At 73.8% G+C, this 228,255-nt stretch carries 199 protein-coding genes (1 of these 199 only partly in view); 87 read left to right on the top strand and 112 right to left on the bottom strand.

Features of this window, described 5'->3' with window-relative positions:
- The 7 genes from ACFVUY_RS05970 to ACFVUY_RS05940 form a co-directional block, all read right to left on the bottom strand.
- Positions 1-17, bottom strand: the start of a protein-coding gene (locus tag ACFVUY_RS05970) for a type II secretion system F family protein (RefSeq protein WP_387727661.1). It extends 949 nt beyond the left edge of the window; 17 of the gene's 966 nt are visible here — the first part of the coding sequence; its start codon is at positions 15-17; its stop codon lies off the left edge, out of view.
- Positions 17-1,636 carry a CpaF family protein gene (locus ACFVUY_RS05965; RefSeq protein ID WP_387685140.1) on the bottom strand — a complete coding sequence of 540 codons (1,620 nt, stop codon included), beginning with the start codon at positions 1,634-1,636 and terminating at the stop codon, positions 17-19. Before ACFVUY_RS05965 ends, ACFVUY_RS05970 begins: the two co-directional genes overlap by 1 nt.
- Positions 1,626-3,119 (bottom strand): hypothetical protein, encoded by a 1,494-nt coding sequence (locus ACFVUY_RS05960; protein ID WP_387727659.1) that lies wholly within the window; start codon positions 3,117-3,119, stop codon positions 1,626-1,628. The genes ACFVUY_RS05965 and ACFVUY_RS05960 overlap by 11 nt, the downstream gene beginning before the upstream one ends.
- Positions 3,119-3,991, bottom strand: a complete 873-nt coding sequence (locus ACFVUY_RS05955; protein ID WP_387727657.1) for an SAF domain-containing protein — start codon at positions 3,989-3,991, stop codon at positions 3,119-3,121. The genes ACFVUY_RS05960 and ACFVUY_RS05955 overlap by 1 nt, the downstream gene beginning before the upstream one ends.
- A gap of 157 nt (positions 3,992-4,148) precedes the next feature.
- Positions 4,149-5,096 (bottom strand): hypothetical protein, encoded by a 948-nt coding sequence (locus ACFVUY_RS05950; RefSeq protein WP_387727655.1) that lies wholly within the window; start codon positions 5,094-5,096, stop codon positions 4,149-4,151.
- A complete protein-coding gene (locus ACFVUY_RS05945) occupies positions 5,090-5,713 on the bottom strand; it encodes a hypothetical protein (RefSeq protein WP_387685132.1) in 624 nt (207 codons plus the stop codon). Before ACFVUY_RS05945 ends, ACFVUY_RS05950 begins: the two co-directional genes overlap by 7 nt.
- 137 nt (positions 5,714-5,850) lie before the next feature.
- Complete coding sequence (locus tag ACFVUY_RS05940) at positions 5,851-6,741, bottom strand: hypothetical protein (RefSeq protein ID WP_387685130.1); 891 nt, start codon at positions 6,739-6,741, stop codon at positions 5,851-5,853.
- Positions 6,742-6,858: 117 nt separating this feature from the next.
- Here ACFVUY_RS05940 and ACFVUY_RS05935 point away from each other — a divergent pair, with 117 nt between their 5' ends.
- The 3 genes from ACFVUY_RS05935 to ACFVUY_RS05925 all read left to right on the top strand — a co-directional run bounded on the left by ACFVUY_RS05935 (position 6,859) and on the right by ACFVUY_RS05925 (position 9,446).
- Positions 6,859-7,359 (top strand): pyridoxamine 5'-phosphate oxidase family protein, encoded by a 501-nt coding sequence (locus ACFVUY_RS05935; RefSeq protein ID WP_387685128.1) that lies wholly within the window; start codon positions 6,859-6,861, stop codon positions 7,357-7,359.
- 74 nt (positions 7,360-7,433) lie between these two features.
- A complete protein-coding gene (locus ACFVUY_RS05930) occupies positions 7,434-7,886 on the top strand; it encodes a MaoC family dehydratase (protein WP_359913279.1) in 453 nt (150 codons plus the stop codon).
- Positions 7,887-8,243: 357 nt separating this feature from the next.
- Complete coding sequence (locus ACFVUY_RS05925; protein ID WP_387727819.1) at positions 8,244-9,446, top strand: MBL fold metallo-hydrolase; 1,203 nt, start codon at positions 8,244-8,246, stop codon at positions 9,444-9,446.
- 109 nt (positions 9,447-9,555) lie between these two features.
- Here the strand turns inward: ACFVUY_RS05925 and ACFVUY_RS05920 are convergent, their stop codons facing one another.
- The gene (locus ACFVUY_RS05920; protein WP_387727653.1) at positions 9,556-12,276 is read right to left on the bottom strand and encodes a DUF6493 family protein; all 2,721 of its coding nucleotides are present in this window, start codon (positions 12,274-12,276) and stop codon (positions 9,556-9,558) included.
- Positions 12,273-13,658 (bottom strand): SWIM zinc finger family protein, encoded by a 1,386-nt coding sequence (locus ACFVUY_RS05915; RefSeq protein ID WP_387727651.1) that lies wholly within the window; start codon positions 13,656-13,658, stop codon positions 12,273-12,275. Before ACFVUY_RS05915 ends, ACFVUY_RS05920 begins: the two co-directional genes overlap by 4 nt.
- A gap of 146 nt (positions 13,659-13,804) precedes the next feature.
- On the opposite strand from ACFVUY_RS05915, the gene ACFVUY_RS05910 reads away from it, so the two are divergent.
- Complete coding sequence (locus ACFVUY_RS05910) at positions 13,805-14,704, top strand: acyl-CoA thioesterase (RefSeq protein ID WP_387727817.1); 900 nt, start codon at positions 13,805-13,807, stop codon at positions 14,702-14,704.
- 98 nt (positions 14,705-14,802) lie between these two features.
- Entirely contained in the window at positions 14,803-15,453 is a 651-nt protein-coding gene (locus ACFVUY_RS05905) for a TetR/AcrR family transcriptional regulator (protein ID WP_387727649.1), read from the top strand.
- Positions 15,454-15,534: 81 nt separating this feature from the next.
- On the opposite strand, the gene ACFVUY_RS05900 is transcribed toward ACFVUY_RS05905, so the two are convergent.
- Positions 15,535-16,782 (bottom strand): sulfite oxidase, encoded by a 1,248-nt coding sequence (locus ACFVUY_RS05900; RefSeq protein WP_387727815.1) that lies wholly within the window; start codon positions 16,780-16,782, stop codon positions 15,535-15,537.
- Between the two features lie 473 nt (positions 16,783-17,255).
- On the opposite strand from ACFVUY_RS05900, the gene ACFVUY_RS05895 reads away from it, so the two are divergent.
- The 3 genes from ACFVUY_RS05895 (at position 17,256) to ACFVUY_RS05885 (ending at position 19,738) form a co-directional block, all read left to right on the top strand.
- A complete protein-coding gene (locus ACFVUY_RS05895; RefSeq protein WP_387727647.1) occupies positions 17,256-17,645 on the top strand; it encodes a MerR family transcriptional regulator in 390 nt (129 codons plus the stop codon).
- Positions 17,646-17,806: 161 nt separating this feature from the next.
- On the top strand, positions 17,807-19,438 hold the full coding sequence (locus ACFVUY_RS05890; RefSeq protein ID WP_387685118.1) for a BCCT family transporter: 1,632 nt from the start codon (positions 17,807-17,809) through the stop codon (positions 19,436-19,438).
- A gap of 120 nt (positions 19,439-19,558) precedes the next feature.
- Entirely contained in the window at positions 19,559-19,738 is a 180-nt protein-coding gene (locus ACFVUY_RS05885; protein ID WP_387685116.1) for a hypothetical protein, read from the top strand.
- Positions 19,739-19,971: 233 nt separating this feature from the next.
- Here ACFVUY_RS05885 and ACFVUY_RS05880 read toward each other — a convergent pair whose 3' ends face one another.
- Positions 19,972-21,531 (bottom strand): DUF2398 family protein, encoded by a 1,560-nt coding sequence (locus ACFVUY_RS05880; RefSeq protein ID WP_387727645.1) that lies wholly within the window; start codon positions 21,529-21,531, stop codon positions 19,972-19,974.
- A gap of 483 nt (positions 21,532-22,014) precedes the next feature.
- On the opposite strand from ACFVUY_RS05880, the gene ACFVUY_RS05875 reads away from it, so the two are divergent.
- On the top strand, positions 22,015-22,770 hold the full coding sequence (locus ACFVUY_RS05875) for a lysoplasmalogenase (RefSeq protein ID WP_387685112.1): 756 nt from the start codon (positions 22,015-22,017) through the stop codon (positions 22,768-22,770).
- A gap of 76 nt (positions 22,771-22,846) precedes the next feature.
- On the opposite strand, the gene ACFVUY_RS05870 is transcribed toward ACFVUY_RS05875, so the two are convergent.
- The 7 genes from ACFVUY_RS05870 to ACFVUY_RS05840 all read right to left on the bottom strand — a co-directional run bounded on the left by ACFVUY_RS05870 (position 22,847) and on the right by ACFVUY_RS05840 (position 30,463).
- Entirely contained in the window at positions 22,847-23,470 is a 624-nt protein-coding gene (locus ACFVUY_RS05870) for a hypothetical protein (protein WP_387727643.1), read from the bottom strand.
- Between the two features lie 167 nt (positions 23,471-23,637).
- Positions 23,638-24,486 (bottom strand): exodeoxyribonuclease III, encoded by an 849-nt coding sequence (locus tag ACFVUY_RS05865; protein ID WP_359913305.1) that lies wholly within the window; start codon positions 24,484-24,486, stop codon positions 23,638-23,640.
- Positions 24,487-24,561: 75 nt separating this feature from the next.
- The gene (gene ggt, locus ACFVUY_RS05860; protein ID WP_387727641.1) at positions 24,562-26,352 is read right to left on the bottom strand and encodes a gamma-glutamyltransferase; all 1,791 of its coding nucleotides are present in this window, start codon (positions 26,350-26,352) and stop codon (positions 24,562-24,564) included.
- An 82-nt stretch (positions 26,353-26,434) separates the two neighbouring features.
- Complete coding sequence (locus ACFVUY_RS05855) at positions 26,435-27,541, bottom strand: ROK family glucokinase (RefSeq protein WP_380547113.1); 1,107 nt, start codon at positions 27,539-27,541, stop codon at positions 26,435-26,437.
- Positions 27,538-28,398 (bottom strand): ATP-binding cassette domain-containing protein, encoded by an 861-nt coding sequence (locus ACFVUY_RS05850; RefSeq protein ID WP_387727639.1) that lies wholly within the window; start codon positions 28,396-28,398, stop codon positions 27,538-27,540. The genes ACFVUY_RS05855 and ACFVUY_RS05850 overlap by 4 nt, the downstream gene beginning before the upstream one ends.
- An 8-nt stretch (positions 28,399-28,406) precedes the next feature.
- Positions 28,407-29,453: an ABC transporter permease gene (locus ACFVUY_RS05845; RefSeq protein WP_387685104.1), complete on the bottom strand. Its 1,047-nt coding sequence runs from the start codon at positions 29,451-29,453 to the stop codon at positions 28,407-28,409.
- Positions 29,450-30,463 carry a substrate-binding domain-containing protein gene (locus ACFVUY_RS05840; protein ID WP_387685353.1) on the bottom strand — a complete coding sequence of 338 codons (1,014 nt, stop codon included), beginning with the start codon at positions 30,461-30,463 and terminating at the stop codon, positions 29,450-29,452. Before ACFVUY_RS05840 ends, ACFVUY_RS05845 begins: the two co-directional genes overlap by 4 nt.
- Positions 30,464-30,830: 367 nt before the next feature.
- Here ACFVUY_RS05840 and ACFVUY_RS05835 point away from each other — a divergent pair, with 367 nt between their 5' ends.
- The gene (locus ACFVUY_RS05835) at positions 30,831-31,907 is read left to right on the top strand and encodes an alpha/beta hydrolase (protein ID WP_387727637.1); all 1,077 of its coding nucleotides are present in this window, start codon (positions 30,831-30,833) and stop codon (positions 31,905-31,907) included.
- Positions 31,908-31,991: 84 nt separating this feature from the next.
- On the opposite strand, the gene ACFVUY_RS05830 is transcribed toward ACFVUY_RS05835, so the two are convergent.
- On the bottom strand, positions 31,992-33,584 hold the full coding sequence (locus ACFVUY_RS05830; protein WP_387727635.1) for a PucR family transcriptional regulator: 1,593 nt from the start codon (positions 33,582-33,584) through the stop codon (positions 31,992-31,994).
- Positions 33,585-33,883: 299 nt separating this feature from the next.
- On the opposite strand from ACFVUY_RS05830, the gene ACFVUY_RS05825 reads away from it, so the two are divergent.
- The 6 genes from ACFVUY_RS05825 to ACFVUY_RS05800 all read left to right on the top strand — a co-directional run bounded on the left by ACFVUY_RS05825 (position 33,884) and on the right by ACFVUY_RS05800 (position 41,186).
- Positions 33,884-34,771: an FAD binding domain-containing protein gene (locus ACFVUY_RS05825; protein ID WP_387727633.1), complete on the top strand. Its 888-nt coding sequence runs from the start codon at positions 33,884-33,886 to the stop codon at positions 34,769-34,771.
- Positions 34,768-35,256, top strand: a complete 489-nt coding sequence (locus ACFVUY_RS05820) for a (2Fe-2S)-binding protein (RefSeq protein ID WP_387727632.1) — start codon at positions 34,768-34,770, stop codon at positions 35,254-35,256. The genes ACFVUY_RS05825 and ACFVUY_RS05820 overlap by 4 nt, the downstream gene beginning before the upstream one ends.
- Positions 35,253-37,631, top strand: coding sequence for a xanthine dehydrogenase subunit D (pucD, locus tag ACFVUY_RS05815; RefSeq protein WP_387727630.1), 2,379 nt, complete (start codon positions 35,253-35,255; stop codon positions 37,629-37,631). The genes ACFVUY_RS05820 and pucD overlap by 4 nt, the downstream gene beginning before the upstream one ends.
- 313 nt (positions 37,632-37,944) lie before the next feature.
- On the top strand, positions 37,945-39,441 hold the full coding sequence (locus tag ACFVUY_RS05810) for an NCS2 family permease (RefSeq protein WP_387727628.1): 1,497 nt from the start codon (positions 37,945-37,947) through the stop codon (positions 39,439-39,441).
- 145 nt (positions 39,442-39,586) lie between these two features.
- Positions 39,587-40,792, top strand: coding sequence for an XdhC family protein (locus ACFVUY_RS05805; RefSeq protein WP_387727626.1), 1,206 nt, complete (start codon positions 39,587-39,589; stop codon positions 40,790-40,792).
- Positions 40,793-40,892: 100 nt separating this feature from the next.
- The gene (locus tag ACFVUY_RS05800; RefSeq protein WP_387727625.1) at positions 40,893-41,186 is read left to right on the top strand and encodes a hypothetical protein; all 294 of its coding nucleotides are present in this window, start codon (positions 40,893-40,895) and stop codon (positions 41,184-41,186) included.
- Between the two features lie 21 nt (positions 41,187-41,207).
- Here ACFVUY_RS05800 and ACFVUY_RS05795 read toward each other — a convergent pair whose 3' ends face one another.
- The 14 genes from ACFVUY_RS05795 to ACFVUY_RS05730 all read right to left on the bottom strand — a co-directional run bounded on the left by ACFVUY_RS05795 (position 41,208) and on the right by ACFVUY_RS05730 (position 56,533).
- Positions 41,208-41,828 carry a LysE family translocator gene (locus ACFVUY_RS05795; RefSeq protein WP_359911746.1) on the bottom strand — a complete coding sequence of 207 codons (621 nt, stop codon included), beginning with the start codon at positions 41,826-41,828 and terminating at the stop codon, positions 41,208-41,210.
- Between the two features lie 72 nt (positions 41,829-41,900).
- Positions 41,901-42,317 (bottom strand): PIN domain nuclease, encoded by a 417-nt coding sequence (locus tag ACFVUY_RS05790; protein ID WP_387727623.1) that lies wholly within the window; start codon positions 42,315-42,317, stop codon positions 41,901-41,903.
- Positions 42,314-42,508 carry a type II toxin-antitoxin system VapB family antitoxin gene (locus ACFVUY_RS05785; protein WP_387685087.1) on the bottom strand — a complete coding sequence of 65 codons (195 nt, stop codon included), beginning with the start codon at positions 42,506-42,508 and terminating at the stop codon, positions 42,314-42,316. Before ACFVUY_RS05785 ends, ACFVUY_RS05790 begins: the two co-directional genes overlap by 4 nt.
- A 95-nt stretch (positions 42,509-42,603) precedes the next feature.
- Positions 42,604-44,364 (bottom strand): SDR family oxidoreductase, encoded by a 1,761-nt coding sequence (locus tag ACFVUY_RS05780; RefSeq protein ID WP_387727621.1) that lies wholly within the window; start codon positions 44,362-44,364, stop codon positions 42,604-42,606.
- A complete protein-coding gene (locus ACFVUY_RS05775) occupies positions 44,361-45,311 on the bottom strand; it encodes a M24 family metallopeptidase (RefSeq protein WP_387727619.1) in 951 nt (316 codons plus the stop codon). Before ACFVUY_RS05775 ends, ACFVUY_RS05780 begins: the two co-directional genes overlap by 4 nt.
- A gap of 25 nt (positions 45,312-45,336) precedes the next feature.
- Positions 45,337-46,425, bottom strand: a complete 1,089-nt coding sequence (locus ACFVUY_RS05770) for a PDR/VanB family oxidoreductase (protein WP_387727617.1) — start codon at positions 46,423-46,425, stop codon at positions 45,337-45,339.
- Positions 46,426-46,464: 39 nt separating this feature from the next.
- Positions 46,465-47,379 carry a metal-dependent hydrolase gene (locus ACFVUY_RS05765; protein ID WP_387685079.1) on the bottom strand — a complete coding sequence of 305 codons (915 nt, stop codon included), beginning with the start codon at positions 47,377-47,379 and terminating at the stop codon, positions 46,465-46,467.
- 207 nt (positions 47,380-47,586) lie between these two features.
- Positions 47,587-48,366 carry an IclR family transcriptional regulator gene (locus tag ACFVUY_RS05760; RefSeq protein ID WP_387685077.1) on the bottom strand — a complete coding sequence of 260 codons (780 nt, stop codon included), beginning with the start codon at positions 48,364-48,366 and terminating at the stop codon, positions 47,587-47,589.
- Positions 48,367-48,619: 253 nt separating this feature from the next.
- Positions 48,620-50,080 carry a catalase gene (locus ACFVUY_RS05755; RefSeq protein ID WP_387727615.1) on the bottom strand — a complete coding sequence of 487 codons (1,461 nt, stop codon included), beginning with the start codon at positions 50,078-50,080 and terminating at the stop codon, positions 48,620-48,622.
- 113 nt (positions 50,081-50,193) lie between these two features.
- Entirely contained in the window at positions 50,194-51,390 is a 1,197-nt protein-coding gene (alc, locus tag ACFVUY_RS05750; protein WP_387727614.1) for an allantoicase, read from the bottom strand.
- A 10-nt stretch (positions 51,391-51,400) separates the two neighbouring features.
- Entirely contained in the window at positions 51,401-52,789 is a 1,389-nt protein-coding gene (gene allB, locus ACFVUY_RS05745; protein ID WP_387727612.1) for an allantoinase AllB, read from the bottom strand.
- 147 nt (positions 52,790-52,936) lie between these two features.
- Complete coding sequence (locus tag ACFVUY_RS05740) at positions 52,937-54,079, bottom strand: glycerate kinase (protein WP_387727610.1); 1,143 nt, start codon at positions 54,077-54,079, stop codon at positions 52,937-52,939.
- A gap of 514 nt (positions 54,080-54,593) precedes the next feature.
- The gene (locus tag ACFVUY_RS05735) at positions 54,594-55,502 is read right to left on the bottom strand and encodes a 2-hydroxy-3-oxopropionate reductase (protein WP_387685068.1); all 909 of its coding nucleotides are present in this window, start codon (positions 55,500-55,502) and stop codon (positions 54,594-54,596) included.
- Positions 55,503-55,666: 164 nt separating this feature from the next.
- Positions 55,667-56,533: a TIM barrel protein gene (locus ACFVUY_RS05730; RefSeq protein WP_387727608.1), complete on the bottom strand. Its 867-nt coding sequence runs from the start codon at positions 56,531-56,533 to the stop codon at positions 55,667-55,669.
- A 184-nt stretch (positions 56,534-56,717) separates the two neighbouring features.
- Between ACFVUY_RS05730 and ACFVUY_RS05725 the strand changes: the two genes are divergently transcribed.
- The 7 genes from ACFVUY_RS05725 to ACFVUY_RS05695 all read left to right on the top strand — a co-directional run bounded on the left by ACFVUY_RS05725 (position 56,718) and on the right by ACFVUY_RS05695 (position 62,832).
- Positions 56,718-56,972, top strand: a complete 255-nt coding sequence (locus ACFVUY_RS05725) for a thiamine-binding protein (RefSeq protein ID WP_387727606.1) — start codon at positions 56,718-56,720, stop codon at positions 56,970-56,972.
- Entirely contained in the window at positions 56,969-57,349 is a 381-nt protein-coding gene (locus ACFVUY_RS05720; RefSeq protein ID WP_387727604.1) for a helix-turn-helix domain-containing protein, read from the top strand. The genes ACFVUY_RS05725 and ACFVUY_RS05720 overlap by 4 nt, the downstream gene beginning before the upstream one ends.
- A gap of 274 nt (positions 57,350-57,623) precedes the next feature.
- Positions 57,624-58,127 carry a 2-oxo-4-hydroxy-4-carboxy-5-ureidoimidazoline decarboxylase gene (gene uraD, locus ACFVUY_RS05715; protein WP_387727602.1) on the top strand — a complete coding sequence of 168 codons (504 nt, stop codon included), beginning with the start codon at positions 57,624-57,626 and terminating at the stop codon, positions 58,125-58,127.
- A gap of 95 nt (positions 58,128-58,222) precedes the next feature.
- Entirely contained in the window at positions 58,223-58,558 is a 336-nt protein-coding gene (uraH, locus tag ACFVUY_RS05710; RefSeq protein WP_359911797.1) for a hydroxyisourate hydrolase, read from the top strand.
- 33 nt (positions 58,559-58,591) lie between these two features.
- Entirely contained in the window at positions 58,592-59,512 is a 921-nt protein-coding gene (gene pucL, locus ACFVUY_RS05705; protein ID WP_387727600.1) for a factor-independent urate hydroxylase, read from the top strand.
- Positions 59,513-59,880: 368 nt separating this feature from the next.
- The gene (locus ACFVUY_RS05700; RefSeq protein WP_387727598.1) at positions 59,881-61,368 is read left to right on the top strand and encodes a nucleobase:cation symporter-2 family protein; all 1,488 of its coding nucleotides are present in this window, start codon (positions 59,881-59,883) and stop codon (positions 61,366-61,368) included.
- A gap of 78 nt (positions 61,369-61,446) precedes the next feature.
- Positions 61,447-62,832 carry an 8-oxoguanine deaminase gene (locus ACFVUY_RS05695; RefSeq protein ID WP_387727596.1) on the top strand — a complete coding sequence of 462 codons (1,386 nt, stop codon included), beginning with the start codon at positions 61,447-61,449 and terminating at the stop codon, positions 62,830-62,832.
- A 229-nt stretch (positions 62,833-63,061) separates the two neighbouring features.
- Here the strand turns inward: ACFVUY_RS05695 and ACFVUY_RS05690 are convergent, their stop codons facing one another.
- Positions 63,062-64,309 carry an MFS transporter gene (locus tag ACFVUY_RS05690; RefSeq protein ID WP_387727594.1) on the bottom strand — a complete coding sequence of 416 codons (1,248 nt, stop codon included), beginning with the start codon at positions 64,307-64,309 and terminating at the stop codon, positions 63,062-63,064.
- A 55-nt stretch (positions 64,310-64,364) separates the two neighbouring features.
- Between ACFVUY_RS05690 and ACFVUY_RS05685 the strand changes: the two genes are divergently transcribed.
- The gene (locus ACFVUY_RS05685; RefSeq protein ID WP_387727592.1) at positions 64,365-65,405 is read left to right on the top strand and encodes a helix-turn-helix domain-containing protein; all 1,041 of its coding nucleotides are present in this window, start codon (positions 64,365-64,367) and stop codon (positions 65,403-65,405) included.
- A 134-nt stretch (positions 65,406-65,539) separates the two neighbouring features.
- Here the strand turns inward: ACFVUY_RS05685 and ACFVUY_RS05680 are convergent, their stop codons facing one another.
- Entirely contained in the window at positions 65,540-65,941 is a 402-nt protein-coding gene (locus ACFVUY_RS05680; protein ID WP_387685052.1) for a gamma-glutamylcyclotransferase, read from the bottom strand.
- 144 nt (positions 65,942-66,085) lie between these two features.
- Entirely contained in the window at positions 66,086-67,738 is a 1,653-nt protein-coding gene (aceB, locus tag ACFVUY_RS05675) for a malate synthase A (RefSeq protein ID WP_387727590.1), read from the bottom strand.
- A 202-nt stretch (positions 67,739-67,940) separates the two neighbouring features.
- On the opposite strand from aceB, the gene ACFVUY_RS05670 reads away from it, so the two are divergent.
- The 3 genes from ACFVUY_RS05670 to ACFVUY_RS05660 all read left to right on the top strand — a co-directional run bounded on the left by ACFVUY_RS05670 (position 67,941) and on the right by ACFVUY_RS05660 (position 70,557).
- On the top strand, positions 67,941-68,738 hold the full coding sequence (locus ACFVUY_RS05670; protein WP_387685048.1) for an IclR family transcriptional regulator: 798 nt from the start codon (positions 67,941-67,943) through the stop codon (positions 68,736-68,738).
- 447 nt (positions 68,739-69,185) lie between these two features.
- Complete coding sequence (locus tag ACFVUY_RS05665) at positions 69,186-69,848, top strand: hypothetical protein (protein WP_387727588.1); 663 nt, start codon at positions 69,186-69,188, stop codon at positions 69,846-69,848.
- Positions 69,849-70,227: 379 nt separating this feature from the next.
- Positions 70,228-70,557: a MoaF N-terminal domain-containing protein gene (locus ACFVUY_RS05660; protein WP_359898547.1), complete on the top strand. Its 330-nt coding sequence runs from the start codon at positions 70,228-70,230 to the stop codon at positions 70,555-70,557.
- Positions 70,558-70,724: 167 nt separating this feature from the next.
- Here ACFVUY_RS05660 and ACFVUY_RS05655 read toward each other — a convergent pair whose 3' ends face one another.
- Both ACFVUY_RS05655 and ACFVUY_RS05650 read right to left on the bottom strand, forming a co-directional pair.
- A complete protein-coding gene (locus ACFVUY_RS05655; RefSeq protein WP_380551004.1) occupies positions 70,725-71,867 on the bottom strand; it encodes an alpha/beta hydrolase in 1,143 nt (380 codons plus the stop codon).
- A gap of 265 nt (positions 71,868-72,132) precedes the next feature.
- On the bottom strand, positions 72,133-72,753 hold the full coding sequence (locus ACFVUY_RS05650; protein WP_387727587.1) for a TetR family transcriptional regulator: 621 nt from the start codon (positions 72,751-72,753) through the stop codon (positions 72,133-72,135).
- Between the two features lie 137 nt (positions 72,754-72,890).
- Between ACFVUY_RS05650 and ACFVUY_RS05645 the strand changes: the two genes are divergently transcribed.
- On the top strand, positions 72,891-73,655 hold the full coding sequence (locus tag ACFVUY_RS05645) for an SDR family NAD(P)-dependent oxidoreductase (RefSeq protein ID WP_387727585.1): 765 nt from the start codon (positions 72,891-72,893) through the stop codon (positions 73,653-73,655).
- Positions 73,656-73,823: 168 nt separating this feature from the next.
- Here the strand turns inward: ACFVUY_RS05645 and ACFVUY_RS05640 are convergent, their stop codons facing one another.
- The 6 genes from ACFVUY_RS05640 to ACFVUY_RS05615 form a co-directional block, all read right to left on the bottom strand.
- Positions 73,824-74,315 carry a GNAT family N-acetyltransferase gene (locus tag ACFVUY_RS05640; RefSeq protein ID WP_387727583.1) on the bottom strand — a complete coding sequence of 164 codons (492 nt, stop codon included), beginning with the start codon at positions 74,313-74,315 and terminating at the stop codon, positions 73,824-73,826.
- A gap of 106 nt (positions 74,316-74,421) precedes the next feature.
- Positions 74,422-75,366 (bottom strand): phosphotriesterase, encoded by a 945-nt coding sequence (locus ACFVUY_RS05635; RefSeq protein WP_387685037.1) that lies wholly within the window; start codon positions 75,364-75,366, stop codon positions 74,422-74,424.
- Positions 75,363-75,878, bottom strand: coding sequence for a carboxymuconolactone decarboxylase family protein (locus ACFVUY_RS05630; RefSeq protein WP_387727581.1), 516 nt, complete (start codon positions 75,876-75,878; stop codon positions 75,363-75,365). Before ACFVUY_RS05630 ends, ACFVUY_RS05635 begins: the two co-directional genes overlap by 4 nt.
- Positions 75,879-75,895: 17 nt before the next feature.
- Positions 75,896-76,528 carry a DUF4865 family protein gene (locus ACFVUY_RS05625; protein WP_387727579.1) on the bottom strand — a complete coding sequence of 211 codons (633 nt, stop codon included), beginning with the start codon at positions 76,526-76,528 and terminating at the stop codon, positions 75,896-75,898.
- 67 nt (positions 76,529-76,595) lie between these two features.
- Positions 76,596-77,162, bottom strand: a complete 567-nt coding sequence (locus ACFVUY_RS05620; protein ID WP_387727577.1) for a TetR/AcrR family transcriptional regulator — start codon at positions 77,160-77,162, stop codon at positions 76,596-76,598.
- Positions 77,163-77,569: 407 nt separating this feature from the next.
- Positions 77,570-78,589 carry an LLM class flavin-dependent oxidoreductase gene (locus ACFVUY_RS05615; protein WP_387727575.1) on the bottom strand — a complete coding sequence of 340 codons (1,020 nt, stop codon included), beginning with the start codon at positions 78,587-78,589 and terminating at the stop codon, positions 77,570-77,572.
- A gap of 470 nt (positions 78,590-79,059) precedes the next feature.
- On the opposite strand from ACFVUY_RS05615, the gene ACFVUY_RS05610 reads away from it, so the two are divergent.
- Entirely contained in the window at positions 79,060-80,052 is a 993-nt protein-coding gene (locus ACFVUY_RS05610) for an aldo/keto reductase (RefSeq protein ID WP_387685029.1), read from the top strand.
- Between the two features lie 153 nt (positions 80,053-80,205).
- Here the strand turns inward: ACFVUY_RS05610 and ACFVUY_RS05605 are convergent, their stop codons facing one another.
- The 6 genes from ACFVUY_RS05605 to ACFVUY_RS05580 form a co-directional block, all read right to left on the bottom strand.
- A complete protein-coding gene (locus ACFVUY_RS05605) occupies positions 80,206-81,294 on the bottom strand; it encodes an LLM class flavin-dependent oxidoreductase (RefSeq protein ID WP_387727573.1) in 1,089 nt (362 codons plus the stop codon).
- Between the two features lie 3 nt (positions 81,295-81,297).
- The gene (locus ACFVUY_RS05600) at positions 81,298-82,203 is read right to left on the bottom strand and encodes an ABC transporter substrate-binding protein (protein ID WP_387727571.1); all 906 of its coding nucleotides are present in this window, start codon (positions 82,201-82,203) and stop codon (positions 81,298-81,300) included.
- 126 nt (positions 82,204-82,329) lie between these two features.
- Positions 82,330-83,223: an ABC transporter ATP-binding protein gene (locus ACFVUY_RS05595; RefSeq protein ID WP_387727569.1), complete on the bottom strand. Its 894-nt coding sequence runs from the start codon at positions 83,221-83,223 to the stop codon at positions 82,330-82,332.
- A complete protein-coding gene (locus ACFVUY_RS05590) occupies positions 83,220-84,086 on the bottom strand; it encodes an ABC transporter permease (protein WP_387685021.1) in 867 nt (288 codons plus the stop codon). Before ACFVUY_RS05590 ends, ACFVUY_RS05595 begins: the two co-directional genes overlap by 4 nt.
- Positions 84,083-85,111, bottom strand: a complete 1,029-nt coding sequence (locus ACFVUY_RS05585; protein ID WP_387727567.1) for an NrtA/SsuA/CpmA family ABC transporter substrate-binding protein — start codon at positions 85,109-85,111, stop codon at positions 84,083-84,085. The genes ACFVUY_RS05590 and ACFVUY_RS05585 overlap by 4 nt, the downstream gene beginning before the upstream one ends.
- A gap of 70 nt (positions 85,112-85,181) precedes the next feature.
- Complete coding sequence (locus ACFVUY_RS05580) at positions 85,182-86,255, bottom strand: ABC transporter substrate-binding protein (RefSeq protein WP_387727565.1); 1,074 nt, start codon at positions 86,253-86,255, stop codon at positions 85,182-85,184.
- 445 nt (positions 86,256-86,700) lie between these two features.
- Between ACFVUY_RS05580 and ACFVUY_RS05575 the strand changes: the two genes are divergently transcribed.
- Positions 86,701-87,483, top strand: a complete 783-nt coding sequence (locus tag ACFVUY_RS05575) for an IclR family transcriptional regulator (RefSeq protein ID WP_387685015.1) — start codon at positions 86,701-86,703, stop codon at positions 87,481-87,483.
- A 135-nt stretch (positions 87,484-87,618) separates the two neighbouring features.
- Here ACFVUY_RS05575 and ACFVUY_RS05570 read toward each other — a convergent pair whose 3' ends face one another.
- The 6 genes from ACFVUY_RS05570 to ACFVUY_RS05545 form a co-directional block, all read right to left on the bottom strand.
- A complete protein-coding gene (locus ACFVUY_RS05570; protein ID WP_387727813.1) occupies positions 87,619-88,254 on the bottom strand; it encodes a winged helix-turn-helix domain-containing protein in 636 nt (211 codons plus the stop codon).
- Between the two features lie 784 nt (positions 88,255-89,038).
- Positions 89,039-89,197, bottom strand: coding sequence for a hypothetical protein (locus ACFVUY_RS05565; protein WP_359898564.1), 159 nt, complete (start codon positions 89,195-89,197; stop codon positions 89,039-89,041).
- A gap of 401 nt (positions 89,198-89,598) precedes the next feature.
- The gene (locus ACFVUY_RS05560) at positions 89,599-90,150 is read right to left on the bottom strand and encodes an ATP/GTP-binding protein (RefSeq protein WP_387685349.1); all 552 of its coding nucleotides are present in this window, start codon (positions 90,148-90,150) and stop codon (positions 89,599-89,601) included.
- 103 nt (positions 90,151-90,253) lie between these two features.
- Entirely contained in the window at positions 90,254-90,898 is a 645-nt protein-coding gene (locus tag ACFVUY_RS05555) for a DUF742 domain-containing protein (RefSeq protein ID WP_387727563.1), read from the bottom strand.
- Positions 90,899-90,906: 8 nt separating this feature from the next.
- Positions 90,907-91,326 carry a roadblock/LC7 domain-containing protein gene (locus tag ACFVUY_RS05550; RefSeq protein WP_049652175.1) on the bottom strand — a complete coding sequence of 140 codons (420 nt, stop codon included), beginning with the start codon at positions 91,324-91,326 and terminating at the stop codon, positions 90,907-90,909.
- On the bottom strand, positions 91,323-94,337 hold the full coding sequence (locus ACFVUY_RS05545; RefSeq protein ID WP_387727561.1) for a nitrate- and nitrite sensing domain-containing protein: 3,015 nt from the start codon (positions 94,335-94,337) through the stop codon (positions 91,323-91,325). The genes ACFVUY_RS05550 and ACFVUY_RS05545 overlap by 4 nt, the downstream gene beginning before the upstream one ends.
- A gap of 453 nt (positions 94,338-94,790) precedes the next feature.
- On the opposite strand from ACFVUY_RS05545, the gene ACFVUY_RS05540 reads away from it, so the two are divergent.
- From ACFVUY_RS05540 to ACFVUY_RS05530, 3 genes are all read left to right on the top strand, one after another.
- The gene (locus ACFVUY_RS05540) at positions 94,791-96,617 is read left to right on the top strand and encodes an AMP-dependent synthetase/ligase (protein WP_387727559.1); all 1,827 of its coding nucleotides are present in this window, start codon (positions 94,791-94,793) and stop codon (positions 96,615-96,617) included.
- A 292-nt stretch (positions 96,618-96,909) separates the two neighbouring features.
- A complete protein-coding gene (locus ACFVUY_RS05535) occupies positions 96,910-98,094 on the top strand; it encodes a polysaccharide deacetylase family protein (RefSeq protein ID WP_387727811.1) in 1,185 nt (394 codons plus the stop codon).
- Between the two features lie 648 nt (positions 98,095-98,742).
- Positions 98,743-99,711 (top strand): nitroreductase/quinone reductase family protein, encoded by a 969-nt coding sequence (locus ACFVUY_RS05530; RefSeq protein WP_387727557.1) that lies wholly within the window; start codon positions 98,743-98,745, stop codon positions 99,709-99,711.
- 90 nt (positions 99,712-99,801) lie between these two features.
- On the opposite strand, the gene ACFVUY_RS05525 is transcribed toward ACFVUY_RS05530, so the two are convergent.
- The 3 genes from ACFVUY_RS05525 to ACFVUY_RS05515 form a co-directional block, all read right to left on the bottom strand.
- Positions 99,802-100,599 (bottom strand): SGNH/GDSL hydrolase family protein, encoded by a 798-nt coding sequence (locus ACFVUY_RS05525; RefSeq protein ID WP_387685002.1) that lies wholly within the window; start codon positions 100,597-100,599, stop codon positions 99,802-99,804.
- Between the two features lie 545 nt (positions 100,600-101,144).
- Positions 101,145-101,816 (bottom strand): NUDIX domain-containing protein, encoded by a 672-nt coding sequence (locus ACFVUY_RS05520; RefSeq protein ID WP_387727555.1) that lies wholly within the window; start codon positions 101,814-101,816, stop codon positions 101,145-101,147.
- A 307-nt stretch (positions 101,817-102,123) separates the two neighbouring features.
- The gene (locus tag ACFVUY_RS05515) at positions 102,124-103,308 is read right to left on the bottom strand and encodes a hypothetical protein (RefSeq protein ID WP_387727553.1); all 1,185 of its coding nucleotides are present in this window, start codon (positions 103,306-103,308) and stop codon (positions 102,124-102,126) included.
- A gap of 255 nt (positions 103,309-103,563) precedes the next feature.
- Between ACFVUY_RS05515 and ACFVUY_RS05510 the strand changes: the two genes are divergently transcribed.
- Positions 103,564-104,733: an exonuclease SbcCD subunit D gene (locus ACFVUY_RS05510; protein ID WP_387684996.1), complete on the top strand. Its 1,170-nt coding sequence runs from the start codon at positions 103,564-103,566 to the stop codon at positions 104,731-104,733.
- Positions 104,730-107,765, top strand: coding sequence for an AAA family ATPase (locus ACFVUY_RS05505; RefSeq protein ID WP_387727551.1), 3,036 nt, complete (start codon positions 104,730-104,732; stop codon positions 107,763-107,765). Before ACFVUY_RS05510 ends, ACFVUY_RS05505 begins: the two co-directional genes overlap by 4 nt.
- A gap of 33 nt (positions 107,766-107,798) precedes the next feature.
- Here ACFVUY_RS05505 and ACFVUY_RS05500 read toward each other — a convergent pair whose 3' ends face one another.
- Positions 107,799-108,017, bottom strand: a complete 219-nt coding sequence (locus ACFVUY_RS05500) for a hypothetical protein (protein ID WP_387684992.1) — start codon at positions 108,015-108,017, stop codon at positions 107,799-107,801.
- Between the two features lie 225 nt (positions 108,018-108,242).
- Between ACFVUY_RS05500 and ACFVUY_RS05495 the strand changes: the two genes are divergently transcribed.
- The gene (locus tag ACFVUY_RS05495) at positions 108,243-108,797 is read left to right on the top strand and encodes a DUF1990 family protein (protein WP_387727549.1); all 555 of its coding nucleotides are present in this window, start codon (positions 108,243-108,245) and stop codon (positions 108,795-108,797) included.
- 95 nt (positions 108,798-108,892) lie between these two features.
- Here the strand turns inward: ACFVUY_RS05495 and ACFVUY_RS05490 are convergent, their stop codons facing one another.
- Together ACFVUY_RS05490 and ACFVUY_RS05485 are read right to left on the bottom strand one after the other, a co-directional pair.
- Positions 108,893-109,354, bottom strand: a complete 462-nt coding sequence (locus ACFVUY_RS05490) for a YjbQ family protein (RefSeq protein ID WP_380538050.1) — start codon at positions 109,352-109,354, stop codon at positions 108,893-108,895.
- Between the two features lie 284 nt (positions 109,355-109,638).
- Positions 109,639-109,905 (bottom strand): hypothetical protein, encoded by a 267-nt coding sequence (locus ACFVUY_RS05485; RefSeq protein WP_049650625.1) that lies wholly within the window; start codon positions 109,903-109,905, stop codon positions 109,639-109,641.
- A gap of 900 nt (positions 109,906-110,805) precedes the next feature.
- Between ACFVUY_RS05485 and ACFVUY_RS05480 the strand changes: the two genes are divergently transcribed.
- A complete protein-coding gene (locus ACFVUY_RS05480; RefSeq protein WP_387727547.1) occupies positions 110,806-113,007 on the top strand; it encodes a CDP-glycerol glycerophosphotransferase family protein in 2,202 nt (733 codons plus the stop codon).
- Between the two features lie 103 nt (positions 113,008-113,110).
- Here the strand turns inward: ACFVUY_RS05480 and ACFVUY_RS05475 are convergent, their stop codons facing one another.
- A complete protein-coding gene (locus tag ACFVUY_RS05475) occupies positions 113,111-113,323 on the bottom strand; it encodes an EF-hand domain-containing protein (protein ID WP_359898577.1) in 213 nt (70 codons plus the stop codon).
- 176 nt (positions 113,324-113,499) lie between these two features.
- On the opposite strand from ACFVUY_RS05475, the gene ACFVUY_RS05470 reads away from it, so the two are divergent.
- Positions 113,500-114,168, top strand: a complete 669-nt coding sequence (locus ACFVUY_RS05470; protein ID WP_359898578.1) for a lysophospholipid acyltransferase family protein — start codon at positions 113,500-113,502, stop codon at positions 114,166-114,168.
- Positions 114,169-114,238: 70 nt separating this feature from the next.
- On the opposite strand, the gene ACFVUY_RS05465 is transcribed toward ACFVUY_RS05470, so the two are convergent.
- Positions 114,239-116,077: an ABC transporter ATP-binding protein gene (locus tag ACFVUY_RS05465; protein ID WP_387727545.1), complete on the bottom strand. Its 1,839-nt coding sequence runs from the start codon at positions 116,075-116,077 to the stop codon at positions 114,239-114,241.
- A 189-nt stretch (positions 116,078-116,266) separates the two neighbouring features.
- Positions 116,267-117,040: an SDR family NAD(P)-dependent oxidoreductase gene (locus ACFVUY_RS05460; RefSeq protein WP_387727543.1), complete on the bottom strand. Its 774-nt coding sequence runs from the start codon at positions 117,038-117,040 to the stop codon at positions 116,267-116,269.
- Between the two features lie 154 nt (positions 117,041-117,194).
- Between ACFVUY_RS05460 and ACFVUY_RS05455 the strand changes: the two genes are divergently transcribed.
- The 4 genes from ACFVUY_RS05455 to ACFVUY_RS05440 all read left to right on the top strand — a co-directional run bounded on the left by ACFVUY_RS05455 (position 117,195) and on the right by ACFVUY_RS05440 (position 120,187).
- The gene (locus tag ACFVUY_RS05455; protein ID WP_387727541.1) at positions 117,195-117,398 is read left to right on the top strand and encodes a hypothetical protein; all 204 of its coding nucleotides are present in this window, start codon (positions 117,195-117,197) and stop codon (positions 117,396-117,398) included.
- Between the two features lie 64 nt (positions 117,399-117,462).
- The gene (locus tag ACFVUY_RS05450; protein ID WP_387727539.1) at positions 117,463-118,176 is read left to right on the top strand and encodes a hypothetical protein; all 714 of its coding nucleotides are present in this window, start codon (positions 117,463-117,465) and stop codon (positions 118,174-118,176) included.
- On the top strand, positions 118,173-119,117 hold the full coding sequence (locus ACFVUY_RS05445) for a DUF6895 family protein (RefSeq protein WP_387727537.1): 945 nt from the start codon (positions 118,173-118,175) through the stop codon (positions 119,115-119,117). The genes ACFVUY_RS05450 and ACFVUY_RS05445 overlap by 4 nt, the downstream gene beginning before the upstream one ends.
- Positions 119,114-120,187, top strand: coding sequence for a serine hydrolase domain-containing protein (locus ACFVUY_RS05440; RefSeq protein ID WP_387727535.1), 1,074 nt, complete (start codon positions 119,114-119,116; stop codon positions 120,185-120,187). The genes ACFVUY_RS05445 and ACFVUY_RS05440 overlap by 4 nt, the downstream gene beginning before the upstream one ends.
- A gap of 70 nt (positions 120,188-120,257) precedes the next feature.
- On the opposite strand, the gene ACFVUY_RS05435 is transcribed toward ACFVUY_RS05440, so the two are convergent.
- Positions 120,258-120,920, bottom strand: a complete 663-nt coding sequence (locus tag ACFVUY_RS05435; RefSeq protein ID WP_387727533.1) for a LysE family translocator — start codon at positions 120,918-120,920, stop codon at positions 120,258-120,260.
- A 125-nt stretch (positions 120,921-121,045) separates the two neighbouring features.
- Between ACFVUY_RS05435 and ACFVUY_RS05430 the strand changes: the two genes are divergently transcribed.
- Positions 121,046-122,392, top strand: a complete 1,347-nt coding sequence (locus ACFVUY_RS05430) for a PLP-dependent aminotransferase family protein (RefSeq protein ID WP_387727531.1) — start codon at positions 121,046-121,048, stop codon at positions 122,390-122,392.
- 107 nt (positions 122,393-122,499) lie between these two features.
- On the opposite strand, the gene ACFVUY_RS05425 is transcribed toward ACFVUY_RS05430, so the two are convergent.
- The 3 genes from ACFVUY_RS05425 to ACFVUY_RS05415 are packed head-to-tail and all read right to left on the bottom strand — an operon-like array spanning position 122,500 to position 125,980.
- On the bottom strand, positions 122,500-123,405 hold the full coding sequence (locus tag ACFVUY_RS05425) for an SDR family oxidoreductase (protein WP_387684972.1): 906 nt from the start codon (positions 123,403-123,405) through the stop codon (positions 122,500-122,502).
- A complete protein-coding gene (locus ACFVUY_RS05420; protein ID WP_387727809.1) occupies positions 123,402-124,406 on the bottom strand; it encodes an alpha/beta fold hydrolase in 1,005 nt (334 codons plus the stop codon). Before ACFVUY_RS05420 ends, ACFVUY_RS05425 begins: the two co-directional genes overlap by 4 nt.
- Entirely contained in the window at positions 124,406-125,980 is a 1,575-nt protein-coding gene (locus tag ACFVUY_RS05415; protein WP_387727529.1) for a flavin-containing monooxygenase, read from the bottom strand. The genes ACFVUY_RS05420 and ACFVUY_RS05415 overlap by 1 nt, the downstream gene beginning before the upstream one ends.
- A gap of 213 nt (positions 125,981-126,193) precedes the next feature.
- Here ACFVUY_RS05415 and ACFVUY_RS05410 point away from each other — a divergent pair, with 213 nt between their 5' ends.
- Positions 126,194-126,970 carry a MerR family transcriptional regulator gene (locus ACFVUY_RS05410; RefSeq protein WP_387684966.1) on the top strand — a complete coding sequence of 259 codons (777 nt, stop codon included), beginning with the start codon at positions 126,194-126,196 and terminating at the stop codon, positions 126,968-126,970.
- A 59-nt stretch (positions 126,971-127,029) separates the two neighbouring features.
- On the top strand, positions 127,030-128,040 hold the full coding sequence (locus ACFVUY_RS05405; RefSeq protein ID WP_387727527.1) for an ABC transporter substrate-binding protein: 1,011 nt from the start codon (positions 127,030-127,032) through the stop codon (positions 128,038-128,040).
- Between the two features lie 109 nt (positions 128,041-128,149).
- Here ACFVUY_RS05405 and ACFVUY_RS05400 read toward each other — a convergent pair whose 3' ends face one another.
- The 5 genes from ACFVUY_RS05400 to ACFVUY_RS05380 form a co-directional block, all read right to left on the bottom strand.
- On the bottom strand, positions 128,150-129,130 hold the full coding sequence (locus tag ACFVUY_RS05400) for a CPBP family intramembrane glutamic endopeptidase (protein ID WP_387727525.1): 981 nt from the start codon (positions 129,128-129,130) through the stop codon (positions 128,150-128,152).
- A gap of 418 nt (positions 129,131-129,548) precedes the next feature.
- Positions 129,549-131,186: a M4 family metallopeptidase gene (locus ACFVUY_RS05395; protein ID WP_387684960.1), complete on the bottom strand. Its 1,638-nt coding sequence runs from the start codon at positions 131,184-131,186 to the stop codon at positions 129,549-129,551.
- A gap of 502 nt (positions 131,187-131,688) precedes the next feature.
- Positions 131,689-133,776: a serine/threonine-protein kinase gene (locus ACFVUY_RS05390; protein ID WP_387727523.1), complete on the bottom strand. Its 2,088-nt coding sequence runs from the start codon at positions 133,774-133,776 to the stop codon at positions 131,689-131,691.
- Between the two features lie 115 nt (positions 133,777-133,891).
- Positions 133,892-134,869: an alpha/beta fold hydrolase gene (locus ACFVUY_RS05385; RefSeq protein WP_387727521.1), complete on the bottom strand. Its 978-nt coding sequence runs from the start codon at positions 134,867-134,869 to the stop codon at positions 133,892-133,894.
- A 176-nt stretch (positions 134,870-135,045) separates the two neighbouring features.
- Entirely contained in the window at positions 135,046-135,804 is a 759-nt protein-coding gene (locus ACFVUY_RS05380) for a dienelactone hydrolase family protein (RefSeq protein ID WP_387727519.1), read from the bottom strand.
- Between the two features lie 227 nt (positions 135,805-136,031).
- Here ACFVUY_RS05380 and ACFVUY_RS05375 point away from each other — a divergent pair, with 227 nt between their 5' ends.
- Positions 136,032-136,445, top strand: a complete 414-nt coding sequence (locus ACFVUY_RS05375) for a DUF6191 domain-containing protein (protein WP_387727517.1) — start codon at positions 136,032-136,034, stop codon at positions 136,443-136,445.
- Here the strand turns inward: ACFVUY_RS05375 and ACFVUY_RS05370 are convergent.
- Together ACFVUY_RS05370 and ACFVUY_RS05365 are read right to left on the bottom strand one after the other, a co-directional pair.
- Positions 136,406-136,807 (bottom strand): VOC family protein, encoded by a 402-nt coding sequence (locus tag ACFVUY_RS05370; protein WP_387727516.1) that lies wholly within the window; start codon positions 136,805-136,807, stop codon positions 136,406-136,408. The genes ACFVUY_RS05375 and ACFVUY_RS05370 overlap by 40 nt on opposite strands.
- Positions 136,808-136,873: 66 nt before the next feature.
- The gene (locus ACFVUY_RS05365; RefSeq protein WP_387727514.1) at positions 136,874-137,725 is read right to left on the bottom strand and encodes a (2Fe-2S)-binding protein; all 852 of its coding nucleotides are present in this window, start codon (positions 137,723-137,725) and stop codon (positions 136,874-136,876) included.
- Between the two features lie 245 nt (positions 137,726-137,970).
- Here ACFVUY_RS05365 and ACFVUY_RS05360 point away from each other — a divergent pair, with 245 nt between their 5' ends.
- The 10 genes from ACFVUY_RS05360 to ACFVUY_RS05315 all read left to right on the top strand — a co-directional run bounded on the left by ACFVUY_RS05360 (position 137,971) and on the right by ACFVUY_RS05315 (position 150,778).
- Entirely contained in the window at positions 137,971-138,948 is a 978-nt protein-coding gene (locus ACFVUY_RS05360; RefSeq protein ID WP_387727807.1) for a FecCD family ABC transporter permease, read from the top strand.
- Positions 138,945-139,979, top strand: a complete 1,035-nt coding sequence (locus ACFVUY_RS05355) for a FecCD family ABC transporter permease (protein ID WP_387727512.1) — start codon at positions 138,945-138,947, stop codon at positions 139,977-139,979. The genes ACFVUY_RS05360 and ACFVUY_RS05355 overlap by 4 nt, the downstream gene beginning before the upstream one ends.
- A 185-nt stretch (positions 139,980-140,164) precedes the next feature.
- Positions 140,165-140,992: an ABC transporter ATP-binding protein gene (locus ACFVUY_RS05350; RefSeq protein WP_387727510.1), complete on the top strand. Its 828-nt coding sequence runs from the start codon at positions 140,165-140,167 to the stop codon at positions 140,990-140,992.
- A 73-nt stretch (positions 140,993-141,065) separates the two neighbouring features.
- Positions 141,066-142,070, top strand: coding sequence for an ABC transporter substrate-binding protein (locus tag ACFVUY_RS05345; RefSeq protein WP_387727508.1), 1,005 nt, complete (start codon positions 141,066-141,068; stop codon positions 142,068-142,070).
- A gap of 144 nt (positions 142,071-142,214) precedes the next feature.
- Positions 142,215-143,441 carry an acetyl-CoA carboxylase biotin carboxylase subunit family protein gene (locus ACFVUY_RS05340; protein WP_387727506.1) on the top strand — a complete coding sequence of 409 codons (1,227 nt, stop codon included), beginning with the start codon at positions 142,215-142,217 and terminating at the stop codon, positions 143,439-143,441.
- Positions 143,438-145,387 (top strand): IucA/IucC family protein, encoded by a 1,950-nt coding sequence (locus tag ACFVUY_RS05335; RefSeq protein ID WP_387727504.1) that lies wholly within the window; start codon positions 143,438-143,440, stop codon positions 145,385-145,387. The genes ACFVUY_RS05340 and ACFVUY_RS05335 overlap by 4 nt, the downstream gene beginning before the upstream one ends.
- Before the next feature lie 2 nt (positions 145,388-145,389).
- Positions 145,390-146,607, top strand: coding sequence for an MFS transporter (locus ACFVUY_RS05330; protein WP_387727805.1), 1,218 nt, complete (start codon positions 145,390-145,392; stop codon positions 146,605-146,607).
- A complete protein-coding gene (locus ACFVUY_RS05325) occupies positions 146,604-148,484 on the top strand; it encodes an IucA/IucC family protein (RefSeq protein ID WP_387727502.1) in 1,881 nt (626 codons plus the stop codon). The genes ACFVUY_RS05330 and ACFVUY_RS05325 overlap by 4 nt, the downstream gene beginning before the upstream one ends.
- Positions 148,481-149,746 (top strand): type III PLP-dependent enzyme, encoded by a 1,266-nt coding sequence (locus tag ACFVUY_RS05320; protein WP_387727500.1) that lies wholly within the window; start codon positions 148,481-148,483, stop codon positions 149,744-149,746. Before ACFVUY_RS05325 ends, ACFVUY_RS05320 begins: the two co-directional genes overlap by 4 nt.
- A gap of 234 nt (positions 149,747-149,980) precedes the next feature.
- A complete protein-coding gene (locus tag ACFVUY_RS05315) occupies positions 149,981-150,778 on the top strand; it encodes an inositol monophosphatase family protein (RefSeq protein ID WP_387727803.1) in 798 nt (265 codons plus the stop codon).
- Positions 150,779-150,919: 141 nt separating this feature from the next.
- Here the strand turns inward: ACFVUY_RS05315 and ACFVUY_RS05310 are convergent, their stop codons facing one another.
- From ACFVUY_RS05310 to ACFVUY_RS05295, 4 genes are all read right to left on the bottom strand, one after another.
- On the bottom strand, positions 150,920-152,458 hold the full coding sequence (locus ACFVUY_RS05310; RefSeq protein WP_387727498.1) for a pyridoxal phosphate-dependent decarboxylase family protein: 1,539 nt from the start codon (positions 152,456-152,458) through the stop codon (positions 150,920-150,922).
- Positions 152,455-153,948 (bottom strand): diaminobutyrate--2-oxoglutarate transaminase, encoded by a 1,494-nt coding sequence (locus ACFVUY_RS05305; protein ID WP_387727496.1) that lies wholly within the window; start codon positions 153,946-153,948, stop codon positions 152,455-152,457. The genes ACFVUY_RS05310 and ACFVUY_RS05305 overlap by 4 nt, the downstream gene beginning before the upstream one ends.
- A 219-nt stretch (positions 153,949-154,167) precedes the next feature.
- The gene (locus ACFVUY_RS05300) at positions 154,168-154,896 is read right to left on the bottom strand and encodes a response regulator (RefSeq protein WP_387727495.1); all 729 of its coding nucleotides are present in this window, start codon (positions 154,894-154,896) and stop codon (positions 154,168-154,170) included.
- Positions 154,893-156,845, bottom strand: a complete 1,953-nt coding sequence (locus ACFVUY_RS05295; protein ID WP_387727493.1) for an ATP-binding protein — start codon at positions 156,843-156,845, stop codon at positions 154,893-154,895. The genes ACFVUY_RS05300 and ACFVUY_RS05295 overlap by 4 nt, the downstream gene beginning before the upstream one ends.
- Before the next feature lie 197 nt (positions 156,846-157,042).
- Between ACFVUY_RS05295 and ACFVUY_RS05290 the strand changes: the two genes are divergently transcribed.
- On the top strand, positions 157,043-158,524 hold the full coding sequence (locus tag ACFVUY_RS05290; protein ID WP_387727491.1) for a cation:dicarboxylate symporter family transporter: 1,482 nt from the start codon (positions 157,043-157,045) through the stop codon (positions 158,522-158,524).
- A 200-nt stretch (positions 158,525-158,724) separates the two neighbouring features.
- Here ACFVUY_RS05290 and ACFVUY_RS05285 read toward each other — a convergent pair whose 3' ends face one another.
- Positions 158,725-159,762: a hypothetical protein gene (locus ACFVUY_RS05285; RefSeq protein WP_387727489.1), complete on the bottom strand. Its 1,038-nt coding sequence runs from the start codon at positions 159,760-159,762 to the stop codon at positions 158,725-158,727.
- A gap of 97 nt (positions 159,763-159,859) precedes the next feature.
- Positions 159,860-160,414 carry a sigma-70 family RNA polymerase sigma factor gene (locus ACFVUY_RS05280; protein WP_387727487.1) on the bottom strand — a complete coding sequence of 185 codons (555 nt, stop codon included), beginning with the start codon at positions 160,412-160,414 and terminating at the stop codon, positions 159,860-159,862.
- A 361-nt stretch (positions 160,415-160,775) separates the two neighbouring features.
- On the opposite strand from ACFVUY_RS05280, the gene ACFVUY_RS05275 reads away from it, so the two are divergent.
- Positions 160,776-161,147, top strand: coding sequence for a hypothetical protein (locus ACFVUY_RS05275; RefSeq protein WP_359898613.1), 372 nt, complete (start codon positions 160,776-160,778; stop codon positions 161,145-161,147).
- 137 nt (positions 161,148-161,284) lie between these two features.
- Here the strand turns inward: ACFVUY_RS05275 and ACFVUY_RS05270 are convergent, their stop codons facing one another.
- The 7 genes from ACFVUY_RS05270 to ACFVUY_RS05240 all read right to left on the bottom strand — a co-directional run bounded on the left by ACFVUY_RS05270 (position 161,285) and on the right by ACFVUY_RS05240 (position 169,897).
- Positions 161,285-161,914: an ATP/GTP-binding protein gene (locus ACFVUY_RS05270; protein WP_380538090.1), complete on the bottom strand. Its 630-nt coding sequence runs from the start codon at positions 161,912-161,914 to the stop codon at positions 161,285-161,287.
- Positions 161,915-161,981: 67 nt separating this feature from the next.
- Positions 161,982-162,329, bottom strand: coding sequence for a DUF742 domain-containing protein (locus tag ACFVUY_RS05265; RefSeq protein ID WP_387727801.1), 348 nt, complete (start codon positions 162,327-162,329; stop codon positions 161,982-161,984).
- Between the two features lie 122 nt (positions 162,330-162,451).
- Positions 162,452-162,862 (bottom strand): roadblock/LC7 domain-containing protein, encoded by a 411-nt coding sequence (locus ACFVUY_RS05260; RefSeq protein ID WP_387684924.1) that lies wholly within the window; start codon positions 162,860-162,862, stop codon positions 162,452-162,454.
- Positions 162,859-165,846, bottom strand: a complete 2,988-nt coding sequence (locus ACFVUY_RS05255; protein ID WP_387727485.1) for a nitrate- and nitrite sensing domain-containing protein — start codon at positions 165,844-165,846, stop codon at positions 162,859-162,861. Before ACFVUY_RS05255 ends, ACFVUY_RS05260 begins: the two co-directional genes overlap by 4 nt.
- Positions 165,847-166,062: 216 nt before the next feature.
- A complete protein-coding gene (locus ACFVUY_RS05250; RefSeq protein ID WP_387727483.1) occupies positions 166,063-166,926 on the bottom strand; it encodes an MHYT domain-containing protein in 864 nt (287 codons plus the stop codon).
- A gap of 377 nt (positions 166,927-167,303) precedes the next feature.
- Positions 167,304-168,710 (bottom strand): cytochrome P450, encoded by a 1,407-nt coding sequence (locus ACFVUY_RS05245; protein WP_387727481.1) that lies wholly within the window; start codon positions 168,708-168,710, stop codon positions 167,304-167,306.
- Between the two features lie 119 nt (positions 168,711-168,829).
- Positions 168,830-169,897, bottom strand: coding sequence for an RNA ligase (ATP) (locus tag ACFVUY_RS05240; protein ID WP_387727479.1), 1,068 nt, complete (start codon positions 169,895-169,897; stop codon positions 168,830-168,832).
- A 341-nt stretch (positions 169,898-170,238) separates the two neighbouring features.
- Between ACFVUY_RS05240 and modA the strand changes: the two genes are divergently transcribed.
- From modA to ACFVUY_RS05225, 3 genes are all read left to right on the top strand, one after another.
- Positions 170,239-171,087 carry a molybdate ABC transporter substrate-binding protein gene (modA, locus tag ACFVUY_RS05235; RefSeq protein ID WP_387727477.1) on the top strand — a complete coding sequence of 283 codons (849 nt, stop codon included), beginning with the start codon at positions 170,239-170,241 and terminating at the stop codon, positions 171,085-171,087.
- A gap of 161 nt (positions 171,088-171,248) precedes the next feature.
- Positions 171,249-172,064 carry an ABC transporter permease gene (locus ACFVUY_RS05230; RefSeq protein ID WP_387727799.1) on the top strand — a complete coding sequence of 272 codons (816 nt, stop codon included), beginning with the start codon at positions 171,249-171,251 and terminating at the stop codon, positions 172,062-172,064.
- 172 nt (positions 172,065-172,236) lie between these two features.
- A complete protein-coding gene (locus tag ACFVUY_RS05225; RefSeq protein ID WP_387727475.1) occupies positions 172,237-173,313 on the top strand; it encodes an ABC transporter ATP-binding protein in 1,077 nt (358 codons plus the stop codon).
- 100 nt (positions 173,314-173,413) lie between these two features.
- Here ACFVUY_RS05225 and ACFVUY_RS05220 read toward each other — a convergent pair whose 3' ends face one another.
- Positions 173,414-174,073, bottom strand: a complete 660-nt coding sequence (locus tag ACFVUY_RS05220) for a response regulator (RefSeq protein ID WP_387727797.1) — start codon at positions 174,071-174,073, stop codon at positions 173,414-173,416.
- A 44-nt stretch (positions 174,074-174,117) separates the two neighbouring features.
- A complete protein-coding gene (locus tag ACFVUY_RS05215) occupies positions 174,118-175,473 on the bottom strand; it encodes a sensor histidine kinase (protein ID WP_387727473.1) in 1,356 nt (451 codons plus the stop codon).
- Positions 175,474-175,674: 201 nt separating this feature from the next.
- Between ACFVUY_RS05215 and ACFVUY_RS05210 the strand changes: the two genes are divergently transcribed.
- Genes ACFVUY_RS05210 through ACFVUY_RS05200 form a run of 3 tightly spaced genes read left to right on the top strand, consistent with a single transcriptional unit; the run spans position 175,675 to position 178,182 of the window.
- The gene (locus ACFVUY_RS05210; protein WP_387684909.1) at positions 175,675-176,592 is read left to right on the top strand and encodes an ABC transporter ATP-binding protein; all 918 of its coding nucleotides are present in this window, start codon (positions 175,675-175,677) and stop codon (positions 176,590-176,592) included.
- Positions 176,593-176,645: 53 nt separating this feature from the next.
- The gene (locus ACFVUY_RS05205) at positions 176,646-177,395 is read left to right on the top strand and encodes an ABC transporter permease (RefSeq protein WP_387727471.1); all 750 of its coding nucleotides are present in this window, start codon (positions 176,646-176,648) and stop codon (positions 177,393-177,395) included.
- A 31-nt stretch (positions 177,396-177,426) separates the two neighbouring features.
- Complete coding sequence (locus tag ACFVUY_RS05200) at positions 177,427-178,182, top strand: hypothetical protein (RefSeq protein ID WP_387727469.1); 756 nt, start codon at positions 177,427-177,429, stop codon at positions 178,180-178,182.
- A 178-nt stretch (positions 178,183-178,360) separates the two neighbouring features.
- Here the strand turns inward: ACFVUY_RS05200 and ACFVUY_RS05195 are convergent, their stop codons facing one another.
- The gene (locus tag ACFVUY_RS05195; RefSeq protein WP_387727467.1) at positions 178,361-179,500 is read right to left on the bottom strand and encodes a PucR family transcriptional regulator; all 1,140 of its coding nucleotides are present in this window, start codon (positions 179,498-179,500) and stop codon (positions 178,361-178,363) included.
- 87 nt (positions 179,501-179,587) lie between these two features.
- Here ACFVUY_RS05195 and ACFVUY_RS05190 point away from each other — a divergent pair, with 87 nt between their 5' ends.
- The 5 genes from ACFVUY_RS05190 (at position 179,588) to ACFVUY_RS05170 (ending at position 186,136) form a co-directional block, all read left to right on the top strand.
- A complete protein-coding gene (locus tag ACFVUY_RS05190; protein WP_387684902.1) occupies positions 179,588-180,658 on the top strand; it encodes a ferredoxin reductase in 1,071 nt (356 codons plus the stop codon).
- Between the two features lie 7 nt (positions 180,659-180,665).
- Complete coding sequence (locus tag ACFVUY_RS05185; RefSeq protein ID WP_387684900.1) at positions 180,666-181,784, top strand: fatty acid desaturase family protein; 1,119 nt, start codon at positions 180,666-180,668, stop codon at positions 181,782-181,784.
- A 293-nt stretch (positions 181,785-182,077) separates the two neighbouring features.
- Complete coding sequence (locus tag ACFVUY_RS05180) at positions 182,078-184,288, top strand: MMPL family transporter (protein ID WP_387727465.1); 2,211 nt, start codon at positions 182,078-182,080, stop codon at positions 184,286-184,288.
- 5 nt (positions 184,289-184,293) lie between these two features.
- Positions 184,294-185,481, top strand: coding sequence for a sensor histidine kinase (locus ACFVUY_RS05175; protein WP_387727463.1), 1,188 nt, complete (start codon positions 184,294-184,296; stop codon positions 185,479-185,481).
- 4 nt (positions 185,482-185,485) lie between these two features.
- Entirely contained in the window at positions 185,486-186,136 is a 651-nt protein-coding gene (locus ACFVUY_RS05170; RefSeq protein WP_387727461.1) for a response regulator, read from the top strand.
- A 270-nt stretch (positions 186,137-186,406) separates the two neighbouring features.
- Here ACFVUY_RS05170 and ACFVUY_RS05165 read toward each other — a convergent pair whose 3' ends face one another.
- The 3 genes from ACFVUY_RS05165 to ACFVUY_RS05155 all read right to left on the bottom strand — a co-directional run bounded on the left by ACFVUY_RS05165 (position 186,407) and on the right by ACFVUY_RS05155 (position 189,013).
- Positions 186,407-187,198 (bottom strand): peptidyl-tRNA hydrolase, encoded by a 792-nt coding sequence (locus tag ACFVUY_RS05165; RefSeq protein WP_387727459.1) that lies wholly within the window; start codon positions 187,196-187,198, stop codon positions 186,407-186,409.
- A gap of 143 nt (positions 187,199-187,341) precedes the next feature.
- Positions 187,342-187,923 (bottom strand): hypothetical protein, encoded by a 582-nt coding sequence (locus ACFVUY_RS05160; RefSeq protein WP_387727457.1) that lies wholly within the window; start codon positions 187,921-187,923, stop codon positions 187,342-187,344.
- Between the two features lie 160 nt (positions 187,924-188,083).
- Entirely contained in the window at positions 188,084-189,013 is a 930-nt protein-coding gene (locus tag ACFVUY_RS05155; RefSeq protein WP_387684889.1) for a hypothetical protein, read from the bottom strand.
- A gap of 124 nt (positions 189,014-189,137) precedes the next feature.
- Between ACFVUY_RS05155 and ACFVUY_RS05150 the strand changes: the two genes are divergently transcribed.
- The gene (locus tag ACFVUY_RS05150; protein ID WP_359900518.1) at positions 189,138-189,509 is read left to right on the top strand and encodes a YbjQ family protein; all 372 of its coding nucleotides are present in this window, start codon (positions 189,138-189,140) and stop codon (positions 189,507-189,509) included.
- A 180-nt stretch (positions 189,510-189,689) separates the two neighbouring features.
- Complete coding sequence (locus ACFVUY_RS05145; RefSeq protein WP_387727455.1) at positions 189,690-190,883, top strand: NAD(P)-binding domain-containing protein; 1,194 nt, start codon at positions 189,690-189,692, stop codon at positions 190,881-190,883.
- Positions 190,884-190,889: 6 nt separating this feature from the next.
- Here the strand turns inward: ACFVUY_RS05145 and paaE are convergent, their stop codons facing one another.
- The 8 genes from paaE to ACFVUY_RS05105 all read right to left on the bottom strand — a co-directional run bounded on the left by paaE (position 190,890) and on the right by ACFVUY_RS05105 (position 199,947).
- On the bottom strand, positions 190,890-192,128 hold the full coding sequence (gene paaE / locus ACFVUY_RS05140; RefSeq protein WP_387727453.1) for a 1,2-phenylacetyl-CoA epoxidase subunit PaaE: 1,239 nt from the start codon (positions 192,126-192,128) through the stop codon (positions 190,890-190,892).
- Entirely contained in the window at positions 192,129-192,704 is a 576-nt protein-coding gene (gene paaD / locus ACFVUY_RS05135; protein ID WP_387727795.1) for a 1,2-phenylacetyl-CoA epoxidase subunit PaaD, read from the bottom strand.
- A 29-nt stretch (positions 192,705-192,733) separates the two neighbouring features.
- Positions 192,734-193,672: a 1,2-phenylacetyl-CoA epoxidase subunit PaaC gene (paaC, locus tag ACFVUY_RS05130; RefSeq protein WP_387727451.1), complete on the bottom strand. Its 939-nt coding sequence runs from the start codon at positions 193,670-193,672 to the stop codon at positions 192,734-192,736.
- 13 nt (positions 193,673-193,685) lie between these two features.
- Complete coding sequence (paaB, locus tag ACFVUY_RS05125) at positions 193,686-194,003, bottom strand: 1,2-phenylacetyl-CoA epoxidase subunit PaaB (RefSeq protein ID WP_359900510.1); 318 nt, start codon at positions 194,001-194,003, stop codon at positions 193,686-193,688.
- Entirely contained in the window at positions 194,000-195,148 is a 1,149-nt protein-coding gene (gene paaA / locus ACFVUY_RS05120) for a 1,2-phenylacetyl-CoA epoxidase subunit PaaA (protein ID WP_387727449.1), read from the bottom strand. Before paaA ends, paaB begins: the two co-directional genes overlap by 4 nt.
- A 272-nt stretch (positions 195,149-195,420) precedes the next feature.
- Positions 195,421-197,118, bottom strand: a complete 1,698-nt coding sequence (locus tag ACFVUY_RS05115) for a M20 family metallopeptidase (protein ID WP_387727447.1) — start codon at positions 197,116-197,118, stop codon at positions 195,421-195,423.
- Between the two features lie 817 nt (positions 197,119-197,935).
- Entirely contained in the window at positions 197,936-198,595 is a 660-nt protein-coding gene (locus tag ACFVUY_RS05110; protein WP_359900504.1) for a response regulator transcription factor, read from the bottom strand.
- Positions 198,592-199,947 carry a sensor histidine kinase gene (locus tag ACFVUY_RS05105; RefSeq protein ID WP_387727445.1) on the bottom strand — a complete coding sequence of 452 codons (1,356 nt, stop codon included), beginning with the start codon at positions 199,945-199,947 and terminating at the stop codon, positions 198,592-198,594. The genes ACFVUY_RS05110 and ACFVUY_RS05105 overlap by 4 nt, the downstream gene beginning before the upstream one ends.
- 197 nt (positions 199,948-200,144) lie before the next feature.
- On the opposite strand from ACFVUY_RS05105, the gene ACFVUY_RS05100 reads away from it, so the two are divergent.
- The 5 genes from ACFVUY_RS05100 to ACFVUY_RS05080 all read left to right on the top strand — a co-directional run bounded on the left by ACFVUY_RS05100 (position 200,145) and on the right by ACFVUY_RS05080 (position 204,572).
- Positions 200,145-201,071 (top strand): class I SAM-dependent methyltransferase, encoded by a 927-nt coding sequence (locus ACFVUY_RS05100; protein WP_387727443.1) that lies wholly within the window; start codon positions 200,145-200,147, stop codon positions 201,069-201,071.
- A 9-nt stretch (positions 201,072-201,080) separates the two neighbouring features.
- Positions 201,081-201,383 carry a GNAT family N-acetyltransferase gene (locus ACFVUY_RS05095; protein WP_387727441.1) on the top strand — a complete coding sequence of 101 codons (303 nt, stop codon included), beginning with the start codon at positions 201,081-201,083 and terminating at the stop codon, positions 201,381-201,383.
- Between the two features lie 218 nt (positions 201,384-201,601).
- Positions 201,602-202,615, top strand: a complete 1,014-nt coding sequence (locus tag ACFVUY_RS05090; protein WP_387727439.1) for an aldo/keto reductase — start codon at positions 201,602-201,604, stop codon at positions 202,613-202,615.
- Between the two features lie 74 nt (positions 202,616-202,689).
- Entirely contained in the window at positions 202,690-203,277 is a 588-nt protein-coding gene (locus ACFVUY_RS05085; RefSeq protein ID WP_380537943.1) for a TetR family transcriptional regulator, read from the top strand.
- 293 nt (positions 203,278-203,570) lie between these two features.
- Positions 203,571-204,572, top strand: coding sequence for an ADP-ribosylglycohydrolase family protein (locus tag ACFVUY_RS05080; RefSeq protein ID WP_387727793.1), 1,002 nt, complete (start codon positions 203,571-203,573; stop codon positions 204,570-204,572).
- Here ACFVUY_RS05080 and ACFVUY_RS05075 read toward each other — a convergent pair.
- Together ACFVUY_RS05075 and ACFVUY_RS05070 are read right to left on the bottom strand one after the other, a co-directional pair.
- Positions 204,559-204,822, bottom strand: coding sequence for a GlsB/YeaQ/YmgE family stress response membrane protein (locus ACFVUY_RS05075; RefSeq protein ID WP_359900491.1), 264 nt, complete (start codon positions 204,820-204,822; stop codon positions 204,559-204,561). The genes ACFVUY_RS05080 and ACFVUY_RS05075 overlap by 14 nt on opposite strands.
- Positions 204,823-205,028: 206 nt before the next feature.
- Positions 205,029-205,295, bottom strand: coding sequence for a GlsB/YeaQ/YmgE family stress response membrane protein (locus ACFVUY_RS05070; RefSeq protein WP_355254305.1), 267 nt, complete (start codon positions 205,293-205,295; stop codon positions 205,029-205,031).
- 256 nt (positions 205,296-205,551) lie between these two features.
- Between ACFVUY_RS05070 and ACFVUY_RS05065 the strand changes: the two genes are divergently transcribed.
- Positions 205,552-206,799 (top strand): glycosyltransferase, encoded by a 1,248-nt coding sequence (locus ACFVUY_RS05065; RefSeq protein ID WP_387727437.1) that lies wholly within the window; start codon positions 205,552-205,554, stop codon positions 206,797-206,799.
- Between the two features lie 166 nt (positions 206,800-206,965).
- Here the strand turns inward: ACFVUY_RS05065 and ACFVUY_RS05060 are convergent, their stop codons facing one another.
- The 4 genes from ACFVUY_RS05060 to ACFVUY_RS05045 all read right to left on the bottom strand — a co-directional run bounded on the left by ACFVUY_RS05060 (position 206,966) and on the right by ACFVUY_RS05045 (position 212,192).
- Positions 206,966-208,522 (bottom strand): NCS1 family nucleobase:cation symporter-1, encoded by a 1,557-nt coding sequence (locus ACFVUY_RS05060; RefSeq protein ID WP_387727435.1) that lies wholly within the window; start codon positions 208,520-208,522, stop codon positions 206,966-206,968.
- Positions 208,523-208,720: 198 nt separating this feature from the next.
- Positions 208,721-209,734, bottom strand: a complete 1,014-nt coding sequence (locus tag ACFVUY_RS05055; RefSeq protein WP_387727433.1) for a TIGR03842 family LLM class F420-dependent oxidoreductase — start codon at positions 209,732-209,734, stop codon at positions 208,721-208,723.
- A gap of 155 nt (positions 209,735-209,889) precedes the next feature.
- A complete protein-coding gene (gene hydA, locus ACFVUY_RS05050) occupies positions 209,890-211,338 on the bottom strand; it encodes a dihydropyrimidinase (protein ID WP_387727431.1) in 1,449 nt (482 codons plus the stop codon).
- Between the two features lie 11 nt (positions 211,339-211,349).
- A complete protein-coding gene (locus tag ACFVUY_RS05045) occupies positions 211,350-212,192 on the bottom strand; it encodes a nitrilase-related carbon-nitrogen hydrolase (RefSeq protein WP_359900480.1) in 843 nt (280 codons plus the stop codon).
- A 432-nt stretch (positions 212,193-212,624) separates the two neighbouring features.
- Between ACFVUY_RS05045 and ACFVUY_RS05040 the strand changes: the two genes are divergently transcribed.
- The 10 genes from ACFVUY_RS05040 (at position 212,625) to ACFVUY_RS04995 (ending at position 224,494) form a co-directional block, all read left to right on the top strand.
- A complete protein-coding gene (locus ACFVUY_RS05040; RefSeq protein ID WP_387727429.1) occupies positions 212,625-215,861 on the top strand; it encodes a hypothetical protein in 3,237 nt (1,078 codons plus the stop codon).
- Between the two features lie 162 nt (positions 215,862-216,023).
- Positions 216,024-216,101, top strand: a complete 78-nt coding sequence (locus ACFVUY_RS05035) for a putative leader peptide (protein ID WP_107086570.1) — start codon at positions 216,024-216,026, stop codon at positions 216,099-216,101.
- 196 nt (positions 216,102-216,297) lie between these two features.
- The gene (locus tag ACFVUY_RS05030) at positions 216,298-216,978 is read left to right on the top strand and encodes a cysteine dioxygenase (RefSeq protein WP_387727427.1); all 681 of its coding nucleotides are present in this window, start codon (positions 216,298-216,300) and stop codon (positions 216,976-216,978) included.
- Positions 216,972-217,358, top strand: a complete 387-nt coding sequence (locus ACFVUY_RS05025; protein ID WP_387727425.1) for a rhodanese-like domain-containing protein — start codon at positions 216,972-216,974, stop codon at positions 217,356-217,358. The genes ACFVUY_RS05030 and ACFVUY_RS05025 overlap by 7 nt, the downstream gene beginning before the upstream one ends.
- A gap of 214 nt (positions 217,359-217,572) precedes the next feature.
- Positions 217,573-218,787 (top strand): ABC transporter ATP-binding protein, encoded by a 1,215-nt coding sequence (locus ACFVUY_RS05020; protein WP_387727423.1) that lies wholly within the window; start codon positions 217,573-217,575, stop codon positions 218,785-218,787.
- Complete coding sequence (locus ACFVUY_RS05015; RefSeq protein WP_359900470.1) at positions 218,774-219,445, top strand: ABC transporter permease; 672 nt, start codon at positions 218,774-218,776, stop codon at positions 219,443-219,445. Before ACFVUY_RS05020 ends, ACFVUY_RS05015 begins: the two co-directional genes overlap by 14 nt.
- The gene (locus ACFVUY_RS05010; protein WP_359900468.1) at positions 219,442-220,119 is read left to right on the top strand and encodes an ABC transporter permease; all 678 of its coding nucleotides are present in this window, start codon (positions 219,442-219,444) and stop codon (positions 220,117-220,119) included. Before ACFVUY_RS05015 ends, ACFVUY_RS05010 begins: the two co-directional genes overlap by 4 nt.
- Positions 220,120-220,163: 44 nt before the next feature.
- Entirely contained in the window at positions 220,164-221,111 is a 948-nt protein-coding gene (locus ACFVUY_RS05005) for an ABC transporter substrate-binding protein (protein ID WP_387727422.1), read from the top strand.
- A gap of 208 nt (positions 221,112-221,319) precedes the next feature.
- On the top strand, positions 221,320-221,889 hold the full coding sequence (locus tag ACFVUY_RS05000; RefSeq protein WP_387727421.1) for a hypothetical protein: 570 nt from the start codon (positions 221,320-221,322) through the stop codon (positions 221,887-221,889).
- A 547-nt stretch (positions 221,890-222,436) separates the two neighbouring features.
- Positions 222,437-224,494 (top strand): glycosyl hydrolase family 18 protein, encoded by a 2,058-nt coding sequence (locus ACFVUY_RS04995; protein ID WP_387727420.1) that lies wholly within the window; start codon positions 222,437-222,439, stop codon positions 224,492-224,494.
- A gap of 182 nt (positions 224,495-224,676) precedes the next feature.
- On the opposite strand, the gene ACFVUY_RS04990 is transcribed toward ACFVUY_RS04995, so the two are convergent.
- From ACFVUY_RS04990 to ACFVUY_RS04980, 3 genes are all read right to left on the bottom strand, one after another.
- Complete coding sequence (locus ACFVUY_RS04990; protein WP_387727419.1) at positions 224,677-226,011, bottom strand: multidrug effflux MFS transporter; 1,335 nt, start codon at positions 226,009-226,011, stop codon at positions 224,677-224,679.
- Positions 226,012-226,300: 289 nt separating this feature from the next.
- On the bottom strand, positions 226,301-226,783 hold the full coding sequence (locus tag ACFVUY_RS04985) for a hypothetical protein (protein ID WP_387684839.1): 483 nt from the start codon (positions 226,781-226,783) through the stop codon (positions 226,301-226,303).
- 501 nt (positions 226,784-227,284) lie between these two features.
- Positions 227,285-228,163 (bottom strand): alkaline phosphatase family protein, encoded by an 879-nt coding sequence (locus tag ACFVUY_RS04980; protein WP_387727417.1) that lies wholly within the window; start codon positions 228,161-228,163, stop codon positions 227,285-227,287.
- Positions 228,164-228,255: the final 92 nt, after the last annotated feature.

Raw genomic sequence — 228,255 nt, 5'->3', positions numbered from 1 at the left:
AGGGCGAAGAGCAGCATCACCGCGCGCCACCGCCGATCCGCAGCTGGAGCGGGGTGGCCCAACTCCCGTACCGGGAGCCGAGCAGCGAGGCGTCGAAGCCGGCCCGGCGCAGGTCGTCCAGGCACTGCGGCGGGGTGTGCGGGACGGCCCGCGGCTCGCCGAGGTCCGGCCGGGGCCCGAAGACGGTGTTCAGTGCGGGCCGGCCGCTCTCCCCGAGGCCGGTGACCTCCAGGACGTGGGAGACGAAGCGGTGCCGGCGGCCGCCGACGGCGGTCTCGTCGACCATGGTGACGTGCACGATGAGGTCCAGGGCGTTGGCGGTGAGCCGGTAGGCGAGCGAGTCGGTCATGTGCGAGCCGTACTCCAGGCAGAGTTCGGCGATGCGGTCGACGACCATGTGCGGGCCGCGGGCGTGCAGGGTGCACATCGAACCGCCCTCGCCGTTGGTCATCACCCGCAGCATCGGGACGACCTCGCCGGAGCGGACCTCCCCGACGATGATCCGGGAGAGCGTCATGCGCAGCGCGGCCGGAATGAGGTCGCCGATGGTCAACTCCCCGGCCAGGCGCCCCTCGACGCGCTCGCCGTTGCCCTCGCGGGCCTCCATCGGGACGACCTGGCGCAGGTGGCCGAGGGTGTGCAGCCAGAGTTCGAACTCCGACTCCAGGGTGCCGATCCGCTCGTCCGGCGGGATCTCGGCGGCCATCGCGCGCAGCAGGCTGGTCTTGCCGACGCCCTGGGTACCGGTGATCATCACGTTCTTCCGGGCCCGGATCGCGGAGGCCAGGAAGGCAGCCAGGGTGGCGTCCAGGGTGCCGAGTTCGACCATCTCGGGCAGCGTCGCCGAGGCCACCCGGTGGCGCCGGATCGCGATGTACGGGCGGGGCGTCACCTCGGTGAGCGCCTGGAGGCGCATGCCGCCCTCCAGGCGCAGCGCGAGGGTCGGGCTGGCGGTGGAGAGGCTGCGCTCGCCGCCGCCGTGCTGGCGGGCCAGGTCCTGGAGCAGTTCGATGAGTTCGGCGTCGTTCTCGGCCACCGGCGGTACCTGGCGCAGGGGTTGGTGCACCTTGGAGATCCAGACGTCGTCGCAGCCGTTGATCAGGATGTTCTCGATCTCCGGGTCGTCCAGGTACGGCTGGAGCCGGCCGGCCCGGAACAGCAGGTCGAAGACGGCCTCGGCGAGGGCGCGGTCCTGCTCGCGGGTGGGCGGGATGCCGTGGGTCTGCGCGTAGGCGTCGGACCACCGGGCGACGGCCTCCTCGATCAGCGCCCGGCCGCGCTGGCGGCGGGTGGCGCGGTCCGGATCGGAACCGGAGGCGGCGGTCAACCGGGTGATCTGCTGGTGCAGTTCGGCCGCGACCTGGCGCTTGAGCTCCCGGGCGACCTGCGGGTCGACGGCGGGCCGGGTGGCGGAGCCGCGCAGGTCCAGCGAGGGCAGCTGGGAGGGCACGGCGGCAGGCCCGGCCGCGCCGGGCGGAACGGGCTGGGGCACGACGGGCTGCGCCGGGGCGGGCTGGGGCGCGACCGGCCCCGGCCGGTACCCGTGCGGCGGGACGACCGGTCCGGGCGGCGGCGCGGCCCAGGGCAGCGCGGCCGGATCGGAGGCGGGACGCTGGTGCAGGGGGCTACCGCGCACGGAGCACCTCCCCGGGGTTGTTCGGGTACGGCCCGCCCGTGTCGTCCTGACGGTTCGTCACCGCAGGCTGCTGGAGCGGGTACTGGTCTTCCGGGTCGCCGTACGGGGCGGACTGGACGTGCGCCGGGAACGGTGCGGGCGCGGCCGGCTGCGGGGCCAGCCCGGCCAGCGGCGCCACCGGGCCGGTGGTGATCACCGGCGGGACGGGCTGCGGCGGGGCGTACGAGGGCTGCTCGCCCTCCGCCGTCCCGTAGCCGGACCGGCCGTGCACGGACCGGCCGTGGGCCGCCGTGCCGTACCCTCCCGGCGGGTACGGCGACGGGCCGTGGCCGCCCGTCCCGTATCCCGGCTGGGCGTACCCCGGCTGGGCGTACCCCGGCTGCCCGTGGTCGGACTGGCCGCCCGTCCCGTACGCCGACTGCCCGTACGCCGACTGCCCGTACGGGCCCGGCGCGGACGTGGACGGAGGAACCGGCCCCGTCCCGGACGACGGCACGGGCCCGGCCCCGGGAACGGGCGCGGGCGCGGGCGCGGGCATCGACGGCTGCGGCGCCATCGGCACGGGCGGGGTCGGTATCGGCGGGGCCGGCACCGGAGCCGCCGGGACCGGCGGCATCGGCACCGCCGCCGCGACCGGGGCCGCCGCCGGGCCGCCCGCCGTCAGCCTGGCCGGCGCCGCGTCCTGCGCCGCGCCCGGCGCGAGCCGCTGGCGCCGACGGCGGATCAGCAGCTGCACCTCGTCCGCTGCCGACCGCGCCGTGCGCATCAGCTCCGAGCGGATGAACCGCCGGTCGCCGGTGTCCCCGCCGTCGGAGAGCACCTTCGCCGTCCGGGTGGCGTGCGGCAGCACCCCGAGCACCGGAAGCCCGAGCTCGCGGGTCACTTCCGCCCTCGTGTACGGCCCCTCGGCGACCAGCAGCAGCCCGAGCGCGTCCGCCCCGGTACCGGCGGTGGCCAGGTCCTCGGTCAGGGCGGCGAGCCGGGGCCGGACCGAGCTCAGCCCGCGCAGCGTGGTGCGCACCGTCGCCACCACCGCGTCGGCGCGGCGGGCGAGCACCGCGCTGTGGCCGGTGGCCCCGGAGCGGCCGAGGTCCACGATGACGTCGTAGCCCTGCCGTTCCACGCCGTGCAGCAGTTCGGCGAGCGGTTCCCAGGTGTAGGCGAGGCCGGGCGCCTGGGTGGGGTCGGTCAGCCCGGGCAGCAGCAGCCGTTCGGCGTTGCCCTCGGGCGAGAGGTCGATCAGCTGCTCCCAGATGGTCTGCGTGAGCAGTCCGCGCCGGTCGGCGACGGCCAGGTTGCGCAGCCCGTACACCGCCTCGACCCGGCCCTCCAGGGCGCCGGCGAGCACCGCGCCGCCGTCCGGGTCGGCCTCGACCAGCAGGATCCGCCGGCCGGGCGACAGCGGCCACGACAGCAGCAGTGCCAGGGCGGTGGTGGTCGCTCCCGGTGCGCCCGGGCCGCCGACCACCGCGATCACGGCCATCAGGCGCCGCCCGTCGCGGCCGGGGCCCCGGAGGCGGCGCCGGGGCCCGGCGTGGTGGCCCCGGGCGCCGCGCCCCCGGGTGCGGTGGCGGCGGCCGAGGGCGCACCGCTCGGTGCCGGGACCGGCGCGGTGCCGCCGCCGGGGGCGCCCGCCGCACCCCGCGGCGCGAGCAGCACCTGGATCCGCCCGCTCGCCACCCACTGCGCCAGCCGGGGCCCGTCCGCGGTACCGACCGCCACGTCGATCACCTGGCTGCCGTCGGTGTCCACCCGGCCGACGGTGATCACCGTGGCCGGCAGCGAGTCGGCCCGGCCGTTGTCGGGAGTGAAGACGACGACCAGCTGCACACCGGGCTGGAGCCGGCTGGCGGGCAGCTGGGTGCGCTTGGCCGACACCCCGACCACGATCTGCCCGGGCTGCACCGACAGGCCCTGCGCGAGGTCGGAACCGGTGAGCATCGCACCGCGCTTGAGGTCGGTCGCGGCCCGCATGCCGACCGCCTTCGCGCGGTCCTGGGCCGACACCGGGCGCAGCGCCGGGTCCCCCGCGATCCGGGCGACCACCAGGTCGTCCTCGGTGATCACCTGCCCCCACGGCACGTCCCGGGCCAGCGCCAGCACCGCGACCCGCTGGCCGGTGCTGTTGTAGAGCACGGCCCCGCCCAGCCCGCCGGCCGCGATCAGCGCGACCGCCATCGCCAGCACCGCCGGGCGCCGCCGGCGCGCCCCCATGGTCCGCCCGGGCGCGTGCGGCGCCGCCCGGCCCCGGCCCTTGCCCGGACCTGCCTGCTCCGGCTGCTCCGGGAGCGCCACGGACGCCGCCGCGCCCGCGGAGGTGCCGGATCCCGGCGTCGCGAACGTACGGTTCTCCACCGGGTTCCGCCCTTCCCTCGTTCGTCTCTGGCTCGTACGGCTGGTCGGTGTGCGAATCGCCGTACCGGCACGGTCACTTGTGTGCGGTCACTTGCCGGCGATCACTTGCGGGCGATCACCTGTGGGTGATCACCGGAGCTCGGTCACCGGACCGCGCTCAGTTGAGCACCTGCATCTCGGCGACCCTGAGCTCGAAGGGCTTGCTGCTCTGGTTGATGCCCGGGATCGTGAACTTCCGCGGGTTCGGCCCTCCGGTGACCACCACGGCGGCCTCCCAGTGCATCGTCACCGTGGCGCTGAAGACGCTGTTCTTCTCACCGGCCGAGCTGGTCCTGAACTCGTAGCCGCAGTCCGGGGACTTCGCGTCGCCGTACTTGGGGTCGTACGGCGTTCCGGTCGTGGTGCAGGAGGTCTGGAGGTGCGCGCCGAAGCTCCAGTCCGCCTTCAGCAGCCGGGGCGTGACGGTGACCGAGATGCCCCCGACCGCCGCGCTGCCCGGGGCGGGCAGCGCGGCGTCGTCCGCCCAGAGCCAGACCGGGGCGTTGACCACCGCCGTGGTCTGCGGAGCGGCGCGGCCCACCGGCGGCCGGAAGCGGACCTGGTCGTAGGCCCGCTGGATGGCCATGGCCTCCGCGTTGACGTTCTGCCCGCCCGGCGCGGTGGCCTCGAAGACGATCTCGGCGCCGCCCTGGCCGCCGTCGGTCTGCGGACAGACCTTGGTGTAGAGGGAGCCGTCCTTCGGGTCGTGGCCGTCCCAGGCCGGGTCGCCCGCGGGCGGCGGGTTGTCCAGGGCGCGGAAGTAGCACCCCTTGTCGCTGTTGAACCAGCCCAGCTGGGGGTCGTGGCAGGCCCACGCGACCTCGTGGTAGCTGCACAGCTGCGGGCCGGTGTCCGAACCGCCGCCACCGCCGGGCTTCGGTCCGCCGGGCGACGTGGTCGATCCGCCGGAATTGACGTCTATGCAGATGACGTTCGGGTAGCACTGCTCGGCGCCGCCGTTCGGCGGTTCGTCCGCGGTCGCGTTGACCGCCGAGGTCAGCAGCAACCCGGCCGACATCGACGCGGCGATCGCGATTCGCCGGGCCGGTTTCCGCGCGTTCAGCATGTCCGGTCCACCTCCCGTTTGAAGTCGTAGATCAACCAATGTGCCTGGAACCAGCGCAGGGAAGCGGTTCCGACGTACCGGTTCAGACGTGCTCCGGGATCCTTGGCGGCCCCGGTGACGGCGTCGACGCGGTGCCAGCCGGACAGGTCGACGCAGTCCTCGATCACGGCGGTCTGCGGATCGGCTTTCAGATCAATGGCCTTGACCACCGCGGAATTGCGCGGCGTCCCGGTCATCACCACTTTGGCGTCGCGCAGTTGCCGGAGGCCGACCAGGCTGTCGGACAGGGCGCGCCCGGAAGAGTACTGCTCAAGTGCGTAACCGTCCGAATCCGAACGTCCGAAGACCTGGGCCTGGACCTGCCACCAGTCCTGATAGGCCTTCAGGGCCAGCCGTCCCATGGCCCCTTCCGGACCGCTGGTCGGCGCGATCGAGCCGTTTACCGAACCACCCGAAGGAGTTAGCGGGTCCACTCCCGCGACAGTGGGCGCGGCCGACCCGATGCGATCGACGGAACCGCCCGCACCACTGCTCGCACAAGCACCGAGCAGCAACACCAGAACCGCCCCACCGACTCCAACCGCCCCAGGGCGCAACACATTTCCGCGCTGCCGCATGGCCCCACCTCGTTGCGACCGACCTGATCCGTGATCCACGGCCGCCAGGAGAATTCCGCCGTCCCGCCGGTGTTTCCGCTGGGGATCGATTCTTCGCCAACCCACCCCATCACGGCAACACCTCAGGCCCCCTGACCTTACGCGGAAGGAGGTTCTGTCGGGGCGCTTTCCCGCCACAGAACGGCCAACAGTTCCTCGGAAAGCGACAATCCGGCCAATGCGCCCCGAACCGCGGCCCGATTGCGCATCAGGAGCCGCCCGGCGTGCGGCGGAACGAGCAGGCGCGCGCCAGGCGCACCCGAACTACCGGACGCTTCCCCACCGTCCGTCAGCGCGGCCACGGCCGGCTGGAGATCGAGCGGGGCGACGGCCGCGGGGGCACCCGGGACGCCCTGGCGCAGGACGGTGGTCAGGGCCCGGCTGAACGAGCCCTCCCCGCCCGGCAGGACGGCGTCCCGGCCGCGTCTGCCCGGGGCGTAGCGGCTGCCCGGGGAGTGGCGGCCGATCCGGCCCCACAGCGGAACCCTTGAGTAGCTCAGCAGTTCGCCCGCGCCGTCCTCGCCGCGCTCCAGCGCCGCCCAGGCGTCGCGGTCGACCACCGCGTCGACCAGCAGCAGCGCCTCCTCCTGGTCCCCGTGCACCATCGCACTGACCACCCAGTCCCAGGCCAGGCCCCGGCGGTAGGCGTTGTCGGCGGTGCTGCCGGCGGTGACCAGGGCCAGCCGGCGCCCGCGCGGATCGACCACCAGCTGGCCGACCAGGCAGACCAGCAGCCAGCGGCCGGGGTGCTGGGCGGCGTCCCGGACGGCGGTGAGCATCGCGTTGGCGTCCGCGTCCGGCGCCACCGTGGTGACCCGGCAGCCGGCCGCGCCGGTGTCGAAGCACATCCCGGGCAGCACGTCGGCGAGCAGCCGGGCGCCGTCCGCCGCGAGCGCCGCACCCCCGAAGGCCCGGTCGGGCCCGCCGTCCGCCCCGATCACCACCAGATCGACCCCGCCCGCCATCCGGCCGTCCCCCTCCTGCACCATTTCTCCACCCGCCGGGCAGGCTACCGCCCCGAACGGTCGCCGACGGGGCTCCCGGCCCGTCCGCTCAGGGACCATGGGCCCTATCGGTGCGCGCACCGACCGAGGACGATCGGACGCATGGAGCGTGAGGACCGTGTGGAGACCCTGAGCGAGGCCGAGTGCCTGCGGCTGCTCAGCACCGTGCCCGTCGGGCGCGTGGTGTACACCGAGCACGCGCTGCCGGCCGTCCTGCCGGTCTCCTTCGAGGTCCTGGACGGGCGGCTGGTGCTCGCCGTACGCCGGGGAAGTGCCACCGCGCGCGGGCTTGACGGCACGGTGGTGGCCTTCCAGGCGGATCTGCTGGACCCGGTCACCCGCACCGGGTGGAGCGTCCTGGTGCACGGGCGGGCCGACGTGGTGAGCGATCCCGAGCAGGTCAGACGGGTGCTGCGGTCCGGTCTGCGGCCGTGGGTGGGCGATCCGGAGCCGCTGTTCGTCGCGCTGGTCCCGGAGCTGGTCAGCGGCCGCCGGCTGTTCCCGACCGGGCCGGGCGTCCCGGGCCGCCGGACGCGCCGGCAGCCGAGCACCGGGCCGGTGAGCGCCGGGCCCGTGAACACCGGTTTTCCGTTCGGCTCCTGACAGATACCGGTGGGTAGGCATACGCTTCCGGCGTCCTGACCCCTCCCCGGGCCCGTCCCCACCAGGAGCGCACCGTGACGACCTTCGCCTCCCTCGCCGAGCTGACCGCCGCCGTCGGCACCGAGCTGGGCACCAGTCAGTGGCACACCATCGAGCAGCGGCGGATCGACCTGTTCGCCGAGGCGACCGGTGACCACCAGTGGATCCACGTGGACCCGGAGCGGGCCAAGGAGAGCCAGTTCGGCTCGACCATCGCGCACGGCTACCTGACCCAGTCGATGATCCCGGTGCTGGCGAAGGAGTGCTACGCCGTCGAGGGCGTGCGGATGGCGCTGAACTACGGCTCCGACAAGGTGCGGTTCCCGGCGCCGGTGCCGGTGGGCACGGCGATCCGGGCCACCGCCGAGCTGCTCTCGGCCACCGAGGTGCCGGGCGGGATCCAGGCGGTGGTGCGGTTCACCGTGACCAGCGAGCGGAGCGCCAAGCCGCACTGCGTCGCGGAGACGATCACCCGCTTCTACGCCTGACCGGGCCGGGGCCAGGCCAGAGCCAGGGCCGGGGCCGGGGAAGTCCCCCCGGGGGAGAGAGCGGGGCGGCGCCCGGGCACCGGCCGGCACCGCCTTCCCGGGTACGCCGATTGGACCGCGCCGGGCTCTCCACCAGGTCCGGACGGCCCATGGCGAGTAATCTCCGACGAGATGGTTGTCGTATCGCAGCAGCCCCATTCGCCACTGCGCTGCGCGCCCCGGGCACGCCCGGTAGCCGTGACCGTCCCTGGAGGAGCCGTGCCCCGCCCCGCCCCGTGGTTCTCCCGCCTCGCCGGTCTGTCCGCGCTGTTCGCCCCGCCCTCCGCCGACCCCACCGCCGAGCGCGCCGTACCCGGGCTGGCCGGACTGCCCCGGGCCGCCTGGCACCGGATCCGGACCGACGCCTTCGGCGCCGAGCCCCGGGGCGAGCGGCTGGCCCGCATCCGCCGCTCCCCGCAGTTCGCCGACGGCGCCTTCCGCAACCCGGTGCCCACCCGCCGCCTGGTGTACGAGCGCAGCCCGCTGGAGATCACCCGCGCCCAGCTGGCCGGGGACAAGACCCGCCGCGCGCCGACCGCCGCCGTGCCGGTGCACCGGCTGCTCCCGGGCGACCTCGCCGCGCCGCCGGAGTCCGGGCTGCGGCTGACCTGGCTGGGGCACGCCACGGTCCTGGCCGAGATCGGCGGACGGCGGGTCCTGCTCGACCCGGTCTGGGGCGAGCGCTGCTCCCCCTTCTCCTGGACCGGCCCCAAGCGGCTGCACCCGGTTCCGCTGCCGCTGTCCGAACTCGGGCCGGTGGACGTGGTGGTGGTCTCCCACGACCACTACGACCACCTCGACATGGGCACCGTCCGGGCGCTGATCGGGACGGGCGCGGTGTTCGCCGTCCCGCTCGGGGTCGGGGCCCACCTGGAGCACTGGGGCGTACCGGCCGCGCGGATCGTCGAACTGGACTGGTGGGAGTCGGCCGAGGTTGCCGGGCTGACGCTGACCGCCACGCCGGCCCGGCACTACTGCAGCCGGGGACCGCGCACCAGCACGCTGTTCCTGTGGGCGTCCTGGGTGGTCGCCGGTGGCGGGCGGCGGATCTTCCACAGCGGGGACACCGGCTACTTCCCCGGCTTCGCCGAGATCGGCCGCCGGCTCGGCCCGTTCGACGCGACGATGATGCAGGTCGGCGCGTACAGCGAGTTCTGGCCCGAGGTGCACATGACCCCCGAGGAGGGCGTGCGGGCGCACCTGGACGTGGGCGGCGAACTGCTGCTGCCGATCCACTGGTGCACCTTCAACCTCGCGCTGCACCCCTGGGACGAGCCGGCCGAGCGGGTGGTCACCGCGGCCCAGACGCTCGGCGCCCGGCTCGCGGTGCCCCGTCCCGGCAAGCCCTTCGAGCCCGCCGCCCCGCCCGCCCTGCGCCTGTGGTGGCGGGCCGTCGCCGCCCCGCGCGCCATCCCGCCCCTGGCCGGCGAGCGGCCGCAGGAGGAGGCGGCCACGGGGGCGGCCGAGGCGCGCGAACAGACGACAACTTTCAGCGAACAGATTTCAAAATCTGTTCGCTGAAAGTTGTCAGTCGACATCTGTCCGCCGTCAGCCGACATCTGTCCGCCGCCGACCGACACCCGTCCGCCACCGACCGACACCCGTCCGCCACCGACCGGCATCCGCCCCCTCAGCCCGCGAGCACGTCCCGCAGCGCCCGGGCCTCCTTGACCACCCGGCCCGACCCCCCGCGCTCGGCCGCCGCCGTCACCTCGGCGACCGGCCCGCGGGCCCCGGTGCGCCGGGCGCAGTCGGCGGCCAGCGCGATCAGGTCGCCCAGCCCGCGCGTCGACGGGTCGGCCTCCCCCAGCAGGCCCGGCAGCGCCGCCCCGAGCACCGACCAGACCGTCGCCCGGGCCCCGGTCTCCGCCGCCAGCGCGAGCGCCGCCCCCAGCCGGCCGGCCAGCACCGTGCCGCAGGCCACCAGGGCACCCAGCTCGCGGCCCAGCAGCGTGCCGTCCAGGTCGCCACGCGCGGCGAGCACCAGCAGGGCGTCCACCGCCGCCGTCCGGTCCTCGGCGTGCCGGGCGCCCAGGCCGTACGCCAGCGCCAGGTGCAGCGCGAGCCCGGCCGGACCGCCGGCCTCCGCGAGCAGCGGGAGGTAGCGGGCGGCACCGCGCTCGTCCCGGTCGGCGCACTCGGCGAAGGGGTCGAGCCAGCGCGCGGCCAGCTCCTCCCGGTGCCGGGGGAGCATCGCGAACCAGTGGTCGATGGCCCGCCAGCTCCAGTCGTACACCTTGCGGGCGCGGGCCACGCTGGGCTCGGTGCCGTCCAGCAGCGCCCGCAGCTCGGCCGTGAGCCGCTCGCCGCCCGGCCCCTTCGGCCCGGCGCCGATGCCCGGCTGGGCGACGGCGATCCGCTCGATCTCCTCCCACCAGCGGTCCCCGTACGCGTTGGCGCGCCGCACCCCCTTGCCGGGCGCGAACAGCACCCGCTCGGAGGGCTGCCCGGGCAGGCCGCCGGTGCGCAGCCAGTGCGCCAGCCACCGCCCGGCCGGGGAGCCGAGCGCCTCGGCGGCCTTCAGCACCGCCTCCTCCACCCGCACGTCGACCCGCAGCAGGGCCTGGGACAGGTCGGCCTTTCCCGGCGTGACGCCCGCCGCCTCGTACCCGGCGAGCCGCTCGACCAGCACGGCCGCGTCCAGGGCGCCGGTGGCGTCGGTCGGGGTGGCGAGCAGGTACGGCACCCGGGCCTGGACGACCTGCCAGGCGGCCTCCTCCAGCCGGGAGGCCAGGACGGCGCCGTGCACGGTGGTGCGCGCGCCGCGCAGCGGGGAGCGGCCCTTGCCGCGGAAGTGGTCCCAGAACGTTCGCGGCGGCGTCTCGCCGGCCACCGCGGCCACCACGTGGAGGATCTCCCCGGGCGTGCAGTCCCCCCAACTGCCGGTGCCGTTCCAGCGGTGCACCCGGCGGACCGGCTCCACCGCCTCGGCCAGCGCCTTGCGGTCCAGGCGGCTCAGCCGGACCAGCCCGTCCAGCACCCGCTCGAAGTCCGCCACACCGGGCTCGCGCCCGGCCAGCAGGGCGGACAGCTCCTCCGCGAGTTCGCCCACCGAACCGATCGGAGCGCCGAGCCGGCGCGGCTCGGGGACCGGCGGGAGGACGTCGTTCCACCCGGTTTCCGGGTCGCCGTCGCCGTCACCGTCGCCGACCGGTGCGCCGAGCAGGTCGCCCGCGCGCCGGTGGTGGGCCGGGTTCAGGGCCTCGGCGGCGGTCCGCAGCTCCGCCACCACCGCCTCCCCCGCCGCCTTCAGGTGCCGGGCCACCACGTTCAGCGCCCGTTCCTGGAGGGCCGCGTCGGGGTGCCCGAAGGCCTCGGCCGCGGCCAGCACCACCGGGCCGGAGCGGTCGGGCGCGCGCCGGGCCGCCTTGTCCAGCCAGGCCAGCTGGGCTCGGACCAGCTTCTTCTCGGTCCGGAAGAGCACCACCGCCGAGGCCTCGGTGAGCACCTCGGGCTCGATCAGCCCGGCCTCGTCCAGCCCGGCGAGCACCTCCTGGGCGTGCCCGGCGAGCACCGACGGGCCGTCCAGCAGCGCCACCAGGTCGCGCACCCGGGCCGCGTACTCCCCGGGCGTCGGTTCGAGCTCCCGCAGCACCTCCAGGAAGGCCCGCTGGTCGGTCGTCCTGCCGCCGCGCAGCAGCCGGGCCAGGCAGCGGTCGAGCACCTCGGCCCGGTCCACCACGCCGGCCGCGGCCAGTTCGCCGATCGCCTCCGTCCAGACGTCGCCGGAGCGCGGGCCGAGCCGGAGCGTCAGCGGCCAACCGACGTCCGCGAGTTCGAACAGCTCGGGCAGCAGCACCGGGGTGAAGGCGTCCTCGCGCAGCTTCTCGGCCAGCGTGGGACGCGCGCCGCCCAGGTCGCCGGTGCGGTCCATCCAGCCCCGGACGAAGGTCTCGCCGCGCGGCACCTCGCAGCCGGTGCGCCGGACCACGGCCTCCATCACCGGGTACATCGACCAGCCCTGGTTGCGCGCCGGCCGGGCGGCGAGCCGGGTGACCACCTCGACCTGCCACTCCACCGGCTGCGCCTCGATGACCTGGTGCAGCACGGAGTTGCGGGCCCACGGGCGGTCGGCGAAGTCGCTGCCGGCCAGCCAGACGGCGGCCCCGGCCGGGCCGGCGTGGCAGCCGACCCCGGCCACCAGCAGTCGCCCCCTGGCCTCGGCCGCCTCCCGCGACCAGTCCTGCCGCAGCTCCTTGCGCAGTTCCTTGAGGGCGGCCAGGCCGGACCGCCGCTGGGCCGGATCCAGGGCGGCCAGCAGCTCCGGTATCCGCGCGAGCCGTCCGGACCGGACGGCCGTCAGAAGTTCGTCGACCGGCCCCTGCCGGCCGGCATCCGCCGTCGTGCTCACGCTCCGGCCCCCTTCGCCCCCGCGGCCGACTCCCGCACCATCCCGACCGCCAGTGCGTGCTTGCACGGCCCGCGTCCGCCCCGGTACTTGCCCCACCACAGGCAGGTGCAGCTCAGCCGCCCCGACGGGTCCGTCCGCACCCGCTGGATGTGGTCGTCCACCGTGACGACGGCCGTCGCCCCGCCCTCCTTCAGCCGGACGGCGCCCGCCTCGACCAGGGCCCGGGCGGCCCGCAGCCGGGGGTTGGCCGCCTCGGCCCGCCCGGCGGCGTACGGGAGCTGCCGGTGGAAGTAGGCGGCCTCGGCGGTGTCGTAGCCGATCTGCCCGGCGGTGCCCAGCCGGGTGAGCGCGGCGCGGACCCGCTCGGGGCTCAGCCCGGACTGGGCCGCGAGGTCCCCGACCTCGATCCGGGGCTCCCAGGCGAGCAGCACCGCGATCAGTTCGGCGTCCCGCTCGGCCGTCCCGGTGGCGAGCGAGTCGAGCACCCCGCCCTCGCCGGAGAAGCCCCGGGAGGCGTCGGGCGAGAGCGTCAGGGTCAGCCGCATGCCGGGCAGCACCGCCTCCCAGGCGGAGGCGGTCGGCTCCCCGGCCGCGACCGGCCCGTACACCCGCAGGGCGAGCGCGTGCCGCAGCACCCGCTGGAGCGCCACCAGCCGCTCGGGCCCGGGCAGGCAGACCGCGCCGGGCACCGGCCGGGTGGTCGGCCGCAGCGTCGTTCCGGCCGGGACGACCCAGCCGGCGCCGGCCCGCCCGCCGCGCCCGGCGCGCGGCAGCGAGCGCAGGAACCGGACCGCCTCGGCGGCGGGCAGCTCGGCGCGCGGCTCGAAGCCGGCGGCGACGACCTGGGTCTCGGCGAAGCCGCGCAGCCAGCGCTCCGGCAGCGGGACCTTCTTCTCGACCAGCGGCCCGTCGAAGCTGGTGACCTCCAGCGCGTCCGGCCCGACCGCGAGGTGCAGCGGGTCGGCGGGGCCGATCCTGGTCAGCGCCTCCCGCAGCGGGTTGTTGACGTCCACGTTGGTGGTGCCGTGGCCGATCTCGTCCCCGTCGAGCCCGGCCCGGAGCACGTCGAGCCGGGCGTAGACGCCGCAGCAGCCCGAGAAGGACTCGAAGCGCAGCCGGTCCCCGTTGGCGGTGACCACCGGGTCGAGCGAGGCGCGCAGCTGCGGCTGGTAGTAGCGCGCGGCGGCGACGTCCGCGACCGCGAGCAGCGCGGCGGCGGCCGGCGCCGGATCGGCCAGGAAGCCCGCGAAGAAGCGCGGGTTGGCGGCGGATCCGAGCGGGGTGGCGCCGCCGGAGGTGGCCAGGTCGAGGCTGCGTCCACCGGCACCGTCCAGGACGGCCGAAGGACGCAGATAGGCGTACGCGTGTGCGGATTGCGTCATGCCGAGCACGCTAGGTGAGGGCACTGACAGATCTGTGGGCCACTGGCTGAAGTGAAACGTGTTCTATCCGATTTCCGAGCACCCGGACGTTACCCGGGTCACATCGCCGCACGGTTGGCTTCTGCCACTATTGGCCCGTGACAGACCTGACTGAACAGCGCATCCCGGCCGAACAGGGGCCCAGCCCGGCCACCTCGTTCGCCGGGCTGCTGGAGATCGAGCAGCTGAACGAGAACACGTTCCGGGGCCGCTGCCACGCCGGCGCCCCGATGCGCGCCTTCGGCGGCCACGTCGCCGCGCAGGCGCTCGTCGCCGCCGGCCGCACCTGCGCGGACCGGCGCCCGGTGCACTCGCTGCACGGCTACTTCCTGCGGCCGGGCTCCCCCGCCCGGCCGATCGACTACCTGGTCGAGCGGGTCCGCGAGGGCACGTCCTACACCACCCGCCGGGTGACGGCGCTCCAGCAGGAGCACGAGCTCTTCACCCTCTCGGTCTCCTTCAAGCACCCCGAGCCGGCCGCCGACCGCCAGCGCGAGATCCCGACGCTGCCCCACCCGGAGTCGCTGCCGAACTCCGTCGCCGGGCTGCCCGAGCAGGTCCGCCGGGCGCTCGCCGCGGACGGCGGCTTCCGCGACCTCGACGTGCGCTTCGTCCCGGCGGACGCCCTGGGGCTGCCGGCGGCCGTCCCCGGACTGCTTCAGCAGTTCGTCTGGATGCGCACCGCCTCGCCGCTGCCGGACGGGGACCCGCTGCTGCACGCCGGCGCGCTGACCTACCTGTCCGACCTCACCCTGGCCTCCACCGCCGGACTGAACATGCAGCCGAACTTCTTCCAGCGCACCGAACCGCCCCGGCTGCTGATGGCCTCGCTGGACCACGCGATGTGGTTCCACCGCCCGTTCCGGGCCGACCAGTGGCTGCTGTTCGCCCAGCGCAGCCCGTCCTCCTCGGACGGCCGGGGCCTGGCGCTCGGCGAGTTCTACGACCTGGACGGCCGACTGGTCGCCTCCGCCGTCCAGGAGGCGCTGATCCGCGACCCCTCGTGACACCCGGCACTCCCGGTACCCCGGTGACCCCAGGACGAACGGAAGGCGGCCGGACGGCGTCATACTCCTGAGCGGCCCCGGCCCGTATCATGGTGCGGGTGACCAAGGTTGACCTGTCACCACGGCCGGTGGAGGCGATGTCTCCGCGTCAACTCGAACGCCGCGAAAGCCTGATCGCGGCCGCGCTCACCCTGGTGAACGAGATCGGCGTCGAGCGGATGCAGATGAAGCAGGTCTGCGAGCGGTCCGGAGTCGCCCTGGGGACGGCGTACCGCTACTTCTCCTCCAAGGACCACCTCCTGGCGGCGGCGATCGCCGAGTGGCATCGCCTCCTGCTGGCCGACCTGGTGGCCGAGCTGCGCGGGCCGAGAGCCGGGCCGGGGGCCACCGACCGGGCGGTCCGGTTCGTCCGGGGCGGGATGCGGGCCTACCAGCGGCAGCCCGAACTCGCCCGGCTGAGGGTGGCCGTGGCCGCCTCCACCGATCCGTTCGCCAGCGAGGCCCTGCAGGGCATGGCCCGGGCCGACAGCACCGCCCTGCAAGCCGTGACGACCGAGGTGCCGGCCGCCGCGAGCGATCTGGTGCGGCACATCGTCGCCCACGCCTGGCAGGGCGAGCTGACCGCCTGGGTGACCGGCCGCACCACCCTCGGGGACGCCCGGCGGCGCCTGGAGGACGTGGTGCGGCTGGTGCTGACCCCGTACGAGACGCGGTATCCGGCCCCGTACGAGGTCCAGTCCACCGGCTGAGCGCCCGCCGGTGGTCCGCGCCCGCCGACCGGTGGGCCGACGGACGCGGACCACCGGCGCGGCGCGGACCACTGCCGCGGCTCAGACCACCGTCACCGGGTGGGCCACCACCGCACCGAACAGGTAGCCCTCCCGGTTGAACACCGCCCGCTCGGGCTGGGTGTTGCCCCGGCGGTCCGTCGCGCGGGCGCGCAGCTCGTACGGACCGGGCCGCTCGGGGCGCCAGTCGACGCTCCAGCGCGTCCAGCCGTCGGCCCGCGGCTCGTCGCGCAGTTCGGCGCGCCGCCAGGTCCGGCCGCCGTCGGCGCTCACCTCGACCCGGCGCACCGCCGCCGCCCCGGACCACGAACGCCCGTGCAGCCGGTGCTCGCGCCCCGCCGCCAGCCGCGCACCGGCGGCCAGCTCGAAGGCGCTCTTGACCACCTGCTCGGTGAGCGGGTCGCCGCCGCCCGGCGGGTACTCCGGGCCGAACATCCGGTAGAAGTCGGTGTTCCACGGCGAGTACAGCCGGTGGTCGGCCACCTCCACGCTGCCCACCCACTTGATCGAGGCGATGCCCACCCAGCCGGGCACCACCAGCCGGACCGGGGCGCCGTGGTCCGGGGCCAGCGGCTCGCCGTTCATCTCGTACGCGAGCAGCACGTCGTCCAGCGCCTTGGCGATCGGCAGCGGGCGGCGCACCGGTCCGTAGTTGGTGCCGCCGGCGACGAAGTCCGGGTCCAGGCCGGTGGGCAGCACGTCCACCGCCGCCCCGGTCAGCCCGGCGGCCCGCAGCACCTCGGCCAGCCTGACGCCGCGCCAGCTCGCCGAGCCGACGCCGCCGAGGGTCCACGGCGTACCCGGGACGGGCTGGTTCTGCTGGCCGGAGTAGTAGCTGCGGGCGTTGCCGGCGCACTCGATCAGCGCGCTGATCCGGGTGGACGGCAGCTCCCGCAGGTCGTCCAGGCCGAACTCGACCGGGCGCCCGGACGTCGGGGCACCGCGCAGGCCGCTGCCGAAAAGCCTGAGGCGCCAGGTGTCGGGGTCGATCAGCGGGGTGCTGGTGTGGTTGCGGACGAAGAACCGCTCCACCGGCACGTGCCGGTGGACGACGGCACGGCCGTCGGCGTCGCGGAAGGCGTCCCAGCGCGTCTCGGCGTTGGTGCCGCGCGGCACGAACCACTCGGCGGGCAGCGGTTTGACGATCCCGGGCACGGGCCCGGGCGCCGCCCCGCGCAGGGGGCCGGGCAGGGGACCGGACGCGGGCACCTCCTCGGCGGCCGCCCGGCCCGCGGCGAGCAGCGGGACGGCCGGGGCGGGCGCGACGAGCGCCCCGGCGGCGGAGACCATCCGCAGCACCGTCCGGCGGTCCACCCCGTCGTCGCGGACGGGCTGCGCCGGGCCGACCGGCTCCGGGCCGGCCTGCTCCGGGGCGTCCCGCGTCGGGGTGGCCGCGGTCCCGGCGTCCTGCGTCGGGGCTGCTTCGTCCGGGGTACGGACCTCGTCGTCCATGAACGGCGTTCCTTCCGTGTCGGCGTGGACGGTTCGCCGGTGCGCGCGACCAGAGCCGGGACCCGAAGGCTGTCCCGGGCGGGCTCCCGCTCTCCGGCTTGACCTTCTCACTGGTGTGAACACCTACCGTTCCCGCTGTCGGCGAAACCCCGGCCCGCGAAGGAGCACCCGATGTCAGCCACCCCGCTCACCCGGATCCCCTGGCCGGCCGCCCACGCCGACGGGCGAACTGCGCGACGTGGCACTGGAGTTCCTCATGGGCTGGCCGCCCCCCGGGGAACACCCCGGCGAGCGGCGTCGTTCGCCGGGTCATGCGCATCGGAGAACTCGCCCGCCTGACCGGGGTGTCCACCCGCCTGCTCCGCTACTACGAGGAGCAGCGCCTGCTCAAGCCGGACCGGACGGCGGCCGGCCATCGCGAGTACGGCGAGCAGGACACCGTCCGGGTGTGGCAGATCCGCAGTCTGCTCGCGGCCGGTCTGAGCACCCGGATCATCGCCGAGCTGCTGCCCTGCGCCACCGGTCCCGTCCCGGTCTTGGAGGCCTGCCCGGAGCTGCTGGCCACCCTGCGCGACGAGCTCGCCGGCCTGGACGCGCGGATCGAGGACCTCTCCCGCAGCCGCCGGGCGCTCTCCCACTACCTCGCCACCGCGCGCGACTCCGGGCACGGGCACGACTACGGCGAGGGGCGGGCGGCCTGACGGGACACAGGTCCCGACCCGGCGCTCCCCCGGCGCGGCGTCCCGCCACCGGCGGAGCGAACTGGACATAGTGCGACATACAGCTTGATCCCGAGCGTTCCGAGCGTTCCGAAACGGTCCGAGCGTTCCGGGCGCGCCGAGTATGTCGAGAGGTCCATCCGATGAGCAGCCAGCCGCCCCAGCCCGACCAGCCCGTGGAGGAGCCCGACGAACCCGCCGCGACCCTTCCGGTCGACCGGGCGGTGTTCGGCATCGGCGCCGTCCTGGTCCTGGCGGTGGTCGCGTGGGGCGTCTTCGCCGAGGACTCGCTCGGCCGCACCTCCGGCACGGCGCTCGACTGGGTGCTGCACAACTTCGGCTGGCTGTTCGTGGTGGCCGCCGACGTCTTCCTCGTCGTCGCCCTGCTGCTCGCGTTCAGCCGCTTCGGCCGGATCCGGCTCGGCCGCGACGACGACGAGCCCGAGTTCTCCACCGTCGCCTGGATCGCCATGATGTTCAGCGCCGGCATGGGCATCGGCCTGATGTTCTACGGCGTCGGCGAGCCGCTCCAGCTCTTCGCCACCCCGCAGCCCGGCTCCGGCCTGGAGCCGCAGAGCTCGGCCGCCGCCCAGCAGGCCCTGGAGTTCTCGCTCTTCCACTGGACCCTGCACCCGTGGGCGATCTACGCGGTCGGCGGCCTGGCCCTCGCCTACACCACCTTCCGCAAGGGCCGGGGCAACCGGATCTCCGCCGCCTTCGTCCCGCTGATCGGACAGCGCGGCGCGGACGGCTGGGCCGGGCGGACGATCGACCTGCTGGCCGTGTTCGCCACCGTCTTCGGCTCCGCGACCAGCCTCGGTCTCGGCGCGCTCCAGGTCGCCGACGGGCTCGGCTACATCTCGTCCGTCCGCAACACCCAGAACGCCCAGCTGATCATCATCGCCTCGCTGAGCGCCGCGTTCGTGGTCTCCGCGTTCTCCGGGGTGCACAAGGGCGTGAAGTGGCTCTCCACCGCGAACGTCGTGCTCGCCTCGCTGATCATGGTCTTCGTCTTCGTGGTCGGTCCGACCGTGTTCGTGCTGGACGCGATTCCGTCCTCGGTCGGCGGCTACCTCTCCGACCTGCTCGCCATGTCCACCCAGACCGGCGCCTTCACCGACGAGGGCTGGCTCGGCTCCTGGACGATCTTCTACTGGGCCTGGTGGCTCTCCTGGGCGCCCTTCGTCGGCACCTTCATCGCCCGGATCTCGCGCGGCCGCACCGTCCGGCAGTTCCTGCTCGGCGTGCTGCTGGTGCCCAGCGGGGCGACGGTCATCTGGTTCTGCGTGATGGGCGGCACCGCGATCCGGCTGGTCACCACCGGTGCGGCCGACCTGGTCGCGACCATCCCGCAGGGCCCGGAGGCCTCCCTGTTCGAGATGCTGCGCTCGCTGCCGCTCGGCTCGGTGACCAGCGTGGTCGCGGTGCTGCTGGTGATGACCTTCTTCATCACCAGCGCCGACTCGGCCTCGCTGGTGCTCGGCTCGCTCTCCAGCCGGGGCTCGCTGCATCCGCGGACCTGGCTGGTGGTGGTCTGGGGCGTGCTGATGGGCGGGGTCGCGGCGGCCCTGCTGCTGGCCGGCGGGCTGACCGCGCTGCAGAACGCGACGATCCTGGTCGCGCTGCCGTTCGTGGTGGTGATGCTGCTGCTGTGCGTCTCGCTGGTGAAGGAGCTCCGCGAGGACCCGGCCGCCGCACCCTCCCGCTTCCGCCCGCCGCACGGCCTGCGGGACGCCGTCCGGGAAGCTGTCGGCGAGTCCGGCACACGCCGCTGACCTGTGCATACGCCCCGGCCGGCGACGGTTGGGGCGTGTGCGGCCAACCGACGCCCAACCCCCGTCGGGACTTCACCCGCGCGTACCGACCGTTCACGCCGCCCTGGAAACCTCCCTGTCATGAACGCCAACCCTCAGGCGCCCCAACAGGAACCGCGCTTCCCCCTGCCCCAACGGCACCGCCGGCTGCTCGCCGCCACCGCCGTCCTCGTCTCCATCGCCCTCGGCACCCTGGGCGTCGGCGCCACCGTGGAAACCGTCGAACACGGCCCCTTGGCCAGCGCCTCCGCCAGCAAGTAGCAACCGCCCCGCCCGGCACCGCGGTCCCGCCCCGGACCCGGTGCTTCTTGCTCTCCCGGCCCGGAACCACCACGTTCCCCGGCCCGGAACCACCACGTTCCCCGGCCCGGAGCCGCCATGCTTCCCGGCCCGAGCCCGTCGTGTCGTCCGCCCGAACGCGCAGCGCCTCCCGGCCCGAGCCCGTCGTGTCGTCCGCCCGAGCCGGGCCCCGCCGCCGGAGAGCGGCGCCCCCGCTACGCCCGCTGCTCGGCGCGGGGGCCGGCCGGGGGCGGGACCAGCGGGCCCGGGCGCGAGTGGCGGCCGGTGCCGGGGGTGGGCTGGAGGTCGGGAGCCGGGGCGTAGCGAGCGGCCGGGGGGCGCAGGCGCCAGGCCGGGGGCCGGGTCGGGTGGGGGGTGGGGGCCATCAGGGCGAGGCGGTGGAGCAGGTCGAGGGCGTCGCGCCGCAGGGCGGTGCGGTCGGCGAGGTACCGGGCGGGCAGCCCGTACTCGTCGGCGATGTCGCCGAGGACGCCGTCTATCAGCGCGTCCGGGATCGGGACGTCTCCGGCCACCGCCTCGCCGGGCAGCGGGCGGACCTCCTCGACCAGGCGCTCGACCAGCAGCAGGGCGGCCTGGGCGACGGTGTCGGCACCCGGGAGGGCGAGGTCGGTGAGTTCGGCGGCCGGGTCGAGCAGGGCGACGCCCTCGGCCCGCAGCTCGGCCTCCAGGCCGAGGAACTCGGCGAGCGCCGCCGGGCCGCTGAGCCGGTGGTCCTGCAGCCAGGCCCGGTGGTCCTCCGGGAGGTCGGCGGCCAGGACGGCGGGTGTCTCGGCGAGCAGCCGGCGGACGGCGGTGGCGGGCTCGGCGTCGGCGGCGCGGCGGATCAGGTCGGCGGCGTCGTCGGCGAGGGCGGGCGGGCCGGCCGGGACGGCACGGGCGAGTTCGCGGTCCACGGTCAGCACGAAGGAGCCGTCGGCCGGGTCGGGCGGCAGCTCGCCGAGCACCTGCCAGCCGGCCAGCGCGGCCAGCGCCATGGCGAGGTCGGTCGGTTCGGCGGTGAGTTCGGGGGCGGCGGCGCCCATCGCGTCGAGCAACCGCCGGTAGTCCAGCTCCTCCGGGGCGTCGACCAACAGGGCCAGCGCGAGGGCGAGTTGGGCGTACCCGGCCGGGGTGAACGGCGCCCCGGTGACGGGGTGTTCGAGGCGGCGGGCGGCGTCGGGGCCGAGGCCGGCCTTGCAGAGCCGGGCGTGCCAGGGGCCGACGACGAGGCGGTAGCCGAGCAGGGTGTCGAAGCGCTCGGCCAGCCAGTCCCGGTGACGGCGGATCAGCGGGAAGCCGTCGGCGTGCGGGCCGGAGGCGGTGACCAGCGGATGGGCGAGCAACAGCCGGGCGGCGATCCGGCGTTCGGCCGAGGGGAGCTCCTCGCCGGAGCGGTCCTGGGCCACGACGGTGGGCGGCATCACCCGCGTGGGCTCGGGCCTGCGGTGCCGGCCCGGCCTGCCCGGCTTGGCACCTGACCGGACGACGGGCAGCGCGGCGTCGTCGCGCCGGGCGCGGCGCAGGCCGCCCTCGGTGCGGTCCTCCCGGAGGCGCGCCGGCGTGGCGGAGTGCGCGGTGGGGCCGTGCCACCAGCTGACGCCGGGATCGGCGGCGGGCTCGGCGGCGGCGCCGAGGTGGCGGGCGGGGTAGAGGCCGAAGGAGGCCGCGCAGAGGTCGTCGGCGGTACCGGGGGCGGCGGCGGCGAACCAGTGGGCCAGGCGCAGCAGCCCCGGATCGGGCGAGAGCGTCACGTCGGCGGCCGGGGGGTCGGTCACCCGCACGTCGTCGGTACCGCTCGCCGCGCCCGTCCCAGGTCCCCTGTCAGTGGGGCCGGTTCCGGCTCCCCTGTCAGTGGGACCGGTTCCAGGGCCGCCGGCGGCACCGGTGGCGGAGCCGGCAGCGGGACCGCCGTCAGGACCGGCTTCGCGTACGGCGAGGACGGCGTGGGCGGTTCCCCGTCCTGCCCCGCCCGCGCGTCCGTCCGGCCTGCCGGCCACCCGGGTGGCGCCGACCGCGTAGTCCTGCTGATCCATGTCGGGGTCCAGACTAGACGGTGCCCGGGCCACCCGTCGGCAGCAACCGCCCTCCTGAGGAACTCTCCGCAGGAGCCCTCGAAGCGGTCGCCCGCGCTCCGCCTGCCGGCCGCCCCGTCATCCGGCTCCGCCTACCGGGGTTACGCGCCGGTAACCCGCCCTTCCGCCGCCGGTCCGGCTCCTCTAGGGTCGGTCCGAAGCAGCGGATCACCGAGAGGCGCACGCATGACTGTCCGTACCACCGACCGCGCCGGCCTCGGGGCACGCCTGCGCTCGGCCACCGGCCTGCTGGGCGGCTTCGCGGCCACCTCGGCGGCGCACCTGGGCGCGATCGTCTCCGGTGCCTCGGTGCTCCAGAACGCCACCAAGCCGGCCCTGATGCCGCTGCTGGCGGCCCAGAGCGTGGCGGCGGCCAGGAAGGCCGGGCAGGAGGCGCCGAAGCTGCTGGCGCCGGCCCTGCTGCTGAGCGCGGGCGGGGACGTGCTGCTCCAGCTGAAGAACGATCCCGCGTTCCTCGCGGGCATGGGCTCGTTCGCGGCGGCGCACGTCTGCTACGTGACGATGTTCGTCAAGCGCGGCGCGCTCACCGACCGCCGCCGGGCGCTGATGGTCGCGGCCGCGTACGCGACGGCCTGGGTGACCCTGGTCGGGCAGCTCTGGCCGGACCTCGGGGACCTGCGCGTCCCGGTGGCGGGCTACAGCCTGCTGCTCGCCTCGACGGCCGTCACCTCGGCCGGGCTGGGCTGGCGGACCGGGCTGGGCGGGGCGCTGTTCCTGCTCTCCGACACGTTGATCGCCACCCAGCTGGCGAAGTGGCGGGAGCTGCCGGGCCATCAGTTCTGGATCATGGCGACCTATGTGCTGGCCCAGTACCTGCTGGCCGACGGCACCCTCCGGCACCAGGACCGGCTGCACCGCGAGGGCGTCGAGGGCACCGGGGCCGACAGGCGCAACGGCGGCGCCGAGCCGCTGACCGTCTGACCCGCCGCCGCGCCGCCGGTCCCGTCAGGTCCGGCGGCGCGGCGCAGGGGCGCGCGGGCACGCGGCGGCGGGGCCGTCAGGCACCGCGCCTCCGCAGCAGCCAGAAGCCGCCGACGCCGCCGGCGACCAGCGCGAGGCCGCCGGCCAGCTCCGCCGGGTCCGCCGCGACCGAGCCGCCGAGGCCGGTCTGCACCGCGCCGTGCGGGGCGACCTGCTGGCTGCCGGCGCCGGACTGCCCGAGCGAACCGGCCCACTCCCCCGCGGCCTCGCCCCATTCGCCGAGGCTCTTGTCGGGATTCGTCCGGAGGTCCTTGTCGGTGCTCCTGTCCGGGGTGGTGGAGGCCGCGGTGGCGACCGTGACGGTGGTCGCGAAGGCGCCGCCGTCCGGGCAGGTGCCGTCGACCTTGCTGTCCCCGGCGTGCTGGCCGGCCAGTCGGGCGGAGCCGCTGTGCTTGCCGTCGGGGCCCAGGGTGAGGGTCGCCGGACCGCCCTCGAAGGCGGCGGAGCGGGCGGTGATGGTCTTGGCGTCGGGCTTGTCCGACTTCTCGCAGGAGACCGTGACCGTCACGGTCTGGCCCGGTGCGGCCTGGGACGGGCTGACCGAGGCCGAGCCGTCCCTGGCGGATGCGAGGGGGGCCGTCAGGCCGGTCAGCGCCGTCGCGCCGATCAGGACGGCGGCGGCCGTACGCGTGGGGCGCATGCCGGAACCTCCGGGATTCTCGGGCGCAGCCGGGGACTCCCATGTCCACGTGGTCGAGCGACTGCACCCGGTCATTCACCGACGGTAGGCACCCGCCCCGCGCTCGGCCAGCGCTCACGACCGTTCGGGTTACGGCCCGTGACCCGGCGTGACGCCCGTGGCGCGGCTCAGACGTCGAGGTCCAGGTCCACCACGACCGGCGCGTGGTCCGAGGTTCCCTTGCCCTTGCGGGCCTCGCGGTCCACGTAGCTGTCGGTGACGGCGTCGGCGAAGGGCTTGTTGGCGTAGGTGAGGTCGATCCGCATGCCCCGGTTCTTCGGGAAGGCCAGCTGGCGGTAGTCCCAGTAGGTGTAGGGGCGGTCGTACTTGAGCGGGCGGGGCAGCACGTCCTGGAGGCCGATCTCGCCGAGGGACGTCAGCGCGGCGCGCTCGACCGGGGTGACGTGGGTGAGGCCCTCGAAGGCGGCGGCGTCGAAGACGTCCTCGTCGGTGGGGGCGATGTTGAAGTCCCCGAGGACGGCGAACGGGCGGGAGCCCGCGGCGTCCTCGGTGGCGGCCTTGCGCAGCGCCTCCAGCCACTCCAGCTTGTACTCGTAGTGCGGGTGGCCGACCTCGCGGCCGTTGGGCACGTAGACCGACCAGACCCGGACCGGGCCGCAGGTGGCGGCGACGGCGCGCGGCTCGACCTCGGGCAGCAGGGCGCCGTCGGCGAGGTAGCCGGGCTGGTCGGGCAGGCCGCGCACGACGTCGTCCAGGCCGATCCGGGAGACGATCGCGACGCCGTTCCAGCGGCCGTTGCCGTGCGCGGCCGTCTCGTAGCCGAGCTCGCGGACCGCCTCGTACGGGAAGGCGTCGGCCGCGCACTTGAGCTCCTGGAGGCAGAGCACGTCGGGCTTGGCGCTCTCCAGCCACTCCAGGAGCTTGGGCAGCCGCGCGGTGACGGAGTTGATGTTCCAGGTGGCGATGCGGACGGTCACGGCGGGCGGCCTTCCCGGTGGTTCGGTGCGGACGGGCATGCGGACGGGGTGGGCCGCCCCTCGCGTGGGAGGCCCACCCCGAACATACCGTCCGGCACCGACAGTCCGGCCCGATCAGCGCGCGGGCCGGACCACCGCGGCCGAGCCGCCACCGCGCCGCACGGGTTCGGCGGCGGCCACCCAGCGGCCGTCCGGCAGCCGTTCCACGCCGGTGGCGGCGCCGATCTCGCCGCCGTTGACGAAGCTCTGTCCGAGGCCCTCCAGCGCGGCCCGTTCGGGCAGCGCCAGGAAGCCGGGCTCGGCCTGGGTCGTGGCGCCGTTGCGCTGGCTGGCGCGCGGCGCGGCGATGGCCTGTTCCAGGCTCAGGCCGCGGTCGAGCCGCCCGAGCAGCACCTGGAGGGTGGTGGTGATGATGGTCGCGCCGCCGGGGCTGCCGGTCGCGAGCACCGGCTCGCCGTCGCGCAGCACGATCGTCGGGGACATCGAGGAGCGCGGCCGCTTGCCCGGGCCCGGCAGGTTGGGGTCGGGGACGCCGGGCGCGAGCGGGGTGAAGTCGAAGTCGGTCAGCTCGTTGTTGAGCAGGAAGCCCCGGCCGGGGACGGTGATGCCGCTGCCGCCGGTCTGCTCGATGGTGAGCGTGTAGGAGACGATGTCGCCCCAGCGGTCGGCGACCGTCAGGTGGGTGGTGTTGGGGCCCTCGTACGGCTCGGCGACGGCCTGGCCGGTGTCGGCGCAGGGGGCCGGGTGGCGCGGGTCGCCGGGGGCGAGCGGGCTGGTGAGCGCGTGGTCCGGGCTGATCAGGCAGGCCCGGGAGGCGGCGTAGCGCTCGGAGAGCAGCTGCTTGGTGGGGACGTCGTTGAAGGCCGGGTCGCCGACCCAGCGGTTGCGGTCGGCGAAGGCGATCCGGGAGGCCTCCAGGAAGTGGTGGTAGTACTGGGTGCTGCTGTACGCGGAGACGTCGCCGCCGTCCTCCAGGATGTTGAGCGCCTCGCCGACGGTGGTGCCGCCGGAGCTGGAGGGGGCCATCGCGTAGACGTCGTAGGCGCCGTGGGAGACGTGGGTGGGCGCCTGGTCGCGGACCCGGTAGTCGGCGAGGTCGGTGGTGTCGACCCGGCCGGGGCGGGCGTTGCGGCCGGAGGCCGGGTCGACCGGCGGGTGCTGCACGGTGTTGACGATGTCCCCGGCCAACTCGCCCTGGTAGAAGGCCTTGACGCCGTCCTTGGCGAGCAGCCGGTAGGTGGCGGCGAGGTCGGGGTTGCGCAGCAGGCTGCCGGTCTCGGGGGGCTTGCCGTTCGGCAGGTAGAGCTTGGCGGTGGCCGGGAAGTCCTTGAACCGGGCGTAGTTGTCGGCGGTCTGGTTGCGGAAGGTGTCGTCCACGACGAAGCCGTTGTCGGCGATCCGCTCGGCCGGTTCGAGGTTCTGGGCGAGCGAGCGGGTGCCCCAGTGGCGCAGCGCGGCGTCCCAGGTGGCGGGGGTGCCGGGCACTCCGACGGACAGTCCGCTGGTGACGGCGTCGGTGAAGGCCAGCGGTTTGCCGTCCTCCAGGAACAGGCCGCTGTCGGCGGTGCGGCCGGCCGTCTCGCGGCCGTCGATGGTGTGCACCCGTCCGGTGGCGTGGTCGTAGTAGACGAAGTACCCGCCGCCGCCGATGCCGGAGGAGTAGGGCTCGGTGACCCCGAGGGCCGCGGCGGCGGCGACGGCCGCGTCGACCGCGTTGCCGCCCTTGCGCAGCACCTCGATGCCGGCGGCGGTGGCGTCGGCGTCGACGGTGGCCACCGCACCGCCCCAGCCCACCGCCTCCGGCGCCTTCGACGGCGGGGCCGCGGCGCCGGCCGGCCCGACGCCGGACCAGACCAGTGCGGTGGTGAGTAACAGAGACGGCGCGAGGCGGGTCAGAGCTCTCATGCGAGTCCTCCTGAGTCGACGTCAACTCATCAGTTGTTCCACAGGAGGAATGATCCGACAACCGCACCGCCCCGCCCCCCGCCTACAGCGCGCTGCGCTCCACCCGCCGCCGCTTGATCGTGCGGAAGCGCCGCGCCACCTGCCGGGCCAGGTCGGCCGCGCCGACCAGGCCCGCCTCGTTGCCGAGGGCGGCGTGCACGATGGCGGCCTCCGGGCGGAACCCGCGCCCGGTGAGGGTGCGGCGGAAGGTGTCCCGGGCCGGGCCGAGCAGCAGGTCGCCCGCCTCGGAGACCCCGCCGCCGATGACGAAGCGGCCGGGGTCCAGCGCGGCGGCCAGGTTGGCGATGCCGACGCCGAGCCAGGTGCCGACCTCGTAGAGCAGCTCGGTCGCGGTCGGGTCGCCGTCCTGGGCGGCCTCGGTGACCAGCGGGCCGGTGATGCCCTCGACCGTGCCGCCCGCCCGGGCCAGCAGCGGCTGCACCACCGGCGACTCCTCGGCGACCAGCTCGCGCGCGTCGCGCACCAGCGCGTTGCCGGAGGAGTACTGCTCCCAGCAGCCCCGGTTGCCGCACGGGCAGCGGTGGCCGCCGGGCAGCACCTGCATGTGCCCGAACTCGCCCGCCAGGCCGTACTTGCCGCGGTCCACGTAGCCGTCCCGGACCACCGCGCCGCCGATGCCGGTGCCCAGGGTGAGCATCACCATGTGGTCCTCGCCGCGACCGGCGCCGAAGCGCCACTCGGCCCAGGCGGCCGCGTTGGCGTCGTTCTCCACGATCACCGGGAAGCGCAGCCGCTCGCTGAGCGCCTCCCGGAGCGGCTCGTTGCGCCAGTTGAGGTGCGGGGCGAACAGCACCTTGGAGCGGTCGGCGTCGACCCAGCCGGCCGCACCGATGCCGACGGCGTGGACGTCGTGCCGGTCGGCGAGCTGGAGCACCAGCTCGACGATGACGTCCTCGACCACCTTGGGGCTCTTGCTCTTGTGCGGCGTGTCCGTGCGCAGCTTCTCCAGCACCTTGCCCTCGCCGTCCACCACCCCGGCGACCACCTTGGTGCCGCCGATGTCGACGCCGATGGTGGGCAGCCGCAGTATCCCGGCGGGCAGGGCGCGGCGGCGGCGCTCGGCGCGCGGGCCGAGGCCGAGCAGGGTGGGCAGGACGGGTGGCCGGGTGCTGCCTTGGGAGCTGGTCACGGCTGCGGACGCTCCTCGCCTGGGTCGGGGTCGCGGGGGTCGGGGTCGCGGGGGTCGGAAACGGAGGGCCGGGCCAGCTCGTGCGAGAGCTCGGCCAGGTCGGAGCCCCCGGCCATCTCGGTGGTGAGCTGTTCGAGGCCGATCTCGGCCCGCGGGTGGCTGCCCGCCATCCGGCCCCGCTTGAGCAGCGTGAAGTGGTCGCCGACCAGGTACGCGTGGTGCGGGTTGTGGGTGATCAGCACGACCCCGAGCCCGGCGTCGCGGGCGGCGGTGACGTACTTGAGCACCACTCCGGACTGCTTGACGCCGAGCGCGGCGGTGGGCTCGTCCAGGATCAGCACCCTGGCGCCGAAGTGCACCGCGCGGGCGATGGCCACGCACTGGCGCTGCCCGCCGGAGAGGGTGCCGATCGGCCGGTCGACGTCGTACAGGTCGATGCCCATCCTGGCGAGCGCCTCGCGGGTGGTGGCGCGCATCCCGTCGGCGTCCAGCCGCAGGCCGCCCCAGCGGCGCGTGCCCTGCTCGGAGCCGAGGAAGAAGTTGCGCCAGACCGGCATCAGCGGGACGACCGCGAGGTCCTGGTAGACGGTGGCGATGCCGCGCTCCAGGGCCTGGCGCGGGGAGTCCAGGCGGACCTCCTCGCCGCCGACGGTGAAGGTGCCCTCGTCGTGCTGGTGCAGCCCCGCGATGATCTTGATCAGGGTGGACTTGCCGGCCCCGTTGTCGCCGAGCACGCAGCTGATCTCGCCGGCCCGCAGGGTCAGCGAGACGTCCTGCAGCGCGCGGACGGTGCCGTAGCTCTTGCCGACGCCCTCCAGGGAGAGCAGTTCGGTGCCCGCCGCGGCCGCGCTCGTCATGTCCGTGCTCATCGCGGCCCCCGCTCGGCCCGGCGCTTGACGTAGGCGTTCAGCAGCGCGGCCAGCAGCAGCATCGCACCGAGGAAGAACTTGAACCAGTCCGGGTTCCACTGGGCGTAGATGATCCCCTTGCTGACCATGCCGAAGATCAGCGCGCCGAGCGCGGAGCCGACCACCGAGCCGTAGCCGCCGGTGATCAGGCAGCCGCCGATGACGGCCGCGACGATGTAGATCAGCTCGTTGCCGACACCCTCGCCGGACTGCACGGTGTCGAAGGAGAACAGCAGGTGCTGGCCGAGCACCCAGGCGCCGAAGCCGACGCCCAGGTAGAGCAGGGTCTTCGTCCGGGCGACCGGCACGCCGACCGCGCGGGCCGCCTCCGCGTCGCCGCCGACCGCGAAGATCCAGTTGCCGAAGCGGGTGCGCAGCAGCACCCAGCTGCCGACCGCGAGCAGGCCGAGCCACCACCAGACGGTGGCCTTGATCGTCAGCCCGCCGACGGTCACCTCGGAGGCGAACAGCCAGCGGCAGGAGGCGAAGCCCTCCATGTCGGAGATCGACTTGGTGGAGACGGTGCCGGAGATCGCCTTGGTGACGCCCAGGTTGGCGCCGGTCAGCATCAGGAAGGTGCCGAGCGTGACGATGAAGCTGGGCAGCCTGGTGCGGCCGAGCATCCACCCGTTGAACCAGCCGACGGCCAGCGTGGTCGCCAGCGAGACCAGCACGCCGACCCAGGTCACCGCGGTGAACTGGTACGAGACCATCGAGGAGGTCAGCGCCGCGGTGGTGACCAGCACGCCGGCCGAGAGGTCGAACTCGCCGCCGATCATCAGCAGCGAGACCGGCACCGCCATGATCCCGATGGTGGAGGCCGCGTACAGCACAGTGCCCAGCGAGGAGACCCGCAGGAAGGGTTCGGCGACGGCGGCGAAGACCACGAAGACCGCGACGGCGGCGATCAGCGCGCCCAGCTCGGGGCGGGCGAGGAGCCGCCGCAGGGCCGGCGGGCGGCCGTCGGCCAGGCCGTCGTGGGCGAGGACGTCGGGGCTGCTCACCTGGTCCCCCTCGCGACGTACTCGGCGAGCGCGTCGGCGTTGTCCTTGGTCAGGATCTGCGGACCGGTCTCGACGGGCTTGCCGCCCCCGAGCATGTTCAGGTTGTACTTGTACAGCCAGATCAGGTCGACGCCCGTGTAGCCCTGGAGGTAGGGCTGCTGGTCGACGGCGAAGCCGACACTGCCGGACTTGAGCCCGGACACCACCTGGGTGCCCAGGTCGAAGGTGTCCAGCTCGACGCTGCGGCGGGCGTCCTGGACGGCCTGGAGACCGGTGGCGGCCATCGGGCCGGAGAGGGTGAGCACGGTGTCGATGGCCGGGTCGGCCTGGAGCTTGGCGGAGATCGCGGCGCGGGCGTCGGGCATGTCGACGCCGTTCACGTAGAGCACCTGGAAGTCGCCGCCGGCCTTGGACCGGGCTCCGGAGCAGCGCTGCTCCTGGCCGACGTTGCCCTGCTCGTGGATCACGCAGAGCACGTTCTTGCGGCCGCGCGAGGCCAACTCGGCACCGGCCGCCTGGCCGGCGGTGGACTCGTCCTGGCCGATGTGGGTCAGCGCGCCGAACTTCTGCGAGAACTCCTGGCCGGAGTTGATGGTGATCACGGGGATGCCCGCGGCCTTGGCCTTGCCGAGGACGTCGGCCATGGCGTCGCCCTTGGCGAGGGTGACCAGCAGGCCGTCGACCTTCTGGTCGATGGCGGCCTGGACGAGCTGGACCTGGTTCTGGGTCTGCGCGTCGTTGGAGTACAGGAAGGTGATGTTGTCCTTGGCGGCGGCCTGCTCGGCACCCTTGCGCACAGTGTCCCAGAAGGCGTCGCCGGCTCCGGCGTGGGTCACCATGGCGACCTTCCAACGCGGGGTGGTGACGGCGCTGCCGCCGGTGGCCGCGGCCTTGGCGCGGGCCTCCTCGGCGCGTCTGCCTCCGGTACTGCTGCAACCGGCCGCGGTGACCGCGAGTGCCAGGACGGCGCACGCGGGCCAGAAGCGGCGGGACGGGCGAAAGCGGGTGATGCTCATCCCCATAGTCTCCCTTCCCCGGTCGCGCGGGATCGCACCGCCTCGCCCGGCAGGCCCGATGGCCTGGGAGGTAAGGTGCCCCGGGGGACCTTTCCTGGTAGTTCGCTGAACATCTGGTCCGGACGACGTCTGTCCGGGTGGCAGACTTAGGCGCCGATCCGAACGGGTTCATCGCGAGAACGTGATGTTCCTCTCAGGTTCCGCACAGATTCGGACGGCAACCGATCATCGGTCCATCACCGTCTGATGCCATTGACGTGCGTCCGGGCGAGTGGGGCCCGGGCGGCGTGCGACCCGATACGAGAACTCGATGGAACTGACAGGTACGCCATTCTTCCTCCTCACCGTCATCCTGGTGCCGGTGTCCATCACAGTGGCGCTGCTGTTCTGGGGGAAGGTCGGCGGCCCGCAGCCGGTGCGCTACCTCACCCGGATCGTCATGATCATGTTCTGCCAGGTCACGGCCGTCCTGATGGTGTTCGTGATGGTCAACAACGCCAACCTGATCTACGGCAACTGGGACGACCTGCTCGGCACCGGGAACCACGTCCGCGCGGTGCCCGTCCTGCCGCCGGTCGACCCGGCCGCCACGGCGGGCCCGGGCGGTGAGGCCGCCAAGGAGCCGCCGAAGGTCAAGCAGAGCTTCGGCGGCGTGAACGACCCGCTCGTCCCGAACGACGTGCAGCGGACCGAGCTCAAGGGCCAGGTGTCCGGGGTCGACGGCGAGGTGCTGGTCTGGCTGCCGCCGCAGTACAACGACCCGGCGTTCAAGGACAAGAAGTTCCCCGTGGTCGAGCTGATCCCGGGCTACCCCGGCTCCTCCTCCACCTGGTACGGCACCCTCAAGGTCTCCGAGCAGCTCAAGCCGCTGATGCAGCAGGGCAAGGTCGCCCCGTTCATCCTGGTGTCGCCCCGCACGAAGCTGCTGAACAACCAGGACGCGGGCTGCACCGACATCCCCGGCAAGATCAACGCCGACGCCTGGGTCACCCGCGACGTCCCGCAGATGGTGCTGGACAACTTCCGGGCGGACCCGTCCGCGGACCGCTGGGCGATCGCCGGCTACTCGGCCGGCGCGCACTGCGCCGCCAAGCTGTCGCTGTCCCACCCCAACCGGTACCGCGCCGCCATCGCGATGTCCGGCTACAACGACCCGGCCCAGGAGCCGGACTCCCTGGTCGGCAAGGACGCCAAGCTGCGCGAGGCCAACAACCCGGTCAACATCCTGAAGACCGCCCCGCAGCCGCCGAAGGTCGCGCTGCTGGTCAGCGGCTCCAAGGGCGACGGCTACGAGGACGGCGAGGCGATCCGCGCCGCCGCCAAGGCCCCGACCACCGTCCAGGTCGAGGAGGGCACCGGCCCGCACACCACCGAGCAGTGGAAGAAGATGGTCCCGGCCGCCTTCCAGTGGCTGACCTCGGTCATCCCGGTCCAGTAGGCCGGCCGGCAGCAGCGAACCGTACGGGCAGGGCCCGCCGCGACCGAGGTCGCGGCGGGCCCTGCCGCATGTCCGGGCGCGGCGTCAGGCCAGCTCCAGCGCCAGGTAGAAGTCCACCCGGTCCTCCAGCCGGGAGAGGTCACGCCCCGTCAGCTCCTCGATCCGGCCGATCCGGTACCGCAGGGTGTTCACGTGGACGTGCAGCTGCGCGGCGCAGCGGGTCCAGGAACCGTCCGAGCGCAGGAAGGCCTCCAGGGTGCGGACCAGGTCCGCCTGGTGCTCGATGTCGTACGCGATCACCTTGTCCAGCAGCCGGCCGCGGAAGGCGCGGCGCACCTCGTCCGGGACGGCGGCCAGCAGCAGCACGTGCGAGGCGAGCTCCTCGGGGCCCGCGACGCAGACCCGGCCGACCCGGGAGGCGGCGATCCGGCGGGCGTGCCGGGCCTCCTCCAGGGCGCCGCGCAGACCGCCGGCCCCGGAGGCGGGGGCGGAGACCCCGAGGGTGATCCGGCCCTCCGAGCCGAGCCCGGCCTCCAGCGGGGCGAGCAGCTCGCGCAGGGCGTCGGCGGGCACCGGGCCCTCCAGGGCGGGCAGCACCACCACGGCGCCGGTGCCCGTCCCGGCGACCAGGGCGCGGTCGGTGGCGCCGCCGAGCGCCTCCTCCAGCACCGCCCGTACGGTGCCCTCCGGCAGGCCGGTGCCCTCGGCACTGAGCACCAGCCAGGAGCCTTCCCGCGCCCGGGACTTGGGATCGGGGATCTCGTAGCCGACGGCCATCGCCGAGGAGGCGTACAGGGTGCGGCTGATCTCCGCCGGGTCGGCGTCGCGGCGCAGCAGGGCGAGCACCTCGTCGGCGAGGCGGCGGCGCAGCCGGCGGCCCTCGTCGCGGCGGTGGCGCTCGGCGGCCACCAGCCGGGCCAGGTTCTCGGCGAGCTGCTGGCGCTTGGCGGTCCACTCGGTGACGTCGCCGGCCACCGCGAGCACCCAGTCGACGAGCGGCGCGTCGTGCTCGGCGGAGACCGGGGCGGGCAGCAGCGAGTAGGAGCCGGCCGCCAGCCGGGCCCGGTGCGGGGGGCGGCGGCGCTGGCGCTGGGCGGCGAGGTGGGCGCGGACCAGCTGGTCGCGGTCCTGGGCGGAGAGCCGGTCGGCGGGGCCGGCGATCACCGCGCCGGTCGGGGTGAGCACCCAGCAGTCCAGGTCGAGGTCGCCGCCGAGCAGGTCCAGCACCGCGTCCAGTCCGCCGCCGCCGGCCGCCGAGACCAGCAGGCGGTGCCGGTCGACCAGGGCGGCGAGGTCGGCCGCGCGGTCCGCGGAGACCTGGCGGCCGATGAACTCGGTGACGGTGCCGAAGGCGATGTCGTCGGGGACGGCGAGCAGCGGCATCCGGTGCCGCCGGCAGGCCTCGACCAGGTCCTCGGGCACCGGGCCGACCTCGGCCTCGCCGGCCGCCAGGGCCACCGCGCCGCCGGCCGCCAGGGTGCGGACGAAACGCTCGGAGTCGGCCGGGACGGTGCGCCAGAGCATGCCGGTGAGCACCAGTTCGCCGCCGTGCAGGTAGCGGCCCGGGTCCTGGAGGTCCGTCGTCATCACGCCGCTGACCTGCCGGTCCAGCTCTTCCTCGGCCGCGAGCAGGCGCAGTCGCGGGGCTCCGGGGGCGAGCAGGTCACGGACGCGCATCCGCGGACTCCTTAACGGGGCTTGGGGGGAGGGGTGAAGGGGTAACGATAGGGCCTGGCCGAGCGGGCGTGCGCGCGGGTCCGTAGCCCGCGGATCCCGGCCGGACTACGGTCGTAGGTAGCACCCGGCGAACACCCGGGCTGCGAGATTCCCCTCCTTAGAGGAACGTACAGGATGCCGGGCGGGCTCACAGCCGGGGCTTCATGCCATCGGTGACTGCCAGTGGGCCGCGTCACAGCGGTTCACTGGGCGACACGCCGCCGGACACCCGGCGGGCGAAGACTTGAGGAGACACCCGCATGGAGTTCCTTCGGCCCGCCAGCTGGGACGAGGCACTCGCGGCGAAGGCCGAGTACCCGACCGCGCTGCCCCTTTCGGGCGGCACGGACGTCATGGTCGAGCTGAACTTCGACGTGCACCGGCCATCCGCGATTCTCGACCTGAACCGCATCACCGAGCTCACCGAATGGTCGAACGACGACGGCGTCGTGCGGCTCGGCGCCGCGGTCCCGTACGCCCGGATCATCGCGGAGCTGTCCGGTCCGCTGCCCGGGCTGGCGCTGGCGTCCCGCACCGTCGGATCCCCCCAGATCCGCAACCGCGGCAGCGTCGGCGGCAACCTCGGCGCGGCCTCCCCGGCCGGCGACGCGCACCCGGCGCTGCTGGCGGCCGGACGGGACGTGTTCGTCGAGGCGGCCTCGGTGCGCGGCACCCGGCTGATCCCGATCGACGACTTCTACGTCGGGGTGAAGCGCAACTGCCTGGAGGCCGACGAGCTGATCCGGGCCGTGCGGATCCCGGCGGCGGACGGGCCGCAGCAGTTCTCGAAGATCGGCACCCGCAACGCCATGGTGATCGCGGTCTGCGCGTTCGGCTTCGCCCTGCACCCGAGGAACGGAACCGTCGGCACCGGCATCGGTTCGGCCGCCCCCACGCCGCGCCGCGCCGTCGAGGCCGAGGAGTACCTCCGGGGCGTGCTCGCCGAGCGCGGCCTGTGGGAGTCCGGGGAACTGCTGGGCACCGAGGTGGTCCAGCGCTTCGGCGAGCTGGTCAAGGCCGCGGCCTCGCCGATCGACGACGTGCGGGGCACCGCCGACTACCGCCGGCACGCGCTCGCCGTGATGGCCCGCCGCACCCTCACCTGGACCTGGAACGACTACGGCAAGCAGATCAGGAGCGCGGCATGAGGGTCACTTTCACCGCCAACGGCAAGCCGGTCGAGGCCGACGACGTGTGGGAGGGCGAGAGCCTGCTGTACGTGCTGCGCGAGCGGGTCGGCCTGCCGGGCTCGAAGAACGCCTGTGAGCAGGGCGAGTGCGGCTCCTGCACGGTCTACCTGGACGGCGTCCCGGTCTGCTCCTGCCTGGTCGCGGCCGGCCAGGTGCAGGACCGCGAGGTGCGCACGGTCGAGGGTCTGGGCGCGGAGGACGGCGAACTGGGCCTGGTCCAGCAGGCGTTCGTCGACGCCGGCGCCGTCCAGTGCGGCTTCTGCACCCCCGGCCTGCTGGTGCAGACCGACGCGCTGCTGGCCGCCGATCCGCAGCCGAGCGACGACGACATCCGCGAGGCGCTGTCCGGCAACCTGTGCCGTTGCACCGGCTACGAGAAGATCATGGACGCGGTGCGGCTGGCCTCGGCCCGCACCTGCGCGGGAGCGGGGGCTGCGGAATGAGCGGGCGGACGGTCCAGCGGACGATCCAGGGACAGAAGAACCTCCAGAACATCAACCAGGCCTCCAAGGACGGCATCGGCGGCTCCCCGCTGCGCCCGGACGGCAACCTGAAGGTCCGGGGCGAGTTCGCCTACTCCTCCGACCTGTGGCACGAGGACATGCTCTGGGGAACGGCGCTGCGCTCGCCGCACCCCCGGGCGAACATCCTCTCGGTGGACATCTCCGAGGCGCTCAAGGTGCCCGGGGTGTACGCGGTGCTGACGCACGAGGACATCCCCGGCTCGAAGTACTACGGCCTGGAGATCCAGGACCAGCCGGCCCTCGCCATCGACAGGATCCGGTACCACGGCGAGGCGATCGCCCTGGTCGCCGCCGACCACCCGGAGACGGCCCGCCGCGCGGTGAAGAGGATCGCGGTCGAGTACGAGGTGCTCACCCCGATCGTCACCGAGGAGCAGTGCCTCGACCCGGAGACCCACGGGTACGTGCACGAGCCGCACGAGTACAAGTCCCATGCGTACGGCAACATCTGCCACGAGCAGCGGCTGGTCTCCGGCCGCGGCGTGACCGACGAGGTGCGGGCGCTGGCGGACGTGATCGTCAGCGGCGACTACGAGGTCGGCATGCAGGACCAGGCCTTCCTCGGCCCGGAGTCCGGCCTCGCGGTGCCCGCCGAGGACGGCGGCATCGACCTCTACATCGCCACCCAGTGGCTGCACGTCGACCGCCAGCAGATGGCCCCGGTGCTCGACCTCCCGGAGGAGAAGGTCCGGCTCACGCTGGCCGGCGTCGGCGGCGCGTTCGGCGGCCGCGAGGACCTGTCGATGCAGATCCACGCCTGCCTGCTGGCCCAGCACACCGGCAAGCCGGTCAAGATCGTCTACTCGAGGGACGAGTCCTTCTTCGGCCACGTCCACCGCCACCCGGCGCGGATGCACTACGAGCACGGCGCCACCCGGGACGGCAGGCTGGTCTTCGCCGACTGCCGGATCGTGCTGGACGGCGGCGCCTACGCCTCCGCCTCCCCCGCCGTGGTCGGCAACGCGGCCTCGCTCGGCCACGGCCCGTACGTCATCCCGAACGTGCGGATGCACGCCATCGCCCTGTACAGCAACAACCCGTCCTGCGGGGCGATGCGCGGCTTCGGGGCGGTGCAGGCGGCGTTCGGCTACGAGTCGCAGATGGACAAGCTGGCCGTCGAACTGGGCATGGACCCGGTGGAGTTGCGGCAGCTCAACGCCGTCTCGCAGGGCGACTTCATGCCCACCGGGCAGGAGATCGACGCGCCCGCGCCGGTGGCCGAACTGCTCCGGCGGGCCAAGGAGATGCCGCTGCCGCCGCCGCTGGACACCGAGCACCCGGACATCCGCCGGCTGCCCGGCGCCCTGTCCAACACCTCGCACGGCGAGGGGATCGTGCGCGGCGTCGGCTACTCGGTCGGCATCAAGAACGTCGGCTTCTCCGAGGGCTTCGACGACTACTCCACCGCCCGGGTGCGGCTGGAGGTGATCGGCGGCGAGCCGGTCGCCATGGTGCACACCGCGATGGCCGAGGTCGGCCAGGGCGGCGTCACCGTGCACGCCCAGATCGCCCGCACCGAGCTGGGCGTCGAGCAGGTCACCATCCACCCGGCCAACACCGAGGTGGGGTCGGCCGGTTCGACCTCCGCCTCGCGCCAGACGTACATGACGGGCGGCGCGGTGAAGCTGGCCGCCGAGGCGGTGCGCCGGGAACTGCTCGACCGGGGACGCCGGCGCTACGGCTGGACCCACGACGACCTGGTGCTGACCGGCGGCAAGGTCGTCTCGGCCGGGGCCGGCACGCTGGTCTCCATCGTCGACCTGCTCGGCGACGACGTCATCGAGCAGACCCGCGAGCACCATCACCGGCCCACCCAGCCCTTCGACAAGGAGACCGGCCAGGGCTTCGGCCACGTCCAGTACACCTTCTGCGCCAACCGCGCGGTGGTGGACGTGGACGTGGAACTGGGCCTGGTCAAGGTGGTCGAGCTCACCGCCGTCCAGGACGTCGGCAAGGCGCTCAACCCGCTCTCCGTGGTCGGCCAGATCCAGGGCGGCTGCACCCAGGCGCTGGGCCTCGCGGTGATGGAGGAGATCATCGTGCGGGACGGCAAGGTGCGCAACGCCTCCTTCACCGACTACCTGATCCCCACCATCCTGGACACCCCGCCGATCCCGGTGGAGATGCTCGAACTGCCCGACCCCAACGCGCCGTACGGGCTGCGCGGGGTCGGCGAGGCGCCGACCGTCTCCGCGACGCCGTCCATCGTGGCCGCCATCCGCAACGCCACCGGGCTGGCGCTCAACCGGATCCCGGTCCGGCCGGAGCACCTGACCACCGAACAGCCCGGCTGAGGCCCGGCCGAACGCCTCGCCGCCGGGCCCGGCCGGGCACCCTGTCGCCGGGCCGACGGCCGGAGTTCGCCCTCCCCGGGGCGGTGACCGTCATCCCCGCCGCCGCGCCGCCCCGGGGCACCCCCACACCCGCTGCCCTGCCCACGCCGGGGTCCGCAGCGGTGCGCACCAGCACCACCCTCGCCCGCACCGCCCGCACTCCACCCTTCCCGCGAGTGCCCCCGTGAGTCGATACGTCCCCCTGCGCCGCCTCGTTGACCGGCAGTCAGGTCGGCTCGCCCACCCCAACCCCCTGTGACACTTGGGAGTGGACATGACCAGGATCCCCACGGAACCCGGCACCACCGAAGACAGACCCGCCGACGGCGGACCCGCCGCGGACGGCCCCCACCCGTCGACCCCGGCACCGCGCCCCACCGGCGCGCTGGACGCCTACTTCAAGATCTCGGCCCGCGGCTCGACCCTCGCCAACGAACTGCGCGGTGGACTCACCACCTTCATGGCGATGGCCTACATCATCCTCCTCAACCCGCTCATCCTGAGCGGCGCGGACGCCACCGGCGCCAAGCTGGACCACGCCGCGCTGACCACCGCCACCGCGCTGGCCGCCGCCGTCACCACCGTCCTGATGGGCCTGGTCGGCAACGTCCCGCTCGCCCTCGCCGCCGGCCTCTCCGTCTCCGGCGCGGTCTCCGCGCTGGTCGTCCCGCACACCACCTGGGCCCAGGCCATGGGCCTGTGCGTGATCTACGGCCTGCTGATCGTGCTGCTGGTCGTCTCCGGGCTGCGCGAGAGGATCATGAACGGCATCCCGCTGCCGCTCAAGCACGCCATCACCATCGGCATCGGCCTGTTCGTCACCGTGATCGGCCTCTACAAGGCCGGGTTCATGCACACCGGCGGCCCCACCCCGCTCTCGCTCGGCCCCACCGGCGAGCTGGCCGGCTGGCCGGTGCTCGTCTTCTGCGTCACCCTGCTGGCGATCTTCGTCCTGATGGCGCGCGGCGTCCGCGGCGCGATCCTGATCGGCGTCGGCGGCGGCACCGTGCTCGCGATGATCGTCAACCGGGCCGCGCACGTACCGGACGAGGCCTGGAAGAACTCGGTGCCGGTCTGGCCCGGCAGCCCGGTCTCGGCACCCGACTTCGGCCTGTTCGGCCACGTCGACCTGTTCGGCGCCTTCGGCGGTCACGGCATGGGCGCCATCAGCGCCTCGGTCGCGGTGTTCACCCTGGTGCTGGCCGGCTTCTTCGACGCGATGGCCACCATCATCGGCGTGGGTACCGAGGCCGGACTGGCCGACCGGCAGGGCCGGATGCCCGGGCTGTCCAAGGCGCTGTTCATCGACGGCGCGGGCGGCGCGGTCGGCGGCCTGGCGGGCGCCTCCGGGCAGACCGTCTTCGTCGAGTCCGCCACCGGCGTCGGCGACGGCGCCCGCACCGGACTCGCCTCCACCGTCACCGGCGCCCTGTTCGCGCTGATGCTGTTCTTCTCACCGATCGCCGGGATCGTCCCGGTCGAGGTGGCCTCGGCCGCCCTGGTCGTGATCGGCTCGATGATGATGAGCCAGGCCCGGCACATCGACTGGTCCGACCGCGAGGTGGCGATCCCGGCCTTCCTCACCTGCGTGCTGATGCCGTTCACGTACAGCATCACCGCGGGCGTCGCGGCCGGCGTCATCTCGTACACCGTCATCAAGGCCGGGCTGGGACGGTGGCGCGAGCCCGGGCCGCTGATGTGGATCCTCACCGCGGTGTTCGTGGTGTACTTCGCGATCACCCCGGTCAAGTCCTGGCTGGGCGTGCACTAGTCGGCACCGGCCACCACCCGGGCACCCACCGCCTTCCACCGCCTTCCACTGCCGTGCACCATCTTGGGCACCACCGCCGCCGTCCGGGATCGTTTCCCGTACGGCGGCGTCTCCCGCTACTGTCGAAACCGTGTAAGGAGCCCCCATGCAGGACATCGCCGAGCAGTTGCGGGCCTGGCACGCGGCCGGCCGCTCCTTCGCCGTGGCCACCGTCGTCGGCGTCTCCGGCAGCGCACCGCGCGACCTCGGGGCGGCGCTGGCCGTGGACGCGGACGGCGAGGCGGTCGGCAGCGTCTCCGGCGGATGCGTCGAGGGCGCGGTGTACGAGCTGTGCCAGGCCGCGATCGCGAGCGGCGAGCCGGTGCTGGAACGCTTCGGGTACAGCGACGAGGACGCCTTCGCGGTGGGTCTGACCTGCGGCGGCGTCCTGGATGTGTTCGTCCAGCCGGTGGTGCCGGGGGCCGACGCCGGGCTGGACGCCGGAATCGCCGGCATCGCGGCCGGCACCCCGGTGGCGCTGGTCCGGGTGATCGCCGGGCCGGGCGGCCTGGTCGGGGCCGTGCTGGCGGTCACCGCCGGCGACGTCACCGGCGCGCTCTCCCCGACGCCCTCCACGGTCGGCGGGCTGGAGCGGGCGATCGTCGCCCGGGCCCGGGCGATGCTGGAGGCCGGACGCACCGGCCGGCTCGTGCTCGGCCTCGACGGACGCCCCTGCGACGAACACGGGCGGGGCACCGTCACCTGCTTCGTCGAGTCGTACGTACCGGCGCCGCGGATGCTGGTGTTCGGGGCGATCGACTTCGCGGCCGCGGTCGTGCGGATCGGCAAGTTCCTCGGCTACCACGTGACCGTCTGCGACGCCCGGCCGGTCTTCGCCACCGCCCGTCGCTTCCCCGACGCCGACGAGGTGGTCGTCGACTGGCCGCACCGCTACCTGGACTCCCAGCTCGGCCGGATCGACGGACGCACCGTGCTCTGCGTACTCACCCACGACGCCAAGTTCGACATCCCGCTGCTGGAGCGCGCCCTGCGACTGCCGGTCGGCTACGTCGGCGCGATGGGCTCGCGCCGCACCCACCGCGACCGCGTGGCCAAGCTGCGCGAGACCGGGATCACCGAGGCCGAACTCGCCCGGCTGCGCTCCCCGATCGGCCTCGACCTCGGCTCGCGCACCCCGGAGGAGACGGCCGTCTCGGTCGCCGCCGAGATCGTCGCCCACCGGCGCGGCGGCAGCTGCCTGCCGCTGAGCGCCTCGGACGGGCCGATCCACCACGACCTGTCGCGGACGGGAACGGAGGGTGACGAGGGCCGCGCGGCCGACGGCCCGGCACCCCGCCCCCACGCGGCCTGAACCGGCAGCGGCTCCGGCACCACTCACGTTGCGTGGCCACCGGCACGGCGGGAGGCTGGACTTGCGGACTCGCCCCGAGCCCGGGGAAGGAGCAGGGATCATGCGTGCCCTGCTGGAGGTCGAAATCGACACCGCGACCTCGAACAAGCTCATCACCGATGGAACGATCGGCGAGGGAATCCAGCAGACCCTCGCCCAACTCAAGCCGGAGGCGGCCTACTTCCTCAGCCGCAACGGGCACCGGGCCATGATCTTCGTCGTCGACATCGCGGACGAGGCCTCGATCCCGTCCCTCGCCGAGCCCTTCTGGCTGCAACTCAACGCCACCGTCGACATCCGCCCCTGCATGAACGCCGACGAACTCATGGAGGGGCTCAAGCGGCTCGGCGGCTGAGCGGCAGGGCACGGAGGGACGTCAGTCGCTCAGCGCCAGCTTCACGCCGAAGCCCACCACAACCGCGCCGGTCACCCGGTCCATCAGCCGCCGGGCGGCCGGGCGGCGCAGCCAGCCGCGCAGCACCTGGGCGAAGCCCACCAGGACCGTCGACCAGAGCAGGCCCTCCACGACGTGCACGCAGGTCAGCGCCACACCGGCGGCAAAGTGCGGGGCCCCGGCCGGAATGAACTGCGGCAGCACGGCCACGTAGAAGACCCCGACCTTGGGGTTCAGCAGGTTGGTCAGCGTGCCCCGTCGCCAGCCGTGCGCGAACCCGCCGTCCTCCGGCTCCTCCTCGGCCGCCGCCTCGCCGCCCCGGTTGCGCAGCATCCCGATTCCCATCCACACCAGGTACGCCGCGCCCGCCCAGCGCAGGATCTCGTACCCGACCTGCGAGGCGGTCAGCAGCGCCGTCACCCCGGCCGAGGTCAGCGTCCCCCAGAGCAGCGTCCCGGTCTGGATCCCCAGCACGACCCCCCACGCCTGCCGGCGCCGTCCCAGGGCGGAGGTCCGCAGGATCAGCGCGGTGTCGAGACCGGGGGTGAGGGTGAGCAGCCCCACGACGAGGGCGAAGGACCACAGAGCCGTTGTCATCTCCATGGACCTCGATGCTCTCACAGCCCCGGCCGGCCCCCGCCCGCCGGGGCGGGGGCCACCCGGCCGACCGATCCGTCAGTCCGCCGACCCCGGAGGCACGACCCACTCGGTGGGCTGGCCGGTGACGGCGGCGATCATGTCGAAGTCACCGTCGTAGTGGAGCACCGTGGCCCCGTGACGCTCGGCGGTGGCCGCGACGACGAGGTCCGGCACCGACAGCGCCCGCCAGTTGCCCGACGAGGTCAGGAGGGCCTGCACCTCGATGGCCCGGTCCCACACCTCGTCGGGCGTGGACAACCAGTCGAAGCCGCTCAGGCCCTCCCGGATCCGAAGGGCGTCGGCCTTGGAACGGGCGCTGTGCATGATCTCCAGCTCGACAGCGCCGCAGATGGCAACGAGCCCTCTGACGATCCTCGGCCTGAGGACCGACCTGACCGTCGGCTTGGAGAAGCGAGCGAAAGCCGACTTGTCGATCAGGAAGCGCTCACTCATTCCTTTTCCACCGGTCCGGTGAGGTCAGGCAGTCCGCCCTCGGCGAGCCAGTCCATGAAAGTCTCGCGCTTGCGGCGCTTCACGAGATCTTCAAGGGCGGCGTTGACGGTGGCCACCTTGGTCGTCGTACCAAGGATCTCGGCGGCCTCGGCCAGCAGCTCGTCGTTGACGTCTATCACGGTACGGGCCATGGTCGGCCTCCCAAGCGGAGCGGGCCTGCGATATCAATATCGAAAATACTTGATATCGCAGGCCCATATGCCCCGATCAGCCGATATTCACCCGGTCAGGTGATGTTGAGGCGGGCGGCGAGGCGCAGCAGGCCGGGGCTGAGGCGGGAGAGGAAGCGGGCGGCCTTGGCCTCCGGGGTGACGGGGACGACGGGCCTGCCGGTGCGGACGGCGGTGAGGATGGCGCTCGCGACCTTCTCCGGGGGGAAGCCGCGGCGGGCGTAGAGCTTCGCGGCGCGGGCCTGCTTGGCGGCCTGCTCGGTGGAGGTGGTGGCGGAGAACGTGGAGGTGCGGGTGATGTTGGTGTTGACGATGCCCGGGCAGATGGTGGAGACGCCGATGCCGTGGCCGACGAACTCGGCCCGCAGGCAGTCGGAGAGCATGAACACCGCGGCCTTGCTGGTGGCGTAGGCGGTGAGCGCCTTGGACGGCAGGTAGGCGGCGGCGGAGGAGACGTTGACGATGTGGCCGCCCTGGCCGCGGTCGGCCATCAGGGTGCCGAAGGCGCGGCAGCCGTGGATCACGCCCCAGAGGTTGACGTCCAGGACCCGCTGCCACTCCTTCTCGGTGGTCTGCAGGAACGTCCCGGAGTGGCCGATGCCGGCGTTGTTGACCATGACGTCGGGCGCCCCGTGCTCGGCGGCGACGGTCTGCGCGAAGGCGTCCATCGCGGCGCCGTCGGAGACGTCCACCCGGTAGGCGTGCGCCTTCGGGCCGATCAGCGAGGCGAGTTCGGCGGTGCGCTCGGCGGCCGCGAGGTCGAGGTCGCAGACCACCACCCGGGCGCCGTCCTCGGCGAAGGCGAGCGCGGTGGCCCGGCCGATGCCGCTGCCGCCGCCGGTCACCACGACCAGCCGGCCGTCGTCCCCGGCCGGTCGGGCCCGCCCCGCGTCGACGCGGGCGGTGAACTCGCGGACCATCCCGGCCACGATGGCTCCCTTCTCCAGCAGCGCCGACCAGTGGCCGGCGTGCAGCGTCCTGCGGGTCAGGTCGGGCACCCAGCGCTCCAGCCCCTCGGAGAGGTAGGTGCCGACGTACCGGTCCCGGGTGAGGGTGATCAGCTGGACCGGCACCTCGGTCGGCCGCTCGCGCGGACTGCCCAGGGTGGGGCGGAAGTTGGCCCGGTACAGCTCGATGCCGCGGACCGCGTCGCGGCGCAGGGTGGGCTGCGGGTGGTCGGCGCGCGGTGTGACGTGCTCCAGGTCGCGCAGCACCCGCGGCCAGGCCCGGGCCAGGCCGAGCCGCCAGATGCCGGGGGCGAGGTAGGGCAGGTGGAAGGCGGTGATGTACCAGGAGTGCAGGCCCTGGTGCAGCAGTTGCCCGAGGTGGCGGGGGGTGGGGCGGCGCACCCGGTGGCGCAGCCAGTGGCCCATGTGGTCCAGGCTGGGGCCGGACAGGGTGGTGTACGAGGCGATCCGGCGCCCGGCGCCGGGTTCGGTGACGGCCTCCCAGGACTGGATCGAGCCCCAGTCGTGGGCGACCAGGTGCACCGGGCGGTCCGGGCTGACGGCGTCGGCGACGGCGAACAGGTCCTCGGCGAGGTGCTCCAGGCGGTAGCCGGACCGGTCGGCGGGGGCGGCGGACTCCCCGGCGCCGCGCACGTCGTAGCGGACCACGTGGTGGTCGCGGGCGAGGTCGGCGGCGATGTCGTCCCAGACGGCGTGGGTGTCGGGGTAGCCGTGCACGAGCAGGACGGTGGGGGCGTCCGGGTCGCCCTGCTCGAAGACGGCGAGCGGGAGGCCGCCGGAGCGGACGGTCCGGCGGCGGACCGGGGGCGCCGCCGGGGGCTGCGCCGGACGCTTCGTCGGGCTCGTCATCGGGTGGCCTCCAGGGTGGTCGGGGCGGTCGCGGTCGGGGCGGCCGCGGTCGGCTCGGCGGCGGTCTGCTCGGCGGCGGTCGGGGCGGCCGCCCGCCCGGTGGCAGTCTGCCCGGTCCCGGCGGTCCAGCGGCGGACGTGCGGCAGGTCGTCGTCGAGCCAGTAGGCGTCGTCCTCGGTGACCACCAGCAGTTCCTCGAACTTGATGCCCACGCCCCGGAAGCCGATGTGCGGCTCCACCGCCCACAGGCCCGGGGTGGGCGCGTGCCGGGACGACCGGCCGTCCGCCCAGAGCGGTGAACGGCCGTGCAGCCGCTCGGAGATCAGCTCGCGGCCGAGGGTCTGGAGGGTGCGCACGCCGAAGCCGAGGACGTTCACCCCGGCCGGGCCGCGCGCGGTGTTGCGGGCGACCTGGTGGCCGATCACCCGGCCCGGGTAGACCTGGTGGCGGTTGTCGTAGCCGTGCGCGGCGATCTGGGCGTCCACCGCCGCGTACACCTCGGCGAGCGGCCTGCGGGCCCGCACCTCGTCGAGGATCAGCTTCCGGTACACCTCCAGGTCGGCGGCCAGGCGGTCCCAGACCCGGTTCTCGCCGACCTTGCCGCCGTAGCCGATGTCGGCGGTGTAGCCGTCCACCACGGGCGCGCAGTCCAGCACGTACGGCATGCCCTCCTCCAGGCGGCGGTTGCCGGCGAAGAACTGCAGCGGGGTGTGGAAGTGCCGGAACGCCGTCCGGTCGCCGAACCAGGCGAAGGGGACGTGGAAGAAGTCCTGCACCCCGGCGGCGACCAGGCGGCGGCGCAGCTCGGCGGTGGCCTGCCGCTCGGTGACGCCGGGCTCGATCCAGGCGGCGACCTGTTCGGCGCAGGCGTAGGCGAGCTGCTGGGTCTCGCGGAAGCGGGCGAGGTCGCGCTCGGTGTAGCGGAAGGCGGGGGTCGCTTTCGCCATGGCGGTGCTCCTTCTGGAGGTCGAGCTAGAGGTCGAGCACGAGGGTCTCGCCCGCGGCGGCCCGGGAGACGCAGGGCAGCAGGGCGCCGGCGGCACGCTGCTCGGGGGTGAGGCGGCGGTCCCGGTGGTCGGGCGTGCCGGCCAGCACCCGGACCTCGCAGGTGCCGCAGAAGCCCTGGTGGCAGGAGTACGGGAGGTCCGGGCGGGCCTCGCGCAGCACGTCGAGGGCGGAGCGGTCGGCGGGGACGTCGAGGTCCGGACCGTCGGTGCCGAGGCGGACGGCGAACGGCTCGCCGTCGGTGACCGGGGCGGCGCCGAAGCGCTCGAAGTGCAGGGAGGCGGCCGGGGAGGCGTCCAGGGCGCGCTGCACGGCGGTGAGCATCGGCGCCGGGCCGCAGCAGTAGACGGCGGCGCCGCGCGGGGCGTGGGCGAGCAGTTCGGCTCCGGTGGGGACGCCGCCGTGCTCGTCGTCGGTGCGCAGCACCACCCGGCGCGGGTCGAGGGCGCGCAGCTCGTCCGTGTACGGCAGGGTGTCGGCGCTGCGGCCGACGTGCACCAGGTGCCAGTCCAGGCCGTGCCGCTGCGCCTCGCGGGCCATCGGGAGCAGCGGGGTGATGCCGATGCCGCCGGCCAGCAGGAGGACGGCGGGCTCGGCACAGAAGGCGAAGCCGTTGCGCGGGCGGCGGGCGGTGAGCCGAGTGCCGGGGTGCAGGGCGTCGTGGACCTCGACGGATCCGCCGCCGCCCTCGGGCAGCCGCCGGACGGCGATGCGGTAGCCGGTGCGGTCGGCCGGGTCGCCGCTGAGGGAGTAGTGGCGTTCGCGGCCGGAGGGCAGGACGAGACGCAGGTGGGCGCCGGGCTGCCAGCCGGGCAGCGGGCCGCCGGAGGGGTCGGCGAGGAGCAGTTCCACGACGTCGACGGCCGGTCGGCGGCGCTCGGCGACGACCAGTTGGAGCGGCGGGGTGGGGCGGCTGAGCGGCCGGCGGGGGTTGCGGCGCAGCAGCGGGCCGCCGAGGGCCGGGGAGTAGCGGTCGCCGAAGGCGGTGAGCCGGCGCATGAAGCCGTCGGGGCGGGGGCGGCCGTAGAGGTCGGGGGGCGGGGTGAGCTGGTCCATCCGGCGGGGTCCTCGGGGTGGGTGGGAGCGGGACCGGGCTCAGCGCCCGGCGGCCGCGCGGGCGGCCGGGGAGGTGGCGAGGTAGCCCAGCGCCTGGCTGGACGAGCCCTCCTGGGTGGGGTGGTAGCCCGGTCGCAGGTAGCGCAGTCCGGAGCGGATCGACTTGACCGGGTCCGGCAGCAGTCCGCGCCTGGCGATCCGGCCCGCCTCGCGCCAGGTGGGCTTGAGCCGGCCTTCGAGGGAGGGGTCGGCGGCGAGCAGGAAGCGGGCGCCGCGCACCCAGAGGTGGACGAGCAGCGGCCCGGAGACCGCCATTCCGCGCACCCGGCGCAGGTAGCCCGGGTCCAGGTGGACCATCAGGTCGTAGGCGACGCTGCGGTGCTCGACCTCCTCCGCGCCGTGCCAGCGCAGCAGGTCGAGCATCGTCGGGTCGGCCTTGGCCCGGTCCAGGCCCGGGGAGTTGAGCGCCCAGTTGCCGAGGAAGGCGGTGAAGTGCTCGATCGCCGCGATGAAGGCGACCCGCTCGATGACGTTCTCCCGCCGCCGGTCCGGCGTCAGGCCCGGCTTGTCGCCGAGGACGCGCTGGAACAGCCAGGAGATCTGCCGGACGTACGGCCGCGGGTCGAGCCCCTGGCCGAGCAGGTGGTCCAGGACCTCCTGGTGCGCCTCGGCATGGATGGCCTCCTGTCCGATGAATCCGAGGACCTCCTCGCGCAGTTGCTCGTCCCGGACGAGCGGCAGCGCCTCCTTGAACACCTTGACGAACCACCGCTCCCCTTCGGGCAGCAGCAGGTGCAGCACGTTGATGACGTGGGTGGCCATCGGCTCGTCGGGGATCCAGTGCAGCGGCAGCTGGGCCCAGTCGAAGCGGACGTCCCGGGGTTCCAGCACGAGGCTGTCGTGCACGCGCGCGGCGGGGGCGGCGAGGGCGGGGACGGGGGTGGAACGGGGCATGGCAGGCCCTCCTGACCTGGGGGCGGCGGCTCGGCTCCAGGGAAACGTACTCGCGGGTAGCCGTCAGGACAAGGGGTTCGGCGACCCTTATCGACATCGAGTCTAATAAGTGCCGCGCACCGGCGGCCACCACGGGAAACGCGGGAGGCCCCACCGGTCTCCCGGCGGGGCCTCCTCGAACTCGTCCGCGCGGGCGCCGGCTTGACGTCAGACCGCCATCGCCAGCATCAGCGGCGCCGCCCGGGCCGCCAGCAGCTCGGCGGCCGCCTTCAGCTTGTGGACGCTGTCCGCCGGCATCGAGGTGGCCAGGCAGCCGACCGTACTGCCCGCCGTGATCGGCACCGCCGCGCACACCGTGCCCAGCGCGTACTCCTGGATGTCCAGCACCGGCACCGTGGCCGGCTGCCGCTCCAAGCGGTGCATCAGCTGGTCGGCGTCGGTGACGGTGCGGGAGGTGAGCCGGGCGACCGGGTGCCGGGAGAGGTGGTCCCGCCGGGCGTCCGCGTCCAGCTGGCCGAGCAGGCACTTGCCGATCGCGCTGGCGTGCGCGGTGGCCCGGAAGTCCACCCACTCCTGCACGGCCGGCGCGTAGTCGGCGGCCGAGACCGCCTCCACCGACAACTCGCCGTCGTGGTAACGGCTGAAGTACACGGCGGCGCCCAACTCGTCCCGGAGTTCGGCGAGCTTGCGGTTGAGCCGGGCCTTCACCAGCTGCTCCCGGTTGTGCTGGCCGAGCAGGGCGAAGGTGCCGCCCAGCAGCCAACCGCCGTCCTGGCACTGGAGATAGCCCTCGACCTCCAGGATCTCTGCGAGCCGACGCACGGTGGGCAGCCCGAGCGAGGTCTCCCGGGCGAGGGCCACCAGGGTGGCACCGTCGGGGTGGCGGTCCACCGCCTCCAGCAGTCTGAGGGCGTGCTGGAGGGAGGTGAACGAGCCCGCAGGGCCCTGGTCCAAAGCGGCGTGACGACCCGGGGCTGGTGTCGACATGTCGTCCCCTTCCGATGTCCCCCCACGGAGCGACCGCGGGCACCCACCAGCCTATCGACCCGGCGGCTCCGACGGCTGCCGTCCGTGCATATCCGCGGACAATCCGTGGCGCCCCACCGCCCGACCTGGGACGCCGCAGCGGGCCCCGCCCCCACGGCCCAGGGGGGAGGGGCCCGCCCGCGGGGCCGCCGGGTGCGGGCCCGGCGGCCGTGGGGACGGTGGTGCGGATGGTGGGCCGGCCCGCCGCCGGCGCTCAGCCCTCGTCGCCCGCCCGCAGGGTGGTGACGGCGGCGGCCAGCCGGGCGCCGAACTCCTCGTCCGCGGCGCGGAAGTGGGCGAGGTTGCGCTCCACCACGTCGTCCCGCGAGACCTGCGCCAGGGAGCCCGCGAGGTTGTCGATCAGACGGGACTTCTCGCCGGCCGACATCAGCCGGTACAGCTCGCCGGCCTGGAAGAAGTCGTCGTCCTTGGCGTGCGCCGGGGTGGCCCAGCTGCCGGTGTGCCCCGCCACCTCGACCGGCGCGGACAGCGCGTCGCCGGTCTGGGCCGGCCCGCCGTACGAGTTGGGCTCGTAGTTCCTGCCGCGACCGGCGCCGTTGACCGCCATCAGGCCGTCCCGGCCGTAGTTGGCGGCCTCGGTGGCGCGCGGGGCGTTCACCGGCAGCTGGGTGTGGTTGACGCCGAGGCGGTAGCGCTGGGCGTCCGCATAGGCGAACAGGCGGCCCTGGAGCATCCTGTCCGGGGACGGGCCGATGCCGGGCACGAAGTTGTTCGGCGAGAACGCGGCCTGCTCGACCTCGGCGAAGACGTTCTCCGGGTTCCTGTTGAGGACCAGGCGGCCGACCTTGACCAGCGGGTAGTCGGCGTGCGGCCAGACCTTGGTGAGGTCGAAGGGGTTGAAGCGGTAGTCCGCGGCGTCGGCGACCGGCATCAGCTGGACGTGGAGGGTCCAGGACGGGAACACCCCGCGCTCGATGGCCTGGTGGAGGTCGCGCTGGTGCGAGTCGGCGTCGCCGCCGACGACCTCGGCGGCCTGGCCGCCGTCCAGGCAGCGGATGCCCTGGTTGGTCCTGAAGTGGTACTTCACCCAGTAGGCGTCACCGTCGGCGTTGACCCACTGGTAGGTGTGGGAGCCGTAGCCGTTCATGTGGCGGTACGAGGCCGGAATGCCGCGGTCGCCGAACAGCCAGGTGATCTGGTGGGTCGAGGCCGGCGAGTGGGCCCAGAAGTCCCAGACGTTGTCCGCCTCCTGCACGCCGGTGTACGGGTCGCGCTTCTGCGAGTGGATGAAGTCCGGGAACTTGACCGGGTCCTTGATGAAGAACACCGGCGTGTTGTTGCCGACGAGGTCGTAATTGCCCTCCTCGGTATAGAACTTCACCGCGAAGCCGCGCGGGTCGCGCACCGCGTCGCCGGAGCCCAGGTTGCCGGCCACGGTGGAGAAGCGCAGGAAGACCTCGGTGCGCCTGCCGACCTCGGAGAGGAAGCCCGCCCGGGTGTACCGCGCGACCTCGTCGGTGACCTCGAAGTAGCCGTACGCGCCGGAGCCGCGGGCGTGCACGACCCGCTCCGGGATCCGTTCGCGGTTGAACCGGGCCAGTTTCTCCAGCAGTTGCTGGTCCTGGATCAGCAGCGGGCCGTACGCGCCGGCCGAGGCCGAGTTCTGGTTGTCGGCGACCGGGGCGCCGGACTCCGTGGTCAGGATCTTGGGCATGGAGGGTCCTTCGGGTGTCGATAAGGGCGGTGCGCGCAGGGATGGATGACGTATCGTCAGATCCCGCCCCGGACGGGTTCCACGGGTTCCGGGGCGAGAGGTCCGACGGATCGTCAGCCGCCGAACAGGCTCCGGACGACGGTCGCGGCCGTCACCGGGTCGGCCGCGGGACGGGCGGCGGTCAGCGCGGCGGCCTCCTCGGCGGCGACACCGGCCCCGGTGAGGGCCGCGACGGCCTCGGCGGCCGGGAGGGCGTTGAACCAGCGCAGCGCGAGGGCCGCGCGGCCGGCCCCGGTGAGGCGGCCGGTGAGCCGGAGGCGGGCCAGGCCGCCGTCCGGGTGGACGTTGATGCGCACGTGGGTCACCGGGCGGCCGGTGTCGAGCCGGAAGCGGTGCCGGGTGTCGGGCTGGAGCCTTGTGCGGGGCAGGAGTTCGAACCACTCGCCGTCGGCCGGGTCCGCCCCGGTCGAGGCATCGAAGCCGATCAGGTCGGCCCAGCCGGGGGCATTGGCGACGAAGCAGGAGGTGTCCACTTCGGCGGCCAGGACCTCACCGCCCCCGGCCAGGGCGATCTGCACCCAGTCGTTGGCCTTGTCGCGCCGACGCCGGGTCTCCCAGCCGTCGCCCATGACGGAGGCGCGGCCGGGAGCGTTCAGGTTGTGCGGGGAGGAGAAGTAGCGGTCGGACGCCGCCTCGGCCACACCGCCGTACTCCTGGGCGGCCAGGTCGAAGGTGAGGCCGTCCAGTTCGCGCGGGTCGGGCAGCACCTCGCCGTGCACCCGCAGCCGGGCGACGCCGCCGTCCGGGAAGATGTTCAGCCGCACATGGGTGAAGCGGGTGCCGTCCGCGACGGCGAACTCGTGGGCGGTGTCGCCGCTCAGCGCGGTGCGCGGCACGATCGTGGTCCACTCGGCGCCCCGGAGTTCCTCGGGCGAGGGGTGGCCGGGGACGGACGCGGCCTCGACCGAGGCGGACTCCGGGTAGTTGCCGGTGAAGTGGGCGGTGTCCACGATCACGCCGTGGACCACCCCGGCGACGCCGAGCCGCACGATCGTCCAGTCGTGGTCCTCGTCGGTGGGGTGCGGCTGCTCGGCGGAGACCCCGCGACGGCGCTTGGACTCCCAGCCGTCCATGATCTGGCCCTTGTGGCCGAAGGTGTGCGGGCGGAACTCGGCCGGCTTGGCGACCAGCAGGTTCTCGGCGTCCGCGAAGGTGTCCTCGTTGGTGGCGACGACGCCCGCGCCGAGCAGTCGGGAGGCCAGGTTGACCAGCTCGGCGAAGGGAGCACTCGGGGTGTCGGCAGTGGTCACTGACTCTCCTTTAGGCGCGTACGGACGGGGTGGTGGTGGGACGGGATCGGGGCCGGGCGAGCTGCCGGCCGAAGGGGCGGGCCGCGGGGTCCACCTCGCGGCCGCGCAGCCAGGTGGTGCGCACCGCGCCGGTGAGGCTCCGGCCGGCGTAGGGGGTCACCGGGTTGCGGTGGTGCAGCCCGCTCGCCCGGACGGCGAACCCGCCCTCGGGGTCGAAGGCGACCAGGTCCGCGTCGTGACCGGCGGCGATGGCGCCCTTGGTGCCGGTGAGGCCGACCAGTTCGGCCGGTCCGGCGGACATCCAGCGCACCACGTCGGACAGGGTGCGGCCGCGGCGGCGGGCCTCGGTCCAGACGGCCGGCAGGCCGAGCTGGAGCGAGGCGATGCCGCCCCAGGCGGCCGCGAAGTCGCCGCTGCCGCCGTACTCGGGCAGCAGCTTGAGGTCGGGGGTGGACGGCGAGTGGTCGGAGACGACGGCGATGAACTCGCCGTTCGCCAGGGCCTCCCAGAGCGCGTCCCGGTTGGACTCGTCGCGGATCGGCGGACAGCACTTGAAGGCGGTGTCGCCGTCCGGCACCTGCTCGGCCGCGAGCGTCAGGTAGTGCGGACAGGTCTCGGCGGTCACCCGTACGCCGTCCTCGCGGGCCTGCCGCAGCAGCGGCAGGACGGCGGCGGAGGAGACGTGCAGGACGTGCACCCGGGCGCCGGTGCGCCGGGCCGCGTCGAGCAGCCGGGCGACGGCCGCGGTCTCCGCGGCGGCGGGCCGGGAGGCCAGGAAGTCCCGGTAGTGGACGCCGGGTTGCTGCGGGGCGGCGGCGAGCACGGCCGGGTCCTCGGCGTGGATGATCGCCAGTGCCCCGATCCGGGCCTGCTCCGCCAGCGCCGCCTCCAGGTCCGCGGCCTCGACGTGCGGGAACTCGTCCACTCCGGAGGGGGCGAGGAAGCTCTTGAAGCCGAACACGCCCTCCCGGTGCAGCGGTTCGAGGTCGGCGACGTTGCCGGGGACGGCGCCGCCCCAGAAGCCGAGGTCGACCCAGGCCTGGCCTTCGGCGGTCTTCCGCTTGAGCGCCAGCCCCGCCACCGTGGTGGTGGGCGGGATCGAGTTGAGCGGCATGTCGATGATCGTGGTGACGCCGCCGGCCGCGGCGGCCCGGGTGGCGGTGGCGAAGCCCTCCCACTCGGTGCGGCCGGGCTCGTTGACGTGCACGTGGGTGTCGACCAGGCCGGGCAGCAGGGCGGTGTCGCCGAGGTCGACGAGCTCGCCCCCGTCGGCCACCAGCGAACCGTGCGGGGCCGTGCGGGCGATCGTCCCGCCCTGGATCAGCACGTCCGCGGGGCGCTCGCCGTCGGGCAGGACCGCCCGGCGGGAGCGGATCACCGTGGGCTGGCCGAAAGGCATGGGGGACCTCCGAAACCTGGGAGTCGAGGGTGGTGGAGCAGGGTGGAGGCGAAGGATTGCCGGGAGCCTAGGCCCGCCTTCAACAAAACGTCAATGGTCGGACGTACGGGGCCCGGGCCCGCGGGACGGTCCGGTACGTGCCGGGGTTCAGCCCGGCAGCAGCGCGCCGGCCAGCCTCTCCCCCGCGAGTTCGGCCAGCTCGCCGGCCCTGGTCATGCTCTCCCCCGGCCGCTCGGCCAGGTCGGTCAGGGCGATCGCGGCGGTGAAACCGGCGGCCCGCCACTCGGGCTCGGAGAGCTCCAGCCGGCCCGCCACGGCGGCCACCCGAACCCCCGCCCGGGCGGCCGCGGCGGCGACTCCGGCGGGGGCCTTGCCGTGGAGCGTCTGCGCGTCCAGGCAGCCCTCACCGGTCACGACGAGGCGTGCCCCACGCACGGCCCCGTCGAAACCCAGCAGGTCGAGCAGCAGCTCGATGCCCGGGCGCATGGTGGCGCCGAGCAGGGCCAGGGCGGCGAAGCCCACCCCGCCCGCGGCGCCGGCACCGGGCGCCTCCCGGAGGTCCCGCCCGGTGGCCTCGGCCACCAGGTCGGCGAACCGGGTCAGCCCCTCCTCCAGCACCACCAGGTCCTCGCCGTCGGCGCCCTTCTGCGGGCCGTAGACGGCCGGGGCGCCGCGCGGGCCGAGCAGCGGGTTGTCCACGTCGCAGGCCACCACAACCTCGACCCCGCCCAGGGCCTCGGCCAGCGGGCCGAGGTCGATCTCCGCGAGCCGGCGCAACGCGGCGCCGCCGGGCGGCAGTTCGACGCCGGCGGCGTCGAGCAGCCGCACCCCGAGCGCCTGCACCATGCCGGCGCCGCCATCCGTACCGGCACTGCCGCCCAGGCCCAGCACGATCCGCTCGACGCCGAGCGACACCGCCCTGGCGATCAACTGGCCGACCCCGTAGGACCCGGCCGTGAGCGGCGCGGCGCGGCCGCCGGGCAGCCGGGCGAGGCCGGAGGCCTGCGCCAGCTCGACCACGGCGGTGTCGTCCCGGACAGCCAGCGCGGCGTCCACCGGCAGGCCGGTCGGGCCGGCCACCTTGGCCGGGACCCGGCTGAACCCGGCCGCGAGCGCGGCGGCCAGGGTGCCCTCGCCGCCGTCGGCGACGGGCAGTTCGCGCACCTCGGTGCCGGGCGCGGCACGCCGGATGCCCGCGGCGATCCGGGCCGCCGCCTCGGCGCCCTCCAGGCTGCCCTTGAACTTGTCGGGGGCGACGACCACATGGCCCTGGTGGGGGATGGCGGGCATGGCGCGGTCCTCGCTTCCGTACGGTCTGGCGGTGGCTCTGCGGTGTGCGTCCAGCATGGGCCCGGAGAATCCCGGGGGGCCAGTGGCCGGGCCGGGGCGGCCGGCGGGCCACCCGGCGGGGGTCCACCCGGCGGGGGTCCGACCGGGGCGATCCGGGGGCACCAGCCCGGAGGGGCGGTCCGGAGGGGCCGTCCGGAGGGGCCGTCCGGAGGGGGGTCCGGAAGGGGCGGTCCTGAGGGGTGCGCCCCCTCCCCGCCGTCTCCCCCGTCCCGCTTCCGACGTTCGGGGGCTCCCCTCGGCGGGGAGGAGGCCTGGCGGCGCGTACCGGGCACGACCGAAGTGCCCCCAGGGGGACGTACGCGTCACCGGCTCGGAGCGACCGGCGGGCGGGCGGATGAGCCCCGGCCCGCACGCCGGCCGGGCCTGGCCTCCTGGCGGCGCGGGCACGACCGGAATGGGTACACGCCGCCAGGAGGAGCTCGGGCCGGGGGCTCCGCGAGGGAGCCCCCGGGGATCAGGGCCGGTCGGACCCGCCCTGTGCGGCCCCGCGCCCGGAGAGCCGCTCGACGCCGCGCAGGAGCGCCGAGTGGTCGAGCGAGCCGTCGCCGTTGGCCCGGGCGGAGGCGACCAGCTGGGCCACCACGGCGCCGACCGGCAGCGCGGCGCCCACGGCGCGGGCGGCGTCGGTGACGATGCCCATGTCCTTGTGGTGCAGGTCGATCCGGAAACCGGGGGCGAACTCGCGGTTCAGCATGTTCGCCTTCTTCCGGTTGAGCACCGTGGAGCCGGCCAGGCCGCCGCCGAGCACGTCCAGCGCGGCCGCCAGGTCGACGCCGGCGTTCTCCAGGAACACGACGGCCTCGGCGAGCACCTGGATGTTGACCGCGACGATCAGCTGGTTGGCGGCCTTGACGGTCTGGCCGGCGCCGGCCGGGCCGACGTGGACAACCGTGGTGCCCAACGCGTCGAACAGCGGCCTGGCCTCGGCGAAGTCCTCGGCGGCACCGCCGACCATGATCGACAGGACGGCCTCGACGGCGCCCGCCTCGCCGCCGGAGACGGGGGCGTCCAGGGTGCGGACGCCCTTCTCCCTGGCGGCGGCCTCGACCTTGATCGAGGTCTGCGGGGTGATCGAGGACATGTCGATCACCAGGGTGCCGGGCGCGGCGTTCTCCAGCACCCCGCCCTCGCCCAGGACGACCTGCTCGACCTGCGGGTCGGCCGGGACCATGGTGATGACCACCTCGGCGCCCTTCACCGCGTCCGCGATGCTGGTGGCACCGTGGCCGCCGGCCGCGACCAGGGCGTCGATCGGCGGCCGGGTGAGGTTGAAGCCGGTGACGTGGTGGCCGGCCCTGACCAGGTTGGCGGCCATCGGGCTGCCCATGATGCCGAGGCCGATGAAGGCGATCTTGCGGCTCATCGCGTCGAGTTCCTTACGTGTGCGGGTGGGAGGTCGGGTGGGTCGGCGGCGAGGCCCGGCGAGGCCCGGCGACGCCGCGTGGGTCGGCGGCACACGGCTCGGCGGCGCGCACGTCGGCGGCACACGGCGCGGCGGCGCTCATCGGCTCCGCCGCGCGGCTTCGGCTACCTGACGGCGCGCAGCTCGCGCGGCAGCCACCCGAAGCTGTCGGCGCTGACGCCGGTGGAGGGGCGGTACTCCAGGCCGATCGAACCGCGGTAGCCCGCGGCCGTGAGCCTGGCGAAGAGGTCCTCGAAGTCCAGGTCGCCGGTGCCGGGCTCGTTGCGGCCCGGGTGGTCGGCGATCTGCACGTGGCCGATCCGGTCGGCGTACGCGTCGATGACCGCCGGCAGGTCCTCGCCGTTCCTGGCCAGGTGGTACAGGTCGCAGAGGAACCTGGCGTTCCCGAGGCCGGTGGCGGTGTTGACCTTGTCGACGACCTCGACGGCGGCGGCGGCCGAGACCAGCGGGTAGTGCGGCGACTCGTCCTTGTTCAGGGCCTCGACGAGCAGGATCGCGCCGATCCCGTGCGCGGCCCGCGCGGCGAGCACCAGGTGCTCCAGTGCGAGCGCGTCCTGCTCGGCCGGGTCGACGCCCTCGGCCCGGTTGCCGTACAGCGCGTTGAGCGCGGTGGCGCCGAGCGAGGCGGCGAGCTCCGCGGCGACCGGGAGGTTGGCGCGGAAGCGGTCCCGCTCGGACGGCACCGAGACGGTGCCGCGGGCGCCCAGGCTCAGGTCGTCCAGGAGGTTCAGGCCGGTGAGCCGTACGCCGGCGTCGGTGAACGCCTTGCGCAGCGCGTCCAGTTCGGCCTGTGAGGGGTCGTGTTCCGCCCCGAAGGGCCACCACAGTTCGGCGGCCGTGAAGCCGGCCGCGGCGGCCGCGGCGGGGCGTTCCAGGAGCGGCAGTTCGCCGAACAGGATCGACAGGTTGACCGTGAAGCCGTGCTGGGCTGCCGCCGTCACGTCGCTCACCTCGCTTCTCTCTTCCTTCATCCACAACTTCCACGATACGGAAGAGGGATTCTGTGTGGTGGAAGCATCTCCGGCCCGCCGAGCGAGTGTCAAGGGAGTCGCAACACTTTGTTGAAGCCGCCTCGCGGCCGTGCCGCCCCCGGGGCCGGACTGTTCGATCACCCGGGCCCTGCCCGCCCGCACCCCCGCTCGCTACAGTGACCCCGTGCGATTGATGGTGGAGTTCACGACAGAACCGTTCGAACTGGACACGTTCCCGGAGCACGCCGCGGCGGCCCGCAAGGTCGTCGACGAGGCCGGCCTGGCCGTGTCGGTCGGCCCCTTCGGCACCGGCGCCGAGGGCGGGGCCGATCAGGTCCTCGCGGCGGTGACCAAGCTGCTCAGGGAGACCCTGGACGCCGGGGCGACCCGGATCTCGGTCCAGGTCAGCGTGCTGGGCGAGGAGGACGGTACGCCGTGACCGAGAACGTGGAACACCCGCTCGCCGCGGCGGTGAAGCCGCTGCTGGCCGCGGTCGGCGCGACGCCCGTCCCCCTGGACGAGGCGAAGCCCGACGACGTGGTCCTGGAGTGGGAGGGCATCCCGGCCCTGGCCGTCCGACTGCCCCACCTGGGCAGCGCCCTGGACCGGCTGCTCACCGAGATGACCCGCCAGTTCGACGGCCGCCCGCTGGCCGAGCTCGACCGGCTGGAGAAGCAGCGGGTCGTCGCCCTGCTGGAGGAGCGCGGCGCCTTCACCGTCCGCCACGGCGTGGAGACCGTCGCCTCCGCCCTGGGCGTCAGCCGCTTCACCGTGTACAACTACCTGAACCGCCAGGACGGCGCGAAGCCCTCCTGACGGCCCGGATCGACGGCCCGGATCGACGCCCCGGTTCGACGCCCTCCGGGGCATGTGCGGGCCCCCGCCCCGGGGGCTTCCGAACGGGTGACCCCGCCGGCACGGCAGGAGTGGATCGGCCTGCGGCGGGGCACACTTGGCGAATCGCACACGAAAGGGCCCGGCATCGCGGCCCGGTTCAAAACGTAACCACCAACAGTTCAACAAAGTGTTGACGGCCGGGTGGGGCCGATCTAGCTTTTCCGGGTGGCACCACTCTTCAGGAGGTCCACCCGTGACCAACCACCCCCACGCCCTTGACGCCCTGGCCGCGGCCGATGCCGCGGAACTGGAAGAGATCCTGCTGGAGGTGTGCTCCAGCCCCCGCTGGGCCGCCGCGGTCGCCGCGGCCGGGCCGTGGTCCGACCGCGAGGCCCTGCTCGCCGCCAACGCGGCGGCCATGGCGTCACTGACGACCGAGGACCTGCGCGACGCGATGGCCGGACACGCCCGGATCGGCACGCCCGTGGCGGGCGACGCCACCTCCGAGCGCGAACAGGCCGGGATCCGGGGCGCGGACCGGGCGGTCCTCGACGAACTGCGCGAGGCCAACGCCGCCTACGAGGCCAAGTTCGGCCACGTGTTCCTGATCTGCGCGACCGGCCGCACCGCGGTCGGCATGCTCGCCGCCCTGCGCGAGCGCCTCCCCAGCGACGCCGCCGCCGAGGCGGAGACCGTCCGCGAGGAGCTGCGCAAGATCAACGACATCCGGCTCGACCGCCTGCTCGAAACTTTCTGACGTACCGTCACATGCTGTCGCACCGAACCCTCCGGGGAATCCCAGCGGGAATCTGACGCATCATCACCTCTGCCATCAGTAAGGCCACTTCACCCATGACCGGCATCTCCACCCACGTGCTCGACACCAGCCTCGGCCGACCGGCCGAAGGCGTCCCGGTCGAGCTCGCACTGCACACCGAGGGTGGCTGGCAGGTGCTCGGCACCTCCGCCACGGACTCCGACGGCCGGGTCGCCGACCTGCCGGCCGTGGAGGCGGGCTCGGTCGTCCGGCTGCTCTTCGGCACCGGCGCGTACCACGCGCTCAAGTCCGCCGAACCGCCGTTCTTCCCCGAGGTCTCGATCGTCTTCACGGTCGCGCCCGAACAGCACCACTACCACGTGCCGCTGCTGCTCAACCCGTTCGGATACTCGGTCTACCGCGGAAGCTAGTGGACCGACCTTGAAAAGCTTAGGAGCCACGTCATGGCCCACGTGCTCGGCCAGAACCAGTACGGCAAGGCGGAGAACCGCATCGTCCGGATCCACCGCGACTCCTCCCGGCACGAGATCAAGGACCTGAACGTCTCGGTCTCGCTCCGCGGCGAGTTCGAGGACGTCCACCTCACCGGGTCCAACGCCAACTGCCTCCCCACCGACACCACCAAGAACACCGTCTACGCCTTCGCCAAGGAGCACGGCATCGAGTCGGCCGAGGCGTTCGGCGTCCTCCTGGCACGCCACTTCGTCGACGACACCGAGCGCGGCGTCGTGCACAGCGCCCGGATCCGGATCGAGGAGTACGCCTGGGACCGGATCAGAACGCCGGACAGCTCGGCCCGCTTCATCGGCTCGGCGGAGGTGGGCCACTCCTTCGTCCGCAGCGGCCAGGAGGTCCGCACCAGCGAGATCGTCTACGACGGGGAGTCCGTCCAGGTCGTCTCCGGCCTGAAGGACCTCGTCGTCATGAACTCCACCAACTCCGAGTTCTGGGGCTACATCAAGGACGACTACACCACCCTCCAGGAGGCGTACGACCGCATCCTCGCCACCCAGGTCACCGCCCGCTGGAAGTTCGGCTACAGCGGGAAGGACGGCGAGGCCCAGCCCCACTGGAACCGCTCCTACACCCAGGTGAGGCGGCACCTGCTGGAGGCCTTCGCCGAGACCTACTCCTACTCGCTGCAGCAGACCCTGCACGCGATGGGCACCCGGGTCCTCAACAACCGCGCCGAGGTGGACGAGGTCCGCCTCGAACTGCCGAACAAGCACCACTTCCTGGTCGACCTGGAACCGTTCGGCCTCAAGAACGACAACGAGGTCTACTTCGCCGCGGACCGCATGTACGGCCTGATCGAGGGCACCGTGCACCGCGAGGGCGTCGTCCCGGTCATCCCGGTCGCCTGACCTCCCCCACCCGGTGGACGCCGCCCGGAAATCGCCGCACCCTCCGGCCCCCACGGACCGGTCGGGTGCGGGCGGACCGCTCCATCCACGGCAACCGCTCCCGCGGTTCCACCCGCACCAGCCGTTCGACCCGCACCAGCCGCTCCAGCGGTTCTGTCCGCACCAGCGGTTCCGTCCGCACCAGCGGTTTCTCCACCCCCACCCCCACCCACCGGAGTTCGTGCCTGCCTCGCGGCGGCCGGCCCGGGGCACTGGAGAGGCCGGCCGAGGAATCCTTGCACCGCCGTCCCGTCCTCGGTCACATCAGCACCAGCCGCACTCCAGCGCCACGGGCGCGCCGGGAGCCACGGGCACAAGAGGGGCTCGACATGGCACCCAGCAGCACCAGCAGTACAGACGGCGGTTCCACCTCGGCGGGAACGCACGGCCCGGACGGCGCGGCGGACCACCTCCCCGGCGGGCCGCCCCGGCCCGGGATCCACCCCGTGGACGAGATGCTGCCCCCGGTGAAGCTGTTCTCCACCGGACTGCAGCACGTCGCCGCGATGTACGCGGGAGTCGTCGCACCCCCGCTCATCGTCGGCGCCGGCGTCGGGCTCTCCCCCGCCGAACTCGCCCTGCTCATCTCGGCCAGCCTGTTCACCGCCGGACTGGCCACCCTCCTCCAGACGCTCGGCATCTGGCGGATCGGCGCGCGGCTGCCGTTCGTGAACGGCGTCTCCTTCGCCGGGGTCGCGCCCATGATCGCCATAGCGAAGGGCTCCATCGAGAAGACGGGGGGACCGAAGGACGCCCTCCCGGTGATCTTCGGAGCGGTGATCGTCGCGGGGCTGCTGTGCTTCCTCGCGGCGCCGTACTTCTGCAAGCTCATCCGGTTCTTCCCCCCGGTCGTCCAGGGCACCGTGATCACCCTCATCGGGGTGTCCCTGCTTCCGGTGGCGGTCAACTGGGCGCGCGGCGGCTCGCCGGGCGCCCCCGGGTACGGCTCCACCCGGGCCGTCGGCCTCGCCGCGATCACCCTCGTCGCGGTGGTGCTCTGCAACCGGCTGCTGCGCGGTTTCTGGCAGCAGCTGTCCCTGCTCATCGGTCTGGCGCTCGGCACCCTGATCGCCTTCCCGCTGGGGCTGGCCGACTTCGGCGCGGTCCGGGACGCGAAGGTCTTCGCGCTCCCCTCGCCGTTCCACTTCGGCGCGCCCCTGTTCGACGCCGCCGCGATCGTCTCGATGTGCATCGTCATGGTGGTCGCGATGACCGAGTCCACCGCCGACATGCTCGCCCTCGGCAGGATCGTCGATCGCGAGGCCGACGAACCCACCCTCGCCGCCGGCCTGCGGGCCGACGGTCTGGCCACCGCGCTCAGTCCCGTCCTCAACGGCTTCGCCGCCAGCGCCTTCGCCCAGAACATCGGACTGGTGGCGCTGACGAAGATCCGCAGCCGCTTCGTGGTCGCGGCCGGCGGAGGCATCCTGGTCCTGCTGGGGCTGTTCCCCGTGCTGGGCTCGGTCGTCTCCCTGGTTCCGCAGCCCGTCCTCGGCGGCGCCGGGATCGTGCTCTTCGGCACGGTCGCGGCCAGCGGCATCCGCACCCTCGCGGAGGCGGGCATGGAGTCCGGCTCGCACACCATCCTGGTGTCGGTCTCGCTCGGTGTCGGCATCATCCCGATCGCCGTGCCGACGTTCTACGACTCCTTCCCGGAGGCCGTCCGGACCCTGATGCACTCGGGGATCTCGGCCGGCTGCGTGATGGCCGTCCTGCTCAACCTGCTCTTCCACCACGTCGGAGCCGCCCGCCGGTCCGGGTCCGGCCAGGCCCCCGGCGCGACGGTACCGACCGTACCGACGGCGACACCGTCCTGACCGGCCCGGGAGGGGCGTGCACCATGCGGTGCGCGCCCTCCCCCGGCCCTCCCCGGCCATCCCCCAAGGAGTCACACCATGGCAGTCCAGCCCCCGCCCGCCGACCAGCGGATCGTGATCGAGAACGCCGCGATCGCCACCGTGGACGCGAACGACACCGAGTACGCCCGCGGCCACGTGGTCGTCCTCGGCAACACCATCGAGACGGTGGGCGACGGCCCCGCCCCCGCGTGGCTGGACAACGTGGTGCGCCGGATCAACGGCGAGGGCCACCTGATCACCCCCGGCCTGGTCAACACCCACCACCACTTCTACCAGTGGATCACCCGCGGCCTGGCCCAGGACCACATCCTGTTCGACTGGCTGGTCGCCCTCTACCCGACCTGGGCCCGGATCGACGACAGGCTCGTGCACGCCGCCGCCCAGGGCTCCGCCGCCGCACTGCTCAAGTCCGGCTGCACCACGGCCTCCGACCACCACTACGTCTTCCCGAAGGGCGGCGGCGACGTCCTCGGCGCCTCCATCGAGGCCGTCCGGGAACTCGGCCTGCGCTTCACCGCGCTGCGCGGCTCGATGGACCGCTCCCAGAAGGACGGCGGACTGCCGCCGGACCACGCCGTCGAGGAACTGGACGACATCCTGACCGCCTCCGAGGCCGCCGTGGACCGCTACCACGACTCCTCCTTCGGCTCGATGCTGCACATCGCCATCGCGCCCTGCTCCCCCTTCTCCGTCTCCACCGACCTGCTCCGGAAGTCCGCCGAACTCGCCCGCCGCAAGGGCGTCCGGCTGCACACCCACGGCTCGGAGACGGCCGAGGAGGAACAGTTCTGCAAGGAACTGTTCGGCATGGGGCCGACCGACTACTTCGAGTCGGTGGGCTGGCTCGGCGAGGACGTCTGGATGGCGCACTGCGTGCACATGAACGACTCCGACATCGCCAAGTTCGCCGAGACCGGCACCGGCGTCGCCCACTGCCCGTCCTCCAACGCCCGCCTGGCGGCCGGCATCGCCCGGGTGCCCGACATGCTCCGGGCCGGCGTCCCGGTCGGGCTCGGCGTCGACGGCACCGCCTCCAACGAATCCGGCGAGCTGGGCACCGAGCTGCGCAACGCGCTGCTGATCAACCGCCTGCACGGCTCCCCCACCGCGCTGACCGGGCGGCAGGCGCTGCGCCTGGGCACCATGGGCGGCGCCCGGGTGCTCGGCCGGCAGGACGAGATCGGCTCGATCGAGGCCGGCAAGCTCGCCGACCTGGCGCTGTGGAAGATCGACGGGATCATGCACTCGTCCATCGCCGACCCGGTCGCCGCGCTCACCTTCGGGGCGCTCCCGCCACTGTCGGTGCTGTTCGTCAACGGCAACGCGGTGGTCGAGAAGGGGCGGCTGGCCACCGTCGACGAGGACCGGATCGCGCGCGACTGCGCCCGCGCCGCCCGCGAGCTGGCGGCGCGTCCGCTCTGACTCCCACCCCCGACTCCGGGGGCGCCCAGGGACGGTGCGCCCCCGGACTCCGCACACCCCGACGGGTGTGCGGACCCCGGCCCCGGATCCACGGCGAGGATCCGGGGCCGCGGCGTGCCTCCGGCCCGCTCCCACCCCCGTGGGAAGCGGGCCGGACGATCGGGGGGCCGCGAATCGGGGCCCGTTGACTGGGGCTCGTGGATCGGAGCTCGTGGACCGGGGCTCGTGGTCAGCGGGCGGCGGCCGGTTGCTCCGCGTGCCGGACGGCGGCCGGCAGAGCGGCGCCCGCGAGGGCGAACACACCGGCCAGGACGGCCCAGCCGACCACGCCGTGGTCGACCACGGTCAGGCTGATCACCAGCGGGCCGATCACGTGGGCCGCCGCCTGGCCGCTCATGAACACGCCCTGGTACTCGCCATGGGAACGCGGATCGGCCAGGTCCAGACTCAGCGTCCAACCGCCCGCCGAGGTGAGCAGCTCGCCGAGGCTGTGCACCAGGGCGCCGACCAGGATCGCCGCGGTGGCGACCGCGGCCGGGCCCGACTGCGCCGCCGCGTAGAGGAGGCAGCCGCCCGCCAGCAGCAGGCCGCCCCGGGCGCAGGCCAGGGCCGCCGACGGAACGTCGTCCACGCCCCGGCTCGCCCGGACCTGGAACACCACCACCAGCAGGCAGTTGACCACGCCGACCGCCGCGACCACCGCCGCCGGCGCGTCCGTCGCGAGCACGACCCACAGCGGGATCCCCACGGTGAGCACCGGGAGTTGGAGCTCCAGCAGCGCGTGCAGCACGGTGACCAGCAGGTAGCGGCGGTCGCGCAGCACCGACCGCCGTCCCGCGGCGGCCTCCGGGGCACCGTCCCGGCCGACCGTCAGGTCACGGACGGGAAGGCCGGCCAGCAGTGCCGTCGCCCCCAGGAAGCTCGCGGCGTCCAGGACCATCACGGTGACGTACCCGGCGTAGCTGTCGGACTGCAGCGCCAGCGCCGCGCCGCCGGACCCGACCACCAGCCCCGCGTTCATCACCGAGCGCAGCAGCGACCGTGAACGCACCTGGCTCTCGGCCGGCAGCGTCCGGGCGATCAGGGCGCTGCGCACCGCCGCCGCGCCGCGCTCCAGCACGGTGGCCGCACAGGCCAGGGCGACGAAGGCGGCGAAGGAGTGCACGAAGGCGTAGCCGAGCACGGCGAGCGCCTCCAGCGGCCCGACCACCATCAGCAGCCGCTTGCTGCCGACCCGGTCGGCGAGCCGGCCCATCGGCAGCCCGGCGAACACCCCGCAGACGCCGGCCGCGCTCAGCCCGAGCGCGATCCGGCCCGGGGTCAGGCCGACGGAGCGGGTCAGGAACAGCACGCCGACCGTCACGAACAGGCCGTTGCCGACGGTGTTCACCAGGCTCATCAGGGCGAGCCTGCGCAGCAGGGGGTCGGCCGGCAGCAGCCGTCGGACGGCGGAGGGAAGCACCGCGGCAGAGGTCATGGCAGTAGGACAGCGGGCTTCCCCCGACGGCGGAACTCTTTTACCGTTACGGTCAATGTTCGAGTTCCATCTGGGCGTCGACGACCTCGCCGCGACCTGGTTCGGCTACTCCGCCCTGCAGGAGGCGGTGTTGAGCCTGCGCGCCCGCCACTGGCCCCTGCGCTACCCGGAGCAGCAGCCGTGGATCGCCGGCTGGCAGGACCGCTACGAGACGCTGGACACCGCACTGCTGGAGTCGATGATCGCGCCGGTCGGCTTCGTGCCGGACTTCCTCACGCCGCGTCCGCTCGGCCCCCGTCCGGACTTTCCGGCCGAGTTGGCGCGGCTGGCGGCCACCCCGCCGGAGGTGGTGCGGGCCGACGTGCTGGAGGCCTACCGGGGCGGCGGGAAGCCCAGCCCGCTGCCGCCGGTGCTGGCCGGGCTGATCGACGACCCGGCGGCGCTGGCCGCCCGGACGGCCGAGGCCCTGGACACGTACTGGACGCGCTGCCTCGCCCCCGCCTGGTGGCCGCGCGCCCGCTCGGTGCTGGAGGCGGACATCGCCTACCGGGGGCGGATGCTCTCGGAGCACGGGGCGGACGGACTGTTCGCGGACCTCGACGCCAGGCTGAGCTGGCACGCCGGGGTGCTGCGGCTCGTCGACCCGCACCCGGCGGTGAAGGCGGTGGGCACCACCGTGAAGGTCGCCGGGCGCGGATTGGTGCTGATCCCGACGCTGTTCGGGCTCGGGGCGCAGACCGATGTCACCCAGGCGGGCCCGCCGCTGGTCTGCTACCCGGCGCGCGGCAAGGCGACGATGGCCGAGGGCCTGGGACCCGGCGGCGCCGAGGCAGGGGCGGTGGCCGACGGGCCGCTGGCCGGACTGATCGGCGCCCCCAGGGCCAGGCTGCTGGCACTGCTGGAGACCCCGGCCAGCACGACGGAGCTGGCGCACCGGCTCGGGGTCACCCCGGGTGCGGTCAGCCGCCACCTGGGCGCGCTCGCGGCGGCCGGGCTGCTGGAGCGCAACCGGCTCGGCCGCAGCGTGCTGTACCGGCGCAGCCGGCTGGGCGACGCGATGGTGGCGGGGCGCCCGCACCTCGCGGCGGGGGGCTGACGGCTTTCGGCGGGCAGCTTTCGGCGGACGGATTTCAGCGAACAGCTTTCAGCGAACGGATGACAGATGACAGATGATGAAAGTTGTCAGCTGTCACCCTTCATCCGTCCCGGCCGGCACGGGCCGTCCGCCCGTCAGGCCTCGCGCCCGATCGTCCTGAGATAGGCGCGCCAGCCGCCGTGGTGGGTGATCTCGCGGTGCACCCCGCGCTCGACCTCGCCGCGGGCCAGCAGCATCGACAGGCAGGCCGAGCCGTCCTCCAACTCGATCACGCCGAGCTCCAGTTCGCGCGGCTCGCCCGGCAGGATGACGTCGCGCAGTCGCTCCAGCGGGATGTCGTACAGCTCGCCCTCGATCGCGGTGCCCGCCTCCGGGTCCGCCAGCAGACCCGGACAGACGTCCGTCCCGCCGCTGTGGTCGATGGAGAAGAATCGGTAGCCGGGGGCGGTCCTGGCCGGCCCGATCAGCGAGTCGGCGACCTTGCCGTGGAAGGGGCCGCCGGTCATCGCCTGGCCGTTGAAGAACATGCGCGCCATGGGTGAACTCCTTGCGTGGAACGGACCGTTCCGTACGGCGACGAGAGGACAGGTGGATTCGTCGCCGTACGGAACGGAGCAGTGGACCGCCGGAGTGCCGCGTCCCGGCGGACGGCAGCGGTGGCACCGGCGGGTGGGTGGGGATCAGCCCAGCAGGGGCAGCGCGGGGAGGGTCAGGAAGTCCACGAACTCCTCGGCCAGGGCGACCTGCTCGAAGAGCTCGGCGGCCTCGCGCCAGCGGCCGGCGCCGTAGGCCTCCTCGCCCAGCTCGGCGAGGAGTTCGGCCAGCTCCGCGGCGACCAGGGCGCGGACCAGCTCGGCGGTGGTCTTCTCGCCGGTGTCGGACAGCACGACCCCGTTGTGGATCCACTGCCAGATCTGCGAGCGGGAGATCTCGGCGGTGGCGGCGTCCTCCATCATGTTGAAGATGCCGACGGCCCCGAGGCCGCGCAGCCAGGCCTCGATGTAGCGGATCCCGACCTGGACGGCGTTGTGCAGCCCCGCACGGGTGCAGGTGCCGCCGGCGCCGGCGATGTCGAGCAGCTGGGCGGCGGTCACCGGCTCGGCCGGGCCGGGATTGTCCTTCTGGTGGGGCCGCTCGCCGAGCACCGCGTCGAAGGAGGCCCGGGCGACCGGCACCAGGTCGGGGTGGGCGACCCAGGAGCCGTCGAAGCCGTTGCCGGCCTCGCGGTCCTTGTCGGCCTTGACCTTCTCGAGTGCGGAGGCGTTGACCTCCGGGTCGCGGCGGCTCGGGATGAACGCGGCCATGCCCCCGATCGCGTGGGCACCGCGCCGGTGGCAGGTCTGCACCAGCAGCCGGGTGTAGGCGGCCATGAAGGGCGAGGCCATGGTGACGCTGTTGCGGTCCGGCAGGATGTAGTGCTCGCCGGCGTCGCGGAAGTTCTTGACGATCGAGAACAGGTAGTCCCAGCGCCCGGCGTTGAGGCCGGCCGCGTGGTCGCGCAGCTCGTAGAGGATCTCGTCCATCTCGAACGCGGCCGTGATGGTCTCGATCAGCACGGTCGCCCGGATCGTGCCGTACGGGATGCCGAGTTCGGCCTGGGCATGGGTGAACACGTCGTTCCACAGGCGGGCTTCGAGGTGGCTCTCGGTCTTCGGCAGGTAGAAGTACGGGCCGGAGTTGGGGTCCTCGGCGCCCCTGGCCAGCAGCCGGGCGGCGTTGTGGAAGAAGTAGAGGCCGAAGTCGACGAACGCGCCGGCCACCGGGGTGCCGTCGACCAGCAGGTGGTTCTCGTCCAGGTGCCAGCCGCGCGGGCGGACGACGACGGTGGCGAGCTCGGCGGCGGGCTTGAGGGTGTAGGCCTTGCCGGCCATGCTGGTGAAGTCGATCCGGCCCTCGAAGGCGTCGATCAGGTTGACCTGGCCGCCGACCACGTTCTCCCAGGTCGGGGAGGTGGCGTCCTCGAAGTCCGCGAGCCAGATCCGCGCCCCGGAGTTGAGCGCGTTGACGACCATCTTGCGGTCGGTCGGGCCGGTGATCTCGACCCGGCGGTCCTGGAGGGCGCGCGGCGCCTCGGCGACCTTCCAGTCCGCGGCCCGGATCCCGGCGGTCCCGGGGAGGAAGTCCAGCGTGCCTGCGGCGGCGATCCCGGCACGGCGGGTCTTGCGCCCGGCCAGCAGCTCCTGCCGGCGCCCCTCGAAGGCGCGATGGAGCCCGGCGACGAAGGCGATCGCCTCCGGAGTGAGCACCTCCTCCGCCCGGTGGACGCGCGGACCGGCGACAGTGACGACCGGAGCGGCGGGGGAGGCGCCGAGGGGCCCTTGATCTGCGGCCATGAGCAGGACACTCCTAAGACGGTTGAGCCTGGCGAAGGGAGCTCCGGCAGGAACTTCCCCGGGGAACTTCCTCGATCGGAACTCGCCTGTCGGCGAGTTCGATTCTGTAAAGTGGAGACTAGTTTCCGCGATACAGAATTTCAACGGTTTGTTGAAGAGATCGCCGGGACTCCACTCCTCCCCGACAGTGAAGGGAACGCCGGTGGTTGCGACCCCCGACCCAGCATCGACGACAGGCACCGAGCGCGCGAGCGGCGGCGTGCAGTCCGTCGAGCGCGCCTTCCAACTCCTGGAGGCGCTGGCCGACTCCGGGGGCGTGGCCACACTCAGCGAACTCTCCACCAGTTCCGGCCTCCCGATGCCGACGATCCACCGACTGGTTCGTACCCTCGTCCAGCAGGGCTATGTCCGCCAGGACACCGCGCGCCGCTACACCCTCGGCCCCCGGCTGATCCGCCTGGGCGAGACCGCCGGCCGGCTGCTCGGCAGCTGGGCCCGCCCGTACCTGGCCGAGCTCATGGAGGCCACCGGCGAGACCGCCAACCTGGCGGTACTGGAGGGCGGCGAGGTGGTGTACGTCGGACAGGTGCAGTCGCGCCGCTCGATGCGGATGTTCACCGAGGTCGGCCGACGGGTGCAGCCGCACTGCACCGGCGTCGGCAAGGCGCTGCTCGCCCAGTTGCCCGAGGACGAGGCCCGCGCCGTCCTCGGCCCCAACCCCCTGCCCGCCCACACCGAGTACACGGTCACCGACCCGCAGGAGCTGATGCGCCAGCTCGCCGAGGCGCGCGAGCGCGGCTACGTGGTCGACGACCAGGAGCAGGAGATCGGCGTCCGGTGCATCGCACTCGCCGTCCCCGGCGCGCCGACGCCCACCGCTCTCTCCGTCTCCGGACCGGAGGCCCGCATCCGGGCCCTGGAGGAGCCGGCCGGGGCCGCCTCGCTGGTACCGGTGATGCACCAGATCGCGACCCGGCTGGGGCAGGTCCTCGCACCCTGACGGCACGTCAACCGCCGTTGCCGGCCGACCCGGTCGCAGCGGCGTGCCGCGTCATCCGTTCGAGCGGACACCGGGCGGGTTGCCGCCGGGCTCCGGCGGCGGCTCCGCCACCCTGGTGCCGACGCGGCCCGCAACGGCGCGGGCGGCCGGGACGCGAGGACAGGGTGAGCGGGGATGGAGCAGCAGCACCGGGACGTGCGGAGCGCCGTTCAGGGCGGTGGCGGTGGGGTGCGGGGTGGCGACGTGCCGGACGGGGGCGCGGCGGACGGGGGCGCGGCAGATGACGTCGCGGCGGGCGGTGGCCTGCGGGGCCGTCGCCTGCGGGGACGTGGCCTGCGGGGACGTGGCCTGCGGAGTGCCGGCCTGTTGGTCGGCGGCCGGCGTGCCGCGGGAGGCAGGGGGTTCGGCGGGGCCGGGCTGGTCGCGGCCGTGGCGGCGGGGTGCGCGGTGACGGTACTGGCCACCGACCCGTCCTGGGCGCTGCTACGGCCCGAGCCCCGGCCCGCGGTGGAGGTCGTCGCGACGGGCACGCCCGAGGCGTCCATCCTGCCCGCGCCGGTGACGACCGGCGCCTCCACCCTGCCGGCACCGGCCAAGCCCGGGGCGGGGACGGCCGCTTCCGGTACCGGTACTGGTACCGGTACCGGCTCCGGCTCGGAAGCGGCCGGAGCCTCCACCCTGCCCGCACCCGCCGCCGCCGCCCGACCCTCCGACTCCGACCTGGAGGTGATCCGGATCGACCCGGACCCGGCCACGCCCGGCGGCACCACCACCATCCACGCCTTCGTCGGCAACGGGGGCCCGGACACCACCTCCTCCCCCTTCACGGTCGTGATCACCCTGCCGGAGGGCGTGAGCCCGGAGGGCCCGTACTTCCCGTCCGACTGCCGGGTGACGGGCCACGGCCGCGTCGTGCGGTGCGTCTTCGGAGCCGGGCTGCGGGAGGGACGCAGCGCGACCGCCCTCATCCCGGTCCGGCTCGACCCGGAACTGCCGGTGGGCAGACTGAGCGGCGGCTCGGTCACGGTGCGCAGCGCGGACGACCGGAACGAGGGCAACAACCGGCAGCTGTTCGACATCAGGGTGGTCGAGGCGGCTGCCGATTCCTGAGCCGCGCGGTTCCGCCGGCGGGGCCGGGCCGGCCGGCGGACGACGGCTGCAGGCCGGGCAACTGGTACCTGAACGGACAGCTCGGCCGGGCCGCTTGTCGCGCAGCTCACCGTGATGTCGATCAACGACACCGCGTGGCAGTCGAGTTGATCGATCTCCGACGCCGGGAGCCGCCACGTCGACCGGGGAGGTCCCGAGCCGGGCCCGGCCCCGGCCGCACACGCGCGGCCACGCCGTGGCGGACCGTACCGTGGCGAGTGCCTGACCGAGTGCGCCCGGTCGGATAAATTGGAAGCCTGACATCATCCGCCGTGCACAAGAGCGGCGAGCCCGACCGGACGCTCGCCACGACCTGACAGAGACGAGGACCCGCCCCACCATGACCGCGCCCCTGCCCGCCTTCGCCGGCCGCACCTACCTCTTCCGGGTCGACAACGGTGCGGCCTTCCGCAACACCTACTCGGCCGACGGCACGCGGCTGCGCTGGGAGGGCCTCGGCGAGTCCGCGGGCCAGTGGGAGGACGTGCGGCTGCACGTCGCCGAGGTCGCGCCGGAGATCTACTTCATCAGCTGGACGGAGCAGAGCGGGATCACCGTCAGCCACGTGATGGACCTCGGCAAGCTGACCGTGCGGGCCTTCTGGACCTTCGAGGGCGAGGGCGGCCGGGTCGGCCAGCTGCACACCGGGACGCTGGAGCGGGTGGCCTGAGCCGCAGGACCGCCGGGCGGGAGCCGTACGGTTCCTGAACGGCCCGGCCGACCCGAATTCCAGAACCGAACCCCCGGGGCCGCAGCCCCGGGGGTTCGGTCGTTCAGGTTCAGGCGTTCAGGCGTTCGGGCGTTCAGGTGCGGCCGGTCAAGCTCGGCCGGGTCGCTTCATACGGTCTGGTTCGGCACCTTGAGGTGCTGGGACAGCCACTCCAGCGAGGAGGGCAGCAGAGCGCTCCAGGTCTCGAAGTTGTGGCCGCCGTTCTCCAGCATGCTGTACGAGACCTTCATCGGGCTCTGCACCGCGTCGACGAAGGCCTCGGTCTCCTGCCGGTAGCTGCCGTCGCCCTTCTTGGTGCCGGCCAGCAGCACGGACACCTTCGGCTGCGGCAGGTTCTTCAGCCGCCACATCAGGTTGGCCTCGTCGCGGCGCTGCTTGCTGCCGCCGAAGAGGTCGCCCGTGGTGGGGTCGTCGGCCGCGTCGTAGTAGGCGGAGAGGGCGACGGCGGTCGGAAAGACGTCCGGGTGACGCATGGCCAGCTTGAGCGCGCAGTAGCCGCCGGTCGAGTTGCCCATGAAGGCCCAGGCCTGCGGGTCGGAGGAGACCCGGTAGCTGGCCTGGATCGCCGAGGGCACATCCTTGGTGAAGTAGGTGTCGGACTGCGGGCCGTTCGGGACGTCCTCGCACTCGGTGTCCTGGGGCAGCGCGGGCGAGGGGCGCACCAGGACCATGACGGTCGGCTGCATCCGCCCTTCCTGCAGCAGCTTGAGCGCCGCACCCGGGTAGTTGAAGCGGGTGATCAGATTCTCGGCGATTCCTGGGAATCCGGTGCTGACGATCACGGCCGGGAACTGCTTCTGGGCGTACTCCGGCTGGAAGTACTGCGGCGGCAGGTAGACGTAGCCCTCGGTGGACAGCCGGCTGACCGCGCCGTCGATCCTGATCTTGCGGATCTCGCCGGACTGGCCGGGCTCGCGGCCCATCGCGCCGCCGCCCTTGACCGCGGCCTGGCCCATCGTCTCCACCATCAGCCGGCCGGAGGCGTCCGCCTTGTTGTGGATGACCACCGGGCCGGTGTCGCCGATGCCCAGCAGGTCGTCCCAACTGCTGTAGAAGGCGAAGTAGTTGTTGGCGACCAGGCCGAGCGCGGCGAGCACCGTGAGCTGGGTGGCGAGCAGTGCGCCGATCCGGCCGAGCACCGCCTGCCAGGTCTTCTTCGCGAGTCTGGGCCACAGCCAGACCGTGCCGACCATCATCACGACCGCGATCAGTGCGGTCAGCGCCAGCACCTTGTGGCTCGTCAGACCCATGTCCTGCTTGCTCCCACGCCTCGAACTCCAGTCCCCTCCGCTGGGGACATCCGAGGAGGTCACCCCGGTTCCCCCTGCCGGGGCGCGAGGACCAACCCTAACGCCAGCTGGGAGAAAGCCGACCGCGGCTGGGAGGTTACGGGGAGCCGGGCGGACGGATGACAACTTTCAGATAACAGATTTCGAAAGTTGTCATCTGAAATCTGTCGGCTGTCGGCTGTCCGCTGTCGGCTGTCACCGGCCGGTCGACCGCCGGGCCCGAAGCTCAGCCGACCCGCCCCCACAGCCGCAGCCCCTCCGTGAGCTCGCGCATGCAGCGGGCGCCGAGGTCCTGCGGGGAGCCCGGTCCGGCGAGGGGCGCCTCGGAGGCGGCCCACTGCTCCAGGGCCACCCGGATCGCCGCGGTCGCGGCGGCGGCCGCCAGCCGGATCTCCAGCGGGTCGGTGCCGTCCGGGCAGCGCTCGGCGAGGGCGGCCCGCAGCCGCTCCTCCGAGTCGGCGTGGACGCGCTGCCAGGTGGCGTTCAGCTTCGGGTCGCGCAGCAGACCGCGGGCCCACTGCATCATCTCGACCCGCGCCTCGTCGGCCGGGGTCAGCGACGCGACCGCCGCACGCTCCAGCGCCTCGCGCAGCGGCAGGTCCGCGGGGCTGGCCGCGAAGAGCTCCACCCACTCCTGCCCGCCCGCCGCGAGCAGCGGAGCGACGGCGTCCTCCTTGACCGAGAAGTACCGGTAGAAGGTGCGCAGCGAGATGCCCGCGGCGAGGGCGATCTCCTCGGCGGTGGTCGCGTCCGTGCCCCGCTCGGCGAAGAGCGCGGCGGCGGTACGGGCGATCTCCAGCCGGGTGGCCTCACGGCGGCGCTGGGTCAGGGTCGGGCGTCCGGTCACGGGGTCAGCCTACGCGGGCGGATGCCAAGGCGGCACGTCACGACGGATCGGCATGAATGGACTTCTTGGCACAACATGCCACTTAGGCGTAACGTGCCTATTGAGGTCGAGAGACCACGAACGAACGGAGTACCACCATGGAGCGCTTCAGCGGACGGAACGTCCTGATCACCGGCGGCGGCTCGGGCATCGGCCAGGCCACCGTGCACCGGATCCTCGCCGAGGGCGGGAAGGTCGTCGCCGTCGACGTCAACGAGGACGGCCTGAAGAAGACCCTGGACCGCGCCACCGCCGAGGGAACCGCGGACCGCCTCACCGTCCAGGTGCTGGACATCGCGGACGAGGCGGCCGTCGTCGCGGGCGTGGCCGAGGCGATCGCCGGCCTGGGCGGCCTGGACGTGCTGGTCAACGCGGCCGGCATCCTCCGCTCCTCGCACACCCACGAGACCAGCCTGGAGTTCTGGAACAGGCTCCTCGCGGTGAACCTGACCGGCACCTTCCTGATGACCCGCGAGGCGCTCCCCGCGCTGCTCGCCGGCGGCAAGGGCGTGGTGGTCAACTTCAGCTCCACCTCCGCGAGCTTCGCCCACCCCTACATGGCCGCGTACGCCGCGACCAAGGGCGGCATCCAGTCCTTCACCCACGCGATCGCCTCGGAGTACTCGAAGCAGGGCCTGCGCGCGGTCTGCGTCGCACCGGGCAGCATCGACAGCGGCATGACCCACAACCCGGGCCTGCCCGCCGACGCCGATCTCAGCCTGCTGGCCAAGCTCTCCCCCGCGCTCGGCCAGGGCTTCGCGGGCCCGGAGACGGTGGCCGGCGTGATCGCCATGCTCGCCTCCGACGACGGCGCCTTCGTCACCGGCACCGAGCTCCGCATCGATGGCGGCACGCACATGTGACGCCGGTCGACCCGCCGACCTGCCAGACCGCTCGACCGCGGGAAGGCGGGGCCTGTGCCGTCCCCCGTGCGGCACAGGCCCCGCCTTCCCGCGGTCCCGAGGCCGTCCCGTCGGCCTCGGGAAGCCGGGCCGGCCGCGGCCCCGGTACCGAGCCGGGTGCGGCGGCGGTCACCGCAGAGGCTTCGCCAGGAGGAGTTCGCGGCCGACCCCGTCGGCGAGCAGGTCCCCGGGTTCCGCGAGCGGGGTGAAGCCGTGGCGGCGGTAGAGGGCGAGCGCCGCCCGGTTGCCGGGGAGTACGGCGAGGCGCAGCGTGGTGCCGCCGGTGGCCCGGGCCCAGCGCTCGACCTCCTCGACGAGACGGTCCGCGACGCCCCCGCCGCGCGCCCGCGGGGCGACCCAGAGAGAGCGCAACTCCCGCACGCCGTCCGGTGATCCGGGCATTCCGCCGACCAGTCCGACCGGGTCGTCGTCCAGGTGGGCCGCGACGTGGAGGGCGTCCGGGAGGCGGAGCCGGTCGTGCCAACGGTCCTCACCGCCCTGGTCCCAGTCGGCCAGGCCGGCCTTGAAGGCGTCCGGCGCACCGGTCAGGGCGGCGAGACGGAGATCCCGCCAGAGCGGCCAGTCGGCGGTCGTGAGGGTTCGGAGTGTCGGCATCACCATGCCCGGCACCGTAGAAGATCCGCCCGGCGGCCGTCTGCCGAATGCCCGCTCCGGCAGCCGCGACCGCGGCCGCGGCCGATGGGACTCGCAGGCGACGAGGCCCCGCCTACGGCGTGCGCCAGTCGGCGGCGAAGGCGGCGGCCGGGTTGGTGACGAGGAGCAGCTCGGGCAGTTCCGGGCCGTAGCTGCGGGCGAGGCGCGGGGCGAGGTCGGCGAGCAGAGCGACCGGGCCGGCGGCCGCGCGGGCGGTCCGGGTGGTGGTGTCGGCGCCGAGCAGCAGTTGGTCGGCGTGGCCCGCCTCGACCAGGTCGGCGATCACGTCGAAGGCCTGGTGGTCGCCGGACCGGCCGGACCGGGAGGGGCTGTCCAGGGCGAGCCGGACCCCCTCGGCGGCCAGGGCACGGTGCAGCGCGCGGTCGGAGAGCCGGGTGAGGTGGCCGAGGACGATCCGGTCGGGCCGGACCCCGTGCCGGTCGTGCAGCAGGTGCAGGACCCGGAGCGGAGCGCCGTCGGCTTCGAGGTGGACGGCGATCGGGGCGCCGGTGGCGTGGTGGGCCTCGGCCGCCGCGGCCATCGTCCACCGGGTGTGCCGGCTCACGGGCCCCGGATCGCCCGCGACCTTGATCAGCCCGGCCCGGACGCCCTCGGGCGCGCCGGGCAGACCGGTGGTGAGTTCGGCGACGAAGCGTTCCGCGAGGTCGGCGTACGCGCCGGGGCGCTCGGCCGGGTCGCCGTCGACGTCCGGGAAGAAGCCCGGCGCGTAGTGGACCGCCTGGTGCGCGCCGGTGGCGGCGACGACGTGGACGCCGGTGGCGCGGGAGAGCGCGGCGAGGGAGTCCGCGCCCCGGCCCAGGCCGAGCGGGGTCCACTGGACGAGGGCACGGCCACCGGCGGCGGCGTAGGCCCGCAGGACGTCCTCGGCGGCGGCCGGGTCGTCCAGCTCCTGGCCGGGGAGCAGCGGGCTGCGGATGAAGAGGTGGTCGTGGGAGTCAGTGACCCCGAGATCGGCGGGGTCCAGGTCGCCGAGGACGGTGCGGACGGTGCGGCTCATGCGTCGGCCCCCGGGGTGGCGCTCCCGGCGACGGTCTCCGCCGCGGCCTCGGTGCCGGTTCCGGTCCCGGCCTTGGCCTCGGCCCTGGCCGCGGCGTCGGCGTCGCCGTCGGCGAAGGTGGCAGTGGCGACGCGCAGGCCGGCCGGCGCCTTGGGGAGCCCGACGTACGGCGCGAGGTGGACGATGACCTCGGTGATCTCCGCCTCCGTCAGGCCGATCCGTCGGCTGTAGCGGACGTGGTCGGCCAGCTGCGGCTCGACGCCGCCGAGTGCGGTGAGCGCGGCCAGGTTCGCGATCTGGCGGTCGCGCAGGGCGAGTCCGGGACGCTGGTAGGTACCGCCGAAGAGGCTGGTGACGATCCAGTCGGGGAAGCCGGGAGCGAGGGCGTCCAGGCCCCCGAGTGTGGTGGCGGCGCCGGGACCCGCGAGTTCGGCGAGCAGGGCGTAACCGGCCGTGCGGTCGGTCGGGGCCGGGGTGAGGTCGGTGCCGGTGGGAACGGTCGCGGGGGACATCGGGGCGGTGGGTCCTTTCACCAGTGGCGGCCGGCCGGCAGCCGGTCGAGTTCGGGGCGGGACAGGTGCAGCACCTGGTAACGGACGCCTGGCTCGTCCTCGGGGGCCGGGCCGTACCAGAGGGCGAAGCGGAGCAGCTCCCAGCGGCTCGGGTCGACGGCCACGGCGGCGGTGTGCAGGGCCGGGTGCGTGGGAAGGTCGGCGAGCGCCCGCTCGACGGCCTCGGCCGGGTCGGCGGATTCCGGCAGCCGTACGGTCTCGCGGGTGGCGGTGGTCGGCGGCCCGGCCGCCTCCTCCCTTGACGACGCCGCCTCCGAGGCCGATGCCGTGGCCGCCGAGGTTCCTGACCCGCCGTGGGTCAGGCCCGCGCCCAGCCAGTGCCGGACGGCGGGGCGTCCGAAGTCGGCGCTCAGGCCGCGGAATCCCGGCCCCCAGAGGAAACCGTTCATGCCCTCGACGGTGCGCCAGAGGTAGAACGGCGCGTACTGGTTGACGGGCGAGCCCTGTCGGCCGCGCTCGCGGACCAGATAGGCCTTGAGGCCGAGACCCGGGTGCGCGTCGAGCAGGTGGCCCTTGTCGGCGACGCGCTTGCGGATGACGCCCATGTCGTAATCGGCGGGCAGGGTGATCTCGTACTGCATCGCGTGCACGGCTGAGCTCCTCGGGTTCGAAGGGTCCGGCAGGCAGGCAGGCTGCCGGACGGGCGGGCTCGGCGGGTCAGGCCGTGCGGTGTGCCGCGAGCAGGCCGAGGGCGCCACGAACGGCCCGGTCGAACGGCTCGGCGCTGTCGGCGGCACGGGCCAGGACGTAACCGCCCTGGACGACGGCGACCACGGCGGCGGCGGTGTCGGCCGGGTCGAGGCCGGGGGCGAACTCGCCGTCCGCCTGGCCGTCGGCGATCAGTCCGGCGATCCGGCCGCGCAGCCAGTCGAAGGTCTCCTCGACGGGCGCGCGCAGGAGCGGGTCGGCGACCACGTCCGGGTCCTGGGCCATCCGGCCGATCCGGCAGCCGCGCAGGACGTCACGGTCGCGCTGCAGGTAGGCGGCGATCCGGTCGTAGGCGCTGCCGGGGGCGACGAGGTCGGCCTCGGCGACGCCGCGCAGCTGCTCGGCGCTGCGGCGCAGGGCGGCGGCCGCGAGGTCGGGCTTGCCGGTGAAGTGGTGGTACATGCTGCCCTGGCCGACGCCGGAGCGCTGCTGGATGGCCTTGGGGCTGGTGCCGACGTAGCCGCGCTCCCAGAGGAGGGCCTGGGTGCTCTCGATGAGGCGGTTCTGGGTGCTCATGCGGATCACTGTACATACCAGTAGGTACAGAATGCCAGTGCGGACGCCGCCCGACCCGACCGGACCCGAGCCCGATCCGATCCGACTCGGGCTCGCGCTCGGTGCTCCGGTGCCGATGCCGGCTCCGGGGCCGGCTCCGGCCCCGACCCCGGCCCTGGGTGCGCGGGCGGCTCCCCGTGACCCCCGCCGGGCGGAACGGTTGAGGGCCGTGCGCCGCCCCCCGGCGGCCACGGCCCCTCGACCGTTCGTCATCCCCCGCCCCGCCGAACGGCATTCCGGCGCACCCGGTGGCGCGCGTCACGTCACGCACGGTTGCCGGCGTCACGCCGCGTAGGGGGTGCACGGCGCATTGCGCGGGCGGGCGGGAGATCCGGGCTGCCGTGGCAGCGCGCTGCGGGCGTGGACCGCTACGGCAGCGCCCGACGGATCTCCGGCGCCACCGCGCTCGCGAACAGCTCCAACTGCTCGCGCTGCGCCCCCTCGGTGAGGGCGTCGACCCCGATGCCGACCACCTCGTTGCCGAAGGCCTCGTGGTAGCGGTGGATCTTCTCGATCACCTGCTGCGGACTGCCGACCAGCGCCGAGCCGCGCTCCAGCGCGTCCTCCAGCGAGGTGAACGGCGAGTTGTTGTGCCGGCCCGCGGCCGAGTCGAACAGTGCGTTCCAGTACGGGCGGAAGCCCTCGACGGCGTCCTGCGAGCGCTCGGCGACGAACAGTCCGCCGAAGCTCGCGCCCACCCGGGCCCGCGCCGGGTCGTGCCCGTAGTGCTCCCAGCGCTCGCGGTAGTGCTCGACCAGCGTCCGGTACTTCTCCAGCGGATGGAAGGAGTTGGCGGAGAAGAGCGGGTCGCCGTGGCGGGCCGCGAGGTCGGTGGACCGCGCGCTGGTCGCGCTGCCGTGCCACACCGGGATCGGGTCCTGGAGCGGGCGCGGCCAGACCGTGACGTCCGCGAGCGGCGGGCGGGTCGAGCCCTCCCAGGTCACCTTCTCCTCACGCCAGAGCCTGCGCAGCAGGCCGTAGTTCTCCGCGAGCGCCTCCCACTGGCGCTCCTCGGGGAGGCCGAACAGACCGAAGTGGCGCGGGTCGTTGCCCTTGCCGACGATCAACTCAAGTCGACCCCCGGAGAGTTGGTCGAGCATCGCGTAGTCCTCGGCGACCCGGACCGGGTCGAGGACGCTGAGCACCGTCACCGTGGTGAACAGCCGGATAGTGGAGGTGCGGGCGGCGATGGCGCTCAGCAGCAGGGGTGGCGCCGGGGAGAGGAACGGCTCACCGTGCCGCTCCCCCACGCCGTAGCCGTCGTAGCCGAGCTGCTCGGCGAGGACGGCCTGGTCGATGACGTTGTGCAGCTTCTGCTGCGGGGTGCGCCGGACGCCGGTGACCGGGTCGGGGGCGTTGGCGACGAGGGACGAGACGGTGAACCGCACGGCGGTCTCCTTGGGCGCTCGGGACGGGCCCGGGGTCTGGCTCGGGTCGGACCAGGGCCGGGGCCATGGCCGGGTACAGGACCGGGCCGGGCCGGGCATGGGGATGAGCTGAGCAGGACCGGGACGGAACCGGCGGGCCGGAGCGTCCCGGGGTTCGGTGAGCCGCACGGAGAGCGGAGCGCGGGGAGCCGGTGCACGGTCCGGCGCTGTGCTCCTACGGGCGGCACCGGCGGAACGGCCGACGGGGCGGGCGATGGGCCGCTCGGGCGGCGGGGCTCGCGGGTGGCGTCAGCGGTCGGTGCTGCGGTGGCGGCGACAACAACAGCGGGCTGCGGCGGCCACGGCCACGGTCCGGACTGCCATCTCGCCTCCCCCTCGCCTCGCACGCACGCGATCCTCCGCGAGCATAGGCACCGGCCCGGAACGGGGCAAGGCTTGATCCGCCGCGACGGACTGGCAGGATGTCCGGCATGAGCTACCTCGCCGCGGATGACCGCTATGACTCGATGACCTATCGGAAGGCCGGCCGCAGCGGCGTCCAGCTGCCCGCCGTCTCGCTGGGGCTCTGGCACAACTTCGGTGACGCCCAGCCGCTGGACGTGCAGCGGGCGGTGCTGCGCCGGGCCTTCGACCGGGGCGTCACGCACTTCGACCTGGCGAACAACTACGGCCCGCCGTACGGCAGCGCCGAGCGCAACTTCGGCTACCTGTTCGCCCAGGACTTCCGGCCTTACCGGGACGAGCTGTTCATCGCCACCAAGGCCGGCTGGGACATGTGGCCCGGCCCGTACGGCAACGGCGGCAGCCGCAAGTACCTGCTGGCCAGCCTCGACCAGTCGCTGGACCGGATGGGGCTGGACTACGTCGACGTCTTCTACTCGCACCGGTACGACCCGGACACCCCGATCGAGGAGACGATGGGGGCGCTCGACAGCGCGGTGCGCTCGGGCAGGGCGCTGTACGCGGCGATCTCCAACTACCCGGCGGAGCAGCACCGGGAGGCGGTGGCGATCCTGCGCGAGCTGGGGACGCCGGTGCTGATGAACCAGTCGGCGTACTCGATCCTCAACCGGTCCGTGGAGGACGGCGGCGTGCTGGACGCGGTGGGCGACACCCAGAGCAGCCTCATCGCCTACTCGCCGCTGGCCCAGGGGCTGCTGACCGACCGCTACCTGTCCGGGGCGGTTCCGGCGGGCTCGCGGATGTCGGTCGGCAAGTTCCTCACCGAGGAGGCGCTGACCGAGCGGAAGCTGGAGCAGCTGCGGGCGCTGGCCGCGGTCGCCGAGCGGCGCGGCCAGACGCTGGCGCAGCTGGCGCTGTGCTGGGTGCTGCGGGACCCGCGGGTGGTCTCGGTGATCATCGGTGCGAGCAGCGTCGCCCAGCTGGACCAGAACCTCGACGCACTGGCGGGCGGGCCGCTGACGGCCGAGGAGCTGGCGGAGATCGACCGGCTGAGCCGCTGAGCGGGGCGGAGGCGCCGACCGGCGACCGAGGCTGATCGCTGCGGCCGATGGCTACGGCTGACGCTGACAGCTGACGATCGACGGATGACAGCTGACAGATTTCGAAATCTGTCAGCTGTCATCCGTCATCTGTTATCCGTCAGCTGTCACCAGTCAGCCACCGGCGTGCGGCCGCTTGATGCCCAGAGCGGGCAGAACCGTTTCTGCAACCCGATGGGCCTCCTCCAGCAGCGGGTTGCCCGAGAGGATGAAGGTGTCGACACCCAGTGCCTCGAACTCCTGCAGGCGCTCGATCACCTGGGCCGTCGAGCCGACCACCGCCGTACCGGGCCCGGGGCGGAACAGGCTCATTCCCGGCCAGAGGTTGGGGTAGACCTCCAGCTCCCGGGCCCGCGCCGGCACCTTCCCGCCGTGCTGGCGGAACTGCCGCTGCCAGCCGACCCCGTCCTCCGCCTTCGCGCCACCCAGCTGGCGCGCGTACGTAGCCTCACCGGTGACATCCAGCAGCCGGTCGGCGGCGGCCCAGGCCTCGTCCTCGGTGTCGCGGACGATCAGATGCAGTCGCAGCCCGATCCGCACCGACCGGCCGTGGGCGGCGGCCCGCTCGCGGACCAGGTCCAGCTTCTCCTTGAGCAGGTGCGGTGGCTCTCCCCAGGTCAGGTAGACGTCCACGTGCTCGGCGGCCATCTCGATGCCGGCCGCCGAACTGCCGCCGAACCAGAGCGGGATGCCGCCGGGCTGCACCGGGGTCAGCTCGCGCAGGCTCGCACCCGCGTTCTTCAGCTCGTAGAACTCGCCCTTGTGGTCGAAGACTTCACCCGCCGTAAGACGCTTGACGATCGACCAGTACTCGCCGCTGAGCCGGTAGCGGTCGTCGTGCTCGACGTCCAGGCCGTACTCGCGCAGCTGCGCGGTCGAGCCGTTCACCACGTTGAAGCGCAGCCGGCCGCCGTGCAGGTGGTCGAAGCTGAGTGCCATCTTGGCCAGCAGGGTGGGTGAGACCAGCCCCGGGTGGACGGCCAGCAGCGGTTTGAAGGCCGGGGTGGTGGCGGCCGCGAGCGCGCTGCCGAGCGTCCAGACGTCGTACAGGTCGGTCGCGAGCAGCGCGCCGGTGTAGCCCAGTCGCTCGACGCTGCCCGCCAGTTGCTGGAGGTAGCGGAGGTCCACCGGGCGGCGGCCGGCCGGCTCCCAGGGGTAGTGCCCCTCGCGCGGAATGATGTACCAGAGGACTTCGGAGGCCACGGGTCAGACCGCCTTCGCGAGCGCGGCGGCCACCGGGGCCTCCAGGGCGGGGAGGTGGGCGTCGGCGACGGTCAGTGCCCGGTCGATGAAGCCCGCACCGTGGAAGATGTCCGCGGCTTCCTGCTGTTCGGCGACGAACCCGGCGGTGGCGGGCTCCAGCCGCCAGGGCAGCGCGACCAGCGCGGACTGCCAGTCGGCGGCCGCGCCGCCCAGTTCCTCGGCGGCGATCGCGGCGGCCTCGGCCGGATTGGCGGCCGCCCAGGCGTCCGCCCGGCGCAGGGCGGTCGCGATCGCGGCGACCACCTCGGGACGGCCGGTCGCGAAGTCCCGACGGGTGAAGAACACCGAACGGTCGGTGATGACGTCACCGGTGCGGATCAGCTCGCGGAACTCCCCGGTGCGGCGGGCGGCGGCGAGTTCGGCGCCCTGCGCGATCCAGCCGGCGATCTCGCCGTCGCGCAGCCGCCGGGCCTGGTCCTGGCCGGCCGCCGGGCGCTCCGGGGTGACGTCGTCGCCGTACGAAAGTCCCTGTGCGTGCAGGGCCTTGGCGAGCAGGTGGGTCTGCCAGGAGCCGACGGCGAGGACGACGGTGGCGCCCTTGAGGTCCGCGACCGTCCGCACCGGGCCGGAGTCCAGCACCAGGAGGGCGCCGTGGTCGGGGCGGGGTGCGGAGACGGCCGCGTAGACCAGGTCGTGGCCGGCCGCCTGGGCGGTGATCGGCGGGGTGGAGCCGGTCCCGCCGAAGTCGATGACGCCCTCGGCGAGCAGCGCGCCGGTACGGGTGCCGTCCGCGTAGTGGTGGAAGGCGCCGGTCTCGCCGAGCGGGGCCAGCTCCTCGTCCAGGTAGGGGAGTCGGGCGAGGTAGTAGAGCGACGGGTTGCTGGCGTGGACGCCGAGGGTGACGGTCATCTGGTCAACTCCGGTGGTGCGGGCTCGGTTGGTCGGAAGTCGGGGTGGATCGGGGGAAATCGGGAGGACAGCGGGGATTCTCGGGGACTGCGGGGAATCGCGGTGGGCAGTGGTGGATCGCGGGCGTCAGTGGACGCCGAGGTCGGCGAGCAGCCGGCGCCGCAGGTCGGCGAAGGCGGGATCGGCCGGGTCGCGCGGGCTCTCGACGGTGACGGCTTCGTCCCGGGCGAGCAGACCGTCGCGCAGCACCACGACCCGGTCGGCGAGCCGTACGGCTTCGTCCACGTCGTGGGTGACCAGCAGTACCGCCGGGCGGTGGCGGCGCACCAGGTCGCCGACGAGGTCCTGCATGCGCAGCCGGGTGAGCGCGTCCAGGGCGGCGAAAGGTTCGTCGAGCAGCAGGAGTTGCGGCTCCCGGACGAGCGCCCGGGCGAGTGCGACGCGTTGCGCCTCACCTCCCGACAGGGTGGCCGGCCAGGCCTCGGCGTGCCGCTCCAGGCCGACCTCGGCGAGCGCCTTCAGTCCGGTCTCCCGGGTCGCGGCGCCGCGCGGCAGGCCGACCGTGACGTTCGCCAGCACCCGCTTGGACGGCACCAGGCGGGGCTCCTGGAACACCACGGTACGGACCGGCGGGACGAGCACGGTGCCCCCGTCCGCCTGGTCGAGCGCCCCGAGGATGCGCAGCAGCGTGGTCTTTCCGGTGCCGCTCGCACCCAGCAGGGCGACGAACTCCCCACGGGCGATGGAGAGATCGACCCCGTCGAGTACCGCCCGGGTGCCGAACACCCGGCGCAGACCGCGCAGGTGGACAGCCGGGACCGTCTCCTCGGAGGCCGAGGAGGCCGAGGAGGCCGAGGAGGCCGAGGAGGCCGAGGAGGCCGAGGAGGCCGAGGAGGCCGAGGAGGCCGAGGAGGCCGAGGAGGCCGACAGAGAGGACGGGGAGGACGGGGAGGACGGGGAGGACGGTGATGACGGCGCGGAGGACGAGGACGTGGCGGTGGCGAACGTGTCGGCGGTCATCGGGCCGCTCCCTGGACGATCTGGCGCCACGGCATCAGCACGCGCTCCAGGACCCGGACGACACCGTCCGCGGCGAGGCCGAGCAGCCCGTAGATCAGGATGCAGACGGCGAGGACGTCGGTGCGCGAGTAGTTCTGCGCCTGGGCCATCAAGTAGCCGATGCCTTCGGTGGAGTTGATCTCCTCGGCGGCGATCAGGGCGATCACGCTGAGCGTCATCGACAGGCGCAGTCCGGACAGCAGCGAGGGCAGGGCGCCGGGCAGCACGACCGTGCGCACGATCGCCCAGCGTCCGAGGCCGAAGCTGCGCATCGCCTCGACCAGTTTGCGGTCGGTGCTGCGGACCCCACCCGAGGCGGACACGTACATCGGGAAGCTGGTGGCGACCCCGATCAGGGCGACCTTCGCGGTCTCGGTGATGCCGAACCACACCATGAACAGCGGGACGAGGGCCAGGAAGGGCACGGTGCGCAGGACCTGGATCGCGGAGTCGAGCAACTCCTCGCCGAGGCGGGTGAATCCGGTGACCACGCCGAGCACCAGTCCGGTGGTCGCGCCGAAGAACAGTCCGAGTCCGGCGCGGGTGAGGGAGACGGACAGGGCGTCGGTCAGCTGGCCGTTGCCCCACAGCTCCCCCACCGCCTGCGCAACCTGGGCGGGCGAGGCGAGCACGTCCTGGGTGAGCGCGCCGGTGGCGGAGGCGAGTGCCCAGCCGCCGAGCAGGGCAAGCGGACCGATGGTGCGCAGGGTCACGGCGAGTGCCCGGGGGCGGGGCCGGTGCCGCCGGCTCTGCGGGGCGACCAGGCCGGAGTCCAGTGCGGCCCGGGTGTCTTCCGGCGTGAACGGCCGGGTGGCGGTGGTCACTTGGCACCGTCCCCGAGCTTGTTGATGTCGATCAGGTACGGCTTGACGTCCACCAGTTGCTTGGTGACCTTCTGGTCGGCGAAGAACTGGGCGACCGTCCCGAAGCGGGCGATGTCGGCGTCGGAGATGGCGTCGGCCGGGGTGCCCTGCTTGCCGACGTTCACCGCGACGTCCTTCTCGACAGGGGTGACGGCGGTCGGGCCGGCGTCGGTGAACACGTTGAGGTAGCCGGCCGGGTCGGCCTTCTCCTTGGCGCCGTTCTCCCGCAGATAGGCGTAGAAGGCCTTCACCACCTCGGGGTGCTTGTCGGCGAAACCGTTGCGCACCGCCCAGACCGCGTAGTTGTCGGATCCCACCTCCTGGCCGTTGACCAGGAAGTGTGCACCGGCGTTGGCGATGGCGGGGGTCGAGAAGGTGTTCCAGGTCGCCCAGGCGTCCACCTGGCCGGAGTTGAAGACGCCGGAGGTCTGGTCGGCACGCAGGTAGACCCGCTCCACCTTGTCGGCCGGAACGCCGTTCTTCGCCAGTGCCTTGAGCAGCAGGTACTCGCTGGTGCCTCCCTGGGAGACGGCGACCTTCCTGCCGACCAGGTCCTGGACGGACTTGACGGGCGAGTCGTTCTTCACCAGGATCCCCTCGCCGACGCCGTCGGGCGCGGTCTGGGCGAACAGCTTGAAGCCGGGCTTCTGGGCGAGCGCGGCGACGGCCGAGGTGATCGAACCCTGGGCGATGTCCAGTTGGTCGGCGGAGAGGGCCTGGGCGGCGGGGGCGAAGGGGCCGGCGCTGCCGGTCCAGGCGACCTTGGCGTGGACCGCGGCCAGGGTGCGGTCCAGTGAACCGTCCTTCTTGCCGCGGGCCAGGAAGCCGTTGTTGCCGGGATCGGGCAGGCGGAGCACCACGTCGGCCTTGTCGCCGGCCCCGCCGTCGGCGGAGGCCTTGGCCCCGTCGGCGGAGGAGCCGCAGGCGGCGAGGGCGGCGGAGGCGAGCAGAGCGGTGGCGGCGAGGGCGGGACGAGGGGTCTTCACGGGGTCTCCAAGGGGGTGACAGATGACAGCCGACAGCTGACAACTTTCGAAATCTGTTAGCTGAATGCTGTTACCTGAAGTCTGCGATCCGCACGCCGCCGGCATCGGAACCCGCGCCCGGCGCCTCACCCGCACGCCGCACCCGCAGCAGCTCGCGCGCTGCGCGCAGCGGCTCCGGGTCGGCCCAGGCCTGGACGTCCACCGGCGCGGCAAGGAAGCCCTGCTCCCTGAGGAATCGTTCCTGCAACGCGAGCAACTCCAGCCGCTCCGCCGACAGGTCGAGCCGCAGGGTCCGGTGGCTGCCCGGCGCATAGGCTCCGGCGACGCCCTCGGCACCGGCACCGGTCTCGGCCCGCAGGATCCGGACCACCTCCTCCGGACGCTCCGCCGCCCAGTCGGCGGCCTCCAGCAGCACGGCGAGGAACCGGGCCACCAGCTCGGGGTGTTCGTCCAGCAGCCGCTGGTGGACGGTGATCGGCCGGGGCGTGCCGTTGTTGACCCGGGCCCGGCGGTCCGGCGCCGCGTCCAGTTCCACGGCCACCTCCGCACCGACCCGGCGGGCCGCCTCGACGGCGAGCGCCCCCTTCACGTACACCGCGTCCACCGTGCCGTCCCGCAGCGCGGCCAGCTCGGCGGACCACTGCCCGGCGCCCTCGGATCCGGGGACGTCCACCAGCTCGGCGTCCGCCAGGGTGAGGCCCGCGAGCCCGAGGGCGCCCCGGAGGCCGGCCAGCGCCATCGCCCGCCAGAAGTCGATGCCGATGTCATGATGTGGCACCGCCAGCCGCAGTCCACGCAGTTGCCCGGGTTCGGTGATGCCGCTGCCGGCCCGGACCAGCACCACCTGGCGCTCCTCGATCCAGGTGAGGCCGATCAGCCTGGTCGCCTCGCCGCGCGAACGGGCCCACAGCGCGGGGACGTTTCCGCCCTCCCGGAACAGACCGGTCAGCGCGTGGGTGTAGTGGTGGTCCGCGGCCACCTCGGGCGGTGCGTCCTGCAGCGAGCGGACCGCGATGCCGTCGGCGGCGAACTCACGGGCGAGCCAACCCTGATCGGCGGCGATCCCGGTCGCGGTGGGCACCGGGCAGCGGGTGAACCAGAGGGTGTCGGGAAGCGGGGAGACGTTCTGGGTACGACTGGACAACGGAGTTGGTCCTCTACGGGGGCTCCGACGACGGCCGGAGGAGCTCGGTATCGATGACCGCACGGAGGCCCATGAGGCCTGGTGCGCAAAGAAGTTGTGCGCCACGATGCAGGACGGCGGGCGGCGCGGGAGGGTCGGGCGGCGCGGGAGGGGTCGTTCAGCGACAACACGCACGGGAGGGGAGACACCGGTGGGACGTCACGGCGCTTCTCCTTCCGTGGAATCGGGACGGTCTCCGCCGAGGCCGAGTGGCCGTTCGACGCGATGCGAGGAGCGTTCCACGGCAGACGAGCCCGAAGCAAGCTTTTGCCACATCGTGGGATCAGTTGTTCATCAACGCCATTCCATTGCAACGTCGTCGACACATTTCCGCAGCACTGGCTGCCCTACGCTGAGACCGCCTCCGGCCGTCCGTCCGGAGTTCCGAACCGAAACGCGAGGTGCCATGGCCGAGGCCGCCACCGCCGTCCAGAGTCCGCCGGCCGGTGCGCAGGCCGTCCAGCGCGCGCTCGGGCTGCTGCACTGCTTCCACGACAACGGCCCCGACCTGAGCGCCTCGGACCTCGCACGCCGGATGGGCCTGTCGGTCTCCACGGCGCACCGGCTGGCCCGCACGCTGGTCAGCGCCGGATTCCTGGAGCAGGACGAACAGACCGCCCGCTACCGGCTCGGTCCCGCCGTCGCCGAACTCGGCCAACTCACCTTCCACCAGCGCGGGCTGCACCTGGCCGGGCCCGAGCTGGACCTGCTCTCCCGGCGCACCAAGGCGACCGCCGACCTGGCGATCCGCAGCGGCACCCACGCCGTGATCCTGGTCGGCGGTTCCGTCCGCCCGGACACCGGGCTGGGCCTGCGTCGGCCACTGCACTCCACGGCCCTCGGCAAGATCCTGCTGGCCTGGCCCCGCCCGGGCGAGACGGCGCCGGCGGCACTGGGACGGCTGCCCTCCTTCACCGACCGCACGATCACCGAACCAGCGCTCCTGGACGACGAGTTGGCGAAGGTCCGAGCGGCCGGGTACGCGCTCAACGACGGCGAGTCGGCCGCCGGGGTGCGGACGGTCGCCGTGCCCGTCCTCGACGGCGCCGGGCAGGCGCGGTTCGCCCTCGCGGTCCGCTCGACGCCCGCACACCTCACCGACGACCGGCTGGACTGGTTCCTCGGTCACGCCCGCGGCTGCGCCGACGCGCTCGCCGTCCTGCTGCTGCCGCCGGATCAGCGTTCCTGACGGCCCATCGGGACACGACGAAAGCGGCGGGCCGCCCGTCCACGTCCTGGACGAGCGGCCCGCCGCCGGGACCCGACGGTGGCGGCCGACCGGTGGGCGGCCCGCCGAGGGGACCGGACCGGTGGCCGCCCGCCGTCAGACCGTGGCCGGGGTGTACTTGTACCCGACCCGGCGGACCGTCACGATGGTGTCCCGGTAGGCCGGTCCGAGCTTGCGGCGCAGCCGGGCGACGTGCACGTCGACCGTCCGCCCGTCCCCGACGTGGCCGTAGCCCCAGACCGCGGAGACCAGGTGGTCCCGGGTGTGCACCCGCTGCGGGTGCTCGGTGAGGTGGGCCAGCAGCTCGAACTCCAGGTAGGTGAGGTCGAGCAGCCGCCCGTCGACGTAGGCGTTGCGCCGCTCGCTGTCGACGGCGATGCCCCGCTCGGCCGGGCGGACGTGACGGACCCCCGCGACGACGTGGGCGGCGGGCCCGCCGGTCACCGTCGGCGTGCCGGGAGCCGTGTGGGCCCCGGGGACCGGGTGCCCCCCGGAGAGGGCGGCGGCGCCGGAGAGGGCGGCGGCGCCGGCCGGAACGCCGGGCAGCCCGACGGTCCCGGCCACCGGGCTCTCGGCCGGCACCAGCACCAGGTAGCCGACCATCGGGCTGCCGTTCACGGCGCCGAACTGCGCGCCGAACTGGGCGAGCACCCCCTGCGGCAGCACGCCCTGCGGCAGGGCGGCGACGACGGCCGCCCCCTCCGGCAGCGCGGCGAGCAGCGCCTGGGGCACCTGCGGGACCGTCGCGCCGGGCTGCGCGGCGGCGGGGGCCGGGACGACGGCCGGGCGGACCGGGCCCGCCTGGGTCGGACCGGCGTAGGGCGGGCGGGCCTGGGGCGTGCGGGCCTGGGGCGTGCGGGTCGCCGCACCGGGCCATCGGTCGGCCCCCGGCGCCGGGGGGACGGACGGTCCGGCGACCCCGGACGTGCCGGGACCGGCCGCGGGGACAGCGGTGACCGGCGGGACGGAGCGGACCGCGCGCAGGTGCGGGGTCGCGGTGGGCAGGGGCAGGGTGGCCGTGGAAGAAGAAGACATGGTGTGCCGCTCATTTCGCGCGTGACGGACGGGGTGGAGTCGTCTGCGCGTCGACCGGGCGTACTGCCTGGGCTGGACCGAACCGGATCAGCGGGCGGAGGGCCGGGACGCGCTGGGCGAGCCGGGACACGTCTGATCGAACAGGTGCGGCTGCCGGGACGGCCAGAACGGCTCGAGGTCGGGGCGACCCCGTCGGCTGTCCACGGCGCGGCTCCCGCGCCCGTTCCACCGTCCGATCCGTCCGTCCGCGCGCATCGCGGGGGCCGACCCGGTCGTTCGGGTACGGTCGACGACGCCGGGGGCGGTACTGGGGCAGACGATGTTCACTGGTGGTCTCTCCGCTGGGCGGGTCCGGATGGTCGGCCGCGGGCACGCCGGTGGGGCGGTCCGCTACGGCCTGGTCGACGGGTGTCGGCGGTGCGTCGGGCGGTGGGCCGGGTGGGCCGTCAGCGCCGGGGACGCACCGGGAGGGTCAGGCCGGTCAGCGACAACACGCGCTGCAGGTCAGCGCGTGGTCGATGTAGCGGCGGACGGTGAGCGCCGGATCGGCGGCACCGGGCACGGCAGTGCCGGACACGAGGGCATCGGGCATCGGGGAGCCGGGCACGGCGGTGATGATGCGTCGTCGGCCGACGGTCATCCGGCTGCCCTCCCCCTTCGTTCTCCACACGGTGGCGCGCCGTCTCCGGCGCCCGCCGACGATGCCTCGCCGGTTCGTTGAAGGCCGTCCGCCGGTCGCAACGCCCGTGCGAACGGGGTGTTTCCGGCACTCCCGACGGCATGGCCGGGCGGCCTTCGTCCACAGAGCCTTCCACGGCCGGGCCGGTCTAGGCAACCTTCGGCACAGTGATCGTCCGGGATGCGGACGGTCGGGTGAGACGGCGGGCGGAACGGGCAGGTCGGCGCGCCCACCTGCCAAGTCCTCGCAGCACCGCCGTCGCCCGCCCGATGCACCGCCGCCGCACACCGATGCTCCACCGCCACCGCACGCCCGATGCACCACCGCCGCGCGGCCGACGTCGGGCCGGAGCCGAGTCGCCCTCAGGCGCCGACCGGGGCACGGCGATACGTGAGGGCGGCGGCGTGCTCGACCAGCGCGACGAGCAGGTCCTTGCCGTCCTGCCGCAGCCGCGCGTCGCAGAGCAGCACCGGGATGCCCGGGTCGAGGTCGAGCGCCTCGCGGACCTCGTCCGGCGAGAACCGCTCGGTGCCCTCGAAGCAGTTCACCGCGACCAGGAACGGAATGCCGCGCTGCTCGAAGAAGTCGACCGAGGGGAAGCAGTCGGCAAGCCGCCGGGTGTCCGCGAGCACCAGGGCGCCGAGCGCGCCGCGGGCCAGTTCGTCCCAGACGAACCAGAACCGGTCCTGCCCGGGCGTGCCGAACAGGTAGAGCGCGAGGCCCGGCCGCAGGTCGATCCGGCCGAAGTCCATCGCGACGGTGGTGGTGCGCTTCGCCTCCACGCCCGAGGTGTCGTCCACCGGACGGCCCAGCTCGCTGAGCTCCTCCTCGGTGCGCAGCGGCCGGATCTCGCTGACCGAGCCGACCAGGGTGGTCTTGCCCGCGCCGAAGCCGCCCGCGACCAGGATCTTCACCGCGACGGACGGGCCGCCGCGCCAGCGCGGGTCGTTGGCGTTCGCCGGGTGGGCCGCGGTGCCGTCCCGGTCGGGCGCGGTGCCGACCGGTCGGGGATGGGGGTCAGAGCGCACGGAGTCCATTGATCACGTCTCGGAGCAGGCGCTCGTCCGGCAGCTCGGCGAGCGGAACGGGTCGGGTGACGCTGATCAGCTCGGCGTCGTAGAGGTCGCCGAGGAGGACCCGCACCACACTGACCGGCAGGTCGGTGTAGGAGCCGAGCTCGGCGACGGAGAGCGGCTCGCGGCGGCACAGGGTGAGCAGCGTCTGGTGCTCCGGGTCGAGGACGTGCGCGGGCACGGCCCCCGCGACCGGCCCGGGCTCGACGGCGGTGACCAGCGAGATCAGGTCGAACAGCCCCTCCTCGACCGGCCGGGTCCGGCCGCGGGTCATTGAGTAGAGCCGCACCACCGGGCCGGCCTCGTCGTCGAACCAGCGGTCGTCGACCGGGGTGCGCGGCCGGAAGAGGTCGACCTCGGGCCCGTCCGGGTCCGCCTGCCCACCCTCCGCCGCCGCCCCCGGGCGATCCGGGCCGTCCGGGCCGCCGACACCGTCCGGGCCGTCGACCCCGGACTGGCCATCGACGCCGGCCGAACCCCCGGCACCGGCCGAACCGCCGACGCCGGACGGCCCGGCCGTGCCCACCGGCACCTGGGGGCCGTCCGACGTCTCCGGGCCGTCCGGCACATCCGCCTTCGGATCCGCCATCGGACCGCTCATCTCACCGGCGGGGCGGTTTCGGTGCGCGGCTCGGCGGCCATGTGCTCGCCGACCCGCTTGACCAGCAGCGCCATCTCGTACGCGATCTGGCCGATGTCCGCCTCGGCCTCGCTCAGCACGGCCAGACAGCTGCCGTCGCCGGCGGCCGTGATGAAGAGGAAGGCCTCGTCCAGCTCCACCATGGTCTGCCGGACGCCACCGACCTTGAAGTGCCCGCCGGCGCCCTTCGCCAGGCTGTGGAACCCGGCGGCGACGGCTGCCAGGTGCTCGGCGTCCTCGCGGTCGAGATCGCGGGAGGCACCGGTGGCCAGGCCGTCGTTGGAGAGGATCACCGCGTGCCGCAGGGCCGCGACGCGCCCCACCAGGTCGTCCAGGAGCCAGTTGAGGTCCCCTGACGACTGCATCGACGTGGTCATGAATCAGTTCCTTCCGCTGGAGCGGGTGGTGCGTGTGGAGCGGGTACAACGGGTGGTTCGGGTACGGCGGGTGGCGCGGGCGCGCCGGTGTCCGGGTTCCGGCGGACCGGCTGCCCGGGCGGCACCCGACGGGCGAGCGGTGCCCGGCCGGTGTCCTGCGGCGCGGGCAGCGCCGCCGGGGCGGGTGCCGGGGCGATCGCCCGCCGGGACCGGTCCGGCGGCTGCCAGGCCGGTACGGCGGTGGATCGCCCGTTCCCCCGTACGGCACGATCGTCGGGCGTGCCGGGACGATCCGTCAACGGAGCACCGGGGCGGTCCGCCGGCGCACCGGCGCGGCCGGGGGACGCGCCCGCACGGTCGGCCGGAACGGTGGCGCCGCGACCACGGGTGAAGCCGCGCTGGAACGAGGCGAAGGTCGCCCGGGCCTCCTCGGGCGAGCGGTCCCGGACCTCCCGGGTCTCCCCGCCGTCGCGGGGGCCCCGGCCGTCCCGGGTGTCCGCGGCCGACGCTTCCCCGGCCGCGCCGTCGGCTCCGGCCCCGTTGCGGAACCGTTCCTTCAGCTGCTCCGTGAGCTGATCCCTGAGCTGCGGGGCCAGGTTCGCCTGCCGGACCCGCCGGGGCAGGCCGCCGAGCGTGCGGGGTGCGGCGTCCACGGGCGCAGGCTCGGCCCCGGTCGCTCCGGCGACCCCGGCGGCCGCGACGGCCGCCTCGGCCGCCGCCACCGCGAGGTCCTCCCGCCGGTGCCGCCCCGTCCCCGGCCCGTCCTCGGTGTCCGCCACGGGCGCGGGGACCAGCACCGGCCCGCCCTTGCCCCGCGAGGCCCGGCGCGGCAGCCCGCCCGCCGTACGGCCCGACTCCGGCACGGACGGCCTCGGGCCGCCCGTCGTCCCGCGGTGCTTTTCCGCCTCGTCACCTACGGCGCCGGCGCCGGCTCCCGTACGTCCTTCGACCCCCGGTCCGGCCGAGGCACCTGCACCTGCACCCGCGGAGCCGACCGACCCGGACGCCGCCCAGGAGGCACCCCCCGACCCGGGCACGGCGACCAGGTCCCGCTGCCCGCGCCGGCCGCCCGCCGCGGCCCGCTGCCCGGCCGGGCCCGACTCCGGCTTCCCGTCGGGCGCCTCCGCGAGCAGTTCGCGCGGGATCAGCACGACCGCCGTCGTCCCGCCGTACGGGGAAGGCCGCAGGTGCACCCGGATGCCGTGCCGCCGGGCCAGCCGACTGACCACGAACAGGCCCAGCCGGTCGGTGTCGGCGAGGTCGAACTCCTGCTCCACGGCGAGGCGTTCGTTGATCTCGGCGAGCATCTGCTCGCTCAGCCCGAGGCCGCGGTCGTCGATCTCCAGCGCGAAGCCGTGCGCGACCACCTCGCCCTGAACGGTGACCTGGGTGCTCGGCGGGGAGAACACCGCGGCGTTCTCGACGAGCTCGGCGACCAGGTGGGTGACGTCCGCGACGGCGCTGCCGAGCAGGCCGGTGCCGGGGAACGGCCGGACGATCACCCGGGCGTAGTCCTCGACCTCGCCGACGGCCGCCCGGACCACGTCCACCATCCGGACCGGCTTGCGCCAGGCCCGCCCGGGCGAACCACCGGCCAGGATGATCAGGCCCTCGGCATGGCGGCGCATGCGGGTGGTGAGGTGGTCGACCTTGAAGAGGTCCTCCAGCTCGGCCGGGTCCTCGGTGCGGCGCTCCATGGTGTCGAGCAGGGTGAGCTGCCGGTGCAGCAGAACCTGGCTGCGCCGGGCCAGGTTGACGAACACCGCCGAGACCCCGCGCCGCAGTTCGGCCTGTTCGACGGCGGCTTCGACGGCGGCCCGCTGCACCGCGTTGAAGGCCTGGCCGACCTGGCCGATCTCGGCGTTCCCGAAATGCAGCTCGGGGGCCTCGGTGGCCACGTCCACCGGCTCGCCGCGGCGCAGCCGCAGCATGACGGACGGCAGCCGGGTGCCGGCCAGCTCGTCGGCCGCGTTGCGCAGGCCGATCAGCTCGCGGGCCAGGCCCCGGCCGATCCGGAACGAGATCATGATGGACAGCACCACGGCGACCAGACCGACCGCACCGGCGATGCCGCCGCGCCAGAGCATTCCGATCGCCGCGGAGCGCGCGCGCTCGTCCAGCCCGGCGGAGATCCGGCTGTTGATCGAGGCGAGGTCGCCGAGCGCCCGGTCGGCGGTCTCCCGCCAGGAGTCGGTGTTGAGCGCCTGGACCACGCGGTCGGGGCCGCCGGCGCCGACGAAGTCCGCTTCGGCCCGGGCCAGTGCGCCCCAGGCCTCCCCGCCGCGCAGCGCGGCGTAGTCGGACTGGTCGGCGGGCTCGAGCTCGGCGACGTAGACGGTGAACAGCGCCTGCTGGTTGTGCAGGGCGTCCAGCGCGACCTGGTACTGCTCGGCGGTGGGCCTGGCGGCGCCCGTGCGCAGGCCCTCCATCGCCGCGTCCTCCTGCGACAGGTACTCCCGGGCGCGCACCAGCTCGATCAGGATGGTGCCCTGACGGGGGAGTTGGCCGCTCTGCCGGGCGACGTAGGCGGACCGGAAACCGAACACCGGCTTGACCAGGTCGCTGTACTGGCCCAGCGCGAACTCCCAGTTCAGCGCGGAACGGCCGACCTGGGCGCGCAGCGGTCCGAGCTGGTCGGCGGCGGCGATGATCTGGACGAAGCGACCTCGCTGCGGGGCGGAGAGCTTGCCGCCGGAGCCGTCCTTCTTCTGCCGCAGCACGTCCAGGCTGCGGTCGGTGGCGGCCTTGGACCGTTCGTAGGCCTCCCTGGCGGTCGGCGACCGCGGGTCGGCCAGCCGCTGGACGGCGGCGCGGCGCTCGTTCTGCAGGTCGCCGGTGTACTGGTCGACCGGGCCCGCGAACTCCTTGTACGTACGGCTGATCCCGAGCTGGTTCCAGACGTCCCCGGTGGTGGCGATCGTCGCGTACGCCCACAGGGCCGTGAGCGCGACGATGGGCACCAGGAGCAGCGCGATGATCTTCGCGCGGATCGAGCTGCTGCGCAGACGCATGGAGTCCTCGGTCGGAAAGTGCCGGGCGCGGACGGGGAGCGGAGGGGGGAACATGGCGGGTCTTGGGAACGCTGGAGGGGTCGGCGGAGGGGCTCCCGGCCACAGGTCTGCGAGACTCTACTACGCCCTGACCACTCGTTCGAGGGGTGAACCGGTCCACCGACCGGTCTCGTCCCGCACACGTCAGAAACCGGTCACCCGTCCTCCGCTACGCATCCGGAACATCCGTCGATGCCCGGAATGCGGCGCCGGTACGGAGCCCGCGGCCTCCGCGATTCCTCCCCGGCGCCTCCCCCTCGCCTCCCCCGGGCCTCCCCGGGCGCGACACCACCGGAGGGGAGCCGTGCCGATCTCGTCGTGTCACCGCCACAACCCTGGGCAGTGACAGGGCGATCCGATAGTTTCGGCGCACCCCGTACCACCCGTACGACCGGCACCGAACTGGGGAGGACCGTGCGCGAGTTCACCACCCCCGCCCCGGCCGCGCCCGAGGCCACCGGAGGACTCGCCGACTCCCTCTACGACACCGCCGAGCGCACCCCCGACCTGGTCCAGCTGTCCTGGCGGGCCGGGGACGGGCAGTGGCAGGACGTCACCGCCCGCGAGTTCCGGAACCAGGTGCTCGCCCTGGCCAAGGGCCTGCTCACCCACGGCGTGCGCTACGGCGACCGGGTCGCCCTGATGTCCCGCACCCGCTACGAATGGACGCTGTTCGACTACGCACTCTGGTCGATCGGCGCCATCACCGTCCCGGTCTACCCCACCGCCTCCCCCGAGCAGGTGCGCTGGATCCTCGCCGAGACCCAGGCCGTGGCCTGCCTGGTCGAGGACGAGGACGCCGCGATGACGGTCGGCGCGGTCTGCGACGCGCTGCCCGACCTCACCGGCATCTGGCAGCTCGACCGCGACTGCGTCGCCGCGATCACCGAGGACGGCCTCGGAGTGCCCGACTCCCTGGTGCACCGCCAGCGCCTCGGCGTCGCCACCGGGAACATCGCCACGGTCGTCTACACCTCCGGCACCACCGGCCGCCCCAAGGGCTGCCTGCTCACCCACGCCAACCTGGCCGCCGAGGCCGACGCCCTGCTCGCCGGCTGGGGGGACGTCCTGCGCGACACCGGCGGCGGCCGCCCCGCCACGCTGCTGTTCCTGCCGCTCGCGCACGTCTACGGGCGGGCCGTGCAGATCGCGGCGATCCGCGGCGGCTTCCGGATCGGGCACGTCCCCGAGGTCTCCACCGACGCGCTGCTGCCCGCACTGGAGACCTTCCGCCCGACCTTCCTGCACGCCGTCCCGTACGTCTTCGAGAAGATCTTCCAGCAGGCCCGGCGGGCCGCGGAGGACGCCGGCCGCGGCGAACTCTTCGAACAGGCCCGGCAGGTGGCCGTCGACTGGGCCGCCGCCCGGGAGCAGAAGGCCTTCGGCCGCGGCCCCGGTCCGGGCGCGGCCCTGCGGCTGCGCCACCTCGCGTACGAGCGGACCGTCTACCCGAGGCTGCGGGCGGTGCTCGGCGGCCGGGTGCGCAGCGTGATGAGCGGCGGCTCGACGCTCCGGCGCGAGCTGGGCCTGTTCTTCACCGGCGTCGGCCTCCAGCTGTACGAGGGCTACGGGCTGACCGAGACCACCGCCGCGATCACCGCCAACCCGGCCGGACGGCAGAAGCTCGGCACGGTCGGCCGACCGGTGCCGGGCGCCTCGGTGGCGATCGCCGACGACGGCGAGGTGTGGGTGCGCGGCGGCTCGGTCTTCGGCGGCTACCTCAACCATCCGCAGTGCACCGCCGAGTCCCTGGTCGACGGCTGGTTCGCGACCGGCGACCTGGGCCGGCTGGACGAGGACGGCTACCTCAGCATCACCGGCCGCAAGAAGGACCTGATCGTCACCAGCAGCGGCAAGAACCTGGCCCCGGCGGCCCTGGAGGAGCGGGTCGAGGCGCACCCGCTGGTCTCCCAGTGCCTGGTGGTGGGCGACGACCGCCCGTACGTCGCCGCACTGATCACGCTCGACCCGGCGGCACTTGCGCACTGGCTGAAGACCCACGGGCGGGAGCAGTCGGACCCGTGGACGGTGCTCGCGGACGAGGAACTGCACGTGGAGGTCCAGCGTGCGGTGGCGGCCGCGAACACGGCCGTCTCACGGGCCGAGTCGATCCGCGCCTTCCGGCTGCTGCCCCGGGAGTTCAGCGAGGAGCAGGGGCTGCTGACCCCCTCGCTCAAGCTGCGGCGGACGGCTGTCGCCGAGTACTACGCGACGGACATCGAGGAGCTGTACCTGTCCTGAACCGGGCCCGTCCGCCGCGCCCCTGACGTGACGTCTTGTCCCTTGTCCTCCGGACATGGTGACTGCGAGTCGGCCGACCGGGACCGCCGGGTTCATCCGCCGTTCCCTTGACGGCCCCATTGGTCTAGTCCATTGTTGCGACGATCCGGGGTTCCGCATCCCGGAGTTCCACGTTCAGAATTCCTCGCTCAGAGCTCCACGTTCAGAGTTCCACGTTCAGAGTTCCACGGTCCGATTCCGCTCACGCTCTCCCCACGGGCGTGCCCCCACTTGCTGGAGTCCTCACGTGTCGATGTCCACGTGCCTGTCCACGCGCCTGTCCTCGTGCCTGCCCACGCGCCTGTCCGTGCTGGCCGCCTCCGTCGCGCTGCTCACCGGTCTCAGCGGTCTCACCGCACCCGCGGCCTCCGCCGCCGCTCCCCCGGCCGGCGGCCCGGGCACCCAGGCCGCGCCGACCGTCAACCTCGCCACCAACCCCGGCTTCGAGCTGCCTTCCCCCGAGCTCGCCGACTGGGGCAGCGTCCCCGGCTGGAGCTGCACCGGCGGACCGGCCGAAGCGTCCGTCAGCACCACCGCCCCGCACGCCGGCACCTCCGCGCTCACCGTCACCCCGGCGAACGCCGACTCCACCGGCGAGTGCGCGCAGACCGTCGCGGTCCGGCCCAACACCACCTACACGGCCTCCGCGTGGGTCCGCGGCAGCTTCGTCCACCTGGGCGCCACCGGCACCGGCAAGGACGTCGCCCCCGCCTGGACGGAGACCACCGGCGGCGGCTGGCAACGGCTGAGCACCCGGTTCACCACCGGCCCGAACGCGCGCAGCATCCGGCTGTACGTGCACGGCTGGTATCAGCAGGGCCCGTTCTCCGTGGACGACGTCCGGGTGGACGGCCCCGCACCCGCCCCTGCCGTGGCCGCCGGCTCCGTCCCCACCAACGACAGGGTCGTCTTCTTCACCGTGGACGACGGCTGGCAGCGCACCCCCGAGGCGGAACGGTTCATCACCGACCACCGGCTGCCGATCACCGCCTTCCCGCTGCCGATGCCCGCCGCCGCCGACCCGGCCTTCTTCCGGCGGGTCACCGCCGTGCCCGGCTCCTCGATCCAGGACCACAGCGTCTCCCACACCGACCTCAGCACGCTCCCGCTGGAGCGGCAGCAGGTCGAGATCTGCGACGCACGCGACTCCATGACCCGCCTCTTCGGCACCGCGCCGACGTTCTTCCGCCCGCCGTACTTCACCTGGAACGCCGACACCCTGCAGGCCGCCGCAAACTGCGGCATCCGCACCGTGCTCACCGCCGACGCGGACTTCAGCTGGGGTGCCGCCAACATCTGGCACCCGGGCCCGCTGCAGCCGGGCGACGTCGTGCTGATGCACTGGACCGACACCCTCGCCACCGACCTCCAGCGCGCCCTCGCCGCCGCCGACGCCGCCGGGCTCAAGCCGGCCGGCCTGGTCGACTACCTGCACTGACGGGAACCGTCCGGAGCCGCCGACGTGCACCGGACCCGACGCGCTCCGGGCCACGTGCCCCGGACCCGACGCGCCGCCGCCTTCGAGGGGAGCGGCGGCGCGTCGCCGCTCGCGGCCGGGGTGGGGCTCCCGCCTGGCTCGGCCCGGTGGCGGCTCAGCCACCGAAGACACCCCCGTCCCGACCGATCAGGCGCGCCTCGAAGTCGGCGGCGGAGGTGACGCCCCGGGCCGGTGATCCTGCTCGTTGACAGCGTGTCCGCGGCCTGGCTCTAATGGGGGCGTGCAGCGCGGCGCCGGCCAAAGAGCAGTAGGCCGGCCGGCAGCCGAGCCGGCACCTTTCCGAAGGGACGATGCGCGATGAGCACTCTCTCCGCTTCCCTGATCTGACACCGGGCGGTCACCGCGGTGCCCCCGTGCGCGAGCCGCGTCCCGCGACGGATGTCGCCGGACGGGCCGGCAGCCGTAGCACCGGACCGGGATCCGACCACCGGCGCCGATCGATCATCGGCCCCGATGACCGGCCCCGTCTCCGGCCCCGATCTCCGCTAACGGCACAGGCACAGGCACAGGCACAGGGCAACGACACAGGCACCGGCACCGCTTGTGGCCGCAACTCCCCTTTCCTCTCTGGAGATCCATCACACACCCATGCCCATGTCCTTCAATCTGAACGTCATCGAGGAGTTCCGCGCCAACGGCGGGCGGGTCGGCGGCCCGTTCGAGGGCGGCGACCTCTTGCTGCTGACCACCACCGGAGCCCGCTCGGGGCGGCCGCACACCGTGCCGCTCGGGTACGTCCGGGCGGAGGGGCTGCTCCTGGTCGTCGCCTCGGCCGCCGGGGCGCCGGAGCACCCCCAGTGGTACCGCAACCTCCTCGCCCACCCGGTGGTCCGGGTCGAGCTCGGCACCGAAGCCTTCGACACCGTCGCCGTACCCGCCGAGGGCGACCGCCGGGAGCGGCTGTTCGCCGCCGTGGTCCGGAAGGCTCCGGGTTACGGGGACTACCAGGTTTATGCCGACCGGGAGTTGCCGGTCGTCGTCCTGGAGCGGCTCGAACCGCCCGCCGGCGGTCCGGCCCCAATGGTGGTGCGCAGCCTCGCCGACAAGCTGCTGGAGGCGCACACCTGGCTGCGCGCGCAGCTGCGCCACGTACGGGAGGAGGCACACGCCCACGTCCCGGGCCGCCCGGCCGCGCTCGGGCTGCAGCTGCGCCAGCACTGCCTGGCTTTCTGCGACGGGCTGACGCACCACCGCACCGGGGAGGACTCCGCGATCTTTCCCGCCCTCGCGCGCAGCCATCCGGAGCTGGCCGAGGTCCTGGCGCGGCTCGACGAGCAGCACCGGGCCATCGGGCGGATCAAGGAGGAGCTGGTGGGCCTGCTGGCCGGGATCCCGATCACCGAACCGGAGCGGCTCCGGACGGAGCTGGACCGGATGTCCGCCGAGCTGGAGGCACATCTGGACTTCGAGGAGGCGGAACTGCTGCCGGTCCTCGCCGGCATTCCGTTCCCGCCGACCGGGCCCGCACCGGGGCCGTCCGCACCGAACCCGTCCGCACCGGGCGGGTCGACCAAGGGCAGGCCGGCACCGGACCGGTCATCACCGGGCGGCGGCTGAAACGGCGTTGCCGCCGTCCCCTTCCCGAGCTGCGGGAGGGGGCGGCGGCACCGGTCCGCCCTTGGACGGGGCGGTCCGTTGCGGCAGTGCTTACAGCCCCGAGAACACCGGGAGGTAGCCGCCGGACTGGCCGGCCGCCTTCGGGTGGTAGCTCTCGTCGACCGGCAGGGTGGTGCTGTTCAGCCAGGTGGTCAGCGAGCCGCAGATCTCGTGCTCGTTGAAGATGCTGCGGACGTCACCGAAGGCGAAGCCGGCGTTGGCGGCCCGCTTGGCGAGGACGCCGTCCAGGGTGTCGGCGGCACCGTTGATGGCGGCGCGCTTGGTGTCACCGATGCCGAAGATGCAGCTGCCGCCGACCTTGTAGATGTGCGGGTAGCCCATCACCACGACGTGGGCGTTCGGGGACTTGGACTTGATCGCCGAGTACACCTTGTCCAGCTGGCCGGGCAGGGTGGTGGTGGCGTAGCTCTTGGCCGTGTTGACGGCGTTGACGCAGTCGGCGTCCGAGCCGAGGACACAGGTCTGCATGGTGTCGGCGAAGCCCGCGTCGTTGCCGCCGACCGAGATGCTGACCAGCGTGGTGCTGGCGTCCAGGGCGGAGATCTGGCTGTTCAGGATGTCGCCGGTCTTGGCGCCCGAACAGGCGACGAACTTGAAGGAGGACGGCGCGTGCGCGTTCTTCCAGAGGTACGCGTACGCGTTGGTGCTGCGCTTGCAGCTGCCGCTGTCGCTCAGGTAGCTGCCGGCGCCGACACCGGACGAGTACGAGTCGCCGAGGGCCACGTAGTTGACGCCGGCGGCGTTCGCGGACGTCGCGGCGAAGAGCGTCGTCATGGTGAGGCCCGCCGCTATGGCGGCGATGGACAGGGCGCGGGCAGGACGAATCATCACAGCTCCAGTGGGGTGGCGTGGTGAGGGTCACAGAAGTGATACCAGGCGGTAGCCAAACCCGGAAGCGGTCATGCCAAGGATATTGACGGGACGTCCGATAGCTCCGAGATGAACTGCCGCTGACGGTCCGTGATTTCACGCAGGTCAGCGGGGGTGTGCGGTGACGCGCGTAGCGCAGCGCGCGTAGACCGGCAACTTGCAGAAATTTCGTGCAAGACAAGCGCGGAGTTGCCGCCCGACCATTGCCGGGTCGGATTCGAATCGGGTGTCAGCCGAACCAGGGGGGGCTGGTGACACCCGCGAAGGCAGGTGAAGGGTGGGCCAGAAGGGCATCGGCGGCACCACGAGAATTCACCGCTGTGGCCGATCGGACGCAAGTGGCCCATGTTGACGTCCCACATGGCGGTGCGTCAGGGCATCGCGTCGACCCGGGCCGGCCCGGCCCGCTCAAGCCTCGCCCGGCCCGGCCCGGTCAAGCCCCAGAGGGCCCGGGCCGGCGCGCCCCGCAGGGACGTCGCTCGGGAGTACGGCGACGCGCGAGGTCAGCCCCGCGCGCCGGGGCGGCCACCACCGGGCTGCACGGCACCCGTGTACCCGGCACCCGGATACACGGTGCCCGGGGAGACCGTGCAGCCCTCGACCGGCAACTCCTCGATCGCCTCGTTCGCGGCCGCGGGCACGCCGAGCCAGCGGGCGGCAGTGGCGACCGCCGCCCGGGCCTGGCGCAGCCCGGGCGCGCCCCAGCCGAGCAGCTCGACGGCGAGGCCCGGCGCGACCAGCAGCCGCCGGTAGTGCCGGCCCGAGGCCGGGTCGGCCACGCTCGGGCCGACCGACCGCAGCAGCGCCGCCATCCGGACCCGCGCGCACTCGTGCCCGCCGTTCGCCGAACCGACCCGGTCGTAGAGGTAGCCGAGGTAGTACGGCCGACCGATCCGGGCCTGCGCCTCCTCGGCCGCCTCCCGGGCCAGGGCGGCCGCCGGGTCCCCATCGTCCTCCGGCTCCAGCGAGCCGCCGGGCAGCGAGCAGATCCCGTCCCGGGGGTTCACCAGCGTCAGCACCCGCCCGTCGGGTACGAACAGCCACCCCCAGGACTGCTTGACCGGCAGCCCCTCCGGCACCGGCTCGCCCGGCCGCCACGGCCAGCCCGCCGTGGGGCGCCGCCGCACCTTCCCGAGCAGCTCCGCAACCTCCGCGCTGTACTCGATCGGGCTCATGCTCTCGCCCCGCGGCGCTCGACGGGGACGCTCGCCCCCGCGCACCTCCCGGCGCCGAGCTCGCTCCGCTCGCTCATCCGTCCCCCTCTCGCAGTCGGGCTTCGCCGGACCGGCGGTGCGCGGGGAGGACCTGCAGGGCGCGGTACGGGGCGGAGCGGCCGGAACGGCGGCGTGGGGCACCGCGCGCTCCTGCTGTTGATCTTCTCCGAATCTTCCCCGAACACGCGGTCGATGAACAGTCCCCAGCGCCGCATGGTGGATGCGGAGACGACGGACGCGGTGGACGCGGAGGCGGTGGACGCCCCGATCACCCCAGCGGCCCACCCCCTTCCCCGGGGTCGCGGAAGCCGGGCAGCGGGAACCCGGGCCGAGGGTCCACCCCGGGCGGGAAGGGCAGCCCGCGCGCGGCGTCGTCCGCCAACTCGTCGAACACCTCGTGCGCGGTCATCGGCCGCAGCCGTCCGCCGGTCAGCGCCCAGCCGCGCACCGGCGGCCGGGGCCGGGTCTCCCCGGCCGGGGAGGCGGGTGGACGGCCGACCGGGCTGGACCGGTCGTCGCTCCGGCCGTCGGCCCCTACGCCCACCGACGGATCGCCGTGCAGCAGCAGCGCCCCCTCCCCACCCAGGGCGACGCCCGCCGCGAGCGTGACGCAGAACGCCTCGGCGTCCCGCCCGGCGGGGTACAGCAGCCCCTCCTCCACGCAGACGTCCACCGCCGAGGTGAGCTCCTCGCCGTCCTCCGGGCCGTGGCAGCGCAGCGTCAGCAGATGGCACCCCTCCCCCGCGCCCTCGGCCAGCGCGAGGTAGACCGACGTCACGTACCGCATCACGGCGGCCATCCGGAACTGCCCGGCCGGGTCGTCACCGACGGCGCCCAGCAGAGCCGCACAGGCCACGGACATCCGCACCCGTGCGCGGTGGTCGTCCAGCAGCACCGGGACCAACTCGGCCAGCCGCTCCCCCGCGTAGACGAACGGCTCCCCGGCCAGCTCCGGATCGCCCGCGTAGGCGACCCGGGCGGCGGGTGCCCGGGGGTCGAGGCCGAGCGCCGCGCAGTAGTCCTCGAAGTCGCCCGCCTCCAGGACCCGAAGGTGCACCTCCAGCCCCTGCCGGTGCAGGGCCGTCAGGTGCTCCTCCGCCCGCCGCAGGTAGGCCTGGTGACCGAGCCCGCCGAACAGCCCGTACTGCGCGAGCCCGGCGAAGTCCCCGGCGTCGACGGCCAGGGCCAGCGCCACCGGGTGGGGCGGCGGCGCGCCCCGGGCCCGGCCGCCGCTCCCCCGGCCGGCGGCCCGCGCACCGTCCCCTCCCGCCCGGGCCCCCGGCGGCCGCCCGCCCCCGGGTGGCACCGCCCCGCCGGGCCCGCCCGTCGACGCCCCACCGGCACCGCCACCCGGCCGCCGCCCGCCCAGCACCAGCACCCGCCGGCGCTCCCGCGGGGACCACCCCGCCGCGGCGCCCAGCACCTCGCGCACCGACTTCCGTACCGCAGCCATGACTCCTCCTTCTCGCCCTCCGACACCGGATCGCGCCGACCACCCCGACCGGGAGTGGCCGACGCCGAGGAACATACACAGAGCCACTGACAATTCACCCGGAGTGATCGAACGGGCTCGGCGCCGCCCACCCCGCCCACCGCCGCTCGGCCCCGGGCCCCGGCCGCGGACGCAAGGGGCACCAGGGGCGCCAGGGGCCAGTGGTTCCACCGGGTCGGGCGGGATTGTCAGTGCTGCGGGTTAGGGTCGGGAACCATGCGACTGCTGCATACCTCCGACTGGCATCTCGGGCGCTCGTTCCACCGGGAGAGCCTGCACGACGCCCAGCGCGCCTTCCTGGACCACCTGGTGGAGGTGGTCCGGTCCGAGGGCGTGGACGCCGTGCTGGTCGCCGGGGACGTGTACGACCGGGCGCTGCCCGGGCTGGAAGCGGTCGCGCTGTTCGACGACGTGCTGCACCGGCTGGCGGACCTCGGGGTGCCGACGGTCTTCATCAGCGGCAACCACGACTCGGCCCGCCGCCTCGGCGTCGGCGCGGGGCTGATCGGCCGGGCCGGCATCCACCTGCGGACCGACCCGGGCGAGTGCGCCGAGCCCGTCCTGCTGGCGGACGAGCACGGCCCGGTGGCGGTGTACGGGCTGCCGTACCTGGAGCCGACTCTGGTGCGCGAGCGGTTCGGGCTGACGAAGGGCGGGCACGCGGCGGTGCTCGGGGCGGCGATGGACCGGGTCCGGGAGGACCTCGCGGCACGCCCGGCCGGCACCCGGGCGGTGGTGCTGGCGCACGCCTTCGTCACCGGCGGCGCGCCGAGCGACAGCGAGCGGGACATCGCGGTCGGCGGCGTCGCCTCCGTCCCCGCGTCGGTCTTCGACGGCGTGCACTACGCCGCGCTCGGCCACCTGCACGGCAGCCAGACGCTCGCCCCGCACCTGCGCTACAGCGGCTCCCCGCTCGCCTACTCCTTCTCCGAGGTGCACCAGCGCAAGACCATGTGGCTGGTCGACCTGGCCGCCGACGGCTCGGTGACGGCCGACCGGGTCCCCTGTCCCGAGCCGCGCCGCCTGGCGACACTGCGCGACACCCTCGACGCGCTGCTCACCGACGAGCGGTACGCCGAGCACGAGCAGTCCTGGGTGCAGGCCACGCTGACCGACGCGGCGCGGCCGAGCGAGCCGATGGAGCGGCTGCGCCGCCGTTTCCCGCACACCCTCCAGCTGCTGTTCGACCCCGAGCGGAGCGAGGCCGAGCCCTCGCAGTCCTACGCGGCGCGGGTCAGCGGCCGCGGGGACCTGGAGATCGCGGAGGGCTTCCTGCGGCACGTCCGCCCCGGCGCCGAGCCGGAGCCGGACGAGCTCGGCTGGCTGCGGGAGGGCTTCGAGCGCGTCCGGGAGACCACGGACCGGAAGGCGGACCTGCCCCGATGAGGCTGCACCGGCTCACCGTCACCGCCTTCGGCCCGTTCGCGGGCAGCGAGACGGTGGACTTCGACGCGCTCGCCGCCGGCGGGCTGTTCCTGCTGCGCGGCGCGACGGGCGCGGGCAAGACCAGCGTGCTGGACGCGGTCTGCTTCGCCCTGTACGGCGAGACGCCGGGCGCGCGCCGGGCCAACCGGCTGCGCAGCGACCACGCCGACCCGAAGCGGCTGACCTCGGTGGAGCTGGAGCTGACCCTCGGCGGGCGGCGGCTGCAGGTCACCCGGCTGCCCGAGCAGCGCCGGCCGAAGAAGGTCGGGAGCGGCACCACCGTCGAGCGGGCGCAGACCCTGCTGCGCGAGTGGGTCCTCGACACGGGCGACGGCGCGCCCGGCTGGCGCGGGATCAGCAAGTCGCACCAGGAGGCCGGGGAGGAGATCCACCGGCTGATCGGCATGAACCGGGAGCAGTTCTGCCAGGTGGTACTGCTGCCGCAGGGCGACTTCGCCCGCTTCCTCAAGGCCGATTCGGAGGAGCGCGGCAAGCTGCTGCGGCGGCTGTTCGACACCGAGCGGTTCCAGCACGTGGAGGCCTGGCTGGCCGAGCAGCGCCGCGGCCAGGAGGCCGCCGTCCAGGCCGGCCGGCGCCGGCTGCGAGACCTCGCCAGCAAGGCCGAGCAGGCGGCCGGTCCGGGCGCCGAACCCGCCGCGGGCTGGGTGCCGGCCGAGGACGACGACGGTCTGGCCGCGGGGGTGCTCGGCTGGGCGGCGGTCCTGCGCAGCGGCGCGGCCGAGCAGCTCACCGTCACCGAGGCCGCCCTCGTCGGCGCCGGGGCCGCCCAGCGCGCCGCCCAGGAGCGCCGCGAGGCCGCCGAGGAGCTGGCCGGTCGCCAGCGCAGGCACCGCGAGGCGCTGGACCGGGCCGAGCGGCTGGCCGGCTTCGAGCCCGCGGCGACGGCGGACCGGCGGCGGCTCGCCGCCGCGCAGGAGGCCGTCGGGGTGGAGTCCGCCCTGCGACTGCGGGAGAGCGCGGCCGAGGCACTCGGGCGCGCGCGGCAGCTGGAGCGCCGGCACCGCGAGCTGCTGGCCGGATCCGGTACCGGGGGCCGGGATCTCGCCGGGGCCGACGCCACCGGGCTGGCCGAGGCCGAGCGGCGGCTGCGGGCCGAGGTGGTCCGGCTGGAGGCGGCCCGGGCGGAGGAGCGGCGCTGCGCCGAACTCACCCGCGAGCAGGGCTCCCTGGCACAGGACCGGCGCGCCGCCGAGGAACTGGCCGAGGAGGCCGAGGACTGGCTCGCCGAGTTCGAGGGCGAACTGGGCCGTCTGGAGCAGCAGCACGCCGAGGCCCGGTCGGCGACCACCCGGGTCGAGCAACTGGACGGTCAGCGCACCGAGTTGACCGGACGCCTCGGTGCGGCGCGGGAGCGCGACGGCCTGCGCGCCGAGATCGCCGCGGCCGAGCCCCGGACGGTCGCGCTGCGCACCGCCGCGCTGGACGCCCGGGAGCACAGCCTGGACCTGCGGGACCGCCGGCTGAGCGGCATGGCCGCCGAGCTGGCCGAGCAGTTGCGCACGGGAGAGGCCTGCCGGGTCTGCGGCTCGCCGGAACACCCGGCGCCCGCCGAGGCCGCGCCCGGCGGCCGGGTCGGCGCCGAGGACGAGGAGCGGGCGCGCCGGGCCCAGGCCCACGCCGAGCGGGTCTGGACGGAGGCCGACCAGTCGCTCACCGCACTGCGGGTGCGCGAGGCCACCGCCGCCGGCGCGGCCGGGCCGGACACGACGGAGGCGCTCGCGCAGGCCCTGGCCGGGCTGGAGGACCAGCATCGCGGGGCACGGCACGCGGCGGAGGCGCTCGGCCGGGTCGAGCAGGAGATGGCCCGGCTGTCGCAGGACCGCACCCGCCGGGTCGACGAGTTGCAGGAGGCCAAGGAGCGCGCCGCCGTCCTCTCCGACCGGCTGCTGGCGCTCGGCACCGAGCAGCGGACGCTGACCGCCCGGGTGGCGGCCGCCCGGGGCGACGCGCCCTCGGTCGCCGACCGGGCCGCGGCCCTCACCCGGCTCGCCGAGGCGGTCGCCGTGGCGGCGAACTCCGTCCGGGCCCGGACGGAGGCGGCGGCCCGGCTCGACGAGGCCGAGGACGAACTGGGCAAGGCCGCCGCCGCGGCGGGCTTCCCCGACCCGGCGGCGGCCCTGGCGGTGCTGCTGCCGCGCGAGGAGCGCGAGCGGCTGGAGGCCCGACTGGAGCGGCACCGCGCGGAGACCGCAGCCGTCCGCCGCGAGCTGGGGCTGCCGGAGCTGGCCGAGGCCGCGGGCCGTCCGCCGGTGGACCTGCCCGCCGTCGCGGCCGAACTCGGCGCCGCCACCGACCGGCTCGGCCGGTCGCACGCCGCCCACGCGGCGGCCCGCGAGCGCTGCGGGGCGCTGGCCGCGATCGGGCGGCAGCTGACCGGGCTCGCCGCCGAACTGGCCCCCGCGCTGGACCGGTACGGGCGGATCACCCGGCTCGCCGCACTCACGGCCGGCACCGCCGCCGACAACCGGCTGCGGATGCGCCTGGAGTCGTACGTCCTGGCGGCCCGGCTGGAGCAGGTCGCGGCGGCGGCCAGCGACCGACTGGTCCGGATGTCCGGCGGGCGCTACACCCTGGTGCACAGCGACGACCGGGGCAGCGGCACCAAGCGCTCGGGCCTGGCCCTGCGGGTGGTCGACGCGTGGACGGGCACCGAGCGGGACACCGCGACCCTCTCCGGCGGCGAGAGCTTCTTCGCCTCGCTCTCCCTCGCCCTGGGACTGGCCGACGTGGTCACCGACGAGGCCGGCGGCATGCCGCTGGACACCCTCTTCATCGACGAGGGCTTCGGCACCCTCGACGAGCAGGCCCTGGAGGAGGTCATGGACGTCCTGGACGGCCTGCGCGAGCGGGACCGCGCGGTCGGCATCGTCAGCCACGTCGCCGACCTGCGCAGCCGCATCCCCGCCCAGCTGCTGGTCCGCAAGGGGCGGCGCGGCTCGACCCTGGCGCTGGCCGGGCGGGAGGACGCGTAGGCCGACCCCGGGCAGTTCGGGGTCGGCCGTGGATCAGCCCGAGCAGGCGATCCGCTGCGCCTGCTGCCAGGCGCACACCGGGCAGAGGGTGCTGCCGGGCCGGTCGGCGGGCAGTTCGGTCGGTTCCCCGCACAGCACGCAGTCGGCGCGCGGCCCGGTCGCCTCCGGGTCGTGCCGCAGCGCCGCCTCCGCACCGCCCTCGGACACGAGTTCGCAGACGGCCGCTTCCTGGTTCGTACCGGTGTCGTTCATGCCGCCTTCCTACTCCGCTCCCCGCTGAGCTGCAACAGGCTCGGCCCCGGCCGAGTCGGCCCGAGCGCCCGGCGGACGAATGACAGCGAACAGATTTCAGAAAACGTTCGCTGAAATCCGTCATCTGAAATCTGTTCGCTGAAGGCCGTTCACTGAAACCCGTCCGCTCGAACCCGCCCCGCCCCGCCGCAGGCCCCCTCCCGCCCGGCGGCTACCGTGACCGGCATGCCCACCGACCTGCATCGACGTCTCCTCGCCGCTCACGCGACCACCCCGTCGTACCCCGAGGTGGGCGCCACCCGAGGCGGCGGCGGACGGCTCCCGGACGGCTACGCCCACCTGCGGCGGCGGGTCCACCTGGGGCGCGGCGCGGAGGTTCTGGAGCGGGCCGGCCGGTACGTGCTCGGCTGGGGCAGCCAGTTGGGCACCGGCTTCGCGGTGTACCCCGCCGGCCCGGCCCGGGAGGGCGGGACCGTGCTGCTGCGACTGAACCTGCCGGGGAGCCGGCGGCCGCGTCTGGTGATCCCCTGCCGGGTGGTGTGGACGGTGGACGAGCCGGACCGGATCGGGTTCGGGTACGGAACCCTCCCCGGGCACCCCGAGCGCGGCGAGGAGGCGTTCCTGGTGTCGATGGACGCCGACGGCGAGGTGTGGTTCGAGGTCACCGCGTTCTCCCGGCTGTCCGCCTGGTACGCCAGGCTGGGCCGCCCGGTGGCCCTGCTCTGCCAGCACCTGGCGATCGAGCGCTACCTCGCCGCGGTGGCCTCGCACGTCCGCTGAGTCGCGAAGCCCGCCGAGCCCGCCCGGACCACCGAGCCCGCCCAGGCGCGGCGCGCCCGGCCCGCCCGCCGGGCACCGCGCGCACCGCGCCAAGGTCAGCCGAGGAAGGACAGCCGGACGGTCCGGCGCGGGTTGTCCCCGTTGGTGTCGATCAGCACCACCGACTGCCAGACGCCGAGGGCCAGTTGGCCGCCGAGGACCGGCAGGGTGGCGTGCGGGGCGACCAGGCCGGGCACCACGTGGTCCCGGCCGTGGCCGGGGCTGCCGTGCCGGTGGCGCCAGCGGTCGTCGGCCGGGAGCAGGTCGCGCAGGGTGGCGAGGAAGTCGTCGTCGCTGCCGGAGCCGGTCTCCAGCACCGCGATCCCCGCGGTGGCGTGCGGGACGAAGATGTTGAGCAGGCCGTCGCGCCCGGTGGCCCGTTCGTCGAGGAACGCGGCGCAGCGGTCGGTGATGTCGAGCGCGACCTCGCGGTTGCCGGTGGTGATCTCGATGGTGCCGCTCTGGAAGGTGGTGTCCGGGAAGGAGCCGGTCCGGGTGGAGTGGTTGTTGTCCGCCATGGCGCCATCCTGTCCCAGGTCAGCGGGCCGGGCGTACTCCCTCGCCGACTCGCCGCGCCGGGGAGGCGAACTCGCGTAGGGTGAAAGGTTCAGACCACATCACCCGGACGGCGCGGCACGCACCGGAGCCCCCACCCCGGGCCTTCACCGGGGCCTTCACCGAGCCCCGCCGGGCCCGAACCCGGGACATCGTCCGGACACACCGAAGACCCGGTGGACCGGACGGTCCACCGGGTCGGTTCCCGACCGGGCGGCGGGGAGGGACCCGTACCGCGCCGGTCGAACTAGCCGCGCCCGCCGAAGAGGCTCCGCCGCAGCCGACGCAGCGGCGTCAGCAGCGAGATCCTGGTGTGGCGACGACGGGTCGTCGGGGCCTCGGCGCCGCGCGGCGTGAGCTCCCTTATCAACCCGAGTGCTTCGGCGGTGTCCACCGCCGGGAGTGCGGGCGCGCCGAGCACGGCCAGGTGTCGGTCGATCCGGCGGCCGGTCGTGCCGACACCGCACTGGATCGCCGGCACGCGGGGCCGAGTCCGCACTTGCATGTGTTCCATCAGTTTTTCCCACCCCTACGAGGCGCCAGGGCCGTGAGGCGAAGACTATCCGTGAAGGACGGCCTTCGCGCAACCGTCCTTGGTGTTGTGCCACCGTATCGTGCGGCGTCAACTGACGAAGCACCAGGGGCCACCAGGCCGGTCACGACTAGGCATCAATGATGGTGCACGACCGGCCGTCCGTCACCCGGTCCGGCAGGCGAGGTGCGGCAACCGTACGCACGGCACACGCACGACACGCGCCCGGCGCACGGCGGCGCCCCTGCGGAACCGGGCCCCGCGGCCCGCCCGCACCCCGCCAACGACCCGCCCGCACCCCACCAAGGGCCCGCCCGCGCCCAACCCGCACCTCACCCGCGCCCCGCTCGCGCCGCCATATAGGGGACAGCCGGGAGACGGCCGCCACATCGACAAAGCGATCATCGGGGGGCGTTCGCCGCACCCGATCCGTGCACGGCCCGGCCGAACCGGGCGCCGGCCGACACCGTGACCGACCGACTTCAGGAAGTGAACACATTCGAGGGATTGACTCCCGCCGAACCTCCAAGCAGTATCTGATTGCACACGCCAGTGCCCGCACCGCACCCAAGCGTGTGTTCGATTGATGAAGAACTCCGGCTCCCGCGAGCCACTGCCCGGCCGCCTCGACGCTGCGGCGGCCCGGCTCGCGCGGTGCCCGGACCGGCGGTCGGCCGTCGAGGGTCGGCCGGACCGCCACCTGACTGCCGGTGCCGCCCCGCAAGGGGCCCGGCACCGGCGGTTCCGGGTGCACCACGGCCCCTGCCGCGAGCCGCCCCACCACCACTGCCACCCCCGGTCACCGCCCTGGCCACCACCCCGGAAGCCCCGCACCGGACGTCCGCGCAGGTGGCACCCGGTGGATCGGTACACTCGGCCAGCGTGTCCCTCCTCCTCAGCATCGTGCTCCCGGTCCACGGCGTGGAGCGGTACCTCCCGCACTGCCTCGACTCGCTCCTCGGCGACACCCCCGCCGCGGAGACCCGCTTCGAGGTGATCGCGGTCGACGACCTCTCCCCCGACGGCTCCGGCGCGATCCTGGACGTCTACGCGGCCCGCGACAGCAGGCTGCGGGTGCTGCACCTCACCGAGAACCAGGGCCTCGGCGGCGCCCGCACCGCCGCCCTGCCGCAGGCCCGCGGCGAGTACGTCTGGTTCGTGGACAGCGACGACTGGGTGCCCGAGGGGACGGTCGGCGCGCTGCTGGACGAGCTGACGCAGGAGCGCCGCCGGGAGACCCCGGCCGACGTGCTGATCACCGACTTCACCCACGTCTACCCGGACGGCGGGACCGAGCCCAACCCCTGGCGCCACGTGCTGGCCGGCTCCCCGCTGGTCGAGGGCTGCACCCTGGCCGAGCACCCGGCGCTGTTCCAGACCGTGATGTCGGTGTGGAACAAGCTGTTCCGCCGCGCCTTCCTGGACGGCCTCGGCGTCTCCTTCGGCCGCGGCTACTACGAGGACATCTCGGTCACCTACCCGGCGCTGTTGGCCGCCGAGCGGCTGCGCTACCTCGACCGCCCCTGCTACTTCTACCGGCGCGGCCGGGACGGCGCGATCACCGCCACCTCCTCCCCCAAGCACGCGGACGTGTTCGCCCAGTACGACGCGATCTTCGCCTTCCTGGACCGCCCGGACCGCCCCGGCCGGCCGGTCCCGGACCCGCTGCGCACCCTGGTCTTCGACCGGACCGTCCGCCAGGCGCTGAACGTCTACGACACCCCCGGGCTGGTCCCCGCCGACCTGCGCAAGGACTTCTTCCGGCGGATCGCCCGGCACTTCGACCGCCACCGCCCGGCCGGCTACCGCTTCCCCGGCGGGGTGCGCGGCGTGCAGTACCGGCTGGCCGCCCGCGGCGCCCGGATCGCCTACGCGGAGCTGCGCCGCACCGGGCGGCTGCCGCGCGAACTCAAGCGCGGGGCACGGGCGGTGGCGCCCGCGGTGAAGAAGGGGATGCGCAGCGGCGCCCGGTTCACCGCGTACAACGCGTTCCGCCGGCTGCCGCTGGACGAGAACCTCGCCGTCTACGCCGCCTACTGGCACCGGGGTTACGCGTGCAGCCCGGCGGCGATCTACGAGAAGGCGAAGGAACTCGCCCCGCGGATCCGGGGCGTGTGGGTGGTGGAGAACCGCGCCCAGGCCGCCGCGCTGCCGCCCGGGGTTCCGCACGTGATCGTCAACACCCCCGCCTACCTCAGGGCGATGGCGACCGCCAAGTACTTCGTCAACAACGTCAACTTCCCCCGCACCATGACGAAGCGGCCGGGCACGGTGCACGTCCAGACCCAGCACGGCACCCCGCTCAAGGCGATGGGCATGGACCTGCGCGACCATCCGGCGGCGGCCGAGGGGATGGACTTCGAGCTGCTCCAGGAGGCCGTCGACCGCTGGGACTTCCTGGTCTCCCCCAACCCGCACACCAGCGGGCACTTCGCCCGCGCCTTCCCGGGCCGGTACGAGATGCTGGACACCGGATACCCGCGCAACGACCGGTTGGCGAACGCCGCTCCGGACGAGGTCCGGGCGATGCGCGAGCAGCTCGGGCTGCGGCCGGACACCCGGGCGGTGCTCTACGCGCCGACCCACCGCGGCAGCAAGGGCGGCTACGTGCCGCTGCTGGACGTGGCGGCGCTGGCCCGGCGGCTGGGCCCGGACTTCACGCTGCTGGTGCGCACCCACTACTTCCACACCGACGGCCCGGGCGACCTGTCGGCGGCCGGCACGGAATCGGCGCGGATCGTGGACGTCTCGGCGCACCCGACCGTCGAGGACCTCTACCTCGCGGCGGACGTGCTGGTGACGGACTACTCGTCGATGATGTTCGACTACGCGGTGCTGGACCGGCCGGTGGTGATCTTCGCCCCGGACTGGGAGGAGTACCAGCGGGAACGCGGCGTCTACTTCGACCTGTTCGCGGAGCCGCCGGGCGCGGTCACGGTGGACGCGGACGGGCTGGCGCGGGCACTGCTGGCGGGCGACCCGGAGCCGGCGGCGCGGGCGCGGTTCCGGGCGAAGTTCTGCGTCTGGGACGACGGCGGGGCCTCGGAGCGGGTGGTGCGCCGGGTGTTCCCGGTGGAGGAGTAGCGGCCCCTGCGGAGGACGCTGCGGCGGACCCCGCGGAGAACAGCGGGGGCGTCCGGACGGGGCCGGTGCCGCCGGTACGGCGACCGGCCCCGTCGGCGCGGGTTCAGCGCCGGCGGGCGGCCAGGAACTCCTCGAAGGTCAGGACGCCGTCGTGGTTGGTGTCCATGCTGTGGATCAGCGCCTCGGCCATCGAGATGGTGACGTCGTGGTCGCCCATCTCGTTGGCGGCCAGGGCGTACTCGGCCGGGGTGATCCTGCCGTCGCCGTCCTTGTCGAAACGGTCGAAAAAGGCCTTGATCGCCTCGGTGGTCTCCATCGTGCCCTCCTGGGTACTGCGGGGTGTCGCTCGGTTCGGACGGCCGTACCCTACCCGGCCGTGGTGCGCGCCACGGTCGCCGGGAGTGGACGTGCGCGGGGGTGGGTGTCGTAGTCTGCGGATCTGATTGCAGGCCCGGGCTCCTCCCGGGCGGTCGTTCGTCCAGGGAGGGAATCGTGCTCGACCTCGTCACCAAGTTGGTGCTGAAACCGGTCTCGCGGGGGATCTGGCGGCCGGCCATCGAGGGAATCGAGAACGTGCCGCGCAAGGGCGGGGTGATCCTGGCCAGCAACCACCTGTCCTTCATCGACAGCGTGGTGATCCCGCTGACCGCCCCGCGCCGGGTCCACTTCCTCGCGAAGGCCGAGTACTTCACCGGCACCGGGCTCAAGGGCCGGCTCTCCAAGGACTTCTTCGAGGCCATCGGCGCCGTGCCGGTCGAGCGCGGCACCTACCGTTCCGCTCAGGCCTCGCTGGAGTCGGCGCTGGAGATCCTGGAGGACGGCAAGGCCTTCGGCATCTACCCCGAGGGCACCCGCTCGCTGGACGGCCGGCTCTACCGGGGCAAGACGGGCGTCGCCTGGCTCGCGCTGACCGCGGGCGTGCCGGTCGTGCCGGTGGCGCTGGAGGGTCCGGAGCAGATCCTGCCGGTGGGCAAGCGGATCCCGCGGTTGAAGAAGGTGACGGTCCGCTTCGGCGAGCCGCTGCACTTCGACGAGCTGCACGGGCAGGCCCGTTCGCTGAAGGCCCGTCGGCAGGTGACCGACGAGGTCATGGCGGCCATCCAGCGGCTCTCCGGCCAGGAGGTCGCGGAGAGCTACAACGAGGTGCCGAAGGCGGCCTGACCGCCGCGTCCGTCACTGGCGCGCCCGTCACCGGCGCGAACACCCGCGCCCGCACCCGCGCCCCGGGTCGTCACACGCGCCCGAGCACGGCCGGTTCGGGCTGCCCGGCGGCCTCCGGCACCTCCCGGCGCAGCAGCGCCGCGTACCGGCCGTCCAGCGCCACCAGCTCCTCGTGGGTGCCGAGTTCGACCACCTCGCCGTGGTCCAGGACGGCTATCTGGTCGGCGGCGCGGACGGTGGAGAGCCGGTGTGCGATGGTGATCGTGGTGCGGCCGGCGGCCAGGGTGTCCACGGCCTGCTGGACGGCGCGCTCGGTGCGGTTGTCGAGCGCGCTGGTGGCCTCGTCGAGGATCAGCACCGGCGGGTTGCGCAGGATCGTCCGGGCCAGCGCGAGGCGCTGCTTCTCGCCGCCCGAGAAGCGGTAGCCGCGCTCGCCGACGAGGGTGTCGTAGCCGTCCGGGAGGGCGGCGATGGTGTCGTGGATCTGCGCGGCCCGGGCGGCCTCGACCAGTTCCGCGTCGTCGGCGCCGGGCTTGGCGAAGCGCAGGTTCTCGGCGACCGAGGCGTGGAAGAGGTAGGTCTCCTGGGAGACCACGCCGACCGCTCGGGCCAGGGTGTCGAAGGACAGTTCGCGCACGTCCACGCCGTCCAGGGTGACCTGCCCGTCGGTGACGTCGTACAGCCGCGGCACGAGGTAGCTGAGGGTGGTCTTGCCCGAGCCGGTCTCGCCGACCACGGCCAGCGAGCTCCCGGCCGGGACGGTGAGGTCGACGCCGGCCAGGGTCGGGCGCTCCTGCTCCGGGTCGTAGCGGAAGTCGACGTCCTTGAAGCGGACCTCGCCGCGGATGCCCGTCAGGGTGACCGGGTCGGCCGGCTCGTCGATCTCCACCGGCAGGTCGAGGTACTCGAAGATGCGCTGGAAGAGCGCCAGAGAGGTCTGCACGTCCACGCCGGTGGAGAGCAGGCTGACGGTCGGGCGGAAGAGGCCCTGCTGAAGGGTGACGAAGGCGACCAGGGTGCCGACCGAGACGATCGGCGCGCCGGCGGCGGAGGTCAGCCCGGCCGCCCAGTAGATCAGCGCGGGCATCGCGGCCATCACGATCATGATGGTGTTCATCCGCCAGCGCCCGGCCATGCCGGCCCGGACCTCCAGGTCCGCGAGCCGGTCGGACTGGTCGGTGAACTCCCGGGCCAGCGAACCGGAGCGGCCCATCGTGCGGCCGAGCAGGATGCCGCTGACCGAGAGCGACTCCTGGACCGCCGAGCTCATCGCGGCCAGCTGCTTCTGCCGCTCGGTGGTGATCTTCTTGCGCTCCCGGCCGACCCGGCGGCTGATCCAGACGAACAGCGGGAGCAGCAGCAGCGAGACGACGGTCAGTCGCCAGTCGAGCGCGACCATGGCGACGACGGAGGCGACCACCGCGGTCAGGTTGGAGACCAGGCTGGTCGCGGTGGAGGTCACCGTGGACTGCATGCCGCCGATGTCGTTGGCGATCCGGGACTGCACCTCACCGGTGCGGGTTCGGGTGAAGAAGGCCAGCGACTGCCGCTGGAGGTGGCCGTAGACGGAGGTGCGCAGGTCGTGCATCACGCGCTGGCCGACGGTGGTGGAGATCAGCGTCTGGAGGACGTTGAAGACGCTGTTCACCACGGCGGTCAGGATCATCCCGAGCGCGAGCAGGCTGAGCAGCCCGGTGCGGCCCTGCGGGATGGCGGTGTCCAGGACGGCCCTGAGCAGGAACGGTGAGACGACCGAGACCACCGCGGAGGCGGCCACCAGCAGCCCGACGACGGTCAGGCGGCCCCGGTACGGGCGGAAGAGCGCGAGGATGCGGCGCCACTCGGCCGAGGGGCGGGGATCGCCCTCGGCACGCTCGGGCGGGGTCCAGTCGATGGCGGTGGGCCTCAAGGACGGGCCTCCCTGGGTGGGACGGTCGGGCGGACGGTCGGGCTGGGGTCAGCATAGCGAGGATAGCTCATAGTTAGACAAGCTAATAGTGAGGGTTGCTCTATTCCTCGGCTCCCGCCGATCCGCGCCCGACTGCCCGACCGGCCGGGCGCCGAGCCAGACCACCCGACCGCCCGACCGCCCCGGCCGTCAGTTGGTCCGGTAGGTGCGCGCCGCCTTCGAGGAGACCCCGCCGAGCTTGCCGGAGGGCAGCACCCGCGCGATGGCCACGGCGGCCTTGTACCGCTTGCCCGGCACGGACACGGCCCGGCCGCGGGCCAGGTCGCGCATCGCCTCGTCCACCACCCGCTCGGCGGACAGCCAGGACCAGGACGGGATGTTGCCGGTACCCATGCCGGCCCGCTGGTGGAACTCGGTCCGGGTGAAGCCCGGGCAGAGCGCCATCATCCGCACGCCCGTACCGCCGAGGTCGCGCAGCACGCCCTGGGTGAAGCTCACCACCCAGGCCTTGCTGGCGCCGTACGTGCCGCGCGGCAGGAAGGCCGCCACCGAGGCCACATTGACGATCGCACCGCGGCCGCGCTCCCGCATGCCGGGCAGGGCGGCCGTGGTCAGCCGCAGGATCGCCTCGATGTGCACCTTCAGCATGGCCAGCTCGTCCTGGAGCGGAACCGTGCCGAAGGCGCCCTTGTTGCCGAAGCCGGCGTTGTTGACCAGGAGGTCCACCGGGCGGGCGGCATCGGCGAGCCGGGCCTCGACGGCGCCGATGCCCTCGTCGGTCGCGAGGTCGGCGGTCAGCACCTCCGCCTCGATGCCGTACCTGCCGTGCAGGTCGGCGGCTGCGCGCTCCAGGCGCTCGGCGTCCCGGGCCACCAGCACGAGCTGGTAGCCGCTGCGGGCGAGCCGGCGGGCGAAGGCGGCTCCGATGCCGGCGGTCGCGCCGGTGATCAAGGCTGTGGTCATGCCCCGACCGTACCGACTCGCCACGACAGGGCCCACATCCAGGGCGATGCCCCAGCTCAGCGGGCTGCGGATGCAGGTCACCGGAGGTGCTCGTACTGTCGAACGGGGGCATCGTCCGACCGGGCGGTGAAATCCAGACGAGGAGGCACTTCTGATGCTTACTCAGTTCCGGACCGGAACGGCAACGACGTCACGCAGCGCGACGCTTGAGGCCGAGACACTCGCGAGCCTGATGGTGGAGGAAGAGGCCGTCGTGTCCGACGCGCCCACGTACTCGCCCGAGGCCGCGGGGCTCCTGCTCCTGCTCGGCCTGCTCCTGCTCTCCCCGAAGGGACCGAAGGAGAAGCCGATCCGGTAGCCGGGGCCGTGCCCCACAGGGCCGCGCGCCCACGCCGAGTCTCCTGAAGGAGTACCTCACCACCATGCCGTTCGCCGAAACCCCTCTCCGTGACGAGTACGCCGCGGCGGTCGAGCGGGTGGCCGGCCGCACCCTCGACGCCCTCTCAGGCATCGAGGGTGCGACTGCACTCGCAGACCCGGACACCGCCGTGTCCCGCCCGCTGCTGGCCGCAGTGCGCGTGCTCGGCGCCGACCTCTTCGCCCCGCAGCTGCTCGCCGGGGCCGAGCCCGACGGACCCACCGCCGCGCTGCTCGCCGAGGCCCGACGGGCCTTCCCCGCCCCGGAACCGGCGTCCGCCGAGGCCGCGCTGGTCATCGCCTGGCAGGACCGGGCGGTCGACCAGTTGCTCGCCCGCACCCCGCACGGGGACGCGGAACCGGGCTCACCGCCTTCCCCACTTCCCGGACCGGCCGACTTGGGCTGGCAGCCCTGGTCGGTACGGATGGCTCAGCTGCCCGTGCTCGCCCTGCCCGGTTTGGACGGCCCAGTGCACGACGCCGCCCGCTCCGACACCCTGGCCCTCGCCCGCGGCACCGTACGCTCCATGCTCCGGCGGGACTTCGCCACCGCCGTGCGACTCGGCCGCTGGCTCGCCTGGGCAAGCGCCGAGGGGCGGACACTGGGCATCGAGGTCGAGCCGATCCTGGACCGGATCCGCCTGGTCGGCATCAGCGCCGTCCGCACCCGACTCGAACTCGCCATCGCCCAGCGCCTGTTGGAAAGTATCCCGACATGACCGACACCGAGATGCTCGCCATCGCCCAACAGCTCGGCACCCGTGCGCTGTCCTGGCTGCACACGTCCTACCAGGGCAGCTACGGCAAGTTCGCGGACAACAGCGTCATCGACCTCTCCAACCCGGACGATGCCTACAAGCCGCTCTGCGAGGCCGCGATGGCCTCCTCCCTGGTATTGCGCGACGGAGTCGCCGGACCGCACGACATCCATGCCGCGCGCGACCTCCTCACGACCGCCTGGGGCCAGCTGCACGAGGGCGACATGCTCTACGAGCGCCAACTGCGGCACGTCACGATCACCGACCCGCTGGAGACATACGCACACTTCGCCCGGCTCGGCTACCGGCACGCCGCACTCGAAGAGTTGCTCGAATCACTCAGTCGGCTGCGGGCCGTGCATGCCGTCGAGATCCAGGGCAGCCGACTACTGGCGCTCGCCAACGCGCGGCGGATCATCGGGCTCAGCCACCGGCCGGACTGGGCCGCGCTCGCCGCCCGCACCTGGCTCGGTTCACTCCCCGAACCCTGGACCGTCTCCTGGTCCACCGCCTATCAGGTCACCCACGCCGTCTTCCACCTCACCGACTGGGGCGCCAGACCCCAGGACCTGCCCGAACCGATGCGGGACTACCTGCACGACTGGCTGCCGGTCTGGCTCGACATCTGGCTGGAGATCGGACAGTGGGACCTGGTCGGCGAGTTGCTGATCGTCGACTCGTGCATCGGGGAACCCATCACCGGGCGGTCCGGCTGGGAGGCGCTGGCCGCGGTGCAGCGGGAGGACGGCCTGGTACCCCGGGACACCGAACCGATCGATGACGACCCGGATTTGGCCATCCAGGGGCACGAACACACCGCCGTGGTCGCGATCGTCGCCTCGACAGTCGCGCTCTCCCGGGCACTCGGCGGCGCGGACGGCGCCGACACCGCGGCCGCATGAACGGGCTCGACACGGCCGTCCGTGCGGCAGTGCGGGCGGCCGCGCCGTACGCGACCGCGGTCACCGTGGCCGTGGCGCGCGACGGGCATGAGGACGTGCGATGCTTCGGGCGCCTCGCGCGAGGGCGGGCGGCAGCATGCACCCCGGACACCGTCTTCGAACTCGGCTCGGTCAGCAAGACGTTCACCGCGCTGCTGCTCGCCGACCTGGCCACGCGCGGCGAACTCGCCCTCGACGACCCGGTCGAACACCGACTGCCGCCCGACTGGCGTCCGATGACCGTCCGCTCCCCCGAGCCGATCCGGCTGCTGCACCTCGCCACCCACACCTCGGGGCTGCCCGGGTTGCCGCCCGGACTGCTCTCCGGAGCCGTGCCGACCTGGCAGACCAACCCGTACGCGGCCTTCGACGACGAGCGGTTGAGAGCCGCCCTGGCCCGAACCACCGTGCGCGGCAGGCCCGGCAGCATGTACCGGTACTCCAACTACGGGGTCGGACTGCTCGGGCGACTGCTGGCCGAGACGGGCGGACTGCCGTACGGGGAGCTGCTCGCCAAGCGGGTCCTGGTGCCACTGGGACTCGATGCCACCACATGCGCGCCGGACGAGCCGGACTCGCCGGACGTGCCGGACGTGCCGGACGTGCCGGACGTGCCGAGCCGGGCGACCGGATACCGGCGTGGACGGGCGATGCCGGCCTGGCGAATCCCCGGGCTGCCGGGCGCGGGCGCGGTGCGAGCCAGCGGAAGCGACCTGCTGCGCTACCTCCAGGCCCATCTCGGCCAGGAGGACGGCGAGTTGGCGAAGCCACTGGCCGAGGTCCAACGGGTCAGGCTGCGGCTTCCGCACTCCCCCGACGAGCTGTGCCTGGTATGGAACCACCGCCGCTCGGGCGGGCGCGAGCTGTACTTCCACACCGGCGCGACCCGCGGGTTCACCGCCTTCGTCGGGTTCTCTCCGACGGGCGCGACCGCCGTGGCGGCCCTCGCCAACACCGGCCCGAAGCGCGGCGGATGCTTCGTCCAGGCGGGGTACGAGGTGCTGCGGACCGTCACCGGCCACAGCATGTAACGCTCCTCACCCCGCACCTCGCACCTCGCACCTCGCACCTGGACAGCTGCGGCCTCGGAGCACCATGGCTTCAGACCGCCACGGCCTTGGCGCGGTCGGCGGCGATGCGCACGGCGAGGCCGGCGAGGACGGTGCCCATCGCGTAGCGCTGGATCCGCAGCCAGCCGGGGCGGCGGTTGAGGAAGGCGGCGATGCCGCCCGCGCTCACCGCGATCAGGCCGTTGACGGTGATCGCGATCGCGATCTGGACCAGGCCCAGCAGCAGGCTCTGCACGGCGACGTGGCCGCGCTCCGGGGCCACGAACTGGGGCAGCAGCGAGATGTACATGATGGCGATCTTGGGGTTGAGCAGGCAGGTCAGGAAGCCCATCGCGAACAGCCGGCGCGGCGGGTCCGGCGGCAGTTGCTGCGGGGCGAAGACCGCCGTGCCGCCCGGCTTGACCGCCTTCCAGGCCAGCCAGAGCAGGTACCCGGCGCCGGCCAGCTTGATCGCGGTGTAGAGGGCGGGCACCACGGAGAACACCGCGGCCACTCCCGCCGTCACCGCGACCAGGTAGACCAGGAAGCCGGCCGCGACCCCGCTCAGCGAGACCAGCCCGGCCCGGCGGCCCTGCGCGATCGAGCGCGAGACCAGGTAGATCATGTTGGGCCCGGGCGACAGCACCATGCCCAGGGCCACGGCGGCGATCCCGAGTACGGCCCGGCCGTCCACGGCCGATGTCAACGCTTCCATGCGAGGAGGCTAGGACGGACCATCGGGTCGATGCAATGATGACTTTGCACTCGGTGCAATGTGGCCCAGGGCCAGCGCGTGGGGCCGTTGCCTGGGCCCGTCCGACCTCTGGAGGCCGACCGCCGATGGACGACTACCGCCTGATCGCCAACCGGATCGCCGCCGAGATCGCCGACGGGCGACTGCGGCCCGGTCAGCAACTGCCCACCCAGCGCGCCTTCGCGCGCAGCCGCGGCATCGCCAACTCGACCGCCGGACGCGTCTACCGGGAACTGGCCCGGCGCGGGCTGACCGTCGGGGAGGTCGGGCGCGGGACGTTCGTCCGGGCCGGACGCGCACCGGACGGCGCCCGGGTGCCGCTCGCGGAGCCGGCCGCCGCCCCCGTGGACCTGGAGCTCAACTACCCCTCCGTCCCCGGGCAGGCCGAGCTGCTGGCGGGCGCCCTGGCGCCACTGCTGCGTCCGGACGCGCTGGGCGACGCCTTGCGGCCGGTCGGCGCGGCCGGGACGGTCGCGGCCCGGCGGGCGTTCGCCGGCCTGGTGTCGGCCGGCTCCTGGGAAGTCGGGGCGGAGCGACTGCTGTTCGCCGGCAACGGGCGGCAGGCCATCGCCGGGGCCCTGTCCGCGCTGGTGCCGCCCGGGCAGCGGCTGGGCGTGGAGGAGCTGACCTATCCGGTGGTCAAGGCGGTGGCGGACCGGCTGGGCATCGTGCTGGTGCCGCTGGCCGTGGACGAGCACGGGCTGCTGCCGGAGGCCGTGGCCGCCGCCCACCGGGCCGGGCCGCTGCGCGCGGTGTACGTCCAGCCGCGCCTGCAGAACCCACTCGGCGCGAGCCTGCCGCAGGAGCGGGCGGTGGCACTCGTCGCGGTGCTGCGGCGGCTCGACCTGCCGGTGGTCGAGGACGCCATCTGGTCCTTCCTGCGGCCCGAGCTCGCGCCGCTGGCCGCGCTCGCACCGGAGCGCACCGTGCTCGTGGACAGCCTCTCCAAGCGGCTCGCCCCGGGACTGACCACCGGGTTCGCGGTCGTCCCGGCGGCGCTGCGGGAGCGGGTGGCGGGGGCGCTGCGCGCGGGCGGGTGGACGCCGAGCGGCTTCGCGCTGGAGGCGGCGGTGCGTTGGATCGGGGACGGCACGCTGGCCGCGGTGGAGGCGGCGAAGCGGGCCGACGCGAGGGCCCGGCAGCTGCTGGCACGTGAGGTGCTGACGGGACGACGGCTGCGGTCCGACCCCTGCTCGTACTACCTGTGGTGGGAGCTGCCGACGGGCCGCCGGGCGGAGGCCTTCGTCGCGGAGGCGGCGCATGCCGGGATCTCGGTCACGCCCGCGGCGGCCTTCGCCGTCGACCCCCGGCGCTCGCCCTCCGCCGTCCGGGTCGGGCTCGCCTCCCCGCCGCTGCCGGTGCTCGCGCGGGCGCTGGAGACGCTGGCGGGGATCGCGGAGGGGGCGGGTGAGCGGCGAACGGCTGACGGCTGACAGATTTCAAAATCTGTCAGCTGTCGTCCGTCATCTGTTCGCTGTCGTCCGTCGGCTGTCAGCTGTCAGCTGTCCGCCGCTGGCCGTCGCCCCTCAGTGCCCACCCGTCAGTCGCCCGCCCCGCTCCGGCTCCCCCGGACCGCGGTGTCCGCCGCACCCCCCGCGCCGACGGCGCGCAGGCGGCTCGCCGCGGTGGCGGCGAGCTGAGGGGCGAGCCGGGCCACATCCCGGGAGCCGACCACCGCGATCAGGGACGGCAGCAGCCAGCGGACCGGCTGCATCCCGCGCAGCCAGGCCTGCGCGTAGACGTGGGCGGACCGGCGGGCGATCCCGGCGACGATCCGGTCCACCGCGGGCTCCAACGGATACGTCTTGTTCGCCGGCCACGGCAGCCGGGAGCGCATCTGCTTCAGCACGGCGTCCTGGTCGGCCCCGCGCACCATGTCCGTGTCGGTCCAACTCAGGTACCCGACACCGACCTTGACCCCCTGGTAGGCCACCTCCGCACGGATCGAGTGGGCGAAGGCCTCCACCCCGGACTTGCTGGCGCAGTACGCGCTCATCAGCGGCGCAGGGGTCAGCGCCGCGAGCGAGGCGATCTGGAGCAGGTAGCCGCGGCTCTCGGCGAGCGCCGGCAGGAACGCCCGCGCGGTGGCCACACTGCCGAGCAGGTTGACCTCGATGACCCGGCTGAACGCCTTGTGGTCGCTGTCGGTCAGCGGACCGCCGATGGCGATCCCGGCATTGGCGACGACGGCGTCGATCCGACCGTAGTGCTCCTTGATCCGCCGGGCGGTGTCCTCCAGTGCGTCGAGGTCGGTGACGTCCACCTCCCAGCTGCTCGCGGACGGCCCGCACTGCGCGGCGGCGGCCTTCAGCTCCTCCGGCTCCAGTCCCAGCAGGGCGACCTTGGCCCCGCGCCGGGCGAGCTTGCGGGCCAGCGACGCACCGACGCCGCGCGCGGCCCCGGTGACGACGACGACCTGCGCGGACAACGGCGGGATGGCGTTCATGCGACGGCGGTCCTCTCATCGGCGGAAGCGGAAGCAGCACCGGCGGGAGCACCACCGGCCGGAGCGGCCCCGGCCGAAGCGGCATCGGCCGGCGCGGACGCCAGGTGCGCGGCGGCCATCCGGTGGATCTCGGCGGCGACCTCGTCCGGGCGCTCCAGTGGCGACATGTGGCCGACCCCGGGCAGCAGCAACAACCCCTGTGCGTCCGGGAGTTCGGCGACGATCCGGTGGGCGTGCACTGGCGGGGTCAGCCGGTCGCCGGTGCCGACCACCACCGCCGTGGGAGCGGCGAGCCGGGCGAGTCCGGCGTGGACGTCCAACCGGTCCAGCACCGCGGCCCAGTTGGCGCGGACGGCGGTCGGGCAGGCGTGCACGATCCGGGCCGTCGCCTCGACCTGGCCGGCGGCCGAACCGGGCCCCATGGTCGCGTACTTGAGCGCCATCCGGCTGACCGGCGAGACCGGCCCGAGCGGCATCCGGGAGCGCAGCAGCTGCCGGTGCAGGAAGCGCCGCAGGCCCCGGGGCCGTACGGCCGTTGGCAGGACGGTGAGTTCGGCCACGAGGTCGCCCGGCCCGGTGGAGATCAGGACGGCCGCCGCGGTGCGGTCGGCGACCTCGGGACGGCCGCCGGCGGCCATGATGGTCATCCCGCCCATGCTGTGCCCGGCGAGCACGGCCCGTTCGCCCGCCGGAACGGTCCGCGCGAGTACGGCGGACAGGTCCTCGGCCAGCGCCCGGGTCGAGTAGCGGGCCCGGCTCGGCGGGATCTCGCTGTTCCCGTGGCCGCGCTGGTCGTAGGCCACCACCCGGTAGCGGTCGGACAGTCGGCGGATCACCGGGGCCCAGAAGGCGGTCGAGCAGGTCCAGCCGTGGGCGAGCACCACGGTGGGCGCTCCGGGCCGGCCGTGCACCTCGACGTGCAGCCGGATGCCGTCCGCCGACCGGACGCTCAACTCCTCCACCGGAAGCGGCGGTTCGTAGTCCTCGGGCAGCCGGGCGATCACGCGGGGACCTCCTGGGCGGTGGTGCGGGTGGCGGCCGGTGCGGCGCGCATGATCAGCTCGTACTCGCCGAGGTCGACCTTGCGGGTGGCCCGGCGGAACGAGGTGGTGGAGCCGGGCCAGAGCACGGTGTTCTTGCCGTTCGGGTCGAGGTACCAGCTGAGGCAGCCGCCGGTGGTCCAGACGGTGCGGTCCATCCGGTGCTGGAGTTCGAGGTTCCACTGCCGCTGGGCGCGCGCGGTGGGCTGCATCGCGGCGGCACCGATCGAGCCGAGCGTGGTCAACGCGTCGATCATGTAGTTCAGTTGGGACTCGATCATCAGGATCATCGAGCTGTTGCCGAGGCCGGTGTTGGGACCGATGACGAAGAAGAGGTTCGGGAAGCCGTGCACGGTCGAGCCGCGCAGCGCCTCCATGCCGTCCTTCCACTCCTCGGCCAGGCTGGTGCCGTTGGCGCCGAACACCCGGGCGCCGATGGGCATGTCGGTGACGTGGAAGCCGGTGCCGAAGACGATGGCGTCCACTTCGTGCTCGCTGCCGTCGGCCGCGACCAGGGTGGAGCCGCGCAGTTCGCGCAGGCCGGAGGAGACGACCTCGGTGTTGGCCGCCGCGAGGGCCGGGTAGTAGGTGTTGCTGAGCAGGATGCGCTTGCAGCCGATCCGGTAGTCCGGGGTGAGCCTGGCGCGCAGCTCCGGGTCGCGGACGCCCTGGGCGATGTGGCGCTCGGCGAGTCCCTGGACCAGGCGCAGCAGTCCGGGGCGGCGCACGAAGGCGTCGACCTGGATCTCCCGGAGGGCGAAGAGCGTGCCGCGGCGGATCTTCGTGGTGACCGGCAGGCGGCCGTGCAGCCACTTCTCCAGCTGGGTGATCTCGCGGTCGCGCCGGGGCAGCACCCAGGCCGGGGTGCGCTGGAAGACCGTCAGCTTGCCGACCTTGGGCTGGATCGACGGGATGATCTGGGCGGCGGAGGCGCCGGTGCCGACCATCGCCACGCGCTTGCCGGTCAGGTCGAAGTCGTGGTCCCAGCGGGAGGAGTGGAAGACCTTGCCGGGGAAGCCGCTCAGTCCGGGCAGGTCGGGGATCTGCGGGTCGGCGAGCGGTCCGGCGGCGGAGACGACGGCGTCCGCGGTCCACTCGCCGGCCGAGGTGGTGATCCGCCAGCGGGTCCGCTCGCTCTCCCAGCGGGCTTCCAGTACTTCGGTGTTGAAGCGCAGGTGGGGGCGGAGGCCGAAGACGGTCGCGACCTTCTCCAGGTAGGCGCGGATGTCCGGCTGGCCGGAGAAACTGCGCGGCCAGTCGGGGTTGGGCGCGAAGGAGAAGGAGTAGAGGTGCGAGGGAACGTCGCAGGCGCAGCCGGGGTAGCTGTTGTCCCGCCAGGTGCCGCCGACGGAGTCCGCCCGTTCCAGCACCACGAAGTCGGTGATCCCGGCGCGACGCAGTCGGACCGCGGCGCCGAGGCCGCCGAAGCCGGAGCCGATCACCGCCACCCGGACGTGCGGGACGGGCTCCTGCGCAGCGGCGGTTTCGGTCGCTGCGGACGCGCCGGAGCGGGGGCGCTTGCTGCTGGGTGCCATGCGGCAAACCTCCTGAGGGTGGGACGGTGATCGTCGCGCTCTCCCGGGGTCGCGGCCCCGGAACCTCCCGGGGGCTCACCTCCGGGACCCTGCCAATCGCGCCAGTAATCACTGGCATGGTTGGCAGGGTAGCCCTTGCTGACACCGGATGGAAGAAGCACGACGGCTCCGGTTCGGGGAACCTTCCGGGCCGGCGGTCCTATGCTGATCGCCGTGGACAAGGTCAGAGCTGCTGCGGGCGACAGAAAACGCGAGTACCGGGTGGAGGAACTGGCCGAGGCCGCCGGCATCACCACCCGCACCCTGCGCTTCTACCGCGAGCGCAAACTGCTTCAGCCACCCCGCAAGGAGGGCCGCATCGCCTGGTACGGCGAGGAGCACCTGGCCCGCCTGCGGATGATCGGTGAACTGCTCGAACGCGGCCACACCCTGGGCGGCATCGCCGAGCTGATCGGCGCCGGCGAGAGCGGGCGGGACGTCGCCGAGCTGATCGGACTGGAGGCGGCGATCGTCGCGCCGTGGTCCGACGAGACCCCGGTGCGCCTGGACTGGGACGAACTGAAGACCGCGTTCGGCGACCAGCTCACCGAGGAGAACACCGCCGAGTCGATCGCCCAGGGCTACATCACCGTCGAGGAGGACGGCATCACCCACGTCAGCCGCCGGCTGATGGACGCCACCACGGAGCTGGTGGCGGAGGGGGTGCCGCTCTCGGCCGTGCTGGAGGCCAGCCGGCGCACCCAGGAGCACGTGGACGCCATCGCCGAGATCTTCATCGAGGTGGTCAGCGAGCACCTGCTCAGCGCGCTGGCCGCCGACGCCCCGCTGCCGCCCGGCGCGGCGGCCCGGCTCACCGAGCGCATCCTGCGGGTCCGGCCGCTGGCGCGTACGGTCGCGGACGCCCAGTTCGCCCTCGCGATGGACCGACGGGTGCACGTCGAGTACACCGAACTCCTGCGCCAGCGACGGGAGAACGGCTCCGAGGCGTAACCGGGCCGCTGTCCGGGCAGGGATCCCCGCGTCCCGCCCGCACGTTGGAGGTACCGCCGATGCCCCGACCGCTCAGCCGCCGCGCCGCCCTCGGCCTCGCCGCCGGGCTCGCCCCCGGGGTCGTGCTCACCGCCTGCGGGTCCGGCTCCCCGGCGCCGGGTGCCGGCGCGGCAGGCCCGACCGGCGGCGGCTCGGCAGGCAGCGGCTCGGCAGGCGGAACGCGGACGGTCCGGCACGCGCGCGGCGAGAGCACCGTGCCGGCGCGGGCGAGCCGGGTGGTGGTCCTGGACACCGATGCGCTGGACTCGGTGGTCACCCTCGGCCTCAGCCCGGTCGGCGCCACCACCGTCACCGCGGGCGCCCCCTTCCCTGCCTACCTGCCGGCGGAGCGGCTGTCCGGGACGAAGCCCGTCGGGGCGATCGGCCAGCCCGGCCTGGAGACGATCGCGGCACTGCGGCCGGACCTCATCCTGAGCAATCAGGTCCGCGACGACAAGCGCTACGACGAGCTCTCGAAGATCGCGCCGACGGTGCTCTCCAGGACCACCGGCCCGACCTGGAAGGAGAACGTCCGGCTGCACGCCGAGGCACTGGGCCGCCAGACCGAGGCCGAGGCCGCGGACGCGGCGTACCGGACCAGGCTGCGGGACCTCGTGACCGCACTCGGCGGACCGGCCAGGGCGGCGGCCACCCGGGTCGAGATGGCCCGCTTCCTGGCGGGCGCGCCGACCAGGCTCTACCTCAACGACACCTTCGTCGGCTCGCTGTTCAAGGATCTCGGGCTCGGCCGGCCCGCCAACCAGGACAAGCCCGGCTTCTCGATGGAGATCAGCCCCGAGCAGGTGGACCAGGCGGCGGCCGACGTCATCTTCTACTCCGTATACGGGGACGCGGCCAAGTCGGACCGGGGAAGGATCACCGAGGGCGCGCTCTGGAAGGGCCTGGACGCCGTACGCAGCGGGCGGGTGTTCGGCGTGGACGACAGCCTGTGGATGCTCGGCATCGGCTACACCGGCGCCGGGCTGATCCTGGACGAGATCCGCAGGGACCTGGCGCCGGCGGGCGGGTGACGGACGACAGATGTCCGATGACAGATAACAGATGATGAAATCTGTCATCCGTTATCCGTCGCCCGTCACCCGTCATTCGTCACCCGTCATCCGCCCGCCGCCCGGGCGGTCACCACTGCCCGTACCGCCCCGGCCGCAGCCGCCCGGTGCACGCGAGGAAGGCCACGAACCCGCCGAGGACGATCCAGCCGGGCCAGCCGGCCAGCGACATGGTGAGCGGGTCCAGCTCGGCGCCCGGGGCGGCGAACTCCCGCACCATGGACACGCTCATGCTGCTCGCGAAGGCGTGCGCCAGCACCGCCGGGACCACCGACCCCGAGCGCAGCCTCAGCCAGGTGAAGACCGGCAGGACGAGCACACAGCTCACCGTCAGCGCGGGCACCGCCAGGTACCAGGGCCGCCCCGGGTACTGGCCGCCCATCAGCAGCGTCGGCAGGTGCCAGAGCGCGAAGGCCGTTCCGGTGAGCACGTACGCCCGGACCAAGGCCGCCGCACCGCCACCGCCTCCGCCTCCGCCCTCACCCCGGCCGTCGCCCTGCCCCTCGCCCCTGCCCTGCCCCTCACCCCGGCCCAGTCGCAGCAACCGGGGGAAGAGGAAGCCCTGCCAGCCGATCTCCTCACCGAAGAACAGCGGCAGCGACAGCAGCATCCCGATCGAGCCCTGGAGCGCCCACGATCCGATCCGCCCCGCGTTCAGCGATCCGAAGCCGGCGAACGGGTAGCCGCCCGCCACCGCACCGAGCACCAGCGTCGCGGCCGTCAGTCCGCCGAGCACCCCGAACGGCAGCAGACAGGCCCGGACCGCGCGGGCCCGCGGCCGGGGCCACCGCAGCGCGAGCGCCTCCCGCACCCCGCCGCCGCGCTCGACGAAGCGGACCACGAGCAGGGCCGCCAGTGCCGGGGCCAGCATGGCGGCCCCGATGCAGAGTTGTTCCAGGGCGCCGACCTCCTCGCGGGCGTCGGCGCGCCGGTAGCCGCCGGCGAGCAGTGGTGTCATGGCCGCCCACATCCCGGCGTAGGCGAGCACCAGGTAGACCAGCAGGCCGCGCCATCGGACGGCGTTCGACGGGTTTTGCTTCAGTAGCGTCATGCCGGGGACGCTACGGACCCGGAGGTTCGACCCGGAACCAAGTGCACTGCCGTTCCCGGGGGTTGTCCACTACCACCGCGATGGTCGAGTTTTCTGGGTGTACGGAGGCCCGCTGGAGGTGCTACTTCGCGCCCCGCGCTCCGCCGCCCGCCACCGGCCGTTCCGCGAACCTCTTCCGAAGCTGCACGAGAAGGAAAATTGACGTATCGTCAGGCGCCATACAGCGGGAGCGACGGTGGTCCGCTCACCGTCGCTCCCGCCGTACTCCCCCGCCAGCCGGCACCCACGGCCCGGCGGGGCCTCGACTCCTTCCCGGGCCCGGGCCTGATCCGGTCCAGGCCCGGGCCGGCCCGGTTCCGACCCGGTTCCGGGCTCGGCTCATGCCCGAGGTCTCACCGGAACCGGCGCCGGACTCGGCTCAGTTGACGTTGACGGCCGTCCAGGTGGCGGCGACGGCGTTGTACTCCGCGCTGCCCGATCCGTACAGGTCCGCCGCCGCGCTGAGGGTGCCCGCCCGGGCGCCCGCGTAGTCGGTGGTCGAGGTGAAGTAGGTGGTCAGCGCGCGGTACCAGATCTGCGCGGCCTTGTCCCGCCCGATGCCGGCGAGCGTGGAGTTGTCGTACGTCGGGCTGTTGTAGCTGAACCCGTTGACCGTCTTCGCGCCGCTGCCCTCGGACAGCAGGTAGAAGAAGTGGTTCGCCACCCCGGACGAGTAGTGCACGTCCAGGTTGCCGACGTTCGCGTCCCAGTAGTCCGCCGAGGCGCCGTCCTTGCTCGGCTGGTCCATGTAGCGCAGCGGGCTGCCGTCGCCGCGCAGGTTGATCAGCTCGCCGATCCAGTAGTTCGGCGGGTTGGAGGGCAGGTTGGCGTACCACTCGACCATCGTGCCCATGATGTCCGAGGTGGCCTCGTTGAGGCCGCCGGACTCACCGGAGTAGTTGAGGTTGGCGGTCGCGGCGGTGACGCCGTGGCTCATCTCGTGCCCGGCCACGTCGATCTCGGTGAGCGGCGCGGTGTCGTTGTTGCCGTCGCCGTACGACATGCAGAAGCAGCTGTCGTCCCAGAAGGCGTTGACGTAGTTGGAGCCGTAGTGCACCCGGCTCAGGGCACCGACGCCGTCGTTGCGGATGCCGCTGCGGCCGAAGGTATTCTTGTAGAAGTCCCAGGTGGTGGCGGCGCCGAACTGGGCGTCCACGGCGGCGGATTCGCGGCTGTTGACGGTTCCGTCGCCGAAGTTGTTGCTGGTGTTGGCGAACAGCGAGCCGGTTCCGTCGGTGCCGCCGTTGAGGTCGCTGGTGGACTGGTCGCCGCGGCTCGCGTCCTTGAGCGAGTAGCTCGAACCGCTCTGGGTGGTGGTCAGCGGGACCTGGCCGACGAAGACGCCGTTGCCGGTGCCGGCCGCGGTCTCGATCGTCTCGTGCGTGGCGAGGACCCGGCCGTCGGCGGCGTCGGTGACGAGGATCTGGCGGCTCGGGGTGCCGTCGGCGCGCAGGCCCTCGACCGTGGTGCGGTACGCCAGGCGCGGGGTGCCGTCGGTGGCCCAGACCACCAGCTCGGCCTGACCGGCCCGGTGGACCTCGGTGAGCGGCGACTCGTCGGCGTCGGCCTTCGCCCCGACGGTGGCCTTGACTCCCTCGGCGACCTGGGCGACGGCCTGGTCGGCGGCGATCTTCGGGGTCAGGCTCGGCAGCGCGATCCGTGCGGCGACCGCCTTGTCGACCGACTTCACCGAGCCGTCGGCCTTCTGGTGGACGACCAGGTCTCCACCGATCACCGGCAGGCCGGCGTAGATGCGCTCGAAGCGCAGGTGGCGGGTGCCGTCCTTGTCCACCAAGGCGTCCTTGGCGACCAGTTGCTCCTTGTCGCCGAGCTTGAGCGCCTTGGCCAGCGGGCCGGCCTGACCGGCCGCCAGCTTGAGCGCGGTCGCGTGCTGCTGGGCAGCCTGCGCCTGCAGCGAGGGGGTGGGAGCGGCCTGGGCGGCGGTGCTCACCTGGATCACACCGGTCAACAGGGCCGTGGCCGAGAGCACGGCGACGGCTGCGAGCTTACGCTTCACGAACGAGTCCTTCCGGGAAACCGCGTCAGGGCGCGGTCGCACCGCGTCCCGGGGGCCGGGTCGGCCCTGTGGGGCGGAACGGGTGCTGACGTGCGGGAACCCCGTGCAATCGAGCGGCTCGCCACCAAGGGGTGGGGGTGGGGCTACCGCCGGGGGGTGACCAGAAGCATGACAATCCAGCAGATGAATTGACAGGTCTGCTTCATTTGTTGGCCAGGTCCCGCCATTGGGTAAAGAGCGTCCAATCGGCAGGCGAATCGGGGCAATTCACCGCATCCCGCCAAGGGCTTCGAGCAGAGCGACGGCCGATCGCCTGCGCCTACGGGCACTCGCCCACCGAACCCGGGCCCGGAGCACCCGACAGGCCGACCGTCGATCGACTTTTACATGTGTGTAGAAGATTCCATACGGTCCCTTGACACCCGGGTGGCGAGGTTCCGCCACCCGACCCCCCTTGTCCGCTGGAAGGGAGGCTGCTAGCGCCCCGGGCCGACCGGGGTCGTCACTGGAGCCGCCACTCCTGGGCGGCGTTGCCGGCGGTGCAGGCGACCATGGTGACCGCGTTGCCGGGGCCGTTGTTGGTCATGCAGCTCTGGTTCTGGTAGTCGCCGAGCGTGTACGAGCCGGCCGAACTTGCGCTGCGAACCGTCCAGTTGGTGAGGAAGCTGAACCCGTTGCTCAGCACGACCTTCCCGTCCATCGTCTGTACCAGCTGCGGGCCGCCGTTGTTGCAGGCATTGAAGAGGATCCACGAGCCGGGGTTGGTCGAGCGCACCCAGCCGTACTGCGAGTGACCGCCGACCAGGATCGGGTTGTCCCCGCTCAGGTTGTCGTCGCGCATCCCGATCGTGCGGCCGTCCTTCACGCTGACGATGGTGCTCCAGCTGTTGCCGCCGCAGGACGGCGGCCTGTTCGCACCTGACGAGGTGTTGCCGGTGCCGCCCGTGGTCTGGGCCGGGGGCTGCGGGTTCTGGTCGGCGGGCGGGTTGGGCGGGTTGCCACCGCCGGGCTTGTTCGCCTGATCGGCCGGTGATCCGCCCGCAGCCGTACCCGTACCCGCGCCCGTACCACCGGTCCGGCCGCCGCCCGTACCGCTCGAACCGCCCGCACCGCCGCTGCCGCCCTGTCCGGCGGCCGGCACCGGGGGCACCGGGGCCTGCGGCTGGCCCTGGCCGGCGGCGGGTGCCGACTGGTCGGGGACCGGGGTGGCCGCCGGAGTGTCGGTCGGCGCCGAGGTGACCGGCGCGGTGGTGGTCGCGGGCGCCGCGGTGGCGGTGCCCGGGTTCGCCGGCACGGTGACCACCACGGTCGGCTGGGCGCCGGGCGGCAGGGCCGCGTCGGAGCCGCCCGCCCCGCGGTCGACCAGCAGCACGGTCGCCGTGCCCATCGAGATGACGACGGGGATGACGATGGGCACCAGCAAGGCGCGCCGCGACCGCTTGCGGCCGGGCTCGGTGGGAGCGTGCGGCTCCACCTTCGCGACCTCGTCCACCGCCGGGGCACCGCCCGCGGCGGGGACCACCACGGCCCCCGCCTCGGCCGGGTCCGCCCCGGCGCCGCCCTTGATCAGTTCGACAGCACCGCCCTTGCCCGCCGCACCACCCTTGACCCCTGCACCGCCCTTGGCCCCCGCACCGCCGTCGGCCGCCGCACCGTTCCTGTCCGCCGAGCCCGCGCCGGCTCCGAGCGGGATGGTCCCGCTGTCCTCGGGGCCCGCCTTCCCGGGTGCCTGCGCGCCGCCCGCGCCGCCGTCCCTCACGAGTGCTGTACGGGCCGCTCGGGCCGCCGCCGCCATCGCGGCGGCGTCCGCGTACCGTTCCTCGGGCTTCTTGGCGAGCGCCCTGGCCACCAGCGCCCGCACCGACACCGGGAAGGTGTCCGGCAGTTCCGGCACCGGCTGGTTGACGTGCTTGAGCGCGATCTGGAGCGGCCCGTCACCGGAGTACGGCGGCGCGCCGACCAGCAGCTCGTAGCAGACCACGCCGATCGAGTAGAGGTCGGTAGCCGGTCCGAGGTCCGTGCCCTCGGCCTGCTCCGGGGACATGTAGAGCGCGGTGCCGATGATCGCGAACGGGGCGGTCAGCTTGGTGCTGGCGAGCGCCCGGGCGATGCCGAAGTCGGTGATGGCCACCCGCCCGTCGACGCGCACCATCAGGTTGGACGGCTTGATGTCCCGGTGCACGATCTCCCGCCGGTGCGCGGCGTGCAGCGCGTCCAGGGCGCCGGCCACCAGGTCGAGGGTGCGCTCGACGGTCATCGGGCCGGTGTCCCTGAGCACCCTGTCCAGCGGACGGCCGTCGATCAGCTCCATGACGATGTAGGCGCAGCGTTCCTCGCCGTCCCCGCCGCTCTCGCCGTAGTCGTGGACGCCCACCACGCCGGGGTGGTCGACCGCGGCGACGAGCTGGGCCTCGCGGCGGAAGCGCTGGGCGGAGGTGTCGTCCTCCAGCAGCTCCGAGCGCAGGATCTTGACCGCGACCCGGCGTGCCAGCACGGTGTCCTCGGCCCTCCAGACCGAACCCATCGCGCCGCCGCCGATCTTCTCGACCAGCTCGTACCGCCCGCCGAGCACGGTGCCCGCCCCGCTCATACCCCTGCTCCCCCCGTGTTCCGTGCCCCGCCCCGACGGGTCATCGGCACACAGTGTGCCAGAGCGGGTTACAGGCTCAGTTGATCAGGTCCGGACAGGAATTGAGCACGAATCATCAGTCCATGAGGAAGTATCGGGCGTGATCCGAAACCTCTCGGACGGCCGCGACGACCGCCCGGGGCCGGTCGGCCTGAATGGCGTGACCGGCACCGTGGACCGTGCTGTGGGTTCCCCGGACGGCGTTCCTCGCGACGCCCGCCTGCAGGGCGGTCCAGCGGACGCGCATCGCACCGGGCAGTCCCCGGGTCGCGCTCAGGACCGTCACCGGCATCTCGAACGGTCGCGCGGTGGAGCGGCGTCGCCGGATCTCCGGAACGGCGACGGAGGTCAGCCGCTGCTCGGCGAGGACGGCCCGCCGCTGGTGCCGGTGCGCGATCACGGCCGCCTCGGCCCGGTCGAGCGGCGTCGCCCGATCGAGCGGCACCTCCGCGTCGAGGGACGCCGGTGCATCGAGGGACGCCGGTGCCGATGCCGTCGGCGCCGATCCCGCCCGGTACAGCCACAGCCGGTTCAGCACCGCCTCGGCGACCCGGATGGACCGTGGCTGGAACTCCTCGTGCGCCGGGTCCACCAGGACCAGCCCGGCCACCAGCTCCGGCCGCTGCCAGGCGAGGAGTTGGGCCAGCTGGCCGCCCCAGCTGTGCCCGATCAGGAGCGCCGGTCCAGCTTCCAGGTGCTGAACGAGGGCGGCCAGGTCGGCGATCTGGCCGTCCAGCGTCGGGGCGGCGGCCCGACCGGGCTCGCTGGCGCCCAGCCCTGCCCGGTCGTACGCCACGACCCGCCCGTACCGGGCGAGTTCGGGCAGGACGGCCGACCAGCCGAGCGCCGTGGTGCCGCAACCCGCGATCAGGACCATCGGTGCGACACCGCCCCGACCAGCCTCCACCCAGCGCAACGCCCTTCCATCGCGGTCCAGTTCACCGCTGCGCACTCCGCCGGGCAGGTTCTCGCCGAGCGCCCGCGCGACGGCCTCCTGGACGCTCCGCAGATCCGGCCCGGCGGGCTTCGCCCGCTCGCCCTGGCTGGCGTTCATGTGCCGTCCCCCCTGGATCGTGGTCCGGCCCCTCCCCCGGGGCCGGTTCCGATGACCCGCGCGGACCTGTGCGGACCGGTGCGGACCTGTGCGGACCGGTGCGGACCTGTGCGGACCGGTGCGGACTCGCGCGGACCGGTGCATGGTCGAACGGCGCCGGGTCAACAGGTACGGCCTCAGGCCGGCAGGACCCGCTTCAGCAGTCCGAGCAGTGCCTCCCAGTGCCGCTCGGCGGCCGCGGCGTCGTAGCGGCTGGTGTCGGCCTGGGTGTAGCCGTGCGGGGCGCCCGCGTAGACCTCGGCCCGGTACCGGACGCCGGCGGCGGTGAGGGCCGCGGCGAGCCGGTCGATCTGCTCGGGCGGCAGCGCGGGGTCGTCGTCCGCGTGGCCGAAGTACAGCTCGGCGGTGATCCGGTCGGCGCCCAGGTGCGGGCTGTCCGGGCTGTCGGTGGCGAGGCTGCCGCCGTGGAATCCGGCCGCGACGGCGATCCGGTCCGGGTGGCTGGCGGCAGTGCGCAGCGCCAGCAGGGCCCCGCGGCAGTAGCCGGTCAGGCCGACCGGGCCGTCCTGGACCAGCGGGGACTCGCCGAGCCAGCGCAGATACGCGTCCGCGTCGCGCGCGGTCGCCTCCGGGGTGAGCGTGCCGAGCAGCGGGACGATCCGGGCGAAGAGTTCGTCGGCCTGGTCCAGGTCGATGAGCTCCGGCAGATCGACGACCGGCGCGCGCCCCGCCCGGTAGAAGACGTTGGGGACGAGCACGGTGTACCCGGCCGCGGCCAGCCGGTCGGCCATGCGCTCAAGGTGCGGCCGGAGCCCGAAGGCATCCATGTAGAGGATGACACCCGGGTGGGCCCGGCCGTCGTCGGGGTGGGCGAGGTAGGCGTCGGCGGTGCCGTCCGCCGTCGGAATGTCCACGAGGGTTCCGCGCACGGGCATGGTCAGGGCGCTCCTTCCGGTTCGTCCGGCAGCGTATCCGGTGGGCCTGTCGCCCGCCCATGCGGTTTTCGCCACACTGCGCCCGCACTACGCCCGCGCTGCGCCCATGGCGCGCCCGCATCCTGGGCCCGGCCCGGCCCGACCCGACCCAGCTCAGCCCGGCTCAGCCCGGTCCAGCCCGGTCCTGCCTCGGGAACGCGACGGCCCCGCGGCCGCGTTGAGCGGGCATGGGGTGGATCGTGGGTGTGGCGGCGGCGGTCGTGGCGGTGCTGGGGATGGTGCTGCTGGCGGCGTGGCAGGTTCAGGATGAGTCCTCGTCGCGCCCGCGGCGCCGCGGGCCCGGGACCGGGATGGGCGCCGGCGGGCTGGACGAGCTGCACGCCCTGTTCAGTCCGGGCAAGCAGGTGCAGATCGAGCAGAAGCGGGAGCAGCTTGTGCTGCGGGACGACGCGCAGGCCGGCGGGCCGCCGCACCTGGGCGTGGACCTGGACCGGGGCGTGGCGGTGATGCCGGGCGGGGCCGCGGAACGGACGCCCCCTCCCGCACCGCGCGAGGAGGGCCCGACGGCTACGGCCGGCCCGGTGCCCCTGGCGCCGGACGCTCAGGCGCCCCAGGTGCGGGAGCAGAGCACCAGCCGGTAGCCGTCCGGGTCGGCCACCGTCACGCCGTACTCGTCCCAGTACGGGTTGTGGGACTCGACCCGGGTCCCGCCGGCCTCCTCCAGCCGGGCGACCATAGCCTCGTCCACCGGGGCGCCGAGGTAGACGACGAACAGGTCGTCCACCGTCGGGGTGGGCTCCAGCGGCCGCTCCGGGTCGCGCGTCAGCTCGAAGTGCCAGCTGCCGCCGGACGGGCCGACCATCAGCAGGTCGTGCTCACCGGACACCCGCTCGGTGCTGCGCCACAGCACGGCGAGGCCGAGTCCGCCGACGTAGAAGCGCTCGGCCGCCGCGAGGTCGCGCGAGGGGCGGGCGATCCGGACCCGCACGGTGGAATCGATCATGCCGGCGACCATAGCCCATGCCACTGACAGCGAACCCCGCGGTGCGACTGGTTCGCGGACGGTCCGTCAGAGCCGCTGCAGGCGTTCCTCGTCGGAGGTCCGGGGGCAGGTCAGGCAGGCGGTCGCCGCGGGCCCGACCGCGTAGTAGAGGCAGCAGCCGAGCCGGGTGCGGGTGTGGTGGGCGCGCCCGTCGGGGGTGTGCAGGCGGCGGAAGTCGGCGCCGCCGGGGAGCGGCAGGGTGCCGCCGGGCAGGACGGCCTCGGCGGCGGCGACGGAGGCGTCCTCCTCGCCGAGCATCCGGCCGAGGTACCAGAGGGCGGAGGCCAGATCGTCAGTCACCATGCCCCAGAGTGCGCGGTCGCGGCGCCGGGTGGGCCCGGCGAACGCGGCGAGCACCGGCCCGAGGTGTGCGACCACGGCGGCCCGCAGTTCGGCGCGCAGTTCGTCGTCGCCGGGCATGGTGAAGTGGCCGGGCATAGTGACGTGGCCGGGCATGGCGTCGTCGCCGGGCATGGTGACGTGGCCGCGCGGGCGCAGGGCGAGCGCACCGGTGGGGGCGTGCAGCCAGAGGTCGGCGGGGTCGACGGCCGGCACTCGGCGGGAGAGGTGCCACGGGCCGGCAATCAGCAGGCAGGCCGACCAGGCGTAGTGGTGGAGCAGTCGGGAGGCGGTGACGTGCGGTCGCGGGGCGCTGCCGTGCTCGTCGGCGATGCGGGTCTCCGCGCCGGCCAGGACGGCGGCCAGCGCGCTTTCGTCGGCGGCGAGTTGGGCTCCGGAGTACCAGCCGTCGGCGGCGCGCGGGTCGGGCTCGCCGCTGTCCAGGAGGCGCAGCTCCAGCACTGGGCAGAGCTCCACCAGCCGCCGGTAGTCGGCGACGAGCGCCGGGGCCCCGGCACGCACCGAGGGCGCGACGGGCATGGATGTTCCGGGAACCATTGGCACTCCCGAGATCGATTCTGCATGATCGATTAAGGTGAGGCTCACCTTACAACGCCTCACGTCGCCCGGCGACCACGGCCCGGCCTGCCGGTCGACCCGTCGACCCCATCGGCCGAGCCCGTCGGGGTTTGACGAACTTAGGCGAACCTAACCTAAGATCTCGCTTCGTGCTGAGAACCGACCCGCCGGCCCCCACAGCCCCGGCGACGCCTCGTTCTCCGGCGATCCGGCAGCCCCTGCTGCTGTTCGCCGGCGTGTGTGCGCTCGTGCTGTGTGCCGCCCTGAGCCTTGCGCTGGGCTCCCGTTCCATTCCGCTCTCCACCGTGCTCGACGCCCTCACCGGTGCCGCCCACGGCGGTGAAGCCGACGTGGTGACGGGCCTTCGGGTCCCGCGCACGATCATCGGACTGGCGGTCGGGGCCGCGCTCGGCGTCGCCGGGGCGGTCGCCCAGGGCGTGACCCGCAACCCGCTGGCCTCCCCGGTCACCCTCGGCATCAACGCCGGGGCGAGCCTCTTCGTGGTCGCCGCGATCTACACGCTGAACCTCGCCCGCCCGGTCGAGTACGTCTGGTTCGCCTTCGCCGGTGCGGCCGTCGCCGCCGTCGCCGCGTACGCGATGTCCCGGCGAGGCGGAGACCTCGACCCGGTCCGGCTCGCGCTCGGCGGCACCGTGCTCACCGTGGTGCTCACCTCGTGGACCTCCACGCTGATGCTGGCCAGTCACCGCACCCTGGACGAGGCCCGGTTCTGGCTGGCCGGCTCGATCGCCGGGCGGCACCTGGACACCCTCACCCCCGTCCTGCCCTTCCTCGTGCTCGGCCTGGCCGGCGCACTCGCCGTCGCACCCGCCCTCAACGCGCTGGCGCTCGGCGACGAGACCGCGCAGGCGCTGGGCGTGCCGGTGGCCCGGATCCGGATGGTCGGCGGGCTGGCCGTGGTGCTGCTGGCGGGCAGCGCGGTCGCCGTGGCCGGACCGGTGGCGTTCATCGGACTGGCTGCCCCGCACCTGGTCCGTCCACTGCTCGGCAACGACCACCGCTGGCTGCTGCCCGGCTGCCTGGTCACCGGTCCGCTGCTGCTGCTCACCGCCGACGTGCTCGGCCGGCTGGTGGTCCGCCCGTCCGAGATCGAGGTCGGCATCGTGACCGCGTTCCTCGGTGCGCCGCTGCTCGCGGTGCTGGCCCGGAAGGTGGCCAGGTGACCGCGATCACCCTGCCCGTCCGAGCGCTCTGCCGCCGCCGCGCCCGTACCGCCGTCTGGTCGCTGGTGGCCGCCACGCTGCTGGTGCTGCTGACCGGGATCGCGCTCGGCACCGGGCGGGTCGGCATCTCCGCCTGGGACGCGCTGCGCGCGCTGGCCGGACAGGGCGAGCCCGGAAACGTCCTGGTGGTGCGGCAGTTCCGCGCGCCCCGGGTGGTCTCGGCACTGATCGCGGGCGCCGGACTGGCGATGGCCGGATCGACGCTCCAGCGGCTGTTCCGCAATCCGCTCGCCGCCCCCGACACCATCGGCATCACCGGCGGCGCGTCCTTCGGTGCGGTGCTGATGCTCGCCACCGGCGCGTCCCAGCAGCTGATCCCGCTGGCCGCGGTCGGCGGCGGGCTGCTCGCGGCACTCCTGCTCGGCGGCTTCGCCTGGCGCTCCAGGATGGCCGTCACCCGGCTCGTACTGGTCGGTCTGGCGGTCCAGCAGGGCCTGGCCGCCGCCGTGAATCTGATGATCGTACGGTTCCCGGCCGAGCTGGCCTCCTCCGCGCTCCAGTGGACCACCGGCTCGCTCTACGGCCGCAACTGGACCGAGGTGTGGATCGGCGGCACCGCCATCGCGCTGACCGCCGTCGCCCTGCTGCTCTGCCAGCGGCGGATCGCCGTGCTCGACCTCGGCGACGACTCGGCCGGCGGTCTCGGCCTCACCCCGGCCCGGGACCGGCTCGGACTGCTGCTGCTCACCATCACCCTGGCCTCGCTGGCCGCCGCGCTCACCGGGCCGGTCGCCTTCGTCGCCCTCGCCGTCCCGCACCTGGTCCGGCTGCTCGCCGGACCGCCCACCCTCGGCACGCTCGGCCTCACCGCGCTCACCGGCGCCGTGCTGCTGCTCTCCGCCGACCTCCTCGTGCTGCACGTGATCCCCGTCCACGGCCTGCCGGTCGGTGCCGTCACCGCCACCCTCGGCGCGCCCTGGCTCCTGGTGCTGATGATCCGCCAGGGCCGGCTTCCCCAGAGGAGCAGCTGATGACCTCCGTCGAGACGACCGCCGGGACGGCCGGGATGGCCGGGGCCGCCGGGGCCACCAGGGCTGTTGAGGCCGCTGGGGCCACTGGGGCCGAACGGGCCGGCAGGGCCGGCAGGGCCGGCAGGGCTGACAGGGCTGACAGGGCCGCCGAAGCCTCGGGTGCGACTGCCGGGAGTCCCGCCGTTGTGGCCGCCGGTGCCGGTGCCCACCGGCTCGCCGTCCGGGGCCTCGGCCTGCGCTACGGCGACCGGACCATCGTGGACGGGCTCGACCTCGAACTGCCCGGCGACGCCGTCACCGCGATCGTCGGGCCGAACGCCTGCGGAAAGTCCACGCTGCTGCGCGGGCTGGTCCGGCTGCTCGACCCGGCCGCCGGGACGGTCACCCTGGACGGCGCCGACATCCACCGGATGCCCGCCCGGGCGCTCGCCAAGCGGATGGGCCTGCTCCCCCAGCAGCCCGTCACCCCCGAGGCCGCCACCGTCGAGGCGCTGGTGCGGCTCGGACGCTACCCGCACCAGCGGATGCTCAGCCCGTGGTCCAAGGCGGACCAGGCGGCGGTCGAGGAGGCGCTGGAGCGCACCGGCACCGCCGAGCTGCGCGACCGCCAGGTGGACCGGCTCTCGGGCGGGCAGCGCCAGCGGGTCTGGATCGCGCTCGCCCTCGCCCAGGAGACCGACCTGCTGCTGCTCGACGAGCCGACCACCTTCCTGGACCTGCGCCACCAGCTGGACGTCCTCGACCTGGTCGCCGACCTGCACGCCGAGGCCGGGCGGACCGTCGTGATGGTGCTGCACGACCTCGGGCAGGCCGCCCGGTACGCCGACCACCTGGTGGTGCTCAAGGATGGGCGGCTCGCGGCCGCCGGTCCGCCGTCGGAGGTGCTGACGGCGGAGCTGGTGGAAGCCGTGTTCCAGGTGCCGTGCCGGGTCGTGCCCGACCCGGAGACCGGCACGCCGCTGGTCGTGCCGCGAGCACGGACGCGGCGCGGTGACGCCCCGCCCTCCCCCTGACCTCCTGTTGATGAACTCCCCCTCCTCACCCCCCTGTTCGGGCAGCCGGCTCGAACCGACCCAAGGAACCCCGATGAACCGCCGACTCCCTGTCGCCGTCCTCACCGTCGCCCTCTCGACCACCCTGCTCGCCGCCTGCGGCAGTACCGGGGACGGCACCACGTCGGGCGGCGACTCCGCGTCGTCCGCGTCCTCCGGCTCGGCCGACACCGCCGCCGGATTCCCGCGCAGCGTCAAGCACGCCGCCGGAACGGCCCAGATCAAGAGCCGGCCCAAGCGCGTCGTGGTGCTGGACAGCGGCGAGCTGGACGACGTCACCCTGCTCGGCATCACACCGGTCGGCGCGGTGTCCCCGCACATGAAGACCGAGGGCGGGTTCCCGAACTACCTCAAGGACAAGATCAAGGACACCAAGGACGTCGGCCCCATGAACGAGCCGAACCTGGAGCTGATCGCCTCCCTCAAGCCCGACCTGATCCTCTCCTCCAAGGTCCGCCACGCCAAGGTGTACGACCAGCTGAACGCGATCGCCCCGACCGTGCTGGCCGAGACCACGGGCTTCCCGTGGAAGGAGAACCTCGCGCTGTACGCCCAGGCGCTCGGCAAGGAGGACGACGCCAAGAAGGCGCTGGTCGACTACGAGGCGCGGGCGAAGAAGCTGGGTGAGGCGATCGCGGCGAAGAACAACGGGACCATGCCGACGGCGTCGGTGGTCCGCTTCGTGGCCGGCCCGACCCGCCTGTACGCCAAGGCCTCCTACAGCGGCGTGGTGCTCAAGGACGTCGGCCTGGCCCGTCCGGCCCCGCAGGACGTGGAGCAGAACATCGTCGAGGTCAGCGCCGAGCAGATCAACCAGGCCGACGCGGACCTGGTGTTCGTCACCACCGCCGACGACCCGACCAAGACCAAGGAGAGCGAGGTCCAGCAGACCCCGGTCTGGCAGGGCCTGAACGCCGTCAAGAACAACAAGGTGTTCAACGTCCCGGACGAGACCTGGATGTCCGGCATCGGCGTCCAGGCCGCCGACGCGATGCTCGGCGACATCGCCAAGGCGGCGGGCGTGGACGCGCCGAAGTAACCGTCGACAGCCGGGGCGAACAGATGACGTCCGTCATCCGTCGGACGACCGATGACGGACGACGGAATTCAACTGACAGGTTTCGAAAGTTGTCAGCTGTCATCTGTTCGCCCTCCCTCCTCCGCCACCCTCCGAGGACCCTCCATGCGGCTCTACCTACTCGCGCTCAACCCCACCGACTCCGTCACCTCCGGCTTCCTGCCCGCCGCCGCCCGGCTCGGGCTCGACGTCACCGTCCTGACCGACGGCGCCGAAGCCCACCGGCGGGCCTACGCCGAGCTGTCCTTCCCCGCACCCGAGGTCCTGGAGTGCGACGTCCGCGACTTCCGCGCCGTCATCAGCCTCATCTCCCGCCGCACCGCGGCCGCCCCGGGCCACGCGCCCGAGGCGGTGTTCAGCAACAGCGACCACCTCCAGACCCAGACCGCACTGGCCGCCGAGTACTTCGGCCTCCCGGCCAAGGACTGGAAGGCCGCGCTGCGCGCCAAGGACAAGGGCCAACTGCGCCGCCACCTCGCACTGACCGGCCTGGACACCGTCCGGTCCGCCGAGCTGGCCCCCGGCCAGGACCCGGCCGAGCTGGACGTTCCGTTCCCCTGCGTGGTCAAGCCCCGCGAAGGGGTCGCCAGCGAGGACGTCACCCTGGTCGCCGACGCCGACGAACTCGCCCGCCGCTGCCGAGAGATCCAGCACCGCAGAGCCGGCGCCACCCTGGTCGTCGAGGAGTTCCTGACCGGGCAGCTGTGCACCCTGGAAACCCTCGGCGACGCCCGGCGACGGCACGTCCTGGGCGGCTTCCGCACCCGGCTCTCACCGCCGCCCGACTTCATCGAGGAGGTGCTCACCTTCGTCCCGGCCCACCCGCAGCCGCTGGTCGACCAGGTGCTCGCCCAACTCGACGCGCTGGGCGTCGGTTTCGGCGCCTGCCACACCGAGTTCGTCGTCCAGCCGGACGGCCGCGCCCGCATCATCGAGGTCAACTACCGCGCCATCGGCGACCAGTGCGACCTGATGCTGGCCGAGGTCCTCGGCATACCCCTGTTCGAGCTGATCCTCGGTGTCCACCTGGGCCGCGACCTGCCCGCCGACCTCGCCGAGCAGTGCGCCGCCACGCCCCGCCGGGCCCGCAACGAGGTGGTCTGCGCCGACCGCGCCGGCGTCCTCGCCGCCGCCCCCGGTCCGTACGACGAGGAGCGCGACGGCGTCCGGCTCGCCTATCGCCCGCTGCGCCCGGTCGGCGAGCGCCACGAGCACTACCGCACCAACCGTGACTACCTGGGCGTCGTCTGGACGGTCGGCACCGACCAGGCGGCGGTCGACGCCGCCGCCGCCCGCTTCCTCGCCGCCAACCGCTGGGAGATCACCCCGTGACCGCCGGAGACCGACCCGCCACGGCCCGCGGACACCAGCCCGTAGCCGGGGCCGGGGCCCACCCCACGACTCCCGCCGGACAGCCGTGGACCGCGGCCGAGCAGCTCACCCTGCGCGTACTGTCCGCCCTGCTGCGCGAGGATGTCCTCGGCCTGCGCACCCACGGCACCGTCGAGGACCGCACCGACGGCCCCTGGCTGACCGTTCCCGGGCTGCAACTCGCCCTGCCCGTACGCCCGGAAGGCTTCCAGTGCGAGTACGCGGCCCGGCTGCCGCTGCTGGAGCTGGCCGGCCGGCGGCTCACCGGTCCGGACGCCGTCGTGGCGGCGCTCGCCGAGTCCGCCGACGCCGAGGACCGGCCCGGCTGGGCGGCCTTCACCGAGGAGTGCCGCCAGACCCTCGCCACCATGGAGCTGCACGAGCGCGTCCGCCCCGAGGTGCACGACCGGCTCGCCGACCTGTACGGCGCGGACCCGGCCGACTGGACCGGCCTCGCCGCCGCCCTCGGCCACGACACCCTGGCCGCCTACCTCGACCACCCGGTCTACCCCACCGCACGGGGCCGCTCCGGCCTCACCGAATCCCAACTCCAGGCCTACGCACCCGAGTTCCACTCCCCCTTCGAACTGCGCTGGCTGGCCGTCCCGGCCGGCGCGCTGACCGTCCACGGCGACCGGCCGCTGCCGAGCTGGTGGCCCACCCCGACCTGGCTCGGCCTCGCCGACCGGTGCCCCGACGACGGCTGGGCCACCCTTCCGGTCCACCCCCTCACCGTCGGCGCGCCGCTGGACGAGGCACTGGCCGCCACCGGCCTGGCCGGCCGCGCGGTGCTCGCCGAACGGCCGTACCTGACCGTCGTCCCGACGCTGTCCATGCGCACCGTCGCCGTCGCCGACGACCCCGCCTGCCACCTCAAACTGCCCCTGGCCACCGCCACCCTGGGCCGCCTCAACCGCCGCACCATCAAGCCCGGCACGCTGCTCGACGGCGCCGCCGGCCAGCGGCTGATCGAGGCCGTCCTGGCGCGCGAGCCGCGCTTCGCCGGCCGCGTCCTGCACGCCGACGAGCAGTCCTGGGCACACGCCGGACACGAGCTGCTGGCCGTACTGCTGCGCCGCTACCCGGCCGGACTGGAGCAGGCGTCGACCGTCCCGCTGGCCGCCCTGCTGGCCCCCGCGCCCGGCGGGCGGCTCGTCGTCGACCACCTCGCGGACCGCTACTACGGCGGCGACGTCCTCGCCTGCTACGACGCCCTGCTGGAGCTGCTGCTCGACTGGCAGACCGCACTGTTCGGCCACGGCGTGGCCCTGGAGTCGCACCAGCAGAACACCTCCCTGGTGCTCGACCGGGACGGCCTGCGGCTGCTCTACAAGGACGACGACGGACCGCGCGTTAACACCGCCCGGATGACCGCCTCGCTCGGCGAACTCGCCCCCGACCAGGAGGAGTTCGACGACGAGCGGATCTTCGGCGAGGACGACCGGCCGCTCGTCGACCTGTTCGCCACCATCACCGGCCACCTGTGCACCGGCGCCCTCGCCTTCGGCCTCGCCGACCACGGAAGGGCCGAACTCGCGGACACCGTGGCCCTGCTGAGGAAGCGCACGGCGGAGGCCGTGGAGCGGATCGGGCCGGTCGGCGAACCCCTGCGGGCCGCCCTGCTGGACGCCGAGCGGCTGCCGGTCAAGGCCATGGTCACCGCCGGAACGCTGCTCAGCAAGCAGCGCTCGGGGGCCGCCGACATCAACAAGCACTACACCAGCGGGCCCAACTACCTGCGCGAACAGGCCTGCGAACCACCGCAGGACCACCTGAACGAGCACGCGCGGAACCATCCGGACGCCCATCAGGACACCCGTCCGCACAGCCATCCGGGCAGCCACCCGGACAACCGTCCGTACGACGGTCCGCACGGCCACCGGCACCCGGACGGGACCCACCGGTGAGCGTGGAGACCCTGCCGCGGCAGTCGCAGCCCTCGGCCGACCGCTCCGGCGGGCTCGCCCGGCGCCAGGTGCACGCCGTCGCGGCCTGCTACTTCGTCGCCTCCTTCGCCGCGCTCGGCCTGCCGCCCTACCTGACGGCGATCCTGCCCGCCCTCGGCGACCCCCAGGCCCGCTGGGCCGGTGTGCTGTACATCGTCCCGACGGTGTTCAGCGCGCTCGGCGCACCGCTGTGGGGCCGGCTGGCCGACCGCTTCGGGCGCAAGCGACTGCTGCTGCGCGCCCAACTCGGCCTAGCCGTCTCCTTCCTGCTGGCCGGAGCGGCCGACAGCCTGACCGCGTTCGCCCTCGCGCTGGTCCTCCAGGGCTTCCTCGGCGGCACCTTCGCCGCCACCAACGGCTACCTGGCCGCCGCGCTCGACGGCTCCCGGCTCTCCCGCGCCCTCACCCTTATGCAGGGCAGCGCGCGGGCGGCGCTGGTGGCGGCGCCGATCCTGGTCGGGGCGCTCTCCCCGTGGATCGATCCGCACCGCCAGTACCTCGTGATGGCCGTACTCCCGCTCGCGGCAGCGGTGTTCCTCTCCCTGCTGCCCGAACCGGAGTGCGCCGAGGCAGCGGCGGCCACCGCCGGCCGGACGGCCGAGCGGGTCGCCACGGTGTCGCTGCTGCCGCTCTACGCCTTCGAGTTCGCCTTCGTCTTCGCGACGGTGATCTCCTTCCCGTACCTGATCGCCCTCGCCGAGCAGCGCCTGCCCGGTGTGGACGGCACCACGACCGGCGTGCTGTTCGCCCTGCCGCACCTGTGCTACCTGGTGTTCGCCTCCCGCACCCACACCGCGTTCCACACCCGCCCGCACACCGGCATCGCGCTCGGCTTCGGCTTCGTCGCGCTCGGCCTGGCCGGGCACGCGGTGGCGTACTCGCTGCCGGTGTTCATCGCCGTCCGGCTACTGCTCGGCGCCGGGCTCACACTCGGGCTGGTCTGCCTCGCCGTGCTCGCCGCCGGTGCCGCCCGGGGGCGCCCGCCCGGGCGGATGTTCGGCACCCTCGAACTCGTCTCCAAGGGCGGCGCCGTCGCCGCCGGCGTCGTCGCCGCGCTGGCCAACGGGTGGTTCGGCGCCGCCGCCCCCGTGGTGGCCGGAACCGCCGCCGCCCTGCTGGCCGCCGTCGCGGCCACCACCCTCACCCTCCCGTCCCTCCGCCAGCGCTGGAGTCGCCGATGACCCCCGAGCAGTCCGCCCACTCGCCCAGGACCAACGAACTCCGCGACACCACCGGCCGGCCCGGCGACACCGCCGCCCGTCCCTTCGACCCCACTAGCCGACCTGGCGGCAGCGACGAACTGCCCACCGCCGACGATGCGGTGGTCCACACCCTGCTGAACTGCCTGCTGCGCGAGGTCTCCGCACCCGAGCACCAGACCGCCGCCGACGGCGGCCGCCTGCTGCTGCGGCTGCCGCGCCGCGGCGCCCTGCTGCGGGTCGCCCTGCGCCGCACCTCGCTGCTCGGCGCGCACCGCTTCACCGGGCCGATCGAGGTCGAACGGGACGGCGACTGGGTCGAGTTGGACTGGCAGGAGCTGGCCGAGTACGTCCAACACGAACTGGAGCTGCGCACCGGCACGGTGAACGAGGAGTTCCTCGACCAGGTCGCGTCCAGCCACCAGGGTGTCCGCCAGGGCCTGGACGACCGGCCGGCACCCGGCGCCGACCGCTACCTGGAGTCCGAGCAGGCACTGCTGTTCGGCCACCGCTTCCACCCGGCCCCCAAGTCCCGATCCGCCGCCCGCGGCGACTGGCGCGACTACGCCCCCGAGTCCCGCGCCGCCTTCCCGCTGCGCCACCTCGCCGTCCGCGCGGACCTGCTGGCCGAGGAGTCGCTGGACGGGAGCGCGACCGCACTGCTGGACGGCCTCGGCGAGGTGCCGGACGGCTACCGGCTGCTGCCCGCCCACCCCTGGCAGTACCAACTCATCGGCAACCACCCGCTGTTGCGCGCCGCCCTGGCCCGGGGCGACGTCCTCGACCTGGGCCCGCGCGGCGAGCGTTTCACCGCCACCGCCTCGGTGCGCACCCTGCACGGCGCCGACGCCTTCCTCAAGTTCAGCCTGAACGTCCGCATCACCAACTGCCTGCGCAAGAACGCCGCGTACGAGCTCACCGGCGCCGTCGCGCTCACCCGAATGCTCGCCCCGGCCCTGGCCGACCTCGCCCGGCGCTTCCCGGCCTCGGCCGTGCTGCGCGAACCGGCCTTCCGCACCCTCGCGCTGCCCGGCACCGACGGCCGCCCCGACCGGGCACTGTACGAGGGCTTCGGCCTGATCGTCCGGGAGGGCTTCGGCGGTGTGCTGCGGCCCGGCGTCACCCCGCTGCTCGCGGCCGCCGTCGCCGACGAGCACCCGACCAGTTCCGCGCACATCTCCCGCCTGCTGGGCGCGAGTTCGAACGGCGCGGCGGCGCTCGACTGGTGGCGCGCCTACCTGCGACTGCTGCTCCCGCCGGTCCTGGCGGCCTACTTCGACCACGGCGTGGTGCTGGAGCCGCACCTGCAGAACGTGCTGATCGGCGTGGACCCGTCCGGCCACCCCGTCCAGGTGCTCTTCCGCGATCTGGAGGGCACCAAGCTCGTCCCCGAGCAGAACGCCGACATCCTCACCGCGCTCCCGCCCGAGGTGGCCGGCCCGATGACCTACGACGCGGAACGCGGCTGGGACCGGGTGGTGTACTGCCTGCTGGTCAACCACGTCGCCGAACTGCTCGCCGCGCTCGCCGACCGCCACCCCGAGCTGGAGTGCGCGCTCTGGCAGGCCGTCCGGGACACCCTGGAGGAGTACGCCGCCGCGCACGGCTGCCCGCCCCGGCTGCGCGCTCTGCTCGCCGGTGTGCCACTGCCCGCCAAAGCCAACCTGTTGACCCGCTGGGAGCGCAAGGCCGACCGCGAGGCCGGCTACGTCCGGCTGCCCTCCCCGCTGGCCGGATCCGTCCTCGCCGGGGCCGCCCGCGTGCCCGCCCACATGCCCGCCCGCACATCGGACCACGCGTCCGTCCCCACGCCGGCGCACACGCCCGTCCGCCTTCCCGCCGGGAGCACCGCCCGATGACGACCGAGACCACCCGGCCCGCCGAGGCCGCCCGACCCACCGAGGCCGTCCGCAGCTTCGCCGCCGGCCTCACCCCCGACGAACTTCCCTCCTACATCTACGACTTGACAGCCATTCGGGAGCATGCCGCCGCCGTCCGGGCCGCGCTGCCCGAGCGGGTCGAGCTGTACTACGCCGCCAAGGCCAACCCGGAGGCGCCGCTGCTGACCGCGCTGCGCTCGGTGGTGGACGGCTACGAGGTCTCCAGCGGCGGGGAGTTGGCCCACGTCCGGGCCGTCGCGCCGGGCGCTCCTCTGGCCTTCGGCGGGCCGGGCAAGACTCCGGCCGAGATCACCGCGGCGGTGGACGCCGGGGTGCACCGCTGGCACATCGAGAGCGAGCAGGAGCTGCACCGGCTGGCCGCCGTCCTCGCGGACCGGCCCGGCGCGGTCGTGGACGTGCTGCTGCGGGTCAACCTCGCGGTCGAGTCGGCAGCGCTCGACGCGGTGCCACTCGCGATGGGCGGCCGTCCGACGCCGTTCGGGCTGGACCCGGACCGGGCCGAGGAGTGCGTCCGGCTGCTCACCGGCGGCAGTCCGCCGGCGCGCCGACTGCGGCTGCGCGGCGTGCACGCCCACCTGGCCAGCGGGCTCCCGGCGGCGGAGCAGTTGTCGGTCGCGGCGCGGATCGTCGCCTGGTCGGCCGCACTCGCCGAGCGGCACGGCTTCCCACTGGCGGAGGTCAACATCGGCGGCGGAATGGCCGTGGACTACGCGGACCCCTCCTCCCGCTTCGACTGGACGGCCTTCGGCGAGGGCCTGGCCGAGCTGCTCGACGCCCACCCCGGGCTGACCCTGCGGATCGAGCCCGGCCGGGCGATGACCGCCTACTGCGGCTGGTACGCGACCGAGGTGCTGGACGTGAAGGCGAGCCACGGCGAGGACTTCGCGGTGGTCCGCGGCGGCACCCACCACCTGCGCACGCCCGCGACCCGGGGGCACTCCCAGCCCTTCGCGGTGCTCCCGGTGGACGCCTGGCCGCACCCCTGGCCGCGCCCGGCCGTCACCGGCGGCCGCGCCACCCTGGCCGGACAGCTCTGCACCCCGAAGGACGTCCTCGCCCACGCGGCCGAGGGCGCGGACGGCCTGCGGACGGGCGACCGCGTGCTGTTCGCGATGGCGGGCGCGTACGCGTGGAACATCTCGCACCACGAGTTCCTGATGCACCCTCGCCCGGGCTTCCACTACCTGGGCGGCGATGGGCCGAGCCCGGCGCAGGGGTGAGGGAGAACGAAGGACGGGTGACGGGAGCCGACGGCCGACGGGGAACAGCCGACAACTGACAGCTGACAGATTTCGAAATCTGTCAGCTGTCAGTTGTCAGTCGTGAGCTGTCACCCGGCGCCTCCCGTCCGTCGACTGCCGGCCGGCGGCCGTCCCACCGCCCCCGGTCCGCCGCCGCCCCGTTCCTCCACTCGTGGGAGAGTGGTAGGCAGCGAAGGGAGCGCGAACGTGCTGATGGACAAGGTGGCGGAGATACTCGCCGAGGCGTCGGCCGAGGCGGTGGAGCCGCGTTTCCGGGCGCTGGCCGCCGGCGAGGTGATGGAGAAGGCCCCCGGCGAGGTCGTGACGGTCGCCGACCGCGAGGCCGAGACGATCATCGCCCGCCGACTCCACGAGCTGCTGCCCGTCCCCGTGGTCGGCGAGGAGGCGGTCTCCGCCGACCCGTCGCTCGCCCTGGCCCTTCGCGACGAGCCCGCCGCCTGGCTGGTCGACCCGGTGGACGGCACCGCCAACTTCGTCGCCGGTAGACCCGAGTACGCCGTGATGTGCTCCCTGGTCCGCTCCGGCCGGACCGTCGCCTCCTGGATCTGGCAACCCGCCACCGCCACCGCCTACTGCGCCGAACTGGGCTCCGGCGCCTGGCGCGACGGCGCGCGCCTGACCCGTCCGCCGGCACCCCAGGACGTCGCGAAGCTGCGCGGCTCGGTGAAGAGCCGCTACCTCGACGCCGAGCACCGCCGCCGACTCCAGGACAACATCGCGTCCTTCGGCGAGATCTCCCCCGGCCGGCACGCCGCCGGGATCGAGTACCCGGACGTCGTCGAGGGCCGCTTCGACTTCATCCTCTACTGGCGCACCCTTCCCTGGGACCACGCCCCCGGCTCGCTCCTGGTCACCGAGGCCGGCGGCGTCTCCGCCCGCCCGGACGGCACCCCGTACCGCCCGGAGGCCCCCGGCTGCGCGGACGGTCTCCTGGTCGCCGCCGACCCCGACACCTGGGAGCTCACCCGGTCGATCCTCCTGGGCGGCTGATCCCGAGGCCCAGCCCGCCCGGAAACCCGGGCCCTGCCCGCCCGAAACCCCGGCCCGCCCGAAACCCCGGCCCGTCCGGAACCCCGGGCCGCCCGGAAGGCCAACCCGCCCGGAGCGCCCGGCCCACCCCGGCCGTCCGCCCTACCCCGCCCGCTCGCCCGCCACCTTGCGCCCGGCGCCCACCACCTCCCGCAGCAGCGCGCCGACCTCCCCCACCGTGGCGTGGGGGTTCAGCAGCGTGAGCTTCAGCCGGACCCGGCCCGGGCCGTCGCCCGGGAGTTCGGTGCGGCCGACCACCGCCCGGCCGGTGCGCAGCAGCAGGCGCCGCAGCCGGCCGTTCACCTCGTCCAACGCCGCCTCGTCCGTCACCCCGGGCGGCCGGTAGCGGAAGAGGATGACGGTGAGAACGGGCTCGGCGTGGAGTTCGAGCGCCGGGTCGGCGCGCACGGCGTCGGCGGCGGTGCGGGCGAGGTCGTGGCAAGCGTCGACCAGCCGGCCCAGCCCGTCGCGGCCGAGGGTGCGCAGGGTGACGGCGAGCTTGAAGGCGTCGGCCCGGCGGGTGGTGCGCAGCGAGCGGCCGAGCAGACTGGGGTACCCGGCCTGCTCGTCGTCGACCGGGTTGAGGTACTCGGCGCGGCGGGCGAGCGAGACGTAGGTCTCCGCGCGGCGGACCAGGAAGACCCCGGCCGCGGCCGGCTGCCAGCCGAGCTTGTGCCAGTCGAGCGAGACCGAGTCGGCGCGGGCGATGCCGTCGAGCAGCGGGGCGAGCCGGTCGGAGAGCAGCGCGCCGCCGCCGTACGCGGCGTCCACGTGCAGCCAGGCACCGTAGCGGCCGGCGAGGTCGGCGGCGGCGGACAACGGGTCTACGGCTCCGGTGTCGGTGGTGCCGGCGGTGGCGACCACTGCGATCGGGGTCCGGCCGGCCCAACTGGCCTCGGCCATCGCCCGTTCCAGTTCGTCCTCCCGCATCCGCAGCCCGCGGTCGACCGGGACGGGGATGACGGCCCGCTCGCCGAGGCCGAGCAGGGCGGCGGCGCGCTGGACGGAGAAGTGCGCGGCCTCGGAGGCGAGGATGCACGGCCGGACTCCGGCCGGGATGCCGTCCAGCTCCACGATGCCGTCGAGCTTCTGGTCGCGCGCCAGCATGAGCCCCATGAGGTTGGACTCGGTGCCGCCGGAGGTGAAGACGCCGGCGGCGCGCGCCGGGTCGTAGCCGACCAGTCCGGCGATCTCGGCGAGCAGTGCGCTCTCCAGGGCGGTGGCGGCGGGGGCCTGGTCCCAGGAGTCCTGGGAGGGGTTGAGGGCGCTGACCGCGAGGTCCGCCGCGGCGGCGACGGCGAGCGGCGGGCAGTGCAGGTGCGCGGCGCAGGCCGGGTCGGCGGGGTCGGCGGCGCCGTAGGCGAGAAGTTCGGTGAGCCGGGCGAGCGCGCCCGGTCCGTCGTCGCTGGCCAGCGCGTCGTCGACGAGTGCGGCGATCTCGGCCGGACTGCCGGCCGGCAGCGGTCCGGAGCGCATGGCGGTGCCCGTCTCCAGGGAGTCGAGGACGGTGGCCAGCAGCGGTCCGAGCGCGCCCGGCCCGGCGGCGCCGCCCGCAAGGGCGTCCGTCGCGACGCCGTCCCCGGGGAGCCCGACGGGGTCGGTTCCGGGATCGGTTCCTGGGTCCGGTCCGGGGCCGCTCACCGCCGGCCCCGAGCCGCCGGCGCGCCCGCGGACGCACCTGCCCCCGCCTGCCCCGACCCGCCAGCCGACCCGCTCGGCGATCCGCCAGCCGACCCGTTCGCCGATCCGCCCGGCCGCCCGGTCGTGGACGCCGCCGCGATCGCCTCCGCCAGCCGCTCCAGGACCGCCGCCACCTGCTCGTCCGTGATGGTGAGCGGCGGAAGCAGCCGCAGCACCGCGTCGTGGCGTCCGCCGAGCTCGACGATCAGACCCCGCGCCAGGCAGGCCTCCCGGACCCGCACCGCGAGTGCCGGGTCGGCCGGCCGGGCGCCGCAGGCGTCGGGCTCGACCGCCGGGTCGACCAGTTCGACGCCGAGCATCAGCCCCCGGCCGCGCACGTCGCCGATCACCGGCAGTTCGACGGCGAGTTCGCGCAGCCGGGCCGTCATCCGCTCGCCGACGACGGCGGCCCGCTCGGCCAGCCCGTTCGCCGCGACGTGGCGCAGCGTCGCGGCCCCGGCGGCCATGGCGAGGGTGTTGCCGCGGAAGGTGCCGGTGTGGGCGCCGGGCCGCCAGCCGTCGTAGTCCTCGCGGTAGACGACGACGGCGAGCGGCAGGCTGCCGCCGATGGCCTTGGAGAGGACCATGGCGTCCGGGACGATGCCGCTGTGCTCGATCGCCCACATCGCGCCGGTGCGGCCGACTCCGGTCTGCACCTCGTCGACGATCAGCGGGATGCCGCGCTCGGCGGTGATCCGGCGCATCTCGCGCAGCCAGCCGTCGGGCGCGGGGACGACCCCGCCCTCGCCCTGGACGGCCTCCAGGATCATCGCGGCCGGCGCGACCACGCCGCCCGAGGGGTCGTCCAGCAGCCGCTCCACATAGGTCGCGGCGAGGTCGGCGCCCGCGTCGCCGCCGACCCCGAACGGGCAGCGGTAGCTGTAAGGGAAGGGCAGCCGGGCGACTTCGCCGCCGCTCGGCAGCGGCTCCTTGACGGCGACGTTGCCGGTGAGCGCCAGGGCGCCGGCGGTCATGCCGTGGTACGCGCCGGTGAAGGCGAGCGCGCCGGACCGGCCGGTGGCGGTCTGCATCAGCTTGAGGGCGGCCTCGACGGCGTCCGTCCCGGCCGGTCCGCAGAAGTGCACCCGGGCACGGGCGGCGAACTCCGCGGGCAGGCTCTCGAACAGCGCGCTGGTGAAGTCGTCCTTCTCCGCGGTGGCGAGGTCGAGCAGGTGCAGCGGGGCACCGCTGTCGAGGGTGCGGCGGATCGCCTCCAGCACCACCGGGTGGTTGTGTCCGAGGGCGAGCGTGCCGGCGCCGGAGAGGCAGTCGAGGTAGCGCCTCCCGTCGGCGCCCTCGACGGTCATGCCGTGGGCGCGGACCGGGACGATCGGGAAGGAGCGGGCGTACGTTCTGGCGGCGGACTCGCGGACGCGCTGACGGCGCAGGATGGCTTCACCGGCGGCCGGGGCTCCGGAGGCGGCCTGGACGGGTACGGCAGCGAGTGACACGAGAAACCCCCAGGGAAAGTTAGGTTAGCCTAACTTTACTGCCCTTGACCTGGCGGAACGCCCCGGGGCCTCCGGAACCACCCGAGTGAGTGAACCTCCCCCGGTTCATCCAACGAGCATCGCGCGGAAGGGTTACGGCCCGGGCCCGCGCCCCACGCCGACCGTCCGCCCCCGGCCGCCGCCCCATGCCCGCCCATGCCGCCTCACCCTCGGAGGCCGTCAGGCCCGCCCCCTCCAGCGGTAGCAGAGTTCCGGCCGGCCGACACTCCCGTACTGGGGCTCCCGCACCGCGCACCCGGTCTCCACCAAGTGCTCCAGGTAGCGCCGCGCGGTGATCCGCGAGACCCCGGCGGCGGCGCCCGCGGCCGCGGCCGACAGCCCGGCGGCCGCCTCGCGCAGCACCGAGGCGACGGTGTCCAGGGTGGGCGCGCTCAGCCCCTTGGGCAGGGTGCTGCGCTCCGGCGTGCGGAGCAGGGCGAACGCCTGGTCGACCTCCTCCTGCCCGGTCGCCTCGCCGGTGCGCCCGAGGCTGTCGCGGTAGCGGGCGTAGCGCTCCAGGCGGTCGTGCAGGGCGGCCGCGCTGAACGGTTTCAGCAGGTACTGCACGACACCCGCGGAGACCGCCTGCCGGACCATGGCGAGGTCGCGGGCCGAGGTCACCGCGATGACGTCGGTGCTGTGACCGGCCGCGCGCAGCGTGCGGCAGAGCTGGAGCCCGTGGCCGTCCGGGAGGTAGAGGTCGAGCAGGGTGAGGTCGACGGGCGTGCCGGCGGCGCGGGCCCGGTCCAGGAAGCGCAGCGCGTCGGCGCAGCTGTGGACGGTCCCCACAGCGTGGAAGCCGGGCTCGCGCCGGACGTACAGGGTGTGCGCGGCGGCGGCCACCGGGTCGTCCTCGACCACCAGGACCGAGATGCCCGCCGCGGCGGGGGTGTCGGCGATACCGGTCACACCAGCGCCCCTTCCTGCTCCCGGCCGGGGGGCTCCCCCGGCCGCCGGGTGGACTCCCCCTGGTCGCCGACGGCCTCTCCCGGCCGCCCGGCCAGCGGCAGTCGCACCGTGAGCACGGCGCCTCGCTCCCGCCCGACCTCGACGGTGCCGCCGTTGCGCCGGGCGGCCTGGGCGACCAGCGCCAGCCCGAGCCCGTGCCCGCGGCCGTCCTGCTTGGTGCTCCAGCCGCGCCGGAAGACGTCCTCGACCGCGCCCGGGTCGATGCCCGCACCGGTGTCGGCGACCCGCAGCAGCAGGAAGTCACCGGCCACCGCCGCCGCGCCATCGCCACTGACGCCGTTGCCGTCCCCGTCCCCGTCCCCGCTCCCGTTCCCGTCGCCATGGACGCTGCGGCCCGGCCCTTCGCAGTCCCGGCCGCGGGAGACCCGCGCCGCGACGGTGACCTCCGGCGGGACGGGGCTCTCGGCCGCACCGGCGATGGCGGCGTCCACGGCGTTGTCGATCAGGTTGCCGAGCACGGTGATCAGGTCCCGTGCGGAGAGCCCGGGCGGCAGCACTCCGTCGTCGATCCGGCTGTCCTCGGTGAGGGTCAATTCCACTCCTCGTTCGGCGGCCTGCGCCGCCTTGCCGAGCAGCAGGGCGGCCAGGACCGGCTCGCCCACCGCCGCGACCACCCGGTCGGTGAGCTGCTGGGCGAGTTCGAGCTCGGCGGTGGCGAACTCCACCGCCTGTTCGTGGCGGCCGAGTTCGATCAGCGAGACCACCGCGTGCAGGCGGTTGGCGGCCTCGTGCGCCTGCGCGCCGAGCGCTTCGGTGAAATCGCGCACCGAGTCCAACTCGCCGCTGAGCGCCTGGAGTTCGGTGTGGTCCCGAAGGGTGACCACCCGGCCGAGCCCGGTGCCGGTGCCGATGGTGGAGGTGTTCAGCACCACGACCCGCTCGGCGGTCAGGTGCACCTCGTCCCGGACCGGCTCCTCCCCCAGTACGGCCGCCACCAGCGTCTCCGGAAGCCCCAGCTCCACCACCGGACGGCCGTCCAATTCACCTGCCAGGCCGAGCAGTTCCCGGGCCGCGTCGTTGCACAGCACCACCCGGTGCGAGCGGTCCAGCAGCACCAGTCCCTCGCGCACCGCGTGCAGGGTGGCCTGGTGGTACTCGTAGAGGTGGCTCAGCTCGTCCGGCCCCATCCCATGAGTGTGCCGCCGCAGCCGGGAGTTGGCGAGGTAGGTGCCGACGCCACCGACCGCGAGCGCGGCCACCGCCACGCCGACCAGGGCGAGCAGCGGGCCGCTCAGCTGCGCGGAGATCGACTCCACCGTGAGACCCGCGCTGACCAGCGCGACCACCCGGTGCCGGTCGTCCCACACCGGGGCGACCACCCGCACGGACGGGCCGAGCGTGCCGGTGTACGTCTCGCTGCGGGTCTGCCCGGCGAGCGCCCAGTCGATGTGCCCGAGGTAGGTCCGCCCGATCTGCTCGGGCAGCGGGTGGGTCCAGCGCACACCGTCGGTGTCCATGACGGTGATGAAGGAGACCCCGGTGTCCGCCCGCACCTGCTCCACGTACGGCTGGAGCACCGAGGTCGGGTCCGGACCGGCGACCGCGGCCCGGACGGACGGCGAGTCCGCGACGGCGTGCGCGACCGCGGTGACCTGGCGGCGGGCGGCGTCCTCGGCGCGATCGGCGGTGAAGAGGTACGCGAGCACCGCGCCACCGGCGACCACGGCGGCGACGATCACCACCTGGACGACGAACAGCTGCCCGGCCAGACTGCGGACCAGGCGCCGGGGCAGGCATCGGATCAGGCTCCGGGCCAGCCCACGGGGCAGCCGGCGGGACAGCCGGCGGGCCGGATGCCGGGGTGGACCCGGAGGCAGCCGCCGGGCTCCGCGGCCCGTCGGCCGGTGCGAGCGGCGGCGCGGGGCGGTGGGGGCGGTGCGCTCGGACATGCCTGCCAGTGTGCACCACACCCCCGGACACTCCCGGGGCCCGCCCGGCCCGCACCGTTCGCGGGCCCGCCGCCCGGGCCGTCCGCCGCGTTCGTGAACTCTATGAACGCAAACGTGACCTCCGTCACTTCGGGGCCCATAGTCGGAGCGGCCCATCCCCCCGGGGCCACCAGGACTGCACGGCAAAGGAGCCGCAGATGTCGATCGCTGGAGCCGCCCCGGCGGCGGGACCCAGACGCAAGGACCGGACCCACTACCTCTACATCGCGGTGATCGCCGCGGTGGTCGCGGGCGTCGTGGTCGGTCTGGCCGCCCCCGGGTTCGCCGTGGAGCTGAAGCCGGTCGGCACGGGCTTCGTCAACCTGATCAAGATGATGATCAGCCCGGTGATCTTCTGCACCATCGTCCTGGGCATCGGCTCGGTGACCAAGGCCGCGAAGGTCGGCAAGGTCGGCGGCCTCGCCATCGGCTACTTCCTCGCCATGTCGACCGTCGCGCTGGCCATCGGCATGGTCGTCGGCAACCTCCTGGAGCCCGGCGGCGGCCTGCACCTGACCGCCGCGCTCGCCAAGTCCGGCCACGCCCAGGCGGCCGCCGGCGGCGCCCAGTCGACCACCGACTTCCTGCTCGGGATGATCCCCGAGACCCTGTTCTCCGCCCTCACCCAGGGCAAGGTCCTCCAGACCCTGCTGGTCGCCCTGTTCACCGGCTTCGCCCTGCAGGCGATGGGCGCGGCCGGCGCGCCGGTGCTGCGCGGGATCGAGCACGTGCAGCGCCTGGTCTTCCGGGTCATGTCGATGATCATGTGGGTCGCGCCGATCGGCGCCTTCGGGGCGATGGCCGCCGTCGTCGGCGCCACCGGCACCGCCGCGCTGAAGAGCCTGGCCGTCATCATGATCGGCTTCTACGTCACCTGCGTGCTGTTCGTCGTCGTGGTGCTGGGCACGCTGCTGCGCCTGGTCGCCGGGGTCAACGTCTTCGCGCTGCTGAAGTACCTCGGCCGCGAGTTCCTGCTGATCCTCTCCACCTCCTCGTCCGAGAGCGCGCTGCCCCGCCTGATCGCCAAGATGGAGCACCTGGGCGTCAGCCGCCCCGTCGTCGGCATCACCGTGCCAACCGGCTACAGCTTCAACCTCGACGGCACCGCCATCTACCTGACCATGGCCTCGATCTTCATCTCCGAGGCGATGGACAAGCCGATGTCGCTCGGCGAGCAGCTCTCACTGCTGGTCTTCATGGTGATCGCGAGCAAGGGCGCGGCCGGCGTCACCGGCGCCGGACTGGCCACCCTCGCGGGCGGACTCCAGTCGCACAAGCCCGCGCTGGTGGACGGCGTGGGACTGATCGTCGGCATCGACCGCTTCATGTCGGAGGCCCGCGCGCTCACCAACTTCGCGGGCAACGCCGTCGCGACCGTGCTCATCGGGCACTGGACCGGCGAGCTCGACGCCGAACGTGCCCGGCGGGTACTGGCCGGCGAGCTGCCGTTCGACGAGCTGACGCTGGTCGACGCCCACGCCCACGGTGCGCCTGCCGGGCCCGCCGGCGCGGCGGACGGCTCCACGGCCGACGCGCCCGAGGACATCCCCGCCCAGGGAACCGGCCACGGAGCCGGTCACGGAGCCGGTCAAGGAACCCCGCAGGAAACCCCTCAGGGGACCTCCCCCGTCGGCGTCTGAGCCCGGCGGCACCCCCGCACTCCCTGGTCCGGCGCCTCCCACCAACCCCCGGAATCGGCGCCGGACCAGGGTTTCGTCCTTCCGCCCGGCTTTCGTCCGGCTTTCTGTCCGGCTTTCCGTCCGGTGGCCGTCCGGCTTTCGGTCCGGTTTTCCGTCCGACGGCTGTCCAGCAGCAGTCCGGCGGCGGTCCGGTCAGCGCGTCACAACTCCTGCGAGCCGCTGACCACCCAGGCCACCCCACTGGCCGGGTCCTCCAGCGCGATGTGCAGATGGTGCAGCCCGGCCGACGGCTCCTGCCAGGTGAAGCAGCGCATCCGGGCCACCAGAGCGTTCACCTCGTCCCGGTCCGTCCCGCCCGCACGATCCGCGCCGTCCGTACCGCCCGCAGCGCCCGTACTGCCCGTACCGCCCTGGCCATCTGCCCCGGCCATCGCCGCCAGCGCCCGCCACAACCCCAGCCTCCCGTGCGCACAACCCCGCGACCGTCCCACGGCTGCGGCCCGCACCAGCGCCGGGTAGGCGAGCGCGAACGGCAGATAGCCTCCGACCACCCGCCGGTCGCGGGCCAGCAGGGCGGCCGCCGCCGGGGCCTGGCCGCGGACGCAGGCCGTCTGCGCCCACGGCGCGAGCGCGCCCAGCCCGGCCAGCGCCCGGGCGACCCGCGGTCCGGCCGGCCGGCCACCCGGCTGCGCCGCCGGGGGCAGCTCCACCTCGCCCAGGCCCTCCCGGCTGGCCGGCAGGGTCAGCAGCGCACTGCGCGCGCCCCCGCCGGGCAGGTACTCCCGCACCCGGGCCGTCTCGCCCCAACCCGCCGCCTCCCACGGCTCCAGACGCAGTGGCACGCCCTCCGGATCGGGCTCGGCCGTGTGCGAGAGGTCCTCGCCGAGCAGCGCCCTGGTGTGTGCGACCAGCCGTCGCACCGGGGCCGGACCGAGCAGCGGGGCCAGCCGCAGCCAGGAGTGCCTGGTCGCCAGCACCTCCCAGAGCGGACCGGCGTCATGATCGGCCACCCCGGCGGCCGTCCCCGCACCACCCTCCCGGTCGAACAGCCGGACGGCCAGCTCGGGCGGCGCCGCGTAGGCGATCAAGTGGCCGAGCGGAGCCGTCAGCGCCGCCGCGGTCTCCTCCCCCGCCTCCGTGGCGGCAGCCGCGCGACCCTGCCGGTAGGCGGCGAGCAGCTCGGGCCAGCGGCCGTCCTCGGCCAGTGCGCGCAGGCCGCCGTCCTCGTACGTGATCACGATTCGCAGGGTACGGGCCTGGGCAGCGCCCGAGCCGACTTGCCGACGGTTCGGTGCGTCGGGGTGGCGCGGCGGCCGCCCGCCCGCCGCCGCTCCCTCAGCTCCGCTCCCGCTCCCGCGCGTGTTCCCGATCGCGCTCCCGACCGCGCTCCCCGTCACGCTCGCGCTCCCGCTGGACGACGGCGCGCAGCCGACCGTGGGCGCGGCGCCGGGTGACCGCCAGCGTGCTGCGGTGCAGCCCGAGCAGCTCGGCGGCCTCGTCGACGCTGTAGCCGTCGAGGTCGACCAGCACCACCGCACGGGCCTGCTTGACGGTCAGGAAGCCGAGCAGTCGCATCACCTCCCAGCGCGCCTGCAACTCGGCCATCCCACCGGCCCGGAGGTCCGGCAGCCCCCGGTCCCGCTCGCCGATGTCGCCCGTCTCCGGCACCTCGGGCATCGACACCCGCCGGCGCTCCCGGCGCCACTGGTCGCGCAGGATGTTGACCATCGTGGTGAACGCGTAGGCGTACGGCTGTGGATGGCCGAGGAAGCGCTCCGGCCGACGGGCGATCCTGAGGTACGCGTCGTGGACGACGTCCCCCGCACCGGCCGGACCGCCGGCGAGCGAGGCCGCCGCCTGCTGGAGTCTGGGCAGCAGATCCGTGAACACCTGGTTGAACTCGGCCGATTGACCGCCGCTCCCGTTGGGACCGAAGTCCCTTTCCCGTCCGCCGCCGCCCTCATTCCGACCGCTGCAATCCGCCATGCCGCTCTCCCCGGAAATCGGCACCCCGAGAACCCGGTCCGTCCTGGCCGCAGGAACCATGAGCCAACCGGATTACTTGTGACACAGGTCACATCATAGTTCGTCGCCTCACTGTGCGCAGTCATTCGTGTGCAACACGTCACCAGCCGTACGGGGGGCGGGAATTCACCTCCGCTCGGACCGCACGATCCGCGTTCGGACCGCGCGGACATCCCGAGGGCCGGGACACCCGCCCGACGAGAACCCCTCAGCAAGGAGAACCACCGTGCGAGGCTGCATCGCCAGGAAGATCGCCACGTTCGGGCTGGCCGCCACGGCCGCTCTCGGTGCGCTCGGGGCCACCGCCCTGCCGGCCGCCGCGGCGACGGCCGGGACCCGCTCCGTCACCCCCGGGGCCGCCGAGGCCTGGAACACCATCACGTCCGAGGCCTACCACTGCGTCATCACCGGCAACTACGGCTGGCGCTGGGAGGGCTACTGCAACGTCTACTCCGGGCGACTGCGCACCATCACCTACTGCGCCGACGGCTCGCACACCACCGGCCTGTGGATCGGCGCGCGGCCGGAGGCCTGGGCGGTCTGGGGCAAATGTCCCGGGTCCACCTGGACGCGGATCGTGTTCCAGTGGCACAGCTGAGGCACGGTTGAACCGCTGACAGAACCGGCGGTCGACGGCTGACAGATGACAGCTGACAGATTTCGAAAGCTGTCATCTGTCATCTGTCAGCCGTCATCTGTCCGTCGCCCGCCCGCTGCACCTCCGCCGCCACCGTCTCAGCCCACCGGCGAGGCGTCCGCGAGCAGCCGGGCGGCGTGCACCCGGCCCGCGTGCTCGACCAGGTTGATCAGCACCTCCTTGCCCGAGGCCCGACGACGCGCGTCGCACAGCAGCACGGGCGTCCCGGCATCCAGGTCCAACGCGCGGGCGACGTCCTCCGGGCCGAACTCCCGCGTCCCGGCGAAACGATTCACCGCGACCACGAACGGGATGCCCCGGTGCTCGAAGAAGTCGACGGCCGGGAAGCAGTCGGTCAGCCGGCGGGTGTCGGCGAGCACCACCGCACCGAGCGCCCCCTGGGCCAACTCGTCCCAGAGGAACCAGAACCGGTCCTGCCCGGGGGTGCCGAACAGGTAGACCGCCAGCCCCTCGCGGATGGTGATCCGGCCGAAATCCATCGCCACCGTGGTGGTGGTCTTTCGCTCCACACCGTCCAGGTCGTCCACCTCGCGCCCGGCCTCGGTCAGCCGCTCCTCGGTGCGCAGCGGCCGGATCTCGCTGACCGCGCCGACCAGCGTCGTCTTGCCGACCCCGAAGCCGCCCGCCACCAGGATCTTGAGCGCGAGCACGGTGCCGTCGGGATCCTCGGCGTCGAACGGATCCGACCCGCCGTACGGATCGGACAGGCCGAGGGGGTCGGACGGTACGCGCGGTGCGGACGGCACGCACGGGGCGGACGATGCGGACGGTTGATCAGAGTGCGCGGAGTCCACGGATGACCTCCTGGAGGATGCGCTCGTCGGGGAGCAGGGCGGGCGGGACGGGACGGCGGACCCGGATGAGCCCGGCCGTCAGCAGATCGCCGAGCAGCACCCGCACGACACCCACCGGCAGGTCGAGGTCGGCGGCCAACTCGGCCACGGACAGCGGGGTGCCCCGGCACAGCGCCAGGATGTGCGCCTGTTCCGGGCCGACCGGCGGCTCGGGCACGCCGGGCAGGAACGTCGGATCGGGCGGCTCGGTGACCACCACGGCGATCAGGTCGAACTGCTGCTCCCCGGCCCCGGTGCGCCCCCGGGTCATCGCGTACGGGCGGACCATCGGCCCGGCCTCGTCGTCGTACCAGCGCGCCCGGTGGGCGGCGGCGAGCGGGTTGCGGGGCTGCCCGTCGGGGTCGGTCGGGTGCTCCGGATGTCGCCCCCGGTACGGGCGGGGCACCGGATTCACCGGCCGCCCACCGCCCGCGGCGGGGCGCTCAGATGCTCCCCGACCCGGCGGACCAGCCTGGCCATCTCGTAGGCGATCAGGCCGAGGTCGGCCCGGGAGGTGGCGAACACGGCGAGGCAGGTGCCCTCCCCGGCCGCCGCGACCAGCAGGTAGCCGCCCTCCAACTCGACCATGGTCTGGCGGACTTCGCCCGCACCGAAGTGCCGGCCGGCGCCCTTGGCCAGGCTGTGGAATCCGGAGGCGACGGCCGCCAGGTGCTCTCCGTCCTCCCGCGCCAGTCCGGCCGAGGTGCCCATGGCCAGGCCGTCGGCGGAGAGCATCACGGCGAAGCGGAGCTCGGGGGCGCGCTGGACCAGTTCGTCCAGGAGCCAGTTCAGGGCTCCCGCGCGGTGGGTGGTGGCGATCACGGACGCTCTCCTTCGGTTCGGGACGGGGATTGGGGGTGGTGCGCCCGCGGCGGCTGCGGAGGGTCGGCGGGCTGCCCGTCCCGCCGGTCTTCCGGGTGCAGACCGCGCGCCCATCCGTTCTGGAACGCGGACATCGCAGCCCGCGCCTCCTCGGGGCTGCGGCCCGCCGCACCGAAGCCGTCGCCGGAACCGTCCCCGGAACCCGGCCCGGCGGAGGCGAAGAGGGAGGAAGAGGCAGCCGTACGGCGCCTGTGCGCAGGCGGACGGGCCGGGGCCTCGCGCAGTTGCGGTGCGAGGCTCGCCTGACGGGTCCGGCGCGGCAACTCCTCCGGCCCCTGGCCGGGTTGGTGACCGCGCGAGCGGACGCCGTCCGAGCCGGGGCCGCCTGTGGCCGGTCCGGGTACCGGCTCCGCGCGGGAGCCCTGACCGTACGGCTCCGCGCCGTACGGCTGCGGCGGCCCGGACTGCGGACGGGCGGCCGCACCCGCGCGCCCGTCCGCAGCCGGACCGGCCTCCCGGGCACCGGAGGCCCGGAAGGGGGTGCGGCGCACCGGCCCGGGGGCACTGCCCCGGACACCGAACGGCAGCAGCGCCCCACCCTCCGGCGGCGGCCCACCCGCCGCCGGAAGCCCATCATTCGCCCCGTCCTGCGGGTGCTCCCGGCGCCCGGCGTCATCCCGGCGCCCAGGGGGCCCCGGGTGCCCCGGGTGCCCCGAGACGCCGGTCGGGAGACCCGGCGAGCCACCACTCGGGCCACTGCCCGGACTGCCCACCGGCCGCTCCGCATGACCGTGGTCCGGGGTGAACTCCCGCTCCGGGACGCTGCGGTGATCCGCCCGATCGGCGAACACCGGCTCCACCGGCCCCGCCCCGACCGCCGCGGCACCCACCGCGTCGATCGGGGCGGCACCAGACGCCACCGCGCCACCTGACGCCGTGCCGCCCGACGCCGCCGCCGAGGGCAGCGGAGGCGCGACCGGCTCGAAGCCGTACCGCACGTCCTCGGCCCCCACCGCCGCCGCCTCGTCGGCCAGCAGCGCGGTCGACAGCAGGACCACCGCCGTGGTGCCGCCGTACGCGGAGGTGACCAGCGAGACCTTGACGTCCTGCCGCCGGGCGAGCCTGCTGACCACGAACAGGCCGAGCCGGTCGCTGTCGAAGAGGTCGGTCTGCTCGGCGGCGGCGATCCGGCTGTTGGCCGCGGCCAGCACCTCCGGGCCCATGCCCAGTCCGCGGTCCTCGATCTCCAGCGCGAAGCCGTTGCCGACCCGTTCGCCCCGGATGTGCACCCGGGTGTGCGGCGGCGAGAACCCGGTGGCGTTCTCGACCAGTTCGGCCACCAGGTGGGTGAGGTCGGCGACGGCGTGGCCGACCACCGCGGCGCGCGGCAGCGGGTGGACCTCGACCCGGGCGTACTCCTCGACCTCCGAGACGGCCGCGCGCACCACGTCCACCAGGGGGACGGGACGGCGCCAGCCCCGACCGGGGGCGGCCCCGGAGAGGATGATCAGGCCCTCGGCATGGCGGCGCATCCGGGTGGTGAGGTGGTCCAGCCGGAACAGGTCGGCGAGCTCGGACGGGTCGTCGGTGCGGCGCTCCATCGCGTCCAGCAGCGTGAGTTGGCGGTGCACCAGGACCTGGCTTCGGCGCGCGAGGTTGACGAACACCCCGGAGATTCCGGAGAGCACCTCGGCCCGTTCGACCGCCGCCGTGACCGCCGCCCGCTGGACGGTCCCCAGCGCCCGGTGCACCTGGCCGATCTCGTCGCCTCGCCCCACCGGCCGGGGCGCCTCGACCTCGATGTCCACCTCCTCGCCCGCACGCAACTTCCGCATGGTCGCGGGGAGTTTGCGCCCGGCCAGCTCAAGTGCCGAGTTGCGCAGGCCGATCAGCTCGGTGACCAGCCCGCGCCCGATCTGCACCGAGATCACCAGCGAGGCCACCACGCCGACCAGACCGAGCAGCACGGCCATCCCGGCCGTGGTGAACAGGCCTAGTGCGCAAGGGTCCTGACGCTCGGCGGCGAGCCTTCCGGCCCGGTCCTCGACGCCCCGCAGGGCGCCGGCCACGTTACCCGCGACCATCGTCCAGCGGTCGGCCGGCACCGCCGCGACCGCCGACCGACCGTCGGCGGCCGTCCGCATCCTGTCCTCGTACCCGGCCAGCTCGCGGTGGTCCTGGCCCCCGGTGACGGCGAGCAGCTCCGCCCGGTCGACGGAGCGCAGGTCGGCGGCGGCGCCCCGCTCGAACTCGCGCCGGGCGAAGGCCGCGCCGGAGAACTCCCGCAGCTGGTCGTCGCCGAGCCCGCCCGACAGCTGGGCGGCGCGCAGCAACGCGTCCTCGCGGGAGAGCAGTTCTCGGGACCGGGCCAGCTCCAGCAGCACCCGCGCGTCGGCGGCCACCTGGCGCTCCTGGAAGGGAGCGACGGCGCCGGCGGCGGCGAGCGCCCGGTCCACCGCCTCGCCGTACGCCGCGTACGCCTCGGGCCAGCCGACGCTCCTGGCCAGGACCCGGCCGCGCAGTGCGGGCAGGGCCGCGAGCGAACCGCCGAGGGCATCCAGCCGGGCGGCCGCCTCATCGCCCAGGCCCTGGGCGTCGGCACGGTTGTAGCCCCGGTCGGGTCGGCGGGGGTCCGGGAAGAGCGGGGCGAGCGCCCGGTCGGTGGCCGCCGCCGCCTCGCGCAGGGCGCTCTCCCGGGCGGCGCTGGGGGCGGTCGCCGGGGTCGCCGGAGTCGCCGGGGCTACTGGGGCCGCTGGAGCCGCCAACAGCTGGCCGACGGCGGTGCGTTCGGCCTGCAGCCCGGCGACCGTCTCCGCGACCGGCGTGAGCAGCGTGCGCTGGGCGTCGCGCTGGCGCATCAGGCCCCAGACGCCCTGGGCGGTGGTGACGGTGGCGAACCCCCACAGGGCGATGACGGAGACGACCGGGACCATCAGCAGGGCGATGATCCGGGCGCGGACGGTCCGGGGACGCAGCCCGCGCAACCACGGGCCTGGGCGCGGCGGACGGGCGGGCGGCCCGGCATGGGCACCCCGGCGGGTACCGGGGGCGGTACCGCGGTCTTCTCGCATGGGTGAGGAGCCTTTCGGGCGGGGAGGGCGGAGGCCCGGTGGGCGGAGGCCGCGGGGCCGGACCGGGAGCGAGCGGGCGGGCGGGGCGCAAGTGGGCGGGCGGGCGGTGCGAAGGTGCGAGGGCGCGGCTCAGGCTGCGCGGTCGTGCCGCTCGGCGTCGCGCCGCCCGGCCGCTGCCGGGGTGGGCTCGTGCCACGAGCGCTTGGGGTGCGGGGGCGCGGCGGGGACCTCCTCCACGGCCAGTTCGCCCGCCTCCCGGTAGCCGGCCCGCTCCTGGGCGGTCGGCGAGAGTGCCACGAAGGCCGAGGCGAGGAAGAGGAACGAGCCGAGGCCGACGGCGAGCGGGAAGACGAACTCCATCGGGCTGACCCCGCCGAGAACGGTCCGGGTCGGCTCCAGCCGGACGTGGACGGCGGCCATGCCGGTGTAGTGCATGCAGCTGACGGCGAGGCCCATGGCCATCGCGGCGGCCGCGGCCGTGTACACGTTGCGGATGGTGACGGCGGCCCAGAGCGCGGCGGTCGCGGCGCCGACCGCGATCAGCACGGACAGCGCGACCGTCCCGGCGTCGTAGTGCAGGCCCCCGTGCATCCGCAGGGCGGCCATGCCCAGGTAGTGCATCGCGGCGACGCCGAGACCGGTGGTGACGCCGCCGGAGAGCAGGGAGAGGCCGCGGTGCCGGCCGTAGCAGACCACGGTCAGGCCAAGGCCGGTGACCAGCACCGCGACCACGAGGCTGAGGACGGTCAGCGGCACGTTGTAGCGCAGCTCGGTGCCGTCGACGGTGAAGCCGAACATGGCGACGAAGTGCATGGTCCAGATGCCGGAGCCGATCGCGGCGGCGGCCGTGATCAGCCAGTTCCGCCGGGCCGGGCCGCTCGCGGCCAGCCCCCGCAGCGTGCAGCGCAGGCCGAGGGCGGCGCCGGTGCAGGCCATCAGGTACGAGAGGGCGGGGGTCAGCCAGCCGAGGCTGAGATGGTTGAGAGTGCCCATGGGACCTCCGGTCGACCGGTCGGGCCCGGGGGCGGTACGCGGTGCGCCCGGGCGCCCCGGGCCGGGCGGACTGCACACGAATGGCATATGCCAACCGCATGTGCGCTTCCGGCCTGGGGTGCGTGGGACGCTACCGAGGGGCCGGAATCGGTCAGACAAAGATCTGAAAAGCTGCCCGCAGGGAGCGGTTGATGTGTTCCGATGGCCCTGTGGTGTACCCAGAGGGCGGCCGGCGCGGCGGCCGGCGTTCGGGGAACTGCGCACAAACGACAGCGGACAGATGACAGAGTTTGAAATCTGTCATCTGTCCGCTGAACTCTGTCCGCCGTCATCTGTCGGCCGTCGGCTGTCGGCCGCACGCGGTCAGCCGCCGGCCGTCAGTGGCTCGCCGTCACCCGGATCCGCATCGGGCTCGCCGCCCGCAGCGTGATCCCCTGGGCGAGTGCCACCCGCCGGTCCACCGCCTCCACCTCGAAGTCCCGCAGCAGCACCCCCAACGCCAGCACCGCCTCCAGCATCGAGAAGTGCTGCCCGATGCAGGCCCGCGGTCCGCCTCCGAACGGGAACCAGGCGTAGCGGTGCCGGGCCCGTTCCGCCTCCGGGAGGAAGCGGTCCGGGTCGAAGCGCTCCGGGTCCACCCAGTGGTCCGGGTGCCGGTGGGTGACCAGCGGCGCGACCACGACCTGCGCCCCGGCCGGGATCACGTACCCGTCGATGACGGTCTCCGCGACCGCCCGCCGCCCGCCCAGGGCCGCCGACGGGTAGAGCCGCATCGCCTCCTTCAGCACCCGGGTGATGTAGGGCAGCGCCTCCAGGTCCGCCGCCGTGGGTGCCCGCCCCGCCAGGACGGTCCGCGCCTCCTCCCGGGCGAGCCGCCGCTGCTCGGGGTGCATCGCCAGCAGGTGCAGCGCGAAGGCCAGCGCGGTGGCCGTGGTCTCGTGCCCGGCGAGCAGGAACACCAGGACCTGGTCGCGGAGTTCGGCCGGGTCCAGCCGCCCGCCGTCCTCGTCGCGGGCCCGTCCGAGCAGGGTGAGCAGGTCGTCCGCGTCCTCGTCGCCGCCGCCCCGTGCGGCCCGTTCGGCGATGATCCGGTCGCAGACCCCGTACAGCGCCCGCTGGGCCTCGGCACCGCGTCGGTTGGCCGGGGTCGGCCAGGTGCGCGGGAGGCGGACCGGGGCGTAGCCGCGCTCCTTCACGTACTCGCCGAGCACCGGGAAGCTGCGGTGCACCACCGCTATCGCCTCCTCCACGTCGGCGCCGAAGAGGATCCGCGCGACCGCCCGCAGAGCGAACCGGGATGTCTCCTCCGCCGCGTCCACCACCCCGCCGGGCACCGCCCGCCAGCGCTCGGCGAGCGACTGCGCCTCCTGCGCGAGCGCGTCCGCGTAGCCGTCCACCCGGCGCCGGGTGAACAGCGGCTGCACCATGCGGCGTTGGCGCTGGTATTCGGCGTCCTGGCTGGTCAGCAGCCCGTTGCCGACACTGGTCCGCAACTCGTCGTAGAAGGGGTCCTCCTTGCGGAAGTTGGCCGCCTCGACGGCCAGCACCTGCCGGACGCCCTCCGGCGAGAACACCCCGTAGAAGTCGGCGCGCAGCCCGGGCGGCCCGGCCTGGAAGCGCACCACGTCGCCGTGGTCGCGTCGGGCCGCGAGGTAGCTGCGCAGCGGGCGGCGGGTGAGGTCGAACAGTGAGCCGACCAGGCGGTTCCCCGCCGGGACGGGTATCGCGGAGGTGGGGGCGGGTGCGAGCCCGGGGGCCCGAACGGGGACGAGTTCGATGGTCATCGGCACTCCTTCTGTACAGGGGCGTGCCCGCCGCCGCTTCCGGCGGGCGGTCAGCACCGAAAGGAGCCGCGCCCGGACCCACCGACGGGCCGACCTGCCCGGCCGGGTCCGGACCCGTCTCACTCGTATTCGGTGCCCCCCTTGCGGGTCAGGTAAGCGTCGCTGACCACCTTGGCGATCGCCCGCCCGCCGAGCACCGGGCTCCAGCGCTCGGTGACCGGCCGCACCACCACGCCCTCGCGCAGGTGCAGTTCACGCCCGGAGACGCTCTCCTTGCCCCGGGCGAACCCCAGGACGGTCTCCGGGTCGAACGGCCCGCGCCACAGCTCCGGCACCAACGGCAGCTCGCCGTCCAGAAGTTCGGCCGCCGAGAACCAGTTCAGCTGCCCGTCCACCACGGCCGAGACGTCGAAGGCGGCGTAGCCGGGCCGCTCGGTGCGCGCCGAGGAGCCGTAGCCCAGGTCCTGCACGCCCTCGCCGAAGACCTCGCCGAAGACGCCGACCCGCTCGGCCCCGAGGCGCTCCGCCAGCCGGGCGGCGGCCGCCGGGATGCCGTAGGCGCGCACCGCCCGCCAGTAGAGGTTGCGCTCGTCCTCGACCAGCGCCAGCCCCTGCGCACCGATGCCCTTGGACGACACCTGCACCTCGCCGGTGGCGGCGACGTACGTGACCAGGCAGCAGCTGCCGTGCAGCTTCTCGGTCAGCACCACCGGCTCGCCCGGCTCGAAGGCGTCGGGGTAGCGCTTGAGGTTCTCGATGTCCACCCAGGGCAGCAGGTCGGGCGCGCTGACCACGTCGCCGCTCATCGACGTGGGCACCGGCGGCTGCCACTTGACGACCCCGAGCAGTTCGGCGAAGTCCTCGCCGCGCTCGGCCGCGGCGGCCAGGTCGGTGCCGGCGAGTGCGGCGGGCCGGCAGACGATGCCCTGGGACAGCTCGCCGCGCAGCCGTACCGCCTTCACCCGGTTCGCCCGGGCACCGGCCAGCTTGCCGGTCAGGCCGAGCTCCTCGATCAACTCATCGGGCAGGACGGACTGTTCGGGGATGTAGACGGCGTGGTCTCCGGTCCGGTATATGCCCTTGGCGACCACCGCCCGGTAGAGGCCGACCTGCGCGAGCTCCAGGGCATCGGCGTTCGGGTGCTCCAGGACGGTCAGCTTCTCCGCGGTGACGCGCAGCGTGGACATGGACGGACTCCTCCCCTTGGTTCGACCGCGGCGGTGCTTGCGACCGACCCGGCCGCGTGTACGGACGGCCACCACTCTGTCCGTTCGACCCCTACGGCGCGACGCAATTTTCGCGCGCCCCTTCCGGCCCCGCTCGTGCTACCTGCACGACCCACCTGCCAAGCCCCCCGGACCCGTTTGAGCCATCCCACAGCAGCCCGGAGGCCCCCACCGGCTCCCGCCTGTGCAAACCGACAGGGGATTTATCGCTCGCATATGCGGCACTATGATCGCCGTAATGGCCGCAGCTGCGGCCAGTCCCTCGCGCCCCTTCCGGCGCGCACCCTGGAGGGGAACCACCGATGAGCACCCGCACGCCCACCACCCGCAGGCTCGCCGTCGCCGCCGCCGCGGCCCTCGCGCTCACCCTCGGAGTCACCGCCTGCGGCAGCGACGGCAAGTCCTCCGGTTCCACGGCCTCCTCGGCCACCTCCCCGAACGCCTCATCCGCCGCCGGCAGCGGCGTCCCGAAGGCCTCCGGCGCCGTCACCGTCTTCGCCGCCGCCTCGCTCAAGGAGACCTTCACCGAGCTCGGCAAGAAGTTCGAGGCCGCCAACCCGGGCGCCAAGGTCACCTTCAACTTCGGCGGCAGCTCCAGCCTCGCCACCAGCATCAACTCCGGTGCCCCGGCCGACGTGTTCGCCGCCGCCAGCCCGGCCACCATGAAGACCGTCACGGACGCGGGCGGCGCGAGCGGACAGCCGACGACCTTCGTCAAGAACACGCTCACCATCGCCGTCCCCAAGGGCAACCCCAAGCACATCGCGGGCCTCAAGGACCTCACCGCCTCCGGCGTGAAGGTCGCCCTGTGCGCAAAGGAGGTGCCGTGCGGCGCCGCCGCCCAGACCGCGCTCAAGGCCGCCGGCCTCGACCTCACCCCGGTCACCCTGGAGCAGGACGTCAAGGGCGCGCTCACCAAGGTCGAACTCGGCGAGGTCGACGCGTCCCTGGTGTACCGGACCGATGTCCAGGCCGATGCTGCGAAGATCGACGGCGTGGACTTCCCCGAGGCCGCCAAGGCCGTGAACGACTACCCGATCGCCGCCCTCGCCAAGGCCCCGAACAAGGACGGCGCCGCCGCCTTCGTCGCGTACGTCCAGTCGCCCGAGGCCAAGCAGGTGCTGACCGCGGCGGGCTTCCAGGCACCGTGAGCGACCGCACCACCGGCTCCGGGCCGAACCGCCCGGACCAGGACCACCCGGGCCAGCCGGACCAGAGCCACCCGGCCCGTACCGCCGACGGCGACCCGGCGGCGCCCGCACAGGCAGGACCCGCACAGGCAGGACCCGCGCAGGCAGGACCCGCGCAGGCCCTGCCGCGGCGGCGCCCGCGAAGCCGCCGCCCGCGCACGCACCGCGTCCCGGTGACCCTGCTGCTCCCGGCGCTGCTCGGACTGGCCTTCCTGATCCTGCCGCTGGTCGGCCTGCTGATCCGGGCCCCCTGGAGCGACCTGTCCGAGCAGCTCACCAGCCCCGCCGTCTGGGACGCGCTGCGCCTGTCGCTGATCAGCGCGACCGCGGCCACCGCGGTGTCGCTGGTCCTCGGCGTCCCACTGGCCTGGCTGCTCGCCCGCACCGAGCTACCGGGCCGCCGACTCATCCGGGCGCTGGTCACCCTGCCGCTGGTGCTGCCCCCGGTGGTCGGCGGTGTGGCGCTGCTGCTGGTGCTCGGGCGGCGCGGCATCGTCGGCTCCTGGCTGGACTCGGCCTTCGGCATCACGCTGCCGTTCACCACCACCGGGGTCGTGATCGCCGAGGCGTTCGTGGCGATGCCGTTCCTGGTGATCAGCGTCGAGGGCGCGCTGCGGGCCGCCGACCCCCGCTACGAGGAGGCGGCCGCGACCCTGGGCGCCTCCCGGCTGACCGCGTTCCGGCGGGTCACCCTGCCACTGATCGCCCCGGGGATCGCCGCCGGTGCCGTCCTGGCCTGGGCCCGGGCGCTCGGCGAGTTCGGCGCGACGATCACCTTCGCGGGCAATTTCCCGGGCCGCACCCAGACCATGCCGCTGGCCGTCTACCTGGCCATGGAGTCCGACCCGCAGGCGGCGATCGCGCTGTCGCTGGTGCTGCTGGTGGTCTCCGTCGCCGTCCTGGTCGGCCTACGCGACCGCTGGCTGTCGACGCCGTGACCCCGCCCGCGCGCTCAACCTCGGACACCGTTGCGGACGCTCCCCCGCACACCTCCTGCGAGACTCCCCCGGACCCAGCGAACCCAGCGGACGCAATGAACCCGACGGACGCAATGGACCCGAGGGACCCGCTCGACCTCCCGGGCACTCTGGACACCTGGACGCCACCCCGATGAACACCGACAGCCGACCCGGCCCCGCCCTGGACGCCCGCCTGCGGGTCGAGCGCGCCGCGTTCTCCCTCGACCTCGCCCTCACCGCCGCCCGCGGCGAGGTGGTCGCGCTGCTCGGCCCCAATGGCGCCGGCAAGTCCACCGCCCTGCGCGCCCTCGCCGGACTGCTCCCGCTCACCGGCGGCCATCTGCGCCTGGACGGCCGCCTCCTGGAGGACCCGGCGCAGCGTGTGCACACCCCGGCCGAGGAGCGTCCGGTCGGGGTGGTGTTCCAGGACTACCTGCTGTTCCCGCACCTCAGCGCGCTCGACAACGTCGCGTTCGGCCCGCGCTGCCAGGGCCGCCCCAAGCGCGAGGCGCGGGCGGAGGCGGCCGGCTGGCTGGAGCGGATGGGACTGGCCGACCACGCCTCGGCCCGTCCCGGCCGGCTCTCGGGCGGCCAGGCCCAGCGGGTGGCGCTCGCCCGCGCTCTCGCCGTACGCCCCCGACTGCTCCTGCTGGACGAGCCGCTGGCCGCCCTGGACGCCCGCACCCGGCTCGACGTACGGTCCCAACTAAGGCGCCATCTAGCCGAGTTCGAGGCGGTCGCGGTGCTGGTGACACACGACCCGCTGGACGCCATGGTGCTGGCCGACCGGCTGGTGGTGATCGAGGACGGCCGGCAGGTGCAGTCCGGCAGCCCGGCAGAGGTCGCCCGGCACCCGCGCACCGACTACATCGCCCGGCTGGTCGGGCTGAACCTGTACCAGGGCCGGGCCGAGGGCACCCGGGTCACACTCCCGGACGGGGCGGTCCTGGCCACCACCGAGGAACTGGACGGCCCGGCCTTCGTCGCCTTCCCGCCCTCCGCCGTGACGCTGTACCGGGAGCGCCCGCAGACCAGCGCGCGCAACCTGTGGAAGGCCGAGGTCACCGGGCTGGAACTGCACGGCGACCGGGTCCGCGCCGAGCTCGCCGGCGACCTGCCGATGGCCGCCGACCTCACCCCGGCCGCCGTCGCCGAGCTGGAGCTGGCGCCCGGCGCCGCGGTCTGGGCGTCGGTCAAGGCCACCCAGACGCACGCCTACCCGGCCTGACGCCCCCCGGCGGTCCCACTCCAGCGCGGTCGCTCCAGCGCGGCCCCCCGACGCGGTCCCCCCGGCACGGTCACTCCAGCGCGGTCTTGCCCCGGCGCGATCACTCCGCCGGCTCGACGAACCCCGACTCGTATGCCGCGATCACCGCCTGGGTGCGGTCCCGCGCTCCCAGCTTCGCCAGCACGCTGCTGACGTGCGTCTTCACGGTCTGCACGCCGAGGAACAGCCGCTCGGCGATCTCCCCGTTGCTGAGGCCGCGCGCGACCAGCCGCAGCACCTCCGCCTCGCGCTCGGTCAGCGCCGCCCGCTCCATCGCCGCACGGGCGGTCGGGTTGCCGTGCCCGGCCGCCAGGCGGCGGATCGCGGCCGGGAACAGCAGCGACTCGCCCGCCGCCACCAGCCGTACCGCCTGGGCGATCTCGGCCGGGCGGGTGCGCTTCAGCAGGAAGCCGTCCGCGCCCGCGCGCAGCGCCTGGTAGACGTAGTCGTCGTTCTCGAAGGTGGTCACGACGAGGATCCGCGGCGGGCGCTCACCCGGTGCGCCGGGGCGCAGCAGCTCACGCGTGGCGGCCAGGCCGTCCAGCACCGGCATCCGGACGTCCATCAGCACGACGTGCGGACGCAACGCACGGGCCAGGGCGACCGCTTCCGCGCCGTCGGACGCCTCGCCGACCACCCGCAGGTCCCCCTGCGCCTCCAGGACGGCCCGCAGACCGGCCCGGATCAGTTCCTCGTCGTCGGCGAGCAGGATGTCCGTCATCCCGGCGGCGCCTCCGGCCGGACCTGCCATCGCAAGATCGTTCGTCACGAGCCCAAGCGTAGGGGCAGGCGCACGGCAAGCACCCACTCCCCGTTCCCCTCCTCGATCGGCCCGGCCGCCGCCGCTGCTACCCCTGCCACGGCCCCTGCCACGGCCTCTGCCGCCGTACCCGCCGCCGAAGGCCCCGCCTCCGCCTCCCCGCCGAGCAGCGTGGCGCGTTCGCGGATTCCGCGCAGCCCCTTTCCGCCCTTGCGCGTTGCACTCCTGCCCGCCCCGCCCGCCGGAGGCCGCGCCGCTCCGGTCGCTGAACGTCCGGCGCCGGGAAGCCGGTTGGCGCAGCGCAGCTCCAACCGGCCGTCCCGCACGGTGATCCGGATGTCGATCGGCTCGCCCGGTGCGTACTTGAGCGCGTTGGTGACGCCTTCCTGGACGATCCGGTACGACTCGCGGGAGAGCACCCCGGGCAGGATGCCGGGCTTCACGTCGACCTGCGCCTCCACCGGGCTGCCGGCCGCCCTGGCGGTGTCGAACAGCGTGGGCAGCTGGTCGATCCCGGGCTGTTCGGTGGCCACGCCGTTCGCCCCGGCCGGGGTCTCGCGCAGCAGCACGAGGGTGCGTTCGAGGTCCTCCATGGCCTGCCGGCCGGTCACCTCGATGACTTCGAGCGCCTTGGCGACGAAGTCCCGGTCCCCGACCTCGCGCGCCGCGCCCGCCTGGAGGACGGTCACCGTCAGGGCATGGCCGATCGAGTCGTGCAGCTCGCGGGCCAAGCGGTTGCGTTCCAGGAGCCGTTCGGCCCGCAGCTCCGCCTCGGCCAGCCGCTCGGCCGGGGAGGGGCCCAGCAGCCTTATCGCCATGGCGAGTTGGAGGCGGCCCGCGCACACCAGGAACCAGCCGAAGCCGAGGACCGCCACCGGCACGAGCGGGAGGTACCAGAGAGCGTCCGGGCCGGTCAGCCGGTCGAAGGCCCCGGTGATCCCGAAGACCAGCGGGAATCCGACCGCCGAACCCAGCGCGACCCGCCCGATCAGCCAGCCGGCCGTCCGCCGCCGGTCGGCCCAGGTGCGGGAGGGCTCGGTGGCGATGTCCTCCTCGCGGTCGGGCACCAGCAGCAGTCGCGCCTGTACCCCCTCGGCCCGGCGGGCGGCCGGTATGAGCGCGGCCAGCGCGAGCAGCACGACGTCCACCGAGACGCCCGCCATCAGGATCTCGCCGAGGCTCTTGTGGTACGTCCCCGGATAGACCATCAGCACGATGCCCGCGAAGAACCACCCCACCAGCAGGTGCAGCATCCGTGCGTAGGTGGCGCCGGCCACCAGCGGCACGAAGAGCCCGGACACCGCACTCAGCGGCGCCGCGGTCACGGACACCGCGCTCTTCAGCACTGCGATCTTGGGCATTGGGCCATCCTGCCAGTCCGCCCCCGGCGCCCGGCTCCCGCGCCGGTCGCCCGCGATCTCCCTCCCGGGAGGGAGGCGGCTCCCCGCCCCGGCGGGATCCGCCGCACCGGCCCGCTCCGGTCGAATGGAGCCACCGCCCGGGGCCGACCACAGCGAGCACCGGCGGAGACCGCCAAGACGACGAGACGAGGGGAGCGGGCCGTGATCGAGATCCAGGGCCTGACCAAGGAGTACGACGGCCGGCGCGTCGTCGACGACCTGACCTTCGAGGTGCGACCCGGCGTGGTGACCGGCTTCCTCGGCCCGAACGGCGCCGGCAAGAGCACCACCATGCGCCTGGTCCTCGGCCTCGACCGGCCGACCGCCGGACACGCCCTGGTCGACGGCCGCCCCTACGTCGAACTGCCCGACCCGCTGAGGACGGTCGGAGCGCTGCTGGACGCCCAGGCACTGCACGGCGGCCGGACCGCGCACGGCCACCTGCGCTGGCTCGCCGCGAGCAACGGGCTGCCGGCCCGCCGGGTGGACGAGGTGCTCGGCCAGGTCGGTCTGGCGGACGCGGCCGGACGGCGGATCCGGGGCTTCTCGCTCGGCATGCGCCAGCGTCTCGGGGTGGCCGCCGCACTGCTCGGCGACCCGCCGGTGCTGCTGCTGGACGAGCCCGTGAACGGTCTGGACCCGGAAGGCATCCGCTGGATCCGCACCCTGCTCCGCGATCTGGCCGCCGAGGGCCGGGCGGTGCTGGTCTCCTCCCACCTGATGACCGAAATGGCGCTCACCGCCGACCACTTGGTGGTGATCGGGCGCGGCCGGCTGCTGGCCGACGCCGCCACCTCCGAGTTCATCGACCGCCACGGCCGAACCCGGATCAGGGTCCGCGCCGTCGACCCGACCAAGCTCGCCGCCCTGCTCCGCGACCCCGGGCACGGCCTCGACGCCACCGAAGTCGCCGGCGGCGCCTGGGAGGTGAGCGGCGCCGAACCCGAGCGGATCGCCGCGCTCGCCGCCGCCAACGGCGTGGTGCTGTACGAGATCGCCGTGCAACAGGACTCCCTGGAGGAAGCGTTCATGCGAATGACGGCCGACAGCGTCGAGTACCGTGCGGAGGCCGCCGCGTGAACGCTTCGACCCCTGCCGTGACGTCCGCCGCGACATCCGCGGTGGCATCCGTCGTGACGTCCTCCGGGTCCCCTGCCGTCAACGCCCTGCGCGCCGAGTGGATCAAGCTCACCACGCTCCGCTCGCTCTGGATCACCCCACTGCTCGCCCTGGTGCTCACCGCGGGCGTCACCGCCGCCGTCGGCGCGGCCCTGGGCGGCAAGGACCACAACATCACCGAAGACCCCGGTGTCGGCGTCTTCTACGGCCTCAACTTCGGCCAGGCGGCGCTGACCTGCTTCGGCATCCTGCTGATCGGGCAGGAGTTCAACACCCGCATGATCGGCACCTCGCTCACCGCCGTCCCGCGACGCGGCCGGCTCTACGGCGCCAAGCTCACGCTCGGCGCACTGGTCGGCCTGGCGGTCGGCGCCGTCGGCACGGCGGGCGCCTTCGCCGGGTACGCGGCCTCCGTCCCCGCCGACTGGGACGGGCCCGCCTTCGTCCGCACCGCCGTCGCCGGGGTGCTCTACCAGACGCTGGTGGTGGTGCTCTGCCTCGGAACGACCGCCATGCTGGGCAACCTCACCGCCGCCATGGGACTGCTGGTCCCGACCCTCTTCCTGCTCTCACCACTGCTCGGCGGAGTCCCGGGGGTGCGCCGGGTGGTCCAGTTCCTGCCCGACCGGGCCGGCCAGTACGCCCTGCGGTACGTCGACGACCCGCAGATCGCCTACGGCCACTGGACCGGGCTGCTGATCATGGCGCTCTGGACCGCCCTGGCGGCGTACGGCGGCCTGCGGGCGATGCGGCGCGCCAAGTGACCACGGGCGAAAGGGACATGGGAGACGAGACATGGGAGCGACGATGAGCGCGACGGCCGACGCGGTACGCGCCGAACGGGTCAAGTTCACCACCCTGCCCTCGCAGTGGGCGGCCCCGCTGGTCGCCCTGGCGCTGACGGTCGGCGTCACGGCGGCTGTCAGCGCCGCCTACGGGGCGAAGGACCACACGGCCGGCGAGGACCCGGCCGGGGGGATCTTCTACGGACTGCTCTTCGGGCACGTCGCGGTGGCCTGCCTCGGGATCCTGCTGATGGGGCAGGAGTTCAACACCCGCATGATCGGCACCTCGCTCACCGCCGTCCCCCGGCGCGGCCGGCTCTACGGCGCCAAGCTCACGCTCGGCACCGGGCTGGGCCTGCTGCTCGGGCTGGCCTCGACGGCGGGTTCGTTCCTGGTCGTCGGCGCCACCGTCGGCCTGGACCTCTCCACCCCGGGCCTGACCCGCAGCTTCCTGGCCGGCGTGCTGTACCACCCGATGATGGTGCTGATCTGCCTCGGACTGACCGCGATGCTGGGCAACTTCAGCGCCGCGCTCGGCCTGCTGACCCCGATGGTGTTCCTGGGCACCACCTGGCTGGCCGCCATCCCCGGCGTCCGCGAACTGGGCCAGTTCCTGCCCGACCGGGCCGGCCTGTACGCGATGCGCACCCAGCCCGAGCCGGGCGTCCACTACGGCCACTGGACCGGGCTGCTGATCATGGCGCTCTGGACCGCCCTGGCGGTCTACGGCGGGCTGTGGGCGATGCGGCGGTACGAGCCGAGCTGACGGACGACGGGGGACAGCGGACGGATGACAGATGGCGGATGACAGATTTCAAAATCTGTCATCCGTTCGCTGTTATCCGTCGTCCGCCATCTGTTCGCCGCCGTTCGTTCCGACACCGAGAACGAGGCATGATTCCCGGCCCGCTCGCGGACGCAGTCGTGGACGGTCGAAGTACGCGTCAGCCGCCCCGAAGACCCACCGCCATGGTCAGTTCAAGGACGCGGTCCGGCGAGGCGAGATCCGGAAACAGCTCCCGCAGCTGCGACATCCGGTACCGGACTGTCTGAGGATGGACGAACAACGCCGCCGCCACCTCGTCCCGCCTGCCCTGGTGCAGCAGCCACGCCCGCAACGTCTCCTCCAGCCGCCCTGCGGTGGCGACAGGCAAGGCCCGCAACGGCGCGAGGGCTCGGGCACGCAGGTCTGCGAACGCGTCCACATCCGCGCTCAGCACCAGCTCGGGCAGGTGGTCCTCGGTGTCGCGAATCTCAGCGGAAAGGGAGCGCGCGCGTACGGCCCGGGCGTACGAGGCGGACGCACGAGTCCATGGCCGTGCCGGGCCGACCACGGCGGTGCGGCCGGTCAGCTGCCGCAAGAGGTGCGGTCGGTCGGCATCGGGGACGAGCAGCACACCGGTGGCGTCCGGCAGATCGTCGAGGACGAGAGTGCCCGGGTCGAGCACGCGGTAGGCAGGCCGGGCCTGGGCGGCGGGCAGCAGGACCACGGTCAGTGAAACCGGGGGCTGCCACCCGGCCCGTTGAACAGCGGCCAGCAGCACGTCCGGACTCGCGCCGGCGAGGAGGTCGCGGGCCAGGTGTTCCAGGTGGCGCTCGTGGGCCCTGCCCCGGGCGGCCAGTTCGTCGGCATGGCCTGCGGCGCTCGCGGCGGAGAGCTCGTCGATGTAGGCGAAGGTCAGCTCGGCGAACTTGGCGACCTCGGCGGCGGGCAGACCTGCGGGTACGGCACCCGCTGCCAGGCATCGCCAGGCCACGCGGGCGCCGACGCGGTAGGCGCTGAGCAGGGCGTCCATCGAGCGGCCGTCGCGCACCTCGCCGCGGCCGAGCTCGTAGGCCGCGTCACCGGCGTCGCCACTCGTGGCGTTCCCGCTCGCGAGGTCCAGGTAGTGCCCCAGCGCGGTGCGGACGGCCCGGCGGATGGTTCCGCCCATGCGGCCCGAAAGCGCGTTGGCATAGGGCGGGACCTCGTCAATGATCGCCTGGACGACCTCGTCGGCGGTGGCCGTCAGCGCGGCCCGAAGTACGGTGACCGTCGTGTCATCCAGGACCAGTTCGGCGGCCCTCCTGATTGCATGGCTCACGTTTTTGTTCCCTACGAACAATTCAGCCGACCAGATTCACGTCCTATGGTCAGGACTTTACGCCCTGAGGCGCAGCAAGCTGGAGTCATGACGAGTGCAGCCCTCCGCAGCAGGGCATGGAAGCTGCTGGAGATGGTCACGACGCCGCTGCTGCCGTCGGACTACCTCGACCTGGTCAGCCCGCTGCGTGCGGGCGCCGACCTGCGTGGGCGCATCGAGGCCGTGCGCCCCGAGACGGCTGACGCAGCGACCATCGTGATCAGGCCGGGACGGGGCTGGCGCGGCCACACGGCCGGTCAGTACGTGCGGATCGGGGTCGACGTCGACGGGAGGCGCCTGTGGCGTAGCTACTCCATCACCTCACCGACAGACCGCGAGGACGGCCGCATCACGATCACCGTGAAGGCGATCCCGGACGGCAAGGTCAGCAACCACCTCGTCCGCAGGGCGACACCGGGCACGCTGATCCAGCTCGACCAGCCGACCGGTGACTTCGTGCTGCCGCGTGCCAAGCCCGCCAAGGTGCTCTACCTGACGGCCGGCAGCGGCATCACGCCCGTGATGGGCATGCTGCGCGACACCGAGGTCGACGACGTCGTCCTGGTCCACTGCGCACCACAGCCGCAAGACGTGATCTTCCGCAACGAACTGCACGGCCTGGTCGCGGACAAGAAGCTGCGCCTCACCGAGGTGCACACCGACACGGACGGCAGGCTCGACATCGCCCGTCTCGGCGATCTCGTGCCCGACTGGGCCGAGCGCGAGACCTGGGCCTGCGGGCCCGCGGGCCTGCTCGACGCCGCGGAGGAGCACTGGACCGAGCACGGCGTCCAGGAGCGCCTGCACACCGAACGGTTCCACCCCCGCATCGTCGTCGCCGGCGACGGCGGCAGCAACAACGGCGGCGAGGTCACGTTCAGCGCCACCGGCAAGACCGTGGACGCGGACGGCGCCACGCCATTGCTGGACATCGGCGAGGAGGCTGGCGTACTCATGCCCTCCGGATGCCGCATGGGCATCTGCTTCGGCTGCGTCACGCCGCTCAAGGCGGGCGCCGTCCGTGACCTGCGCACCGGCGAGATCACCGAGGCCGAGCCGGGCGTCCTCATCCAGACCTGCGTGTCCGCCGCGGCGGGCCCCTGCGACATCGAACGGTAGAAGCACCTTGACCGCCATCGACCCCACCGCCCACCTGACCGCGGAGCAGATCGAGGAGCTCGGACGCGAGCTGGACGCGATCCGCGACGAGGTGCTCGCCGACCGCGGCGAGAAGGACGCCGCCTACATCCGCAAGGTCGTCTCGGCGCAGCGCAAGCTCGAACTGGCCAGCAGGGGCGTGCTGCTGTTCTCGATCTTCCCGCCCGCGTGGCTGCTCGGCACCGCCGGCCTCTCAGTGGCGAAGATCATGGAAAACATGGAGATCGGCCACAACGTCCTGCACGGCCAGTGGGACTGGATGCGGGACCCGAAGATCCACTCCACCACCTGGGAGTGGGACCACGTCTCGCCGTCCGAGCAGTGGAAGCACTCGCACAACGAGCTGCACCACACGTACACCAACGTGATCGGCAAGGACAACGACCTCGGCTACGGCATCATGCGCGTCGACGAGGACCAGAAGTGGCACCCGCTCCACCTCGGCCAGCCGCTGTGGAACTTCGTCAACGCCTGCTTCTTCGAGTACGGCATCGCAGCGTACGACCTCGAACTCGGCAAGAACCTGCAGAAGCACCGTCGCAGGAACCCGGAGTTCCGGGCGCGGGCCAAGGCCGTGGGCCGCAAGATCCGCAAGCAGGTACTCAAGGACTACGTGATCCACCCGCTGCTGTCGGGCCCGTCGTTCCTCACCACGCTCGCAGCCACGTTCACCGCGAACCTGGTCCGCAACATCTGGTCCCACTCGGTGATCATGTGCGGGCACTTCCCGGAAGGCGTACAGGTCTTCGAGCGCCAGTCGGTCGAGGGCGAGACGCGCGGCCAGTGGTACCTGCGCCAGATGATGGGCTCGGCGAACATCAGCGGCAGCAGGGCCATGCACTTCATGACGGGCAACCTGTCCCACCAGATCGAGCACCACCTGTTCCCGGACCTGCCGAGCAACCGGTACGCCGAAGTCGCGGTGAAGGTGCGCGCGCTGTTCGAAAAGTACGAGCTGGAGTACGTCACCGGGCCGCTGCCCAAACAGGTGTTCTCCGCGTGGCACAAGGTCTTCCGGCTCTCGCTGCCGAACAGGAAGCCCAAGGTCAAGACACCGGCCCGCGAGAAGGAGCTCGTCACGGCCTGACTCCCGGTAGTGGTTCTCCGGGTGACGACATCCGCACGGGAGCCCTCGCCGCGCTCGACGGCCCGCGGACCAGGTCTGCCGAGACAGCAGCCCGACACGCCGTTGACCTGGCCGGCCCGACGTGATCATGATGCCTCGCGCCCAGTGGCCGGTCGTCCGGCCGGTGGTCGGCTCGGCCACGGGCGCCGCCTGGCAGCGGCAGCCCCACCTCCCGCCGTCCACCGACCGGTGGACCCAAGGTTCAACCGACCGGGCGTGTCGGGAACGGCCCCCGGCCGACCAGGATCTCGGCCATGAGTCAACTCCCTGTACGGATAGCCGATTGGAGCGCCCGGCACGCATGGCGCGCGATCGCCGGCTGGTTCGCGTTTGTCATTCTGTGCCTCGGCGCCGGCGTCGCGATCGGCTCCCATGAAGCAACCACCGAGGACTACCGGGTCGGTGAGGCGGGGCGGGCCGAGGCGATCGCGAGCGCGGGCAGCCTGCAGCAGCGGCCGACCGAGCAGATCATCATCCACGCCAGGTCCGGGCCGCTGGACCTGGCCGCAGCGGCAGCGGCGGCGCAGGACCTCACCGATCGGCTGCGCAAGCTGCCCGAGGTGGACAGCGTGGCAGCTCCGGTCCGGTCCAAGGACGGCACGGTTCTCAGGGTCGCGGTGATCCTGAAGGGCCCCGAGCTGGAAGGGAAGAAGAACGTCGTCCCGGTCCTCGCCCGGACGGCCCAGGTGCAGGACGGCCACCCGGACCTGGTCGTGGAGGAGACCGGCTCCCCTTCCATCAGCAAGGGCGTCAACGACCAGCGCGGGAAGGACCTCGCGCTCTCCGAGCGCATCACCCTGCCGGTCACGCTCATCACCCTGCTGATCGTCTTCGGATCGGTGGTCATGGCCGGTGTGCCGCTGCTGCTCGCGCTCTCCTCGATCGCCGCCGCCCTGGGGCTGTCCATGATCGCGTCCCATGTCCTGCCCGATCCCGGTGTCGGGACCAACATGATCCTGCTCATCGGCTTGGCGGTAGGCGTCGACTACACCCTCTTCTACCTCAAGCGCGAACGCGAGGAACGGGCCCGCGCCGGGGGACGGCTCAGCTCGGAGGCCCTGGTGGAGCTGGCCTCGGCGACCGCGGGTCGGGCCATTGTGGTCTCCGCTCTCGCCGTGATCGCCTCCACCACGGCCCTGTACCTGGCCACGGACGTCATCTTCTCCTCGTTGGCCACGGGCACGATCCTGGTCGTGGCGGTCGCCATGGCCAGCTCCCTGACCGTACTTCCCGCACTCCTGGTGAAGATCGGCCGGCGGACCGAGCGCCGGGCGGACCGCAAGGCCGCCCGCCGGGCGAGCCGCGGCAAGCCGGTCCGCACGAGGCGCGCGGAGGCCGGGACGGGCCGGATGTTCGGCGCGCTGCTGAGGCCCGCGCGGAAGCACCCCGCCCTCACGCTGTGCGTATCAACGCTGGTCATGCTCGCCCTGGCTGCGCCCGCCCTCAGCCTGAAACTCGTCGACCCGGGCAAGGACACATTCTCCCGCGACATCCCGGCCATGCAGGTCTACGACCGGTTGAACACAGCCTTCCCCGAGCTCCTGGTCAAGCACGTGGTCGTCGCACGCGCCGCACCGGAGCGGGCCCCGGAGGTCCAGCATGCTCTGGCGGACCTCGGCCTGCGGGCGCAGACCGACCCGCTGTTCGCCAGGGACACCGAGCCGGTGGTCCGTACGTCGGCCGACGGCCGGATCAGCGTGCTGGAACTGGCCGTCCCGTTCCCCGCACCCTCCGCCGAGGCGATCACGTCACTCGACCACATCCGTAAGGACTATCTGCCCGCCACGGTCGGCAAGCTGTCCGGCGTGGAGACGGGGGTGAGCGGTGAGGTGGCCCGAGGCCGCGACTACGTGGATCACGAGAACACCAAACTGCCGCTGGTCATCGGATTCCTGCTGCTGGTGACCTTCGTGATGACCGTATGGGCGTTCCGCTCGGTGGCCATCGGCCTGATCGGCGTCGCACTCAACCTGCTGTCCGCCGGGGCCTCGCTCGGCCTGATGGTCGTGTTCTTCCAGGGAACGTGGGCGGAGCACCTACTGGCCTTCCGCTCCCTCGGCGCGATCGCGTCCCGGGTACCGCTGTTCCTCTTCGTGATCCTCTTCGGTCTGTCAATGGACTACCAGGTGTTCGTGGTCAGCCGGATACAGGAGGCCAGGCAGAACGGGATGTCGGCTCGCGAGGCCGTAGTGGACGGCATCAGCCGGTCGGCCAAGGTGGTGACCAGCGCGGCGATCGTGATGGTGACCGTGTTCGGCGCCTTCGTCGCCCTGCACCTCACCGAGATGAAGCAGATGGGCTTCTGCCTGGCGACGGCCGTGCTGCTGGACGCCGTGGTCATCCGGCTCATGGTCCTGCCGTCGCTGCTGCTGCTCCTCGGCGAGCGGGCATGGTGGCCGCTGCGCCCGGCGCGACGGGCGCAGACCGCTGTCCCTGCTGCCGGCATGCCGCAGGACGTAGGCTGACGATCGTGATTCAACGGCCGCAGCCCGACGACCGGTTCCGCACCCGAACCCTGCGCCGGTGGTACGCGGTCTCCTGGGTGTCCCTGGGCCTGTGTCCCCCGGTCGTCTCCGCGCTGCACCACACCGGATCGACGAGGTACGGGTCGTTGGCGCTGATTGCCGTGATCGCCCTCTGCTACGCGACCGTTGTGGCCTTTCCCCGTAATCCCGTGCTGCGCTCCCACACCTTTCTGGGCGTGCTCGTCCTCGGCTTGGGCGCACTGTCCCTCCTGCGCGGCGACGGCGCGGCACTGTTCATCGTGTCGCTCCCTCACTTCTGGCTCCTCGCCAGGAGCGCGCGGCACTCGATCGCCCTCAGCGGCGCTGCCGCCGCGGCCACCGTGGTCGGCATCGTCCGCCATCAGAGCTGGCATGCGGAGGACTTCTCCACCGGCAACATCATCTTCACCCTCATCGGCTACACGGCGAGCGTGTTGCTCGGACTGGGGGTGGCCCGAATCGTCGAGCAGAGCGACGAGCGCGCCCGCCGTCTGGGCTCCGAGCTGGAGAGCGCCCAGTCGCGACTGGCCGAGGCGCACAAACTCCAGGGCGCCACGGCGGAGCGCGAGCGGCTCGCGCGGGAGATCCATGACACCCTCGCGCAGGGCTTCGCATCCATCATCGTGCTGGCGGAGGCGGCCCGTTCCAGCCTCGACACCGCGCCCGCCAGGAGCGCCCGGCAACTGCTCTCGATCGAGAACACCGCACGCGAGAACCTCGCCGAGGCACGGGCGCTGGTCGGCTCCGCCCCGCGGAGCGGTCTCCTCCTCGGTTCGGTCTCCAAGACCCTGCGCCGGACCCTTGACCGGTTCGCCGAGGACACGGGGCTCACCGTCACCGCAGATCTGCCGGACGTCGAGTGCGACCAGCCGACCCGGATCGCGCTCCTGCGCTGCACCCAGGAGTCCCTGGCCAATGTCCGCAAGCACGCGGCCGCCTCCGCCGTGGCGGTCGTCCTCACGCCGTCTCCGGATGGCCTCGAACTGGAGATAACCGACGACGGCCAGGGCTTCGTGGTCGAGGACTCCCACGGCTTCGGGCTCAACGGCATGCGCAATCGCCTGGCCGAACTCGGCGGCGAACTGACCGTCACCAGTTCACTCGGCGACGGCACCCGCGTCCTCGCCACGATACCAACGAACAGTCAGGTATGACGACATGACAGCTCGGACAGAGGCGGACGGGCTCCGCATCATCGTGGTCGACGATCACACGGTCATGCGCGCCGGGGTCGTCGCCCTGCTGTCCTCGGAGCCCACCATCGACATCGTCGGCGAGGGCGGCGACGGCCGCGCGGCCGTCGAACTCGTCGAGCGTCTGAAGCCGGACGTGGCACTGATCGATCTGCGGATGCCGGTCCTCGACGGGGCAAGTGCCACCGCCGAGATCGTCGCCCGCCACCCGGGAACCCGGGTACTGATCCTGACCACGTACGACACCGACGCGGAGATCGAGCGCGCGGTCGAGGCCGGCGCGATCGGCTACCTGCTCAAGGACACCACGCGTGATCAGCTCGTCGACGCCATCCGATCCGCCTCCCGCGGCGAGACCGTCCTGGCCCCGAGGGTCGCGGAGCGGCTGGTTGCCCGCATGCGGCAACCAGCTCCGGTGGCCCTGACCACCCGGGAGGTGGATGTGCTGAGCGCGGTCGCCGACGGCCTGTCCAACGTGGAGATCGGTCGGCGGCTGGTCATCACGGAGGCCACGGTGAAGACCCATCTGCTGCGGGTCTTCGCCAAGCTCGACGTCAGAGACCGCACGCACGCGGTGGTCGTGGCCCTCGAACGCGGACTGCTGGACAGGCGTTAGCCCAGGCGCCCGGTGATCGGCGCCCCGGCCGGCTCCTGACACCGTCGGCCCCTCCGCGACGAACCCGCCATCGCCGAACGGGTCCGGCATCGGATGGCCGAGCAGCTCGCCGACGAACAGGCCGCGGCCTTTCGCGATGCCTACCCGTCTTGCCCGTGGGCGGGAGCGCCGTCCCCTGCCCCCTCCGGGAAGACCCGCCGGAGACAGCCGGCGGCCGGGAACGTACGCGCCTCATCTGCCACGTTGCGGTTCGGGGTCAGCGTGGTGCATTCACGGGCGTCGTAGGCGCCCGACGGGGCAGTAGCGCGTGCCTCCCTCGAGTGCAACAGTCGGCCCGGGCGCGATCTCGGTGAAGCCCGCGTCCTGGACCACCGGCAGCCCGCTGCGGACGAGTTCCTCCCACGCCTGCGGCGAGGCCGTTCGGACCGCGAGCGCGAAGCCGGCCTCGGCCCACTCCTTGCGCTGCGCCTCGTCCAGCCGCCACCACGCGAGCTGGGCGGCGTGCCCGGTCTGCGCCATCGTCTTGCCCGCGCTCATCTCCAGCTCGGGGTTGAGCCACAGCACCGGCAGCCCCGGCTCGGGCGCCGTGACCTCGACCGTCTCCTCAAGGTCCGTTCCGGACACCTGGAGCTTGGCGAGCTCCTTCGGCCACCCGTCCAGCGGGACCGGCGGGAACACCCGCACCTCGGCCTCCCGGCCGTGCACCGTGAGGCCCGGCAGCTCGCCCGCCCGGCGCCACTCCCCGCCCCGGGCCCGCCGCACCACCTTGCGGATCCGGGCGTCCTCCCAGGCCGCGACGCGCTCCGCCCACTCGCCGTCCGCCCCGGTCACCCGGGGGTCGGCCAGCAGGGTGAGCACCGCCCGGGCCGAGGTCTCCAGCGCGTCCGTCCGGCTCGGCGGAGTGGCCCGCTCCATCCGGACGAGCAGCGGCAGCACGTACTGCGGCCGCTCGTCGCGGTCCTCGCGGTCCTCGCGGTCCTCTCGCTCCGGGGCCTCGCCGGGGTCGGCCGCAGGGGCCGGGGGCTCGGAGACCGGAGCCGGCGCCGGAGCTGGGGGAACCACAGCCGGAGTCTGAGCAGTGGAGGTCGAAGCAGTGGGGGTCGGGGCATCGGAAGGATCAGTCACCCGTCCAGGATGCCAGCCCCGCTCCGGACGACTCGGCCCGGCCCGACTCGGCCCGACCGCCGCAGCGTCCACCTCCGCGCTCACCGCAGCCGCTGCCGCAGCTCGTCCACCGACGTCCGGATGCTCGCGCTGTACGCGTCCTCCGGCAGCGCGTCCAGACTGCGCACGGCGCGTTCGAGCTGCTCACGGGCGAAGTCCGGCTCGCCGAGCTTGAGGTGGTCCGAGGCCAGGTTGAGGTGCAGCGAGGGGTAGAAGGCACGCACCTGGAGGGCCGACTCGTACGTCCGGGCACGCTCGGCGCTCAGCGAGTCGGCGGCGGCCAGGGCCCGCCGGTCCCATTCCAGCTCGGCGCGCGGGTCGTCCTGCAGGTCGGCCAGGTAGTGGGCGACGAGGCAGCGGTGGAAGACGTCCCGTTCTCCCAGTGCCTCCCAGAGCGCCTCGAAGCCGGCCCGGGCCTCGGCCGTCCGACCGCGCTGCGCCGCCCTTGCCCCGTCCAGCCCGAGCGCGATCCGGGCCAGCGCCGGTTCGTCCTCGTCGCCCGGCTCATCGCCCGGCCCTCCGTCTGTCCTTTCGCCCTCTTCGGGAGCACTCGGATCGTGGGGACCGTCGAGATCGAGAGGATCGTCGGGGGACGGACCGCGCATGCCACGCACATCGGACATGCCCGCAGCCTAACCGCCCACCCATCGGACCGCCCGGCCCGAGCGACGGCCACGGAACCGGCGACCGACGCCCTGCTCCTGACGTCCAACGCCCCGACGTCCAATGCCCTGGTGCCCGACGCCTCGGTGCCCGACGCCCGCCCTGCGGCGCAGCGCCCCGTCAGCGCCGGTAGCCGCGCTGCGGGTCCCGCTCCTCGGCGTCCTCGTACATCAGGAACCAGCCCTCCGGGTGGGTGGCCGCCAGCAGCGCCTCCGTGCGCTGCTCCACCCCCAGCTCCGGATCGCCGTCGTCCGGCCCGTAGACCCCGAACAGTTCGTCGTGGCAGCCGTCCCAGTCGTAGTCGTACAGGTCGGCCGGGAGGTCACCCATCATGTCCGCGACCGACTCGGGCTGGGCGCCGAGCAGCGTCCGGGCGTCCACCAGGGCCATCCGCAGCGCCACGTCCTCGGCCAGGCAGCGTGGCAGTGGCCATTCGCCGAGCGCGAGGTCGTCGGCGAGGTCGTCGAAGGCCCGGGCCATCGCGCGGCGCCAGTTCCGGTGCATCCGCCAGGTGCGTTCGGGGAGCCGGGCGAAGACCGTCCAGTCCGTGTCCTCGCCGTCGACGATCGCCTCGTCCCCGTGCTCGTCGAAGTCGTCGTACGCGGCGTCGGCCAGGCCTATCAGCTGGGCGTGGAGCAGGCAGGCGGTGCGCGGGGTGAGCGTCCAGTCCGCGCCCGCGCCGCCGTCCTCCTCGTCGCCCTCCAGCGGGAACAGGTCGGCGAAGTCCGGTGTGAAGTCCTCCGTGACGCTGATCTCCAGCGTCCCGCCCATCGCCTCGACCCCGGGGATGGCGGCCACCAGCCGGTCCGGATGCAGCAGCGCGCCGAGCGCCGCGTTGGCATCCTCGGCGACCTCGCGCAGCAGTTCGCGACGCTGGCCGGCCGGGTCGATGCCGTCGAAATCCAGCTCCTCGACGGCCCTGATCGCGGCCGCGCGCAGGGCCGGCCAGTCGGTGATCCGCAGGCCCAGCACCACCGTCGCCTCGATCTCCTGCGCGCCGGAGTCCTCCGCCGCGCCCGGCCCCTGTGGATGATCGCTTCGCTCGCCCATGGGGCTAACGGTACGGCCTTTCGGCCCCCCGATCACCGGTCCGGACCAGCTTCCGGAAGCGTTCTCGGCCACCGCCCGGCCAGGCCTCGGTCACTCGGACGCAGGAACTGGCAGGATGCGTCCCATGGCTGACATCAACGAGTACGGCGGCGGGCAGGGCCCGAACGCCGACGTCCTGGTCGTGACCACCAACGACATCCCCGGCTTCCGGGTCGACCACGTGATCGGCGAGGTCTTCGGGCTGACCGTGCGCAGCCGCCACCTCGGGAGCCAGATCGGTGCCGGTCTGAAGTCGCTGATCGGCGGCGAGCTGCGCGGTCTGACGAAGACCCTGGTCGAGAGCCGCAACGAGGCCATGCAGCGGCTGGTCGAGCAGACCAAGGCGCGCGGCGGCAACGCCGTCCTGATGATGCGCTTCGACGTCACGGAGGCGGCCGACGTCGGCACCGAGGTCTGCGCCTACGGCACCGCCGCGGTCATCTCCCCGCTCTCCTGACGCTCCTCCGCTCCTGCTCCTGCTCCTCGACATCCACGCCTTCGCGCCCTCGCACCTTCGCGCCTTCGCGCATCCCCCCGCGCACTCCCGTTCGCGACCACCGTTCGCTCCTCCACGGACGCCGACGGAGCCCCGGCGGGACGACGGGAACAGCCGTCGACCCCCTGATGTTTCAGCGGCGTGACTGTTTACGGTGCAACGAACAGCGTTCCGGAACGCGTGGACGTCCTGGTGGTGGGTGCCGGGCAGGCAGGCCTTTCCGCCGCCTACCACCTGGGCCGCCGCGGTTTCGCCCCGTACCGGGCGGGCGTCGACGGCGGTTTCGTCGTCCTCGACGCCAACGCCGTCCCCGGGGGCGCCTGGGCGCACCGCTCGCCGTCCCTGCGGATGGCCACCGTGCACGGCGTCCACGACCTCCCCGACGCCGAACTCCCGCCGCCGGACCCCGGAGCCCGCGCGCGCGAGGTGGTGCCGGAGTACTTCGCAGCGTACGAGGTCCGACACGCGCTCCCGGTCGTACGCCCGGTCGCGGTGCGTGCCGTACGCGCCGAGTCCGAACGACCGGACGCCCGGCTGCTGGTCGAGACCGACCACGGTGTCTGGTCCACGCGCGCACTGATCAACGCCACCGGCACCTGGACCCGGCCCTTCCTCCCGCACTACCCCGGTCACTTCGCGGGCCGCCAGCTGCACTACGCCGAGTACCGCGGTCCCGAGGAGTTCGCCGGCCGGCGCGTGCTGGTGGTCGGTGGCGGCGCCTCGGCGGTCCAGGTGCTGTCGGAGGTCGCCGCCGTCGGCGAGACGGTGTGGGTCACCCGCTCCGAACCCCTCTACCACGACGGACCGTTCACTCCCGAGTACGGGCGCGCGGTGGTCGCCAAGGTCGAGGAGCGGGTCCGGCAGGGCCTGCCGGTGCGCAGCGTGGTCAGCGTGACCGGGCTCGGCCCGTCCGTCGCCCTCCGGCGCGCCCAGGAGCTGGGCGCGCTGCGCCGCCGCCCGATGTTCGACCGCCTGACCGAGCACGGGGTCGCCTGGGGCGACGAGGAGCTGCCGGTGGACGCGATCGTCTGGGCCACCGGCTTCCGGCCCGAGGTCGGGCACCTCGCCCCGCTCGGGCTGCGCTCCCCCGGCGGCGGGATCACCCTCACCGGCACCCGCGCCACCGCCGACCCGCGCGTCCACCTGGTCGGCTACGGTCCGTCCGCCAGCACTGTCGGCGCCAACCGGGCCGGCCGCGCGGCCGTCAACGACCTGGTCGGGCTCCTCGGGGACCCGGCGCTCGCGGCACCGACCGGCGGGAGGCCAGCGCTCGCGGCACCGACGGCCGGAAGCCCGGCGCTCGCGGACCAGGTCGCGGAACCCGCCGCCGTCTGAGCTCGCTCAGCGGTCGTAGTCGACGGTCACCCGGTCGGTGAGCGGGCGGGCCTGGCAGGTCAGGACGTACCCGGCGGCCAGCTCCTTCTCCTCCAGGGCGAAGTTGCGGCGCATCTCCACCTCGCCCTCGGTGACCAGGGCGCGGCAGGTGCCGCAGACTCCGCCCTTGCAGGCGAACGGCAAGTCGGGCCGGGAGCGCTGGGCGCCGTCCAGGACCGAGCGGTCGCGCGGCAGGCAGAGCGTGCTGCCGCGGCCGTCGAGCACGACGGTCACCTCGCTCTGCGGGCCCGACCCGCCGTCGGCCGAGGCGTCCGTCCGGTCCCAGTCCTCGTCGCGCTCCGGGAGCGGCTCGTCCTCGGCGTGGAACAGCTCCTGGTGCACCCGCTCGCCCGGCACGTCCAGTTCGGCGAGCAGGTCCTTGGCCCCGGTGACCATGCCGAACGGGCCGCACAGCCACCAGTGCCCGACGCTCCCGACGTCCACCAGCGCCGCAAGCAGCGCGCGTACCCGCTCCGGGTCCAGCCGGCCGCTGAGCAGCTCGGCGTCCCTGGTCTCCCGGGAGAGCACGTGGACCAGCTGGAAGCGGCCGAGGTAACGGTCCTTGAGGTCGGCCAGCTCGTCCGCGAACATCACGGTGTCGCTGCGCCGGTTGCCGTAGAGCAGGGTGACGGTGGAGCTGAGGTCGGCGGCCAGCACGGAGGCGGCGATCGACAGCATCGGGGTGATGCCGGAGCCCGCCGCGAGCAGCACGTGGTCGGCCGGGACCCCCAGCTCGGGGGTGAACAGGCCGGACGGCGTCAGCACCTCCACCTCCTCGCCGGGCTTCGCCTCGCGCACCAGCCAGCGCGAGAACAACCCGCCGGGCACCTCCCGGACGGCGATCCGCAGCGGCCCTCCGACCGGGGCGCAGATCGAGTACGAGCGGCGCTCGTCGGCGCCGTCCACCAGCTTGCGCAGGGTCAGGGTCTGCCCGGGGCGGAAGGCGTACTCCTCCGCCAGCCCGTCCGGCACCGCGAAGGTCACCGCGACGGCGTCCTCGCAGAGCCGCTCGACCCGGTCGATCCGCAACCGGTGGAAGGTCGGACGGCGGGCGGGGCGGATGCCGGTCGCGGACCCGGTGTCGGCGGACGCGGAGACCACGGACCCGGTGTCGACGGACCCGGTGTCGACGGACGCGGGAACAGCGGCGGCGGGAACAGCGGCGGCGGGAACGGCGGAGCCGGCGGCGGCGGAAGCGGCGGGCATTCAGATCTCCTTGACGCGTTCGAACGGCTCGCGGCAGGCCCGGCAGCGCCAGAGCGCCTTGCAGGCGGTGGAACCGAAGCGGGACAGCTCCTCCGTGTCGGTCCCGCCGCACTGCGGGCACGGCACGGGGGGAACGGTGCCCGGCCCGGCCGCGGTCGGGGCTCCGGAGCGGGTCGGGCCAAGAGTGAGCGCCACCGGTCCGGCCGCGGCCGCGACGGCGGCGGTCGGGCGCGGTGGGGCGATGCCCGCCTCGGCGAGCTTGCGGCGGCCCTCGGCAGTGATCAGGTCGGTGGACCACGGCGGATCCAGCCGCAGCCGCACCCGGACGTCCGGGTAGCCGGCCGCGCGCAGCCGGCGGTCCACATCGGCGGCCATCTCGGCGACGGCGGGGCAGCCCGAGTAGGTCGGGGTCAGCCAGGCGGTGACGGTACCGCTGCCGCCGTCCACCTCGACCCCGGCCAGGACTCCCAGGTCGGCCAGGGTGAGCATGGGCAGCTCCGGGTCCGGGACGGCCGCGGCGACGGCCCAGGCCACGTCGCGGGTCGTCGGTTCCGCCGCGCCCGTCGTGCCCGCCATGCCCGCCATGCCCGTCACGATGCCGTTGGTCACCACGTCGCCCCCGGGTGGGCTCGGGCCAGCACCTGGAGCTCGGCGAGGAGCGGGCCGAGCGCCTCGGTGTGCACGCCGTCCCGGCCGGCCCGGCCGAGGACGGTGGCCAGCGGCGGCGCGTCCGGCAGGGTCAGCCCGGCCTCGGCGAGGACGGCGGTGAGCGAGCGCAGCACCGGTTCGCGCAGGGTCGCCGGGTCGACGCCCGCCCGCAGCTCCACCGGGTGCGCCGTGAACAGCTCCTCCAGCAGCGGCCAGACCGCGTCCAGCCCGGCCTGCATCCGCTCGGCCGAGTACGGCGTGCCGTCGCCGAGACGAAGCGTCCAGGCGGTCGCGTACTCCCGGTGGTAGGCGAGCTCCTTGACACCCCGGGTGGCGACCGCGGCCAGCACCGGATCGGGGTGCGCGCCCAACGCCTCGTACAGGGCGCCGCGCGCGGTGGCGAACAGCAATAGCCGGGCGATCGAGTACGCGAAGTCGCCGTTCGACGTCTCCACCAGGCGGACGTTGCGGAACTCGTGCTCCTCGCGCCAGTACGCCAGGTCGTCCTCGGTGCGGCCGGTGCCGTCCGCCTGCCCGGCCCGGGTGAGCAGCAGGCGGGCCTGGCCGAGCAGGTCGAGGCCCAGGTTGGCGAGCGCGACCTCCTCCTCCAGCTCGGGCGCCCGGGTGCACCACTCGATCAGCCGCTGCGCGAGGACCAGGGCGTCGTCGCCCAGCATCTGGCAGTAGGCGGCGAGGTCGGCGCCGTCCAGACCGGCGGGCAGCGTGGTGTCCACGCCGAGCAGCGGGTCGGCGAAGCCCGTCCCGTACGCCCAGCGGCCCTCGCCCTCGGGTCCGGGGGCGGCGTCGGCGAGGCTGAGGTAGACGTGGTCGTCCTGGCCGCCGCCCGGGCCGGCGCCGGTACTGGTTCCGGTGGTGGAGGTGGTGTGGTCGTGCACGGTGGCTCCCCCGTCAGATGTGCGGGACATCCTCGGGGATGTCGTAGAAGGTCGGGTGGCGGTAGACCTTGTCGCCGCTGGGATCGAAGAACGGGTCGCGCTCGTCCGGGGTGGAGGCGGTGATCGCGTCCGAGCGGACCACCCAGAGACTCACGCCCTCGTTGCGCCGGGTGTACAGGTCGCGGGCGGCGAGCAGCGCCATCCGGTCGTCGGCGGCGTGCAGCGAACCGACGTGGACGTGGTTCAGCCCCCGCCGGGGGCGCACGAACACCTCGTACAGCGGCCAGCCGGCCTTGGACCCGGCCGGGGAGCCAACCTGGGGCTCGGTCACTTTCCGTTCTCCTGTTCGGTGGCTTCGGTGAGTCCGGGGGCTTGGGCGGCTCCGGGGGCTTGGGCGGCTCCGGCGGTTTCGGCAGCCTCGGCGGCTCGGGCAGCCTCGGCGGCGCGTTTGGCCGCGTAGGCGACGGCGGCCTCGCGCACCCAGGCGCCGTCCTCGTGGGCGGCACGGCGGCGTTCGATCCGCTGGGCGTTGCAGGGGCCCTGGCCGTGGATGACCCTGGTCAGCTCGGACCAGTCCGGCTCACCGAAGTCCCAGCCACCGCGCTCCTCGTTCCAGCGCAGCTCCGGGTCAGGGAGCGTGACCCCCAGGTGCTCGGCCTGCGGGACGGTCATGTCGACGAACCGCCCGCGCAGCTCGTCGTTGCTGTGCCGTTTGATCCGCCAGGCCATCGAGCGGGCGCTGTTCGGCGAGTCGGAGTCCGAGGGGCCGAACATCATCAGCGACGGCCACCACCAGCGGTCCACCGCGTCCTGGACCATCCGGCGCTGGGCCTCGGTGCCGCGCATCAGCGTCATCAGGAGCTCGTAGCCCTGGCGCTGGTGGAAGGACTCCTCCTTGCAGATCCGCACCATCGCGCGGGCGTACGGGCCGTAGCTGCACCGGCAGAGCGGGACCTGGTTGCAGATCGCGGCGCCGTCCACCAGCCAGCCGATCACCCCGACGTCGGCGAAGGTGAGGGTCGGGTAGTTGAAGATCGAGGAGTACTTCTGGCGGCCGGAGATCAGCTTCTCGGTGAGCTCTGCGCGGTCGACGCCGAGGGTCTCGGCGGCGGCGTAGAGGTAGAGGCCGTGACCGGCCTCGTCCTGGGCCTTGGCGAGCAGGATGGCCTTGCGGCGCAGGGACGGCGCCCGGGTCAGCCAGTTGCCCTCGGGCTGCATGCCGATGATCTCGGAGTGTGCGTGCTGGGCGATCTGGCGGATCAGGGTGGCCCGGTAGGCGTCGGGCATCCAGTCCCTGGGCTCGATCCGCTGCTCGGCGGCGACGACCGCCTCGAACCGGTCCTCCGGCGTCTGCGCGGGGACCGCCTCGGCCACCTCTGCTGTCACCACAGTCCCCTCTCGTGTCCTGCCCGTCCTGCCCGGTCGGTTGCCGGAACGCCCGATCAACCAACCGACTGACCGTTCGGTCGGTACCATTCTGCGCAGCGGGGCGGAGGGATGGCAAGGTGCGAAACAGATAACAGCTGACAGATTCTGAAATCTGTCAGCTGTTATCTGTCGGCTGTCATCTGTTCGCCGGCGCCTGTCGGCCGTTGTCCGTCCGCGGCTGTCTGTCCGCTGCCTTCTGTTCGCCGGCGTCCGTCTACTGCCCAGCTCCACCGGTGTCGGCTATCGGCTGCCTGCTGCCTGCTTCCGGCTGCCTGCTTCCGGCTGTCAGCTGCCCACCGTCAGCGGCTCACCGCAACGCCTCACCCCTCCGCGCGGTCGCGCAGTCGCGGCAGCGGAACGGCGAGCAGCGCCGCCAGCAGGGCGATCCGGGGGGCGATCTGGTCGAGCCGGATGTATTCATGCCGGGCATGGGCCCCGGCACCGACCGCCCCGAAGCCGTCCAGAGTCGGAAGCCCGCGCGAGCCCGGCAGGTTGGTGTCCCCCGCCCCGCCCGCCGGACCGCCGTCCAGCTGCTGACCGAGCATCGCGGCCAGCGAACGCACGTGCCGCAGCAGCGGGTTGCCGGTCCGCTCGGGCCAGGCCGGACGGCTGGACAGCACCTCCGTACGAACCCGGGCACCCGGACGCAACGGGGCGAGCCGGGCGAGGTCGTCGAGCGTGCGGCGCTGCGCCTCGACGGTGGCGAAGCGCAGCCCCAACTCGGCCTCGGCCCGGCCGGCGACCACGTTGGCACGCGAACCACCACTGATCCGACCGGCGTTCAGCTCGGTGCCGGGCTGGCCGGCCAGGTCCCGCACCACCACGAGCTGGTCCACCAGCTCGTCGACCGCGGACACCCCGTCGTGGGCGTCGTTGCCCGCATGCGCCTCGCGGCCGGTCACGGTGAGCCGTACCCGGGTGCTGCCGCGCCGCGCGGTCTTCAACCGACCGTCGGGGTGCGGTGGTTCGAGCCCCAGGACCGCCGCGGCGCCGCGCAACTGGCGCTCGACCAGGCGCCGCCCGTCCGGGCTGCCCACCTCCTCGTCGGAGACCACGACCAGGCGGACGGTCCGGTGCGGGCGCTCGCCCAGGTCCGCGAGCAGCGACAACGCGCTCTCCAGGACGGCGAGTCCGCCCTTCATGTCGACCACGCCGGGGCCGGTGAGCCGGCCGTCCTGCTCGGTCACCGGCCAGTCCGCGAGGGTGCCGACCGGCCAGACGGTGTCGTGGTGCCCGACGATCAGCAGGTGCGGCAGGGACTCGTCCCGGCCCTCCCACTCCAGCACGAGGTGGTCCCCGGCCGGTCCGGGCTCACGCCGGGCGGTGGCACCGGTGGCGCGGAAGCCGGCCGCCAACTCCTCGGCGAGGGCGTCGAGTCTGGGCGCGTCCCCGCTGGGGGACTCGATCCGCGCCAGATCGGCGCAGCGCCGCCGGACTGCTCCGGCGAGGGTACGGGCCCGGGCGCTGAGCGCCTGCGGCACACCGGGAAGCGCCGTGGTGGCGGTGGAAGCCCCGGGGGTGGCGGTGGCGGCCGGGCCCGCCGTGGGATTTCCGGCCGTGCTCCTCGACACCGCGGTCGTCGCCACCGCGTTCTTCGCGACGACGGCCTTGGCGAGGGACGACTTCGTGAGGGCGGACTTGGCCACCGCGGCCTTGGCTACCGCGGCCTTGGCTACCGCGGTCTTGGCCGCTGCGGTCTTGGCGACGGCTGCCGCGGTCACGGCGGTCTTCGCCGCGCCGGTCGCTACCGCGGCGGCCTGAGCCGAGGCGGCCGGAACCGCAGTGGCCTGAGCTGCAGTGGCCTGAGCCCCAGCGGCAGTTGCGGTGCCGGTGGTGGCGCCCGCAGCGATGACGGTACCGGTGGCACCGACGGTGGTGGCGGCAGTGGTGGTGGTCGCGGTCGCGGCGGCTGCGGCGAGGGCCTCACCGTCGGTGGCGGCCGGGACGGTGACCGGCGTCGGGTCGGTTTCCACGGCGGCGCCCGGCACGGCGGGCGCCCCGACGATCTGGGGACTCAACGCTCGCCTCCGCGACCACCGCCGGTATACAGCGGCCGTACCGGCCGACCGCTCCCACCCGGGTACCAGGCCCGGCCGGACCTCACCGGTCGGCCGGGGTGATGGGCGGCCCACCGGATCGGCCCGTCTGGCCCAAGTACGGTGGAACGGTTGGGCGGCGTGCTTGGCATGTGCGTCCTCCTCGCTCGATCCGGGGGCCCCGGTCCGCCCGGAGCCCCCGTGGACGGTGGCCTCCTGGCAGCGGGCGCAATGGCCGGACCGCCGCAGGGAAGCCGAGATGTGAGCCTAGAAGAACCGTTCGGTTTCCTGCGAGGTGGCCCTGCTCCCAGCGTGCCGGTACCGGGCCCCGCTTCGGAGGCCGCCCGTCCACGATCGGCGCGGGCGCTCGGCGCGCGGGCCTGGATCGGCGCGCGGACGCGGTCGCCGGATCGCGCCCATCTCCACCATGGACCCGCCGCCCGAGTTCGGCAGCGCAAACGGCCAAGGCACGGCAATTCCACGCCGGATGGGTGACAGCGGCTCAGCATGCGATACGAACCGGGAGCACGCGGCGGCTCAGGGAAGCCCGCTGCACCGCCCACCCCGACTCCGGGGGAACGTCCGGGGAACACCCGCGTGAACACCGGCCGGTGCCGTGCCCCGGTGTGCCCCTCCGAGCCTCGACGTGCCTCGGTTGCCCACCCGGACACGACAGGGAGGCGCCCCTGCACGGCGGGAGCAGGCCCAACACGGACGTGCACGAATGTGTGCGAGCGTGCACGACCGACCGGAACCCCGGTGCGCGGCCCCGGCCGCAGTCGCTGTCCGCCGTTCGTCCTCAGCCACCGTCGCCCACCAGCCCGGCGTCGCGTGCGAGCAACGCCGCCTGGACCCGGTTGCCGACACCGAGCCCGGTCAGGATCCGGCTGACATGCGCCTTGACGGTGCTCTCGCGCATTCCGAGCACGCCCGCGATCTCGGCATTGGAGAGGCCGTCGGCGAGTTCGCGCAGCACGTCGGTCTCCCGCGGGGTGAGCCCGGCGACCCGGTGACGGGCGGCCACCGACCGGGGCGCCCCGACCCGGTGGTAGCGGTCGATCAGCCGCCGCGCGGCCGCAGGGTGCAGCATCCCCTGACCGCCCGCGACGACGTGGACGGCCCGGGCGATCTCCGCGGGCGGGGTGTCCTTGAGCAGGAAGCCGTCCGCCCCGGCCGCGAGCGCCTGGTACACGTACTCGTCCAGATCGAAGGTGGTGAGGGCGATGACCCGCGGGCCGTCCGGGAGTTCGCGCAGCCGGCGGGTGGCGGCGATCCCGTCGAGCCGGGGCATCCGGATGTCCATCAGCGCGACGTCGATCCGCCGGCTGCCGGCGATTTCGACGGCTTGCAACCCGTCGGCGGCCTCGGCGACCACGGTGAGTGCCGGGTCCTGGGCCAGGAGGTCGACCAGGCCGAGTCGAACCAGCGCGTCGTCGTCGACCACCATTGTTCGGATCATGCGGCACCCTTCGGCTCCTGCTTCGGTTCCTGGTCCTGCCCCTGCCCCTGCCCCTGCCCCTGCCCCGGAGACGCCCGCGCCGGGTCCGACGACGCGCGCCCCGGTGGTGGTGGCGAACCCTCGCCCGGGACGGGAGCCGGGTCGGGCACCAGCTGCGGCGGGCGGTCCGGCGCGGGCAACCGGGCGGAGAGCCGGAAGCCGCCGCCACCCTCCGGACCGGCGTCGAGGTGGCCGCCGAGGGCCTCGACCCGTTCGGCCAGCCCGACCAGCCCGTACCCGCCGCCGGTCCGCGGCCCGTCCGGCATCGCCTCGCCCGGGCCGTTGCGGACCTCGACCGTCGTCGCCGGCGCCCCGTAGCCGACCCGGACGGTGACGGGCGCGGCGTGCGCGTACTTGCGGGCGTTGGTCAGCGCCTCCTGGACCAACCGGTGCACGGCCAGCCGGTGGGTGGTCGGGATGGTCTCCGGGTCTCCCGAGAGGGCGAGTTGGACCCGTTGGCCGGCCTGGGTCGCCTCGCCGACGAGTTCGGTGAGGTCGCGCAGGGCTGGCGCCGGGACGCTCCCGGCCTCGGCCGGCACGGGCGGATCGCCTCCCGCGGCGTGCGGGACCGGAGGGTCGGCCCGCAACGCGCCCAGGACGTCGCGCAGATCGTCGAGCGATCGGGCGGCAGTGGTGCGCAGCAGTTCGAGTCGGTGGGTGAGGCGGTCGGTGTCCGCGGCGACGGTACCGGCCCTGGCCTGGTCGCGCAGCACCCCGGCGTGCAGCACCAGGAGGCTGAGCCGGTGGGCCAGCACGTCGTGCATCTCCCGGGCGATCCGGGCGCGTTCGGCGGCTCGGGCCTGGTCGGCACGCAGCTCGCGCTCGCGGCGCAGCGCGTCGACCTGCTCGTGCAGGGTGCGGATCAGCACCCGTCTGCCGTGCAGCCACAGGGCGACCGCCAGGACGGCGGCCTGGACGAGGAGTTGGGACCCGGCGGTGCCGGCCCAGCCGATCAGCGAATCCGCACCCGCCGCACTGCCCACCACGATGGCCGCGCCGGCCGCCACCGCCGGGCCGGTCCGGCCCAGGTAGGCGAGGTGGAAGACGCTGAACAGGCCGGGGAAGGCCCGGTTGAACGACCCGCCGGTGAGTGCCGGCAGCACGGCCGAGGCCACCGGGTAACGGCGGGCGAAGACGAGCGAGAGCGCGGCGAGCGCGGCAACGACCGTGCGCGGCAGGCGCAGTGGACCGTCGGAGCGCGTCCACTGGACCAACGCCTCCTCGATGGCCAGGCCGAGCACTCCGAGCAGCAACAAGGTATCGATTCCGGCCCGGTGGTCCGGCCCGTACCAGCCGAGCACGCTCCTGCGCATGACGCCCCTCCTTTCCCTCTCCCCCGCCCCGAAAGCCTTCCGCAGGTTCGGTGTTCGGTACCTCGGGCTCGATGCTAGGGGCGCTCGACCGTGGAACACCTCTGTCTTCCGGGTAACCGCACCCTCGACTTTCGTCGGGGGTCGGCGCCACTGACCGGCCGATTCGCGGCGGCCCCGCCCTGCCTAGCGTCGACGGCATGACCAGTGAACGGCTCCACCACGGCCCCAAGTCCCTTGCCCCCCGGTACGGTTCGCCCGTCGGCGGGGACCGCCTGCTGTTCCTCGCCGAGGCCCTGCGCACCTTCCACGACACCGGCGCGCTGGCCCCGAGCGGCCCCGAGCTGGTGAACGCGCTGGTGGTACCGGTCACCAGCCGCCCGAACCGTCCGATCTCGGTGCTGGAGGTCGGCGCCGGAACGGGCGTGGTGACCCGCCGGCTCGCCCGAGTGCTGCGCCCGGGTGACCGGTTGCACGTCGTCGAGGCCAACCCGCGGTTCGCCGAGCGGCTCCGGGAGGACCCCGTCCTGGCCGCGCGCCACCCCGGCATCGGGCTGCGGCTGTCGGCCTGCCGGGTCGAGGAGCTTCCGGAGTCCCGTGCGGCGGAGCCGGAGGGGGCCCGGCCGGAGGACTGCGCGCAGCGGTACGACGCGATCGTGTCCGGGCTTCCGTTCACCAACTTCGAGCCCGCGCGGGTACGCGACATCCTCGACCTCTACCTGCGGCTGCTGGCGCCCGGTGGCGAGCTGACGTACTTCGGGTACCTCGGCACGACGACGGCGCGCACCCTCACCTCGGGCCCCCGCCGCACCGCCCGCCACCGGGCGGTGGTGCGGCTGCTGCGGGGGTTCGAGGCGGCGTACGGCCTGGGCGAGCGCACGGTGTGGCGCAACGTGCCGCCCGCCCGTGCCTACCTGCTGCGGGCGCCGGGCGGACGCGAGGCCTGGGCGCCGGGCGGGAGCGCGGCCGGTGAACCGACGGCCGCCGCGAAGAAGCCGTGGACGGAGCGGGCGGAGGCGGAGACGACGGGGACGGGGACGGGGACGACCGGCGATCGACGGGCGGGGCGGCCCCGGTCGCCCGATGGCGGACCGGGGCCGGGCCCGGCCGCGACTCTCCGGCGGTGAGGAGCCTCGATGACCCTCTCGGTACGTGACGTGGAAGCCCACAACCGCTTCGAGGCCTGGGAGGACGACCGGCCGACGGGCTTCGCCGAGTACCTGCGCGGCGACCAGCTGGTGGTCTATCCGCACACCGTGGTCGAGCCCGCCTTCGAGGGCCGGGGCATCGGCAGTGCGCTGGCCCGCGCAGCCCTGGACGACGCCCGCGCCCGCGGCCTGGCCGTACTGGCGACCTGCCCCTTCATCAAGGGCTGGATGCTCCGCCACCCCGAGGTCACCGATTTCGCGTACGAGAACCGCAGCCGGGTCGCCCACTGACGGTCGGCGGGCAGCCGTGTCGCGACCGTTCGGGCAGCTGCGGCGGGGGTGGTTGATCCAGGGGGCGTTCGTCCGAACAAATGACAACAGGCAGAGTTCAACTTTCAGATAACAGACGACAGCGAACAGATTTTGAAATCTGTTCGCTGTCGTGCCACAGTGGCACCCGGGCCACCCTGCCCCGCCTCCCGGCGCCGCACCCGCCCCTTGGAGCCCCCGTGTCCCCGCACACCCGCCCCGCCCAGCGCACCCTCGGCACCACCGGGCCGGTCACCTCGGCCCTCGGCCTCGGCTGCATGGGCATGTCCGACCTGTACGGCCCGGCCGACGAGGCCGAGAGCATCGCCACCATCCACGCGGCCCTCGACGCCGGAATCACCCTCCTCGACACCGGCGACTTCTACGGCATGGGCCACAACGAGCTGCTGATCCACGAAGCGCTGCGCGGCCGCGACCGCGAGAGCGTGCAGATCAGCGTGAAGTTCGGCGCCCAGCGCGGCCCCGACGGCCAGTGGCTCGGCTACAGCACGAGCCCCGCCGCCACCAAGACCGCGCTCTCCTACACCCTGCGCCGCCTGCGCACCGACCACATCGACGTCTACCGCCCGGCCCGTCTGGACCCGGACGTCCCGATCGAGGAAACCGTCGGCGCCATCGCCGACCTGGTGAAGGCCGGCTACGTCCGCCACATCGGACTCTCCGAGGTCGGCGCCGACACCCTGCGCCGGGCCGCCGCCGTCCACCCGATCAGCGACCTCCAGATCGAGTACTCGCTGCTCTCCCGCTCGATCGAGGCCGCCGTCCTGCCCGCCGCCCGCGAGCTCGGCATCGGCATCACCGCCTACGGCGTGCTCTCCCGCGGCCTGCTCAGCGGCCACTGGGACCGGGAACGCGCCCTCGCCGGCACCGACTTCCGCAGCCACAGTCCGCGCTTCCAGGGCGAGAACCTGGCCCACAACCTGGCGCTGGTCGAGGCCCTGCGCGAGATCGCCGCCGCGCGGGGCGCGACCGTCGCCCAGGTCGCCATCGCCTGGGTGGCCTCGCGCGGGCAGGACGTCGTCCCGCTGGTCGGCGCCCGCCGCCGGGACCGTCTGGCCGAGGCCCTCGGCGCGCTCGACGTCACGCTGACCGGGCCCGACCTCGCCGCCGTCGAGGCCGCCGTACCCGCCGGCGCCGCCGCAGGTGACCGGTACGCTGCCGCACAGATGGCCCACCTGGACAGCGAGCGCTGACCGCACCACCGGCGCCGCCGCCGCACGCCCCGACCGCACGACCAGACCGCACGACCCAAAGGACGGACCTCCCCGTGACCACGGACACCACACTCACCGCCGAGCAGATCCTGATCGCGGCGGAGGACGTCCTCCGGCGGTTCGGCCCGGCCAAGGCCACCGTCGTGGACGTCGCCCGAATCCTCGGCGTCAGCCACAGCAGCGTCTACCGCCACTTCCCCAGCAAGGCCGCGCTGCGCGAGGCGGTCACCCAGCGCTGGCTGGACCAGGCGCACCACGAGCTGGCGACCGTCTCCAATGAGGGCGGCCCCGCCTCCGAGCGGCTGCACCGCTGGCTGAGGACGCTGTTCACGGCCAAGCGGAAGAAGGCGCTGGACGACCCGGAGCTGTTCGCCACCTACATGGTGCTGGTCGAGGAGAACAGCGGCCTGGTGAACGCCCATGTCGACACCCTGGTCGACCAGATCGCGCAGATCGTCACGGACGGCACGGAGCGCAAGGAGTTCAAGCTCGCCCACATCCGCAACACCGCCCGCGCCGTCTTCGACGCCACCGGCCCCTTCCACGACCCGGCCTACGCGTCCACCTGGTCCACGCCCGGGGTCGACGACCGGTTCGAGGCCGTCTGGAAGCTCGTCCTCGGCGGCCTGAAGGTGAAGTGACGGTACGTCAGCAAACGGGGCGCCGGCGAGCGGCGGGAAATCCGTTCGCCGGCGCCCCGCCCGTCCGGCAGACTGCCGCACACAGTTGATCTCACTCGGAGGATGACATGCGTGCGGCCCGCCCGGTCCTGGACAGCTTGGAGGGGCCAGGGCGTGTCTGACAATTCGCGTCGGATCAGGGCGCGGCGTCGGGGTGCGTGCATCGCAAGGCGGAGGAGGGAGCCACTGCGGAGCATTGGCGACCGACGACAACGCGGCGAGGTGCGTGCCCCGGCGTCGCGCACCCGGCGGGAATTGTCAGACACGCCCCTGCTCTCGGCGATGCCTTCGGCGACCGCTGGTTCTCGGTCCCGCCGGACGAGGCACCCGCCGCACTGGCCGCCCGCCTGGTCCGGCGCGCGCCCTGGCACTGGACCGACGACACCGCCATGGCGCTCGTGCTGGTCCGCCACCTGCTCGGTGCGGGAGAGGTCCGGCCGGACGCGCTCGCCCGGGAGTTCGCCGCCGAGTACGCCCGTGAGTACGGCCGCAAGTACGGCCCGTCGATGCACCGGGTACTGCGCGGGATCGGCGCCGGCGGGGACTGGCGCGCCATCACCGCGGGCCAGTTCGAGGGCCAGGGCTCGCACGGGAACGGCGCCGCGATGCGGGTCGCCCCGCTGGGGGCCTGGTTCGCCGACGACCTCGACACGGTGGTCCGGCAGGCCGAACTGCAGGCGCTCACCACTCACTTCCACCCGGAGGCGGTCGCCGGCGCGGTGGCGGTCGCCCTCGCGGCGGCGCTGGCGGTCCGGAGCCGGGGCGGAAGCCCGCCCGGCCGGGCCGAGTTGCTGACCGAGGTCGCCGGACGGCTGCCGGACTGCGAGGTCCGCTCCGGGCTGCGGATCGCCGCCCGGCTGCCCGGGCACACCAGCGTCCGGCACGCCGCCACCGTGCTCGGCTCGGGGACGCTGATCTCCGCCCCGGACACCGTGCCGTTCGCCCTCTGGTCCGCGGCCGGGCACCTGGACTCGCTGTCCGAGGCCGTCTGGCACACCCTGGAGGGCTGGGGCGACAAGGACACCACCTGCGCCATCGCCGCCGGCGTGGTCGCCGCCCGGACCGGACTCGCGGACGTGCCGCCCGGCTGGCTCGCCGCCCGCGAGCCGCTCCCGGACTGGGTCGCCGAGGCGTCCGGGGCCCCCGGGGCGTCCGAAGCGTCCGGGGCGTCCGGGGCGTCCGGGGCGTCCGGGGCGTCCGGGGCGTCCGGGGCGTCCGGGGCCCCCGGCCGCGGGCCGGCGGTCAGCGGCGGGTGATGAAGCGGAACACCTTGTAGGCGAGGAGCAGGACCATCGCGCCACCGATCGCCGACACCCAGGTCGTGATGTCGAGGAAGCTCACCTTCACCGCCCCGTGCATCCAGTTCGAGACGATCCAGGTGCCGATGTAGGAGCCGGTGATCCCGATCAGGGTGCTGCCGATCAGGCCGCGCTCACCCCTCGACATCGCCATCCTGGCCAGCGTCCCCGACACCAGGCCCAGCACGATCCACGCCATCCAGCTCATCCGCCGCCCCTTGCGTCATCGGTGTGACGACCCCGTCGAGCCCCCGGGTCCGACCGGAAAGACGTACGAGAGCCCCGCACCGTTCCAGCGCCCGGAAGGACCGGTGCGAACCGGCCATCCGGGCGCGGCCGGTCCGGGCGGCGGACCCCCTCACGGCAGGCCGTCCCATGGCCTCCCGGGTACCGGTGACGGAAAGAACCCGGCCGTCAGCGGCGCGAGTTGCCGAACAGCAGCCGGTAGACGATCAGCAGCACCAGGGCGCCGCCGATCGCCGACACCCAGGTCGCGGCGTCGAAGAAGTGCGCGGTGACCGAGCGGTGCAGGAAGTGCGACGCGATCCAGCCGCCGACGAACGATCCGGCGATGCCGATCAGGGTGGTCACAATCAGGCCGCCCGGGTCCTTCCCCGGCAGCAGCAGCTTGGCCAGCGCACCCGCCAGCAGGCCCAGCACGATCCACGCGACGATGCTCATTCCGACATCCCTCCCGTCCGCGGCGCCCCGGGCCCCGTCCCGTGCGCTCTGCCCGGAAGGACGCCTCCGCCCGCCACCCGGTTCCGCCGCCCGGTTCGGCCGCCCGGCCCGCCGCAGGGATCTGACGGGGTCAGCCACGTGGTCATTCGCGGCGCCCGCCACCTGCAGGCCGGCATTCGATACCGGCCGGCGGGGCCGGACCGCCCCCGCGCGTGGCGCCCTTCCTGCCCGCCGCCGACGCCGAAATACTGCGACCATGCGCATCCTGATCGCCACCGCCGGCTCCCGGGGCGACGTGGCCCCCTTCACCGGGCTCGGCGTCCGCCTGCGGGCGGCCGGACATCAGGTGGCCGTCGCGACCCACGACACCTTCGCCGGGCCCGTCCGGGCCGCCGGGCTGGAGTTCCGCCCGCTACCGGTCGACCCGCGCGCCGAACTCGCCTCCGCCGAGGGACGGCGCCTGCTGCGGGCCGGCAGCGGGCCGAGTGGAATCCTGCAACTCCTGCGACTCGCCAGGAGGTTCATGCCCGCACTCGGCGAGGGCATCGCCGATGCCACGGCGCTCGGCACCGATCTGCTGCTGACCACCAGCACCACCAGCGCGCTCGGCCAGGTCGCCGCCGAGGCGGTCGGCATTCCCAGCATCGGGCTGTACCTCCAACCCCTCTCCCCCACCCGGGAGTTCGCGCCCGCCGTCACCGGCACCCGGTCGCTCGGCCGGTCCGGCAACCTGTTGGCGGGGCACGCCGTCCAGGCCGCGACCGACCGGCTCTTCGGGCCGGCCGTCCGCGGGCTGCGGCAGCGGCTCGGCCTGCCGCCGCTCGGCGTCGCCCGGGCCCGTCGCGACCACCCCGTCCTGCACGGCTTCTCGCCGCTGGTGGTGCCCCGGCCCGCCGATTGGCACCCCCGGCTGGACGTGGCGGGCTACTGGTGGCCGCCCGAGCGGCCGGACTGGACACCCCCGGACCGGCTGCTCGACTTCCTCGCCGCCGGACCGCCGCCGGTCTTCGTCGGCTTCGGCAGCCTGGTCGTCCCCGACCCCGACCGGCTCACCGCCACCGTCCTCGCCGCCGCCCGCGCCGCCCGGGTGCGCCTCCTCCTCCAGTCCGGCTGGAGCGGACTGGCCGCCGAGGACTCGGACTCCGTCCTGACCATCGGCGACACCCCGCACGACTGGCTCTTCCCCCGCACCGCCGCCGTGGTCCACCACGCGGGCGCCGGAACCACGGCGGCCGCCCTCCGCTCCGGGACTCCCACCGTCCCCGTACCCGCCCAGCTCGACGCACCGTTCTGGTCCGCCCGGCTGGCCCTGCTCGGCGTCTCCCCCGGCCCCGTCCCGCTGCGCACCCTGACCCCCGCCCGCCTCGCCACCGCCCTGCGCCTGACCCTCGACGACCCCCGCTACCGCACCCGCGCCCGGGCCGTCGCGGCGACCCTGGCCGTCGAGGACGGCACCGCGAAGGTCCTCGCCGCCGTCGACCGAGCGGCGGCAGCGGCCGGGTGAGGAACGACCGGCGGCAGCGAACGGCGGGCGGCAGGCGACAGGCGACAGGCGACAGGCGACAGGCGACAGGCGACAGGCGACAGGCGACGAACAACGGCGAACGACGAACAGCCGACAACCAACAGCTGACAGATTTCAACATCTGTCAGCTGTTCGCCGTCATCCGTCAGCCCTCCCCCGCCCGCGCAACTCCCCTCCCGAACGGCCCGCTCAGCCCCAGGTACACCACGGCCGCCGCCGCGAGCCCAACGGCCCAGCCGTAATCGGCGAGCGGCTTGAGGACGGGGATCAGGCCGTCCGCCGGGAACGGACCCTGCTTCGCCCCATCGGCGTCAAGCGTGGAGTACGAGCCGCCGACCGCCAGCACGCCGCCCACCAGGAGCGCCGTGACGGCCCTCCAGTTCCAACCGGCCGCGTACCAGTACGCCCCGCCCGGCCGGTACAGCTCGGCGAGCCGGAGGCGGGTGCGACGCAGCACCCAGTAGTCGGCGATCAGCACTCCGCCGACGGTGCCGAGCAGGCCGCCGACCACGCCCAGCCAGGTGAAGATGTACACGTGCGGGTCGGAGATCAGCCGCCACGGGAGGATCGCGATCCCGACCACCCCCGTGATCAGCGCCCCGGTCCGGAAGCCGACGAGGCGGGGCAGCAGGTTGGCGAGGTCGTAGGCGGGCGACACGACGTTGGCGGCGATGTTCACCGACAGCGTCGCGACCAGCACGGTCAGCAGCGCGAACAGGATGCCGACCGGGTTCTCCATCTTGGCGGCCAGCTGGATCGGATCCCACACCGGCACCCCGTAGACCGCCTCGGAGCCAGAGGTGACCAGCACGGACAGGAACGCGAAGAGCGTCATCGTGGTCGGCAGGCCGAGCGCCTGCCCGCGTATCTGGGCCCGCTGACTGCCGCCGAAGCGGGTGAAGTCGGGGATGTTCAGCGCGAGCGTGGACCAGAACCCGATCATGCCCATCAGCGCCGGGAAGAAGACCTTCCAGAAGCCGCCGCCCCACCCCAGCCTGGACGGCTGGTCGAGCAGCGGCCCGAGCCCGCCCGCCTTGACGGTGATCCACACCAGCAGCGCGAGCGCGCCGACGATGACGAACGGCGCCGCCCAGTTCTCGAACCGCCGCAGGGCCTCCATCCCCCGCGCGATGATGGCCATCTCGATCAGCCAGAACAGCAGGAACGAGAGCCACTGGGTCCACGGGTGTCCGCCGAACTCCCCGGCGGTGCGCCAGGATTCACCGAGCAGTTTGCCGGCCAGCAGGAAGATGCCCTCGCCGCCGATCCAGGTCTGGATGCCGAACCAGGCGCAGGCCACCGCCGCCCGCAGCAGGGCCGGCAGGTTGGCGCCGCGCAACCCGAACGAGGCGCGGGCGAAGACCGGGAACGGGATGCCGTACTTGGTGCCGGCGTGCCCGGTGAGCAGCATCGGGACCAGCACGACGAGGTTGGCGAGTGCGATGGTCAGCACCGCCTGCTTCCAGTCCATGCCGAGCGCGACCAGGCCCGAAGCCAGGGTCCAGGACGGGATGTTGTGGGCCATGCCGACCCAGAGCGCGAGGAAGTTGTACGTGGTCCAGGTGCGCCGCGCCACCGGGACCGGCCGCAGGTCGTCGCTGGTGAATCCATTGGGGGGCAACTGTCCGGCGGCCGGGCCGAGTTCGACCCGGCCGTCGGGGTGATGAAGCTGTCTGCTGCCGCTGGTTTCGGTTCCGGACACGGACAACTCCCGTCCGCCGCGGCCGAATCCACGGCCGGGCTCAGGTGGGGGTCAGGGGCGGGTTCACAAGCAGGCTCACGGTCGGCTTCACGGGCAGGTTCACAGGCAGGTTCACGGCCGGGTTCACAGACAGGCGCACAGGATGGTTCACGATCGACGGCACGGGCAGGACGCCGCACGGAGCTGCGCGGGTCGGCGTCACAGGTGCGGGATGACGTCCGTCCCGTACGCGTCGATGGTGGCCTCGATGGCGTCGTGCATGGCGTAGACGGCGAACTGGTCGACGCCGAGCGAGCGGAGCTCCGCCAGCCGGGCCCGGTGCGCCTCCGCCGGGCCGATCAGGCAGAAGCGGTCGACGATCTCGTCCGGGACGAAGGCCGTGTCCGGGTTCCCGGCCCGCCCGTGGTGGCTGTAGTCGTAGCCCTGCCGGTCCTTGATGTAGTCGGTGAGCGCCTCCGGCACCAGGTCGGAGTGCTCGCCGTAGTGACTGACCAGGTCGGCCACGTGGTTGCCCACCATCCCGCCGAACCAGCGGCACTGCTCCCGGGCATGGGCGAGCGCCTCGGGCGAGTCGTCCGCGGTGACGTAGGCCGGGGCGGCGACGCAGACGGTGATCGAGTCCGGATCCCGGCCGGCCTCGACGGCGGCGGCCCGTACCGCCTTGACCATGAACTCGGCGAGGTACGGATCGGCCAGCTGCAGGATGAAACCTTCGGCCTGACGGCCCGTCAGATTCAGTGCCTTCGGACCGTAGGCCCCCATCCAGATCGGCAGCGACGCGCCGGAGCGAACCCACGGCAGGTGCATCTCGGTGCCGTCCACCTCGGCGGTGCGCCCCTCGGCCAACTCCTTGATGGCGTGCATGGCTTCGGAGAGCCGGGCGAGGGTGGCGGGGCGTCGTCCGGCGACCCGCATGGCGGAGTCGCCGCGGCCGATGCCGCAGACGGTCCGGTTGCCGTACATGTCGTTGAGCGTGGCGAAGGTGGAGGCGGTCACTTCCCAGGTGCGGGTTCCGGGGTTGGTGACCATCGGGCCGACGGTCATCCGCTCGGTCTCGGCGAGGATCCGGCTGTAGATGACGAAGGGCTCCTGCCACAGCACGCAGGAGTCGAAGGTCCAGCCGTGGCTGAAACCGGCCTGCTCGGCGCGGATCATCCGGTCGATGAGCAGCCGGGCGGGCGGGTCGGTCTGAAGGACGAGGCCGATGTCCATGGAGGGCTCCAGGTAAGGGTTCTGCCCGCCGCCGACCGACCCCCGACCGGATCGGAGCGGCGGGCGGACAGCGGTCGGACGGCGAGCGGTGGAACGGCGAGCAGGCGGCGCCAGGTGACGCCGCACGGCGGGAGGGGCGGGAAGCGGGAGAGGGCTCAGACCAGGTACTGGCAGGTGTCCCGGCGCAGGAAGGCGCCGTGGCCGGCCCGGCCGAGCCAGGCGCCGTCGTCCAGCACGACGGTGCCGCGCGACATCACCGTCCGCGCCCGGCCGGTGAGTCGGCGGCCCTCGTAGGCCGAGTAGTCCACGTTCATGTGGTGGGTCGCGGCGGAGACGGTCTGCACCGCGGTGGGGTCGTAGACCACCAGGTCGGCGTCGGCGCCCGGGACGATCGTGCCCTTGCGCGGGTGCAGGCCGAACATCCGGGCCGGGGTGGTGCAGGCGAGCTCGACCCAGCGGCGCCGGCTGATGTGCCCGTCCACCACGGCCTGGTGGAGCAGGTCCATCCGGTTCTCGACGCCGGGCAGGCCGTTGGGGATCTTCGAGAAGTCGCCCCGGCCCAGCTCCTTCTGGCCGACGAAGCAGAACGGGCAGTGGTCGGTGGAGACCACCTGGAGGTCGTTGGTGCGCAGCCCGCGCCAGAGCGCCTCCTGGTGCTCGCGCGGCCTGAGCGGCGTGCTGCACACATACTTGGCGCCCTCGAAGCCGTCGGCGCCCTCCTCGGCGAGGTTGTCGGTGGAGAGGAAGAGGTACTGCGGGCAGGTCTCGCCGAAGACGTTGAGGCCGGTGTCCCGGGCCTGGGCGATTTCGGCGAGCGCGGCGGCGGCGGAGACGTGCACCACGTAGAGCGGGCTGCCGGCCACCTGGGCGAGCTTGATCGCCCGGTGGGTGGCCTCCGCCTCCAGCAGTTCGCGGCGGACCTCGCCGTGGTAGCGGGGGGCAGTCCTCCCGGCGGCGAGCGCCTGTTCGACCAGGACGTCGATGGCGATGCCGTTCTCCGCGTGCATCATGATCAGCCCGCCGTTGGCGGCGCCGCGCTGCATGGCGCGCAGGATGCGGCCGTCGTCGCTGTAGAAGACGCCGGGGTAGGCCATGAAGAGCTTGAAGGAGGTGGACTCGCCGGAGTCCACGAGGGCGTCCATCTCCTTCAGCACGGCGTCGTTGACGTCGGAGACGATGGTGTGGAAGGCGTAGTCGATCGCGCAGTTGCCCTCGGCCTTGGCGTGCCAGGTGTCCAGGCCCTCGCGCAGGGAGCCGCCGACCGGCTGGACGGCGAAGTCCACGATGGTGGTGGTGCCGCCCCAGGCGGCGGCCCGGGTGCCGGTCTCGAAGGTGTCGGAGGCCGCGGTGCCGCCGAACGGCAGTTCCATGTGGGTGTGGGCGTCGACGCCGCCGGGGATGACGTAGTGGCCGGTGGCGTCGATGACGGTGTCGGCGGTCCAGGCCCCGGCGGCGGAGCTGCCGGTGGCGGCGAGGGCGGCGATGCGCTCGCCCTCGATCAGGACGTCGGCGTGGACCTCCTCGGTCGCGGTGATGACGAGGCCGCCGCGGACGACGGTGCGCTGGTGCGGGTCGCGGGCGGCCCGCACGTCGTTGGTGGTCATCGCGCTGCTCCTCACGCCTCGGCGAGCGGTCCGTAGGCGTCGGGCCTGCGGTCGCGGTAGAACGCCCACTGCTGGCGGACCTGCTCGATCAGGCCGAGGTCGAGGTCGCGGACGACGAGTTCCTCCTCCTTGTCGGAGGCGACGTCGCCGACGAACTGGCCGCGCGGGTCCACGAAGTAGGAGGTGCCGTAGAAGTCGTTGTCGCCGTACTCCTCGGTGCCGACGCGGTTGATCGCGGCGACGAAGTACTCGTTGGCGACGGCGGCGGCGGGCTGTTCGAGCTGCCAGAGGTAGGCGGACAGGCCGCGGCTGGTGGCCGAGGGGTTGTAGACGATCTGCGCGCCGGCCAGGCCCAGGGCACGCCAGCCCTCGGGGAAGTGGCGGTCGTAGCAGATGTACACGCCGACCTTGCCGACGGCGGTGTCGAACACGGGCCAGCCGAGGTTGCCGGGCTTGAAGTAGTACTTCTCCCAGAAGCCCTTGACCTGCGGGATGTGGTGCTTGCGGTACTTGCCGAGGTAGCTGCCGTCGGCGTCGATGACGGCGGCGGTGTTGTAGTAGACGCCGGGCTGCTCCTCCTCGTAGACCGGGACGACCATCACCAGCCCGAGTTCGCGGGCGAGTTCCCGCATCCGGCGCACGGTCGGGCCGTCGGGAACGGCCTCGGCCCAGCGGTAGTGCTCGGCCTCCTGGACCTGACAGAAGTACGGGGAGTTGAAGACCTCCTGGAAGCCGATGATCTTCGCGCCCTGGGCGGCGGCCTCGCGGGCGTACCGCTCGTGGAGCGCGATCATGCTCTCCTGGTCGCCGGTCCAGCGGGTCTGGACGAGCGCGGCACGGACGATCTGCGACATGGGTACCTCCGCAACTCCGCGGTCCGGCCGTGCGGTCGGGCCCGCGGTCTGAGGGTTGACGGGGCGGGTCTGACCCGCGGTTCCGCTCGGGGAACCACAGGGTCTACGTGCGTAGAAAGCGATCTGTAGACGGTAGGCCCGGCCTCGGTGGCCTGACAATACGTTGACGGAAACGCGTCTGGGGAGATCTTGTTGCGCGGACACGCGGGCGGTCCCGGGTGCGATGAAAAGACGATCTACCCCGAGAGTCACCTCCTTACTCGTTCGAGTGAAACCGAACGCCCGGGGTGCGCACATGGCGATGGCCGGGTAAGAGCCGCATGAACTTCGCTGTGGATCGCGATGGACCGTCAGTCCTCGCTGGTTTCATGCGAGTTCGACGGCTCGATCACGGGGGATCGAGGCGACCGAGCGGGGGTGACGATGACGGTGGTGCGGAATTCCGCAGCGGAAACGGCGGAAACTGCGGGAGCAGCAGGCACGGCGGGGGGCGAGGCGGGAGGCGAGGCGGGAGGCACGGTTCCGGCCGGTACGACGACGGGCGGAAGCCCCGCGGCTCGGTCGCCCGCCCTGCCCGCCTGGGCCGGCCTGCTGCTCGCCCTCGGCGCACTGGTCCCGGTCGTCCTCGGCGGGCTGCTGTTCCGGCACCGGGCACCGCACGTACCGGACGTCGCCCTCCAACTGGCCGGTTCCCGTGCGGCCGCCGAGGCGGTGGTCGGAGGGCGCGTCGCGGACCACCTGGCCGCACTGCGCGCCGACGGCTGGCTGATCGGCGGCTACGCGCTGACGCTGCTCGCCACCGCACTGCTCGGTGGGTACCTGCTCGGACCGGCACGCCGACGTCTGCCGGCGCTCGCGGTCGGCGCCGCCGGGCTGCTGGCGGCCTGCTGCGACCTCGGCGAGGACGCGTTGCTGCGCGCGGGGCTCGACGGCCTCCGCCCCGGCACGGGCGGCTCCGACACCTCCTCCGACACCCCCTTCGCCGCCGCCACCGCGCTCGCCACCGTCAAATGGCTGCTGCTCCTGCCCGCCGGGGCGGTCGCGGCAGGGCTCCTGGTGGTGACCGCCACCCGCGCCGTACGCGGGCTCCGGCCGGCGCGGGCGGGCGCGAAGGCCCACGGCACCGACTCCCCCGAGCGCCCGGCGCTGATCCCGCCCTGGCCGACCGCCACCCGGCACGGCGCCCCACCGGCCGCCGCCGCGCCTCCGGACGCCCACGGCCCGCCGGGCGCCCGGGACACCCCGGTCCGGCACGCCCGCTGGCGCGACGCCGCACGGGTGCCGCCCGGCCGCGAACCCGCCGAACTCGGCTTCTGCGCCTCCGGCGGCGGCATCCGCTCGGCCTGCGTCACCCTCGGCGCGCTCCAGTCGCTGCGGCCCTGGCTGAAACGGGCCCGCTACCTCGTCTCCGTCTCGGGCGGCGGCTACACCGTCGGCGCGCTCCAGCTCGCGCTCAGCGACTCGGCGCCCGACAGTCCGGTGCACGCCGTCTCGGGCCTGACAGCCGACACCGTGATGGAACCCGGCTCCCCCGAGGAGGACCACCTCCGCCGGCACGGCAAGTACGTCGCCGACGGCGCCGGCGAGTGGCTGGTCGCCCTCGGGACGCTGCTGCGTGGCGTCCTGTCCGCGCTCACCCTGCTGCTGGCCGCCGTCCTGACGCTCGGCCTCGGACTCAGCCGCTGCTACCGGGCCGTACCGCTCACCGACCTGAGCCACCTGGCGGCCGCCGGGCTGCGCCACACCGACGCCGTACCGGGCCCGTTGGAGTTCCGGGTGCCCGCGCTCGCCGCCCTCGGCGTGCTGCTGGCCACGGCCGCCGGGTGCTGGCTGCTCTGGCTGCTGGCCTTCCCGTCGCTCGGCTGGCAGGCGCTGCTGCCGCGCGCACTGCGCCGGGCCAACCTCGGCCTCCTCGGGCTGGCCGCGCTGCTGGCCGTCGGGGTGCTGGCGGTGCCGGAGCTGGCCTGGGGCGCGGTGCGGCTGCAGCAGGCGCTGGCAGCCGGGCCGCAGCTGACCGGCGCGGGTCTCGGCCTGACCGTGGCGCTCAGCTACCTGGCCCTGCTGCTCGGCATACTCTGGCGCGACCGCCGCTCGCCCGGCCGGGGTGCCACCCCACCGGGCACGGCGGGCACGGCAGAGCGCGGTACCGGCCGCGGCGCGGGCCGTGCCCACGGTGGTCGTGCCGCCGGCCTGCCCCAGACCCTCGTGGTGTGGTCCGCCCTCCTGGCGCTGACGGCCGGTGCGCTGCTGGCCCTCGGCTGGGCGGTCGCCACCGGGTACGCCTGGCCGACCGCCGTCCAGGTGCTGCTGCCGCTACTGCTCGGCGCGGTCGGGCTGAACCTCGACCAGACCTGGATGAGCCTGCACCCGTTCTACCGGCTGCGACTGGCCTCGGCGTTCGCGGTCCGGCGCGCCACCGAGGGCGGCCGGTCGGTGGCCCGCCCGTACCACTTCTTCCGGGAGCAGACCTGGCTGAGCCACTACGGCGCCCGGCGCCCCGACTTCCCCCAGGTGATCTTCTCGGCGGCGGCCAACCTGTCGGGCAACTCCCGTACGCCGCCGGGCCGTCCGGCGGTCTCCTTCTCGCTCTCGTACGACTACGTGGGCGGTCCGGACATCGGGTACGCGCGCACCGACCTGCTGGAGCGGCGCACCCGTCCGCACATCGCCCGGGACCTCACCGTGCAGTCGGCGATGGCCGTGTCCGGCGCGGCCTTCTCCTCCGCGATGGGGCGGGAATCCCGGGTCCACCAGCGACTCTTCGCGGTGGCCAACGCCCGCCTCGGCACATGGCTGCCCAACCCGGCGGTGCTCGGCCCGGACTGGTCCGGCCCACCGGACTGGCGCCGCCCCGCGCAGCCGGCCGTCCGCCGCCTTCCGTACCAACTGCGGGAGCTGATCGGGCGGTTCCCGGCCGACGACCGCTTCCTGCTCACCACCGACGGCGGCCACTACGAGAACCTCGGGCTGGTCGAGCTGCTGCGGCACCGGGTGGGCACGGCGGTCTGCATCGACGCCAGCGGGGACGCGGGCTACGCCGTCAAGCTGGCCGCCGCGATCACCCTGGCCCGCGAGGAGCTGGGCGTCGTCATCACCCTGCACGAGCCCGAACTGCTGATCCCCGGCAGCGCCGCCGACCTGCCGACCGACCTGCCGTGCGCCCGACCCACCGACCCACCCGCCGGGGGCGGCGGCGCGGACGACGGCGCGAACGGCCGCGCGGGCCGCCGGCCTCCCTTGCGCGGGCTCGCGGCACAGCTGTCCGCCCGGCTCTCGGCCCGGGCGGTGATCACCGGGGACATCCACTACCCGGACCTGGACGAGGGGCCAGGGGCAGTCCGGCACGGCCGGCTGGTCGTCCTCCAGGCGGTGCTGACCCCCGACATGCCGTACGAGCTGCACGCCTACGCGATGGCGAACCGGGCCTTCCCGAACGACCGCACCAGCGACCAGTGGTTCGACCACCAGCAGTTCGACGCCTACCAGACACTCGGCCGCCACCTGGGCGAGCAGGCCGCGCCCCTGGTCGAACAGGCACTGGCCGACCAGGCACCGGCCGGACCGGCGCCGGGCGCCGACGGATCGGTGCCCGCACAGCCGACGGGCGACACCGCGTCGGCGCCGTCCTCCACGAGTCCACCGGTTCCGCGTCACCTGGTCGAGGAGTAGAGGTCGAGGAGTGGACCAGGGGCGGTCGAGGAGGACGGTCGAGGAGTGCTCGAAGGGCGGTCCGACCGGGGGCCGACGGGTCCGCCCGGCACCGGCAACGGACGGCGGCGGGCCGCCGGCTCGGCTTGACTTCGTCCGGTTCGCTCGGGAAAGATCCGGCGCATGGACTCCGGCGCCACTCTGGTCTGCCGCCTGCACGTCGATCTGCGACGCCAGGCGAGTTCCATCTGTGCCTGTTGACCTTGCTCTCCCCCGCCGGTCCCGCCCTGTGACGTCCGCCAGGTCCCGCGCCGCGCACCCGTACCCGCAGTTCTGACTCCTGCCCCGCCCCGGCGCACCCGTTCGTGCCGAGCCGCTCCGTCGGCCCGCGCCCGTCCGACGCCGCCGGACGCCGGGCGCTTCCCGCCGACGTTCCCGCCGCACCCGAGGACGCCCCATGAGCCCGAGCCCGAGCATCAGCCGCCCCACCCGCCCGGCCACCGGCCCCGAAGCCGACATCGGCACCGGCACCACCACCGGTGCCGATGCCGGTGCCGGTGCCGGTGCCATCACCACCGCCGGCACCACCACCGCCGACACCATCGGCACAACCACCGCCGCCGGCTCCGCGAGCCCGGCGAGCGCCCCCGAGCCACCACCGCCGCCCGTCGGGGACACCCTCGCGCCGCTCACCCCCAGCACCCTGCGGACCATCGTCCGCGAGCTGGCCGAGCGGCCCGACGAGTGGATCCACCACGTCCGCCTCTCCACCGAGGAGCGCTGGTACCGCCGCCTGGCGGCCGACGAGGACCACGAGGTGTGGCTGATCAGTTGGCTGCCCGGCCAGTCCACCGGCTTCCACGACCACGGCGGCTCGCGCGGCGCCTTCACCGTCGCCCTCGGCGAGTTGGAGGAGCTGTCCCTCGGCGGCCCGGAGCAGGGCCTGCTGATCCGGCGGATCCCGGCCGGCACCGCCCGCGCCTTCGGCCCCGAGTACGTGCACGACGTGCGCAACACCGCCGTCGGCCCTGCCGTCACCCTGCACGCCTACTCGCCGCCGCTGAGCTCGATGGCGCACTACGACCTGCGGGCCGGCGGGCTCGTCCGCACCTCCGAGGAAGGACCGGAACAATGGTGACCACGATCGACGACCTGGTGGAGCGGGCCCGGCAGGGCGTGCACCGGCCGCGCGCCCGCGAGGCCTACCAGGCCCAGTTGGACGGCGCGCTGCTGGTGGACATCCGTCCGGCGGCGCAGCGGGCGGCCGAGGGGGAGATCCCCGGCTCGCTGATCATCGAGCGCAATGTGCTGGAGTGGCGGCTCGATCCGACGAGCAGTCACCGGATCCCCGAGGCCTCGGGCTACGACGTCGAGGTGATCGTGGTCTGCTCCGAGGGCTACGCCTCCAGCCTGGCCGCCGCTTCCCTGCGCGAGCTGGGGCTGCACCGGGCGACCGACCTGGACGGCGGTTTCGTGGGCTGGGCGGCCTCCGGTCTGCCGACCCGTCAGGGCGGCTGAGGTCGCAGTCGCACCGCGTGCCGGGCGGTAAATCAAGGACAGGAGATGATGCAGGTCATAGTCTGATCAGAGTTTCCGCCGGTCCAAAGCTGGGCAGCCACGCGGGCGGAAGTACGCCCGGGCGCTTGAAACCGCCGTCACCGAACGACCCGACCGAACGACCGAACGACCCAGGCGCCGCCTCCCCGGGGCGCCCTGACGAGGAAACTCCCACGTGATCAGATTCGAGGGCGCCGGAAAGCGCCACCCCGACGGCACCGTCGCGGTCGAGGGCCTGGACCTGGAGGTCCCGACCGGTCGGATAACCGTCCTGGTCGGCCCGTCCGGCTGCGGAAAGACCACCCTGCTGCGCATGGTCAACCGAATGGTCGAGCCCACCTCGGGCCGGGTCCTGCTGGACGACACGGACGTCGCGAAGCTGGAACCCGCCAAGCTGCGCCGTGGCATCGGGTACGTGATCCAGCAGGCCGGGCTCTTCCCGCACCGCAAGGTGATCGACAACATCGCCACCGTCCCCTACCTGCTCGGCTGGGACCGCAAGAAGGCCCGCGCCCGCGCCGCCGAACTGCTCGAACTGGTCGGCCTCGCACCGGAGACCGCCAAGCGGTACCCGTTCCAGCTGTCCGGCGGCCAGCAGCAGCGGGTCGGCGTGGCGCGGGCGCTGGCCGCCGACCCGCCGGTGCTGCTGATGGACGAACCGTTCAGCGCGGTCGACCCGGTGGTGCGGGCCGGGCTCCAGGAGGAGCTGCTGCGGCTCCAGTCCGAGCTGCACAAGACGGTGCTGTTCGTCACCCATGACATCGAGGAGGCCGTCCGGCTCGGCGACCAGGTGGTGGTGCTCCGCGAGCGCGGACGGATCGCCCAGCTGGCCGACCCGCACACCCTGCTCACCACCCCAGCCGACGAGGGCGTGGCCGCCTTCCTCGGGCGCGACCGGGGCCTGCGCGGCCTCGGCCTGCGCCCCGCCCGGGCCGTCGAGCTCCGCCCGGTGGGCCACGGACTCCGCTACGGGGGCTGGGAGTTGGCGCTGGACGACGAGCGCCGCCCGATCGGCTGGATCGACCGCGACGCCGTCGTCGCCGAACTCCAGCCGACGGCCGGCTTCCACCCGGACAGCGACACCCTGCGCACCGCGCTGGACGCCGCCGTCCTCTCCCCCGCCGGGGTCGCCGTGGCGCTGGACGCCGACGGCCGGGTCACCGGCACCGCGAGCCGCGAGGCCGTCCTCGCCGCGCTGCGGCCCGACGCCTCCGGTTCGCCGGCCGCCGATGCCCCCGTCCGCATCGACAAGCCCCCGATCGCCGGGAGCCACGCGGACGACGCGAGCGCCACCGGCGGCACGGGCGACGCGAGCGACACCGGCAGCACAGGCGGCACAGGCCTCACGGACGGCACGGTCGGCACGGACGGAGCCGATGGTGGACGATGAACCGATCGTCCGCTGGTACTGGATCGGCGACCACCTCGGCTACCTCGGCCACCTGCTCGCCGACCACGCCGTGATCGCCCTCGTCCCCGTGCTCATCGGCCTGCTGCTGGCCGTCCCGCTCGGCCTGGCCTGCGCCCGCTACCCCCGGCTGTACCAGCCGCTGTCCGCCGTGTTCAACATCGTCTACGCGCTGCCCTCGCTGGCCGTGTTCGTGGTGCTGATCCCGTACACCGGCCTCGCCACCCAGGCGACCGTGATGATCCCGCTCACCTTCTACGCCCTCGCCGTGCTGCTGCCGACCACCGTGGACGGACTGCGCGCCGTCCCGGACGCCGTCCGGCAGGCCGCGACCGCGATGGGGTACGGGCCGTGGCACCGGCTGACCTCGGTCGAGCTGCCCGCCGCCGTGCCGTACCTGATCGCCGGACTGCGGGTCGCCGCGGTGTCCAGCATCTCGCTGGCGAGCGTGGGTGCGCTGGTCGGCCGCGGCGGGCTCGGCTACCTGTTCGTCGACGGCTTCCAGCGCACCTTCCCGACCCCGATCGTGGCCGGCATCGCGCTGATCGCCGTCCTGGCACTGGCCGTCGACCTGCTGCTGGTCACCGCCCGGCGACTGCTCGCGCCCTGGGCCGTCCGGGAGAAGGGAGCCGGCTCGTGAACTGGCTGAACTGGCTGGGTGACTTCTTCACCGCGCCGGACCACCTCAGCGGGCCGGACTCGATCGCGCACCGGGTCGCCGAGCACCTGCTGCTCTCCGGCGAGGCCCTGCTGTGCGCGACGCTGCTCGCCGTCCCGCTCGGGCTGTTGATCGGCTACACCGGGCGCGGCGTCACCGTGGTGACCGCGTTCGCGGGCGCCGCCCGCGCCCTGCCCACCCTCGGCCTGGTGACTCTGGCCGTGCTGCTCGCCGGGGTCGGCGACACCGCCGTGCTGATCCCGCTGGTCGCCCTCGCCGCGCCGCCGTTGCTGGTGGCCGCCGTCGAGGGGGTGCGCGGCACCGACCCGGACGTCCGGGACGCCGCCCGCGGCATCGGGCTGACCCATCCCCAGGTGCTGCGGCAGGTCTGCCTGCCCTCGGCCGCGCCGACCCTGCTGGCCGGCTTCCGCACGGCGACCGTGCAGGTGATCGCGACCGCCACGGTGGCCGCCTACGTCGGTCTGGGCGGCCTCGGCCGCTACGTCATCGACGGGCTGGCGACCCGCCAGTACGCCGTGACCGTGGGCGGCGCGCTGCTGGTGGTGCTGCTCGCGGTCGCCGCCCAGCTGTTCTTCGCCCTGCTCGCCCGGTTCGCGCTCCCGCCCGGGGTGCGCGCCCAGCAGCGGCCCCACTGACGTCCGTCTCCCTCACCTCCCGTTCCGGAAGGACATTTGTCATCATGTCGACAATCAACCGAAGCCGTCGCGCCGTCGTCCTCGGCACCCTCGCCGCGCTCGCCCTCGGCGCCACCGCCTGCGGATCCTCCGGCGGGGACCCGCTCGGCGGGGGGTCGAGCGCCTCGGCCCCGGCAGGCGGCTCGGGTGGCTCAGGCGGCTCAGGGTCGACGGTCGTGGTCGGCTCGGCCAACTTCCCGGAGAACGTCCTGCTCGGGTCGATCTACTCGCAGGCGCTCAAGGCCAAGGGCGTCAAGGTCCAGGAGAAGTTCAACATCGGCAGCCGCGAGGTGCTCTACGGAGAGCTGCAGAGCGGCAACCTGACCGTCCTGCCGGAGTACAACGGCTCGCTGCTCGCCTACCTGGACCCCAAGTCCACCGCCGCCACCACCCAGGAGGTGAACGCGGCGCTCAGCACGACGCTGCCCGCCTCGCTGGGCCTCCTCGAATCCTCCCCGGCCGAGGACAAGGACTCGCTCAGCGTCACCCAGGAGACGGCCGACAAGGACAACCTCAAGAGCATCGCCGACCTCGCCGCCAAGGCCGGAGAGTTCACCATCGGCGGGCCGCCGGAGTTCAAGAACCGTCGCGAGCAGCAGCTCAAGGACGTCTACGGGCTGACCTTCAAGGAGTGGAAGCCCACCGCCGACACCACCGCGAACGCGCTCAAGGACGGCAACATCCAGGTCGGCAACGTGTTCACCACCGACCCGAAGATCGCTCAGTACAAGCTCGTCCCGCTGGCCGATCCGAAGAACATCTTCGGCGCGCAGAACGTCACCCCGCTGGTCTACAAGGCGGGCGTGGACGCGACCGCGACGGCGGCGCTCAACGCGGTGTCGGCCAAGCTCGACACCGCCGGGCTGGTGGCTCTGATGAAGCGCGTGTCGGTGGACAAGGAGGACCCGTCGGCGGTCGCCAAGGACTGGCTGAAGTCCAACGGACTCGGCTGACGGCGCTCCGGCGCGGACGCCCGTGGACGCCCGCGGATGCCTGCGGACGCCCGCCGATCGTGAACGCGGCGGCCCGGAGGAGTTTCCTCCGGGCCGCCGCCCGCCGTTCCGGCGTTCCGGCGTTCCGGCGTTCCGGCGTTCCGGCGTTCCTCCTGAGCCACCGGAGACACCTTCCCTTCCATGCCGCGAACATGACACTCTGGGCGCCATGCGCACTCGTCTCCTCGCCGCCACCCTCACGGCACTCGCCGCGGTGAGCCTCGCAGCCTGCTCCAGCTCCGGATCGGGCTCGGGCTCGGACAAGGCCACCTCCGCGGCCGGCTCCCCCACCGCCTCCGCCGCATCGACCCCCGCGCCCTCCGACGCCGCCACCACACCCGCGGCTCCCACGCCCGGCTCGGCCGCCCCCACGGCCGACGGCGCGACCGGCGCTCCCACCCCCGACGCCGGCACCTCGGGAGCCCCCGCGCCGGCCAAGCCCGCCCCGCCCACCGACGCCGGACTGCCCGCCAAGCCGGGCAGCGACCTGGCGACCAAGCTGGTGTCCGCGCTGGACGCGATCGACCCGGCGATCGTCGGCGGAAAGCCGGACCAGGCCGTGGACCGGGCGCGCAACCAGTGCCAGTCGATGTACCAGTTCCCCAAGGACAAGCAGAAGCTGGTCGACCTGGCCAACCAGCGCTTCACCTCGGCCGACCACCCGCAGGGCTTCGGCCCGGACACCGCTGCGAAGATCAACGAGGCACTGCTCTCCACGCTCTGCCCGCCGTCCCGCTGACTCCGGCACTGATCCAAGCCACCGATCCGGGCCGACAGGTCCACGGATCCGCGACACCATGAACCGCCCGGCGTCCTGAGCGCCGGGCTGCCGTGGCCGCGCCCCCTTCCGGGGTGCGCGGCCACGGTCTTCTCGTTTCGGGGCCCCTCGCCGTCACCGACGCCGACTCCAGCACCGACTCCAGCACCACCCCCTCCCGCCCCCTTTCACCACGCGGACCGTGTGCTGACGAACTGTTAGGACTCTTGACAGACCAGTGGTCTAGTCCAAACATAAGCATGTCGATCCGACCGGGATGCACTGTGGGGGTGTGACCACCGGCGGCTGAGGCACTGCCCTGCCATGCTCCACTCCACCCCCGCTCCGTACGGTGCGCATGCGCACGCCGCCCGCGTCCGCGCGAGTCGGTGGGCGTTCGCACGCCCGCACTCCCGCACTCCCGATATCCGCCCCGGTCCCGGGATCGCGGCCGACCTCACTCGGCCGCTCTGCCCGGACCGACCGCACCTCCCCAACGTCCTGCCCCACCAAGTCTGTTGGAGAATCCATGCGCCTTCGCAGAACAGTCCAGGCCGTGTTGACGGCCTGCGCCACGCTGGCCGCCTCGGCCGGCCTGGTCGCCGCCGGGACGAGCTCCGCCCAGGCCGCCACCCCGCTCCCCAGCCGGGTCTTCGCCCCCTACTTCGAGTCCTGGACCGGCCAGAGCCCGGCCCAGCTGGCCGCGCAGTCCGGCGCCAAGCACCTGACCATGGCGTTCCTCCAGGCTGCCACCAAGGGCTCCTGCACGCCGTACTGGAACGGCGACACCTCCAAGCCGGTGTCCTCCTCCACCTTCGGCGCCGACATCGCGACCATCCGCGCCAACGGCGGGGACGTGATCCCGTCCTTCGGCGGCTACACCGCCGACAACACCGGCACCGAGCTGGCCGACAGCTGCACCGATGTCAACCAGATCGCGGCCGCTTTCGAGAACGTGATCACCACCTACGACGTCAGCCGGATCGACCTCGACATCGAGGACAACTCGCTCACCAACAGCGGCGGGATCGACCGCCGCAACAAGGCGATCAAGCTCGTCCAGGACTGGGCGGCCACCAAGGGCCGGACCATCCAGTTCTCCTACACACTGCCGACCACCCCCTCCGGACTGGCCGACAGCGGCCTCGCGGTGCTGCGGAACGCGGTCAGCAACAACGCGCGGATCGACGTCGTCAACATGATGACCTTCGACTACTACGACAACGCCACCCACGACATGGCGGCCGACACCCAGACCTCCGCGCAGGGCCTCTACAACCAGCTCGCCAAGCTCTACCCGTCCAAGACCCCCGCCCAGCTGTGGGGTTCGATCGGGATCATCGAGATGATCGGTGTCGACGACTTCGGCCCGGCCGAGACGTTCACCCTGGCCAACGCCAACACCGTGTACAACTGGGCGGTCTCCAAGGGCATCAACACGCTGTCCTTCTGGGCGCTCCAGCGCGACAACGGCGGCTGCCCGGGCACGGCCGGGAACGACAACTGCTCCGGGATCACCCAGAACACCTGGGACTTCAGCCACATCTTCGCGCCGTTCACCAGCGGCTCGACGGTGAACAACGACTTCTCGGTTTCGGTCAGCCCGAACTCCGCCACCGTCGCCGCCGGTTCGTCCACCTCGGCGACCATCGCGACGGCCGTGACGGCGGGCTCGGCGCAGAGCGTCAACCTGACGGTCAGCGGAGCCCCGGCCGGCGTCACCGCCACCGTCACCCCCGGCAGCGTCACCGCCGGCAACAGCGCCACGCTCAACATCAGCACCATCTCCGGTGTGACGCCCGGGAGTTACCCGATCACGGTGAACGGCTTGGCGGCCTCCGGAAGCCACACCGGCACCTTCACCCTGAACGTCACCGGCACCCAGCCCGGCAACGACTTCTCGGTCGCCGTGAACCCGAACTCCGGTACGGTCGCGGTCGGTTCGTCCACCTCCGCCACCATCACGACGGCGACCACCGCGGGCTCGGCGCAGAACGTCAACTTCTCGGTCATCAGCGTCCCGACCATCGGCATCAACACCACCGTCACCCCCGGCAGCGTCACCACCGGCAACAGCGCCACGCTCAACATCAGCACCACCTCGGCCGCGACTCCGGGCACCTACCAGCTCGGCGTCACCGCCACCGGCCCCTCCGGCAGCCACACCGCGGCCTACACCCTGACCATCACCGGAACCGGCCCGACGACCGGCCTGGTCAACGGTGACCTGGAGAGCGGCAGCCTGACCCCGTGGACCTGCCAGAGCGGCGGCGCCGTGGTCTCCACCCCGGTCCACTCCGGCACCAAGGCGCTCCAGGCGGCGGCCACCGCCGGCCAGACCGGCGAGTGCTCGCAGACCGTCACCCTGAAGCCCAACACCAGCTACACCCTGAGCGGCTGGGTGCAGGGCAACTACGCCTACGTCGGCGTCAGCGGCGGCGCCACCGCCAGCGCCTGGACCAGCTCCTCCGGCTGGACCAAGCTGTCCGTCCCCTTCACCACCGGCGCCAACGGCACCGTCACCGTGTACCTGCACGGCTGGTACGGCCAGGGCAACGTGTACGGGGACGACTTCTCCATCGCCTGAGTCCGCTTCGGGTGACGAATGACGAATGACGAATGACAGCTGACAGATTTCATTTTCTGTCAGCTGTCATTCGTTATCTGTTCGCTGATCCCTGTTCGCTGATCCCTGTTACCTGTTACCTGTTCGCTGCTATCTGTTCCCTGTCGTCCGTTCGCCGGCGTCCGTTCGCCGCTGTTCGCTCGTCAGCCGCCCGCCGCCCGCATCCGCTCCGGCCGGCACAGCGCCAGGTACGCCACCGTCGCCAGCACCCCGCAGACCAGGACCACCAGCGCCAGCAGCACGGCGGACGGCCGACCGCCGAGGCTGCTCAGCGGTGCGACCACCGCACCGCACAGGAAGTTGCCCGTCCCCAGCAGCGCCGACGCCGTGCCCGCCACCTGCGGCTCGACCAGGCCGAGCGCCTGGGCGGCGGTGTTCGGCAGCAGTACCCCGAGGCTGCCCATCATCACGAACAGCGGCGGGCAGAACCCGGCCAGCCCGAAGTCCCACACCGTCGTCAGCAGCACCAGCGCCGCCCCGGCGGCGACCGCCGCCGCGAGGCTGCCCAGCATCAGCGCCCGCTGGGTGAAGCGCGGCGCCAGCACCCGTCCGTTCACCTGGGTCATCACCACGATCGAGAACGAGTTCAGCCCGAACAGCAGGCTGTAGCTCTGCGGCGAGACCTGGTACACGTCCTGGAGGACCGTCGACGACCCGCTGATGTAGCCGAAGAGCGCCCCGAAGGCGAGGGAGCTGGTCAGCGCCAGCCCGAGGAACGGCAGGTTGCGCAGCAGCCTCCCCATCGTCCGCAGGGCCGCACCGACCCCGCCGCGGTCCCGGGTCTCCGGCGGCAGCGTCTCGCGCAGCACAGCGAACGAGACCAGGGTGAGCAGCAACCCGAGGGCCGTGAGCACGCCGAAGGTGCCGCGCCACGAGGTGAACCGCATCAGCTGCGCACCGATGATCGGGGCGAGGATCGGGGCCAGCCCGGATATCAGGGCGATCGAGGCGAGGAAGCGCAGCAGCGCGACGCCCTGGAAGCGGTCCCGGGAGACGGCGCGCCCGATCACCAGCCCGGCGGAGCCGGCCGCGCCCTGGACGAAGCGGCCGACGATCAGCACCGTCAGGTTCGGCGCGAACACGCACGCCACGCTGGCCAGGGTGTAGAGCACGAGCCCCGCGAGCAGCGGCCGACGGCGCCCGTAGCGGTCGCTGAGCGGCCCGAAGAGCAGCTGACCGGCCGCGACCCCGAGCATCGAGAAGGTCAGGGTGAGCTGGACGGCGGCCGGCTGGGCGACCAGGTCGTCGGCGATCGCGGGCAGGCCCGGGAGGTAGAGGTCGGTGGTGAGCGGGCCGAGCCCGGCGATCCCGCCGAGGGCGGCGATCACGGCCCAGCCGGGCCGGGCCTGGCCGGTGGCGGGGGCCGGGGCCGGGGCCGGGGCGGCAAGAGACGCGGGGTCGGGTGTGGTGGCGGGTGCGGGTGCGGGAGCGGCAGCGGTCGACGTGTCGTCGGTGGGGCCGACGGTCGGGCCGGGCATGGTTCTCCTTACGGACGGGTGACGCGGGGTTCGTTCGCGCTCCGTCCTATCGCAGCCCGGGCCGGTTCCGACAGCGGGGGTGCACGCTGTTCGGCCGAGGGGGTGCCTCCGGCGGTCGCCCGCAGCCCGGCCCGGCCCGCACACGACGACGGCCCGCCCGCACCTTCCGGTGCCCGGCGGGCCGTTCCGTTCCGCTCCCCGGGCCGGAGTGGCCGGGAGGAGAGTCCTCGGCAGTGGTCGGGAGGGCCGTCGCCCGGTCGGCGGGCGCTCCCGGGGCCGGTCTCCGGACTCAGCGCTTGGCGACGTGCTCGGCGCGCAGCGCCGCCTGCACCGCGGCGCCGTCCTGCCAGGCGTAGAGCTGGTTGCCGGTCAGGGCCACGTTGTAGTGCCCGCAGGTGCCGGTGGCCTTGGTCGCGACGCTCTCGGGGAACCAACCGGCCTTGAGCGCCTGCGGCACCGGGTGCGCGCTCTTGCCCGGCAGCCCGGCGGTGCAGCCGGCGGGCAGCCGGCCCTCCGGGAGGGTGGCGCGCAGCAGGCGGTCGTCGCCCGTGGTGGACATCAGGTACTTCACCCCGGAGGCGTCGTCGGGCAGCCAGGTCGGCATCGACCGGCGGTCGGCCTTGGCCTGGGTGCCGCTCTCGTACGAGCCCTGCTGCTGGTGGTGCTCGTCGTACCAGTCGGACACCCGCGGGCCGATTGCCACAGCCGCCACGGCGACGGCCATGCCGGTACCCGCGACTCCCAGCGCGACCTTGCTCACGATGCCCTTCATGCCCGACTGCCCTCTCCGTGTCGTGACCGATGCGGCCGTTGCCGCTCGTGCCGCTGCCGCTCGTCCTCGCTGTCGGCGGCCGCTCAGGTCCGCGTCACCGACCCGGTCGGCGTGCTCCGCCGTCCGGTGCAACCATCGTGGCCCGTCCGGACCCGTCGGATCGTCACCACCAGGTCGCGAACTTGTCTCCGACCCACGGGGTAGCTTCTCCACCTTCAGGCGTATGTCCTCCGACAGGGACCCTGAGGCCCGCGGATTCCGGACGTGCGGATTCCGGCCCCGCGGATCCCTGAGCCGCAAGCCCTGGCACCGCCGGTCGCCGGGTCCGTGCCGCTCCGGCGCTCAGGTTGGCACGCCCGGGTCGAGAACGGCCCGAGCCCCGATCGAGCCTTGCTCAAGCCCGGAGCCGCCGCAGCCCGGCCTGCTGCAGCCGGGTCACCGGCCGCCGCCGCTTCGGACCACCACCGCTTCGGGCCACCACCGCTTCGGGCCGCCGCGGTGTCAGACCGCCGCCGGTACCGGACGGGCGACCGGGAACGGGCGGCCGTCGAGGGTCCAGTGCGGGTCGATCGGACGCAGCAGCGAGGCGTACACCTGCGCGGCGACGTCCGGATGACGGATCTCGCCGGTGGGCGGGCCGGCCGGGATGCCGTGCCCGGCGCAGGCCACCCAGGCCGTCCGCTCCTCGGCCGTACGGCCACCGTGGCCGCCGGCGTCCACGTGCCCGTGGTCGGTGACGACGATGACCGTCCACTGCTCCTCGGCGTGGGTCGCCCGGCCCCGGACGGCGTCGAGGAGGCGGCCGAGGCGCTCGTCGGCGGTGCGCATGGACGCGCGGTACTCGTCGCCGCAGCCCAGGAAGTGGGCGGTCTCGTCGACGGCGCCGAGGTACACGAAGGACGCCTCGGGGTCTGCGGTGCCGAGGACGTGGACGGCCTCCCGGGTGACCTCCTCGTCCACCGCCTCCCAGGTCTCGGGGGTGTCCTCGGCGGGGGCCACGTAGGAGAGCCGGCCGGGGGCGCGGAACAGCGGGCCGCCGGACTCGTTGATCATCAGCGGGTCCCAGCCCGCCGCGACAAAGGTGCGGCGGCGGTCGCCCCGGGCGAGGCGGGTGGCGAAGTCGGGGAACACGTCGAGCCGGTTGCCGCCCAGGTGGTTGCCCCACACCCCGTGCTTGGCGGGCTCGACGCCGGTCACGATGGTGGCCCAGCACGGCCCGGACATGGTGGGCGTGCCGTCCGCGACGGTGACCGGCACCAGGAACCCGGCCTCGGCGACCTCCTGCAGGCGGGGCATCGGCACCTGCGCCAGGAAATCGTGGCGGACGCCGTCGATCCCGACGACGAGCACGCGGGGGCGGGGCCACTGGGCAGCGGACATGGGGGTTCCTTTCGGTCGTGCGCACCCGGCCGCGCCCGCCGAGGGCGCCGCCGACCGCGCCATGGTTCACCGACCGCCGTACCGGTCGGCGT

It is taken from the genome of Kitasatospora sp. NPDC058063 (genome assembly GCF_042885395.1).
Lineage (GTDB): Bacteria > Actinomycetota > Actinomycetes > Streptomycetales > Streptomycetaceae > Kitasatospora > Kitasatospora lactacystinica.
Note: the sequence above shows the minus strand (reverse complement) of the source record. Positions and strands in the feature narration are given on the sequence as shown.

Bases quoted from the DNA above. Each gene is read 5' to 3' on its own strand.
- ACFVUY_RS05960 (WP_387727659.1), bottom strand. From the start codon at position 3,119: ATGGCCGTGATCGCGGTGGTCGGCGGCCCGGGCGCACCGGGAGCGACC.
- ACFVUY_RS05950 (WP_387727655.1), bottom strand. From the start codon at position 5,096: ATGCTGAACGCGCGGAAACCGGCCCGGCGAATCGCGATCGCCGCGTCG.
- ACFVUY_RS05945 (WP_387685132.1), bottom strand. From the start codon at position 5,713: ATGCGGCAGCGCGGAAATGTGTTGCGCCCTGGGGCGGTTGGAGTCGGT.
- ACFVUY_RS05940 (WP_387685130.1), bottom strand. From the start codon at position 6,741: ATGGTGCAGGAGGGGGACGGCCGGATGGCGGGCGGGGTCGATCTGGTG.
- ACFVUY_RS05935 (WP_387685128.1), top strand. From the start codon at position 6,859: ATGGAGCGTGAGGACCGTGTGGAGACCCTGAGCGAGGCCGAGTGCCTG.
- ACFVUY_RS05915 (WP_387727651.1), bottom strand. From the start codon at position 13,658: ATGACGCAATCCGCACACGCGTACGCCTATCTGCGTCCTTCGGCCGTC.
- ACFVUY_RS05900 (WP_387727815.1), bottom strand. From the start codon at position 16,782: ATGGTCTCCGCCGCCGGGGCGCTCGTCGCGCCCGCCCCGGCCGTCCCG.
- ACFVUY_RS05895 (WP_387727647.1), top strand. From the start codon at position 17,256: ATGCGCATCGGAGAACTCGCCCGCCTGACCGGGGTGTCCACCCGCCTG.
- ACFVUY_RS05890 (WP_387685118.1), top strand. From the start codon at position 17,807: ATGAGCAGCCAGCCGCCCCAGCCCGACCAGCCCGTGGAGGAGCCCGAC.
- ACFVUY_RS05885 (WP_387685116.1), top strand. From the start codon at position 19,559: ATGAACGCCAACCCTCAGGCGCCCCAACAGGAACCGCGCTTCCCCCTG.
- ACFVUY_RS05875 (WP_387685112.1), top strand. From the start codon at position 22,015: ATGACTGTCCGTACCACCGACCGCGCCGGCCTCGGGGCACGCCTGCGC.
- ACFVUY_RS05870 (WP_387727643.1), bottom strand. From the start codon at position 23,470: ATGCGCCCCACGCGTACGGCCGCCGCCGTCCTGATCGGCGCGACGGCG.
- ACFVUY_RS05865 (WP_359913305.1), bottom strand. From the start codon at position 24,486: ATGCCCGTCCGCACCGAACCACCGGGAAGGCCGCCCGCCGTGACCGTC.
- ggt (WP_387727641.1), bottom strand. From the start codon at position 26,352: ATGAGAGCTCTGACCCGCCTCGCGCCGTCTCTGTTACTCACCACCGCA.
- ACFVUY_RS05850 (WP_387727639.1), bottom strand. From the start codon at position 28,398: ATGACGAGCGCGGCCGCGGCGGGCACCGAACTGCTCTCCCTGGAGGGC.
- ACFVUY_RS05830 (WP_387727635.1), bottom strand. From the start codon at position 33,584: ATGCGCGTCCGTGACCTGCTCGCCCCCGGAGCCCCGCGACTGCGCCTG.
- ACFVUY_RS05825 (WP_387727633.1), top strand. From the start codon at position 33,884: ATGGAGTTCCTTCGGCCCGCCAGCTGGGACGAGGCACTCGCGGCGAAG.
- ACFVUY_RS05820 (WP_387727632.1), top strand. From the start codon at position 34,768: ATGAGGGTCACTTTCACCGCCAACGGCAAGCCGGTCGAGGCCGACGAC.
- pucD (WP_387727630.1), top strand. From the start codon at position 35,253: ATGAGCGGGCGGACGGTCCAGCGGACGATCCAGGGACAGAAGAACCTC.
- ACFVUY_RS05810 (WP_387727628.1), top strand. From the start codon at position 37,945: ATGACCAGGATCCCCACGGAACCCGGCACCACCGAAGACAGACCCGCC.
- ACFVUY_RS05805 (WP_387727626.1), top strand. From the start codon at position 39,587: ATGCAGGACATCGCCGAGCAGTTGCGGGCCTGGCACGCGGCCGGCCGC.
- ACFVUY_RS05800 (WP_387727625.1), top strand. From the start codon at position 40,893: ATGCGTGCCCTGCTGGAGGTCGAAATCGACACCGCGACCTCGAACAAG.
- ACFVUY_RS05795 (WP_359911746.1), bottom strand. From the start codon at position 41,828: ATGGAGATGACAACGGCTCTGTGGTCCTTCGCCCTCGTCGTGGGGCTG.
- ACFVUY_RS05790 (WP_387727623.1), bottom strand. From the start codon at position 42,317: ATGAGTGAGCGCTTCCTGATCGACAAGTCGGCTTTCGCTCGCTTCTCC.
- ACFVUY_RS05785 (WP_387685087.1), bottom strand. From the start codon at position 42,508: ATGGCCCGTACCGTGATAGACGTCAACGACGAGCTGCTGGCCGAGGCC.
- ACFVUY_RS05780 (WP_387727621.1), bottom strand. From the start codon at position 44,364: ATGACGAGCCCGACGAAGCGTCCGGCGCAGCCCCCGGCGGCGCCCCCG.
- ACFVUY_RS05775 (WP_387727619.1), bottom strand. From the start codon at position 45,311: ATGGCGAAAGCGACCCCCGCCTTCCGCTACACCGAGCGCGACCTCGCC.
- ACFVUY_RS05770 (WP_387727617.1), bottom strand. From the start codon at position 46,425: ATGGACCAGCTCACCCCGCCCCCCGACCTCTACGGCCGCCCCCGCCCC.
- ACFVUY_RS05765 (WP_387685079.1), bottom strand. From the start codon at position 47,379: ATGCCCCGTTCCACCCCCGTCCCCGCCCTCGCCGCCCCCGCCGCGCGC.
- ACFVUY_RS05760 (WP_387685077.1), bottom strand. From the start codon at position 48,366: ATGTCGACACCAGCCCCGGGTCGTCACGCCGCTTTGGACCAGGGCCCT.
- ACFVUY_RS05755 (WP_387727615.1), bottom strand. From the start codon at position 50,080: ATGCCCAAGATCCTGACCACGGAGTCCGGCGCCCCGGTCGCCGACAAC.
- allB (WP_387727612.1), bottom strand. From the start codon at position 52,789: ATGCCTTTCGGCCAGCCCACGGTGATCCGCTCCCGCCGGGCGGTCCTG.
- ACFVUY_RS05740 (WP_387727610.1), bottom strand. From the start codon at position 54,079: ATGCCCGCCATCCCCCACCAGGGCCATGTGGTCGTCGCCCCCGACAAG.
- ACFVUY_RS05735 (WP_387685068.1), bottom strand. From the start codon at position 55,502: ATGAGCCGCAAGATCGCCTTCATCGGCCTCGGCATCATGGGCAGCCCG.
- ACFVUY_RS05730 (WP_387727608.1), bottom strand. From the start codon at position 56,533: ATGAAGGAAGAGAGAAGCGAGGTGAGCGACGTGACGGCGGCAGCCCAG.
- uraH (WP_359911797.1), top strand. From the start codon at position 58,223: ATGACCGGCATCTCCACCCACGTGCTCGACACCAGCCTCGGCCGACCG.
- pucL (WP_387727600.1), top strand. From the start codon at position 58,592: ATGGCCCACGTGCTCGGCCAGAACCAGTACGGCAAGGCGGAGAACCGC.
- ACFVUY_RS05700 (WP_387727598.1), top strand. From the start codon at position 59,881: ATGGCACCCAGCAGCACCAGCAGTACAGACGGCGGTTCCACCTCGGCG.
- ACFVUY_RS05695 (WP_387727596.1), top strand. From the start codon at position 61,447: ATGGCAGTCCAGCCCCCGCCCGCCGACCAGCGGATCGTGATCGAGAAC.
- ACFVUY_RS05690 (WP_387727594.1), bottom strand. From the start codon at position 64,309: ATGACCTCTGCCGCGGTGCTTCCCTCCGCCGTCCGACGGCTGCTGCCG.
- ACFVUY_RS05685 (WP_387727592.1), top strand. From the start codon at position 64,365: ATGTTCGAGTTCCATCTGGGCGTCGACGACCTCGCCGCGACCTGGTTC.
- ACFVUY_RS05680 (WP_387685052.1), bottom strand. From the start codon at position 65,941: ATGGCGCGCATGTTCTTCAACGGCCAGGCGATGACCGGCGGCCCCTTC.
- aceB (WP_387727590.1), bottom strand. From the start codon at position 67,738: ATGGCCGCAGATCAAGGGCCCCTCGGCGCCTCCCCCGCCGCTCCGGTC.
- ACFVUY_RS05660 (WP_359898547.1), top strand. From the start codon at position 70,228: ATGACCGCGCCCCTGCCCGCCTTCGCCGGCCGCACCTACCTCTTCCGG.
- ACFVUY_RS05655 (WP_380551004.1), bottom strand. From the start codon at position 71,867: ATGGGTCTGACGAGCCACAAGGTGCTGGCGCTGACCGCACTGATCGCG.
- ACFVUY_RS05645 (WP_387727585.1), top strand. From the start codon at position 72,891: ATGGAGCGCTTCAGCGGACGGAACGTCCTGATCACCGGCGGCGGCTCG.
- ACFVUY_RS05640 (WP_387727583.1), bottom strand. From the start codon at position 74,315: ATGGTGATGCCGACACTCCGAACCCTCACGACCGCCGACTGGCCGCTC.
- ACFVUY_RS05635 (WP_387685037.1), bottom strand. From the start codon at position 75,366: ATGAGCCGCACCGTCCGCACCGTCCTCGGCGACCTGGACCCCGCCGAT.
- ACFVUY_RS05630 (WP_387727581.1), bottom strand. From the start codon at position 75,878: ATGTCCCCCGCGACCGTTCCCACCGGCACCGACCTCACCCCGGCCCCG.
- ACFVUY_RS05620 (WP_387727577.1), bottom strand. From the start codon at position 77,162: ATGAGCACCCAGAACCGCCTCATCGAGAGCACCCAGGCCCTCCTCTGG.
- ACFVUY_RS05610 (WP_387685029.1), top strand. From the start codon at position 79,060: ATGAGCTACCTCGCCGCGGATGACCGCTATGACTCGATGACCTATCGG.
- ACFVUY_RS05600 (WP_387727571.1), bottom strand. From the start codon at position 82,203: ATGACCGTCACCCTCGGCGTCCACGCCAGCAACCCGTCGCTCTACTAC.
- ACFVUY_RS05595 (WP_387727569.1), bottom strand. From the start codon at position 83,223: ATGACCGCCGACACGTTCGCCACCGCCACGTCCTCGTCCTCCGCGCCG.
- ACFVUY_RS05575 (WP_387685015.1), top strand. From the start codon at position 86,701: ATGGCCGAGGCCGCCACCGCCGTCCAGAGTCCGCCGGCCGGTGCGCAG.
- ACFVUY_RS05565 (WP_359898564.1), bottom strand. From the start codon at position 89,197: ATGACCGTCGGCCGACGACGCATCATCACCGCCGTGCCCGGCTCCCCG.
- ACFVUY_RS05555 (WP_387727563.1), bottom strand. From the start codon at position 90,898: ATGGCGGATCCGAAGGCGGATGTGCCGGACGGCCCGGAGACGTCGGAC.
- ACFVUY_RS05550 (WP_049652175.1), bottom strand. From the start codon at position 91,326: ATGACCACGTCGATGCAGTCGTCAGGGGACCTCAACTGGCTCCTGGAC.
- ACFVUY_RS05545 (WP_387727561.1), bottom strand. From the start codon at position 94,337: ATGCGTCTGCGCAGCAGCTCGATCCGCGCGAAGATCATCGCGCTGCTC.
- ACFVUY_RS05535 (WP_387727811.1), top strand. From the start codon at position 96,910: ATGTCCACGTGCCTGTCCACGCGCCTGTCCTCGTGCCTGCCCACGCGC.
- ACFVUY_RS05530 (WP_387727557.1), top strand. From the start codon at position 98,743: ATGCCCATGTCCTTCAATCTGAACGTCATCGAGGAGTTCCGCGCCAAC.
- ACFVUY_RS05525 (WP_387685002.1), bottom strand. From the start codon at position 100,599: ATGATTCGTCCTGCCCGCGCCCTGTCCATCGCCGCCATAGCGGCGGGC.
- ACFVUY_RS05520 (WP_387727555.1), bottom strand. From the start codon at position 101,816: ATGAGCCCGATCGAGTACAGCGCGGAGGTTGCGGAGCTGCTCGGGAAG.
- ACFVUY_RS05515 (WP_387727553.1), bottom strand. From the start codon at position 103,308: ATGGCTGCGGTACGGAAGTCGGTGCGCGAGGTGCTGGGCGCCGCGGCG.
- ACFVUY_RS05510 (WP_387684996.1), top strand. From the start codon at position 103,564: ATGCGACTGCTGCATACCTCCGACTGGCATCTCGGGCGCTCGTTCCAC.
- ACFVUY_RS05505 (WP_387727551.1), top strand. From the start codon at position 104,730: ATGAGGCTGCACCGGCTCACCGTCACCGCCTTCGGCCCGTTCGCGGGC.
- ACFVUY_RS05500 (WP_387684992.1), bottom strand. From the start codon at position 108,017: ATGAACGACACCGGTACGAACCAGGAAGCGGCCGTCTGCGAACTCGTG.
- ACFVUY_RS05495 (WP_387727549.1), top strand. From the start codon at position 108,243: ATGCCCACCGACCTGCATCGACGTCTCCTCGCCGCTCACGCGACCACC.
- ACFVUY_RS05490 (WP_380538050.1), bottom strand. From the start codon at position 109,354: ATGGCGGACAACAACCACTCCACCCGGACCGGCTCCTTCCCGGACACC.
- ACFVUY_RS05485 (WP_049650625.1), bottom strand. From the start codon at position 109,905: ATGGAACACATGCAAGTGCGGACTCGGCCCCGCGTGCCGGCGATCCAG.
- ACFVUY_RS05475 (WP_359898577.1), bottom strand. From the start codon at position 113,323: ATGGAGACCACCGAGGCGATCAAGGCCTTTTTCGACCGTTTCGACAAG.
- ACFVUY_RS05460 (WP_387727543.1), bottom strand. From the start codon at position 117,040: ATGACCACAGCCTTGATCACCGGCGCGACCGCCGGCATCGGAGCCGCC.
- ACFVUY_RS05455 (WP_387727541.1), top strand. From the start codon at position 117,195: ATGCTTACTCAGTTCCGGACCGGAACGGCAACGACGTCACGCAGCGCG.
- ACFVUY_RS05450 (WP_387727539.1), top strand. From the start codon at position 117,463: ATGCCGTTCGCCGAAACCCCTCTCCGTGACGAGTACGCCGCGGCGGTC.
- ACFVUY_RS05445 (WP_387727537.1), top strand. From the start codon at position 118,173: ATGACCGACACCGAGATGCTCGCCATCGCCCAACAGCTCGGCACCCGT.
- ACFVUY_RS05440 (WP_387727535.1), top strand. From the start codon at position 119,114: ATGAACGGGCTCGACACGGCCGTCCGTGCGGCAGTGCGGGCGGCCGCG.
- ACFVUY_RS05435 (WP_387727533.1), bottom strand. From the start codon at position 120,920: ATGGAAGCGTTGACATCGGCCGTGGACGGCCGGGCCGTACTCGGGATC.
- ACFVUY_RS05430 (WP_387727531.1), top strand. From the start codon at position 121,046: ATGGACGACTACCGCCTGATCGCCAACCGGATCGCCGCCGAGATCGCC.
- ACFVUY_RS05425 (WP_387684972.1), bottom strand. From the start codon at position 123,405: ATGAACGCCATCCCGCCGTTGTCCGCGCAGGTCGTCGTCGTCACCGGG.
- ACFVUY_RS05415 (WP_387727529.1), bottom strand. From the start codon at position 125,980: ATGGCACCCAGCAGCAAGCGCCCCCGCTCCGGCGCGTCCGCAGCGACC.
- ACFVUY_RS05405 (WP_387727527.1), top strand. From the start codon at position 127,030: ATGCCCCGACCGCTCAGCCGCCGCGCCGCCCTCGGCCTCGCCGCCGGG.
- ACFVUY_RS05400 (WP_387727525.1), bottom strand. From the start codon at position 129,130: ATGACGCTACTGAAGCAAAACCCGTCGAACGCCGTCCGATGGCGCGGC.
- ACFVUY_RS05390 (WP_387727523.1), bottom strand. From the start codon at position 133,776: ATGAGCGGGGCGGGCACCGTGCTCGGCGGGCGGTACGAGCTGGTCGAG.
- ACFVUY_RS05385 (WP_387727521.1), bottom strand. From the start codon at position 134,869: ATGAACGCCAGCCAGGGCGAGCGGGCGAAGCCCGCCGGGCCGGATCTG.
- ACFVUY_RS05380 (WP_387727519.1), bottom strand. From the start codon at position 135,804: ATGCCCGTGCGCGGAACCCTCGTGGACATTCCGACGGCGGACGGCACC.
- ACFVUY_RS05375 (WP_387727517.1), top strand. From the start codon at position 136,032: ATGGGGTGGATCGTGGGTGTGGCGGCGGCGGTCGTGGCGGTGCTGGGG.
- ACFVUY_RS05370 (WP_387727516.1), bottom strand. From the start codon at position 136,807: ATGATCGATTCCACCGTGCGGGTCCGGATCGCCCGCCCCTCGCGCGAC.
- ACFVUY_RS05365 (WP_387727514.1), bottom strand. From the start codon at position 137,725: ATGCCCGTCGCGCCCTCGGTGCGTGCCGGGGCCCCGGCGCTCGTCGCC.
- ACFVUY_RS05345 (WP_387727508.1), top strand. From the start codon at position 141,066: ATGAACCGCCGACTCCCTGTCGCCGTCCTCACCGTCGCCCTCTCGACC.
- ACFVUY_RS05340 (WP_387727506.1), top strand. From the start codon at position 142,215: ATGCGGCTCTACCTACTCGCGCTCAACCCCACCGACTCCGTCACCTCC.
- ACFVUY_RS05325 (WP_387727502.1), top strand. From the start codon at position 146,604: ATGACCCCCGAGCAGTCCGCCCACTCGCCCAGGACCAACGAACTCCGC.
- ACFVUY_RS05320 (WP_387727500.1), top strand. From the start codon at position 148,481: ATGACGACCGAGACCACCCGGCCCGCCGAGGCCGCCCGACCCACCGAG.
- ACFVUY_RS05315 (WP_387727803.1), top strand. From the start codon at position 149,981: ATGGACAAGGTGGCGGAGATACTCGCCGAGGCGTCGGCCGAGGCGGTG.
- ACFVUY_RS05295 (WP_387727493.1), bottom strand. From the start codon at position 156,845: ATGTCCGAGCGCACCGCCCCCACCGCCCCGCGCCGCCGCTCGCACCGG.
- ACFVUY_RS05290 (WP_387727491.1), top strand. From the start codon at position 157,043: ATGTCGATCGCTGGAGCCGCCCCGGCGGCGGGACCCAGACGCAAGGAC.
- ACFVUY_RS05265 (WP_387727801.1), bottom strand. From the start codon at position 162,329: ATGGTCCGCCCGTACGCGATGACCCGGGGGCGCACCGGGGCCGGGGAG.
- ACFVUY_RS05250 (WP_387727483.1), bottom strand. From the start codon at position 166,926: ATGGGCACTCTCAACCATCTCAGCCTCGGCTGGCTGACCCCCGCCCTC.
- ACFVUY_RS05245 (WP_387727481.1), bottom strand. From the start codon at position 168,710: ATGACCATCGAACTCGTCCCCGTTCGGGCCCCCGGGCTCGCACCCGCC.
- ACFVUY_RS05240 (WP_387727479.1), bottom strand. From the start codon at position 169,897: ATGTCCACGCTGCGCGTCACCGCGGAGAAGCTGACCGTCCTGGAGCAC.
- modA (WP_387727477.1), top strand. From the start codon at position 170,239: ATGAGCACCCGCACGCCCACCACCCGCAGGCTCGCCGTCGCCGCCGCC.
- ACFVUY_RS05225 (WP_387727475.1), top strand. From the start codon at position 172,237: ATGAACACCGACAGCCGACCCGGCCCCGCCCTGGACGCCCGCCTGCGG.
- ACFVUY_RS05220 (WP_387727797.1), bottom strand. From the start codon at position 174,073: ATGACGGACATCCTGCTCGCCGACGACGAGGAACTGATCCGGGCCGGT.
- ACFVUY_RS05215 (WP_387727473.1), bottom strand. From the start codon at position 175,473: ATGCCCAAGATCGCAGTGCTGAAGAGCGCGGTGTCCGTGACCGCGGCG.
- ACFVUY_RS05200 (WP_387727469.1), top strand. From the start codon at position 177,427: ATGGGAGCGACGATGAGCGCGACGGCCGACGCGGTACGCGCCGAACGG.
- ACFVUY_RS05190 (WP_387684902.1), top strand. From the start codon at position 179,588: ATGACGAGTGCAGCCCTCCGCAGCAGGGCATGGAAGCTGCTGGAGATG.
- ACFVUY_RS05180 (WP_387727465.1), top strand. From the start codon at position 182,078: ATGAGTCAACTCCCTGTACGGATAGCCGATTGGAGCGCCCGGCACGCA.
- ACFVUY_RS05170 (WP_387727461.1), top strand. From the start codon at position 185,486: ATGACAGCTCGGACAGAGGCGGACGGGCTCCGCATCATCGTGGTCGAC.
- ACFVUY_RS05160 (WP_387727457.1), bottom strand. From the start codon at position 187,923: ATGTCCGATGTGCGTGGCATGCGCGGTCCGTCCCCCGACGATCCTCTC.
- ACFVUY_RS05155 (WP_387684889.1), bottom strand. From the start codon at position 189,013: ATGGGCGAGCGAAGCGATCATCCACAGGGGCCGGGCGCGGCGGAGGAC.
- ACFVUY_RS05150 (WP_359900518.1), top strand. From the start codon at position 189,138: ATGGCTGACATCAACGAGTACGGCGGCGGGCAGGGCCCGAACGCCGAC.
- paaE (WP_387727453.1), bottom strand. From the start codon at position 192,128: ATGCCCGCCGCTTCCGCCGCCGCCGGCTCCGCCGTTCCCGCCGCCGCT.
- paaD (WP_387727795.1), bottom strand. From the start codon at position 192,704: ATGGCGGGCACGACGGGCGCGGCGGAACCGACGACCCGCGACGTGGCC.
- paaA (WP_387727449.1), bottom strand. From the start codon at position 195,148: ATGGTACCGACCGAACGGTCAGTCGGTTGGTTGATCGGGCGTTCCGGC.
- ACFVUY_RS05110 (WP_359900504.1), bottom strand. From the start codon at position 198,595: ATGATCCGAACAATGGTGGTCGACGACGACGCGCTGGTTCGACTCGGC.
- ACFVUY_RS05105 (WP_387727445.1), bottom strand. From the start codon at position 199,947: ATGCGCAGGAGCGTGCTCGGCTGGTACGGGCCGGACCACCGGGCCGGA.
- ACFVUY_RS05100 (WP_387727443.1), top strand. From the start codon at position 200,145: ATGACCAGTGAACGGCTCCACCACGGCCCCAAGTCCCTTGCCCCCCGG.
- ACFVUY_RS05095 (WP_387727441.1), top strand. From the start codon at position 201,081: ATGACCCTCTCGGTACGTGACGTGGAAGCCCACAACCGCTTCGAGGCC.
- ACFVUY_RS05075 (WP_359900491.1), bottom strand. From the start codon at position 204,822: ATGAGCTGGATGGCGTGGATCGTGCTGGGCCTGGTGTCGGGGACGCTG.
- ACFVUY_RS05070 (WP_355254305.1), bottom strand. From the start codon at position 205,295: ATGAGCATCGTCGCGTGGATCGTGCTGGGCCTGCTGGCGGGTGCGCTG.
- ACFVUY_RS05065 (WP_387727437.1), top strand. From the start codon at position 205,552: ATGCGCATCCTGATCGCCACCGCCGGCTCCCGGGGCGACGTGGCCCCC.
- ACFVUY_RS05055 (WP_387727433.1), bottom strand. From the start codon at position 209,734: ATGGACATCGGCCTCGTCCTTCAGACCGACCCGCCCGCCCGGCTGCTC.
- hydA (WP_387727431.1), bottom strand. From the start codon at position 211,338: ATGACCACCAACGACGTGCGGGCCGCCCGCGACCCGCACCAGCGCACC.
- ACFVUY_RS05045 (WP_359900480.1), bottom strand. From the start codon at position 212,192: ATGTCGCAGATCGTCCGTGCCGCGCTCGTCCAGACCCGCTGGACCGGC.
- ACFVUY_RS05035 (WP_107086570.1), top strand. From the start codon at position 216,024: ATGGACTCCGGCGCCACTCTGGTCTGCCGCCTGCACGTCGATCTGCGA.
- ACFVUY_RS05030 (WP_387727427.1), top strand. From the start codon at position 216,298: ATGAGCCCGAGCCCGAGCATCAGCCGCCCCACCCGCCCGGCCACCGGC.
- ACFVUY_RS05025 (WP_387727425.1), top strand. From the start codon at position 216,972: ATGGTGACCACGATCGACGACCTGGTGGAGCGGGCCCGGCAGGGCGTG.
- ACFVUY_RS05015 (WP_359900470.1), top strand. From the start codon at position 218,774: ATGGTGGACGATGAACCGATCGTCCGCTGGTACTGGATCGGCGACCAC.
- ACFVUY_RS05005 (WP_387727422.1), top strand. From the start codon at position 220,164: ATGTCGACAATCAACCGAAGCCGTCGCGCCGTCGTCCTCGGCACCCTC.
- ACFVUY_RS05000 (WP_387727421.1), top strand. From the start codon at position 221,320: ATGCGCACTCGTCTCCTCGCCGCCACCCTCACGGCACTCGCCGCGGTG.
- ACFVUY_RS04995 (WP_387727420.1), top strand. From the start codon at position 222,437: ATGCGCCTTCGCAGAACAGTCCAGGCCGTGTTGACGGCCTGCGCCACG.
- ACFVUY_RS04990 (WP_387727419.1), bottom strand. From the start codon at position 226,011: ATGCCCGGCCCGACCGTCGGCCCCACCGACGACACGTCGACCGCTGCC.
- ACFVUY_RS04985 (WP_387684839.1), bottom strand. From the start codon at position 226,783: ATGAAGGGCATCGTGAGCAAGGTCGCGCTGGGAGTCGCGGGTACCGGC.
- ACFVUY_RS04980 (WP_387727417.1), bottom strand. From the start codon at position 228,163: ATGTCCGCTGCCCAGTGGCCCCGCCCCCGCGTGCTCGTCGTCGGGATC.